The following is a 228,183-nucleotide window of genomic DNA, read 5'->3' as shown; positions in this document are numbered from 1 at the left end:
CTACGAGTTCAGCGAGCTCGAGAAACCGGCGAACGTGTTGGTCTTCCCCAACCTCGAAGCCGGCAACATCGGGTACAAGTTGTTGCAACGACTGGGTGGGGCCGACGCGATCGGTCCGATGCTGGTCGGGATGGACGAACCGGTCCACGTCCTCCAGCGCGGCGACGAGGTCAAAGATATCGTCAACCTCGCGGCCGTCGCGACGGTGGACGCTCAGGGCGACCGTTCCTGAGCAGGGGTCGGCGACCGTCGGTTCCCGTCGGACCCGCCTGCTGTTCGTCGCTACGTACTGTTCGTTCCCACCTGCGAGAGGACGGTGCCGGCTCGAGCGCTCCGATGGGTAACAGTTACTGCACCGAACACGATCAGGGGGAAGTACCGCGTGCCAGGTCGAATTCGTTCGGCGGAGACGGCGAATCCTCGGCCTGGAATTACGAACCTATGGGTGTAAACGGATGGCGCGTTCGCGGGCGGCTCTGATCGGATTCGTACAGCGTGGAAACGGGGAGTCGACCAAATATAATATGATAAATATATTCGAATGCATGTAGTGTAATCTATAATTGTGTCCACTGAGCGGGGCATCTTTCCAGTGATCGCTCGTTTGAAGCCGATACGGTCGGTATATCCACGATACTCGGACGAGAAGATAGGAGAAGATCGGGCGCGTTCCCCCGACTGGGAGTGACGACTCATTCGTCGCCCGGAACGGCCGTATTGCCCTACTTATGCCCGTTTCTGGTAGCTCAGGGGAAACGGATTCGCTGTGCTACCTCCTCGTTCGTATATAGGTCAGAACCCATATATGAAATTCAGATTAGTAGTAATGCAGAGAGGGTGCTCCCGAGAACGACTCCTGATTTGCAGAACGCAGGTCCCACACATTACCCGCGTCGTGACGGTCTTCGTCGCGTTACAGTCCAGTAAATCTCGCACTCACTCCGGCGAATACATTCCTGTCACGTTTTCACGCCTGTACAGCGAATCCCTTTGTGAGGGCTAACTAGCGGCTATCCCGCCCGGTTCGATGTTAGAAACGTGAAGGAACTAACGAAGAGTTTACCACGATCCGTGTGTGTACCGCCTACACTTTTATACTCGCTGACTCTACCGTCGAACCATGCGAGCAGCCGTACTCGAGGAACATGGAGAACCGCTCGCGGTCAAAGACGTCGACTACCCGGAGCCAACAGCGGACCAGGTCATCGTCGAGACCGAGGCCTGTGGGGTCTGTCGGAGCGACTGGCACGCCTGGCAGGGCGACTGGAGCTGGATCGGTGCTGGCGTTCCGGAGGGCCAGATCCTCGGTCACGAGCCCGCGGGTATCGTTTCGGCGGTCGGCGAGGACGTCGAGACGCTCGAGGAGGGCGACCGCGTCGCGGTCCCGTTCCACCTCGGGGACGGAACCTGCACACACTGTCGTGAAGGTCGGGCGAACAACTGCGAGACGGTCATTCCGCTGGGCCTGACGGAGTTCGCACCGGGTGCCTTCGCGGAGGCGTTCCCCGTTCGGGAAGCCGATTTCAACTGTGTCAAACTCCCCGACGAAGTCGATTTCGCCGAAATGGCCGGACTGGGCTGTCGGTTCATGACGGCCTACCACGCGCTCGCCGACCGCGCCGATCTGCGGCCCGGCGACTGGGTCGCCGTCCACGGCTGTGGCGGCGTCGGGCTCTCGGCGATCCACATCGCGCAAGCGCTGGGTGCACACCCGATCGCGATCGACGTCCTCGACAGTAAACTCGAGCGCGCCGAGGAACTCGGTGCCGTCGAGACGATCAACGGAGCCGACGTCGACAGCACGCCCCAGGAGGTCCAGGCGATCACCGACGGCGGTGCGGACGTCTCGATCGACGCGCTGGGGATCGCCGAGACTTGCCAGAACTCGGTCAACAGTCTGGGCACCCGCGGCAGCCACGTCCAGGTCGGACTCACGACCGGCGAAGAACAGGGCCAGATCGAGCTGCCCGTCGACGTCATGACGATGCAGGAGATCGACTTCCATGGCTCCTTTGGCATGCCCCTCGTCCGCTACGAGGAACTGTTCAACCTGATCGCCCAGGGGACCCTCGAGCCCGGCAAGATCATCGGCGAGACCCTGTCGCTCGAGGAAGCCCCGGAGACGTTGGCCTCGATGGACGACTACGAGACGGTCGGCATCCCCGTCATCACCGAGTTCTGAACGGCGATTCGGGGCGTCGACAACCGGCCGATCGGCCACGTGGGTTCGATGCGAGGCGCTGTCGTCCGTTATCAAGCAAGCAGTCGGCTGATACGACTCGAGTGCATAAAGACGGGCGGGCGGGAACCGCCCGTGGCGTGAGAGACATGAGCGTACTCGAAGCGGAGACAAGTCCACGTCCGAGCGATCCGGGCATGAACGCACGCAATCGGCTGGTCAACGCATCAGTTGGGCCGAACGCGTACCCGGCGGGGGTTTTCGCCCCGCAGATCGTAAACGGTGACACTCACCCATTGTTATGCGGCCGTTTGGTCGTCGGTAGCAGTTCCAAACTGGCCGCAGGCACTGTGTAATCCGTTCGTAGTCCCACGCTACGTGCCGATCCGGCGTCGATCCGTCGGAGAGACGCCCTTCCCGTCCTCGCGGGAAACGGCGGGCGGCGAAACGTCGCGTTCAGTCGTCGCTCGGCTCGGCGTGGGGTCCGGTCGTCGATGACACGTTCTGTTGGCCGACCCACGTCGATGAGACTAGCGGGGCGACAGCGAAGCCGACCAACACGAGTACGAACAACGTCAGCATGACGCTTGCGACGGCCGCGATCCCCGTCGTGACAGTGAACAGTACGATACTCGGCGCGATTCCACTGGCGACAGCGAGGCTCATTGGTGTCGTTTGCACGTTCCTCCTCCCTCTATATGAGGGTTACTTCCCCGAGTGGGGTTGTGAAATGATCGCATACCTCGACCGAATTCCCCCGCGGAACCGGCGGTCGGTCGACCCCTGGCCGGCTACAGCCGCCGGACCGCACCGATCGCACTCGAGAGCGGCGGTGCGTCGAAGAACTCGCGGCCGGTGTAGGCGTTGGCACCGGCACAGTAGAGGTCGCTGGCGGTCTCGAGGACCGACTCCTCGAGCGGTTCGGGCGCTTCCTCACAGCGGGATTTCCAGTCGGCGACGCCCTCTCGCTTCGCCTGGGCCTTGGCGGCTTCGACGGCCTGCACCCACTCGGGCTGGGTACGCTTGTGGTACTGGCGAAGCACCTCCTTCGAGAGCTGGGTGCCCTCGTAGCTGAAGCGGTTTTCGTCGAACGTCCCGACCACGTCCGCGACACGGATCTCGCCGTGGTAGTAGCAACACTCGATCTTGCCGTCCTCGTGGACCAGCCCGGCACTATCGGCCTGCTCGGTGACGATCCGGTTGACCTCGCGGGCGATCGACTCGAGGTCCTCGATGGCCGCGTTCCCGGCGATGTCGTCGGCCTCGGTGCGCTCGAGCTGGCGATCGCTCTCCTCGTACTTCGTGGTGAACTCGACGATCGGCTCCGCGAGGTCGACGGCCTCGTCTGGCCACTCGTCGAAGTCGAGCCCGTGGTCGGCGGGATCGGTCCGACTCCGCAGGCTCGAGCCGACGGGGACTCGGTTGCGGAAGACGATCTCGAGGGGGATCAGGTAGTTCTCGCCGGCCGCATCGTGGTAGTGGTCGTAATCGTACTCGCGGCCCTCGTGGGGGAGGTCGGGTACTTGCGTGAGGTCGATGGCCATCTCCCAGGGCGGGTGGGAAGCCTCTGCGAGCGGAACGACGTCGCCGTTCTCGACAACGCCGCGGTAGTGGGTCGGGACGCCCGCTCCTTCGAGCAGTTCGAAGTTGAACGCGCCCATCGTACAGAGGCTCGCCCCCTTCTGTGGGATCTGGTCGGGCATCTTCCCCCAGTCGAACACCGAGTAGTCGTCGGTGAAGACGAACGAACCGCGACCGAGCTCCTCGTCGGTCGCCGCTTCCTCGATGCGGAACTCTTTGACGCTCGTCATACGAGACACCCCAGGACGTGTCCGCCACCGCAGTTCATATCCCAGTTGCCGTGGCCGGACCCTAAGAAGGTTTCAATATCGGGTGGACGGCCCGCGATCGGTGGGATCCCCCCTCGGTTCGGATATTCCTCCATTCTCAGTCGTCGACGGTCGCGAGCAGCGCCTGGGCGTCCTGATGGAACGCCTCCTCGAGTGACCCCTCCTCGACGAGTTCGCGCAGCGTCGAATCGCACTGCCGCGTCGCTAACGCTTCGAGGGCCTGCCGGCGATACCCCTCGTCGATCCCCTCTTCGCGGACGAGCGCCGCGAGTTCGTCGCACTCGTTTGCCGTCTTCAGTTCGCGAATCGCAGCCGTGCGCTTCGATTCGTCGGCCCCTTCCTCGAGAGCGATCTCCACGCATTCCTCCGGCGTCCGTGAACTCATGGATCGCCGTTCGCGGCCCACACCGATAGTTCCGAGACCTGCGTTCGACGGACCGGGGGTCGAGACCGAACTCGCAGCGTGAACGCGACGAGACCTGACCGAGCGTTTTCATCGGACCCGCCTATCCCGGCGTCGCTTCGGATCCGCGAATCCATCATGCTTTTCTCGCTGTACTGGTATCGTTACGTCGATGGAGCGACCGGTGACCGAGGCCGACCTCACGTTCGATCACGTTCCCGAGACCGACCAGTCCTTCGAGAACGCACTGGCAAAGGCACGCGACGGCGACCGACTCACGGTCGACGACGCGATCGAGTTATTCACCACGGGAACGGACAGCGAGGGGATCGACCGCCGGCGCAAGGAACGCGTCCTCGAGGCGGCCGACCGCCGCCGGGCCGAGCAGGTCGGCGAGGAGGTCACCTTCATCGCGAACCTGAACAACAACGTTACGACGGCCTGTAACGTGGGCTGTCTCTTCTGTAACTTCAAAGACGCCGCTCACACCTTCGAAAGCGGGACCGAGATCGAGACGGTCGGCTTCACGAAGACGCCCGCGGAGTCCCGGGAAATCGTCGCCGACGCGGTCGACCGGGGCATCTACGAGGTGACCTCGGTCTCCGGGCTCCACCCCGCGTTCGCGCTCGACGAGGAACACCGTGAGATCCTCGAGGAGCACCCGAACCCGAAGGAAGTCAACTACAAGCCACCCGCGGTCTACGAGACGAGCCCTGGCACCTACACGGATCAGATCGCAGCGATGAGCGTCGACGGCGTCCACGTCCACTCGATGACGCCCGAAGAGGCCTACCACGCACGGCGCGGTACCGACTGGTCTTACGAGGAAGTTTACCGGCGGTTGAAAGACGCCGGACTCGATACCGTCCCCGGAACCGCAGCCGAGATCCTCGTTGAGGAAGTTCGCGAGGTGATCTGTCCCGGCAAGATCAGCACCGACGGCTGGCTCGAGGCGATGGAGGCCGCGGCCAACGTCGGCCTCGGGATGACGGCGACGATCATGTACGGGCACGTCGAGAACGAGGCCCACCGCGCGATGCATCTGAAACGAGTTCGGGACTTACAGGACCGGACCGGCAATATCACCGAGTTCGTTCCGCTTTCCTTTATCCACCAGAACACGCCGCTGTTCGAACACGACGTGGTATCGGGCGGGGCGAGCATCGACGAGGACGAACTGATGATCGCGGTCTCCCGGCTCTTTCTCGACAACGTCGACCACATCCAGTCCTCGTGGGTCAAGTACGGCGACCAGCAGGGGCTGAAGATGCTCTCGTGTGGGGCCGACGACTACATGGGGACGATCCTCTCGGAGGAGATCACCAAGCGCGCGGGCGGGGGCTACGGCGAGTTCCGGTCGTTCGAGGACTACGTCGAGATGGTCGCTTCGATCGGCCGCGTTCCCGTCGAGCGCTCGACCGACTACGAGAAACGCCGGGTCATCGACCCCGACGAGCCGCCCTTCGGGCCCCGGCTCGGGCCGAAAGCCGACGGCACGCCGTTGCTCACTCGAGCGGAGCGGGACGCGCGGGCCGTTCCCGCCGACGACTGAGCGGGACGAACGGACGTGCAGTTCGCCGGGGGTCGACGATCGTTCGTCGCCGTTCGAACTCGACTCGAACGGCGTCGCCGACCGTCTCCGCTCGCCGCCCTGATCGTCGTCCGCTCGCGTGACCGGACCCTTCTCGAACGGTCGACGGGCAACGTCGCATCGCGGCTGTGACGACCGACATGCTTGATATCACACCGCCCCTATCCTCTCCGATGAGTCCTGAAGCACGCAGAACGGAAATCGACGACGACCTGGCGAGCGGTATCGTCAGCGCCGCCCGCACCAGCCTCGGCGACACCCTCAGGAGCGTCGTGTATTTCACGCCGTCGACGCTCGAGATCCTGTACCTCCGCCAGGGTCTCTACGACGCGACGGCGGACGCTCGGCCGGCAAAGACGCAACTGGTCGAACTCGAGCGGGTCGGGTTCGCGGAGAGCCCGGTCCGAACGACGATCACGAACCAGGGGACTGGGTCGGAGATCGGACCCTACGAGTTCACTGTCCGATTCCACGAGGACGGGTTCGTCGTCAGAGTGCTACAGGGCGACGCCGGGGTCCTCCTGACGATCGACAGCATGGACGTCAACGCGTTCGAAGACGCGGCCACCGCCGTTCGACGGCTGCTCCACGACGCGTAGCCGCGGCTTTCGACCGGCGCTGACACACGAGCAGCGAGCGGCCGGTCCACGTCGAACCGAACGCTTCCCGGCGTCTATCGTCGACGTCGGCAGTCGATCCGTCGCCGTACCGTCGCCGCTCCGATGCCGCGAACGGCGCGATAGGGGTGGCACCACTATTCCATATACTCGACGCCGACGGCCCGCACCGGCGCGCCGTCGCTCGCGAGGGCCATCGGGTAGGCACGGAGTTCGAACCGATCCCCGACCGCCTCGAGGTTCGTCAGGTTCTCGAGGATCAGCAGGTCGTTCCCGAGCAGCGCGTGGTGGACCTGGAACCCCTCGGGTTCGTCCCCAGTGGCGTCGTCCGTCGGCGTGGGATCCGGGTTGAGCGCGTCCACGGCCACGTCGTAGCCCCGTTCGACGCACGTCTCGGCCGCGGCCGGCGAAAGATAGGGGTGATCGAGGTACCGATCGGTCCCCCAGTGGGCGTCCCAGCCCGTCCAGCAGGCCACGAGGTCGGCATCGACGCCCGGAATACGGGCCGCCGGAATCGGCTCGCGGGCCCCGAGATCGCGGCAATCGATCCGAACCGCGTCGAAAACGAAGCGCTCGATCGGGTACGACTCGAGCGTTTGGCCGTCTGCTTCGGTGTGTGCCGGCGCGTCGACGTGGGTCCCGGTGTGGCTGCCACACTCGAGGGCATCGACGCGGACGCCGTGTTCCGCGTGGCTCGCGTGTCGCCGGACGGCGACGGCGGGATCGTCGGGGTAGGTCTGCATCCCGGTCTCGACCGGCTGAGTCAGATCGACGTGCATACGGGTACCGAACGGTCGAGCGCCAAAACGGTGTGTGATACCCCTCACCACAATATTTATTAGATGTGTGTGACATGTGGCCACTAGAATGTGGCATACTGTTACCACCTCCGGGACGGGGCCGCCGGATCGGTCCGTGCTCGAGGTGAGCGGGAATGACTAGTTCGGGTATTGGCTACAGACTGCTCGGCGCGTGGGCGGTTGCCATGATCGGGTTGAGTTACCTGATCTTTCGACGGCAACACGTCGACGACACGAGGGAGTTCGTCACGGCGGGCGGTCGCGCACAGGTCGGCCTGACGACCGCATCGTTCGCGGTGACGTGGATGTGGGCGGGTGACATTCTCGGCGTCCCCGAGTACGTCGGAATTACGGGTGTCGCGGGAATCTGGATGTACGCCGCGCCGGCCGTGCTCTCCTCGCTGATCGTCGTTCCGTTTGCCCTTCGGATGCGCCGACTGTTCCCGCAAGGGCTGACCTACAGCGAGTACTTCATCGAACGGTTCGACAAGCGAGCCCACGTCGCCGTGATCTTCGTCATCCTGTATACGATGGTCCTCGGCGGCGTCATTCAGCTCTACGTCGGCGGAACCGTCATCGGTGGCCTGACCGGGATCGACCCGAACGTGGTCATGGCGATCCTGATGGGAACGATCGGGATCTACATCCTGCTCGGTGGACTCTGGGGATCGATGACGACCGACCTCGTGCAGTTCGTCAGTGCGATCGTCCTGACCGTCGTCTTCGTCCCGCTATTGTTGTTCGAGGCGGGCGGACCGTCGGGCGTGTACAACGGGATGATCGAAAACCTCGGCGAGAACGCGGAGCCGTTCCTGACGGCGTCGAATCTGGACTGGATCGAGGACCTGTTCCTCCCCTATGCGCTCGGTCTGGGCGTCTGGGGCGTCGTCTCGCTGTCGACGTGGCAGCGGATCTTCGCCGTCCGGCGCGACAAGACGTCCCGGTTTCTTACCGCCGGCGGAATCGGGGTCTTCACGACGATCGCCATGTATGGCGTCATCGGTCTCGTCGGGCTCGCGGCGTTCCCCGACGTCGCACCCGGCGACCTCTCGATCGAGGCCCTCGAGCTCTTGCCCGGCTGGGCTACCGTCCTCTTCCTGGTGATCGCACTGATGGTCCTTGGCTCGTCCGTCGACTCCTACCTGACGGCGATCGCCAGTCTCACGTCACGGGACATCTACTACCGGCACCTCGCGACCGAGGCATCAGACGACCAACAGCTTCGCGTCGCCCGGATCGCCTCGATCGGGTTCGCCATCGTGATCTTCGGCGCGACGGTGTTCGCACTCGATACGCTCGGCTTCATCCAGTTGCTGCTCATCGGCGGCATCGGTGCCACGGCACTCGTCGGCCCCTTCGCGCTGTCGCTGTTCTGGAAGGGGACCTCGAGTGCTGGCTTTATCGCGGGCGTCGTCGGGTCCCAGCTGGTGACCGGCTACCTGCTGGCGGCGAGTTACGACGTGGTCGTCACCGCGCCGACGCTGAAACTCTGGGAGATCATGGCCGTCGGCCATCTCGTCGCGACCGCCCTGGCCGTAGTCATCTCGGCGGCCGCACCCGACGAGTTCGAATTCGACTCGATCGCCCGCGAACCGGGGACGGGAGCCGCGACCGACGCGGACTCAGCAGCCAGAACCGACGGCGGCCCGCCCGTGGGGTCGAACGGAGGTGAGCGCGAATGATGGGCGAAACCGCGTTCACGGTGATGATCGCCGTCTTCTGGCTCTCGGAGTTCGCCTTCGGCTCGCTGGTCGTCTACTGGTTCCTCACGCAGGGGTTCGACGACGAGAGCGCGACCGTGTCGGGGAGCACTCCGCTCGAGGACCGGTCGGACACGATGCAATCGCTCGGGATGTGGGCCGCGTTCTTCGTGGTCCTCGTCGTGGGCATCCTGCTGGCATCGTAGGGTCGCCGGTGTTCGCCTCGGCGGCCCCGGTTCGACTCAGAACCGACGGCGCGCGGTCGGTGCCGGTTCGAACGCGCTCCGTGGCCGAATATCCGTGAGCGATTCCCATTCCGTTGCCAGCCCCTGCTCGTAGAGGAGCGAGATCGCCGTTTCGCTGGTCCCCAAGTAGGTGAGCGAGGCGAAATCCCAGCTGGGATTGCCGGCCGGAAACGGCCCCGACTCGCGCGGCCGTCGGAGGTCGACCGCACCGCCGATCGCGTCACGGGTCGCCGTCGCGAGGTCCTGTCCCTCCTCGAAGCGCGTCAGCGGAAACTCCCTGTTGTCCACGATGAAGACGCCCGTCTCCCCCTCGAGATAGCGGTCGATGTCGGTTCGTCCCGCCTCGACGAGCAGCGTAATCACGTCCATCGTCGCGTTCTCGCCGCTGATCGCGTCGATGTAGCGCCGGACCTCGTCGTCGTACTCGACTAACCCCGCCGTAATCAGTCGCGAGTCGATGCCTCGCGAGAGCAAGACGCCGTCGAGCGAGATGCTCGAGGGAAAGGCGAGTTCGATTCCCTCGCGCGTATCGTCGTCGGTCGCGGCGACGAGAATCGGGCCGAGCGTCGATTCGTGGAGCCGCTCGAGGTGATCGAACGCCGGCTCGATCGCCGCCGGCGACAGCCGTACCGTGCCGACGACCAGCTCGCCGACGTCGTCGGTCGGGTCGTAGGTCACGCGGCTCGTCAACGTCGCGATCCGTTCGCGGATGCTCTCGAGGCGGCCACTGACGTCGCCTCGCTCGAGTTCGTCTCGGCCCCGGTCGGTCAGTCGGCGTCCCTTTCCGGCGACCTTCTCGGTCAGCCCGGCTTCGTCGAGATCGGAGAGCATGAGCCGGATCGTCCGGCCCTTGATCGAGTAGCCACGTCGTTGCATCTGCTCAACGAGACGAATACTCCCGATTGGTTCGTTCTCGCCGATCAGGCGTAACAGATCGTACGTTCGCCGGTCGTCGTTCGGGACCATCCGTTCGCCCGTTTCCGTGTCCCAGTAGAAATCCCTGTCGACCGCTCGCGAGCGGACCCGCCCCGGCGATTCGGTGGAACTTAATTTCCGTATTTTGCTCGACTATCGGCCCGTCTGACTGACGCGGACTGGTCCGATACGCAGACGTAAGTGCACACTGTGTCCTCGTAAAGACCTCAAAGCTTTTAGTATCCTCCCCGAATGCCTCGATAGAGGTGGCATAGAACTGCCACACACTCCACCATGGCACGGCACACAGAGACGACCACGACGAACGACCGGATCACGGGCCAGTACGACGAGTACCTGCTGCCGATCTGGAAGGACTTACACGTCCCCCTCCAGCGGCCATCGGACTGTACGCTCGAGGACTGCGAGGGCACCGAGTACCTCGATCTCTTCTCGGGGATCGCCGTGACGAACGTGGGCCACGGCGACGACGCCGTCGTCGGGGCCGCGAAAGCACGACTCGACGAGTTCGTTCACGGCTGTCCGTCCGTCCGTCCCCACGAACCGGAGGCCGACCGATGACGGGGGACGACCCGAGTCGGGCCGCGGCGTTTCGCGACTCGACGCCCGGCAGCGAGGTCGAACTCGCCTACGCCGGTTTCGACACGTTCCTCAAGAGCGACCCCACCGACGTCGAGGACGTCGCGGGCGCGGACGCTGCGGTTCTGGGCGCGCCCTACGACGGTGCCCTGAGCAATCGACCGGGCGCGCGGTACGGCCCACGGGCCGTCCGCCGGGCGAGTGGCTGGCTCGCCTACCTCTCGGGCTACAAGGGCGGGCTGACGAACATGCGCACTGGCAAACAGGTCGACTTCGGGAGCCTCGAGGTCGTCGACTGCGGCGACGTTCCGGTCTTCCCGATGGACCTCGAGACGACCGCCGAATCGATCAGGGCCCACGTCGCAACCGTCGCCGAGCAGGGCGTCATGCCCGTCTTCATCGGCGGCGATCACTACTGTACGTTCCCCGCGTTTCGGGGGTTCGCGGAGGGCTCCGATCACGAGACGATCGGGCTGGTCCAGATCGACGCCCACACCGACACCGCCGCCGAGAGCCCGGTCTTCGGCGAACACTTCCACGGCTCGCCGACCCACCACATCTCGGAATCGCCCCACACCGACCTCGAACACGTCGCGCAGGTCGGTATCCGCGGCTACGAGTCTCCCGACTTCTTCGAGTTCGCCGACGAAACCGGGCTCGGGCTGTACACCATCCGCGATATCGAGGAGCGCGGCGTTCGGCCGGTCGTCCGCGACGCCGTCGAGCACGCCGCCGCCGAGACCGACGCCGTCTACGTCACCTTCGACATCGACTCGGTCGACCCCTCGGTCGCCCCCGGCACCGGCACGCCCGAACCCGGCGGTCTCTCGGCCTCGCAGGCGCTGGCCGTCGTCGAAACCCTCGGCGAACATCCCGCCGTCGGCGCTGCCGACCTGATGGAGGTCTCGCCGCCGTACGACCCCACGAACGACACGGCACGGCTCGCCGCCTATCTCCTGACGACGCTGCTCGAGCGCCAGTTCGCGGAGTAGATGCCGGTGCGTTCGATTCCGTTCGAAGTCTCGTTCTCAATTCCGAGCGACTCGAGGCACGCCCCGACGGCCGTGACCAGCGTTTATACACCCGCTCGATAATGTGTGGGTATGCGACTCGAAGACAAGACAGCGTTCATCACGGGAGCAGGCTCCGGCCTCGGCCGGGAAGCAGCCGAACGATTCGCCCGGGAAGGGGCGACGATCGTCGCGGCCGACGTCGATCTCGAGGGTGCCGAGGAGACGATCAATCACGTCGAGGACGCGGGCCAGGACGGAACGGCACTCGAGTTGGACGTCCGGGATTCCGATGCGGTCCACGCGGCGGTCGACGAGGCGGTCTCGGAGTTCGGCCTCGACGTCATGGTCAACAACGCGGGTGTCAGCCACAACCGGATGCGGATCGAGGAGATCGACGAGGGCGAACGCGACCGCGTCATCGACGTGAACGTCAAGGGCGTCTGGAACGGCTGCCACGCGGTGATCCCCCACTTCAAGGAACAAGGGTCGGGTGCGATCGTCAACACCGCGTCGCTGGCCGGCGTCATCGGCGCGCCGGAACTCGGTGCCTACTCGCTGTCGAAAGGCGCGGTCGTCAACTTCACGCGAACGGTCGCCGCGGAAGTCGGCCCCGCCGGCGTCCGGGCGAACGCGGTCTGTCCGGGGGTGACCGACACGCCGATGCCCCGGAAGGGACAGACCGACGAAGAGTGGGCGGCGACCAAGGAGGAAATGGCGCGCCACTACCCGCTCAAACGACTCGGAGAGCCCGAAGACATCGCCAACGCGATGCTGTTCTTAGCCAGCGACGAAGCCGACTGGATCACCGGTCAGGCACTCGTCGTCGACGGCGGGTTCTCCTGTACCTGATCGGGCCCGGTGACCGCCGTCTCCGCTCGAGGGCAGAGCAACCGTTAATTCGTCTGCACGCCGTACTACGGCTATGCTCGCGTACCACGCGCTCTTTCTCGTCTTACTCGTCGGGACGACCGCGTTCTTCACCGTCCTGTCCGCGCTCAACGTCCGCCACGGGAGACGAGCGCTCGAGCGCAAGTCCGACTGGGTCGCGGAGCGACTCGATCTCGAGGACACCGACCGAATCATCGACTATCAGCGTGCGACGACGATCCGCTCGCAGGGCCAGACCTGGGCGATTCTGGCGCTCGTGCTGGCGGTTCTTTATTCGGGCGCGCTGGCGACGGCCGTCGAGTGGCTCGAAGGGCTGGGATACGGGCCGATCGCGACGGGCACGGCCTTCTTCGTCGCTGCGGTCGTCGGACTCCGACTCGTCTCGGTCCCCTTCGACGCCTACGAGACGTTCGTGATCGAAGAGCGGTTCGACTTCAACGAGGCGTCACCAGGGCTGTTCGTCACGGACTTCCTGCTCGGGACGGTTCTCGCGGCGGTCTTCACCGCCGTCCTCGCCGCCGCCGTCCTCTGGGTCGTCGCTCGCCTGCCGACCTACTGGCCGCTGGCGGCGACCGCCCTGTTCGCGGCCGTCTCGCTCGCGATGCTCGTACTCTACCCGCGGGTGATCGCGCCGCTGTTCAACGACTTCGAACCCGTCGACGCCGGCGACTTGCGGACGGCGGTCGAGCGCGTCTTCGAGCGCGCCGGCTTTACCTGCGACGACGTCTACGTCATGGACGCAAGCAAGCGGTCTTCGCACTCCAACGCCTACTTCGTCGGCTTCGGCCGGACCAAACGCGTGGTCCTGTTCGATACCCTCCTCGACCGGATGGGGCTCGCCGAGATCGAGGCCGTCCTCGCACACGAACTCGTCCACTGGAAGAAACGCCACGTCTGGAAGGGGTTCGCCGCCGGGCTGGTGCGGATCGGAGCGATGCTCGCCGTCCTTTGGTACCTGCTCGAGGCACCGTGGCTCTCCGAGCTGTTCGCGCTGCCGGAAATCACCTACGTCGGCCTCGCGATGGGTGCGCTCTGGCTCCAGCCGCTGGCCAAATTCACCAGCCCGCTCGAGAACAGGCTCTCGTTGGCCCACGAGCGCGAGGCCGACGCCTTCGCGACGGCCGTGATGGGCGACGGCGAGCCGTTGGTCGACGCGCTCTGTCGGCTCACGAGCGAGAACCTCGCGAACCCCTTCCCGCATCCGTTGTACGCCACCTTTCACTACACGCACCCGCCGATTCCCGACCGGATTCGGTACATTCGGCAGGTCAGTGCAAGCGAGGACGCGAGCGAGACGCCACCCCCTGGCGCGAGCGGCGCGGACTGATACGGTCTCCTGTCCGTCAGTGCCGGTGGGCCCGGGACCTCCCTGCGGTCCCACCGGAAATCGGGACAGCAAACCGTCTGAGCGGGCGAGTGCAGCCCCGTCGCGGGGAGGGGAAGGGTTTCGGTGCCGGCGACGGAAGATCCCGCTATGACTACGACGGACGAATCCTACGTACGGCGTGCGATCGAACTCTCGGAGTCGGCAGTCGAGAACGGAAACACCCCCTTTGGCTCGCTGCTCGTCGTCGACGACGACGTGGTCCGGACGGACGAGAACACGACACTCACCGACGACGACATCGCCGCGCATCCGGAGTTCAAACTGGCCCGATGGGCCGCGAGCGAACTCGAGCCGGCCGAACGCGACTCGTGTACGATGTACACGAGTACCGAGCCGTGCCCGATGTGTGCGAGCGCGATCGTCTACGCGGGACTCGGCCGCGTCGTCTACAGTGTGCCCGTCGAGTCGCTCGCGGAACTGCGGGACGACGGCGTGATCGAGATCCCCTGTGAGGAAGTGGTCGATCGAGCCGGCGGGTCGACGACTGTGACGGGACCGATCCTCGAGAGCGAGGGTCTCTCTGTCCACGAGGAGCACTTCCAGTAACCGTCGGGTGCCCGATTCGGCGGTCATCAGCATGCGACTCGAGCCTACAGTACGCGACTCGAGGGAAGCGGGGAACGGTCGGCACCGGCCGACGCGCTCCCCATCTCGGTCGAACCCAACATGTTGGAGAAAATCTGAACCTGCGGACCGACGACCGATTCGTATGGATATCGAAGCTTCCCGTCCGATCGATCGACTGCTGGACGGGACGGCCCTGAAACCGGTGTTTTTCCTGTTCGTCCTGCTCCCGACGGTGCTGGGGGCGGTCCACCACGTCGACCACATCGTCCGGGGGAATCACCTCGGCTGGCCTTTCATCCAACAGGTGACTCCGTTCACGTACAGCCTCGCGATATACCCACTCGTCGCCCTCAGCCTGTCTCTGACGCTGCGCAACCGGGTCGACGCCGGATACTGGACGGGATTCTTCGCGTTCAGCGCCGCCATGATCGCGTCCGTTCACATCAGCCCGTGGGCGATCGAACCGCCACGGGATGTCATCGCGCCATACGCCAACCCAGTGGTTGGCCTCCTCGCATTCGCCGTGTTGCTCGGTCTCATCGCGTCGGTCGGTCTCGGGTGCGCGTACGCGGCCGTCCGCTGGCACCGGGTCCGATCATGACCGGGCGCGCTCGAGCGAAGAGGTTGTTCCTCGGTTCGGCCGGTCTCGGCCGGCGATCCGCCCGATGGTTTTATCGAGTCGGGACGGGAGGAATGCGACCATGTCGACGTTCCAGCGGCGACGAGCGCTTCAGGAGGGATGGCTCTGATTCGTGCGCGCTTCCGGATGACCCTTCCCGAGGACATCTGGGTCGCGACGGTCTCCTCGTCGTTTCCGGACGCGACGTTTCGACTGCTCACGGGCGTCCCGAAGGGCGATCGGTCGCTGGAACTGGGCGAGGTCCTGGCCAAGGACCCCGACGCGGTCGCCGATGCGATCCGCGACCATCCCGACATTCCCGTCTTCGACCGCCTCTATGCGGACGACCGGCGGGCAATCAGTCAGTACGAGGCGACCGAACAGCGCCTCTACGAGTTCCTCTGGGAGTCGTCGCTTCCCCGGAGTTTCCGCTCGTCATCGAGGACGGCGAGATGGAGTTCGATCTGACCGCGACCCGAGACCAGTTCGACGCGTTCGGCACGTCCCTCGAAGCCAGCGGACTCCAGTACGACCTCCTGTCGGTCGTCAGAACGGACGAGAAATCCGCCCTCCTCACAGATCGTCAGCGAGAGTGTTTGACCGTCGCGCTCCGACAGGGGTATCTGGAGGTGCCCCGGGAGTGTACCCTGGCGGAGTTGGCCGACGAACTCGGCGTCGACAAGTCGACGGCCAGCGAGACGATTCGCCGCGGCAGCGCCCGCGTGCTCGAGCAGTTCCTGCTCGGTCGAACCTGACCGGCACAGGGTGGGTCACCGCGGCCCGGTCGCCGTCTCGCCCCCAAGTACCGACCGATAGCGCTCGCCCGCCGAGTCGTCCGCCGAGAGCGCGTCCCGGATCGTCGCCGAGATCCACTCGCGATCGCCGCCGTCCGCACCGTCGGCGACCCTCCCGTCGAACCCGTCCGTTCGCAGGTCGGGCGACAGGAACCGTTCGTAAACCGGGAGCCGCTCTCCGAGCGGTAACTCCGCGGAGGCGGCGATCTCCTCGAGTTCGCGCAGCGCGGGCCACTCGTACTCGGGGTTGATGTGGTCGTCGGTGACCGGCGAGACGCCACCGAGATCGTCGACGCCACAGTCGATCAACTCCTTGGCGGGGGCGAGGTTCGGCGGGACCTGCACCGACACCTCCTCGGGCAGAGCCACCCGTGCCATCGCGGTCACCTGCCGCATCGTCGCGAGATCGGGCGAGCCCCCCGACCAGCGCTCGTTGTCGACGACCGGCTGGACGATCACCTCTTGGATGTGGTCGTAGCGCTCGTGGAGCTCGCGGATCGCCAGCAGGCTCTCCGCGCGGTCGCGCCAGTCCTCGCCGATGCCGACGAGGATTCCCGTGGTAAAGGCCACGTCGAGTTCGCCCGCGTTTTTCAGGGTCCGCAGTCGCTGTCCTGGCACCTTGCGCCGCGGACCGGCGTGGGCCCCGACTTCGGCGGTCGTCTCGAGCATCACGCCCATGCTGGCGTTGACGTCCGCGACGGTTGCCATCTGCTCGCGGGTCTGGTCGCCCGGGTTCGCGTGGGGGAGCAGTCCCTCCTCGAGCGCGACCTCGCAGGCCCCGCGCAGGTAGCTGTGAATCGAGTCGTAGCCCCACTCTGCGAGCTGGTCGTGAATTTCGGTGTAGCGGTCGTCCGGATCGTCGCCGAAGGTAAACAGTGCCTCCGTACAGCCCGCATCGGCCCCGCGCCGGCAGATCTCACGGACCTCCTCGAGCGAGAGGAGGGAGGCCCGTCCCGGCGGATCGAAGTACGTACAGTAGGTACAGGTGTACCGACAGGCGGTGGTAAGCGGAACGAAGACGTTCCGTGAGAACGTCAACGCCGACGGCGACTCGACGTCGTTCGGGCTGACCTGCAGGAGGTCGTCGACGGCTCCATCGTCGACGGCGATATCGACACCGTACTCGCTCGCCCCGGGAAACATTACCTCTGAATGCCGTCGCTCGGCACATAAGGGCTTCACTTCACGGCGGTCCGGCCGGTCGCTATCAGGTCACGCCGCTCCGTGGTCCCCGTCGCGACTGACATCGACCCGTCCATCTCGATCGGCGAGTTCGAACCCGAACTCCCGGAGACAGGTCGGAGCACGAGCACCCTCGCGACCGTGGACGAGCACTTCGACCAGATCCGCCGGTTCGTCGATGTCGGTCGCCAGTCGGAACGAGTCGACGGTCTCGAGCGTCGCACCGACCTCCAGAGCGATCTCGCGGTGGTCCAGATAGGAGGTTCCGTGGTAATCGACGACAAAATCGGGGTGGCGGACGACGAGCGCGTTCGTCCCGCCGCCCCGTCCCGGCGCGATTGCGACGTCGGCCGACGTCGCCAGCAGCGCCTCGAGCGCGTCAGGGGTTGCCAACGCGAGATCGGCCATGACGACGGCGACGGGGTCGATGCCATCGGCCGCGGTCTCCCCCTCGCCACCAGGCAGTCGCGCGTTGACCGCGTCCGTCAGCGACCGCTCGTCCAGCGTGACCGATGCCGACGTGAGGACCTCGCCCGGAAGCTCGAGGGTCTCGAGATCGAGAGGGGCAGTCGAGACGACCATCGGCTCGTGGCCCGCCCCGACGACCGCGCAGAGAACGTCCGCGAGCATGGCGCGGGCGACGGCGGAGCGCTCGGCCGACGTGAGTACCGACTCGAGACGGGTCTTCGGCGTCTCGGCAGCGAACGGGACCACGACGCGCATCTGAATCTGGTTGCGGTAGTCCGGGCGCGCTCAAAAGTACGTCGGAGTAGTATCGGTAAGTATCCGCTCGCGAACCGGCAATCAGCGACCGCGCTACTGGCAGTTCGGCTCCACCTGTTAGAACGGGGTCTCGACGGCTACGATCGCGTCGAATTCGAGCGAACGGGAGGTCAGAACAGCGGCTCGAGTTCGTCTTCGTCGTCCTCGACGAGTTCCTCGAGGTTCTCCTCGCTCTCCCGCTGGATGTCGTCGATGTTGTCCTGAGCTTCGATAGCGACCTGCTGTAGGCGTTTAATTCGTGGCACGTTCGTCACGCCCGACAGCAAGATCGCCGCAGCCACTTCGGGCTCCTGGCGCGGGAAGTCGCCACCGCGAACTTCCATGCTGCCCGTTTCCTCCTCGAGCCACTTCCGGCCGCGTTCGATCCCTTTTCGGTTGAGATACTCCGAGGGACCGGAGAGGACGAGCAAGGCGCGTTCGGTTCCTTCGATCTCGCAGGGGAGTGTGAGCCGACCGAGCGCGGCCTTGCGGACGAGGCTCGTGATGCGGTTGGTCGTGTTCGCGGCGTCGAGGTCGTCGTCGGAGCCGCCGCCTTCGCCGGTGAATCGGGAGAGTAGCCCGCCGCCGGAGTCCAACTCGACTTCCTCCGATGCGTAGCCGACAGTGGAGACACCACCGCCGGAAAGCGTGTTGATGATCTCGGAGGAGTCGACGACGCTCTCCGCGACCTCCTGGCCGTCACCGACCTCACCAGCCCCGAAGAGAATGCCAAAGCGGCGGACGATCTCCTCGTTGATCTGGTCGTAGCCGCCCTCGACGGACTCGCCGGTCTGTCGCCAGGAGTCGTTGTCGAAGACGAGCAGGTTGTCGACCTCGCGGACGAACGTCTGGAAGGATCGCGCCGCATTGAGCGTGTAGATTCCACCTTCGTCCGTCCCCGGCAGGACGCCGAGTCCGTAGACGGGGATCGTATAGATCCGTTTCAGATGTTTCGCGAGGACCGGCGAGCCACCGGACCCGGTGCCACCGCCCATGCCGGCGACGATCAGGAACGCGTCGACCTCGTGGGTCGGGATCTGGTCGATGGCGTTCTGTACCTCGTCGATGTCCTCCTCGGCGATTTCCGCCCCGAGTTCGTTGTCAGCACCGACACCATGGCCCTTGACGCGGGCCTGGCCGATGAGTACCCGATTCTCCTCTGGAATGTTGTCGAGACCGATGAGATCCGCTTTCGCGGAGTTGACAGCGATCGCTGCCCGGACGATCCCGCTGTTCGTCCGATCGTCGTAATCGAGGAACCGATCGACGATTTTGCCACCGGCCTGTCCGAATCCGATCATCGCCAGCTTCATTGTTTATCTGGGGGCTCCGTTGGCTTGGAAACAGAACAATACAGGATATAAGTCTTGTGCTAATCTGAATTTCTCGAATAATTGAATATCACGCCTGATAGCGCAACTGAGAGGGATTTTGAGTGGATATTCCCCCTTTCAAAAACACCCGGCGATATAATTTCGATACCAATATTTATTATGTTTGATTAGTGTGGGTCGGAGAGGGACTTCCGTCACCGATCTCCGGCCGTCTCTGCCGCTGTCTCGCGGGAACCACGTCCCCCACGGCCGAGATACGAGCCGAGCGTCGTCAGTTCGTCCTGATCGCGGCCAAACGCCGTCACGTCGTTGTCGGCCACGGTGTTGTCGAACTCGAGGGACCGAGCCTGGTCGGGGCCAAAGGGGACGAACGGCAGCGAGCCGACCGTCGAGAGGCCGAGTTTCGTCACTCCCATCGGAATCGAAACGATCGTGACGTCTTTCCCCTCGGCCGCATAGACCAGCTCCGTGACGTCCGCGAGCGTGGTGACCTGTGGCCCACCGAACTCGTACGTTTCGCCGACGTGCGTTTCGTCCTCGAGGGCCTCCGCGAGCATCGGGACGAGGTCGCCGACCCAGATCGGTTGAAAACGCGTCTTGCCGCCCCCGGGCAATCCAGTCAGGTACGGCGTCGTCAGCGTTTTCGTAAACTCGACGAACTCGCCGCCGTCGCCGAAGACGACCGACGGGCGGACGATCGTCCACTCCAGAGACGAGTCCTTGACGACCGCCTCCGCCTTTCCCTTGGCGCGAACGTAGGCGGTGTTCCCGTTCGGATCGGCTCCGAGCGCGCTCATTTGGAGGAACCGGGAGACGTCACCGGACTCGGCGGCGCGGACGAGGTTCTCGGTCCCGCCGAGGTGGACTTCTTCGTGACTCGTCCCGCTGGGTGGCCGATAGAGCGGCGAGAGCGAGACGAGGTTCACGACGGCGTCGTGGTCCCCGACGATCCCGGCGATCGAATCGTAGGCGCTGACGTCCCCGATGGCCGACTCGACGCCGTCGGGCAGCCCACCGTCGGCGGGAGAGCGGGACAGTGCCGTCACCTGGTGGCCGCGCTCGACCAGTTCCGCACACAGATTCGTACCGATGAAGCCGGTTCCGCCAGCGACGAGGACGTTCATATTCGGAACGTGATCCCGCAGCGATAAATAGATGGACGGCTACGTTGTAAGGCTCTCTCGACAGATTGTAGTAGCCGTCACGAGGAGGGACGACCATGCTCGTCACGCTCGAGGGACTGGACGGCAGCGGCAAGACGACGGTCTGGGAGGCCTTACGCGAGTGCTATCCCGATGCCACGTTCACGCGGGAACCGACGAATTCGTGGTACGGCGACGCCGTCTATCGCTCGATCGATGACGACGACGCGGACCCGTTGGCGGAACTCTTCCTCTACACCGCCGACCACGCCGATCACCTCTCGCGGGTGATCGAACCGGCCCTCGAGCGCGGCGACCTCGTGATCTCCGATCGCTACTCCGACTCCCGGTTTGCCTATCAGGGCGCGACGCTCGATGCGGCTGACGGGCACGACCTCGCGGACCCTCTCGAGTACGTCGTCGACGTCCACCGGCCGTTCTCGATCCAGCCGGACCTGACGATCTATCTCGACCTCGAGCCCGAGACCGCCGCTATGCGCGCTGGAACGACGAATAAGTTCGAGCGCGCGGAGTACCTCGAGTCGGTCCGCGAGAACTACGAGCGACTGATCGAGCGCGATCCCGATCGGTTCGTCCGCGTCGACGCGACCCAGTCGCCGACGGACGTACTCGAGGCCGTAACCGACATACTGGCGACAGCAGTCACGGACGGACGGTGAGAGCGTGAGTTCGACGGTTCGAATCGGCGTGCGGACTGTCGAACGACAGCAAAATCGGTCGGTGGCCATCCCCTACTGCGATGGCTCCGAGGCAGTGGGGCGACCTTTTTCCGAGGGAATCTGATTTACCCGGTATCGACGCGATCGACCCAAGTATTCGTGACAGGTCGGGCGATTTCAAGCGAGTTACTACTGACGAGGGTATCATCGAAGTCCTCTCACGGCTCTTATCACAGCCACTTCTACGACGAATTGATGCATACGTGTGCGTATTGAACGAGAGGCGTACCCACATATCCGCGAGCGAAGCGAGGGGTTCGCCGCCGGAGCAGGATGAAACCCCGCGACGGCGGTCTTTTGGCATCAACGGGTTTTGCCGGGGTTCGACCGAGTGAGCGAAGCGAACGAGGGAGGACCCGGTAAAAGATTGCTTCACTTACCGATTCGAATCGAAATCGTGTGCGACGAGTTCTATGACTCCCTGAGTGCTTACGCTCTCCATCGACAGGGGTCGACCACGACCCCGCGAGGGAGCGTAGAAAGGCTTTAGTCGTGTCAGAGTGTACCACACCGCCGATGGTCCACGCGTTCATCATGGTCAAGACGGCCGCCGGAAAGTCCGAGGGGCTGCTCGCGGAGATCGCCGCCCTCGAGTCGGTCAGCGACGCGCACATCGTCGCGGGCAACTACGACATCATCGCGGAGGTCGACGCGCCGGAGGTTTACGACGTGCTCCAGACCGTCTCCTCGAAGCTGCAGGGTCTCGGCGGCATCACCGACACGAAGACGTACATCGCGATGGGGTAGCCCGTGACGTCGAGACAGCAGGATCGCCGACGCAGTCGGCAGCGTCGGTTCCGGTGGGACCCACTCCTCGAGGGGCGGCGTCTGACTACGTACCATGGTAATCGGGGGCAACCTTATTCATCGGGGCGAGCATATGACCCACCATGCGGTTCGTGATTATCGGGGCCGGACGGGTCGGGCTGCGCACAGCACGCGTCTTGCGTGACGAGGACCACGAGGTGACGCTCGTCGAACGCGACGAGCCAACGCTCAAACGGGCTCGCGAACAGGATTTCGCTGTCGTCGAGGGCGATGGCTCCCGAGAGACCGTTCTCGAGGCGGCCGGCATCGAAGCGGCCGACGCCATCGGCGCGCTCTCGGGTAACCTCAACGTCAACTTCACCGCCTGCATGATCGGTAACCACTACGGCTGTCGGACGGTCATGCGGATCGACGAGGACTACCGCGAGGGAATCTACCGCAAGTACGCCGACCAGGTCGACGAGATCATCTACCCCGAACGTCTCGGCGCGATCGGCGCGAAAAACGCCTTGCTCGGCGGGACGATCCGTGCCATCGCCGACATCGCCCCATACCTGCAGGTCGTCGAACTCACGATCACCGCCGACGCTCCCGTCAACGGCTACACGATCAGTGAACTGCATCTGCCCGCCGACGCGACCGTCCTCGCGTTCGGTAAAGGGGAAACCCCCCTCGAGATCCCGACCGAAGACCTCTCGCTCGAGGACGGCGACCGACTCGTCGTCCTCGCCGACTTCGACGTCCTGAGCGAGGTCCGCCAGCTCCTGGTCGGCGAAACCGCGAATCGAGCGGCCGCCAACGCGGGCTCGGGCTCGAGTTCGGCGGTCGAACTGCTAGAAACCGAGACGGACCCCGACTCCGAGACGGACTCCGACACCGGAGGTGTCAACTAATGGTCACAGCATTCGTCATGATCAAGGCGAACACGGGCGAGGCGGATCGACTCAGAGACAGCATCGAGTCCATCGACGGCGTTCGATCGGCCCACATCGTCGCCGGCGACGTCGACCTCATCGCGAAAGCACAGGTCGAGACGCCGGCCGCGGTCAAGGAAATCGCGGCCACCCACATCCAGTCCATCGAAGGCATCGAGGACACGCAGACGTACATCGCGATGGACTAGAGAACCGAAATTTTACGCTGCGGTCTGGTGCGCTCGCGACAGGATTCCCGTCGCGAGCGAACTGTCCCTCGGTAAAATTTCGATCAAAAGCACTCCTCTTTCCCCTTCACTCGGCTCGCGGCTACGCCGCTCGCTTCACCGCGGCCCAAAGCGCCGCGCTCTCGTTCCGGGTCAGTCGTCGGCCCGCTCGCTCACCCTTCGGGTTCGCTCGCGGTCGGTAGTGGGTAACGGCCTGCCCTCCCCCGAGTCGCGCGGCTCTCGCGTCTGCTCGAGCCACGCTCCCGGCCACAGCAGTCGGTCGACAGGACCAATCGCGGTCGTCCGATCGAACTAATGGCAGCCGTTCGACAGGATACCGCGGGGAGTTATCACTCGAGTTCACTATCGATCTGCTATGGGACGGAGACGACACAGGGCGATCATCGGGGTCGCGATGGTCCTGCTGGGACTCGTTCAGGCAGGCTCGTCTGTCGTGGGTAGCGAGTGACAGTTTGCCGTGTTCGGTCTCCTCTATGCTCTCATCGGAATCGGGTACCTCTGAGCGGAGGTCTACACTGTCGACCGGTAGCCCGAGCCAGGCGAGGAGCCCCTGTAATCGAACTCTTACATCGGCATTCCGCCAGTGTTTGTATCACCGTCTGCGGCCTGCTGGCCACGATTCTGGGCGTTCTCGAGCAGCGTCGCCGCCTCGCCGCGATACTCGTAGCCGGGGATGATCCCCTGTGCGAAGGTCCCTTCGACGAACTCGATCAGGGCTTTGGCGTCGGCGACGCCCTCGCCGGCGTCCCAGGCGGTGTACTCGAGACTGACCCGGACGTCGTCGCCGTCGCGTTCGACGACCGGTTCGTCGTGCGTGCTCGTGTGGGCGACGGTGAAGACGTCTCGGAGGCGGCGTTCGAGGGTCTCGAACCAGCCGTCCTCGACGGGCGGTGCGACGACTTCGTCGGCCACGGCGGCGTCGAGCGTCGGGAGGACGACCGTGACGCGAAACCGGCCGTCGCGTTTCCCCTCGGCGTCGTCGGCCGTGATCGTCGTCTCGAAGACGGTCGTCGTGAGATCGTAGCCCGCGTCGCTCCGCACGAACGCGTCGTGAGGATCGTAGCCCGCGTCGCTCCGCACGAACGCGTCGTGAGACTCGAGTTCGCGCGCGACGGGAGCTGGAAGGTCGGTCATTGTAGCCCACCACGTGACTGGCGGAAAAGGATGTTACGCTGTTCCGATCGCAGGGCAATCGCGCCCTCGGTGATCCCGATAGCACAGCGATCACCGCATCCATAGCCCGGCCATCGCGTCGTAAGTACCTGTTACACGACGGAAATCCGGACGAAATCGCCCGCCTTCGCGAGGATCGTTTCGGACGGGAAGTGTCGCGTTTCGACCGAAAACGGCCCCCATTACTACAAGGGAAACAATCCTCTATCGGGGGCATGAGTCTAGATCGACACGCCGCGGAACGTCGTCGCTTCGCTCGCCTCCTCGGAACGGACGGCGACCACGGCTCCGGCCTGCCGATCGGCGAGCAGGACGCCGACACCGAGGGGGCCGACCGAGAGGGAGACGACGCTACTGACAGCGACGACCGCTCGAGCGACGACCTGGTTACGAAATCTCGCGGCTGCTGAGGAACGAATCGAGTGCCGTCGCGACTTCTTCGAAGTCCTTGACCGTCAGCCCGTCGGTCGTGACGAAGACGCCCTCGCTGTCGGTGGTGACGCGGACGAGGAAGCCGTTCTCGAAGACGCGGATCGTGTAGTCGTACTCGCCGAGTTCCGACCCCTCGTACGCCGTCTGGGTCGTTTTGAACCCGCGCCACTCGTGCCCGATGAACGTCGAGAGGTCGGCGTCGCGCTCGAGGTCGTCCCGGAGGTATACCTGTTCGAAGTCGTCGCGCGTGAAGTAGGTGATCGAACGAAGGCTGTCGCCGATGGCCGTTCGACAGGTCGCGACGATCTGCTCCGTTGCCTCTGGTGTGAGTAATCCGGTCGGCATACGGGAGCAGTCGAACCGCGCGAACTTAACGACGAGGGCTAATCACCGCGCGTTGAAACCGCTGTGACTGGGTGCGGGTGCGGTCTCTGGGTACTATACCTGCTCGATCGCCCGATCGAGGTCCGCGATCACGTCGTCGACGTCTTCGATGCCCACCGAGAGGCGCACGAGGTCGTCGGTCACGCCGCCGGCCAGTTTCTCCTCTTCGGTGAGTTGCTGGTGGGTCGTACTCGCGGGGTGGATGATCAGCGTCTTCGCGTCGCCGACGTTCGCGAGCAGGCTCGTGAGATCGACCTCGTTACAGACCGTCTCCGCGGCGTCGTAGCCGCCCTCGAGTCCGAACGTGATCATGCCGCCGTACCCCCCTTCGAGGTACTCCGCGGCGTTGTCGTGGGTCTCGTGGCTCTCGAGGCCGGGGTAGTTGACCCACGAAACCTTCGAGTGATCCTCGAGGTACTCCGCGACGGCCATGGCGTTCTCGCAGTGTTTCTCCATGCGCAGCGGCAGCGACTCGAGTTTCTGCAGCGTGACCCAGGCGTCGAAGGGCGACTGCTGGTTGCCCAGATCCCGCAGGCCGCGGGTACGGGCGACCACCGAGAAGGCGGCGTCGCCGAACGTTTCACGGAAGTTCACGCCGTGGTAGGCCGGATTCGGCTCGGTGATCTCGGGATAGTCGCCGTCTTCCCACGGGAACGAGCCGCCGTCGACGAGGATCCCGCCGATCGTCGAGCCCGCACCGTGGATCCACTTGGTCGTCGAGTTCCAGACCAGATCCGCGCCGTGCTCGAGGGGCCGGCACAGATACGGCGTCGCGAAGGTGTTGTCGACGAACAGCGGCACGTCGTGGTCGTGGGCGATATCGGCGATGCGTTCGATATCCGGCGTCACCAGCGCGGGATTGCCGATCGTCTCGAGGTGGACGAAGGCGGTGTCGTCGTCGATGGCCTCGGCGTAGGCCTCGTAATCCAGCGTATCGACGAACTTCGTCTCGATACCTCGCTTGGAGACGGTATGCGTGAGATAGGTGTAGGTCCCGCCATACAGCGCCGACGAGGAGACGATGTTGTCGCCGACGTCCGCGAGGATGAACGTCGCGAGGTCGAAGGCGGCCATCCCCGATGCGGTCGCGAGCGCGCCGACGCCGCCCTCCAGGGTCGCGATGCGTTCTTCCAGCATCGCGTTCGTCGGGTTCATGATCCGCGAGTAGATGTTGCCCGTCTCCTCGAGGCCGAACAGGGCGGCGGCGTGGTCCGTGTCGTCGAACTCGTAGGAGCTGGTCTGGTACAGCGGCGGTGCGCGGGCACCCGTCGTCGGGTCGGGTTCCTGCCCGGCGTGAATGCTGTTCGTCGCGAATCTGTGCCCATCGGAATCGGGATCGTCGCTCATACCCGCCCCGTCGCAGGCGGTCTAAGTAAAACCACTAGACGTATCGCTCGGGCTGGGAAGTTACGGGCGGTAGCGCGGGAACGATGCGGCCGCCGGCGTCAGAGAACGCTGACGACGCCGAGACTTTCGACGAGCAGCCAGCAGACGAACGCCCCATATAGCCCCAAGAGCAGCCACCCCTCGCGTCGGGTGAGGGTCATCCCGGTTCGGGAGATCGCGAAGAACGCGACGGTCGCCAGGACGAGAAACCCCATCATCGGGACGATGTTGGCGAAGTTGATCGGCAGCGACCCCGCCACGAGGACGCCGACCGGCACGGCGATCAACAGGTCGAAGGTGTTGCTTCCGAGGACGTTCGCCAGCGTGACTGTCGGCCGGTCGGCTCGCGCAGCCGTCAGACTGACGAACGTGTCCGGCAGACTCGAGCCGGCGGCGACGACGGTCATCCCCCAGAGGAACGAGGGGGTCCCGAAGGCGTCCCCGAGGCCGATCGCCGCCCGAACGAGCGCTTCGACGCCGAGAACGATGAGTACCAGCCCGACGGCGAACCAGAACCACGTGCGGGCGAGCGCGATCGACGCGTCGCCCGTCTGGTCGGACTCCGCGGCGTCTAAGTACTGCGTGAACAGGTAGAGTCCGTAGAGGGCGACCGGGAACAGGGCGAGCGGTCTCGAGACGGTCCCCCCGATTCGGCCGCCGACCACGTCGGTCGGGTTGTAGATGACCGCCAGCGAGAACGTCAACAGGAGCGACGCGACCGCGAGCATGTAAAACAGCGACTCCTTGTAAACCAGTTCGCGCGTCGTGTCGATCCCGCTGCCGACGAGCACCGCGAGGCCCGGAATCACGAGGAGGTTGAACACCGCCGAGCCGACGATCGATCCCACCCCGAGTTCGAACTCCCCGTGCAGCAGCGTCGCGAGGAGGACGCTCGCCAGTTCCGGCGTACTCGAGCCCACTGCGGCGATGACGGCTCCCTGAACGACCGCCGGCAGTCCGTACGCGATCGCGAGTTTGTTGGCCGAATCCTCGAGCCAGGAACTCCCTTTCCACACGACCGCCGTCCCGACGGCCGCCATGAGGAGTAGCGTGACGAGTTCGAGCACGAGACCTCCTTCTCAGGACCGTCGAATAAACCAATCGACAGAACCGTCCGAGTCGCGTCTCGGTCGCCGTCACGTGATCGCGACCCCTGTACCGGGACCGAATACAGCACTCACCACGGGACCGGCGAGTCGAGGAAGACGCCGAAAGAACGGGCCAAGTGGGTTACCGGGACCGCGCGAGCAGGGCTGCCGCGAGGAGGGCGATCGCGACGAGTGCGGTCCCGCCCGCGAACCCGGTGACCGAGTCCGAACCCGAACGCCGATTCGAGTCACCGGAGCCACTCCCGTCACCGGAATCGGTACCGCCGTTGGCGTCGCCGTCCCCGCTCTCTGAGGACACCGGTGTCCCGTCGTCGACGGTGAGCGTCCCGGCCTCGAGGGCGGGTTCGATGCGGGACCCCCCGTCCGCGTCGACCTGTAGCTTCGTTATCTCGAGTGTCGCCGAGCCGGTGTCGGTTCCGGTCACTGCGACCGTCGCGAGCGTGACGTCGGTCGCACCGGGAGTCACCTCGTCGGTGAGGTCGGCGGCCTCGACGGTTACCGACCGTCCGTCGTCGCTTACGATGGGATCGGTCGTCTTCCCGTACGTGTCGGGATAGCTGACGTTCGAGATCGTCGCGGCGTCGGTCGATAGCTCGAGCGTGATCTCGAAGCCCGCGAGGCCGTCCGGGGCGTCGGTGAGTGCGATGCGATGGGTCGCGGTCGCCCCGGGTTCGACGGTCGCGTTGGCGACGACGAGACTGCTTCCGGTCTCCGCGGTCGCTCCGATGCCGGGGGCCGCTCCACCGCTCGCGGCCGTGACCGCGACCGGGAGCCCGACCGCCAGTCCGACCGCGAGGGCGACGGCGAGCGCGCCGACCCGACGTCGTTGTGGTCCGTCGCTCACAGTTCGTCGTACAGTTCGTCGATGTCGTCGTAGTCGATGCGGCCGTTGTCGTTGAAGTCGTAGGCGTCGACGTTGAGCGTGACCGACTCGTCGTCGAGGTGCTCGAAGAGGAGGACGACGTCGTCGTAGTCCAGCCGGCCGTTCCCGTTGATGTCCTCGAACGTCCCGTCGCCATCGGGGTCGGACGGAGCCCGTCCGCCGACACCACCGCCGACCGGCGGCGGGCCAGTGACGACCACGCCGGGCCGAGGCTGGGCTTCGATCGCAGCCCCCTCGTCGTCGTCCAGGGACCGGACGTCGGCCGTGATATCGGTCGTCCCGCCGCCGACGCCCTCGAGTTCGACGGTCGCCAGCGTGACGTCCGTCGTGCCGGGTTCGATCTCGTCGTCGATGTCGGCGAATCGGAACTCGGCCGTCGATCCGTCGTCGCTGATCGTCGGTCCGGCGGTGAGTTCGAGCGCGTCGTGATAGCTCGCGCCCACGATTTCGGCGACGTCGGTGTGCTCGAGGGAGACGGTGACTCGGCCGCCGGCGAGCCCGTTCGGGATCGACGAGAGCGTCAGGTCCGCTTCGCCGGTCGTCTCCTGGCTGATCGCGACGGAGTCGACGTGAAGCGATGTCGGCGGCTCGTAGACCCACAACGCGTCGTTGGGATACGAGCGACCGAAGCTCCCCTTGTCCTCACAGAGGAGAACGCGGCCGTCGTCGAGGACCATCACGTTGTCGACGTTGATCGGCGCGGCGTCGACGACCGACTCGCGATCGGTCGCATCCGGGCCGACGACGACCGACTCGAGCGTCGAGACGTCGTAGCCGGACTCGAGTTCGGCCCGGTAGACGACACCGCCGTCGACGCGTTCCATCCGAACGTCGCCCGCGTCGTCGGCCATGCCGTCGTTGAGTTCCGAGATACCGACGTAGAGGAAATCGCCGGGTTCGGCGTCGTCGAGCGAGTCGATTCCCTCCGCCTTGCGGAACTCGACGCTGGCACCGATCGCTTTCGCTGCGGCCCGCGTCTCGAGGAACGGGACCCGTCGGAGATCCTCGTCGACCCCATTGGGACCCTCCTCCGCGTACTGTGTGGCCCACTCGAGGATGGCCGCATCAGCGATGTAATCCTGGTTGCCGTTGATCGCGACTTCCTCGTCGGCTTCCGCCAGTGCGGTCTCGAGATCCGCCTGCCAGTCGGTCTCGGCGTGGGTCTCGAGGTAATCGACCTGCGTGAGATCGTCGTAGTCGGCGATCCAGGACTCGACCTCGGCGTTGCTCGCGGTGCCCAGTTCCAGCCACTCGATCTCGAGGTCGACGTCGGCCGGTGGCTGATTCCTCGCGGCGTCCTCGTTAGTCACGCGGGCGGCAAACAGCGTCCCGCGGACGTCCATCCGGTCGTCGTAGCTCGGGATCGGCTCCTCGGCGACGAACTTGTAGAGACCCTTGTTCGCGCCGTCGGAAGCGAGATACACGGTCCGCTCGTCGGGCATGAACTCGGGGCACTCGAAGGCGGCCCGACCCATGGCGTGGTGTTTGACCGGGGTCGGCTCCGCGCTCGTCGGCTCGGTGACCTCGACGATGTGCCCGTATCGATACCGGTTCGGATAGCCGTCGCCGATGGGATTGGTCGTGTTCGTCTCGCCGTCCTGATCGACCGGCTCGGCCCCGAGATAGTAGGCCTGCATCTCGAGGCCCGCCAGCGCCCACGTTCCCTGTGGGTACCAGCTCTCGTCGAACAGTTCCTCGATCGAACGCGCGATCTCGGTCGGGTCTGGACGGTTCCAGAACGCCGCCGCACCACGAACGCCGACGCCGCTTTCCGCGTCGACGACGTCGCTCACCGTGGCCGGTCCCGACACGCGCGGGTGGCTGTAGTCTTCCTCGGCGGACATCGGCGTCTCCCAGGGACTCAGATCGCCATAACAGTTGATCCGGGTGCCGCCGATTTCGCGAAAGGCCGCGAGGTTCTCGAGGTTCATCGCGTTCTCGAGGTCGGCCTCCCAGCCGTCCTCGTCGCGGCTGATCGGCGTGCGCGTGATGCTTCCGGGGCTCGTCTCGTTGTTCGTAAACAGATACCCCTCGAGCCCCTCGTCGTCGGTCGGGACGAAGAAGTTCATGTCGGGGTTGTAGCCGACGTCACCGTACCGACTGCCGTCGAACGCGGCGATATCCGTGCCGTCGGGCGTCTCCGGGTGGCCCCACTTCGCGTCGCCGCCGGCGATCGGCGCTCCTTCCTGGACGAGGATGTCGTACTCACCGCCGGCGACCTGGACTCGTCCCTGCGCGTCAGCAGACCGGGGAGCCTCGAGCGCGTCGAACTCGTCGTTCTTGCCGTTGAACTCGAACTGGTGGCCGGCGAGGACCCCGACGGCCGCCGTATCGTAGGGTCCCGGGTTATCGCGGCTGGGATGTTGCAGGCTGAACAGAACTTCGCCGTTCTCGAAGACGAACGGGCCAGTCACCTCGGCACCGCGGGCCGTCGTCGCGAGCCGCTGGAGGCCCCCGCGTATCGTCGGTGCACCCGGTGTATCGGCGTCAGCCGCGGTTGCCGTCCCGATCGCTCCAACGCCGATCGCAGCCGCCGCTGACGTCGCCATCAGCGTCCGTCTGGTAAATTCGACCATGCGACCGAAACAACTCTCGAGACCGTAGTTAGATTTTATAATATTGGTACATGGAAGAAATAATTCCGTCGAACGCTACTATTGCCATACAATGTAATAGATCGCTATGAGGGGTACCGACCGCTATACGATCATATTGAGCGGGGACTATACCGACACGTCGACCGGGACCACTCCACATATCCTCGAGTGGACAGCGAGTAGATCCCTCGGATCGCTCGAGTGGCCCGGTCGTTCCTGGCAGAGCGACGGCCATCCCCAGGCAGTACCCACAGAACAGAGCGTCAACCGCGCTCGAGACGACTCGAGGGGCAGGCCTACTCGAGGTCGCGTTCCTCGACCTGCGTTCGGATCTCGTCGGCCCGGTCGCGGACCCACGAGCAGTACCGGTCGATCTCCGCAGGGGTCGTCCCGTAGAACGATGCGACCCAGTTTTCGTCCGCCCAGGGGCACGTGGTGAGGTACGCAGCGAGGGTATCCTTGCCGGCCTGGACGACTTCCGGTGGGACGCCGCGTTCGCCGGTGTTCTCCTCGACGAAGCCGTTGACGTCGAAGTAGACGTCCGCGTAGCGGCGAGCGTCCTCGAGGTCGTCGAACGTGACCTCGGTGTGGTTCGGTGCCTCGAATCGGTACCGCGAGTCGTCGCCGTCGGTCGCGTCGGTCTCGACGATTCGAACGCCGAACACGTACGCGTCGACGACTGACTCGTCCGTCTCGGGGGCGGGGGTTGACTGGGTCATATCGAAACGGGTCCGGACGAACCTACCCTCGCCGATTTATTGAACGTTCGTATGTGGTGTATATATCACTCGGGAACCAGCCGTTCCAGTACCGATACGTCCGGTGGTTCACGTCCCCGTGACGTCTATTCCGCCGCTGGCTGCGTCACCGCGCCATCCGCCTCCGCAGATTCGGACTCGAGGACGCCGGAAGACGAACGACCGCGGTCGTGCCATCCGCGTCCGTCTCGAAGGAAAGATCGCCACCGAGTGCCGTCACGGACCACCAGGCGATCCACAGCCCCAGTCCGCTGCCGTGTTCCAGGGCAGTCTCCTCGCCGCGCTCGAGGACGGCGAGTTCGTGTGCCGGAATGCCGGGACCGTTATCGCGAACGGTGAAGACGGCGGTTCGATCGGCCGCTGCGCTCTCGAGGTCGATCGTCACGTGCGGATCGTCCGCGTCGCTGTGGACGAGTCCGTTCTCGATGAGGTTCGCGAACGCGACCGCGAACAGTTCGCGGTTCGTCCGGAGGGTCAGCGCCGCCGACACTGCGACGTCGACGCGGCCCTCCTGTTCGGCCTCGAGATCGACTGCGATGGACTCGAAGACGTCACGGGGGGTCACCGTCGCTGCCGACGGGGTCGTTTCGATCGCACGCTCGAAGGTGCGGGCCTTCTCGGCCATCGCGAGTACTCCATCGACGTCGTCGTGGACCCCCTCGAGCATCCCCGTGAGTTCGTCGTCGTCGACGCGGTCGGCGGCGATCCCGACGTAGCCCCGGACGGCGGTCAGATCGTTCCGGAGGTTGTGACGCAGGACCCGGTTGAGGATCTCGAGGCGCTGTTCGCGTCGCCGCTGGTCGGTGATATCCTGCAGGACGAGCGTGTGACCGACGATCCGTCCGGACTCGTTTCTGAGCTGTGACGTCGAGACGGTGAGCTCCCGGTGGTCGCCGCCGTCAGTATCCGTGATGATCCGCGTCTCCGCGTCGTCGACGGTCAGGCCGGTCACCCGTTCGAGCGGTTCGCCCAGAACGCCCGGTTTCGCGACGTCGAACACCGTTTCGGCCGCGGGATTGCAGTCGACGATCCGCTCGTCCGTGCCGACGACGAGAAACGGGTTCTCGAGCTCTTCGATGGCGGACCGATCGGCCGTGCGCTGGACCGACGGACTGTACGTGAACATGTTTCCGCCGACGAACGCGTAGCTGTCGAGCACGACGTGGGGGAGAAACAGCACGGCCGAGAGGTTGAGCTGATCGACCGGTCCGAGTCCGAAGAGCCACACGAGCAGGCCGACCCCCGGCGGGAGCGTACTGAGTCCGACCGCGAGCGCTTCCGTTCGGTAGAGCGGGCCGTAACTGATGACCGTATCGAACAGGAGCAACGTTCCCGACGCCGCAAAGACCGTCCCGACCATGATCGCGAAGAACGCCCAGGCGTTGAGGTCGTAAGACACCGTCGCCGCGCCGTAGACCGGATCGATTCGGAACCCGCTCCAGACGATTTCGTGGAGCGGATTCGTCGCGACCAGCACCGTCGTGATCACCGGGACGAGGACCAGCGCTCCGAACCAGGGCGTTCGAACGAGCGAGCCGCGGCCGGTGTACTCGAGGCCGAAAGCCAGAAACGGCACCCCGGTCCAGACGATACCGGTCCAGGTCAGGACCTCGAGGCCCCATCGCAGCGCGGGATCGAAGACCAACAGCCCGAGACCATACGAGAAACACCACAGCGCCTGTGCGAACAGTGCCGCCAACAACCAGTCCGCGCCCGGTTTCCCCCTGTGTTGGCGGAGATACTGGAGCAAAAACAGCGTTCCGACGCCGGAGAGGATCGACCCAGCAGCCGGCCACGGAACTGCACTCATGCTACGGAGGGTACGAGCACAGCGACTTCGGTGTTGTGGCCCGCTGAGGACTCGAAGCTGCGCGTCGTCCCGTCGCCAGAGCCCGACAGGCTGACGCCGCGCTCACTCGAGCAGCGACTCGCCGGTCATCTCGGGGGGGTGCTCGAGATCGATTACCTCGAGGATCGTGGGCGCGATGTCCGCGAGCGTTCCGCCGTCACGAATCGTCCGCCCTCCCGCGGTTCCGTCGGGTGCCTGGTAGATCAGGGGGACCTCGTTGTACGTGTGCGCGGTGTGGGGGTCTTCCGCCGTTCCCATGTCGTCCGCGTTGCCGTGATCCGCAGTGATGAGGACGTGTGCGCCGGCGTCCTCGAGCGCCGCGACGAGCCGACCGAGTTGGGCGTCGACGGCTTCGACGGCCTCGATCGCGGCCTCGTAGTCACCGGTGTGGCCGACCATGTCCGGATTGGCGTAGTTGAGCACGAGCACGTCCGGGTCGTCGGCGTCGATGGTATCGATCGCGGTATCGGTCACCTCCGGCGCGCTCATCTCCGGCTGAAGATCGTATGTCGGAACGTCGGGGCTCTCGACGATCTTCCGGATCTCGCCGTCGAACTCGACCTCGCGACCGCCGTTGAGGAAGTAGGTGACGTGGGCGTACTTCTCGGATTCGGCGATCCGAAGCTGGGTTCGGCCCGCGTCGGCCAACACTTCGCCCAACACCTGTTCGGGCTGATTCGGCGGGTAGGCCACGGGGAGGTCGAACGTCTTGTCGTACTGGGTCATCATGACGACCTCGGCGTCCGGCGGGCTGGTCTCGAGGTCGTCCGCCCAGTCACCCGGCCGAATGTCGGCGAGCATCCGGGTTAGCTGGCGGGCGCGATCCGACCGGAAGTTGAACCAGACGACCGCATCGCCGTCCGCGAGTGCGGGCTGGTCCCGAACCAGCGTCGGCTCGACGAACTCGTCGGTCTCGCCGCGGTCGTAGGAGGCTTCGACGGCGTCGACGGCCGACTCGGCGGTCCACTCCGTCTCGCGGTTCACGATGGCGTCGTAGGCCCGCTTCGTCCGCTCCCAGTTCTGGTCGCGGTCCATCGCGTAGTACCGGCCTGAAACCGTCGCCACGTCGCCCGTGCCGTGCTCGGCGATGACATCCTCGAGCGTGCTGAGGTACTCCCGGCCCCCGGTCGGAGAGGTATCACGACCGTCGGTGATCGCGTGGGTGACGGCCTCGACGTCGCGGTCGGCCGCCAGTTCGATCAGCGCGTGCAGGTGTTCCTGATCCGAGTGGACCCCGCCGTCGCTGACGAGGCCGAGGAAGTGAACGCGGCCGTCGTTCGCCCGCGCTCGATCGAACGCCGTATTGATCGCGTCGTTCTCCCGGAACGAGCCGTCCGCGATCGAGTCCGAGATCCGCGTGTACTCCTGGTAGACGACCCGGCCGGCACCGATATTGAGGTGGCCGACCTCGCTGTTTCCCATCTGGCCGTCCGGGAGGCCGACGCGCCGCCCCGCGACTTCGAGGCGGCCGTACGCACCCGATTCGGCGAGCCGGTCGAACACCGGCGTATCGGCTGCCTGAACCGCATCTCTGCCGCCGTCACCGAGTCCCCAGCCGTCGAGGACGATCAGCGCTGCGTCCATACGTATGCGGTTTCCAGCGCGGCCTAACTAGCTGTCGTTGTCGTCGTGAAACGAGGTCCCAATCGCGTCCCACCCGCCCTCGTCGGGGTCCGTTCGGCTGGCGGGCACGTCGAGGGGCGTCACTCGTTCTGGATGAACTCGCCCGAACAGTCGTACTCGAGCAGTTCGTACTCGGCGATGTCGGGCTCTTCGTAGGGGGCCGCCCGATCGGTCAGGCCGTAGACGGTGACCCGTTCGACGCCGGTCTCGTGCGTGGCGTTCCAGCGCCCACAAAGGTAATTCGCGAAGTACGAGTGGTGGTTCTCGTTGCCGGCATAGCGCATGTTCGAGACGTATTTTCGCCACCGTGCAGTCTCGTAGGTTTTATCGACGGACGGTGGTCTGTCCCAATCGACCGCCGAGCCGTGGTAGACGTCGATTTTCGTCCCGTTCTCGAGTTCGCCGGGGACGACGAGCCACCGAGCGTCGGAGGTCGGGTTCGGTGCGAACATCCGCCAGCTTTGGCCGGCTTGGGCCGTATCGATGACGTCTTCGGCGGGCTCCGGAACCTCGGTGTAATCGACTGCCGCGGCGTTCGAGAGCACGACGAGCGACAGAAAGAGCCACGGAACGATCGTCGAGAACAGGACGCGACTGTGGCCCCTGATGGCTGTGAGCGAGGGGCCGGCCTCACGTGCCGACGGGAGCAGCGACACCGAGAAACGCGGCACGCCTCGTTGCAGTCGGCTCAGTTCCCGTCGAAGGACCGGCGTGGCTCCCGCTCGAGTCGCCAGCGCCGTCAGTCGATCCCAGACGACTGGGGGGTAGAACAGGATCAATCCCGCGACGGAGATGAGCGGGAACAGCCCGATCTGGAGCATGGTGAGCATGCCCAGATGCATGCCGATGAAACAGGACGCGAGTATCGCTCGTCGGTAGCCGGTCAACACGAGGAGCAACGGCGACGCCAGGATGAGCGCCATCCAGACGTAAGCACCGATGCGCAACAGGAGCAACTGGTCGGCGAGCACGTTCCCGAGCAGGATCGTCAGCTGATCGGCCTGAAAGATCTCGACGAGCGCGTCGCCCCCCATCCACACGTCGCTTCTGGACTTGTGGATCGCGTTGGTAACGTACATCAACACGACCTGCAGCAACACTGCCATCGTCCCGACGGAGGTTACCGTCGATCGGTCCCGATCGAATCGGCGTGCGTCGATCGACCACCGCTCCCCGAGCGGGAGAAAAACGCCCCAGAAGAGGAGCATTCGCAGGAGGGTGTCGCCGCTGTTGAGGACCATCGGGTTGCGAATGTGCAACGAAACCAACAGGACCCACGAGACGATCGTCGCGAGCCGGGTTCGGTAGCCGGCGACCAGGGCGAGCCCGACGACGCCGGCGACACAAAACAGGAGCGCCTGTACCCACGCCGCGCCGGAGACCGCATGGAGGGAGTAGACCGTCGAGTAGTCGGCAAACAGCGCCTCGAGCGGGAGCACGCCGGCGTCCGTGTAGAAGGCGGTGAGGCTCCGCGATCGCAGCAGTAGATCGACGATAATCAGCGTCCCGACCGCGATACGGAACGCGGCGAGCGCTCGCAGATCGATCTCGAACCGCCGGGCGACCGCTCGGGAGGTGCCGTCGACCGCGTTCGCCACTCGAGTCCGCACGGAGGTGGGGAGGTGTTGATCCATCGTCGATCCTAACTGTTCGCTTCTCGCATCTCGGATCGACCGTCATAAGCTTGTTGTATACTGAAACGACTGTCGTAGCCACCGGACGCGAGTTCGCATCGGATCGGACGGTCGCTGTGTGATCAGTCACCTAGCTGAGGCTATGGCGTGACGGTCGACCAGCGTCGACATCGAAACCCCGGTTATCGATCTCCGTCAGTGGGACGATCGTGTCGTGTCACCGTCGTGCTCGAACGTTCGGCCGCAGTCACCACAGGTGGTTCCCCGCCCCGGTTTGACGCGCTGTGGGAAGACGGCCCCACACTCGTCACAGATCATGAAAAGGCGGTGTTCCGGCGCGACGCCGGCCTCGAATTCGGCGTGGATCCAGGCGTCGGGGTTGCCGTCCTCGTAGAGGGTGACGCCGGAACTGTTCTGTCGCCAGTTGATCGCGCGGTCGTCGGGGCTGTGGGCTGCCTGTTCTCGCTCGGACATCGAGATATCACTGCTCTCCATCCGCACATACATACGCTTTCTGATAGTTATTTACACGTCATCGAGTTAACCGCGTGTCGAGTCGGACCACTGGCTTTTTGCAGGTCGGGTGGGAGCCACCTGTCATGACGCTCGATCCGGTCCACTTCGACGGCATCGCGCGACTCGCAGGGCGGATCGATCACGGGGCCGACGAGCGCGACCGTCGTGCGTTCGCCGAAACCGTCTGGGCGGAGTTTCTCGACCCACTGCGCTACGACGGGCGGACGGTCCTCGAGCCGGTCGACGAGCAGGCCCGACGGGTCGTCGACTGCGAGGGGGTTGCCCTCCGCGACCGCGAGTTCCCGACCGAACACGGTCTCGACGCGGGGACGATCAACCCGACGACGTTCAAAAACGGGCTCGTCATCGATATCGCGCAGGCGGCCATGAGCGCGACGCCGAGCGACCTCGACCTCCACCGGTCGCGAACGACCGTGATGACGGTCCACTCCAACGACGAGACGATGACCGTCGACGAGTCGTGGGGGAAGTTCGACGAGGGATACAGCCGGAGTCGAGCGGTCAAGATCCCGCCGCTCCCGCGGTTCGCCGAGGGCGTCGTCCACGCACTCGCACTCTACCTCGCGGAGAGCAAACACGCCCGCGACCACGCCGAAACAGTCTCGGATCTGCTCGTCCTCGACGGCCCGCTGTATCCCCGCGGCCTGCTGCGCTGGGCCGACCAGCACCCCGACCTCGCGGACTTCCTGCTCGAGGATCCCCGGCCGACGACGGTGCTGGAAAACTACGTCCGGTTGGTCGAAGACTTCGTCGAGCGGGACGTTCCGCTCGTCGGCTTCGTCAAAAACCCCGCGACGCGAGTGCTCACGCGGAGCCTGAAGTCCAAGCGGGACGTCGACATCAGCGTCCCCTGGAGCGACGACTCGGCGCTGTTCACCCGCCTGCTCGAACGCGGCGAGTACGTCGACGACGTCGACGGCGAGCGCTGGGAGCGGGACACCGCGGGGCTGACGTACACGAACTGGTTCCGCTCACGCGGTGGCGTCGACGGGCCGCTGTCGGCCGAGGGCGACGCACTCGGCGTCGATCGCCACCTCGAGCGCGAAGCCTACGAGGTCACCTTCTTCGTCGTCTACGATCCCCGCGACGACCTCCTCTATCGGATCGAGGCACCCTACGCGTTCACCAAGGACCCCGAAACGCGGGATCGCCTGACGATGCAATTGCTCCAGGACGTCGCCATCGCTCACGGCCCGCCGACGATCGTCGGGAAAGCCGACGAACTCGCACGGATCAGCAACGCCGAAAAGGCGTCGCTCCGGGAGACGCTCGAGGATCGATTCGACACGGCACAGGACCGGACCTACGACGACCACCGGTGGACCGAGGAGCCGTTTTGAATCGGTCCCGCCGTGTGGCGGACCGGGCCACCCCAGACCGGAAGCCGGTCGCTGGCCACCACCGTCGACTATTGAACTGTATGATATATTATAGTCGTCTGACGTACGTTTATGTGGCCGGACGGGTCCCTAGTTGATATGTCGAACAACCGTGTCGAACAACTGGAATCGACGGTTGCGGAACTCGAATCGACGGTAGAGGGACTGACGGACGAACTCATCGAAGCGAAAGAACGGATCCGCGTCCTCGAGGCCGAGCTCGATGCGGAGACGCCGACGCGTGTCCCCGAGCGACGTGGCGAGGAGACGGGGACGACCGCGGTCGAGGAGGACGAAACGCCCGAAGCCGAACCCGACGAAGTCGCCGAAGCGGCGGCCGACGCCGAGGACGTCGACGAGACTGCCGGTGACGAAGCGGAAGACTCAGGTAGCGACGACATTATCGTTGCATAACAGCGGCGGAATCGAGGGGCGAGACCGTGGACCGCGGTCGGCGCTCGCTTCGACGGCTACTGGCGGTCCGGAGGGTTCGAAAGGAGCATGTACATCAAGTCGATCGTTCTCGACGATTTCAAGAGCTTCGGTAGAAAGACGAAGATACCGTTCTACGAGGATTTTACCGTCGTCACGGGCCCGAACGGCTCCGGCAAATCGAACATTATCGACGCCGTCCTCTTCGCGCTCGGACTGGCCCGGACCCGCGGGATTCGTGCCGAGAAACTGACCGATCTCATCTACAACCCCGGTCACGAGGGCGGCGACACCTCCAGTGGCCCCCGCGAGGCGACCGTCGAGGTCATTCTCGACAACTCCGGGGGCACCCTCGAGCGATCACAGGTCGTCAACGCCGCCGGCAGCGAGGATATCGGCGACGTCGACGAAATTCGCATCCGCCGCCGGGTCAAGGAGACCGAGGACAACTACTATTCCTATTACTATCTGAACGACCGCTCGGTCAACCTCTCGGACATCCAGGACCTGCTCGCACAGGCGGGGATCACGCCGGAGGGGTATAACGTCGTCATGCAGGGCGACGTGACCGAGATCATCAACATGACGCCGGGTTCCCGCCGGGAGATCATCGACGAGATCGCGGGGGTCGCGGAGTTCGACGCCAAGAAGGAAGACGCCTTCGAGGAACTCGAGACCGTTCAAGAGCGGATCGACGAGGCCGAACTCCGCATCGAGGAGAAACGCGACCGCCTCGAGCAACTCGCCGACGAGCGCCGGGAAGCAATGCGCTACCGCCGGCTCCGCCGCGAGAAGGACGAATACGAGGGCTACAAGAAGGCCAGCGAACTCGAGGAGAAACGCGAGGAACTCGAGTCCGCCGAAGCCGAGGTCGACGACCTCGAGGACGAACTCCGGGAGCTCCAGCGGGAACTCGACGAACGCGAAGGGGCGGTCGTCCGCCTCCAGGAGGACCTGGAGGACTTGAACGCCGAGATCGAGCGCAAGGGCGAGGACGAACAGCTCCGGATCAAAAGCGAGATCGAGGGGGTCAAAGGCGACATCTCGCGGCTCGAGGACAAGATCGAGGCCAGTGAGGAGGCGATCGAGGACGCCGAGTCCGAGCGACGCGAGGCGTTCGTCGAGATCGATCGCAAGCAAGAGACGATCGACGATCTCGACGACGAGATCCGCGAACGCAAACTCGAGAAGGCACAGGTGAAAAGCGAGATCCAGGAACGCGAGGCCGACCGCGACGACCTCGAGGCCGAAATCGAGGCCGTCGACACCGAGTTCGACGAACTCAAGGCCGAACTCGCCGAGCGAAAGGACGATCTCGAGGCGGCCAAGACCGAGAAAAACGACCTCCAGCGCGAGCAGGACCGCCTGCTCGACGACGCTCGCCGACGCTCGAACGCGATCAGCGAGAAAGAGGCGACGATCGAAGAGAAGCGCGAAACGATTCCGGAGATCGAGAGCCAGCGAAGCGACCTCGAGCGGGAACTCGAGAAGGCCGAACGGAATCGGCGAAACATCGCGGAGGTCGTCGACGACCTGAAAGCCCAGAAACGAAGGCTCCAGTCGGACGTCGACGATCTCGACGACGAGATCCAGGCCAAACAACAGGAGTACGCCGAACTCGAGGCCAACGCCGGCGAGAGCGGCGATTCCTCGTTCGGTCGTGCGGTGACGACGATCCTCAACTCGGGGATCGACGGCGTTCACGGCGCGGTCGCACAGCTGGGGACCGTCGCCGGCGAGTACGCGGTCGCCTGTGAGACCGCCGCGGGGGGCCGGCTGGCGAACGTGGTCGTCGACGACGACGTCATCGGCCAGCAGTGTATCGAGCACCTCAAGTCCCGAAACGCGGGTCGGGCGACCTTCCTGCCGCTGACGGACATGAGCCAGCGCCGGCTGCCATCGGCCCCCAGCGATCCGGGGATCGTCGACTTCGCGTACAACCTCGTCGACTTCGATCAGGAGTACGCCGGCGTTTTCTCCTACGTCCTCGGGGACACGCTGGTCGTCGAGGACATCGAGACCGCCCGCTCGTACATGGGCGACTATCGAATGGTCACCCTCGATGGCGACTTGGTCGAAAAAAGCGGCGCGATGACCGGCGGCTCCGGCGGCGGTTCGCGCTACTCCTTTACCGGCGGCGGCGAGGGACAACTCGAGCGCGTCGCCAAACGGATCACGGAGCTCCAGGAGGAACGCGAGTCGCTGCGGGAGGAGGTCCGTAGCGTCGAGGAGCGACTCGACGACGCCCGCGACCGCAAGAGCGACGCGGCCGACGAAGTCCGCTCGATCGAGTCCGAACTCGAGGGGTTAGCCGAGAAACGCGAGGCCCTCGAGGCGGCGATCGAGGACCTCGAGACCGATCTCGAGGAGCTCCGCGAGGAACGAGACGCCGTCGACGAGCGGATGAACGAGATCGCCGCGGAGATCGACGCCAAGACCGCAACGGTCGAGGAACTCGAGGCCGAGATCGACGACCTCGAGACCGAACTCGCCGACTCGAAGATCCCCGAATTGACCGATCGGATCGAGACGCTCGAGGCCGAGATCGACGACCGCGAAGAGCGGATTCAGGAGCTCGACAACGACCTCAACGAGCTGAACCTCGAGAAGGAGTACGCCGAGGACGCCATCGAGGACCTCCACGACGACATCGAGGCGGCCCAGAACCGCACGGCAGAACACGAGGATCGGATCGAGGAGTACGAGGCGGAGATCGAGGCGAAACGCGAGGAACTGGCGGCAAAGCGCGAGGCCGTCGAGGAACTGGAAGCGGAGTTGACGGAGCTGAAAGACGAACGGAGCGACCTCAAAGAGGAGCTCTCCGAAGCCAGGACGGCGCGCGATCAGCAGCAAGACCGGGTCAATACCGTCGAGAGCAAACTCGAGGACGCGAGCGAGCGCGCCAACAGCCTCGAGTGGGAGATCGAATCGCTGGAGTCGGAAGTCGGGGACTACGACCCCGAAGACGTGCCCGATCACGAGACCGTCCGCGAGATGATCGACCTTCTGGGGGCCGACATGGAGGCCATGGAGCCGGTGAACATGCTCGCGATCGACGAGTATGACGAGGTCCGAAGTGACCTCGAGGAACTCGAGGAGGGACGGGAGACGTTAGTCGAGGAGGCCGACGGCATCCGCGACCGGATCGAGCAATACGAGACCCAGAAGAAGCGGACGTTCATGGACGCCTACGATGCGATCGCGTCCCACTTCACGGAAATTTTCGAGAAGCTCTCCGAAGGAACGGGGACGCTCCACCTCGAGAACGAGGCCGATCCGTTCGACGGCGGACTGACGATGAAGGCCCAGCCGGGCGACAAGCCGATCCAGCGGCTGGACGCGATGTCCGGCGGCGAGAAGTCGCTGACCGCGCTGGCCTTCATCTTCGCCATCCAGCGGCACAACCCGGCTCCCTTCTACGCACTCGACGAGATCGACGCCTTCCTCGACGCCGTCAACGCCGAGCGGGTCGGCGAGATGGTCGAGGAACTCGCCGGCGACGCCCAGTTCGTCGTCGTCTCCCACCGCTCGGCCATGCTCGATCGCTCGGAACGCGCGATCGGGGTGACGATGCAACAGGACAACGTGAGTGCGGTGACCGGCATCGATCTGAGTAGTGGGGAGGTTCCTGCTGATGACTAGGGAGCCGCGTAGCGGCTCCGAAACGTCGAGTAGCGCGGAACGGAGTTCCGCGAACAGTCGAGCGGCAGAGCCGCGAGACGACGGGGAGCAAAGCGACCCGCGAGACGGCGATGAGCCCGAGGAGCCAACGGCGACGCAGGGCTCCTCGAGAACGCAAGCGGGAAGCGAAGCGACCCGTGAGCGAAACGAGTCACGAAGCGCTGAATCACACGCCCCCGGTCGAACCCTCCGAACCGACGGCGGCGACGAGATTCCGCTGAACATCGCCGGACACGAGGACCGCGAGCGGCCGGGCGACTCGAGCCCGGATACCGACCCGAACGAGGGCGGTGCTGACGGCCGTGACCCCGAGGCGGGGGAATCGGTCCTCGAGTTCACGGGCGTCGAGACGGGCGATGCTGCGGACGACGACGGGGAGGCGGAAGTCGAACCGGTCGAACTGCTCGTCCAACTCGCCAAGGACGGCGAGATCGACCCGTGGGACATCGACATCGTCGACGTGACGGACACGTTCCTCGAGGCGATCGACGAGGTCGACCTGCGGACCTCCGGCCGGGCGCTGTTCTACGCGAGCGTCCTCCTGCGGATGAAAAGCGACGAGCTGTTCGCGGTCGAGGAACCCGACGAGGAGGAACTCCCACCGTGGGAAGCGCCCTTCGCCGACGACGGACCGACGGCTCCTGACGGCGACGACGGGAGGGAGTACCCGCCTGGGTTCGACCCCGTCGAGAACCTCGAGGAAGAGATGGAGCGCCGCCTCGAGCGCAAACACGCCCGCGGGAAGCCCGAGACCCTGGACGAACTCGTTCGCGAGCTCCGGACCGCCGAACGCGATAGCTGGTGGAAGGAGTCCCGGAGTTACGACACGAGCGGCTCGCCGACGGGGTACGATCGCGGCGTCCAGGAACTGAACTACCACTCCGGCGACGATCTGCGGGTCGACGACGAACCGACCAGCGACGACGTCACTCATACGACCCACGAAGAAGACATCGAGGCGGTCATCGACGACGTCGAAGCCGAACTCGAGACCCACTACGAACAGGGACGCGACGAGGTGTTGTACGCCGAGATCGACGAGGTCGGTGGCTCGCGCGTGATGACGTATCTCGCCTTGCTCTTCTTGGCCCATCGGGGCCGTGTCACGCTCGAGCAGGACGAACTGTTCGGCGATCTCTGGGTCCAGCAGGTCGCGGTGGAGGCGGAACCGGACGAAGCGATCGCCGACTGACTGCGACTCGGCGGACCGTCGCCGAAAGTATTATTCTCCCGTCACTCCTGGGTTGAAACCGATGCCACGACCAGGTCGCCATCCGAGCCTTGCCCGCCGGCTTCGACGCGTGGCGGATCATCTCGGCTTCACGCTGCTGTGGGGGTGGATCCTCGTCTCGGTGCTTTTCGTTCCGACGTGGCTGGGACACTGGTGGATCGGGGTGGTCCTGTTCGTGCTCGGATTCGTCGTCTGCTGGCAAGCGGCGGACGCGTCGAGCGATCCCGTGTACACCATCGGGACCAAACGCGAGGTTCGAACCGATCGCGTCGAATCCGACCACGTCGACTGCGATGCGTGTGGCCGATCGGCTGCAGGCGGCGAGTACCGGCGCTACGAACGTCGCCGCGTCCTGTTCGGGACGACGATAGCGGTTCCGGAGTCGGGCGAGAACGTCTACTGCAGTCGGTGTGTGGACGGTCCACGCGATTCGAGTCCGAACGCGGACGCGGCGTCAGAGTGGGACGCGTCGGGGAGCAAAGCGACCGATTCTGCCGCCGACGATCGGACCGCACTCGAGTCCGAGCGGTCCTGACGCCGGATCGATGCGCCCGTCGAACTCGGACGCTCGCCGGATCGATTCGATCCCAGTCTCCGACGATCGAACTCGCCGCGTGGCGTCCGGCCAGACGCCGGGAGCGGTCAGTCGAGGTAATCGCCCGCGAGCAGGTCGACGCGCTCGAGGGTCTCTTCGGGGATCGCTTCCTGTGGCGTGTTGATCGTCCCTTCGAGGGCGCTCCAGGCCTCGCTCTCGAAGCCGTCGGGCATCGTTCTGATGGCGTGCTCGACGACCGCGTTGATCGCGTCCTCGTTGGCCGCGGCGTTCTCGAGGACCTCCTCGAGGGAGACTTCGCTGTCGTCTTTCCAGACGTCGTAGTCGGTGACGCCGGCCACCGTGGCGTAGCTCAACTCGGCCTCGCGGGCGAGTTTGGCCTCGGGAATGGCGGTCATCCCGACGATGTCCCAGCCCTGGTCGCGATAGAACTCGCTTTCGGCCTTCGTGGAGAACTGCGGGCCTTCGATGCAGACGTAGGTGCCGCCCTTCTGGACTTTCGTTTCGTCGGCCGTCGCAGCGTGGCTCTCGGGGTGGTCGCTCGTGTTGGTCCCCGAGCGGAGCACGCTGCGGGCCGATTCGGCGAGGTGATCGACCATCGCCGGACAGTATGGCTCGGCAAAGCCCATGTGGACGACCATGCCGTCGCCGAAGAAGGTCGGCGAGCGGTGTTTGGTCCGATCGAAGATCTGGTCGGGAACGACCAGCGTCCGGGGTGGCAACTCCTCTCGCAGGCTTCCGACCGCGTTCGTGGCGATGACCCGGTCGACCCCGACCGACTTGAGCGCGTAGATGTTCGCGCGATAGGACGCGTCGGTCGGCGGATGCTGGTGATCCCCGCCGTGACGCGGGAGGAACGCGACGTCTCGTCCGGCCAGTTCGCCGAGGGTAACCACGTCGCTTGGCTCGCCGTACGGCGTCGAAATCGCTTCCGTCCGCGTGTTCTCGAGTGGCAGTGCGTCGTAGATGCCGCTGCCGCCGATAACGCCGATCGTCATGCGTGGTCGTGGGTCGACCAGTCACCTAAACGGTCCGGTCGCCGGCCTCAAGGGCGTCCGTCCCGTCGTGGCAGTCGGTATCACCGTTCACGAGCGCACAAGTAGGGTCGGCAACATTGGTCGGTTATGGCTGTCGACGAGGAGCCACCCGGCGGACTCACCGAGGGCCCGCTCGTCCGCCCGATGGTCCGATTGGCGTGGCCGCTGGTGGTCATCCAGTTGTTGCAGGTGGCGTACAACGTCGGTGACACCTTCTGGCTGGGTGCGCTCTCCCCCGACGCAGTGGGGGCGGTGAGCCTCGCCTTTCCGCTCCTCTTCTTGCTGATCGCGATCGGCGGTGGCTTCACCGCGGCCGGCGCGATCCTGATCGCCCAACACACCGGCGCGAAGAGCGGGGATGCGGGCCTGATCGCCGGGCAGACGCTATCGTTCGTCTCGCTGGTCGCCGTCGGACTGAGCGCGCTCGGCTTTTTCGCGACCGAGCCGATGCTCGCGGCGTTGCCCGCCGACGCCGAGACTCAGGCCGCGATCATCCCGCTCGCCGCCGAGTACCTGCGAGTGTTCTTCCTGGGACTCCCCTTCCTGTTTGGCTTCTTCGTCTTCGTCGCGCTCATGCGGGGCTACGGCAGCACGCGTGCGCCGATGAGCGTTATGCTCGTCAGCGTCGTTATCAACCTCGCGCTCGACCCGTTGTTGATCTTCGGCGTCGGTCCCCTTCCCCGCCTCGAGGTCCAGGGAGCCGCCGTCGCGACCCTCATCTCGCGGGGCATCGCGACGGTGATCGCGTTCTACCTGCTGTACTACACCGACGTGGGTCCGGACATCCGGGCGGCCCACCTCCGGCCGCGACGCGAGTACGTCGCGAAGATCACCCGGCTGGGCGTCCCGACGGCCCTCGAGCAGTCGATGACGGCGCTGGCGCTGGTCGCGATGACGGCGATGGTCGTAACCTTCCCGCCGGCGGTCGTCGCGGCCTACGGGCTGGGGAACCGGCTCATTTCGCTGGCCTTCCTGCCGGCGATGGGCCTGGGACAGGCGACGGACACGATCGTCGGCCAGAACCTGGGTGCGGGCAAGCCCGACCGGGCGGCGAGGGCCGTCCGGATCGCCGCAGGGGCGATTGCCGGCGTCATGGTCGTCGCCGGGTTCCTCGCCGCACTCTTCCCGGAGCCGTTCGTCTCGGTGTTCGTCACGGCCGACGCGGCGGGGAAAGCGGCGACGATCGACTACGGGGTGAGCTACCTCCGATACGCCGCGGTCGGCTTCGCGTTCATGGGCGTGTTACAGGTCATTCAGGGGGCGTTCCGCGGGGCCGGAAACACGAAGACGGCACTCGTGTTCGCGGTGTTTGGCCTCTGGATGGTGCGCGTTCCCGTCACCTACTACCTGCTCTTCGTCGCCGAGTGGGGCCCGACAGGCATCTGGACCGGCGTCGTGGTCGGCGACGTCGTCGGCGCGCTCGCGGCCGTCGCGTGGTTCACGCGGGGCACGTGGAAGGGGTCGATCGTCGAGGGTGGCGACGACGAGACGACGGACGGACCGACGGGCACGACCGATGTCGAACCAACCGCCGAGTAACCACCTGGTCGGGCGCTGACTCGAGCAGTCGACCAGCGCTTCTCTTCCCGAAAACAGCTGCAGAAACGAGTTATTCCTCGACGAGCGTCCACTCCTCGGCCCCGACCGACTCGAGGACCTCGCGTCGGTCCATCTCGCGTAGAACCTCCGACAGCCGGTCGGGCTGGGCGATCTCCATCTCGATGCGTTCGATGCCGTGGTGTTCGGTGAGGAAGTGGCGGATCTCCTCGTTCGTGAACGTCTCCTGGTCGGCTTTGGCCATCGCACTCGAGATGAGATCGATCAGATCTTCGATGAAGTTCCACGGGTAGACGATCCAGGTCCACTCCTCGAGGCGTTCGCCGACGTAGTCGGGTTGGAACTCGCTGGTGCCAAGCAGTTGCAGGGTCGCAGTGCGGACCTCGCCGGCGTCGCGGTCGTCGACGTACTCGTAGGCGCGTTCGATCGAGCCGCCGGTGTCGGCGATGTCGTCGATGATGAGTACGTCCTTGTCTTCGACGCTGCCCTCGGGCATCGGGTAGCGGACGGTCGGCTCGCCGGATTTCTCGGCGGTGCCGACGTAGTGTTCCATCTTCAGGCTCGTCAGGTCGTTCAGCCCGAGGAAGTCACAGAGACACCGGCCGGCGAACCAGCCGCCCCGTGCCAGTGCGACGACGACGTCCGGCTCGAACTCGTCGTCGCGGACGTCGTCGGCCACGTCCCGACACAGGCCGTAAATGTACTCCCAGTTGGTTATCGTACAGTCGAAATCGTCCGGTAGGTCGGACATCTGATGGCCACCTACCCGGTGACTCGAGCGCGGCCCCCTTAAGTTGGCTGAAATCACCGTCCGCTTCACGTCGACAGACCTCAAATAATAGTGAACAGTAATAACTTCGGGACGGTCGTCTCCATTAACTGAAGATGCCCTCTACGCAAGACTACGAGTACCTCCTCGAATGCGAGAACGTGATCGGCGTGGACTACGATTCGGCTGAAGACCGGGTGACAGTTTTCGTCTCGCAAAAACGGCCGCGAGACTGCCTCGCCGACGAGGACGACGTCGAAACACGCGTGGCTGCGGCCGGCGACGACGTCGACGTCAGCGTCGTCGACTCGGGCTACGACGAGACGCGCGAGGGATTCGACGCGCTGTCGACCCTCGAGCCGATGCCCGAGGCCGCAGAGGACCGACAGGGCCGCCATCGGCCCGTCCCCGCTGGCGTCAGCGAGATAAACGCGGACTCGACGGCCGGAACCGGCGGGCCGTATCCGGCCCGGATCGACGACCCCATCGACGGAGCCGCGACCTGGGCAGAGAGCGTCGAGAGCGGCGATCTCGTCCGACTGTCGAACAATCACGTCTACGCTCGCTCGAACGCCGCCGAGTTCGGCGAATCCATTCTCCAGCCGTCGCCGGCCGACGGTGGCGACGCGGACGACACGGTCGGGGATCTCGTCGGCTACGTCCCGGTCGAGAACGGGGGCCTCGTCGACGTCGCCGCCCGCTCGGTCGAGCCGGATCGGGAGTCGGTGACGTACGCCGGGCTGGACGAGGCCTGGCCGACGGGTATTCGACGCGAGGGGTACGATGACCTCCGGGGCGAAACGGTGACGAAGACGGGTCGAACGACCGGCGTCACGAGCGCCGCGATCGAAGCGACGAGCGCGAGCGTCCGCGTCGAGTTCGGCGAGCAGGGGCCGATCCTGTTCCGCGACCAGCTCGTCGCCGGCCCGCTCTCCGAACCCGGCGACAGTGGCTCCGCGGTCTTCCTCGAGGACGGCGGTCTCGTCGGGCTCCTCTTTGCCGGCTCCTCCCGACAGACGATCTGTAACCGGATCGCGAACGTCGAACGCGAACTGGGCGTGGAGATACTCACCGCCGAGCCGGGCGACGAGGAAGCGGTGCCAGTCTACAGGACGACGCTGGACCGCACGCTCGAGGTCGACTTCCACGAGCCGTCGCTGACCCTCGAATCGCTCACCGTCGAGGGGGAACTGCGGCCGGGTGAGACCGTCGGCGTCTCGGCGACGATTGCCGCCGATTCCGGGAAGTACTGGCTGGGTATCGACGACGAGCGGCGGACGACTTCGATCGCGACCCGTGACGGTTCGCAGGGACGAGCGACGGTGTCGGTTCCGGTGTCGATTCCCGACGACGCGACGGAGTCGGTAACGCTTCGAATTCGTGGCGGCCCGGTTGCAACCCTGCAGTGATTGCACGTCGCGCCGAATTCGTCCCTCGTCGGACGCTGGCTCGTCTGGCATACTACATTCGGTCACTCCTGCACTCTCTCGAGCGGTCGTTCAGCGACGCCGTGTGCGGCCGTAGGTAGTTATTTATAACTCGATCATACAACCTAGTTATCGATGGCGCGTACACAGATTCAGGCCGCCCGCGAGGGAACGGTGACAGCCGAAATGGAGCGAGTCGCCGAACGAGAGAACCGCGATCCGGAGTTCGTCCGCGAGCAAGTCGCCGAGGGGCAGGCCGTCATTCCGGCTAACGTCAATCACGACGCCCTCGACGCGATGGTCATCGGCCGCGAGTTCGCGACGAAGGTCAACGCCAACATCGGTAACAGCGAGACGACCAGCGACCTCGAGACGGAACTCGAGAAGCTCCACACCGCCGTCCACTACGGCGCGGACACGGTGATGGATCTCGGCACCGGAAGCGACCTCGACGAGATCCGGGAAGCCCACATCGATCACTCGCCGGTGCCGCTCGGGACGGTGCCCCTGTACGAGGCGGTCAAGCAGGCGGGTAGTCCCGAGGATATCACGAAAGAATTGCTGCTCGAGATCGTCGAGAAACAGGCGAAACAGGGCGTCGACTACATGACGATCCACGCGGGGATCCTCGCCGAGCACCTGCCGCTGACCGACGGGCGAAAGACCGGCATCGTCTCGCGGGGCGGGTCGATCATGGCCAAGTGGATGGAGGAAAACGGCGACCAGAACCCGTTCTATCAGGTCTTCCACGAAATCTGTGAGATCTTCGCCGAGCACGATGTCACCTTCAGTCTCGGTGACAGTCTGCGACCGGGCTGTCTGGCCGACGCCTGCGACGAGGCCCAGTACGCCGAACTCGACACCCTGGGGGAACTCACGCGGGTGGGCTGGGATCACGGCGTTCAGGTGATGGTCGAAGGGCCGGGCCACGTACCGATGCACAAGGTTGCCGAGAACGTCGAGCGCCAGCAGGAGGTCTGCGACGGTGCTCCCTTCTACGTGCTCGGTCCACTGGTGACCGACATCGCGCCGGGTTACGACCACATCACGAGCGCCATCGGTGCGGCGATGGCGGCCCAGGCCGGCGCGGCGATGCTGTGTTACGTCACGCCGAAGGAACACCTCGGCCTTCCCGAGGAGGAGGACGTTCGCGACGGCCTCGCAGCGTACCGGATCGCCGCCCACGCCGGCGACGTGGGCAACGAACGCCCCGGCGCGCGCGACTGGGACGACGCGCTCTCGGAAGCCCGCTACGAGTTCGACTGGCGCGAGCAGTTCGATCTCGCGCTCGACCCCGACCGCGCCCGGTCGTTCCACGACCAGACCCTGCCCGGTGACAACTACAAAGAGGCCCGCTTTTGCTCGATGTGCGGGGCCGACTTCTGCTCGATGCGGATCGATCAGGATGCGCGTGAGGACGGCGAGATGGAGGCGATCGAGGGTGAGGCACGGACCGACCTCGAGTCGTCGCCCGCCGCGGAAGTCAACCGCCCCCCAGTCGGAACGCACGAGTCGGGTGACCTCCCACCGATGGCGGATCACGATCACACGGATCCGCTCGAGGAACCGGGAGACGACTGAGCCCCGGAGAACGTATCGGGATCGAATACAGTCACAGAGAAACGACCTCGTCTTTATCCGACGGACCGTGGACGGTTCGGTATCGATGGCACCCCGACGACGAACCGTACTCGCGGCGGTATCGACGGCGACAGCGTCGGCAGTGGCCGGCTGTGCCGATCTACTCTCCGACACGACGGACGAGGACGCCGGGACGGAGACTGCCGACGAGACGGCGGTGGCGTTCGTCGAGGAACTCGCGAACGATCGATTCGAGCAAGCAAGCGAGCGTTTCGTCTCGGGTAACCGAGAGCGCTACGGCGATCCCGGCCGCCTCGAGCGACTCTGGATGGCCTATACTGCGATCGGGGGCGCGTTCGAGGACATCGTCGGCACGGACGTGACGGCGGGTGACGAGGCCAACGCGGTCGATCTGCGGCTGGCGTTTGCCCGGAGTGAACACGACTGCCGCGTCATCGTCGACAGCGAGTCGCGACTCCTCGACTGCGGGATCACCGACGAGTACGAACGACCGTCCTACGTCGACTCGAGTGCGGTCTCCGACGAGGACGTGACGCTCGCGGCCGACGACTGTTCCCTGCCGGGGACCGTTACCACCTCTGCGACCGCCGACGAGGCTCCCGGCGTCGTCCTGATCCACGACTCCGGACCAGTGACCGGCGACACCGCTCGCGGCGGAACGCAGCTGTTTACGGATCTCGCCGAGGGGCTCGCGACCCAGGGAATCGCGTCCCTTCGGTACGACAAGCGCGTGCCCGCATGCGAGGTCCAACCCGGTGCGTACACCCTCGATCACGTCACCGTCGACGACGCGCTGGTCGCGGTCGATCGCCTTCGGTCGACCGAGGGAGTCGATTCGGATCGGATCGTCGTCGTCGGCCACGGCCTCGGCGGCCGGGCAGCCCCCAGAATCGCCGCTCGAGACGGCGAGCTCGCCGGCGTCGTCGGACTCGCCGCACCCGCACGACCCTACCACGACCTCACCCTCGAGCAACTCGAATACAAGGTGTCGGTCGGCGACCACGAGTGGGCCGACCTCGAGCAGGTCTTCGAAACCTGGTCGGCGGAGATCGAACGCGTTCGATCGGGCGAGTACGAGGCCGACGAGATGCTCCTGGGCAAACCGGGCGCGTTCTGGGACAGCCTCGGGTCGTACGACCACCTGGGAACCACGGCGGACGTCGACGTTCCCCTATACTTGCTCCAGGGCGAGCGCGACTTCCAGGTTACCGTGGCCGACGACCTCGAGCTGTGGCGATCCGAACTCGATGGCAGGTCGGCGACGACGTTCGAGAGCTACGACGGCCTCAATCACCTCTTTATGCCGGGCGACGGCGAGTCGGTGGAGTTCGAGTACGCCGTCCGGAACAACGTCGCAGAGCGGGTCGTCGACGATCTCGTGGACTGGATCGACGACCTGTAGCCCGACCGGGGAGCCACGACTCGAGCAGGGGCACTCCGTCGACCGCCCGGGTCTGGTTCGCGTGCGGCTCGCGGATGGCGTGCGGGTCGGCGGCTCACGTACCAACCCGTTTTGTCACTTTGCGGGTAGCGACATCCACGCCAGTAGTAACTGAAATGATGAGGACGGCGGCCGGAAACATAGCGTAGGGATACCCAACTAAGATGTCCGACTCGCCACCTGTTCCCAGTAGTCCCCAAAACGTGAGGGTAGTCGCAGCGAACAACCCGACTAACGCGCCCACGTTTCCACGGGTTGCAAAAATGTACACTGGGACTCCGGCCTGAAGCGCCACTAGCGGAACGACGATCGTGAAGACCCAGAGGAGATACTGGAACCTGAAGACACCGGATGCAAACGTATCATGTACATATCGCGGGCTAAGATAGACCACAGAACAGATTATGACGTACCAGACGCTGCTGGCTGCAGCGCCACCTTCCGGTGTGTCGGCTCGCTTCTGAAGGACATACAGTCCTAGAAGGGCAACCGATGCGAGCACGATCGAGACGGCTGCATTAACCGGCCTGCTCCCAAAGGCCGGGTCAATACTTCCCTGCATAATATTTCAGTACTGCTGGCGTGCAAATAGTTGCTACGTTATACCGGACAGAAGGGAGGACATCCGATACTGTCACCATCGTCTTTGATATCTCCCTCGATATAATCGTAATTGCCGGAGGCAGAGTCCATATTTGCGTTTCCTGCGTATTTTGTTTTCACGTCTGTCCACTCGTCCGATACTTCCCCGCGTGTCTCTGATACTCTCCAGTTGACACCACAGCCGATACCGACCCATTCGCAGCCCTGGTTGTGATCCGGCGGGTCTCTGTGACCTGCACCGACAATCTCTAGATTGTCAACGCCGGAGAGATCATAGGCTCGGACGTGATACTGGGTCGGTACCGAACTAGGGGGAATATTCCTTTTTATATGTTCATCCTGTGCCTTGACCGTGTCTTCATCCTCGAAGATGTATTTATCACTGGATGGCCACGGCGATCCCCAGCCTTCATCCTGCATCTCATCCTGTATGTCCGACGCATCTTTTCCATTATCCCATGCGAGATTAATCGGTGCTGTCCGCTCGGCAAGGTCGTCCCGATCAGACGGGTTGTCCCCATTGTACGTATACTTCGAACAATCTGCAGCAAGTAGCGGATTCGATTCTGCCTGCGAGGAGATAGAGTCGGCGGCTAAAAGTGCGTCCCGCATCCGCATCTCCTGGGCATAGTGTTGCTCGACAGTCCCCAGGATTGCTGTATCTTTATATTCAATCACGTCCGGTTCATCCTTTCCCGAACGCTGAGATTTGACTGCTTGTTCAGTATCTTTGAACATCTCTTTATCAATCTTCAGTTCGTCCTTCCCGAAGTCAACTGTATTGCCTGGCCTGACTTCAGGATTATAATTGCCGGATTCGGTACTCATTATAATTGATTCATCTTTCGAATTAACCGATATTGGATTTGTTTCTTCAATCTTAAATTCGACTTCTCGAATATATCCATTCTCTTGGGGGATCCGACGAATGGTACGCATCCCTCTGGCCCGAACAGGGCGACTCACAGCCTTCGTTCCCTGGACTGGGATTGCTCCGAGAGACAGGATACCTCCCATCGCAACAGTTCCGAACATTTTCAGTGCTTTACGGCGGCTTCTATTTCCTATCGGCATAGCCAGTAGTCATCCACCCTGATGATTAAATTTTTATATTATTGCTAAATATATCTTATAGCTAGGGTCGATATTTGGTCAATTTATTGTTTTAAATTTTGGTTTGAATCAAATATAGTTGTCTAATAAGAGTGTTACGAGGTATTTTGTCAATCGATAACTGTATTGAGTATAGACAGCCCTGAGAGAAACCAGTGCGTCAGGACGGTCACAAACCGTGTTAGACCCGCCCGTGAGCAAGCCATATTCAGCAAGCGCAACCGCGTACCGCAAGGTCGACGTCGATTGTGAGCACATCGCCGACGCTCTGGGCGACAGCTAGGTCGCCATCAAGGGAGTGAACGACGACTATAGGAGTCACTGAACGTCATTGCATATCCGATCGCAAGGACGATTCGCGTAGGCCGGCGATCGATTCGTCAACGGCGAACGGAAGAGGAGCGGCGATCCGGGCCGACTCGAGCGGATTCGGAACGGGGACACGATCCATCGGATACCATTCTCGGCTCCCCCCGGCGCGTTCTAGGACAGTCTCGACGACTACGAACAGGTCGCGACCGCCCAGTCGATCGATATCCCTTGTTGTTCCAGCAGGGCGACCGCGATTTCAGGGTCACCGTCGGGGACGACTTCGAACAGTGGCAGGCGGCGCTCGAGGGGTGCGACACCACCGACTTCGAGCAGTACGAGGGGACTCAATCATCAGTTTATGCCCGGCGAGGGACCGTCCGGTTCGAATATCGACTGCGGAACGACCTGACCAACCCGTTCTCGACGATCTCGTCGCTTGGATCGACGGCCTGCAGGGGAGTAGGTAGCGGCGACCGGCGTGGTCGAGCGCCGGTATCGTGGCGACGACCGAGGTTTCATACGCCGGTCGCACGACCCACGTTGTATGGAGACGATTCGGGTCTTGCAGGTCGATGCCTTCACCGACGAACCGCTGACCGGGAACCCGGCCGGCGTCGTTCCGGACGCGGACGGACTCTCGAGCGAGCAGATGCAGACGATCGCCGCCGAGATGGCCGTCAGCGAGACCGCCTTCCTTCGCTCGAGCGAGACCGCCGACCGCCGAATCAGATACTTCACGCCCACGCAGGAGGTCGATCTCTGTGGTCACGCGACGATCGGGACGTTCGCACACCTCCACGACGAGGGTCTCGAGCCCGGGACGACGACCCTCGAGACGAACGTCGGCACGCTCGAGATCGAACTCGAGGGCGACGGCACGGTCTGGATGACACAGGACGAGCCGACGATCCGCGAGGTCGACGTCGGCTACGACCGCGTCGCCGACGCGCTGGGCGTCGATCGGGCCGCCCTCGAAGGAGCCAGCGCCGACCTGCCCCTCGCGGTGGCGTCGACCGGGCTCCCGTTTCTGATCGTCCCGATCACGTACCTCTCGGACGTCGGCGCGGCCGAACCCGACCTGACCGCGATCGAGGCGCTCACCGACGACCTCGATGCGACCGGGATCTATCTGTTCACCTTCGACGCACTCGAGGCCGAATCGACGGTCCACGGACGCATGTTTGCGCCGGGAGCGGGGGTTCCGGAGGACCCCGTCACCGGCACCGCGAGCGGAGCCGCCGCCGCGTACCTCGACCGCTTCGACGCCTTCGACGGCGATCTCCCCGCGGAGCTCCGACTCGAGCAGGGCCACTACGTCGACCGGCCGGGCCAGGTTCGGGTTCGCCTCGACGGAGCCGTACAGGTCGGCGGCCGCGGCGTGACCGTCCTCGACGGGTCGCTCGTCGTCCCCGATAGCGACGACGACGAGATACTGGAGGCCTGAGTTCGGGCGGCCGCATGGGTCCGTCGCAGATCCCGACTAAACGCAATGCTGACAGGTTCGAACGCAGTCTTAACAGAAACTCATTCGGTTATGAGTTGCGATCGGTGGCGGTTGTTCGCAACCTTCTTTATTCGTACCAGCGATCACGCAGATAGAGATGGCTGTACTCTGGCTGGACGAGATCAGTGCCGGCGACCTCGAGCAGGTCGGCGGCAAAGGTGCTTCCCTGGGCGAGCTTACGGGTGCGGGGTTACCGGTGCCACCGGGATTCGTCGTAACGGCCGGCACGTATCGGCGGTTCATCGAGGACGCCGAAATCGACGAGGAACTGTTCGCCGCCGTCGACGTCGACGTCGACGACTCGGCCGCGTTGGCCGACGCGGCCGACCGCGCACAGGAACTCATCGTCGAGACGCCGTTCCCCGACGAACTGCGCGAGGAGATCCTCGAGAGCTACCGTGAGGTCGGCGACGGCGAGGCGTTCGTCGCCGTCCGATCGTCGGCGACCGCCGAGGACCTGCCCGACGCCTCGTTTGCGGGCCAACAGGAGACGTTCCTCAACGTCACCGAGGAAGACCTGCTGAATCGTGTTCGGGAGTGTTGGGCCTCGCTATTCACCCAGCGGGCGATCTACTACCGCCAGGAACAGGGATTCGACCACTCGGCAGTGAACATCGCGGTCGTCGTCCAGCAGATGGTCGACGCCGAGAAATCCGGCGTGATGTTCACGAGCCACCCCTCGACGGGCGATCCGACGATGATCATCGAGGCGGCGTGGGGCCTGGGCGAGGCCGTCGTCTCCGGTGCCGTCTCGCCGGACAACTACGTCATCGACCGGGAAGACAGGTCGATGGACCTCACCATCGCCGAGAAGAAGGTGATGCACGAGAAAGACGAGGAAACGGGGCAGACCGTCGAGCGCGACGTGCCCGAGGAGAAGCGAACGCAGCGGGTCATCTCCGACGACGAGATCGACGCGCTGATGGACCTCGGCGAGCGCGTCGAGGACCACTACGGCGAACCACAGGACGTCGAGTGGGCGATCGTCGATGGCGACGTCTACATGCTCCAGTCCCGGCCGATCACCACCATCGACGAGGACGAAACCGCCGCCGACGCGACCGGCAGCGTCGACCCGACGAAGGGGCTGACCGACGGCAGCGGCAGCGCCCAGACCGCCGATGGAAGCAGTGCCGCCGGTGCCACCGCCGACTCGAGTGTTGGTTCGGGCGAGGTCATCGTCGACGGACTGGGCTCGAGCCCCGGCACCGTAAGCGGGCCGGCGAAGATCGTCACCAAGCTCGACGACCTGGCGAAGGTCAGCGAGGGCGACATCATCGTCACCGAGATGACGATGCCCGACATGGTCCCCGCGATGAAACGAGCCTCGGGAATCATCACCGACGAGGGCGGCATGACCAGCCACGCCGCCATCGTCTCGCGGGAACTGGGGGTCCCAGCCATCGTCGGGACGACCAACGCCACGACCGTCCTGCAGGACGGCCAGGTCGTCACGCTCGACGGCGACAAGGGCGCGGTCCTCGAGGGAGCGACGGTCGAGCCCGACGAGGAGACCGAGCCCGTCGAGGAAGTCCGCCCGCAGTCGCCGGTCAAACCGATGACCGCGACCGAGGTCAAGGTCAACGTCTCCATTCCCGAAGCCGCCGAACGCGCGGCCGCGACGGGTGCCGACGGCGTCGGCCTGCTCCGCACGGAGCACATGATCCTCTCGCTGAACCAGACGCCAGAGAAGTTCATCGCCGAAAACGGCACGGATGCCTACATCACGGAACTGGTCGAAGGTATCCGCGGCGTCGCCGACGAGTTCTACCCCCGCCCCGTCCGCGTGCGCACCCTGGACGCCCCCACCGACGAGTTCCGCCAGCTCGAGGGTGGCGAAGACGAGCCCAACGAACACAACCCGATGCTCGGCTACCGGGGCATCCGCCGCTCGCTCGACCGCACCGACGTCTTCGCCCACGAACTCGAGGCGTTCCGCCGCCTCTACGAGCTGGGGTACGACAACGTCGAGATCATGCTCCCACTGGTCAACGACGCCGAAGACATCTATCGGGCCAAAGAGTGCATGAAGGATGCGGGAATCGACCCTGAGAAGCGCAAGTGGGGTGCCATGATCGAGACCCCCGCTGCGGCGCTCTCCGTCGAGGAGATGGCCGACGCCGGCATCGACTTCGCCTCCTTCGGAACCAACGATCTGACCCAGTACACGCTCGCGGTCGATCGCAACAACGAGCACGTCGCCGACCGCTTCGACGAACTCCACCCGGCCGTGTTGCGACTCCTCGGCGATGTCATCGAAACCTGCCGCGAACGCGGCGTCGATACGAGTATCTGTGGCCAGGCCGGCTCCAAACCGGAAATGGTCCAGTTCCTCGTCAACGAGGGTATCAGCTCCATCTCCGCGAACATCGACGCGGTTCGCGACGTCCAACACGAAGTCAAACGCGTCGAGCAGAAACTCCTGCTCGACTCGGTCCGGTAAGGAAACGGCGCTTCCGGAACCGCGTTTTTGGCCGACGAACGACGGACACAGTTGCGACCTCGAGAGAGGGTCGACCACGATGGTCTGGCCCGGTATCCCGTCACCGCAGCACGGAACCCGTCGGATATCCGATCGCTGTCGTGGGGAAAGGCCCATGGTGCAGCCCCGCTTCAGTTGACATATGAGCGACCGCTCGGACGAGGTAACCCGGAGTCAGGACGCTCCTGGCACCGACGATCTCCTCGAGGAGACGGACCGCCTGCTCTCGGAGTCGAGCGCCGACGTCAGCGATGCATCCCACGAGTCCGCGGAAACGTCCCCCGGCGCAGCCGGCGGTGATGGACGTCGGGAGTCTGCCGGCGGGTTCGATCGTGGACGGGACATCGAGCGCGAACTGCAGCCCGAATCCGACCGCGAAGCCGACACCGGCTCGTCGCGCTCGTGGCTCTCCCCGCTTACGTCGCGGCTCTCGCTCGGGGGCTATTTTTCGCCGAAGGGGTACCTCGGGCTCGTGCTCGTACTCAGTGCCAGCTTGCTGGCCGGGGCGACCGCGCTGCCGTTCGCCGGCCGTCTGATCGGCATGTTCGCCGCCGCCTTCGCTATCGGACTCCTCGCGTCGAAACGCCGCTACCTCGAGATGGGCGCGGCTGGCGCTTCCGTCGGCGGCGTTGGGGCAGTGCTCAATCACGTCTTCATCGCTGCCATGGGCACCGGACAAACGCTCGTGGCCGTCGGCGCGACCGTCGGACTCCTCGCGTCGGTCGTGGGTTACTACTTCGGCCGCGACCTTCGGGCCGGGCTCTCGAGGGACATCGACTGAGACGGGCTGTTGTCACTGCGTCCCGGCGCACTCACAGCGGGTCGTGGCTGGGCTGGCACCGACTAAGAGGAGTCGTATGAGCCGTGTCCGAGGACCGTGTTATCCGTTTGTGGTTAACTCCCAGCCGTCCTCGGTCCGGCGAACGATCCCGTTGTCGGCCATCACCTCGAGTAATTCAGCGACGACCTCGCGGGGAGCGTCGATGTCCTCGCTGAGGTCGCCGACTGATTTCGGTTCCGAGCGCACGCTCGCGAGCAGGTCGGCGTAAATCCGACTCTCCGGGCCAGCGCCAACGGTCTCCGAGATACTATCGAGGACGTCGTACAGCCGCCCCTGTACCCACCGCTGTGCCAACGAAAGTTCGTTTTCGAGCTGTTCGAGGTCTTCCAACGCGGCGAGCAATTCGTCGAGATCGTCGGTGTCGTCCAGGGTGGCATCGAACGTGAGGTGGCGACAGGTCGTGATATCGAAGCTGTTGTTCGAGGGATACGCGCTCTTGCTCGCGAAGCCGTAGGGAGAGACGTTCACCTCGAGTCGAACGTTGCGTGCGATATGAAAGTACTTCCGCCGCTGGTCGTCGACGCGGCTCTCGATCAGTCCTGCCTCCTCGAGTTTTCGCAAGTGTTCGATAACCGCCTTGGGACTCACACCGAGATATTCAGAAATTTCAGTAACATAACAGGGTTTGCGGGCGAGCAACCGAAGGATCCGCCTTCGGTTTTCGTTCCCGAGTAAATCCAACAACGCGGCGGAGTCCATCGAGTGGGGGTAAGTGACCGTCGCTGAAAAGCGTGTCTGCTTCCCGTACGCGAGACGGCGGCCGACGCCCCGCTCCGTCGGGACGGACCCCATCGCCGACCCGACAGCCGAACCGGAACGATAACAATTATCATACTTCCAGTGGGTCTTCCTCTCATGACAGACGAGCGTCGCACGACGAGTCTTTCCGCGACCGCACTCGCGTCTCGAATCCGAACGGGAGCGATCACGGCGACCGAGGCCGTCGAGGCCCACCTGGAGCGAATCGAGGACCGGGACGACGTGATCAACGCCTTCGTCACGGTCTGTGCGGACGACGCGCGCGAGGCCGCCGCCGAAGCCGACCGAGCGCTCGCGGACGGTGAGGAGGTGGGACCGCTTCACGGCGTGCCCCTGGCACTGAAGGACCTCGGCGCGCTGAAAGCGGGCGTCCGTCATACGTACGGTTCGGCGCTGTTCGCGGACCACGTCGCCGAGCGAACGTCGGCGATCGTCGAGCGACTCGAGGACGCCGGCGCGATCGTGATCGGGAAGACGAACACGCCGGAGTTCGGTCACAAGGGAACGACCGACAACGAGTTGATCGGGCCGACGGCGTCGCCGATCGACACCGACCTGAACGCGGGGGGCTCCTCGGGTGGTTCGGCGGCGGCGCTGGCCGCAGGGATGACGCCGATCGCGACGGGCAGCGACGCGGGCGGCTCGCTGCGCATTCCCGCCGCGGCGTGTGGCGTCTACGGATTCAAACCGACGTTCGGGCTGGTTCCGGACGACGGCCGACCGAGCGCGTTCGGCCGGGAACTCCAACACACGACGAAGGGACCGATGACTCGAACCGTCGAGGACGCCGCGCTGTTGCTCTCGTTGATGGACGGACCGCATCCGGACGACCCGAACAGCGTCCCGGTCGATATCGACTACCGTGGAGCCGTCGATCGACCGATCGACGACTATCGCATCGCATACAGCCCCGACCTCGACGTCTTTCCGGTCGTCGACGAGGTCCGTGCGGTCGCCGACGAGTCCGTCACCGCGTTTGCGGACGCGGGTGCGACGGTCGAGACCGTGACCGTCGATCACGGCTATTCGATGGCCGAGCTGACCGAGGCCGCGATGCCGGCGTATACGACCTCCGTTCTCGAGAACGCGACCCTCATCGAGGAGAACCACGGCGTCGACTTTCTGGACCAGTCCGAAGCGGTCTCCGACAGCCTGCTCGCGATGCTCCATGTCGCCGAGGAGTACGGCCCCGAGGACGTCGCCCGATCCGGCATCGTGCGGACGGGTGTATACGACGCCGTTCAGGACGTCCTCGCCGACTACGATCTGCTCGTGACGCCGACGCTCTCGCGAGCCGACCGCGGGCTCCGCGCCGACCTCGGTGCCGACGCCTGGGAGTGGCCGATGACCTGGCCGTTCAACTGGACCGGCCACCCCGTCGCGTCCGCACCCGCCGGGGTGACCGACCGTGGCCACCCCGTCGGCCTCCAACTCGTCGGGCGACGGTTCGCGGACGACGACGTCATCGCGGCGAGCGCGGCACTCGAGCGCGAGCGCCCCTGGAACCACCTGTACGAGTAGCAGCCGAGCGGGCCACGACTATCAGTCATACTCCCGTTCGGTCTCCGTCACGGGGTTTGGCTGTCGCAAGGCGAACCGCTGACCGGTACCAAAACCCCTTTTCGCACTTTGACCGTTCGATCGTACATGGCAACTCACGACGCCGATACCATTGGACCGGAGACGTGTCCGACTACCAGCGGGATACCGATGCTTGGCCTCGGCACCTGGCAAAACGAAGACCCCGAGCAGTGTACCGAGAGCGTCCGAACGGCCCTCGAGATGGGCTACCGTCACATCGATACGGCCCAGATCTACGACAACGAGGAAGCGGTCGGCGAGGGGGTCGCCGCCGCCGACGTCGACCGCGAGGATATCTTCCTCGCGACCAAGATCTGGATCTCGAACCTGTCACACGAGGACGTCCTCGAGACGGCTCGGAACAGTCTCGACCGGCTCGGCGTCGAGTACGTCGACCTACTGTACGTTCACTGGCCAATCGGGGAGTACGATCCTGAGGGGACCCTCTCGGCCCTTTCCGAACTCTACAACGAGGGACTGATCGAGAACGTCGGCGTCAGCAACTTCCAGCCCGAGCACCTCGAGGAGGCAGTCGATGTCTGTGACGCACCGATCGTCGCGAATCAGGTCGAGCTTCATCCGCTGCTTCCCCAGGCGGAGATCCGGGAAACCTGTGCAGACTACGATATCGAGGTCGTGGGCTACTCGCCGCTGGCGCGTGGGCGGGTCTTCGACCAGCCCGCGATCCAGGAGGTCGCCGCGAAACACGACGCCAGCGAGGCGCAGGTCAGCCTCGCCTGGGCGCGCGAGAAGGGCGTCATCGCGATTCCGAAGGCGACGGGCGAGGATCACATCAGCGACAACTGGGAGTCGCTGACGGTCGACCTCGACCCGGAGGATATCGATGCCATTGACGCCATCGACGAGACGAACCGTGCGGTCGATCCCGACTTCGCGCCCTGGAACTGATCGGCGACCGTCTCGTCTCGAGACGTCGCTTCGTGTCCCGGCCGTCCGGAACTCGCGTTCGCGACGTTGCCGAGCGCCCCGACGGGTGACGTGTCGTTGGTGAAGAAAAAGCAGGAAAGTTTACGGTACATCGGCTTTTTGGCTCGCGTATGTCTACCCGCTCACGAAGCGGTGGCGGTGGTGGGTTCGTCGGCGCGGTAAAAGCCGACGTCCGCCGGTTACACGGTGCCTGGATGGAACTCGTCTTCCGCCGGCAGCGTGGCCGCGGCCACTCCGTCATGGGCAAATGGAAACCCGAGACCCTCCCACAGAAGGTCGCTTACCACGCCTGGAGCGCGCTCGGAGTCCTCGGCTTGCTCGTCCTCTATCCGCTCACCGTTCTCGGCCTCGCGACCCGCTTCTACGCGGCGAAACTCGACTCGACGCAGACCCGTCTGGGTATCATCGGTGTCACGGCCATCGCGCTGCTGGGCTGGGGGCTGTTGACCCTCGCCTGGGGTGCGATGTCGTACATGGAACAGGTCGATATCCCCCTCGATGCGGTCCTCGCGGTCGCAGCGGCGAGTGGCGTCGCGACGGTTTCGACCGCACTCGCCGCGACGTGCTCGAAGCTCGGCGGTCGCGGGACGACGGTCGGCCTCGCGTACCCGTTCGCGATGACGGCGCTGTTTCTGCCACCCGTCGTCGCCGCGCTCGTGACGCCGTCGCTGCATCCCTACGTTCTCGATCCCAGCTACGGTTTCGCCGTCTGGGCGCTCGATAACGTGTTGTTCGTCGGCGGCCTGAGCGAGTACCTTCGCGAGAACTTCACCCTCGAAGGCGCTGCCTACGCCGGGATGTGGGTCGGAATCTCCTTCCCGCTGGGCTGGTTCCTCGGCGGCGTCGTCACGCTGGCGAACCTGGTTCGCCCATCGGAGTAGCCGTCGCTCCGCACCAACCGTCGTGAACGGAGTTCCGATTCCCGATAGCATTAGGTGTCCGCTTCCTAAGGATCGCACATGGAGTTCGATCTTCCAAAGACGGCAGTCGCGTTTATCGTCGTGATCGGGATCGGAATCGGGGGCATGATCGCCACCCCCATGGGAACAGACACCATACTGATGATGGTCGCGCCGTCGATGATCGTCTTCGGGCTGCTCATGCTCGTCCTGGGCGTCAAACACGGCGAGTACCGCGCCACGGGCCGATAGCAGCGGACTGGAATTTCGTTTTCGCCGATCGACCGATTTCTACCCAGCGGAACTGTGACGATCGCGATTCCGCGGGCGACGATCGCGCCCGCACTGCCGCCTCTTCGAGCGAGCGAACCGAAAAATCGCTACTTAGCGTCTCGAGCGGTCCTCGACCGCGGTCGGCCTACATGTAGCCCAGATCGCGCAGGCGCTCCATCAGGTCTTCCTTGTCCTGGGCGCGGCCGGCGCGTTCGGTGGTCCCCTCGAGGTCCTGCAGCCAGGCGGGGTCCTCGTCGCTCTTTTCGGTGCTGACTTCGCTGCCCAGCGAGCGGAAGCCGGCGAAGTACTTCGGTGAGATCGGGATGTCGTCCTGTTCGACGCCCTCGGGGAGGTCGTCGTCGGCTTCGGGAACGTAGCCCTCCTCGGGGAAGTTCTCGACCGTATCCGGCACCACGAAGTTCCAGAAGGCCTCCCACACTGCGGCCTCGTCGAACTGCAGGATGGGCTGGATGCGGTCGTGAGGCGGGTAGATGTCGGGGTCGTGACGGGGCGAGAAGAACGTCTCGTCGGCGCGGGCCTCCTGTTCGTCCCAGCGGACGCCGGAGATGACGCCGTCGATGTCGTGCGTCTCGAGCGCGTCGTTGAGCGCGACCGTCTTCAGCAGGTGGTTGCCGACGTAGGTGTCCAGCAGGAACGGGAAGGTGTCCTCCTCGTACTCGAGGATCTCGCGGACGTGGTGCTGGTTGTGCTCGGAGAGCTCCGAAATGTCGATGTCGTCGCCGGGCTCTAAGCCGTGTTCGTCGACGTACTCGCCGACGTCCTCGTTGCGCGCGTAGATGACCTCGAGGTCCCACTCGTCGGCCCAGTGGTCGACGAAGTCGTGGATCTCGTCGAAGTGCTGGTAGTGGTCGATGAAGACCGCGGGTGGTACCTCGAGGTCGAAGCGGTCGGCGACCTCCTTGATGAAGTACAGGGTGAGCGTCGAGTCCTTGCCGCCGGTCCACATGACCGCCGGGTTCTCGTACTCCTCGAGCCCCTCGCGGGTGACCTCGATCGCCTTCTCGATCTTGTCCTGAATGTGCTGGTAGTCGACGGGGTCTTCGCCGTTGCCGTCGTCGTAATCGACGTCGACGTAGTCGGGGAAGTTCTCGCTCATCTCGTAATTATATCTAATTAGGAGATGTAAATCCTTTGGGTCGGCGGAAAGGCCTGTCGGCATCCCGGATGCGACGCCCGATCCGCATACGGACCCGTGCCCGTCTCCCACCACTGGATCGCTTCGAACTCGCGGTGTCGACGGCACCCAATTCCGCCGTCCCGGGCAGGAACCGGGAATACGCCTCGGCTCGAGTGGGAACAAACGAACGTATTACTTCCTGGGTCACGACTGTCATCACATGACGAACGTAGATGGCGAGACGATCATCGTGACCGGTGCGAGTAAGGGATTGGGTCGGTCGATGGCACTGCACCTCTCGGGGCTCGGTGCGAACGTCGTCCTCGTGGCCCGAAGCGAAGACGAACTCGAGACCGTCGCGGACGAGGCGGACGGCGAGACGCTGGTCGCGCCGGCGGACGTTCGCGACTCCGACGCCGTCGACGAGGTCGTCCGATCGACGGTCGACCGGTTCGGCGGTATCGACACGCTGATCAACAACGCCGGAGTCCCGGGGCAACACTTCGGCGACGAACGCGGCTCGCTTCTCAACGTCGACGAAGACGAGTGGACTCGCATCATGGATATCAACGTCAACGGCGTCTACCGGTTCACGAAGCGCGTCCTCGAGGCGATGCTCGAGGCCGATCAGCCCTCGGGGAACGTCCTGAACGTCTCCTCGGGACTCGGCAGATACGCGGTCCCCAACGCCGCACCCTATATCACGTCGAAGTGGGGACTCGAGGGGTTCACCCGGGCGATCGCGCTCGAGGTCGAAGACGACGGGATCAACGTCAATGCGATAGATCCCGGCGGCCGGGTCAACACGCAGATCTGGGAGCACCTGCCCGAGGACGAGCGTACGGAGATCCTCCAACCCGACGTGATGGACGACGCCGCCGCGTTGCTCGCGGCGCAGGGACCCGACGGCGTGACCGGCGAATCGAAGACTACCGAGGAGTGGGAAGCATACTTCGAGTGACGGCGTCGCGCTCGACCTCGAGCGGCCTGCGGGAGTCTATCGCGTCGGGTGGACGGGACCGCTGAACGCGCGAGGCGTCAGGACGAGCCGAGTCGCCCCTGACAGGCGTGGCAAAACGTAACGCCCGCTCGATTGCGCGTTCCACACGCCGGACACCGGACGGTCGAGGAGTCGTCAGCCTCGATGCCGACGCCGCGTGCCAGCACGGCGAGCACGTCGTCTTGGTCCGTGATGTCGTGGTTGCTCCCGTGAGCCCGCGCCCACTCGTTGATCACATCGTCGTCGCGTAACCGCTCGAGCCCCCTGACCAGCCCCAGAAAGCAAAGCGTCGGGGCGATCATCACGAACCCTGCGACGGCGAGGCGGCCGAGGAGTTCGTACGATCCCGGATCGTCCATAGGCATCGTTGGCTGTGAGGAGTACAAACGTCTACCGCTGACCGATCGTCGGCGTGCTCGAGTGGCGGATCGATCTGCCGCGAGGAGCGGCACGCCAGTCACGTGGTGGGGATCACCCGATAGAGGCCACCGTCGTCGACCCCTGTTCCGAGCACGTACAGCTCCCCCGCTTCGTCACGGCCAAACGAGAGGAGTCGCTCGAGGCGGTCCCCGTCGGTGACCTCGACGACGGTAGTCGGCCACAGGTCGGTCCCGTCTTCGGGACGGGTGGCGGCGAACAACCGCCCCGCCGCCAGGAAATCACCGAAGACGTAGGCGTCCTCCAGTGCCGGCAGTTCACTGCCTCGGTATACGTAGCCGCCGATGACTGAGATGCCGGCCACGCCCGACTCCGTAGCCTCGCGTGGATACTCGATGATGGGATCGCGGAGCGACTCGCCACCTCGGACGTCGGCGGGCGTCTCGTCCGGGCAGTCCTCGTCACGGTAACAGTGAGTCCCCTCTTTGATGTTCCAGCCGTAGTTCCCGCCCTTCTCCACGAGGTTTACTTCCTCGTAGTCGTTCTCGCCGACGTCCGCGACGAAGAGGTCGCCGTCGTCGAACGACAGTCGCCACGGGTTCCGAAATCCCCAGGCGTAGTACTCGTCGAGCCCCGCGCGACCGACTAACGGATTGTCGTCCGGGACGGCGTACGCCCGGTCGCCGCTCCGCTCGTCGACGTCGAGCCGCAAGACGCTGCCGAGGAAATCCGTGGTCACGTCCTGTCCGCCGCCACCACCCCCGCCGCCGGCGCCGATCCCGACGTAGAGGAAGCCGTCCGGTCCGAACGCGATATCGCCGCCGTTGTGGTAGTCCTGTGGCTGTGGAATCTCGAGAATCACGCGTTCGGACTCCGGTTTCGCTCGGCTGCCGTCGTCGGTGACCTCGACCGCCGCGAGCACGCCTGTGTGGTCGAACGCCGCCGGCGTCCCCGATCGACGCGGGGAACTGTAGTGAACGAATAGCCGTCGGTTCTCCGCGAAGTCGGGGTGGAGCGTCAATCCCAGCAGGCCTCGTTCGCCACCGGTCGCGACCGTCTCGCGCAAGTCGAGTAACGGGTCATCGAGGAGGCCGTCCTGCTCGTGGACGACGACGCGGCCATCACGCTCCGCGACGTATCGCCGGTCGTCCTCGGGCGGGAATCCGACGGCCAGTGGTGACTCCAGGCCGTCGACTATCGGCTCGAGGTCCACCGTCTCCGGCAGCCGGTCGATAGCCGCGGGCGAATCGTGGTCACCGGTGGCCGACCCGATCGCGGATCCGATGACCCCCGCCGTCGCACCGACGATCGTCGCCGACAGGACCTGCCGTCGGCTCGGTGATGGTGCCATACCGATCGTGGTACGACCTCGAGGCGCAAATAGCCACAGGAGAGCGCGTCACTCGAGGCAGTCGCTGGTCGAATTCGAATCGCTCCGGTTGAACGTCGCCGCGAGAGCGCTCAGTCCGTGATGAACTTGTTATCTCGCCAGTTGACGCCGCCCTGCCCCGAGCCGTGGTCGCGTGGTCCTTCGACGACTTCGATGTCGGCTGGTCGCGGTTCGCCGTCGACGATCCGGGTCGCCTCGAGATCCCCGTCGTGTTCCGAAATCGCCGTCAGCGTGCCTTTCTCGGCGGCTTCGGCGATCCCACAGAGAACGAGGAACATCTGGTACTGGAGCAGCGAGTTCTGGAGGACGGTCTCGCGGTCGCCCTTGAACGCGGCGAACTCGACGAGTTCGGACTCGATCTCCTCTTCCTCCTCTTCGTCCCAACTGAACGACTTCTGTCTGCGCTCGTCCGGATCTTCCTCGTAGACCCGGTTTTCCGTGACGCTGGCCTTGAGCTGGGCCGTCGGGGTGTACTTGCTAACGGACTGATCCTCGGCGACCGCTTTCAGAATCAGCGTGTTGTTACGCCGCGTGATCTCGACGTCGGTGACTCCCTCGGGGAACGTCGCGTCGTCGATATGATCGCGGAGATCTTCGAGGGGCAATTCGAGCGTCGAGTGGAGCCGATAAACGTGTCTGGATTCCTCTGTTGACATAGTGGGAAGGTGTGTACGGCGATAGTCGTGATCTGTTAGTACGAGGGCGTGACTTATATGACCTGCTATTAGATTCGTGAGATGTCAAAATATATTAGTTTTCTTACGTATCAGTCTACACGTCGGTGAGCGTCGCCTCGAGTTCGCCACGCTCGTCGAGTTCCTCGAGGATGTCGGAGCCGCCGACGAATTCGCCGTCGACGAAGGTCTGTGGGATCGTCTCCCAGCCGCTCTCCTCGTTGAGTGCCACGCGGTACTCGTCGAGGGACTCGAGGACGTCGACGGTTTCGAACTCGTCGCGGTACTGGTCGATCAGGCCGAGCGCTTTCCGAGAGTACCCACACTGGGGCATCAGCTCGGTGCCTTTCATGAAGAGGACGACGTCGTTTTCCTCGATGGCATCGGTGACCTGCTGGGTGACTTCTTCCTGATCCTGACCCTGGTTCGGTGGGAACTCCATGCTCGCCTCTAGGGCGGTGATCGGGATATGCCTTGCGTCATCGACACTCTCCGGGCCCGTTCGCCCCCCGGCCGAAGACGAACCCGCAGGGACAAAGAGATCGATGTCACAGCGGACGGCAGGTCACCCCGCCCTCCCGGCCACGGCTTCAGCCGTGGGCGTTCGCGCTCGATATATCAGTCCGCCGCAGTCGGCGTCTCGAGAACCTCGAGTTTCTCCGCAGCGTAGCCGAACACGTCTCGGTAGCCGTTGGGAGACATGAGAACCGGGTAGAACGATTCGTCGGCGATCTGTTCGTCGCCGTCGGCCGCGGCGAAGGGGGCCCCCGCATCGACCTCCGTGAAGTTCTCCACGAAGACCTCGTAGGTGTCGGCCTGGCCCTTTCGGATGACGTCGACGAGTCGGTACACTGGGAGTTCGCGGCGGATGGTGTCGCCGGGCAACGCGTCGACTGCGGTGAGAAAGGCACGCGTCAGTCGGTCGGCGTTCTCGGCGGCCGTCTCCGAGCCCTGCAGTCCACACTCCACTTCGACCGTATCGATGGCCGAGAAGAGCCGTCCCTCCGCGAAGTTGCTCGTCTCGACCATGGCGGTCACGGGGAGTTGCGGGACGATGTCTTTGGCCGTCTCGCTGACGCCGTTGACGATCGCGAAGGGGTCGGCGTGGCTCTGCGTCGAATGCATCGAGAACGTGAGACACCCCTCGAGTTCGGCGACGAGTTCGTTCGCGAGCTGGCCTTCGTGTGTCTTCGCGCCCGGAGTCCCGGGAAACGCGCGATTGAGATCTTCGTCGATAAAACGCACCTGTCGCTCGAGGGCCGCCTCGTTGGCGACGACGAGCTTGACGGGCCGTTTGACGGTCGGGCGGTCGTCGAGCAGTCGTTCGACGGCGCGGACGCCACAGGGTTCGTCCCCGTGGATACCCGCGACGACTGCGATCTCCGGCGTTCCCGACCCAAGCTGTGCGACTCTCATTGTGAGATAGTTGGGCCGAGTCCTCAAAGGCGATTCGGTCTCTCACAACGCGAACCTGTCAGTGACCGCGACAGACCGACCACTGCCATGCTAACGCCTCCCGATGAGCAGTCACTCGGTCCCCCGGCGGGAGCCGACCTATCACGCACACCGAACGACGAGCTGGTTCGGTCAGTCCTCGAGCGAGTCGGCGTACTCGTAGTCGACGGCGCGAGCGACCGGGCGCTCGCCGTCGAGCGGAATCGCCCAGCCGTCGATCCGCGTCGGATCCTCGAGGGCCTCGGTAAGCGCCGTTCGGACCGCGAGGACGTCGACCCCGTAGTAATCGGTCGGGACGTCCTGCAGGTACTGGCGTGCGGTCTCGAAGAGGCTCCGCATCCCGTCGTCGTTGTCGAAGTCGACGCGTTTGTAGGCTCCCGCGGCGACCTGGACCATCCCGTGACAGAACCTGCTCTCGAGCGAGCCGGTGCCGTAGTTGTACCACTCGTCCTCGAAGCAATCGTGGGACTCGTGGAACGCGCCGTCGTTGAACAGCCTGACGCCGTGGCCGGTCGCCCGGCGCAGCGTCGCGTGCTCCCAGCGACCCGCGGCGGGGTCCCAGCCCGTCGGATTCCCGTCGGGCGGCTCGACCGTGGGGTCGCGGGTGTGGTCGTCCATGGACGTACGAAAGATCGCAGTGCGGGTAATTTCGTCGGTTTGGGACATCCTATTCGCGTGTAAGCACGGAATTTATGTCGTTACGGGCCGCCATATACATTCGATGAGCCAGCCCTACGGCCGGTGTCAGCACTGCGGCGAACGCCTCTACGCACACATCGAGGGGGGCTACCAGTGTCTGAACTGCGATCGGCGGTACGCGGAGGCGGCGCTCGAGGACCAACCGACGTAAGCCGGTCGTTCCGACTCGACCGGTTCGACGGACTCGAGTACCCCCGGCCTACCGCTCGGGGACAGCGGACGGAATCGCTTCGCTGCGAGCGCGCTAGGACGGGGATATGATACCTGATTTCGTCTGGGACCGTCATTCGAACCCGAGTCGCCGTCGGACGACTGGATGGCCACCGTCGTCCGCGCCGAACGACAGTGGATCGATCGCGGACGGTCGTTTATCGGCGTGGGCTTTCCGCAGGTGTTGAACTTCGCTCAGTTCCCGGTGTTCGCGTACAACGTCTACGCCGTGTACGAGCGACGCCCCCTCGAGACGGTCGTCGCGACTGCGGCGACGATGGGGCTGAAACTGTGGTTCGTCGCCGAACTGGTCCGGCGCTACGACGGGGCGGACACCGCCTCGGCCAGCCGCTCCGGCGGGCGTCGCTGACCCGACCGACCGGGACGGCACCGACCGACTGGCAACAGGAATCGGACGATTTAACCGCGACGGGCGTCTCAGATGCAACTGCGTGCGAGGGTAGCCAAGCGGTCAACGGCGGCGGACTCAAGATCCGCTCTCGTAGGAGTTCGTGGGTTCGATCCCCTCCCCTCGCACTCACCATAGTGCGCGGCAAGACGGAGCGTCTTGCCCTCGCAAACTTCTGACGCAAATCGTCATTGTCTGGGAGACGGAGCCATAATGACAGTACCGTCCGCCTCGATTCAGTGTAAAACGAACAGGTCGTTGAGTGAATTGGTTAGGATGCTCGCAGACCTGCTCAGCGGGAGCTACGAGGCGGATGTAGAAGAATCGTGGGAGAACGAGCGGACGGCGACGCCCGTCAGGGCGTTCGTCGTCCGCCTCCATCAGACCGGTTGTTCGCTTCGGGAGACAACAACGATCCTCGCTGACTGAGGCGTTGAACGCTCTCACGGAGCAGTCTGCGAACTGTGCACGAGGTGAGAATTCAGTTCTTCCTCATTTAGCGTTTCGTACGTAATGTTCCACTTTTTCCAAACGGTTTCTGAGATTGTATACAACCACACATAAGCTAATAATCAAACCGAACATCACTCCAATTACTGAGCCGATAAACCCATCAACAACCATACCAAAGAACCCACAGACCAAAACTGGTAGTGTAATCAACATTGGTTCTACTATTCTAATTCCCATCGCGAATATGTTGTTTGGATACAGTTATAATATCTCTGTTGTCGACTATATTTTTCTCTTACTTGTCACGGGTTTCGCAAGCCGTTCAGAATGAAGAAACAGGGCAACGGTCTACCGATACCCTCGCGACTGTGATGTCGTGTTTGTCCTCCCGAGAAGGGTGTGGGGCGGTCGAGCTGTCCCGAGATGGCGTATGACTTCTGAGCGACAGCACCCACGAGACTGTGGTATTGATCGAACACCAACTCACCGGCACTCCTCCAAGCCACCCTGGTCCACCCTCGAGTTGCGCGTTCCGACCGATCGGAGTCGAGAACCACTCATTTCGTTCGTCGAGTGTGTTCTCGTCGAACTCACACATGCAGATGTCGGTGCCGAGTATCGATCGTCGAACGGTTGGGGAGTCGAACGAACCCAGTACATCGCCACCGAGACGCCTGGTCAACTCTTCAGGAAGCGCCATTATGATGAACGGCTTGGCTGGCACGAACAGACGATGTCTCGGCAGGATGTGCGTGATGAACTGATCAACCGTCTTGCACGGCCCGCGTCACTGGCGACGAACCGGAGTCATCCCTATCCTGCTGAGGAATCAGAGACGTTCCAGGTGAAGCTAACGTGGAAACTACGAACTGGCCCACAGACTGGTGAGAGGGAGCCATCAGCTATCAATGTGCCAGTCCGTTGTCCGTTCTTCATCGAAGTACGATCTTTGCCAGAATGAGTCGTGAAATCATCGAGAGTAGAGAAGAAATGATACGGACACCCGGCCTCACCCACTCGGGAAACTATTCCTCGAAGTAAGAATTATGTCGGCAGCCACGCAAGAACGAGTATGTCCAATATCGAGTCTCCAGATGATCCCCCATCCTTTGAGGATGCGTTTCGTGACGATGACGTTGAACAGCGCATCTACGGGACAATCCTTCAGACTCGCGAGCCTGCAACGGCGAGCGCTATCGCAGAACAGGCCGAATGCGACCCAAAGACAGCCCGAAAATATCTGGGCTGGTTCAGCGACCTCGGAATCGTCACGCACCACGATGGGCATCCGACGACCTACGAGCGCAATGATGCATACTTCCAGTGGCGGCGCATCAACCAACTCGCTGCCGAGCACACCGTCGACGAACTTCAAGAGCACGTCCGCACGCTCACGACACGGATTACCGAGTACGAAGACACGTACGATGCCACAACGCCGGCAGCCGTCGACGCTGTCGATGCTGCAGAGACGAGCGACGAACGGACAATCGACGATGTGTATAGCGACCTTGCCGACTGGGCGACCGCTCGAGATGAGCGCAAGCGCTACGAACGCGCCCGTCAGCAACGCGCTGGCGCTGAGACCGACCACGCATCCGGGTAATCCCATCGATGACGCCGCCTGCAGGAGATGGACGTAGCCCTGCGCCTATCGACCGCCCAGTTCTCGAGTTTCTCCAGACACGTCTCCAAGCCACAGCACAGGCCGCTCGAGCGACGATCACGGATGCGAGTGGACACCTCGAACTCCATGTGACACTCGCACCCTCGTACTATCCTGAAACCGTAGCGGAGGCGAGTCTCACTGTTCGCTGGTACACGAACGACGACTTCAAAATCCATTACCGAGAGGTGCATCCTGATCACGCCTGGGAGTGCCGGTGGGACCGGCATCCGAACCCTCACAATACGCGAGACCACTTTCATCCTCCGCCCACTGCCCCGACACCCGGCGAGGACAGTTCGTGGCCAAGCGATCATCGGGATGTACTGCGGCTCGTCCTCGATACCATCGAAGAACGAATTACCGGGTTGTGAGAGGAGTGAGCTATCAGTGATTGCAGTTTTTCTGCGCCAAAGTGGATTCACCCGCTTCCAACGGTGACATCTTGTACGTGATCGCCGGCCAAGACGAGCCCGGTGGTCTCTCTATCAAAGGCGAACTCGAGGGGTACTACGAGAGAGCGAGATCCACCATGGGCGGCTGTATCCGAATCTCGATACGGTCGTCGACAAGGGGCTCGTCGAGAAAGGCGAGGCCAAGGGCGTCTGTCAGTATCGGGCTCCTGCAGAGCGACCACTAATCGAGATTCGCGATCATGAGAACAGTGCTGATCTCGCTGTGACGCTCGTCCATGAATACGCTCATACACTCTTACACAATGACACCGACGACAAGACCGAGCGCTCGAAACGCGAACTCGAGGCAGAGGCAGTCGGCTACATCGTCGGACGCGACTGCTGCTTGGATACGAGCGGGTCGGCGTTCTATCCGACTGCATAGGAGGGTGACGAACCGGTGGTGAGCTTCGACCGACTCGCGCGGATCAGTTCGACCGCCCAGGAGATCATCGATGTCGAAGCCCTCGAGCGACTTGTAGACTCAACGGGCCCACACACTGCTCTCGAGATTTGGTTCTCGATTGGTGAGTTCCGTGTGATAGTGACACCAGCCGATGTTGCCGTGGTCAAGGTGTCGTAGCGGGATGTTCACCGAGTCAGACTAACAGCCAGTCCAATTTCCTATAGTAGCAACTGAAACGATTTACACACTGATCGCACCGCTGTCGTGCGATTAGGTGTGCAATGACTTTCAGTTGCTACTATAGTAGCCGCTCGGTGCATTTATCTGGTGCCAAATCGATTCACACCGTGACAGAACATGCTACGCTCTCGGGGTTTGCCACGAATCAGGCGACTGATTCGATGCCAACCAGTCACCTATCGAACGCCGAGATTACCTCTCCTCCTGAGCGAACCGTACTGTCGCTGACGGCGTCACCGACGCCTCACGAACGCGTTGTTTCGCGTCTCCTTGCAATCAGTGCGGCGGCATTCGGAAAACCGCGACGATGGGCAGCGGAGATTGCAGCCACAGTGGCACGACGCTATCGAACGGTCGATTCCTGACCGCTCATTCCGGACGGACGGACGCTCCTCGTACCACCTGCTGGGATGCCTACGACGGCGAAACCGGGCAGATAGAGAGTACTGTTATGCCGCCGACCTGCGCTATTTGTCGCCCAGATACCAAGACTGATATTACCGACCTCACAACGGTGAACAAATGTCCTCCATGACACGCCGTGCGGCCCTCGGCACAGTCACCGGTTTCGTCGGCGGCGTCGCAGGTTGCGCTGGTCTCCTCGATGGGGAATCGTTCCCCATCCAACGGTCGTGGCAGACGGGGTTCCGTGATCCGTCGTCCGTCGCCATGACCGCAGCCGGGCAGCTCTTGGCTGGCTCGCACAGCCCATTCCGCGATCGACCGATCGTCGCCGGTCTGGACGCCCAGAGCGGTGAGACGACCTGGACCGTGACGGTCGCGAAGGGTGAGAAGTCGCCGCTGGGCGTCGGTGATGGCCGAGCCTACGCGATCTCGAAGGCCGAGACGATGGTTTCCATCGACGCAGCCACGGGTGAGTCCGTCTGGCAGCGTCGACTCGCACCGATCGACGCGGCCGACCCCGAGGTCGTCGAGTTCGCCCCTATCCCGCTCGGTGATCGCATCGTGGTCCCGATCTCAGGCACCGAAGATGACGTGCCCGACCGACTGGTCGGTGTCGCTCGGGCGGACGGTGAGACGCTGTTTACCCATTCTCTGTCCGCATCGCTGTCAGGCGCGCCTGGCGCGACGTCCGGTGGTGTAGTTGCGCCTCTGATCGACGGTCGCGTGCTGTTCCTCGACCGGACTGGCGAAGTCGGCTGGACGCGGGACCTTGGCGCTCCGCTGTCGGCCGTTGGGGCTACTGACGGGACCGCATACCTCGGTGCCGCCACCGAGGAACTGCTGGCGCTGGAGACCGCGACCGGCGCAGTCGCCTGGCGAGGCTCGTTGGCCAACACCGTGTTCGCGCGGCCGTTGGTGGCCGACGATCGGGTGTACGTCGGCGGCGCGGACTACACTCTTCGAGCGTTCGACCCGGCCTCGAGCCAGCAGTTGTGGCGCGACGACCTCGGAAATGCCGTGACCCATGGGCCGATGCAGGTCGGCGACCGCTTGGTGACGCTGGTCGGTGGGACACACGACATCCGTGGCTCGAGCGGCACCATCCCGTTCAGCCCAACTGTCCTCTATGTCCACGAGCAGGACGGTACACGTATCCGCGAAATCAGATTCGATGATAAGTCGTTCGATAGCGGCAGCATCGAGTGGGCACAGGCGGCCGGTGAGACGGTCTATCTGGGACACACGGACGATCTGACACGGGTCGCTCCGGAGGCGATCACCGATGCGTGACGCCGACACCGCTGCCGACAAGCACGGTCCGTCGCGGCACGCGGCCGAGCGACGGGACGGCCGGAACTGGTCGCGCCGCCAGGCGCTCGCCTCGCTCGCGTCGGTGGGCACGCTCGCGCTGGCAGGGTGCAGCCTGTCGTCGGTGCTGCCTGGCGTCCAACCCCTCTGGGAGCGTGACTTCTCGACCGCAACGGCGGCAGGCCCACCGTCCGCGACCGACGAACACGTCGTCGTCGGTGGACAGGACAAACGCCTTCACGGGTTCACGGCCGACGGGGAACGGATCCTCTCCGTCGAAACCGGTGGTCCCATCGAGGCGCAACCGGCTGTCCCGTCATCGGGCGGCCCGGTCCACGTCTACAGCACCGACGGTGACCTCTACACGGTCGGGCTGTCGGGGGAGCGACTGTGGCACGTGGAGGGACAAGCCCGGAGCGGGTGGCTCGGTCGACGCGGCTCGCTGCTGGTCGGCACCGATCCGTTCGGCGATGTAGTCACCGGCTACGATGCGAACGACGGCACACGTCGTTTCCAGCGATCCGGCCGAGCGTATCCGCTCCCCACACTCAGTGATTCGGCCTGTCTCTTCCCCGTCACGAACTCGAATGACGACACGAAGTTGGTTACGCTCGCTCCGGCGACCGGCGAAGTGCTGTGGAAGTCGCCACCGCGTACCGGCTCCCCCTACGTCGTGGCTGCCGGCGACCGGATCGTGACGGTCCACAATTCTACCGTGCGGATGCGCCGGGCCCGCGACGGGCACGTCCTGTGGCGGACCGTGGTAGACGGCGACGTGACTCGCCACTTCGGTCCGGCGGTCTGGCTCGGTGATCACGTCTACGTGTGTGTCCGTCGTGATGACCGCTCGGACGAGTTGGTTGCCATCGATCGCGATGGGGGACCCATCCGGTGGCGTCAGGCCGTCGGGTACGAACTCGAGGCGGTGACGGCGACCTCACACGGTGTGTTCGTTGCGAGTTCGGTCGACGATCCCGACGGTGGGATTCTAATCCGGCTGGATGCCTTCGCCCTCGATGGGACCCGGCGGTGGCAGACGACAACTGACATCGCGATCGGCGGGAGAGTCGAGGCACTCGGCCGTGCCGGTGAGATCCTCTTTGCGGCCAGCGACAACGAGCTTGCCGCCTACGACCCTGCGACCGGGAAACGCCGGTGGCGGTACGATGTGGAGTCCTCCCGAATCGGTGTGACGACGGCTGCTGGCGCGCTGTACGTGTCTTACCGCGACCGCGGTGGCGTGGCGCGGCTTCCGACGAGCTGACCTGCGAGTGATTTCAACGGATTCGCCACCTCGATAAGAGGGTGCTAACTGTCTCGAGGCCCGATTCCGAGCCGACCGGCCGCCGATCGTGTCGACGGAGTGGTGTCAATCGAGTGGTGGTGTCGACGGCAGGGTGGTGTGTCGTCCGTTCGACGCGCACCGCCGACCGGTCGGCTACCCGGCGGGGCTCGAGCGCCGAGCCCCGCGTTACTCGTCGGTCCCGTCGTCGTGCTCGCGATGGACGCTGCTGTCGCGCTCGCGGTGGATGCTGCTGTCGCGCTCGCGGTGGATGCTGCTGTCGCGCTCGCGGTGGATGCCGCTGTCGCGCTCGCGGTGGAGCAGCCCAGGGGCGACCGAACAGCCACACGGCCTGACGACGCCGGTGTGAGGCCCGGTCGAGGTCAGCCCGGTAATCGGCTGGCCACAGCTGGGACACGAGAGCAGCGCCGAGTCGTCCACTCGGCCGTCGTCGTTTCGCGTCTCCTCGCTACACATCGCGATCGTACCTCTCGATCGAGAGCGGCGTCGACACTAGTCGCGTCGGGCGATTCTGCTGTCGTGCGGGACGTTTATATCCCGGTAGAATCAACGTAATCATGGCAACCGAATCCCTCAGCGGGTTTGGAAGCCACGTCTCGGGTGCTCCTACCACCCGGGGCATTTCGATACAGCCCCCTTGTCGCTGGAGACCGGCTTCCGGTTTTCGGTTTGACGTGTTGTAACTTATATCTACTGCTAATTGTCCGTAATGAGGTGGGTCGACCACCCCTCGAGACGCCGGCGCGCCGTGGCTCCCGAACCGGACCAGCGATTGATCCCACTCGAGGACAGGGAGCGACTCGCGAACGGAGAGGACGACCACTTTTGACCCCGGCGCACCGAGAGAGGGCAATGAGCGAAGCCGAACCGGATTCCAGCCGCGCGGCCGTCGCGGTTCGTGCGGCCAGCGACGGCGCTGCCGTCGCGGCAGACTCCTTTCGAACCGAACTCGCGGTCGAACGAAAAGCGAACAAGACGGATGTCGTCACGCAGGTCGATCGCGACGCACAGGAGACGGTCATCGAGACCATCCGCGACGCGTTCCCGGACGATCCGATCGTGGGCGAAGAGGAGGACGCGCTGAAGCAGGTCCCGGAGACGGGACCGGCGTGGATCGTCGACCCCATCGACGGGACGAACAACTACGTCAACGGCTCCCGTGCGTTCGGCACCGCGGTCGCGGCCGTCGTCGACGGCGAGCCCGTCGGTGCGGCGATGGACTGCCCCGCGCTCTCGGATGCCTACCGCGTCGGCCCGGACGGCGCGTATCGCAACGACGACCCGCTCTCGGTCAGCGACTGTACCGACCCCGAGGGAGCGACCGTCTGTCCGACGTTCTGGTGGGACTTCGACCAGCGCGACCAGTACGCCGCGGCAACCCGCGCGGTCGTCGAGCAGTTCGGCGACATGCGCCGCTATGGCTGTGCCCAACTCGAGCTCGCGATGGTCGCCTCGGGCGCACTCGAGGGGACGCTGACCAACCTGCGGGCGAACCCGTGGGATACCGTCGCCGGCGTCCAGCTGGTCCGGGAGGCCGGCGGCGTCGTGACCGATCTCGAGGGCGACCGCTGGCGACACGACAGCGCCGGGCTAGTGGCCTCGAACGGCGCGGTTCACGACGAGGTGCTCGCGGCCGCCCGCGCGATCGAGGCCTGATCCGGTCGTCTCGCGTCGCGGTATCGGACACTCTCGTGTGCTGAAACCGGAAACGGTAAGCGGCCCCCAATACCGGATTCGGGTATGGACGATTTCATCGATCGGGTCGGACCCGAGCGGGTCTGGGCCCTGACCGTCGCGAGTCTCGCGGCCATCGTGGCCCTTGGTGCCGTCCTGTTTCCCCAGCGGGTGTACGTCGAGTTCATCTGGCAGTACTTCTGGGGACCAGTCGTCGCCGACGCCCACAGCTGGAACTGCGTCGCTTGGGCCAACGGCCAGGAGATCGCCTGCAGCGAGGCGGGCCCCAACGCTGGCCCGACCGCCGAACCCGGCTACACGTTCGTCTCCTACTCGGGGTACATTCCGACTCTGGTCCTGTTACTGATCGGAATCATCTTCCTCATCCGTCGCCTCGAGATCGAACGCTACCGCGCGGGCTTTTTCGCCCTGTTCCCGTTCATGCTCTTCGGCGGTGCCCTGCGAGTCGTCGAAGACGTCAACGCGACGGCGTTCGCGGCGACCGGCGAGATGTCGATCCCGCTCCCGTGGTCGGGATTCATCATCAGCCCGCTGATCTACTTTACCGTCTTCTTCATCGCCCTCTTTGCGGTCGTCTTCTCGGTCTGGCTCGATCGCAACGACTACGTCTCGGGCTACGAGTACCCGCTGGCCGGCATCGGGACGCTCGCGGTGACGATCACGATCGCGTATCTGGCCGCCACCGCGGCGACGGAGCCGTACTCGGAGTTCCATCCGCTCATCCCGCTCGTGATCCTCGTCGGGGCGACGCTGACGACGGCGATCACGTGGGTCGCACTCGAGCGCTTCGCTCCCGAACTGAACCGCGGTACCGAGTCGATGGGCATCGTCGTCATCTGGGCCCACGCGGTCGACGGCGTCGCGAACGTCGTCGGCCTCGACTGGGCGACGTCGCTTGGACTGTCCGCGAACCTCGTTCCGAAACACCCGATCAACCGGGCGATCGCCAACACGACGGCCAACGTGCTTCCCGCCGACGTCGTCGCCGTCACCGGCTCGGCCTGGCCGTTCCTGCTGGTGAAAATCGCCGCCGCGGTCTTCGTCATCTGGATCTTCGACGAGACGGTCTTCGAGGATAGCCCGCGCTACGCGATCATGCTCATGATCACCGTCGTCGCCGTCGGGCTCGGTCCCGGGACTCGAGACATGCTGCGCGCAACGTTCGGCGTCTGATCGGCTCGATTCGGTTTTCCGACGGCTCGAGTGTGTCGTCACACGCCGGTTTCGATCGGTTCGTTCCGTTCCGAACCGCCCATTCTGCCGATGGACGAACCGACCGCTATCGACTCCGGCGGACCCTGCATCCGTCTGTTGGGTCGTCCCGGAACACAGCGACACTGCTCGACGACCGTCTCAAGCGCTGGCTGCGCCGGGGTCGGTCGTTTCGAGGCTCACGAGCGTCGGGAAGAAAGACGCGTTTGGAAAGAGGGCAACGTCGGAGGTCTCTCAACGACAGCCGACCGTTACAGCTCGTCAGTCTCCGCGCGGTCGTCGTCTTCCCCGCGGAGCACCTCGAGTGCCGCATCGAAGTGCACCTGGGTGAGGACGATGTCCTCGACGGCCGTCGGCGTCTCCTCGGACTGGGACTGGACGTGCTCGCGAACGGCCGTCGTCGCCGCCTCCCGGCACAGCGACGCCAGATCGGCACCCACGAAGCCGTCCGTCTCGGCTGCGAGGTGTTCGATGTCGACGTCGTCGGCCAGCGGCCGGTTCCGGGTGTGGATCTTCAGGATCTCGAGTCTGGTCTCCTCGTCCGGCTCGCCGACCTCGATCTTGCGCTCGATCCGACCCGCACGCGTCAGGGCGTCGTCGATGAGGTCGGGTCGGTTCGTGGCCGCGATCACGATCACGTCCTCGAGTTCCTCGAGCCCGTCGAGTTCGGTCAGCAGCTGCGAGACGACGCGTTCGCCGACGTTCGAATCGCTGCCGCCGCTCCCGCGCTTCGTCGCGATGGAGTCGATCTCGTCGAAGAAGATCACGGTCGGTGCGTTCGACCGGGCCTTCTCGAAGATCTCTCGGACGCCCTTCTCGGACTCGCCGACGTACTTGTCGAACAGCTCGGGGCCTTTGATCGAGATGAAGTTCGAATTGGCTTCGTTCGCGACGGCCTTCGCGAGCAGCGTCTTCCCGGTGCCCGGCGGCCCGTGGAGCATGATGCCCTTCGGCGACTGGAGGTCGACCTGTTTGTAGGCGTCAGGGTACTCCATCGGCCACTGGATGGCCTCCTGCAGTCGAGCTTTGGTCTCCGCGAGCCCGCCGACGTCGTCCCAGGTGACGTCGGGCGTCTCGATGAAGACCTCTCGGAGCGCGCTGGGCGAGATCTCACGGAGCGCCGTTCGCATGTCTTGCTCGGTTACCTCGAGCGTTTCGAGCGTCTCGGCGTCGATCTCGTCGCCGTCGAGGTCGAGATCCGGCCGAACGCGTCGGAGCGCGTTCATTGCCGCTTCGCGGACGAGGCTCTCGAGGTCCGCGCCGACGAAGCCGTGCGTGTTCTCGGCGTACTGCTCGAGATCGACCGACTCGGCGATCGGCATCTCGCGGGTGTGGATCTGGAGGATCTCTGTCCGACCCTGCGTGTCCGGCGCGCCGATCTCGATCTCGCGGTCGAAGCGACCGCCGCGGCGGAGCGCGTTGTCGATCGAGTCGACCCGGTTCGTCGTCCCGATGACGGTCACCTGACCGCGGTCCTCGAGGCCGTCCATCAGGGAGAGCAGCTGTGCGACGACGCGGCGCTCGACGTCGCCTTGCGTGTCGTCTCGCTTCGGGGCGATGGAGTCGATCTCGTCGATGAAGATGATCGCCGGCTCGTTCTCGCCGGCCTCCTCGAAGACCTCGCGCAGGCGCTCCTCGCTCTCGCCGTGGTACTTCGACATGATCTCCGGTCCGGAAATCGTCGAGAAGTCCGCGTCGATCTCGTTGGCGACTGCTTTCGCGATCAGGGTCTTGCCGGTCCCCGGCGGGCCGTGGAGCAAGACGCCCTGGGGCGGCTCGATGCCGAGCGCCTGGAACAGCTCGGGGTGGGTCATCGGCAGCTCGATCATCTCCCGAACCTGGTCGAGTTCGTCGTCGAGTCCGCCGACGTCCTCGTAGGCGACTCCCGGCGGCTCGGGACTGTCAGCCGGTTCGGCACCGCGTTCGACGTCGACGTCCTCGACGGACTGGTCGGCCACGGTGATGTCCGTCGACTGCGTGACGACGACGGTCCCGTCCGGGTCGGTGTCGACGATTCGGATCGGGATCCGGCGACTGGATCGGCCCATCATGGAGCCGAATCCGAGCGCTAGCGGGACGGTCTGCCCGGCCTGTACCGCGCGGTTGGCGAGCTTCTCGCGAAGATACGAGGCGAGATCGCCGCGGATCTGCAGCCCGCCGGGGAGTGCGACGGACAGTTCGTCCGCCGGTGCGACGTCGGCCTGCTCGACCCGTACGAACTGGTCGATTCTCGAGCCGGTGGTTTTCCGCGTCTGGCTGTCGACGCCGACGACACCGCGCTGTTGTTCGCCGGGTCGGCCCGGTCGGACGCGGGCGACTGCGGTCCCCGCATCGCCCTGGATGGTGACGAAGTCGCCGCTGGACACGCCGAGTTCCTCCATCGCCTGGCGATCGATCGCTGCAATACCCTTCCCTGCACTCTGTCGGTCGAGCGGTTTGACAAGTAGTTTCATAAGATTCTGTTTCGGTGCCCAAGCTATCCCCGTACGGGAACTGCTGACGTCTCGGACTATCGAGAGAAGTACAGCGCTGGACTTGGTACATATACCCGGCCAGGACTGAAATAGGTGTTGTCCACACAGTTACGTTCGCGAACAATTCCCGAATGCGAACGGGAACGCGACCGCGTCGAGCGGTCGATCACTCGCCGAGGCGTTCTCGGCCAGAATGAGACGGCACCGATCGACCCGCGGAAACGCCCGCTCGTCGTTTCGGGAACGCCTTTACAACCGCGGGGTCTACCCTGCCGTAATGACCGACGAGACCGATACCGCGACCGCGGGCTGGTTTTCGGATCTGCATCCGGGGGATCTCGAGGCCGCCGGCGACGCGATCACCGAGGGCGAAGCCGAAGCGCCGCGGGAGTGGCCCGCCGTCGCCGTCGAGTCCGGCTACGCCGACTCGAGGGAGGAGTACTACGACCGGCTGCACGAGGCGACGATGGCAGCGACTCGAGCGGAGGTCCGCGAGCGCGAGCGGGCCGACGATCAGCAGTTGGTTCACGCGATCAGGGCGATGGACGACTGCAGTCGGACGGCGAACGAACTCGCGGAACGGCTGGCGGAGTGGGCCGGTACCGTCGATCCCGACGCCGGGACCGGCGTCGAGTACGCGCGCAAGCTGGCTCGCGGCGAGAGCGAGGACGGACTCGAGGAGCCCGCGATCCGCTCGCTTGCCGAACGGGTGGCCGGCCTCGCGGACGAGGCCGACGAGCTCCGGGCGTTCGTCGAGCGCCAGACGCCGGCCGTCGCGCCGAACCTCTCGGCGCTGGCGGATCCGGTGCTGGCGGCGCGGCTGATCTCCCTCGCCGGGGGACTCGAGGCGCTCGCGAAGAAGCCCAGCGGGACGGTGCAGGTGTTCGGCGCGGAGGACGCGCTGTTCGCGCACCTGCGGGGGCACGCGCCGTCGCCCAAGCACGGGATCATCTACACGCACGACGCGGTGCGGGGGACCCACCCCGAGAATCGGGGCTCGGCGGCGCGTGCGGTCGCCGGGAAACTTTCGATCGCGGCCCGCGTCGATCACTACTCGGGCGAGTTGAAGCCCGAACTCGAGGCCGAACTCGCCGAACGAATCGAGACGATTCAGGCCAGAACGACCGACGAGGACGCCGGCAGCGACGGAGGTGCGGACGATGAGTGAGGCGCTTCCCGAGGGAGTCCAGCGCCGCGAATTCGACGGGACCGAGCGGCTCGCGACGCGAGGGGAGCCGGTCTACGGCGAGCCGACCGACGGCGAGTGGCGCGCGTGGAACCCCCACCGGTCGAAGCTGGGTGCCATGCTCGAGCTGGGGATGGACACCGCCCTCTCGGGGGGCGAAACGGTGCTCTATCTGGGTGCGGCGAGCGGGACGACCGTGAGCCACGTCGCGGATTTCGCCGGGCCGACCTACGCGGTGGAGTTCGCCCCGCGGCCGGTCCGGGACCTGCTCGAGGCCGCGGACTCGCGCGAGCGGCTGTTTCCGCTCCTGAAGGACGCCCGGAAGCCCGCGACCTACGCCCACGTCGTCGAGTCGGACGTGGACGTGCTCGTGCAGGACGTGGCGACGCGAGGGCAGGCGCGGGTGGCACTCGAGAACCGGCAGTTCCTGGCCGACGACGGGCGGCTGTTGTTGGCCGTGAAGGCTCGAAGTGAGGACGTGACGCGAGCGCCGAGTGCCGTGTTCGAGGACGTTCAGGCGGCGCTGTCGGAGGGCTACGAGATTCTGGAGACCCGGACGCTCGAGGAATATCACGCGGATCACCTCGGGGTCGTCGCGCGGCCACGATAACCGATCGGATCGGTCTCCGCTGTTCGCCGGCGAACGGCGAGTCGCTGCAAGTCCGTTCGCTGCCGACTGACTGGTGGACCGACCGTACCAGTTACCGGCGGTACGACCGACCCCGCGTCCACGGCTCGAGCTTCCATCGGTTCGGCGGCGATACCCCGTCGCCTCCGGATCGGCCAGGCCGCTCGATGACGGCGGTCTCGGCTGGCACGCAGCAGTTTCCAAGTCCCTAAGTAGCCCGGCGCAAACCGGCCAGTATCGACGGATGGGAGGGAAATGACGCTCACCGATAACGACAGGGCCATCGCGGCGTTTACGATGCTTTCACACGCGATCGTTCACTGGTTCGAGTTGGCGATCCCGATCTTTCTCGTCGTCTGGCTCGACGCGTTCGAGGTGAACGTCGCTCTCCTCGGTAGCATCGTCGCACTCGGCTACGCCCCCTTCGGGCTCGGCGCGTTACCAGCCGGACTACTCGCCGACCGGTACGGCCCGAAGCGACTCGTCCTGATCTGTCTCGCCGGCATGAGTCTCTCGTTCGTCACGCTCGCGTTCGCGACCTCGATCTACGCCCTCGCTGCGGGGCTGTTGTGTTGGGGCGTGATCGCGAGCATCTATCATCCCGCCGGGCTCGCTCTCATCAGCACGGGGGTCGAAGACCGCGGCACGGTCTTCGCCTGGCACGGTATCGCCGGCAACCTCGGTATCGCGCTGGGTCCGTTCGCCACCGCGACGTTACTGCTCGTCTTCGAGTGGCGACTCGTCGCCATCGCGCTCGCCGTTCCCGGCGTTCTCGCGACCGGCTACGGATTCACGGCCCGGTTCGACCCGACTGCCGCACTCGAGGAAGGAACGATATCGCGGGACGACGCAACGGAATCGGGCTCCGGCTCGTCGTTCGTCGCGAACTCGCGGACGTTGTTTGCGGGGTCGTTCCTCCTCGTGTTCGCGATCGTTACCGTCGTCGGGCTCTACTACCGAGGGGTCCTCACCTACCTGCCGGAACTCCTCGGCGGGCTTCCGGCGATGGACGGCATCGAACCACCGGGCGGACTCGAGGAGTTCTCCCTGGGCGACTACTTCTACGTCGGATTGCTCGTCGTCGGGATGGCGGGGCAGTACACCGCTGGTAAGCTGACCAGTCGGGTGCCCGTCGCTCGCGGACTGGTCGTCGTCTTCCTCGGCCTCGCGCTCCTGGCGGTCGCGTTCGTTCCGGTGTCCACGATGGGGCTCGGTGTGATCGCCCTATACTGTGGGTGCATCGGCTTTTCGCTGTTCGCGATCGAGCCGTTCTATCAGGAGGCCGTCGCCGTCTACACGCCCGCTGACGCTCGCGGGCTCTCGTACGGCTACACCTATCTGGGAATGTTCGGGCTGGGTGCGGTGAGCATCTCTCTGGGCGGCGTTCTACTGGATCAGGCCACGATGAGCGTGTTCTTCGTGGTGCTCTCGGCGATCGCGCTACTCGGTGCCGGCATCTCGGTCCGGCTCTTGACCGGCTCGGCGGTCCCGCCGCGAGTGGAGAGCCCCCAAAACAGCGCCGAGGACTGAGTACAAAGGAGGGAGTGCTATGCCGTCGACTCGTCCCCTTCGCGGTTCGTCATCTCGGTATCGGCCGTCTCGTTCGTCCCGTCCGCCGTCTCCTCCAGCGTGATCAGTGCGTCGTCGATCACCGGCTCGCCGTCGGTGACGTAGGGGTCGTCGGCCTCCGGGAACTCGTACGTCTGATTGTCGTTCGTGTCCTGGTGGGCCATCGCGATCAACACCTGACTCTCCTCGAGGGACTCGTTGAGTTCGACGGTCACGTTCTCGTGGTCGCCGGGTTCCAGGAAGGTGGAGTTACCCAACACCTCTCCGGGATCGTACTCTTCGGACACGTTCGTCACGACCTCGTCCTCGGTCGCATTGTCCCCGTCGGCGGGCGCAGCCGCGTGGATGACGGCGAAGCCACCCTCGGGCAGCGACGTGTCGTTGACCACGACTGCGGTCCCGTTCGACGTCTGGTTCTCGAATGTCACCGTGGCCGTTTCGTTCTCGGTCCGGTTCTCCTGGGTCGCGACTCCGGCATCGGTTGCGGCGAACGCGATGCTCGCCCCCGAGAGGAGGACGAGCGTCACGACGACTGCGACGCCGATAGGTCTTGGACGTGGCATCGTAACCGTCGTTGGTACCGCCGTCGGTCGGCAAAAATCGGACCCTTCGTTAGAGCGTTCCAGGCGTGGAAACGTCCACATTCGGGAGAAGGGGCGAGCGCAGTAATCGAGTTGTTCCGATCGTTAGTCCCGTAGTCACGTTCGTAATATCAGTTTCTGTCGAGACGCGTTCGTCACAGACACACCGAACACACGGTAGCGTTCGGGGAACTCGAACGGGGTAGTGAACTGCCGAGTGTGCTTCCGGTCACGCTCGGCTGACCGCCGATCGGTCCAGCGATAGTCGATCCGGAGTGTCGTCAGGATGCCTCGAGATCATCAACGGTCGACGCGGACCGACGCGTCCACTCCAACTCGTTCCTATCGGTTCCCGACACGGAATTGGGATCCGATAGCTCGCAACTCCGCCTCCGGATTCGACACCGACGAGCCGTGCGAGCGGGTCTCGAACGCGCTCCGGTTCCGACTGGACGGTTTTCCCGACATAATGTCGGATCGTATATTATATATAAATACTCACAGGTCGTCAGATATACTGGTGAAACCATGACTACAGCTACAATGGATGCGGAACAGTACACGCCACAGACGGCATGGCGGCCGCTCGCGTTCGCGGGAGGTATCATCGCGGTAATCGGGCTACTCGCGATCCTCGTGCCGTTTGCGACCGGAATCGCGCTGACGTACATCCTCGGTGGGTTACTGCTATTCGGCGGCGTCGTCCACGCCGGTCACGTCCGCTCCGCACGGGGCTGGCGGGATTCGTTCTGGCAGGGGACGCTTGCGATCGTCTCGGTCGTCGCTGCTATCGTCCTCCTGACCAATCCGGTCGTCGGTCTGCTGAGCCTGACGCTCGGGGCCATCGCATACCTGGTCCTCGATGGAATCGCGGAACTGGTATCGAGCGTGCGGATGGGATCGCAGTCGGGTCGAAGCTGGATTGCGGCCAGCGGCGTCCTCTCGCTCGTGCTCGCTGCCTTCCTCTGGGCCGGGTTCCCGGTCAGCGCGGCGTGGTTCGTCGGGTTCATCGTCGGAGTAAGCCTGCTCACGACGGGCGGTTCGATGATCGCCGTCGCCAACAGTACTCGTCGAACCAGCGGGGACGTATCGCCAGCCACGACCGAACCCCGTGGTGCCTGATCCACTCTTTTTATTGCACATCCGAGCCGTACCGACGGTCCCGTTCCGACCCGCTGTCGTCGCCTGACGGCGACCCTCGAGCGAGGCCCTGTTCAATAAAGAATATAAGGTATTTCGTGGTAGCGTGTCGTGGTATGTCAGAACATCCCACAATAGGGGGCACCCTCGAGGGGACGGTCGACCGTCACCCCGACCGGGACGCGATCGTCTATCCGCGGAAGGACCAGCGCTGGACCTACGCCGAGTTCGACGAGCGGGTCGATCGGCTGGCGAACGCCTTGCTCGAGGCGGGGATCGAGAAGGGCGACAGGGTCGCGACGGTGCTGTACAACGGGTCGGAGATGGCGCTCACCGTCTACGCGTGCGCCAAAATCGGGGCCGTCTTCACCCCGTTGAACTTCCGGCTGCCGGCGGGCGAGATCGAGTACATCGTCACCGATGCGGAGGCCGAGATGGTACTCTTCGAGTCCGCTACACGCGAGGCGGTCGAGGGCGCTCGGCCGAGCCTCGAGACCGTCGACGAGTACGTCTTCATCGACGACGACCGCGAGGGCATACCCGCATACGCGAGCGGGTTCTACGACCTGCTCGAATCGGGGTCCACCGCCCGACCCGATGTCCGCGTCGCGGAAGACGACGTCTACGCCTTCATCTACACGTCCGGGACGACGGGCCGTCCCAAGGGGGTCGTCCACGAGCACCGGGACATGGTCGAGCACAACCTCCTGTGTATCGCGGAGGGGCGGATCACCCGCGACGACGTCGGGCTGTCGATGATGCCGTTGTATCACTGCGCGGAGCTCCACTGTAACCTCTTCCCGCGAGTCCACCGCGGCGCGACCAACATCATTCACCACGAGTTCGACCCGCAGGCGGTTCTCCAAGCGATCGAGGAGCACGGCGTCACGCTCGTCTTCGCGGCCCCGACCGCGTGGAACGCGCTCTCGATGACCGCGGCCGAGATGGATGTCGACACTTCCTCGCTCCGGCTGGGGCTATACGGCGCGGCCCCGATGCCCGAACAGGTCCTCGAGAACTGCATGGAACAGCTCTGCGAGGACTACTTGCAGGCCTACGGGATGACCGAGATCGGTCCCGCCGGCGTCTTCCAGCCCCCGGAAGATCAGCTTTCGAAACAGGGGACGGCCGGGTTGCCCGCGCTCAATCACAAACTGCGAATCGTCGAACCCGACGCGGAGCCGGATCGGGAGGTCGAGCGGGGTGAGATCGGCGAGATCCTGATCGCCAGTCCGTGTACGATGCGGGAGTACTGGAACCGGCCCGAGGCGACCGAGCGGTCGCTTCGGGAGGCCGACGGCACGACGTGGTACTACACCGGCGACCTGGGCTACCGCGACGAGGACGGCTACCTCACCGTCGTCGACCGCAAAGACGACATGATCGTCTCCGGCGGCGAGAACATCTATCCCGCCGAGGTCGAGGACGTGCTGTTCGCCCACGACGCCGTCGACGAGGCGGCCGTCGTCGGCGAGCCCGACGACGAGTGGGGCGAACTCGTCACCGCTTACGTCGTCGCCGACGGCGTCGACGCGGCCGACCTCGATTCGTTCCTCCTCGCGAGCGAGCACCTCGCCGACTTCAAGCGCCCGCGGCGGTACTACTTCGTCGACGAGCTTCCGAAGAACCCCAGCGGCAAGATCCAGAAGTTCAAGCTCCGAGAGGACGAAGCGGGGCTCGAGCCCGAGGTGGAGTCCGTCGCGTCCTGATCGGCGGATCGGCGGCCGTCGGGTCGGTTCCGGCCGAACGCTCCGACTCCAAACCGTATTTACTATCGGCGACGAAAGCTGGGCACGATGGAACGCGGGTCCCGAGAATCGTTTACGCGCATGGGTACGTTGGGGATCGAAGAGGAGTGTTTCGTCGTCGACGAGGACGGCCGCCCCACCAGCGGGACCGACGAACTCGTCTACGAACACGAGCCGCCCGAAATCCTCGAGGGGCGGCTGGATCACGAGCTGTTCAAGTTCGTCATCGAAACCCAGACGCCGCTGATCGAGGAGCCCGGCGACGCCCGCGAGTCGCTGCTCGCGATTCGTGAGGCGCTGATCGAGCACGCCCAGGCCCACGGCTATCGTATCGCAGCCGCCGGCCTCCACCCGCTCGCGAAGTGGCGGGAACTCGAGCACGCGGAGAAACCGCGCTACCGATCACAGCTCGATCGGATCCAGTATCCACAACACCGGAACACGACCGCAGGGGTCCACGTCCACGTCGGCGTCGACGACGCCGACAAGGCGGTCTGGATCGCCAACGAACTGCGCTGGTACGTCCCGATCATGCTCGCGCTGTCGGCGAACTCGCCGTACTGGAACGGGTTCGACACCGGACTCCAGTCCGCTCGCGCGAAGATCTTCGAGGCGCTGCCCAACACCGGTATGCCCACCTACTTCGAGGACTTCGAGGCGTTCGACCGGTTCGAACGCCGGATGCTCGAGACCGACTCGATCAACGACCGGGGCGAACTCTGGTACGACGTCCGTCCACACACGGCTCACGGGACCGTCGAGCTCCGTACCCCCGACGGGCAGGCCGATCCCGAAATCGTCCTCGCGTTCGTCGAGTACGCGCATGCACTCGTCGAGGCCCTGGCCGAGGCCTACGAGGACGGTACGAGCGGCCACCGCCATCGACGGGAACTGCTCGACGAGAACAAGTGGCGGGCCATCCGCTACGGCCAGGATGCCTCCTTCATCGACCGCGAACTCGAGGGGACCGTCGGACTGGGCGAACTCGTCGACCGCGAGTGCGAGCGGCTCGGAATCGACGGGATCAAACGCGTCTACGAGCGCGAAAGCGGCGCGGACCGACAGCGCAGGCTGCTCGAGGACGAGGGGCCCGACGCGCTGTGTGAGTCGCTGTTCTTGCAGGACGAGAGCTGACGGTTCCCACGACTGAAGTCGTGGACGGGGTCCTCGAACTCGTCTGCTTTTTTGTCGCATCCCAGTCGGTAGAATCCCGTTTCGTGTCTCCGCCGAAGCGACGGCGGTCGGGCAGCGTCGACGACCGCGTCCGGAGGGCCGGGACCACAACGGACCGTTTGATCCGTCGGCGTGGTTTCTCGACGTGACCAGTCCCCGAACCTTCATTGCGCTGTCGGCAAATATTACGACCATGTACGACGACGAGGATCTCGAGGAGATCCGCGACGCAGGGCAGCAGTGGGACGCGGAGACGCTCGAGCCGACCCTCGAGCGTCGCGGCGAGCGCCAGGATCGGTTCGCGACCGTTTCGAACCACGAGGTCGACCGGCTCTACACCCCCGACGACGTCGGCGATCTCGACTACCTCGAGGACCTCGGCTTTCCCGGTGAGGAACCGTACACCCGCGGTCCGTATCCGACGATGTACCGCGGTCGGACGTGGACGATGCGCCAGTTCGCCGGCTTCGGCACCGCAGAGGAAACCAACGAGCGCTTTCACTACCTGATCGACGAGGGCCAGACCGGGCTCTCGGTGGCCTTCGACATGCCCTCGTTGATGGGACTCGACTCGGACGATCCGATGAGCGAGGGCGAGATCGGGAAGGAAGGCGTCGCGGTGGACACGCTCCGGGACATGGAGATCCTCTTCGACGGGATCGACCTCGCGGAGATCTCGACGTCGTTTACGATCAACCCCTCCGCGCCGGTGATCTACGCGATGTACGTGGCGCTGGCCGACCAGCGGGGCGTTTCGCGCGAGCAACTCCGGGGAACCCTTCAGAACGACATGTTCAAGGAGTTCATCGCCCAGAAGGAGTGGGTGATCCCGCCGGAGCCGTCGCTCGACCTCGTGACGGACGTCCTCGAGTTCAGCACGGCGGAAACCCCGAAATTCCACCCGATCTCGGTGTCGGGCTACCACATCCGCGAGGCGGGCTCGACGGCGGTTCAGGAACTCGCCTTCACCCTCGCGGACGGCTTCGGCTACGTCGAGGACGCGGTGGACCGGGGGCTGGACGTCGACGAGTTCGCGCCCCGGCTCTCCTTTTTCTTCAACTGCCACAACTCCTTCTTCGAAGAGATCGCGAAGTTCCGGGCGGCACGGCGGATCTACGCCCGGGTGATGGACGACTGGTACGACGCCGAGGCCGACGAGTCGAAACGGCTCAAGTTCCACACGCAGACGGCGGGGCAGTCGCTGACGGCGCAGCAACCGCTGAACAACGTCGCCCGGGTGACGATCCAGGCGCTGGCCGGCGTCCTCGGGGGCACCCAGTCGCTCCACACGAACAGCTTCGACGAGGCGCTGGCGCTGCCCAGCGAGAAGGCGGTTCGGGTCGCGTTGCGGACCCAGCAGATCATCGCCGAGGAGTCCGGCGCGGCCGACATCGTCGACCCCATGGGCGGCTCCTTCGCCGTCGAGACGCTCACGAACGAGATCGAGGAGCGAACGATGCGCTACATCGAGGAGATCCGGGAGATGGGCGACGGCTCGGTTCGCGACGGCATCCTCAACGGGATCGGTGACGGCTATTTCCACCGGGAGATCCAGGACGCCTCCTACGAGTACCAGGAGCGCGTCGAGCGCGGCGAGGAGGTCGTCGTCGGCGTCAACAAATACACCCTCGAGGAAGACACCAGCCCCGACACCCTCAAGATCGACGAGACCACGGCCGAACGCCAGCTCGGCCGGCTCGCGAACGTGAAAGCCGAACGGGACGACGCGGCGGTCGCGGAAGCGCTCGACGCCGTCCGCGAGGCCAGCGAACGCGGCGAGAACACGATCCCGTCCCTCGTCGATGCGGTGAAAGCCTACGCGACGATGGGCGAGATCATGAGCGTCTTCGAGGAGCGGTACGGCGCGTACAGCGAGAGCCTCGGGCTCGCCTGAGCCGCCAGTCACGGCGTCGCCGCCCCGGCACCGCGTCCCGACGGTGTCGTGGCGGTTCGTCCGTGCTCGTCGCGGGACTCACCACGCAGCCGGGACGGAGGTTTTTCCATCGTGACGACGACGGAGGCAGTATGAGCGAGAAGGAACTGTTCGGGCTCTTGCTGGTCGCGATCGCGATCCTGATGGCGGTGACCGGGTTCGTCCTCGTCCTCAACTGAGACGGTCTACTGTCCCGATGTACCGGTGCAACCACGAGACAGGTCGCGGTTGCACCGTCGCTGACATCCAGCAGCCCCGATGACGTCGGCTCTCGTTCGAGGCGGGCACCGGCCGACTCAGGTCCCGTTTCGCGTCCGCTCGTCGGTTTCGATCACTCGAGCCGCGAGCAACGTTACGACCGCGAGCGTGCCCATCGTCGCCACCAGAATGGCGAACTGGATCGTCGACTGGAGCGGATCGAACCCCCACGGGTTGAAGACCGCAAAGACCACGACGAAGAACGCGATGATCGCGAACGGGAGCACGTTGACCGCCAGATCCAGCGCGATTTCCGCGTCGAACGCGCGTCTACTCATCGGGAGAGTCCCTCTCTCGGAGCCCCCGTGCGGGGTTGCATCCGGTAGCGGTCCGTTCGTTCGGGTTCCGTGTCAGCGATGGTGACATCGAGCATGCTATTTCCGTTGGGTGCCGACGATCCCGGCCCCGGCGATTGTCACGAGGCCGGCGAGAACGAGTGCACCCCCGCGACTCGCCAGTCCCGAGAGCGACTCGAGGGGGCGGATCGAGAGCGTTCCGCTCCCGTGAGCGACCAGTATCGCCCCGACGACGACGAACACGGCACCGAATTCGGCAGCGAGCACCAGGGGCCGGTCGACGTAGTCGGCGTCCGCCAGGATGCCGGCGACGCTCGCCGCGAACACGACGAGACCCCCGACGGCGACGGGGACGAGGCCGACGACGATGCCGACCTCCGAACCGGCGAGCCCGACGGCCACGAGAACGGGCCACGGCCTCGCGGGATCGGCCGGTTCAGTCTCCCCACGCCTCGAGTGATCGGTCATACTCGGCGTTCCACATCCAGTCAGTAGTATTTAGTGCCGTCCCAAGCCTGCCACTCCAGTATCGAACCGACACCCGTCCCCGGCCAGGCTCGTCTCGACGGACGACGCGTGGGAGAGGACTGGCCCCGCCGATCGAACGGACTGCTCGGCGTCCGCGGACTTCGGCTGACTCCCGGTCGCTCGAGTCGGTCGCTCGAGCAGTCGACCCGCCACCGGCAGTGGGACCATGCAGTCGGGCTGACGGCCGCCCCTCACGCTCGTATCGAACCCAAACCAGAGATCTAAGGCCGTTGACCGCTTACGGCCCCCGTATGAAAGCACGATCCGTCCTCGGTGGCGCTCTCGGCGCAGTCGGTGGCGCTGTCGTCGGTAACTACCTCCTGAAACGCCGTGCGAGCGACCTCGAGAACCCGCTGCCCGGTATCGAACGGACGTATCGCTGGCGCGGGATCGAAACGACGTATACCGTCGCTGGCGACCCGAACGATCCGGACATGCTTCTGGTCCACGGGATCTACGCGGGTGCGAGCAGCCACGAGTTCGCGCCGATCGTCGAACAACTGGCAGCGGACTACCACGTCTACGCCGTCGACCTCCCCGGATTCGCTCGATCCGAGCGACCGCCGCTGGTCTACTCCGCCGACCTCTATGGCGAGTTCGTTCGCGATTTCGCGGCGGAGATCACCGACGAACCGATCGTGATCGCCTCGTCGTTGTCCGGCACGTTCGTCGTCGAGGCCGCCGACGAGACCGAGTTCGAACGGCTCGTCCTGATCTGTCCGACCGGCGAGACGGCCGCCGAACGACCGTGGCTCCGGACCCTCCTGCGGGCGCCGATCGTCGGCACGACGCTGTACAACCTGCTCGCGAGCAAGCCGTCGATCCGGTACTTCTACGACCGGGACGGCTACTACGACTCCGATCGGGTCGACGCGGACGAAGTCCAATACGCCTGGAACAGCGCCCACCAGCCCGGCGCACGCTACGCTCCCGCCTCCTTCGCCGCGGGCACCCTCGACCCGACGTTCGACCTCGGGACGGAACTGGCCGCCCTCGAGACGCCGACGACGTTAGTCTGGGGCCGGGACGCCGCGCTCGTCCCGCTCCGGGACGGTCGCGACCTCGCCGAGGCGGCGGACCTCGACCTGGTCGTCATCGACTACGCGACGCAGTTGCCCCACGCCGAACACCCCGACAAGTTCGTCGAGTACCTGAGTGCGGAACTGCCACGAGCCGATTTCGACACGCACGAATAGTCACGTCTCGGCCGTCGTTTCTCTACCCGGACTCGAGTTTCGGCAGCGATTCCGACTTCCCTCCCAGTCGCGACGACGAGCGGGGCAGCAGAGTCAGTCCCGCGGGGAAAACAGCGCTCCCCCGACCCTAGACCGGGCGAAGTGCGAGCACGCGCTCGCCCGTCGTCTCCGAAACGGTGATCTCGAGTTCGACGGTCAATCCGGTCTCGACGTCCTCGAGATCGATCCCGACGAGCTGTCCAGTCAGGGAAACGGGGCCGAAGTCGACGACGGCCGTCGCATACGGGGCGTCTTCCGCGAAGGCCGGCGTCGGGACGTGCGTCACGGTAAACGTCTGCACGTCGCCGGTGTCGGGGAGGTCGGCCTCCGCGAGGTCGGTCGAGCCACAGTCGGGACAGACGCGTCGCGGTGGGAGGGAGCCGTGGCCGTTGGCACACTCGAGGTAGGAGGCGTCTCCATCCGCGGCGGCTGCGAGCCACTCGTCGAAGCCGGCATCGGCGACGTCGGATTCGCCGTCGGTCATCGGTCGCTCACCTCCAGGACGTGAACGGTTGCGCTCGCGACCGTCCCACCCGCGTTGTGGGCGACGCCGGTGGTCGCACCGTCGATGTACTCGCTGTTGGGATGCTCACCCGCCAGTAGATCGGTCACTTCGGCGATCTGGGACGCACCGGTCGCGCCGACCGGATGGCCTTTGGCCTTCAACCCGCCCGAGAGGTTGATCGGCGTCTCGCCGTCGGCGGTCGTCCGCCCGTCGCGGGCCGCCGAGATCCCCTCGCCGATCGGTTCCAGATCCAGTGCCTCGAGTGCGAGCACTTCGGCGATGGTAAAGCAGTCGTGGACCTCCGCGAGGTCGACGTCGCCGGCGTCGACGCCCGCGTCGGCGTAGGCCTCCTCGCCGGCCTCGCGTGCGGCAGGCGAGCGGGCGAGGTGTTCGCGGTCGTGGAGCGCCATCCGGTCGCCGCCCTGTCCGGTGCCGGTGATCGCGACCGGCGCCTCGAGGTCGTGGTCGTCGGCGTAGGACTCGCTCGTCAACACGAGCGCGGACGCGCCGTCGGAAATCGGACAGGCGTCGTAGAGCCCGAGCGGTTCCGAGACCGGCGGTGCCTCGAGGACGTCCGAGACGTCGATCGCCTTCTGGTACTGGGCTTTGTCGTTGCTCAGTGCGTTTTCGTGGTTTTTGACGGCGATGTGCGCCAGATCCTCGCGCTCGCCGCCGAACTCCTCGAAGTACGCTCGGGCCATCAGCGCGTACGCGCCGGGGAATGTCACGCCGGCCCGCACCTCCCAGAGGTCGTCCGCGGCGATCGCGAGCGCTTCGGTCGCACCCGCGGTACCGAGGTTCGTCATTCGTTCCGCGCCGCCGACGAGCAAGACGTCGTTTTCGCCGTTCCGGATCCGTGTGACCGCCTCGCGGACCGCAGTCCCGCTCGAGGCACACGCGGACTCGTAGCGGGTCGCCGGGGCCTGGACGCCGGCCGCTTCGGCCATCAGGGGGCCCTGGTGGCCCTGATGTTCGGAAAGTTCGCCCATGAAGTTACCGTAGAGGACCGCTTCGACGTCCTCGCGGGGAACCTCGCTGTCCTCGAAAGCGGTGATGCTCGCTTCGGCAAAGAGATCTCGGCTCGTCCGTTCGGGGCTGTTCCCGAACGACGTTAGCCCTGTGCCTGCAACACGTACGTTACTCATATACACGCCAGTAGTGGACGGATCCGTTAATACTCCGCGGTTGAGAACCGGCATCACAGCTGACTCGTCGCTGCCGACAGCAACCCCCCGTCCACCGGCGCAGTTACACCTGCTGACGCACGTTTCCGCGGGCTTTTATTTCGTCACGACACATGTGACTCTATGACATCCGTTCCCTTCGATTGGGACCTCCTGAAAGCACTGACGGAGACAAGCGGCGTCCCTGGCTACGAGGACCGCGTTCGCGATCTCGTCGTTCGGGAACTCGAGGAATCGGTCGACCGCGTGCGAACCGACGCGATGGGGAACGTCGTCGGGACCCTCGAGGGTGACAGCGAGTATTCGGTGGCCGTCGCCGCACACATGGACGAGATCGGCTTTATGGTCCGTCACGTTCGCGGGGACGAAGACGGCTACGGCTTCGTCGAACTCGATGCGCTCGGGGGCTGGGACGCACGCGTCCTCAAGGCTCAACGCGTGACCATCCACGCCGCAGACGGGGACGTTCCGGCCGTCATCGGCTCGCCGCCGCCACATACGTTAGACGAGAGCGAACGGGAGAAAACGCCCGAGGTCGAGGACGTCGTGGTCGATCCCGGCCTCCCCTACGAGGAACTCGACGACCGCGTTACCCGTGGCGACCTCGTCACGATGGCCCAGACCACCGAACGCGTCGGCGAGACGATCACTGGCAAGGCGCTGGACGATCGAGTCTGCCTGTTCGCCATGCTCGAGGCTGCCCGCGAACTGACGACGCCCGCGGTAACGATCCACTTCTGTGCGACCGTCCAGGAGGAGGTCGGACTCCGGGGTGCGCGCGCCCTCGGCGTCGATATCGACCCCGACCTCGCGCTCGCGATGGACGTCACCGTCGCCAACGACATCCCCGGCTTCGACGACGGCGAACACGTGACGGAACTCGGCGCGGGCACCGCGATCAAGCTCAAAGACTCGAGCGTCATCACGAACCCGAAACTCCACGGCCGCCTCCAGTCGCTCGCCGAGGAGGAGGAAATCGAGTACCAACTCGAGATCCTGCCGTCGGGTGGTACCGACACCGCCGGCTTCCAGCAGGCGGCCGGCGCGAAACCGGTCGGCGCGATTTCGGTCCCGACGCGGTACCTCCACACCGTGACCGAAACCGCCCACGTCGACGACGTCGCGGCGACGATCGACCTGCTCGAGGCCTTCCTCGAGACCGAAGACGGGGAGTACGACTACACGCTGTGAACGGCCGGACGGCGGATCCGGCATGCACGCCCGTCTCGACGGCCCGCGACCGTCGCGGGCCGCTCGAAGGGCCAAACAGACCGGTTCCACTGCTGCCTGACGGAACACATTTCTGGCCCCCTCGGTATTTCTCTCGTAGCTGACGCTCATGGATGCTTCCGACCTCCCCGATCCCGAGGGCATTTCCCCGCTGGCATGGCGACTCCTCCGCGTCGCCGCCGGATACGAACAGCGGGCGGTCGAGCGGGAGATAGACGACCTCATGCAGGCACACCTCTCGATGCTCGAGAGCGGGAACCGATCCCTTTCTCGACCGCGCCGGGAAACGCTGCTGGAACTCTACGCCGTGGAACTCACCGCCGAACAGATGCGGGCGATCGTCGACCACTTCTAGAGACGGTCTCGAATGGAAGGGCTTAACATCCGTAATGATGATGGTGCCTCCTGTATCAATGATACACAGACTCTTGGGTGATTCAAACCGCCGAATACCACTATTCGCCCTCGCAACGATCGGGACGGTAGCTATCGCGGCCGCACCGTCTCCGTCGGGACTGTCGATGGCGGGCCAGTACGCGATCGCGACGATGTTCTTCGCCGGGCTCCTCTGGGTCACCGGTGCACTACCACTCGCGGTCACCGCGCTGACGATCCCCGTCTTGCTCACGGGGACCGGCGTCTACGACTCGATGGACGCGGCGCTCGTCGGGTTCGCCGATCACATCATCTTCCTGTTCCTGGCCGGTTTCATGCTCGCCAACGGGATCCAGAAGTACAACATCGATCGGCGGATCGCGCTGTATTCCATCGCCAAGATGGGGAGTTCGCCACGGCGGCTGATCTTCGCGATCATGGGCGTGACCGCCGTGTTGTCGATGTGGGTTTCCAACACCGCGACGGCCGCGATGATGATGCCGATCGCGGTCGGCGTCCTCACCCAGGTCCTCGATCGAGACGATCTCGCGTCCTCGAACGAACAGGACCGGGGGAGCGACGCCACCGAAACGGTCGCCGACGGCGGTGACGTCGGGTCGTCGGCCGCGTTCACGAACCTTCAGATCTCGATGCTGCTCGGGACCGCCTACGCCGCGAGCGTCGGCGGTGTCGGAACGATCATCGGCACGCCACCGAACGCGATCCTCGTCAGCCAGCTCAACGCCATTCTAGACTACGAAATCGGGTTCGCCGATTGGTTCATCGTCGGGTTCCCGATCGTCGTCGTGACGCTTCCCCTCGTCTGGTTCCTCCTGACGTACGTGCTGTACCCGCCCGAGGTGCCGGACGTCGAGCGGGCGCGAGCCACCGCCCGGGAGCAACTCGAGGCCGAAGGCGACCTCGATCCCCGCGGGAAACGGGTGGCGGCGATCTTCGCCGTGACGGCGGGGCTCTGGATGCTCGGCGGGCTCGGCGACCTCTTCGAGCCGCATCTCCCGGACGTCTGGATGACGACCGTGTTCGGCGGTGAGGGCATGACGGTCTTCGGCGTCGAGGGCCATCAGGGGCTGCTCTACTACGTCATGGTCGGCGTCGCGGCGGTCCCCGCGCTCGTCCTGGCCGACACGATGGAGTGGGAGGAACTGGTCGACATCGATTGGGGGACGCTGTTGTTGTTCGGCGGCGGGATCTCCCTCGCGAACGCACTGGCGGACACGGGCGCGACGGAGTGGATCGCCGACACCGTGTTCGGCGGGTTCGTCGGCGCGCCCATTCTCCTCGTCATCGGCGCAGTCGTCCTGGTGGTCATCTTCCTCACCGAGATGACGTCGAACTCCGCGACGACCAGCATCATCGTCCCCATTCTGATCAGCCTCGGGAGCGTCTTCTCGGCGACGCTCGGGCTGACCGACTTCTCGACCGCGCTCTTTCTCTCGGTCGCCGGCGCGATCGCCGCGAGCTTCGCCTTCGCGTTGCCGGTCGCGACGCCGCCCAACGCCATCGTCTTCGGCAGTGGGTACGTCAAACAGCGCCACATGCTCCGGGCGGGACTGGTCCTGAACGCGGTTATGACGGTCGTTCTGACGGCCATCATCTGGTTCCTGTTTACGTTCGTCTGGCCGCGCCTGCTCTGGTGAACCGCTCGTTTTCGTCATCTCCGTTCCGTCGAACCGATCGCGGATCCGTCTCGAGCGTCGATTGCGAACTCGACGAGGAGAGCCGACACTCGTGATTCGCTCCTCGTCTCTGTCCGATCGGTTTCAACGGGAGCCCGGGGCCGATCGTCACGGACGCGGGGCCACAACCCTGCGTCTCGTCCCGTCCCTTGAGACGAAGCCGACGCGGCCGCGATCCGAAACCGGGGACGGAAACGGTCGTCGTCAGTTCGAGCCGAGACCGCGATGACTGCGTCCGCGAGAGAGTCTCAGAAGGATCGAGTTCCAACGGCCGTCGGTGAGAAGGACCTTCCACGAGCCGTTCCGCGATCGGTCAGAACGCGAGCGCGTCGACGAGGATCGCGACCAGCACGGCCCCGAGGAAGGCGTTGGAGGCGTGGAACGATCGGAACGCCGCGACCTCCGTCTGTTCGAAGTGGAGGCGAACGGCGGCCCAGAGGAAGATTCCCCCGAAGAGAACGACCGTCGCCGCGTACAGCGCACCGAGTTCGGTGATCGTGGCCAGCGCGATCGTGCCGACGAGCGTCGCGGCGATGTAGTAGAGGATGTGTTTTCTGGTGACGGTCCTGCCGCGGACGACCGGCATCATGGGGAAGCCGCCGCGGGCGTAATCCTCGCCGTAGGCCAACGCGAGGTTGTAGAAGTGGGCCGGCGTCCACAGGAAGATGACGACCGAAAGGGCGAGTGCCGGCCAGCCGATCTCGTTCGTGACGGCGGCCCAGCCGATGAGTGCGGGTAGCGCGCCCGCGACACCGCCGATGACCGTGTTCTGGACCGTGTTCGGCTTGAGGAGGAGCGTGTAGACGACGCTGTAAAACAGGATCGCGGCCAGTCCGAGCGCCGCGGCGAGGCGGTTGATCGTCAGGAACGCAGCCAGCGACGCCGCGGTCAGCGTGAGGCCGAAAGCGAGCGCGTTCCGAACCGGGATCAGATCGACCGCGAGCGGCCGATCGGCCGTCCGGGACATCTTCTGATCGACGTCGCGCTCGAGGAGGTGGTTGAACGTCCCGGAGGCACCGATCGCGAGGACGCCCCCGCCGAGCGTCGCGACGATGGTGTACGTGTCGAGGACCGGGTCGGCGGCCAGGGCCATCCCGGCGGCGGCGACGAGACAGAGCAGCCACATCAACCGCGGTTTCATCATCTTGAAGTACGCGAACGCGGTCAGGCGGGCGCGAGCCAGGCGACTCGAGGGGAGGGATCGCGCGGCCCCAGCGGGGACGTCCTCCTCGATCGGGTCCGGCGAGTCGATAGCGTCGTCCTCGCTGCCGGTCGCGAGCTCGAGGTCCCAGGCCAGCGCGAGGACGATCCCCGAGAAGATCACGAGCCCGAGCACGAGGTGGAGTCCGGGGACGATCGCGGCAGGGCCGATCGTCGCGGTGACGGCGCCGACGCCGATCTGGACGACGTAGAGCACGGCGGCGACGACGAGGGTCGCTCGGACGCGACGCGAGACATCACCGAACGTCGCGGCGACGGCGGTCGTGGCGACGAGCAGGCCGACGACGACCGCAGTGAGTCGGTGGGCCCACGCGATCGCGAGTTCGGTTTGGTTCAGCGGATCGACCGGCGCGTGACAGCCCGGCCACGTCGAACACGACGCGGCCGCGTTCGTCAGCGATGTCGTCGCGCCGACGATCAACAGCAAATAGACGCCCAGCGCGGTCGCTGTAAGCAGTGCGGAGAAGCGGCGTCGTGTACCGATCGGGCGTGGAAACGACTCTGTTGACACGGCTATTCTCGTCTACACCGTTCGACTCCCCGTATTTAGGGCTCCCGCTTTTTCCCACCGCTGGGGATCGACCGCGGGGTGTGGCGGTCGCCGGGACCGCTCTCGAGCGCAGCCCAAAGAACGATCCAGCCGGTCGTCGTAGCTCCCACCGTGCCCGGCGACCCGCGCGGCCACGCACCTGCGGTCGATAGCGCCCCCGGAGAGCGATTCGAGAGCGATGCTCGCGGCGGTCAGCCCACCGTTCGGTGTCCGTACTGCGATCGTCCGTTTCGCCGGACGCGATACGAGTCGCTTCACCGCGGCCTCGAGCATTCCGGGCGACTCTCGGACCGTGAACGTGCGGCTGCCGAGCGGGCCGCCCGGACGGAGCAGGCGGCGTATCGCCGCGTTCGACTGTATGCCCTCGCTACCCTCGTGTCGCTGTACTTCGGCCTGTTGATCGTCGCCGCGTTCGTCGTCTGATCGCCCCCGAGTGCGACAGCGACTCACATCCCCATATCCGCGGCCGCATCCGGAATCGGCAGCTCGTGGGGCGAAACGCCGAGTAGCTCCCCGGCGTGATCGAGCGCCATGTCGAACCCGTAGTAGCGCTCGAGTTCGTCCCCGTCCGCCGTTGGCCGCACTTTCAACATCGCGTACCCCTCGCGATTCTGTGCGATCGCGGCTGTCCTCCCTCCGTCGCCGTTGAACGCGAGGACCCGTTCCGTCTCCGTTTCGTCGTAGGTGGCCGTGATGCCGTTGGCGTCGGCCGTCCGGTCGTCGGTCATGGCCGGTACTCGGGACGCAACTACCGGGAACCTGTCGGTTCCGGTCGCGCTCTCCGGTGGCGGCCGACATCGACACCGATTTTTCGATCCCCTTCGACGACCGTCCCGTGAGCCGTTCGGAACCCGCCACGGTCCGTCGACCACTCGCCGCGTTTCGACTCACTCGAGCAGTCGCGCTCCAGTGGCTGGTCGTCTCCGGCGTGGGATTCTTCGGCTTTGCGTACGCCTTCGGGCACCTCCTCGCCTGGATTCGTGGCACCTCGCTCGAGCCGATCGTGATCGCGCCGTCGTCGCCGCCGACGATAGCGGGTTGGTTGGCCGTCTCGCTTGGCCTGCTCGTTTGCGTGGTCGTCCCCCACGAACTGCTCCACGGCGTATTCATGCGCAGGTACGGCGACAGTCCACGGTACGGCATCGGCGTCTCCTACTTCGTGTTGCCCTACGCCTACGCCGAAACCAGCGGGGCGAGCTACACCCGCAATCAGCTGCTCGTTGCTCTACTTGCCCCGTTCGTGGGGATCACTGCTGTCGGACTCGCCGCGATGACCGTCGTCCCCTCTCCCCTGTTGATCGTGCCGCTGGCGGCGAACGCGGCCGGCTCGATCGGCGATCTCTGGATGGCCGCCATCCTCTGTCAGTATCCCGCCGACGTTCGCGTGGGCGACCCGCCCGGCGACGGTCGCGGATTCGGGATCTACGGTCCGGACGAGCGGTCCGTGAGCCGCCTGCCGGGAACGACGCTCCTGTCGCAGTTCCTGACCGGCGCCGTCGGAACCCTCGTCACAGTCGCAGCCTACGCCCTCCTGGTCGTGTTCCTCTCGCTTGCCTTCGGCTCCGGCGACGTCGTTCTCGGCGATCCGGATCGAGGCTGGCTGCTCTTCCGGCACGACCGCCAGCCCGGCGGCACCGCCGTCCTCGAGATCGGTGACCGCACCCTGATCGGCACGGCCGTCCTCGGTGGACTCGCGTGGACAGTCATCGGGGCCGTCCGGCGACGACTCATCGGCGAGTAGGACGGAAACCGTAACGCTCGAGCGCCGCCGCGTCGACGATCGTGCTATGACCAAGTGGCTCCGGAGCGGCCGCCGCCGAGACATCTGTCTGCTGCTCGCGGCGGCGGACGACGAACTGCGCGGCCAACAGCTCAAATCCCGCCTCGAATCACACTACGACGACCGACTCGAGCCGAAGTCGTTCTACGGCTCGCTGTCGGCGCTCGTCGATGCCGGCTTCGTCACGAAACGAACCGAGGGACTACACGACGTTTACGCACTGACCGACGGCGGGGAACAGCGAGTTCGAGAGCACTACGAGTGGGTTCGGGAGTGTCTGGAGGGCGACTGACGACACCGTGGTGGCGGAGCGGTCAGTCGAGAGACGGGTTCCTGAACAGGTGCACGACGACGTAGATCGGGAGCGCGAACAGCGTATATGCGATGATCGCGAGGAACAGTTCCGTTCGATCCATACGTCAACTGTACTCCGACTTGCTGTAAGTGTTCTGGAACGATGCTGGCGAAAGATGCAACCAGCGAAGTGCTTGGGCAGCCAGTCCTCGAGTGGCTCCTGCTCAAGCGCCGGGTCGAGCGGCTACTCCTCGAGGAGTTGGTCGCCGATCGTGTTCCGCAGGACTTCGCTGGTGCCCTCGTAGATCTCGTTGAGCTTGGCGTCGCGGTAGAACCGCTGGGCGGCGAAGTCCTTGGTGTAGCCGTAGCCGCCGTGGATCTGGATGCCCTCGTTCGCGACTTCGCGGCTCACTTCCGAGGCGTAGAGCTTGGCCTGGGAGGCGTCCTTGATGTAGTCCTCGCCGCGGATCTTCTTGTCGGCAGCCTTGTGCATGAGCATCTTCGCGGCCTGGATCTTGGTGTCCATGTCCGCGAGTTTGTGTTTGATCGACTGGAACTCGCCGATGGGCTGGCCGAACTGCTCGCGCTCGTTGGCGTAGTCGCGGGCTTCCTCGAAGGCCGCGCGGGCGATACCGACGCCGCGGGCGGCGATCGTGATGCGGCCGCCGTTCAGGGTCTTCAGCGCGTGGACGAAGCCGTCGCCCTCCTCGCCAAGCAGCCGTGATTCCGGAATCCGGAGGTCGTCGAACCGGAGTTCGGCAGTGGGACAGCCCTTATCGCCGAGTTTGTCCTCCGTGCCCTCGACGATGAACCCGTCGTCCTCCTCGGGCCGGACGATAAACGAGGAGATGCCCTTGTTGCCGGCGTCGGGGTCCGTCTTCGCGAAGAGCGTGACCGTATCCGCCACGGAGCCGTTCGAGATCCAGAGCTTCCCGCCGTTGATGACGTACTCGTCTCCCTCCTTCTGGGCGGTGGTCTCCATCGCCGGCACGTCGCTGCCCGCGCCGGCCTCCGAGAGCGCGAACGCACCGATGTCCTCCCCCGCGGCGACGGGCGTCAGGAACTCCTCTTTCTGGGACTCGTCGCCGAACTCGTAGAGCATGTTGCCCGCCAGCGAGGTGTGAGCGGCGACGATCGTTCCGAGACCGCCCGAGCCCCGGGCGATCTCCTCGAGGCCGATCGCATACGAGTGATAGTCCAGCCCGGCACCGCCGTACTCCTCCGGGAAGGGCATCCCCATCAGCCCCAGTTCGGCCATCTCGCTCACGAGGTCGGCGGGGAACTCGTCGTCGTGGTCGATCTCCTCGGCAACGGGGACGACCTCCTCGTCGACGAATTCCGACACCATGTCTCGAATCTGTTGCTGCTCGGCCGAGAGTGCAAAGTCCATAAACGATAATTCGGTTCCGTTCCCTTTATTGTTCTCTCTTTCGCCTCGTATGCGATTTAGTGACACCCGCGCGCGCTCGTCCGAAACGGGTCCGTGCGGTCCGTCGACTGGTCCGAACGGTCTGCGTGGTTCGTCGACTGTGCGTCTTCGCGTCTCGACGAAAAAACGTAGCTAGAGTAGCGACTGAAACGATTTACACACTGATCGCAACGCTGTCGTGCGATCAGGTGCGCAATGACTTTCAGTTGCTACTAGAGGGTCGTTTCAGTTGCTGTCCGGCGCGGCGTCTTCCGGAACCTGCCCCTCGACGAGGGACTGGTCGGCGTACTCCTCGCGGATGTCCTTCTTCGAGAACTTGCCCGTCGCCGTCTTGGGCACTTCCTTGATGAACTCAATCTCGTCCGGGAGCCACCACTTGGGGTACTCGTCGGCGAGCATCTCGTTGACCTCGGAGACGAGCGCGTCGCGGTCGGCACCCTCTGCGGGAACGACGAACGCGACCGGTCGCTCCTGCCAGCGCTCGTGGGGGACGCCGACGACGGCCGCCTCGGCGACGCCGTCGTGGGCCATGATCGCGTTCTCGAGTTCGACCGACGAGATCCACTCGCCGCCGGACTTGATCACGTCCTTCTCGCGGTCGACGATCTTGATGTAGCCGTCCTCGTCGACGGTGACGACGTCACCGGTCTTGAGCCAGCCGTCCTCGAAGTCCGCCTCGTTGGCCTCGGGGCGCTTGAAGTACTCCTTCGTCACCCACGGGCCTCGGACCCACATCTCACCGAAGTCCTGACCGTTCCACTCGATCTCCTCGCCGTCGTCGTCGATGACCTGGAACTCGAGGCCGGGAACGACCAGCCCTTGCTTGCCCCGCTTTTCGACCTGGGTGTCGTAGTCCGCGTTCTGCAGGTCGGATTTGAGGTGGGAGACCGAACCGATCGGAGCCATCTCGGTCATTCCCCAGGCGTGGAGCACCTCGACGCCTTGGGTGTCGAACCATTCGATCATCGATTTCGGTGCCGCCGAGCCGCCGACGATCACGGTATCGAGCGTCGAAAGATCGACGTCGTTCTCCGAGCAGTACTCCATCAGTCCCAGCCAGACGGTCGGAACGCCCGCGCTGATCGTCACGCCCTCGTTTTCGATGAGGTTCGCGAGGTCCTCGGGCTCGGGGGAGGGGCCGGGGAAGACCTGTTTGGCCCCGCCGGCAGTCGCCGTAAACGGCATTCCCCAGGCGTTGACGTGGAACATCGGCACCACGGGCATGACGACGTCGTCGTCGGCCATCGGGATCCCCTGTGGCGTCTGGGAGGCCATCGTGTGGCTCCAGAGCATCTGCTGGGTGTATTCGACGCCTTTCGGGTTGCCGGTCGTCCCCGAGGTGTAACACATCCCCGCGGGCTGTTCCTCGTCGACGTCGGGCCAGTCGTAGTCGGTCTCGTGCCCGTCGATGAACGACTCGTAGGCCGTCGACTCGAGGTCGTCGGCCGGCTGGCTGCCCATGACGACGAAGTCGACGTCGTCGAACTCGTCGTCCGCGTCGGCGACGGCACCCGCGAGTTTCGGTGCGAGCGACTGGTCGACGAAGATCAGTTCGTCGTCGGCGTTGTCGACGATGAACTGAATGTGTGCGTCGGGGAGCAACGGGTTGATCGTGTGGAGCTGTGCCCCGATCGATGGCACGGCGAAGTACGTCTCGAAGTGACGGGAGTGGTTCCAACAGAAGGTCCCGACCCGGTCACCCTCCTCGATACCGTACTCGTCGAGCGCGTTCGCGAGTTGGCTCGTTCGATCCTCGTACTCACCGTACGTGTATCGCTGCATCCCGTCGTGATTCCGGGAGACGATTTCCGTATCGGAATACAGCTTGCTTGCCCGCCACAAGAACGGCCGAAGCGTTTGGTCTGTACCTGCTGGCATTTCGTCTTACATAAAGGGACAAATACTGTATTATTCTTTCCATACATACGCTGGCATCCGCGTGTCTCTTACAGATGATAATTCATAATATGAAAAACATAATGGAAATATATACAATATCTCTCTGATCAACTGATAGCCGCCTCCGTCGCGTCCGGGATTCCAGCAGAGCAAGCCGACGTCGGCCGAGGCCCGATAGTGAACAATGACCGCCCATGCCAGCCAGAACAGGCTGCTGTCGTCTATGCAGTCCGGGCCACGACAGGGTCACCTCGAGCCGACGGTTTGGAGTGCGTCCTCGATCGGGTCGTCGCCCGACAGGATCTCGAACGTCTCGCCGAAGACGGGTTCGAAGTCGATCGCGGCCACGAGCGTCCGCGCGACGTCTTCGCGGGGAATGTCTCCTGATCCCAGTTCGAGCCCCGTGCCGGCCCGAATCTCACCGGTGCCGGGCTCGGTGGTCAACTCGCCCGGACGGACGATCGTGGCGACCAGATCGCTGTGTCGAAGGTACTCGTCGGCTTCGGCTTTGGCAATCAGGTAGTCCCGAAGCGGCTCGGGGCCCGCTGCCGGGTCGTCGGCACCCATCGAACTAAGCATGACGAACCGGTCGACATCCGCCGCGATCGCGGCGTCGATCAGGTTGATCGCACCGTCCCGATCGATGCCGTAGACGTCCTCGCCGCCCGAGCCGGCCGCGAAGACGACCGCGTCACAGCCGTCGACCGCGTGATCGACCGCTTCGGTCAGGTCCGCGACGACCGGCTCCCCGCCCAGCTCCCGCATCTCTTCGGCCTGGGATTCCTCTCGGATCATCGCTCGAGCGGTGCCGTCACGCTCGGCGAGTCGTTTCGTCACGTGCTGTCCGACCTGTCCGTGAGCGCCGGCGACGAGTACGGTTCGGGTCACGGTGTCGCTTCGCCGGCCTCTCTCATACGACTTGTGCCAGCTACACTGGCCCACCGCGACTCCGTTCGACCCGCTCCCATCGACGCCGACGTCTCAGGTTCTACGTCGCGTCGGCCACCGGTCGGAAGATCACGCCGCGACCGGGGTGTTTTTCCCGGATGGTCACCAAACTAACTCGAGTAGATGACCACGGGCCAGCCCGAACCCCCCACTGACGCCGATCTCGAGTGGTGTTACGACGCGGTTCACGGCGTTTCGCGGACTTTTTCGATCACGATCGATCGGCTCGAGGAGCCGATGGCCAGACACATCTGTGTCGGCTACCTCCTCTGTCGGATTGCTGATACGATCGAGGATGCGGGGCATATTCCCCCGGAGAGACAGACCGAACTGCTCGCGGCGTACGACCGGTTGCTCGATCCCGACGCGTCGGGGTCGGTCGCGGCGTTTATGAACGACGTCGAGCCGTGGATCCCTGACGAGCGAACGGAAGACTGGAAGGTCGTTGCCGAAACCCCGCGGGTCCTGCGAACGTTCGAATCGTTCGACGAGGAGCCCCGCGAGATCATGCGTGGACCGGTCCGCGAACTCGTCGACGGAATGGCGATGTTTACCGATCGGTACGCCACCGAAGGCGGGCTCCGGCTCCAGACGATCGAAGAACTCGAGGAGTACTGCTGGTACGCCGCCGGCACCGTCGGGACGCTGATCACCGGACTGGTCGCCCGTGGCACCTCCCAGGAGCGAGCCGACGAGATGCGGGAAAACGCCCGCTCGTTTGCCCTGCTCTTGCAGTTGGTCAACATCGCGAAAGACGTCGAAGACGATTATCACGAGGAGAACAACGTCTACCTCCCCGCAGAGTGGCTCGCTGCGGAAGACGTCGACGCCGAGTCGGTCACCGACGACGCCCATCACGGTGGCGTCACGAACGTCATCAAGCGAGTGACGGGCCGCGCCGAGCGATACCTCGACGATGCCCAGCGCTACCTCGAGGTCGTGCCCGAACGCCACGGCAACCGGCTCTCGGCGTGGGCGATTCCCTACCTGCTGGCGGTCGGGACGCTCCGGGAACTACGCGAGCACCCCGAGGACGTCGTCCGCGAGGGCGACGTCAAGGTCTCCCGCGCCGAGGTGTACGCTCTCCTCCAGCAGTTCGAGGACGGCGTTTCGCGGTCGAGACTCGACGAACTTCGCTCCACGATGTCGGAACAGCCCCTTCACCAGTAGCGGGCGGTCCGACGGCGTGCTCGTGGCTCTCTCGAACGGTCTCGGATCGACCGCGGCTACGGCGAAACCGCGGTCGGTCGTCGAACCCGTGTCATCGCGGGACCCAGCCGAACGGATTCCCGATCGAGCCGGTGCCCGTCGAACCGGATGCCGGTTCCGACGAAACGGCCCGTGTTACCGGCCGCTACTGCCCGTATTCTCGATGTTGATTTCTAGCGGTGAGAGTCGTCGTGTACGTTTATCCCCGAGGTCCGAATAGGGGGCGATACAGCTGTCGGACGGACAGGGAGCAGCCCGACTCCGTTGACGAGCACCGCTTTCGACGAACCCGATACTTGCCGACATGAACGCCCAACACCCCTCTCAGTCCGATACCGAACCGACGGTCGATCGAACGCCGCCGACCCCCTCGAGCGCCCGCACGGATCCCCGACGGGCGATCGATCGCGCCCCGCGAACCTTCTCCCATCGGCGGACGGGGCGACTCGAGAACCTGATCGACGAGTGGAACGCCGCGTTTGCAAGCGGGACTCCACAGGGCTCCTGACGACTTCGTCTGCGAGCACGAAGGTATTCTTGGAACGCCGGGTGAGAGCCACGTTCGGGAGGACGGTTTTTCGACCGGCGACGGGGACGACGAGGCACTCGAACGGGATCGAGACGGCGACCAACTGGGCAGTGTCGGTTCCCCGACCACCATAATTTATCAAATAAACGCAAATTCAATAGGAAAGTATTTATCAACTTCTCGCCCACCTGCAGCAGGTAGTACTCGGTTGTTGTCGAGACGGCGACAACAGACCGAAGTCGCAGAGAGCAACCAATGATATCCAGACACGCTGGGCAGCGACGGCACCGTGCGAACCCCTCCCGACAGGGACGGGGTGACGACACCGTTTCGAACTCACGATCGCAACGAGGCGGCGACTCGAGGTTCCGATGACCGACGAAGGGTCGATCTCTCGAAGGCGCATCCTTCGGGCGATGAGCGTTGGTAGTGGCGTGGCAGTGGCCGGCTGTCTCGGCGGTGGTGGAGGCGGATCCTGTACCGATCTCAGTCTCGATCTCCGGACCGGGACGACGAACGGCACGCCCGATACGTTCGGGACGACCGACTCCGAGTGGCGCGTCGTCAGTTCACCCGACGGGACGACGGGACAGGCAGTGAGCGTCGAGCCGGTTGGTCCGTGGGTCACGCTACCGACCGCAAACTGGATCGATCCGTACGGCACCGGTGGGTGGCCGACCACCACGGATCCCCTCGGGGACTACGTCTACGAGATCGATTTCGAAGTTCCGGACAGTTGGAGCGACGATCAGTGTGAACTCCGTATCCACCAGTGGTCAGTCGACGACGACGCGACGATCGAACTCGAGGGACCGTCCGGAACGGTGACCCTCGCCCAGGACTCGGGTCACGCGACGCTGAAAGGGCCAGTGACCCAGCCGGTTAGCCCTGGTCAGTACACGCTGAGAGCCGTGGTGGCCAACACCATGACGGTCACTGGGCTGTTGATCGACGCGGAGTTGATCTGTACCTGTGACGACGAGCCGAGCGACGAGGCGTGTGATCTCTCGATAGCGAAAGAACACGTCGGAGACGGGAACCCGGTCGCCGTCGGCGAGACGACCGAATTCGAGATCACGGTCTGTAACGACGGCGACGGCACGTGCCGGCCGGGCCCCGTCACAGTCGTCGACGACCTGCCCAACGGACTGTCGTCCGTCACCCATACCGGCAGCGGCTGGAACTGTACCGAAAGCGGCGGGGTCGTCACCTGCGAACACCCCAACACGAACGGCCTGAGTCCCGGCGACTGTCTGCCGACGCTCACGCTCGCCGTCGACGTCGTCGGCAGCGACGATATTGACGACCGGATCGTCAACTGTGCCACCGTCGAGCAGGGAGACGCGAGCGCGAGCAACAAGAGCGACTGTGCGACGGTCCCGGTCGCGAGCGACGGAACTGGGGACGGTGCGTGCGATCTGGCGATCACCAAGACCCACGACGGAACGCACGTCACGCCGGGAGACACGACGACGTTCGAGATTAGCGTTTGCAACGACAGCGAGCACCGCTGTCGCGGACCGGTCTCGGTCGTCGATCCGCTCCCGAACGGTGTGAGCTTCGTCTCCGGCAGCGGGAGCGGCTGGACGACCGCGGACAACAACGGGGTCGTTACCGCGACCCACCAGAACAGCGGCAGTCTGGCACCCGGAGACTGCCTGCCGCCGCTCTCCCTCGAGGTCGAAATCGGCTCGATGGACGAAACGGGCGACGCGATCGTGAACTGTGCGAGCATCGACGGCGACGATGCCGACCTCGACAACAACCGTAGTTGTACCACTGTCCCAGTTCGTCCCCCCAGCGATGGCTGTGACGGCCTCGAGATCGAAAAGCGGACAGGCGGCCAATTCAGGTACGGACAGCAGGCGACCTACGAGATCGACGTCTGTAATACCAGTAAGCAACACTGCGATGGCCGTATTACCGCGATCGACGATCTGCCGGGCGGCATTTCGTTCGTCTCCGCGTCCGGGAGCGGCTGGAGCGCCTCGGTGGCCGGCGGAACCGTCACTGCGGTCCACTCGAACGCCACCGGACTCGGACCGGGAGACTGTCTCCCGACGCTCACGCTGACTGTCGACGTCGCACCGGCAGCCCAGTTCCCCGGCGGCTCCGACGGTATCCGCAACTGTGCCCGGCTCTTCGCCGACGGAACCGTCGTCGACGAGGGGTGTGTCTCTCACGTGATCACGAACGAGTAGGCACGGGTTGTACTTCGTACAACGCTGGGGTCTCCGACCCCCGTCGCGAACGCGCTTCGCTCGATAGCTTCCCCACTGTCCGTTTTGCAGTGGACGAGCAAGGTCGTCCCTTCACATAAACCGGGACCAGACCGATTCCCGCTCGACATCGCGCAGGATCGAACGCATCTCCTCGAGATCGACCTCGTCGGAACGCGGTGACTCGGTATTCGATTCGTGTCCGGCCTCTCGTCCGTGAGCTGTCCCGAGGAACGGCTCCAGTTCGAGGTCGTCGATCATCTCCGGGGACGCGATCGACGCGATAAGGCGCAGGATCGACCGGTTCACCCCTTTCATCGCTCGCCGCATCTCACGGAGATCCGATAGCCGTCGTCGAGTCTCCGCCGAGAGGTCGTCCTCGGAGACGGACGCGTCCGGTTCGACATCCAGTTCGGACGGGTCGATAACGACGTGTACGTTCCCGATATCGTCGAAGTGGATTCGTTCCCTGTGCTGTCGCAATCGATTGATCCGATCGATCGTATCGTACAATTCGAACAACGAGCGGCGCGTTTCGGGCGAGAGCCGGAGGAACATCCCGGAGTGTTTCAGCTGGTCGAACGCGGTGGTCGAGAGGGAACTGGGGAACGAGACGACGTACCGAATCTCCAGTTTGGTTCCCGGTGGCACCTCGATCGGCAGATCGATCTGTTGGCGCTGCAAGTCGCCCGTCAGTAGCTGGGCGAGCTCCCGTACTCGTTCGTTGTTCTGTTCCAGTTCCGTCTGTATCGCTCTGAGCGATTGGATCTCCTGCCATTGGTTCCGCAGATAAAACGTGAGAAAGACGGCGAACAGCGCGGTGACTCCACCGGCAAGAATCGAGATACTGGGTCCCGGTTCCACCATATGGCATGCAATCGGGACCGGAATACAAATGCTTCGAGACCGGCGGTCGGGGAGCGGCTCCCACGTGAGCAGCAGGTACATGCCACTTGCGGTGCTCTATGACATATGGTCATGGAACGCTATCGCTTCGAATGCCATGATGTCGCGGATTGTGACGTGGTCGTCTACAGCGAGTTCGAGGAGTCCATCTACGAGGCTGCACGGTCCCACCTGAAGGACGTCCACGGGCGAGACGTCTCCGATGAAGACATCGCGCCGTATATCGAATCACTCTGAACCAAGTATCCGACAGCGGAGCTACTCATCGGTCCACGATTTCGGCGTCCCCGGTGGTTCGGACGGAAATCTCGACCCCGAGAGGTGATCGTTCCAGCATCCGGCGGCTATCGAACCGACTGTTCGTCCCGCCAGAACGATCACAGCGCTCAGCGGCCAGTCGCTCTACTGTTGGGAGGACGAAACGCTCGGACGGTATCCCGCTTGTCGGACCTGGCGGCGACCTCGACGAACCCCAGATCGGTGAACACGCGGTTCCAGTTGCGGTGATACAGGGGAAAATCGTCGTCAACGTATTTCACGTCGGGCTCGATCGACTCTGGGTCGTCACCCTCGTTCTCGATCGTGATGAGGAGTTCGCCGGTGATTCGCGCCAGATCCTCGAGTACCCCCTCGGCCTCCGGGGGGAGGTGCTGGAGCGTCTCCACCGAATAGACGACGTCGAAGCGACCGTCCGCGAACGTTTCGACGGCGGCTTCGATCGTGTCGTGATAGAACGTGCCGGTCGCGGCGAGGTCGGGATAGGTCTCCGCCATCACGTCGAACGCGTCGTCGTTGACGTCGATACCGGCCAGGTTCTCGAACCCGTGTTCGAACAGGTACGCGAGGTGGCGGCCCGAACTACAGCCGACCTCGAGAATAGCGGCCTCTCGATCGACGAACCGCTCGAGGATACTGCGGACGGACTCGCTGCGATGGTCCGCCCCGTAGTCGGCGTAATACTCCGGCGAGTACACTCCGGACCGTTCTGCCCACTGTCGGTGGACCTCCTTAGAATTCACGTGTACTATCCCCGGTGCGCACCTAAAGTCTAGTCGACTCGTCCCGGTCGTCGCCGACTGTTGTCGTGTGGTTGCCAGCCGACAGCGAATCGAATTGCTCGCCGAACCGCCAGGCGAGCGCTATCGACGGCAGTCGGGATCGGCTGTGAGCGATGACGGACTACCGAGAACGGTTGTGAATGGAGCAACGGAGGTATCCTGCATCCGGACGCACACCGATCGTGGCCCCGCCACGAGAGGGCAGTCCGAGTCCGTCTCGCCGCTCGTCCAGTAGATACATTTCGCCTCTCCGAGAGGGACGACTATGCGGATCGATACCGCAGAGCTACGAGAGGGGCTGGCCGAAACGCGACGATTCGCGCTCGCACACCATCTCCCGTCCGAACGCTATCGGTGTTATTCGCCCGTCCTGTTCGGCCGTCGCGTCCATCTCTGTGCGAGATGTCTGGGAATCTATCCCGGACTCCTCGCGGGCTTCCTTTCGCAGTTCCTCGTGCTTCGGGAAGCGAATGCCCTTCTCGTCGTCGCGTTATTTCCACTCCCCGCTCTCATCGATTGGGCAGTCACGACGTTTCGTGACCGTCGGGGCTACAACGGCGTTCGGACCGCAACCGGCGCGTTACTCGGCTACGGCTACGGCTGTGGCCTCTCGCTGGTACTGTTCGAATCGAACCTGACCGTTCTCGGAATCGGTGGCTGCTATGGAATTATAGCCGTCGTGTCGATATATTACGCGTGGTGACTGAATTGCAAACGATCAGTTACTTATGTCGAGTATGCGAAGAGATCACGGTATCAAAATATGAAGCACTGCATCAATTGCGGCGAGCAGATCGACGACGAAGCCGAGGTGTGCACCGACTGCGGGGTCAATCAGCAAACGTCCCTCGAGAGCGGGCACGAAGACCGAGGCGAAAACGAAAAATATTGTGTTAATTGCGGTGAGTTGATAAATAAACAAGCGGAAATGTGTCCGGACTGTGGCGTTCAACAGCCCTCTCTCGGCGGTGCCGACTCGGAGAAGATCGCGGCCGGCGTTTTGGCGCTGTTGCTCGGCGGATTGGGTGCACACAAGTTCTATCAGGGCAACGTGAAACTCGGCGTCGTATACTTGTGCTTCTTCTGGACCGGTATCCCCGCACTGCTCGGTCTGATCGAAGGGATTCTAATACTGGTCGCCGACGACGCCGAATACGAGGAGAAGTACGCCGACGGAAGCCTCCTCGGACGATAAGGCCGTCGACCGACGACGCCATCCGTAGTATCTTTCTCTCGACGACCCCGAACGATACCGGATCCGCCACGCTCGGTTCGTCGGTTCCGGAGCGGTAACCAGAGAACCTACTTGCCCCCCTCGAGGAATGATCCTATCGAATGACCACCGATCCGTCGCCACCGGGCCGCGACCGGCGCGACCTCGTTCGTTTTTATCTGTTGGATCACCGGACCCCGCTCGGGAAAACGATCGACATCACCCTGTTGGCGTTGAACCTCGTGTTCGTCGCCGTCTTCGTCGCGGAGACGTATCCGCTTCCCGCCGGTCTACAGGGCGTCCTCTGGCGGCTCGAAGTCGGTATCGCCGCCGTGTTTCTGGTGGAGTACGTGCTCCGACTGTACGGCGCCAGGGATCGCCTCGAGGAGGTTTACAACCCCTACGCCGTGGTCGACCTGCTTGCGATCCTCCCGACGCTCCTCGTGGTGGTCCTGCCGGGAGTCGCGGTGGTCGCTAACATCGGTTTTCTCCGTTCGGTCCGGGTCGTTCGCGTGCTTCGCTTCTACCGGTTTACGCAGGACGCGGAGTTTTTCTTCGGGACGATCTCGGACGACGCGTTGCGGGCGCTGAAGTTACTGTTGACGGTGCTGGTACTGCTGTTCGTCTCTGCAGGCCTGTTCTACAGCGTGGAACACGTTGTCAATCCCGACGTCGGGACGTTCGGCGACGCCTTCTACTACGTCGTCGTGGCGCTGTCCACGGTCGGGTTCGGCGATATCGTGCCGGTGACGACTGCGGGACGGTGGGTCACGGTGGCGTCGATCCTGGCCGGGATCATCGTCATCCCCTGGCAGGCCAGCAAGATCGTCCGCGAGTGGACCTACAGGGAGAAAGTCGACGTCACGTGCCCGAACTGCGGCCTGTCACACCACGACCCGGACGCCTCACACTGCAAGGCGTGTGGCCACGTCATCTATCAGGAACACGATTCGCGCAGCTAGATCGACCGTCGAATCGCCTTCGCGAGACGGTTCTCGATCGACGACAGTGGACTGACTGCCTCGAGACGCGACAGAGTACCGTTCCACCCGTCGACTGCAGGATCGAATCCGGCGGACTGCTCCCCGCCGACCCTGCAGTGAAGGCGTCGCCACTAGCGGTTCACGAGCGGGCCAGTATCGGTCTCGAGTACCCCCGTCATCGGGGCGGCCCCGATAGTACGTCGACTGTCGATACTACTGCGGGTGAACGACACCGACCGGGCCCGATCAGGCGAGGAAAGCGGTACTCAGTGGCCGAAAATCCGGCTCACGAACGCTCCCCGAACCACTCCATATAGCCGTTAAAATGCCTGAAACACGATTTTTCTGCCACTCTCGCATCACCGAACCTACAGTCGTCGATGGGACAATCGACAATCAACGAAAGTCCGATCGAAAAAATATGAGTTATCAGTGTGGAGTCGAGCGTATGCAATACAGAGTCACACGATCCAACAATGTCTGGTAAATACGACTTGGTAATCGTCGGCGGCGGTATCAGTGGTGCGTCCCTCCTGTACACGACCGCGAAGTTCACCGATATCGACTCGATCGCGCTGATCGAGAAGGAATCCGAGATCGCAGCGATCAACTCCCACCACACGAACAACTCCCAGACCCTCCACTTCGGGGACATCGAGACCAACTACACGCTCGAGAAAGCCGAAGAAGTCAAAGAGGGCGCGGAACTCCTCGCGGGATACCTGGAGAACTACGATCCCGACCGGGAGATGCACGCCAAGCGCAGCAAGATGGTGCTGGGCGTCGGCGAGGAAGAGGTCGACAAACTCGAGCAGCGCTACGAGGACGAGGGCTTTGGCGACCTCTACCCGAAACTCCGTCCGATCGACCGCGAGGAGATCGGCGAGATCGAACCCAAGGTCGTCGAGGGGCGCGCCCCCTCCAAGGACATGCTCGCGTTGCAGACGCCCGACGGCTACGTCGTCGACTACGGCGAGACGACGAAGTCGTTCGTCGAGGAGGCGGAAGAAGAGGCGGCCGTCGACGTCTTCACCGGGACGGAAGTCACGGACATCACGCCGACGCTCGATGGCTACACGATCGAAACGGACGCTGGACGCTTCGACTGCGACGCCACCGTCGTCGCCGCCGGCTCCCACAGCCTCCAGATAGCCAAGGACCTCGGTTACGGTCAGGACAAGGTCCTGCTCCCCATCGCGGGGAGTTTCTTCCTCGCGGACGATTTCCTGAACGGCAAGGTCTACACGCTCCAGATGAAGAAACTGCCCTTCGCCGCAGTCCACGGCGACGCGGACGTCCACGACGGCAGTATTACGCGATTCGGACCGACCGCGAAACTCGTTCCGACGCTCGAGCGGGGTCGCATCTCCACTGTCGAGGACTTCCTCGACGTGTTCGGACTGAACGCGGCGGCGTTTTTGAGCTACGCCAACATCCTCTCGGACCGGATCCTCCTGCCGTACGTGCTCCGCAACCTCGTCTACGACCTCCCCGAGATCGGCCGGAAACAGTTCCTGCCCCACGTCCAGAAGGTCGTCCCGAGCGCCGAACTCGAGGACATCGAGCGTGCGAAAGGCTACGGCGGCGTCCGGCCACAGATCGTCGACACCAAGAACAAGTCCCTGGACATGGGCGAGGCGAAAATCGTCGGCGACGACGTTATCTTCAACATCACGCCGTCGCCGGGTGCCTCGACGTGTCTCAAGAACGCGATGCGGGATACGCACACGCTGCTCGAGTTCCTCGACGGCGAGTACGAGTTCGACGAGGAGGCGTTCAGGTCGGAGACGATCGACAACTTCCCGCGTGCCGACGAGTCCGACGATCCGAAAGTGGTCACTCCCAGCGCTGACGACTGAGACGGTCCCCTCTCCCGAGTGGCCGGGATCGTCGCCAGAACTGCTTGCGGAGCGGAGACTGCGATTTCACCCGTTAGGTCGCCTCGTCGTTCGAGTCCTCACGCATTCGATCGGCGTAGTCCCAGCTGTAGATCTCTCGAGGCTCGATTCGAATCCCCACCTCCTCGCGATCGTCGGCGAGCAACCACTGTGCGAGCGACGAGTCCGCCCCGCCGAGGTAGCGTTCGACGAGATCCCGCAGGACCGGCTTGCCGTCGGGAGCGATGTCGACGGTTCCGTTCCCTCTGATTCCCCGATAGGGAATACGGTTCGTCGAGATGTCGAAGGCGATCTCCGGATCGTGACGAAGGAACCGGACGATGTCCGCGTTCGCTCCCGTCGCACACTCGAGCGACCCGTTTCGGTAGCGATACCACAGCGTGACGACCCACAGCGATCCGTCGGGCCGGTGCGTGGCGATCCGGATCGGGATCGTCGCCTCCTGCAGGAAGGCCTCGGCCTCGTCTTCGGTCCAGGCTCCGCGGAAGTCGGTCATACTCGAGCCGTTCGCGTCGGAGTTTGAAAAAGCTCGACCCCAACGATGGGGTTCGTCGGTTGGTCGGTGGCCCCGTCCCGAACGTGAGCGAGCTATCGTCGGGACGCTATCGACTGGACCCTCGGGACGCCGTTCCTCGCGGCCCGATAAGGGCGACCCCATCAACGAGGGGGTTCCCCCTCGGCTGCGGAACGCGAGTGGGTCGACCGCGTCCTCGAGGCGAAACCGGTGCTGCGGGACGGGGCGTCGTCGCGGTCGACGGGGAGACGATCGACGCACGCTGATCGCGCGCAGAGCGGATCCGGGAGCGGGCCGAGGCTGCCGACGATATTTGACTGATTGTTCAGAATATAAGGTAGTTATTACAATCAATGTGATTGTATCCCCCGTCCTATGATAGACATTCGCTACGTTTATCCATCGGTCGGGGAAACTAGCCGCGTATGAGCGAGGATACCAACCCATTCGAGAGCCTGCAATCGCAGATCGACGACGCTGCAGCGTACCTCGATGTCGGCGACGACATCATCGAGCGACTCAAACACCCCGAGCGAGTTCTCGAGACCAACCTCACGATCGAACGCGACGACGGCGACCTCGAGCGATTCAAAGCGTTTCGGTCGCAGTTCAACGGCGACCGCGGGCCGTACAAGGGCGGCATTCGCTACCACCCGCAAGTCTCCCGCGACGAAGTCAAGGCGCTGTCGGGCTGGATGACCTACAAGACCGCGATCGTCGACATCCCACTCGGCGGCGGCAAGGGCGGCATCGTCATCGATCCCGACGACTACTCCGAGAGCGAACTCGAGCGGCTTACCCGGTCGTTCGCGAGAGAGCTCCGGCCCATGATCGGCGAGGACCGCGACGTGCCCGCACCCGACGTGAACACCGGCCAGCGGGAGATGAACTGGATCAAGGACACCTACGAAACCCTCGAGAACACCACCGAGCCGGGCGTCATCACGGGCAAGGCCCTCGACTCGGGCGGGAGCGAGGGGCGCGTCGAAGCGACCGGCCGTTCGACGGTCCTCGCGGCACGCGAGGCCTTCGACTACCTCGACAAGGACCTCGAGGGCGCGACCGTCGCCGTGCAGGGCTACGGGAACGCCGGCTGGATCGCCGCCAAACTGATCGACGAGATGGGTGCGACCGTCGTCGCCGCCAGCGACTCGAGTGGCGGCATCTACAACCCCGACGGCTTCGACCCGGTTGCGGCGAAAGACCACAAAAACGAGACCGGTAGCGTCGTCGGTTTCGAGGGAAGCGAGGAAACGGTCACGAACGCGGACGTGCTCACCCTCGACGTCGACCTGCTGATTCCCGCCGCCCTCGAGAACGCGATCGACGCCGACCTCGCGGAGGAAGTCAAAGCGGACGTCATTTCGGAGGCCGCGAACGGACCGCTAACTCCGAACGCCGACGCCGTGCTCGAGGAGAAGGACGTCTTCGTCGTTCCGGACATCCTCGCGAACGCCGGCGGCGTCACCGTCTCCTACTTCGAGTGGGTGCAAAACCGCCAGCGATTCTCCTGGTCGGAAGAACGCGTCAACGAAGAACTCGAGGGAGTCATCGTCGACGCCTTCGACGCGCTGGTCGACACCTACGAGGAACACGACCTCGAGAACCCCCGAACCGCGGCCTACGTCGTCGCGATTCAGCGGGTCGCCGACGCCTTCGAGGAAGCCGGAAGCTGGCCCTGACGGATCGTCGCCCCGAATCGTCGCTCTCACGTCAACCGACCTATTTTTCGGATCGACAGACGTTCGGCGTTCCAACAAGCACTTACCATCCGGACCGTCATCTGCAGGGAAATGAAACGACGAAGCGTTCTCGCGGGAGTCGGCGCCGGTGCGATCGCGGGCCTCTCGGGGTGTCTGGGCCTGCTCGGGATGGACGAACACGAGTCCTCGCCGGCGGGCGTCGAGGAGGGTACTCGCGAGGAGACCGGGTACGAACAGGTCGCGATCGAGGACCTCCCCGTCGACCGGGACGTCGGCGTCGGTCCCGTAAGCGAGACCGTCTCCGTCGTGAACCACATGACGACCCACGAGAAGGCAGTGGAGATCGCTCCCCTGGAGCAACGCCAACGCGCGGCCGTCTTCAACGTCGTGACGTCGCCACAGGTCTCCGTTCTCGGGCAGGAACTCAATCCCCTAGAGGAGATGTCGACCGGCGAACTCGTCGAGCTCGTCAGGAACAACTACGACGGCATCGAGAACATTTCCCGCGACGAGGACGCCGAGATCACGGTCCTCGAGCAGTCGACGACCCGGACACGGTTTACGGCCGACGCCGAGTTCGATGGACACAGCATGGACGTCGACGTTCACGTGACCGAAGCGGTCGACGCCGACGACGATCTGCTCGTGACCATCGGTGTCTACCCCCAGCAGCTACGGCCTCAGGAGGAAGCCGACATCCTCTCGCTGATCGAAGCCGCGACCACCGATGTCGACGAGGCGGCCTCGACCGGCGGTTCCGACTCCGACGGGAGCGAGACGGGGGGCGGCGACGACGAAAGCGACGACGGAATCCTCGGCTGAGTCCGTCCGCCGGTTCGGGATGGTTCGCGTCGGGAGCCTCGGCGAGCGACCGCCTTCAGAGACCGAGTTCCCGGCCGATGACGAGGTGCTGGATTTCGCTCGTCCCTTCGCCGATCTCCATGAGTTTCGCGTCGCGGTAGAACCGCTGGGGGGCGAAATCGGTCGTGTAGCCGTAGCCACCCAGGACCTGGACGGCGTCCTCGGCGACCTCGCGGGCGGCCTCGCTGGCGTCCAGTTTCGCGAGGGCGGATTCCCTGGTGACCGGCTCGCCCTGGTCGTACGTTCGGGCGGCCTTGTGGGTGAGGAGGCGCGCCCGCTCGGTCTTGCGATGCATGTCGACGATCGTGTCCCGGATCGCGTCGAATTCACAGATCGGCTGGCCGAACTGCTCGCGTTCTTTGCTGTAGTCTTTCGCGTGTTCGTAGGCGCCCTGTGCGAGTCCGGTCGAGAGCGCGGCGATCGAGATCCGGCCGCCGTCGAGGGTCTTTTTCGTCTGCTCCCAGCCCTCGCCTACCCCACCCAGCAGGCGATCCTCGGGGAGGCGCACGTTCTCGAGCGTGATTTCGCAGGTCGGCGAGGCGTTGAGTCCCATCTTGTCCCAAACGGTGGTCACCTCGAAGCCGTCGTCCTCGCGTGGATCCACGATGAACGTCGAGATGCCGTCGTAGCCCGCGTCGGGGTCCGTAACCGCCTTCACGAGGATCGATCCCGCCTCGGAGGCGTTCGTGATGAACTGCTTGGTGCCGTTTACCACCCACTCGTCGCCCTCCTTTCGAGCGCGGGTGTCCATGTCCGAGGCGTCCGAGCCGCTGTCAGGTTCGGTCAGCGCCCACCCGCCGACGTACTCGCCGTCGGCGAGGGGTCGGAGCCAGCGGCGCTTCTGGGCGTCCGTGCCGAACAGTTCGATCGGTTTCGACGCGAGCGACGTGTGTGCGACGTATGAGAGGCCGATCGCGCCGGAGACGCGGCCGAGTTCCTCGGCGACCAGCGCGTACATGAGCGTATCGCCGCCGAGGCCGCCGTACTCCTCGTCGATCGGGACCCCCATCATGTCGAGCGCGGCGAGTTGCTCGAATATCTCTGCGGGGAACCGGTGGTCGTCCTCGATTTCTTGGGCGATCGGCTCGATCTCCCGCTCGCAGAAGTCCCTGACGGTCTCCCGGATCATCCGGTGTTCGTCGGGCAGGTCGAACTCCATACGTGGTCCTTGTTAGCGCTCGAAATAAGCGCACCGGCGGCCCGCTCTCGAGGCCCTATCGCCAGCCGTACTCGTCGTCCTCGTCGCTGTCGCCCCCGTGATTTCGATCCCCTGGCTCGTCGTCCCATCGATCATCGTCTCGGTCGTCCCACCCGTTCGATCGATCCGAGTCGGGACCGTCGTCGGGGTCGAATCCTCCGGAGCCGTTTTCGTCCCCGCGGCCAGTTCGGCCGGTGGGTCCACTGCCGCCATCACGGACCGCCTCGCGTCGGTCGGGAATGAGATCGAAGTCGCCCTCCGTATCGCCGAGGACCAACAGCGCGTAATAGCGGAAGTACGTCGTGATCGGAACGGCGAGTAGCAACACCAGAACCGTAAACAAGAGCAGTCCGACGATGGCGACGAGGATCGCCAAAATCGCGCCCACGGTATCGAGCGTGACGACCAACAGGAAAACGACGATCCCGAACGGAATCGCCAGTATCAGCCCGCCGAACGCGATGACGAACGACGCCGCGATTCCGACGACGAGCTGGAGGATCCAGACTAGCAAGAGATACACGACGTACTCGGCCCAGTTCGCTTTTATCGTCGCCCAGAATCGGCTCCAGGAGTCGAGGACGCCACGATCCTCGAGCAGCATGACCGGCGTGACGAAGTCGGTGGTAAATCGCATGACGATGGCATAGACCAGCCCCAACGCGAGCGCGTACAACAGATAGGGGACCAAGAGCACGATCGTCGCCCCACCGAGTCCCGCGTCCATCGACAGGAACAGCAACGCGGCCGGAGCGATAACGAAGAGGCCGACCACCAGTCGCAGCCCCAACCGGAACGCGAACAACCACAGCCCCTTCCCCAGGTTCGCCGAAAAGTACCGTCGCACGTGGACCTCGGACGATCGAAGCGACTCGAGGAAGACGAACTCCATGACCGCAGCGATGGCCTCGTAGACGAGCCAGAGCACCAGCACGATCGCGAGAATCACCAGGACCCAGAACAGCACCTCTTCGGTGAGAACCTCCTCGGTCGGTTGCTCACCGTCGACCGTCGGACCGTCGGGTCCCGTGTCGGTGTTTCCACCGGGAAACCCCGGCGCACCGAATCCCAGCGAACTGACGAAAAAGACGACGAGCGCGAGCCTGAGCCAGGTTCCCCGCCGAACCGGCGTCAGTCGATTTCGAGTGACGTCTATCGCATCGCTGATGTCGTCGATGGCGTCCATACTGCTCAACGGTTCTCTCGCATCGGTGAAAATGATGCTGATTTGACGGACTGTATACAGTATCTCGCAGTATGGCGAACTGAAACCGATTGCCATCGCAGGTCTCGCCTGACCTGAGTGCTGGGCGGACACCTTCTCCCAGCAACACTTCGTGGAACATTTAACGCCGACCCGCGACAGGTTCGGTATGGACATCCGCCGGCTCGCACGAGGAACCGTCGAGTGGAGCCGTATCGAGCGTGTGGTCCGCACGCTGGCGGATCGCTACGACCGCGAGTGCGTCCGCGTCGAGTTCCTCGAGGCCGATAACTGGCTCTCGACGCCGTGTGTGATCGACGACGAGTGGTTCGTCAAGATCGTCTCCCGGCAGAACGCCCTGGTCCACGCGGTGTTGACGACCGGCCGGAACGTCGGCGCGTTCTCCTCCGGGACGGAGGGCTTTTTCGATCGGTTCGACACGCCCCGCGAGATGGTCGAACACGAGTACGAGGCGACCGAGCGCATGCAGGAGATCGGCCTCAACGCACCACGGCCGATCGACGCCTTCGAGGTCAACGGGCTCGGCGTGCTCGTCCTCGAGTACCTCCCGGAGTTTCGATCGCTCGACGACGTGCCCGACGACCTCGTCGTCCAGCGCGCCCCGGAGTTGTTCGCCATGCTCGCGACCCTCCACGAACACGGGCTGGCCCACGGCGACCTGCGGGCGGAGAACATCCTGCTCTGTAACGACGAGTTCTACTTCATCGACGCGACCAGCGTCCACGACGACCGGGTCGACGAGACGACCGCGTACGACCTGGCCTGTGCCCTCGCCGTTCTCGAGCCCCGGATCGGACCACGGGAGGCCGTCGACGCGGCCGCGACGGCCTACGATCCCTCACACTTGCTCTCGGCACGGGAGTTCCTCGATTTCGTCCGGCTCCGCCCCGATCACGAGTTCGACTCGACGACGCTTCGCAGCGAACTCGAGAAGGCGGCCGACCTGAGCGGGGAGTAAGTGAGCCGATCGCGACGGACGGGCGGACCGGTGAGGGGACCGAACCGACGACGGAGGAGATGACGGAAGCGGGCGCAGAGCGCCACGAGGACCTGTCCGACCCGCTGCCGGAGGGAGAGCGGACGGTTACCGAGGAGCGCGGGGAGAACGAGGACCGCTGATACGGTTTGCTGTCCCGACGTCCCGGTGGGACCGCAGGGCGGTCGCGGTCCCACCGGCACTGACGGACAGGAGACCGTCTGACACACCCCGCTCTGCAGGCCGAGGACGACAACCGTTCGGCTCGTGGGCGGCCAGGGTTCGCCACCCCTCCTGCCGATTGGAACGGCGGTCGCGACGCGTCGGCTGCGAGACTGGGACCCTTGCAGTCGTCGATCGGGGGTCCGTAACGACCGGAGGAAGGGTGTGCCGTTCGCCCTCGAGTCCCGCGTTAGGCCTCGAAGAGGTCGTCGACCGCGCGTCGCGCCGCGAGTGCGGCGTCGTCGGCGACCCGTTCGGGGTCGGCGTCGTCCTCCTCGGGCGCATTGAGGTAGACGTCGACCTCGAGGACGCCGTCCTCGAAGACGACGGTGACGTCGTAATCGCGGACGTCGGACTGCTTGTACTGTGAAAAAATAACGCCCTCAGCAGCGTCGGCGGCCGTCCGAACGACGGTCTCGTCCGACGGCTCGTCGGTCGACATTTATGCGCCGCCAGCGCCCGGGCCGCCGGGGCCGGCCGGGCCGCCGCCCATGCCGCCGCCGAGGAGGTCCTCGAGCTCGTCCTGCAGGCTCTCGAACTGGTCCTGAACGCGGTCTTCCTGTTTCTCGAGGGTCTCGAGGCGGATCTCGAGGGAGTCGACCTTGTCCTCGAGGTCTTCCTCGGCCTGGTCGTAGTCGGTCTCGACGAGGAGTTCGCCGACGTTTCGGTACATGGTCGTTCCCTCGTCGATGTTCTCGAGTTCGTCGAGGGCGTTCTGGGCCTCGGTGAGACTCGATTCGGCTTCCTGTTTCTGGACGGCGACTTCCTGTGCCGTCTCCTGAAGGTCCTGTAGCTGCTCGATTTTCTCCTGTGCTTCCGGTGGCAGGTTTCCTTGCATATCTCGACCGTCGCCCTCCGGACTGATAAAGCCAAGCTTTGTCTTCCGTCCCGGCGGTTCGGACTCCTATCCGCGTCCGTCCGTCGTGACCGCCTCGTCGCCGGCCGTCGGCGTCACCGCGCTGTCGGTTCGGATCACGAGATACCCGCCACCGAGGAAGAGCACTCCCCAGAGCAAGAAGAGCACGTCCCAGAGGACGATCGGTCCCGGTCCGGCGGGCCAGACGTGGTGAATCCCGAGCAGCTGATGGTTCACCAGTCCTTCGACGAGGTTGAAGACGCCCCACCCCATGATCACTGCTCCCAGCAACGTCCGACCGGAGTTCGGAACCGGGTGGAACCGCCACGCTCGAGAGAGCAACACGACACCGATGATCGTGAACAGGTACGTCGCGAGGTGAAAGAGCCCGTCGGCCACCACGTTGAGCTCGAGGTCGGTCGCGACGCTTGCCGCCGGATAGGACGAGAGCATGTGATGGAGCTGCAGGATCTGGTGAAAGACGATTCCGTCGAAGAAGCCGCCGAGACCGACGCCGAGTGCGAGGCCGGCGATCACCAGCGGCTTCGCGTCCCGTTGCAGTCCGAGCCACGGCCCGTCCCGTTCGGCCATACGGCGGATTCGGCGACGACGATGAAGACCGCGTTGCCTGCCGGTACAGGGCTGCTCGAGCCACTCGCTACTGGGAATCGAGAATACCGACACCCACGTCGGCGGTCCGCTCCGCGACGTCGACCAGCGAAAACCAGGTGTTCAGCGCCGCTCGCAGCGCGATCACGTCGTCGGCGTCGATGTCGACGACCACACGTGTGCCCTCCCGCTCGATGGTCGTTCGCGAGCGCTCGTCGTCGATTTCGCCGATTTCGCGGGCGACGCTCGCGGCGACGAGTCGGGCACGTGACGCGGTCTCGTAGTCGAACTCGAGGGTCGCGTCGTGAGAAGCCACGCTGGTTACTGGACGTCGACTTCCTTCACGTCGCGGCTGCGTTCTTTCAGGAGTACGCGGTGACCACAGTAGGGACAGCGGACGCCGCCGTACTCGTCGAGCTGGACGTCGCGTTTACAGCGAGAACATTTATAACTCATACTGGGTATCGGAACGCGTTATTCGTCGTCCTCTGAGAGGGCAGCGCGGATCGAGCGCTGGACGGTGCGGCCCGCGGGGGTTTCCGGACGGTACGCGCCGCCGGTAAAGACTTCGCCGGTCTCCTCGTTCTTCCAGATGCCGGTCCCGACGCGTGTCACGTCGTCGCCGTCGACCTCGGCGTTTTCCATGTCGTCTTCGATCTCGCTGACGCGACGTCGTGCGACGCGGCCGTAGCGAGCACCGAAACGGCCTGCGCTACCGACCTGTCCTTTCTTGGCCATAGTACTCCCCTCTATCGGCAGCGGATTCTTAAACCTGTTGAGTCACGGCAGTCTCCACAGCCGATCGTCCATCGTCACGACCCGCCGATCCGTGCGGCGACCGGCCACGCGAGCAGTTCCATGAAAACGAGGGCGAGCGCGGCGAGGTATCCAGCGATCGCAAGCGGTGCGGCGAGCAGTCCCGTCCCGAAGCCCGTCATCGCGATCAGCGTCCGGGCGAGGAGACCGCTGACCGCCAACAGCGGGATCAGCGTCAGGACGGCGTCCGGTCGCTCGAGCATGGCTAATTATATCTAATTACAGCCGGCCCGTTAAGCTTGGGACAACCAGCAGGAACTGACACTTCCATCGGGCCGACACAATATTTGCCTCGAGAATCCCCCGACCGCGAAACCGTCACGGATAGCCGGACCTTACTGAAATTCCGCGTCCGCGAGCACGTCGTTGAGATCCTCGCGGATCCGTTCGCCCATCTCCCGATCGCGGGCGGTCGTCACGACGCGGTTTTCCTGGACGCTCGAGCCGTTCCGGAGGAGCATGCGCACGTTGCCGCCGTCGTCAGCGCGGGTCACCTTCGCTCGCATGCCCGATTGGGATCCCTTCCCGCCGGCGTCGATGGGGCCGGGAATCACCTTCTTGACGTGGGGGTGGTCCGCGACGGCGTGGATGGCCCGCATTCCCGTCCGGCCGCCGATGAGCGTCGAGTGACTGCCGCTGATCTTCTCGGCCGGCGGCGTCTCGACGACGTCGAGCGCCCGATTCCCGCGGCGCTCGAGGACCGCCGTCACGGGATCGTCGTCGTCGACGCGATAGAAGGGGTAATGAACGTCTTTCCGAACCGCTCGAATCACGTCCCGCGTCCCGCCGGCGTAGACCTCTTCGGGCCGCTTGCGCCGGATCTCGTCGCCGATCAGGCCCGCGAAGTTCCGGAGTTCGATCGGCTCGTTCTCGCCGTCCTCCGGGGTCGTCGTGATCGTCGTCCGACCGAGAACCTGCTCGTCGGCATCCCCCGCTCCGGGGTCGTCGGACTCGCCGGCGAGCATCGTGATGGTCGCCCTGTCGCGTGCCGCCTCGAGGACGATCGCCTCGGTGTTTTCCTCCCGGCAGACCAGACAGAAGTCGCCGGGTTTCTCGAGGGGCGATGCGCAGTGACGACACTCCATAGCGGAGGTTGGGGAGAGGGATGTAAAACAGGCCTGTTTCCGACCGGGTCCGAGATTCGACGCGCGTTCGGTGGTCGAACCGACGCGGACCCGTTTCAGGAGCCGTTCCCACCCACGGTCGTCTCGTCGGTCCACGTGTTTCCGTCGGCGTCAGTCGCAGTGGCGACGATCCGATAGGCCGAGAGCCGACTGTTTCCTTGGGTACTCACGGTCACGGTCCCGCCACCGGGCGGAACCGAAGCCGAATCGAGGCTCCGCCCAGTGGTTGGATTTCGGAGTTGGAGGTCGACGGAATCGACTGTTCCGTCGGGAGCGACCGTCTCGAGGGTAACGTCGTACCTGTCCTGGCCGCTGTTGCCGGTGGCGACGACGTCGGTGATCGTCACGCTTGGCTCGGAGCCAGGTCCAGAGCTCCCACCGTCCCCGGACCCACCGCCGGTATTTGGCCCGCCGTCGCGATCCATCACACGGATCTCGAACGAGGTTTCCCGAGACGGGCCGTCGCCGATGCGCAGCGTCGGCTCGACGTCTCGAGTCCCGTCGACATCGTCGGGGGCGTCGTAGACGAACGTCGCCCGCCCCTCCGCGTCGGTGACGGAATCGACGGCTCGGACGGTGCCGTCGCCGCTGACGCTTCCGGTCACGTGAACGCCGCTGACTGGGTTATCGAATCGGTCGCGGGCTTCGACGACGAGTCGCTGGCGACCGCTCTCCGGGATGGCCGTCGCGTTTCCCTCGATGTCCGTGAGGTACGCCGCGTCCACGTCGCCGACCCCGCTACCGAGCGCGACGGCCCCGAGCCGAAGTTCGTAGGTCGCCCCCTGCTCGAGCGTCAGGGTCAACTGTCCGCAAGGGTCGGGCGGCGCTTGCTGACAGTCGATCGCCGTCACGTACCGGTCGTCGTCGGGATCGCCCGCCGGATCGAGTTCGTCCGCGAGCAGGGTCTTCCATTCGTCGGCCGGAAGACGGGTCGGGATCGTCAGCGTGATCGGCTCGTTCCCGTCGTCGACCGTGACCGTCCGCGTCGGGGCACTGGTCGGTTCGATATCGATCGAGACGTCGTCCGGCCGTGAGACGGAGCGTTCGCCCGCGAGCGCGACGAACTCGATCCGCCGACCGTCGACGAGATCCTGCTCGGCCCGTGTCGCTGCCGTCTCGTCGAAGCGATCGTAGACGACCCACGGTTCGGCTACCGTCACCGGTGCGTTCCCGTACTCGTTGTAGTCGGGGACGTACTCGAGCGATCGCGTTTCGAAGGTTCGTGGCGTCCCGTTCCAGTAATCGCCGGTCTCGCCGGCTGCAGTTGCGTTGGCGATCTCGATCATCCGGGGGTCGGTCGTCCGAACCGTTCCGGCGGCCGGTGGTGGGTTGACGAAGAACAGTCGGGGCGGGTAGCGCAGCCCACTCTCGATCGAAACCGTTTCGCTCGTTCCGGTCGCGGCCACTCGATCGCTCCGCCGGTCGACGGCCCCGACGTCCGTCTGGACGCGCTCGTTGTGCTGGAACTCGAGGCCCTCGTTGAGAGCGGGGATCGCAGTCGTCTGGAGGAGCGCGAGCAGCGCAAGCAGGAGTGCGAACATGAGAATCGCGCCGATGACCGGCGAGACGGCGCGGTCCGTCTCGTGGTACTCCCCGTTTCGTCCGGAACGGAACCGCTCGGTCAGTGACGGGTTTCCATCGGCACGCGCCGCCGACGGGGTGTCGTTCGCCGGTCGATCGGTGGCGTTGGATCCGAACATGGTTACACCAACAGGAAGAACGCGACGACCGTGAGAACGACCAGTCCCAGCCCGTATTTGAGGCCGCTGAGGACATCGTTCTCGGCCAGTTTGCCGGCGATCAACCCGCTCCCGAACCCCTGAACGAGCGCCGAGTGCAAGAAGAGGAGTTCGTAGGTTTCGACCGGGATCGAACCCAGCGAAACGGGGCTTTCGGCGGCCGTCGTCTCGGAGTCGGCGGCCAGTTCAGCGATCGGGGTGAGATAGCTCGCACTCACCATGACGATGACCAGCAGATAGACGAGAAATCCGATGACTACGATGGCGACGTAGGAGCCGACCTCCCGCCGCCGTGCACGGGCGAGTTTCGCCTGGGCTCTGGTGTTCGCGGCCGCGATTTCGAGCAGGCCATGCAGGTCGCCACTCGAGCGGCTTCCCTCCGCGATCAGCGTCATCGTTCTGGTCAACTGCGGGACGTTCAGCCGGTCGGCGAACGCCAGCAAGGCCCCGGTCAGATCGTGGTTCCACGCCACGTCGTTGCGCACTCGCCGGAGTTCCTCCGCCAGCGTCCCGCTTGCCCACCGGGTGACCAGTTCGAAGCCGTCGACGATACCGACGCCCATCTGGTTCGCGCTGGCGAGGATACTCAACACGTCGGGGAACCGCTCAGTGATGAGTTCGGTCCGTCGGCGTTCGCGCTCGTGGAGAATCATCAGCGGGGTGGTCGCCGTCACGAGCGGGGCGACGACGAGCCCTGTAGTCGTGGGAAGCGGGGCACCGAGAAACGCCGAGACGGTCGGCTCGACGAATCCGCCCCAGATCCCGAGGCCGGCAACGGCGATCCCTGCGGGTATCGTCACACCCAGCGATAGCACGGGACGGCGACGGATCGCACGGGACGGATCCGAGAGAAACGCCCGGAGACCGGTCTCTCGTTTCGACTGCTGGTAGGGCGGGAATCGCGGGTCGTCAGCGATCTGCTCGGTCTCGATAGTCCGCTCTCCGTCGGCCGCGAGACTGGCAGTCGGTTCCTCGTACGGACGCGAAAGTAGATCGACGACGAGCAAGAACCCGACCATCGCCAGCGGAAAGACGACGTAGACGAGACCCGCGATCAGTTCCACCGTCTCCGCCCCGAGAAAGCTCACCACCATCAGGATGACGATGAGAAAGAGCGGGGTCGCCACGAACGCGACGACGAACACCTCGCTGAGCGTGCCGAGCGTCTCGATGAACGACGCCTGCTCTTCGAGCGCGTTATCGAGGGCCCCCTCGGACTCCTCCTCGAGAAACGTCTCGAGATCGCCGCCCGATTCGAGGACGCCGAGCAGGTCGTCGAGAAATCGCCGAAACTCGTCGCTGGGCGTGAGCGTGCGGACGTTGTCCAGTGCCTGTAATACGTCGTTGCCGAACAGGTCGATCTCACGGACGACGACGTCGAATTCGTTCGCGACCTCGCCGTAGACCTCTTCGCTGTCTCCGAGGCGGCGACAGACTTCGACGACGTTCATCCCGCCACTCGAGAGCGCGTACATGAACGTGACCGCGTACGGCAGATTGAGCGCGATACTGCGTCGCCGGGCCGCGACGACGCTTCGTGGATAGTAGTAGTTCCGCCCGACCCAGACGGCACCACCAGCAACGAGCGACCAGAACAGGGGGACGAACAGCGCCCCGGCGAGCAGCGGGTTCGTCAGGAACGCATCGCGTGCCCGGCCGGAAAACGCGAACAGTGGCTCTAGCGCGTCGAGCCGCCCCGTGACTCCCAGTACGACGAGGACGATATTGGCCGCGATCCCCGCGACGACCGCGGCGATCACCGCAAATCTGGCGCTGTCGGTCAGGTACTCGTCGTAGGTGTCCCGAACGCGAGCCTGCTTGAGCCGCCGCTGGAGGCCTCGATACCGTTCGGGACGTGACTTGAAGAACGTCCGCGTCCGGCCGTACGCCTCCCGGAGTGCGAGTCGCTCTTCCCTGCCGAGTTGTCGTTCGTCGACGAGCGGCTGGCTGAGTGTCTCCTCCGGTTCCGGCTCCGTGTCGGACAGCTCGGGTCCCCGTTCCCCGCCCTCGCCATCGAACGGGCGGTGTGAATCGCTGCCGAACGGGATGGATGGGCCGTCGGCGATGGCATCCTCGAGGACGGCTTCAGCCGTCTCTTCGTCGAGGCCCCGCCCGCCGAGCGGGGAGTCCTCGGAGTCGTGGTCGGTCACGGTCAGTCATCGGCCTCCATCACTGCGATCTCGTCGGGATCGAGGTCGCCGGCGCGAACTTCTTCCAGGATGGACTCGGGATCGCGGATGAATCCCTGGATGACGCGTGCGACGCTCTCGTAGTCGGTGATGCCCGACTCGAGGAGGTACTCGAGGACGGTCCGACGGTGCTCCAGTTCCCGTTCGACTCGGCCGGACGTCCAGCCTCGTCTGTCGGCGATTTCGCCGAGGACGTTCGATTCGGCGACCCGCTCGAAGCCGTCCCTCTGGGGATCGTACTGGAACACCCTGTGTGGGTCGAGTTCGCCCGCAGCGTCTTGATCGCTGGCGAACTCGACGAGTCGTCTGTTGCGGCGAACGCGCTTGTCGTTCTGGGTCGTCTGTTGCTGGATGGAGACGATGTCGAGATTGCCGATCATCCCCGTGGGGACGTTCAGCGGTTCGTTTTGCAGGCGACTCAACAACCCGCGAACGGAGTCGGCGTGGAACGTCGTATAGGCAGTGTGGCCGGTCGCGATCGACTGGAAGAACGTGAGCGCGACGTCGCTTTCCGTTCGAATCTCGCCGATAACGAGATATTCCGGCCGCTGGCGCAACGCGGCCTGTAGTAGATCGAACATTCCGACCGAGCCCCGCCCCCCGGCGGTGACGCCCTCTCGGGTGACGCTTTGAATCCAGTTGTCGTGGGGGAGCGTGAGTTCCGGCGTATCCTCGATGGACACGACTTTGCTCTCGGGTGGGACGAACATCGAGACGGCGTTGAGGCTCGTCGTCTTCCCCGATCCGGTTCCCCCGGCGAACATGAGCGAGGCGTTGTTCTCGATGGCCAGCCAGAGGTACGCCATCTGCTCGAGGGAGAACGTGCCCCAGTTGACGAGGTCGATCGGGGTAAAGGGGACCTCGGCGAACTTTCGGACGGTGAAGTTCGCGCCGCCGGTCGTCACCTCGCCACCGAGGGTGAGCTGGACACGCGACCCGTCCGGCAACGAGGCGTCGACCAGCGGATCGGCCACCGAGAGGTGTTTGCCGGCTCGCTGGGCGAGTCGCACGACGTACGCGCTCAACCGTTCGTCGCTAAAGGAGAGGTTCGTCCGCAGGTCGCGGTAGCCGTGATGGTAGACGAAGACCGGCCTGGCCGCTCCGTCACACGAGATGTCCTCGACGGCCCGGTCGCGCATGATCGGGTCGACCTTCCCGTAGCTCACGAAGTCCCGGCGAAGGTAGTAGCGGAGTTGCTGCAACGGGCCGTCGCCGACGGTGGCGGCGTGCTCGCGCATGACTCGGGGAACCTCCTCGTCGAAGGCGACCGCCCTGTCGATCTCCCCGTCGAACTCCTTGTACATGAGATCGCTTCGAAGCGATCGAATCAGGTCCTCGCGGACGTACTCTTCGAACTCGTCGAGGGCCGGTTCGACGACGTGATACCGGTTGGTGTTGGTCGACTCGTCGTACAGTATCGTGACGTACGCGTACGGTCGGTTTACCCAGTATCGGTCGACTTCTTCGTACTCCTCGAGATAGCTGAAATCGAAGAATTGCTCCTCGATGTACGCATCGGAGGGGCGGCCGGGGAACGCGTCGTCCGGTCGGTCGTCGAAGGACGCTCGCACGTCGGCGAGGACGGCGTCTCTGATCGCTTCCATCGACTGCGAGTCGGATGGGGGGATACCCGACGTCGGCTCCGGCTCGTCATCGCGTGCCGTCGTTTCGTCGTTGGTCCGTGCGACGACGAAATCGGTGTCGTCCTCGAGGGTCGTCGCTGGCCCGACGCCGCTCGGTGGACTCGAGGGGGCCTGACCCCGATTGTCGTCATCATCGGGATGATTGCCGTCCGCCATCGATCGATTGCCTGTCCCTTGTGAGGCGATTCCCTAAACGTTGCCTGCTCCTGAACTGACAGAATCCCGTGATCGACAGGCGTTACAGAACGTCGCCGAGAATCCGCCGAACCGGCTCCGTGTCGACGACGTCGTAGGGTACCCTGAGCGGGGAAACCGACACCGCCTCCTCGAGGAGGGCGTGCCGATCGGTGTCCTCGTCGTCGGGAATGTCCCGGTTTGCCATCTGCTGCCAGAGCCGGTTGGTCAACTCGAACCCGCCGTTCTCGAACGCGGCGTCCATCTCGTAGACCTCCGTCGGGCGCGTGATCGCGACGCCGTTTGGCTCGCAGTCCGGCCGCGGGACGTTCACGTTCAGGTAGTCGACGCGGTCGAACAGACCGGTCCCGGCCGCCCCACCGACGAGCGCGGCGGCGATCTCGCCCGCTCGCTCGAAGTCCGTCGGCTCGAGGGCCACGTCGTAGCCAAGCGTATCCATCGAGACGGCGATCGACGGCGTCCCAAGGAAGGCCGCCTCCATGGCGGCGCTGACGGTCCCCGATCGGGAGAAGACGTAGGCACCGAGGTTCGCACCCGAGTTACAGCCCGAGACGACGATATCGGGTGCCGGCTCGAGGGCCTTGGCCCCGACGATGGCACAGTCACAGGGCGTGCCATCGATCGCGTAGCCGAGTTCGTGGTCGGTGTGGGGGACCGCTGCGGTGAACGAGTCCGCTGCCAGGTCCAGCGAGAGGTCGTCGTCGGTCGACGACCCAGTTCGGCCATACGAGAGCGACCGACCCACCGCACTGCGGTTTCGGTCGGGCGCGACGACCGTGACCGTCCCGACCGCCGAGAGCGCGTCGTGCAGCGCCCGGATACCGGGCGCGTCGATCCCATCGTCGTTCGTCAGGAGAATGTGGGGGTCCGAGTCCAGTTCCATTGCCTAGTCGTTCGATAGCGGGCGAGCTACGTATGGGTTCGGTTCCGTGGGGTCCGCTACGAGGGAGTGTCGGCTGCGTCGGCGAGTTTCGTCCCACAGGCCGAACAGCACCGCGCCCCCTCGGAGACCACCGCATCACGGTCGGGACAGACGACGCCCTCGGTTCGGTCGGGACCGGTCTCGAGGTCGTCGCCACAGGCCGGACAGTACGCGGCCGACGACGGAACGGCCGCGCCACACGACGGACAGCCGTCGGCGTCGTCCCAGAGAACGCGACGCTCGGATTTCGAGACGCATAGTAGCCACTGAAACGATTTCCACACTGACCGCAACGCCATCATGCGGTCAGTGTGCCTTGACTTTCAGTGGCTACTATAGTTGTACGCACCCCAGGCGACGTTGCCTAGCCCCATCGAGAACCAGACGGTGAGGACGGCGACCAGGACGTGTGAGAGTACCGACCCGAACTCGCGGTCGACCAGTACGACCCGATCCGGCGTCTCCTCTTCGATCGTCCACCCCTGGGCGACGAGGTCGTCGATCTCCCGCTGCAGGCGTTTGCTGTGCATACGTGTGAGAGGACTCGAGGGAGCAAAAGGCTGTCAGCGAACTCGGGTGACCGCCATCGCACCCATTTATACGCTCGACAACCATTCAGGGACTATGATCGGATTCGGAGAGGCGGGCCTCGCAGTTGGGGTGATCGCACAGGCTGCTCCTGGCGTGGACATCGATATCGGTACGACCGGCGGACTCCTCGGGGGCGCGATCGGGGCCTTTCTGACCACGCTGGTCGTCGGCGCGATCCTGGTCGCCGTCGGTCCCGAGTATACCGAGCGAATGATGGGCGACGTTCTCGAGGAGCCGATCGGCTCGTTCCTCTACGGGCTCGCGTCGCTGCTCGGGATCGGCCTGCTGATACTGCTCCTTCTCGTCACGATCGTCGGGATCGTCGTGGCGATTCCGCTATTCCTGCTGGCGTATCTGGTGTGGGCGATCGGCGGCGCGATCGCGTATCTCGCCATCGCCGATCGGCTCGTCGGGCGCAACGACGAGTGGCTCACGCAACTGCTGGTCGCCGCGGCGATAAGCGGCGCGCTCGCAGTCACGGGCGTCGGCGGCGTTCTCGCGATCTGTATCGGTGCCGCGGGCTTCGGTGCGGTGCTTCGAGACGTGCTCGAGTGAGCGTGTGGGATCAATGCAGGCGCGCCGATACCCGGTCGATTACTGGGCTGTGCGAGACGCCCATCGCGCGGTACATCCGCCCTTGCACGAGAATCGAGACGAGCATCCCGCAGGCGAGGATCGTCGGATACCAGGTCGTCGGGAGGCCGTTCCAGTGGAGCCACGACGCGCTGGCGATACCGCCGACGGTGAACGCGATCGAACTGACGAGGTGGAGCCTCGAGACCAGCGGTTCGCGCGCTCGTCGTTCGGTGGGATAGATGCGCTGTTCGGCCAGCCCCAGCAACCCCTGAACGACGTACAGAGCGGACAGAACCAACGAGAACTGTTCGAACATACGGGTTGGCTATTCGTGACAGTCGTATAACTATTTCGCCGCTTGCTTCCCAGCAGTTCCGCCGAGGGGCGAGCGGGTCGTCGGCGTCACCACGGCAGATACCGCCGAACCCGAGCCACCAGCGACGGCTCGTGACGGACGCGGAGCGTGGTTCCCTCGGCGTCGAACACCGCCTCGGTCGCGGGAATCCGTTCGCCGTCCGGGAGGAGAACGGACTGCTCGCCGGCCGGAACCGTTCCGCCGCTGCTCGCACGGAACAGCGACCGCGAGCGTCCCGTCGGCTCCGGGACGGGCTCGCTGTACTCGATTTCGTACACCGTCGCTCCATCGACGGTCGTCTTCTGCCAGTCGACGATCTCGCGGGTCTCGTCCGTCCCGATCATACTCGAGGATTCGGTCGCTGCCGCGGATATGCAGTACTCATCTCGTTCAGCCAGTGGTTGTGACGACACTCGACGTATTAGTTCTCCGGTGAATCGATCTGGCGGTGTTCAGATAAGGATGAAGGATGAGGCGGTTCGTTTTCTGAGTGATCTATGCCCGAAAACGACCGCCTCAACGGTTGTTTAGACGAGATCAACTTAGAGTTTGTTGAACGAGAAGCGACACCGCGATTGCTGATGAAGCTCAGTATTCAACTGCACCTCGCTGGACTTTCGCTTTCGAATACTGTCTCTGTTCTTGAGGTATTCGGTGTCAAACGCGCTCGGTCTACTGTTCACAATTGGGTACACAAGGCCGATCTACAGCCCGAATCTGGCCGGTGTCCGGATCACGTTGCGGTTGACGAGACCGTGATCCGACTGAACGATGAGCAGTATTGGCTGTACGCCGCAATCGATCCAGAGACAAACGAATTGCTCCATACAAAGCTTGAACCGACAACAACGAAGGTTCTCGCTCATTCGTTTCTTACGGAACTATCCGAGAAACACAACGTCTCTGACGCCGTGTTTCTCGTTGATGGGTCGCACTCGTTACAAGATGCATGTCAGCGCCACGGCTTCGATTTCAGATACGAAAAGCATGGAAATCGAAATGCTGTTGAACGTGTCTTTAGAGAGATAAAACGACGAACACTCTGCTTCTCAAACTGCTTCAGCAACGCCGAAGCAGAAACTGCCGACGACTGGCTCAGATCGTTCAGCTTCGCATGGAATCAGCTTATCTGAACACTACCCATTTCATTTTGCCATCGTTAATCACCGTCAACAACACTATCACGTCGAATTCACCGTTTGGGATAATAGTGGGGAAATTCTCATCGACGGAGACGTAGATATTGCCTCTCGACCACCCGGTGATGGAGAGTATACTGCCTTGGACTTCCCTGATTTCACGCGAGTCACGAATGGTGACACTCCGAATAATCTATTCTTCCACATTCGTCATCCAGACGCTCCGTCCTCAAGCGACTCAGCAATGGAGTTCCGTGGCAGTAAATGCTAACTCTAATTTTCCCATAGTAAATTAAAGAGTTATTTTGATATTTCTCACACCTACTTTCAGCATAAGTTTACAGACTTGTCCAAAATACGTTCGTGCCCGAAGTGTATCACCATATCACTGTTTGAGAGTGCAGAATACGGCCTCAGCGATTGAGCGAGTGTTTTCCGTTGAGGCTAATACAATAGTTAGCGATCCGCTGTCACCGAAGGTAATCCCAGTAGCACTTACTGGTCTATCTTTGGCGTTACCGAAGTTCGGAGCCGAAGGCGAGACCGCATATTATAGGGAAAGGTAAAAATCAATGTACCACATCGTTTTACTTTCACTTCGGTCACGGAACCCCTTTAGGGTCGGCTCGCCAACGACTGGCCAATGACGCGGGTTATCCATACGGGCGATACCCACATCGGGTACCAGCAGTACAATTCGCCCGACAGACGACAGGACTTCCTCGAGGCCTTCCGCTCGGTCGTCGAGGACGCGGTCGCCGACGACGTCGACGCGGTGATCCACGCCGGCGACCTCTTTCACGACCGGCGGCCGGGACTCGTCGACCTCCAAGGGACCGTCGACATCCTCCGGACGCTCGCGGACGCCGACATCCCCTTCCTCGCCGTCGTGGGCAACCACGAGTCGAAACGCGACGCCCAGTGGCTCGACCTCTTCGCGGACCTCGGACTGGCGACGCGTCTCGGTGCCGAGCCGATCCTCGTGGACGACACCGCCTTCTACGGCCTCGACTTCGTCCCCCGCTCGCGCCGGGACGACCTCACCTACGACTTCGACGCGCTGCCGGAGACGGCTGCCCACGCGAGTCTGGTGAGCCACGGCCTCTTCGAGCCCTTCGCACACGCCGACTGGGACACCGAAACCGTCCTCGCGGAGTCGACGGTCGATTTCGACGCCGTCCTGCTGGGGGACAACCACAAGCCGGATACCGCGGAGGTGCGTGACACGTGGGTCACCTACTGCGGGTCGACCGAGCGCGCCAGCGCCAGCGAGCGCGAGGACCGGGGCTACAATCTCGTGGACTTCGAGGACGACGAGGTCACGATCAGTCGCCGGGGCCTCTCCTCGACCCGCGAGTTCGTCTTCGTCGACGTCGAACTCGCGGACGGCGAGGGCATCGATCGCGTGCAGGAACGCGTCCGCCAGCACGACCTCGCGGACGCGGTCGTCATCGTCACCGTCGAGGACGAGGGCCGACCGATCGCCCCGGCGGCCATCGAGGAACTCGCGATCGACCGCGGAGCCCTCGTCGCCCGCGTCAACGACCGCCGGGACCTCCCCGACGAGGACGAGGACGTATCGGTGAGCTTCGCCAACCCGGACGACGCCGTCCGCGAACGGATACGCGAGATGGGGCTGAGCAACGCCGCCCTCGAGATCGACGAGACCGTCCGGAGCGACGACCTCGCCGATTCGAACGTCCGCGACGCCGTCGAACGGCGAGTCCGGGAGCTACTCGAGGACGACGAGTCGGCGTTCGAGCCCGCACCGGAGCGCGAACCCGGCGACGAGGACGTGACGACGGTTGCCGACCAGCTCGCCGAGGAGACCGCAGCCAACGGTGGCACGGATCCGGTCGACGCAGCCGACGCCGACCGATCGGCGGACACTGCTGGCAGCGAAGAACCGAACGCCGACGGCCCCGTGGAACCGACCGAGGACGACGCGGCCACCGGGTCGGCCGACGACGCCGACGACGCGGACGCCGACACCGCCTCGCTGGGTGATTTCGCGTGAGGGTCGACCGCGTCCGCCTGCTGAACTTCAAGTGCTACGGCGACGCCGACCTCACGCTCGAGCGCGGCGTCACCGTCGTCCACGGCGTCAACGGCAGCGGGAAGTCGACGCTGCTCGAGGCGGTCTTCTTCGCGCTCTACGGCTCGAAAGCGCTCGACGACCGAACGCTCGACGACGTGATCACGACCGGCGAGGAGGAGGCGGCGGTCGAACTCTGGTTCACCCACGACGGCCGCGAGTACCACGTCGAGCGACGGCTCAAACTGCGCGGCGACCGCGCGACGACGACGAAGTGCGTCCTCGAGACGCCGACGGAGACGATCGAAGGTGCCCGCGACGTTCGTCGGGAGGTGACCCAGCTCCTGCGGATGGACGCCGAGGCGTTCGTCAACTGCGCGTACGTCCGCCAGGGCGAGGTCAACAAGCTCATCCACGCCTCGCCGAGCGACCGCCAGGACATGATCGACGACCTCCTCCAACTGGGCGCACTCGAGGACTACCGGGAACGAGCCAGCGAGGCGCGCCTCGGCGTCAAGAACGTCCTCGACGGTCAGCGGGAGGTCCTCGAAAACGTCCGACAAAAGGTTCAGGAGAAAGAAGAGAAGGACCTCCACGAGCGGCTGAACGGCCTGGAGTCTCGGCGCACCGACGTCGTGGCGGAGATCGACCATTACGAGACACAGCGCGAGCAGGCCCAGGAAACCCTGGAGACTGCCGTGGACGTCCTCGAGCGCCACGAGGAGACCCGCGAGGAGATCGCGGCGCTCGAGACCGAGATCGAGGATCTGCGCTCGAAGATCAGCGAGACCGAGCGCAAGCGCGACGAGGCCGGCGACGAGATCAGCGAGATTCGAAACCGGCGCGAGGAACTCGCAGACGAGCGTGCCGATCTTCTCGAGGCCGTCGACCTCGAGAGCGACGACCCCGACGAAGCGGTGACTCAGGACCGCATCGACGAACTCGAGGACCGCGACGAAGCGCTCCGGGACGAACTCGAGGACGTCCGCGTGACGATCACCGAAGGGAACAACGAGGTCGAGCGACTCCGCGAGGAGGCCGACGACCTCGAGAGGGACGCCGAGGAGACCCGGGAGGAAGCCGATGCGCTCGAAGAGCAGATCGAGGCCGACGAGGAAGCGATCGCGGATCGCGAGGCGAAACTCGACGACCTCGCGGACGACATCGACGCCGCGCGGGCGACGTTCGACGATGCGCCGGTCGAGTTCGGCGCGGCCGAATCGCACCTCGAGGACCTCGAGACCGAGCGCGACGAACTGGTGTCGGAGATCAACGACGTCACCGCCGATATCCGGACCGCCGAGAACGCGATCGAGGAGGGCGAACGACTGCTCGAGGAGGGGAAGTGTCCGGAGTGTGGCCAGCCGGTCGAGGACTCACCGCACGTGGACGTCCTGACCGATCGCCGGGAGGAACTCGCCGACCTCGAGGCCGAGGCCGAAGCGCTCGAGGACCAGCGCGACGAGATAGACGAGCGGATCGAACGCGCCGAGGGCCTGCGGGAGGCCGAGCGGCGGGTCGACCGCCTCGAGGAGAACCGCGACAACATCGAACAGCTACTCGCGGAGAAGCGCGAGAGCCTCGCGGACCGCCGCGACCAGCGCGATCAGCTCCGCGAAGACGCCGAGGAGTACGAGGCCGAGGCCGAAGAGAAACGGGCTGCAGCCGCGGAACGCGAAGACGAGGTCGCCGGCGCGCGGGCGGACCTCGGGGAGATCAACACCGAGCGAGGGACGATCAAAGAGACGCTCGAGACGCTCGAGCGCATTTCGGAGATCACCGACGAGCAGACCGCTCTCGAGACCGAGATCGGGAACCTCCGCGAGCGGCGAGCGGACTGGGAGACGATGAACGACGAGCGCCGCGAGACGCTGTCCGATAAGCGCGACCGCAAGCGCGACCTCGAATCGGAGTTCGACGAGGACCGCGTCGAAACCGCTCGGGAGGACAAGGACAACGCCGAGCAGTACATCGAGAAGGTCGACGGGAAACTCGAGGAGCTCGAGGACCAGCGCGGCGAGATCCAGAACGCGATCGGTGCCGCCGAGAACGAACTCGAGGAACTCGAGGACCGACGCGAGGAACTCGAGTCCGTCGAGGATCGCTGTGACCTGCTCGAATCCCTCTACGAGGAAGCCGAGAGCCTCCAGACCACGTACGGCGACCTGCGGGCGGAGCTGCGCCAGCACAACGTCGAGACCCTAGAGCGACTGCTCAACGAAACGTTCGAGCTGGTCTATCAGAACGACTCCTATGCGGCGATCGATCTCGACGGCGACTACCGGCTGACCGTGTATCAGAAAGACGGCGAGGCGCTCGAGCCCGAACAGCTCTCCGGCGGCGAACGAGCGCTGTTCAACCTCAGCCTGCGGTGTGCGATCTACCGACTGCTCGCCGAGGGGGTCGACGGATCGGCGCCCATGCCGCCGCTGATTCTCGACGAGCCGACGGTGTTTCTCGATTCGGGTCACGTGACCCAACTCGTCTCGCTAATCGAGTCGATGCGCGATCTCGGCGTCGAACAGATCGTCGTCGTCAGCCACGACGAGGAACTCGTCGGCGCGGCCGACTCGCTCGTCCGCGTCGAGAAAGACGCCACGTCGAACCGGTCGCGACTCGAGCGCGGCGAGCCGCCGGAAGCGGAGCTGCTGGCGTCGGACTGACGGGGAGAGCGTCGGCGTCGCTGCCGAACTGCGGGTCGGAACTCAGTCGGTGTCCGCCGGCCCGTCGTTCGACGGTTCGATTTCCGGTCGAATCGTCTCGAGTGCGCGTTCGCAGTCCTCGGTGACCCCGTACCCGCGTTCGCCGGCGATGTCGGCTTCTTCGAGCAGTCCGGCCGCGGAGAGAACCGTCAGTCGGCCGTGGAGGTCGCTCTCGCAGAACTGATAGGCGTCGAGCAGGGTACGGACGCCGAGCGGCCCCCGTTCGGAGAGTTCGATCAACAGGCCAAGCGTCTCCTCGTCGTGGACGTTGGTCAGCAACGTCAGGACCGGGTCGGACACGGTTCCAGCGGCCGTCTCGAGCGCCGACTCGCCGTCGACGGCCTCGAGGCGGTCGTTCTGAACGTAACACTCGTTGCCGGTTTCGGGATCACGGACGAGACTCGCGTTGTCCGATCGTCTGAGAAGCAGGTATCGTCTGCCGGTGTCGTCCTCGACTGTTTTCATAGGCGATGGGTCGGTCGGGTAGCTACTCTTGTGTACCGTCCCGTGAAGGTGTTTCGGCCGATCCCTCCGGAGCCGACTCGGTCGGTTCCGTGTTCTCGGAACCGTCGTCAGCGGCGGTATCGGTTCCGGAACCGTCAGTACCGGCAGTGGTGCCGTGGTCGCCCGCCTGAAACCGCCTGTATCGTCGACCGGCGAGACCGAGCAAAACGAGTCCACCACCGACGAGGGGTCCCCCACGGGTCAGGTTCCCCTCGAAGGCCAGGATCAACAGACCGAGCGAGACGAGCAACACGGCGGCGTTGAGCACCACCACCAGCACCCAGAAGGTCTGGAGGATCTCGTCGGGAACGTCCATTTCGCCGGTCGAAACGGTTGGCGCCTCGACCGGGTTCGTGAGTTCGCCCAGGTCGTCGTCCGGATCGTCGTCCTCCATCGAGACCTGTGGAATCGTCAACGAGTCGCTCTCGGGATCGTAGAACTCCTCCTCTGGGTCCCACTCCTCGGGCTCGTTCTCGGTCCGGTCGAATACCACGTTCGAGACGATGCCCAGCGGAAGGAAAAACGTTCGCTTCGCGAGTGCCGTTTCGTCCGGACTCCTGTCAGTCAGTGTCGTCCCAGCCCCACAGCGGTCGCGGGTGCGACGAAAAAACAGCGACAGCAGCCCGTCTCAGGCCAGTTCCTCGAGAGTAAGCGTCCGGGAGGTCTCTACCCACGCCAGCGGATTCTCGGCGTCATAGAAGACGACGCCGTCTTCGGTCTCGTAGGACTCGATCGTTGCGGTCCCCGCGGGTTCACTACTCGGTTCGCGCTGATCCGTCACGTCGTCGTTCATATGGGTGGACACATCGGTCACCTGAATCTATGCTATGTGTTACCAATTTATATGTCTTGCTGCTTCCGCAAACGTGGGCGCTGCACTCCCGACGTCGGGCAGTCGTCCGACGAGTCGAGCGTCGTCACTGGGGACCACTCCAGACGGAGGGGTTTTTATCCGGCGACTGCAAAACCCGGTATCATGACTGAGGCGGGCCAGACCGGACTCGCGGAGTTCGGCGGCGACTCCGACGGGACCGACGACCGGCCGACGGAAGAGGCGGTAGCCGTCGCCGGCAACGGCGGCTCGAACGCTGCGGAGGTGATCGATGTCGTCGAGGAGACGCTCCCCGAATCGACGGGCCAACTCGAGCTTGCCGTGATGCAGGTCGATTACACGATCGCCGGCTACGGCGACGAGGAGCGACCGATCATGCACGTCTTCGGACGAACACCCGAGGGCGAGTTAGAGCACGTACAGATCGTCGGCTTCAAACCCTACTTCTACGCGCCGACGGAGAGCCTCGAGCGACCGCCCGAGGAGCAGTACGAGCGACTCACGGGCAGCGCGGAGTACGACGAGGACGGCGAACCCTACGAGAGCATCCGGGGCGAGAGCCTCACCAAGATCTTCGGCCAGACGCCCCGAGATGTCGGGAAAGTGCGCGACGAGTTCGAGCACTACGAGGCCGACATCCTGTTCCCGAACCGGTTCCTGATCGACAAGGACGTCCGCAGCGGGATCAGGGTCCCCGAACGCCGCGCCGACGACGACTCGCTGGTCGTCCCCCACGACGAGGTCGAGGCGGCCGACGTGCAGGCCGACCCGCGCGTCAACACCTTCGACATCGAGGTCGACGATCGCTCGGGATTCCCCGAGGACGGCGAGGAGCCGATCGTCTGTCTCACCAGCCACGACTCCTATCGCGACGAGTACGTCATGTGGCTCTACGAGGCCCCGATCGGCGACGGCGAGATTCCAACCGAGATCACGGCGTACGAACCCATCGAGGGCGAAATCGACCACGAAGTGCGGTGTTTCGCGGAGGAAGAAGCGATGCTCGAGGCCTTCATCGAGTACGTCGAGGAAACCGACCCCGACGTCCTCACGGGCTGGAACTTCGAGGACTTCGACGCGCCGTACTTCCTCGACCGCCTCGAGGAGCTCGCGGGTCCCCACCACGAGTACGACCTCTCGATCGACCGGCTCTCGCGGGTCGACGAGGTCTGGCGCAGCAACTGGGGCGGCCCCGACATCAAGGGCCGGATCGTCTTCGACCTGCTCTATGGCTACCAGCGGATGGTCTTCTCCGAACTGGACTCCTACCGGCTCGACGCCGTCGGCGAGGAGGAGTTGGGCGTGGGCAAGGAACGCTACGCCGGCGACATCGGCGACCTCTGGGAAGACGACCCCACGCAGCTACTCGAGTACAACCTGCGGGACGTCGAACTCTGCGTCGAACTCGACCGCCAGCAGGAGATCATCACGTTCTGGGACGAGGTGCGCTCGTTCGTCGGCTGCAAACTCGAAGACGCGCCGACGCCGGGCGACGCGGTCGACATGTACGTCCTCCACGAGGCCTACGGGCGGTTCGCGCTGCCATCGAAGGGCCAGCAGGAGGCCGGCGAGGAGTACGAGGGCGGGGCGGTGTTCGAGCCGATCACGGGCGTCAAGGAGAACGTGACCGTGCTCGACCTGAAGTCGCTGTACCCGATGTGTATGACGACGATCAACGCCTCGCCGGAGACGCGGGTCGATCCCGACGAATATGACGGTGAGACCTACGTCGCACCGGTCGGAGACGATGGGATCCACTTCCGCAAGGAGCCCGACGGCGTCATGCGCGAGATGATCACCGAACTGCTCGCCGAGCGCGAGGAGAAGAAGGAACTGCGAAACGAGCACGAACCCGGGAGCCTCGAGTACGAGCAGTACGACCGCCAACAGGGCGCGGTGAAGGTCATCATGAACTGCTTTACGCCGGATACGGAGGTTTTGACCCCTAGTGGCGTGCGCGAGATCACCGATCTCGAGATCGGCGACGAAGTGTATTCGCTCGATCCGGAGACGGAAGAACTGGAAATCAAGTCGATCGTCGAAACCCACGACTATCCCGACTACGACGGCGGTCTGATCGATATCGAGACGAGCAAGATAGACTTCCGCGTCACGCCGAATCACCGCATGCTCGTCCGAAAGAACGAGACAAACGGGATCACGGAAGACGAGTACAGCTTTGTCGAGGCCGGAAACCTCGACCGAGCGACGAACTATGAGCTCCCTCACGGGTGGGCGGGCCCCGACGGAGACAAGCTCGAGGAGGTCGATCTCACGGAACTGATCGACGGCGAATACGAAGTGTGGGTCAGGCCGTCCGTTCACGGCCGTACGTTCACGGCGGAATTGGGCTGGACGCCGCGTCGCGTACCGAAAGCTGATGTCGGCAAAACGGGGTACGTCTTCACGGACGAGGAGTTCGAGGACCACCGTGAGTACATCGAAGCGGTCTGTGAGATGAGTTTCATTCACCGGGAATCCGGCCGGAAATGGATTCCCCGGACCTACGATGGAGACGATTTCCTCGACCTGCTTGCATGGTTCGTAACGGAAGGAAATATCTATACGTCCGAAGACAAGCAGTTCGGCGAGAATTTCCGCGGTTCGGCAACGACGGTAAACCTGGCACAGGACAAACTGCCGGTTGCCGACGGCGGCGTCGACCACCACGCGACGATCGGCGAATTGCTCGATGACATGGATTTCGACTACTACGTCGATGATCGATGTTACACGGTCACATCGAAACTCCTCGGTGATCTATTGACGTCGCACTGTGGCGACGGCAGTTTCGAGAAGCGAATCCCCGAGTTTGTCTTCGAGTGCAGCAGCCAACAGAAACGACGGTTCCTCGAGGTACTCATCGACGGCGATGGCGATCGGCAGGTCAACTCCTGGCGGTATACTACCTCGAGCGACCGGCTTCGGGACGACATCCTCCGTCTCTGTGCACATCTCGGCGTAACAGCAAACTACAATCGTGATAGCGGCTCGTGGCGAATCTACGTCACTGAGGGCTCGAAAAACACGCTTCGAATGCACCGAAGTGCGTCTCGAAGTACTGCTGACGACGGTGTTTGCTGCGTTACCGTCGAGGACAACCATACGCTACTCGCCGGCCGAAACGGGAAGTTCCAGTTCGTCGGTCAATCGCTGTACGGCGTCTCGGGTTGGGAGCGGTTCCGCCTGTACGACAAGGAAGCAGCATCTGCCATCACTGCCACTGGTCGCGAAGTCATCGAGTTTACCGAGACCGCTGCTAACGAGGAAGGCTACGAGGTTACCTACGGTGACACCGACAGCGTCATGCTCGAACTCGGTACCGACGTATCGAAAGCGGAAGCTATCGAAACGTCGTTCGACCTCGAAGACCACATCAACGGTCGGTACGACGATTTTGCGCGCGAAGAACTAGGTGCCGAGTTCCACCGCTTCCAGATCGAGTTCGAGAAGCTCTACCGGCGGTTCTTCCAAGCGGGCAAGAAGAAACGCTACGCGGGCCACATCACCTGGAAGGAGGGCAAGGACGTCAACGACGTCGACATCGTCGGCTTCGAGTACCAGCGTTCGGACATCGCGCCGATCACCAAGGAGGTCCAGCATCGGGTCATCGAGATGATCGTCCGCGAGGGCGACATCGAAGGCGCGAAGGAGTACGTCAACGGCGTCATCGAGGACGTACTGGCCGGCGAGATCTCCCTCGAGGAGATCGCGATTCCGGGCGGGATCGGCAAACGGCTGGACAACTACGACACCGACACGGCACAGGTCAGGGGTGCGAAGTACGCCAACCTCCTGCTCGGAACCAACTTCCAGCGCGGGAGCAAGCCAAAACGGCTCTACCTCGACCGCGTCGATCCGTCCTTCTTCGAACGGCTCGAGGCCGAGGAAGGGTTCGACGCCCGCACTGATCCCCGCTACGGCGCGTTCAAACGCGACCCTGACGTCATCTGTTTCGAGTACGAGGACCAGATCCCCGAGGCGTTCGAGGTCGACTACGAGAAGATGCTCGAGAAGACGCTGCAGGGACCGATCGAACGGATCCTCGAGGCGTTGGATATCTCCTGGGAGGAGGTCAAGAGCGGGCAGGAACAGACCGGGCTCGATCAATACTGGTAACGCGACTCGGCGCGCTTTGCGTTGCTTTCGGACCGTAGCCGCGACGACGGCGAAAAAACGAGCGGCCTCAGCGTGGCGTCAGTCGTCGCCCGGTTCGGCTGCGGGCCGGTCGGGGCTGCGACGGACGGTCTGAATGTTGTTGTACCCCAATCTGACGAGTGCGAGCGCCAGGCCGACGAGAACCAGTCCGAGCACCATCTGTACGCCCGACGAGATCATCGCCTCGAGGGACCCCGCTTCGCCCTGGAGCAGGTTCAGATAGAGGTTCTCGTAGAACACCAGGATCAGTAGCCCGAGGACGGTGATCGTGACCATGATCGCCATCGGAACCCCGGTGGAGACGAGCTGTTTGTTGTCGTCCCAGTTTGCCAGCCAGACGGTCGCGGTAAGCAGCGCCAGCGCCGCGAGCAGCTGGTTCGCGCCGCCGAAGAGCTGCCAGAGGACGACCCACTGACCGGAGACGACGAGCAGGTACGCGGGGACGATCTGTACGATCGGGTTCGTGTATCGACCGCGTGCGATCGAGCGCGGATCGAGGTTCAGCCCCGTATCGGTCCGGCCCGCGGGCGTGCCGACGATCTCTTCCATCATGTAGCGGCCGAGCCGAACGGCCGTGTCCGTCGACGTGAGCAGGAAGCTACACAGAACCAGCGCCATGAACACGGCACCGACGGTCTGGGGAATCCCGAAGCTCGTGAGGATGATACCGCCGCCCGAAGCGAAATTCGGGAGGGCAGCGCCGATACCGCCCGCGACATCGGGGGCACCCCACACCGCGAGCGTCGAGAGAGCGACCGCGGCGAGCAGACCCTCCCCGAGCATCCCGCCGTAGCCGATCAAGCGGGCGTCGGTCTCGTTGTCGAGTTGCTTGGCGGTCGTCCCCGACGACACCAGCGAGTGGAACCCGCTAATCGTCCCGCAGGCGATCGTGATGAACAGCAGCGGGAACAACGGTGCGTAGCCGGCCGCTTCGACGCCCCAGAACCCTTCGAACGCACCGATCGTGCTGTCGATGACGAGTGGTTCCGACGAGGTGCCGAGGAACGTCCCGACGACGATGGCGACGGTCGCGCCACCGACACCGGTGTACAGCAGGAACGACGAGAGGTAGTCTCGAGGTTGAAGCAACACCCAGACCGGGAGTGCGCTTGCGATCGCAGCGTAGACCAGCACGAACGGGATCCAGCCTGCGGTGTTACCGCCTCCCACCGCCTCGAGTGCGGCTGCACCCGGCATCACACTCCCGTCACCGCTGAGCAACACGATCGTCCCGGCGGGGTAGTCGCCGGCGAACAGCGCCAGCGGATACTGGAGTCCCACCCAGACAGCAGCGAAGACCCCCACCACGAAGACGATCGTTCCTGGGATGAACGGGCCGTTGAACTGGTAGAGGTAGACGCCGAAGACCAACGCCAGGAGGATGTAGATGGTCGACGCCGTTACCACCTGTGGATACGCGTGGAAAACGATCGCGACCACCAACGCGAACACGGCCACGACGAGCATGATCGTCAGGAACGCGAACCACAACAGCATGTTTTTGCCGCTCTCTCCGACGTATTCGCCGATCATGTAGCCGATCGACTTCCCCTCGTGACGGAGGCTGCCCGAGAGCGACACGAAGTCGTGAACCGCCCCCATCAACGGATTTCCCAGTGCGATCCACAGCAACGCCGGCACCCATCCCCAGATGGCACCGGCCGTGATCGGTCCGACGATCGGGGCTCCACCCGCGATACTCGAGTAGTGGTGGCCCAGCAACACCGGTTTCTTCGATGGGACGTACTCCTGTCCGTCCTCGTATTTGTGTGCCGGCGTCTCCGCCTCCTCATCGAGTTCGACGAATCGCGTGAGATATCGCGAGTACCCCACGTAGCCGGCTGTGAACGTCACCAGTACCGCCGCGATGATCCAGATTACCTGTGTCATGGTGCGTCTACACAAACAGACGGACGGCGATGACCTTAATCTTTATTTATCACTATCGAATCCTTTCAGTCAGGTTCTTTATAGCAAACAGCATAATTACACCGCTTCACTGGTGTGATACGATTGTTTGAAAATCGACAATAATTTCTTCGGCGTTGGTATTATGGTCTAAAGTATGGTTTCCCTGCCAAGGTTCGACCGACACGCAGGGACACCACGGGAGCAGCCGAATTCGTCCGACCGACCACACCACGGCTGTGCGATCGGCTGGCATTCGTCGTTCTCGCTGGATCGCACGGCGGTGCTGAGTACTACTCGAGGGCGACTTCGAGCGCGTCCATCGTCCGTTCGACGCGGTCGACGCGTGCGTTGTGTCCCATGTGACCGATCCGGAGTACGTCCTCGGCGAGATCGTCGAGGCCCGTCGCGAGGACGATCTCGTGCTCGTCGACCAGCGTTTCCTGGAGGTGTTCCGCTCGACCGGGGACCTCGAGAGCGGTCACGGTCGGAGACGCCACCGACTCGTCGGGATAGAGCGCCAGCCCCAACTCGGCGGCGCGGGCCCGACAGCGCGTTGCGGCCTCCTCGTGGCGTGCGTAGACGGATTCGAGGCCCTCATCGAGTAGCAGGTCGACCGCCGTCTCGAGGCCGTAGAGGTTCGCAGACAGGTGCGTGTAGGGGAACCACTCCTCGTCGGCAGCGTCGCGCCAGGGCTCGAGATCGGTGTACAGGCTCTCCGTTTCGACGGACTCGATTCGTTCCCAGGCGCGGTCGCTGACCGAGCAGACTGTCAGTCCCGGCGGCGCACTGAAACACTTCTGTGAGGCCCCCAAGCAGACGTCGATCCGGTCGGTCGGCACTGGAACGCCGCCGAGCGAGGAGACTGCGTCCACGACGGTGACGACGTCGTGGGCCTCGAGTCGCTCGAGGACCGGTTCGATATCGTTCAGCACGCCCGTCGGCGTCTCGCAGTGAACCATCGTTGCGACGTCGAACGAGTTCGTCTCGAGTTCGGATTCGATCGCCTCGAGATCGAGCGGTTCCCGCCACGAGGAGGCACAGACGACCGCTTCTCCGCCGTACATTTCGACGAAGTCGGCGAACCCCTCGCCGTAGAGCCCGTTCGCGATACACAGCACCCGATCGCCCGGTTCGACCAGCGACGCGATGGCCGCTTCGAGCCCGAGGATCCCCTCGCCGCCGAGGACGACGACGTCGTCGTCGCCGTAGATCGCCCCGAGTTCGTCGGTCAGATCGCGGTAGAACGCGAAGAACTCGGACTCGACGTCCGGATTCGGCGTCGGTTCGCTCATCCGCTCGCGGACGGCTGTGGGGACCTCCGTCGGGCCGGGAGTCATCCGCAGTCGGTCGTCTGTCATACGGGGAATACCGGCACGTTCGGCCATAAAACGCTCGAGACGATTGCCGGAATCGGACATCCAGCACTCGATCGCGGTCCAGCCGAGGAACGGGTACGATGTAGCGTCTCAGTTCGGCGGTGCCGGCAGCGTAAACGAGACCGTCGTTCCCTCTCCCGGCGTGGATTCGACCCAGATGTCCCCGCCGTGTCGTTCGACGATCCGTTCGCAGAGCGCGAGGCCGATGCCGGTTCCGGCGTGGTCCTCGTACCCGTGGAGCCGGTGGAACACCTCGAAGATGCGCTCCTGTGCGCCCGGCTCGATACCGATCCCGTTGTCGTCGACCGAGACGGTCCAGTCCGTTCCGTTCCGTTCGGCGGAGACGTGGATTCGCGGGGGCTCCTCGCCGCTGTACTCGACCGCGTTCGACAGCAAGTTCTGGAACACCTGACGCAACTGTCCCTCGTCACCCTCGACTCGAGGAAGCGGCTCCGCCGTGATCTCCGCGTCGCAGCCCTCGATCTTCATCTGGAGGTTCTTGCGAGCGTCCTCGAGAACTGCCTCGAGGTCGACCGGTTCGAGGTCGTCACCGCGCGTCTCGACGCGTGAGTACTCGAGCAGCCCGTTGATCATCTCGCGCATGCGATCGGCCCCGTCGACGGCAAACGCCAGGAACTCCTCGCCGTCCGCATCGAGGTCGTCGCCGTACCGGCGCTCGATCAGTTGCAGGTAACTCGAGACCATCCGCAGGGGCTCCTGGAGGTCGTGGGAGGCCGCGTAGGCGAACTGCTCCAGGCGCTCGTTCGATTCCTCGAGGTCCCCGACCAGGTCCTCGAGTTCCGCCTGGTACTGTCCGCGCTCGATCGCTTCGGCGAGGACGTTCGCGACGCTCTGGACGAAGGTGACGTCCTCCTCGGTGAACGACCTGTTGTCGGTGTCGTGTGTCCCCAGAATCCCCCACGGCTCGTCGACGGGGCCGATGATAGTACTGATGCCGCTGTGGACGTCGTGGCTCGTCAGCAACGCCGGGCCACTGAACCGGTCGTCCGTCCCGAGGTCGTCGACGACGACCGGCTGATCGGTCTCGAGGGTGTACGCGGCCTGGGACGCCGATTCGACGGCCGATACCGTCTCCGTCCCGACGAGCCCGTCCCGCCAGCCGACCCCCTGACGGAGGACGAGCCGCTCGCCGGCGTCGTCGAGATCGAGGACCTTGCAGTAGTCGGTATCCAGAACGCCCGCCACCTGCCGCGTCGCTTCTGCCATGAGCTCGTCGAGGTCGTTCGTCTCGAGAGCGAGTTGCCCGAGTTCGGCGACGACGCATTGTTGCTGGGCGCGTTGCTGGAGTTCGTGCTCGCGGGCCACGCGCTCGGAGATATCCCGACCGACCCCTGCTAACACCGATTCGCCGTCGGGCGTCTCGAGGCTCGAAGCCACGAACTCGTACGGAATCGCCTCGCCGTCGCTGGTTCGAAGTGCCGTTTCGAGCTGGAGGCTTCCGGTCTCGAACCCCTCCCGTATCGCGTCCTCGATCACCGCGTGATTGTGCTCCTCGACGAACTCCACGGCAGTCATCGAGGCGATCTCGTCGTCCGAGTAGCCGGTCACCTCACAGGCGGTTTCGTTCCACCGCTGAAACGTCCCGTCGGGCTCGAGCACGTAAAACACGTCGCGAACGGCGTTCAAGACGTCGTCAGTGTACTCCCGATAGTGCTCGAGGCGTTCGTTCGACTTCGCGAGTTGAGTGTTCGTGTCTTCGAGTCGGGCGATCGTTTCCTCGAGTTCGGATCGCGCGGCCTCGAGTTCGCGGTTGCGCTGCTCGAGTTCCCGGGTTCGCGTTTTGGCCTCCGCGTCGTAGATCCCGGCTCCGAGGCCGGCGACGCTCCCGAGGGCCGTCAGGATGAGGATCGTCGACGGACTGTCGACGATCTCCCCGGGCTGGAGACTGTAGAGGACGAGAACGCCGAGAATGACGCCGAGGCCACCGAGACACCAGCCCGCGATGGCTGCGTAGAATTCCGTTCGGATATCGAAGGAGAGCAATCGATAGCCGACGACGAGGAGGACGACTCCAGGGCCAGCGATGAGCACTGACGTGATGAAGACGTTTCCGAACGGTATCCCCGACGTGATTCGCACGACGGCCCGTGCTGTGGCGACTGCGACATACATCGCGCCGAGTGCGACAATGATGTGGCGCCCTCCCAGCACAGAGAGCGCACGATTCCAGGGACCCACTAGTCGTAGTCAGGGGACCGTCAGCATGAGGGTTGTGCCGTCGTGTCGACCAGGATCGCACACCGGCGGCTGTGAGTGTTGTGACGCTCTCGTCGAACGTCGGTTCCCGGATTTCGCGACGGACATCTCGAGCAGCGTGGGAAACCGGTATCAGTCGGGTCGTCGTTGGTCCCATCGAGTCGCGCTATGACGGACCGCACGCCACGACACGCCACGGGTGAGGGGCGGCTTTCACATCCCCTCTTCACCGTGCTGTACGATCGATTCATGCCGGATCGGTTTCTGATCGGTCCCCATCGCGAGTATCTCGCGGCCGACCTCTCCGGGCGCGTCCTCGACCTCGGTGCGGGAAACGGCGCGATGTTTCCGTACGCGGCCGACGCCGGCGACGACCTCGAGTACCACGCGGTCGAACCGGATCCGAATAGGCGACAGCGCGCCGTCCGGAAAGCGTCGCAGACTGGCCTGCGCGTTCACCTGCGCGACGCCCGCGGCGAATCGCTCCCCTACGCGGCCGACAGCTTCGATGTCGTCCTCTCGGGAGCGGCCTTCTGTACCATCGACGACCCCGACGCCGCCCTGGACGAGGTGGCTCGCGTCCTGCGGTCCGGGGGCGAACTGCGCTTCCTCGAGCACGTCCGCAACGACGGCTGGCGCGCCCGAGCGCAGGATCGACTCACGCCGCTGTGGGAACGCGCCGCCGGCGGCTGTCAGTTGAACCGCGAGACGATCGAGCGGTTCGTCGGGCACGACGCCCTGGACGTCCTCGAGATCGAACGGACCGGAATCGGGCTGTTTCCGGCGACCCCGGTCCTCCGCGGGCGACTCCGGCGGCGGACCGAGTGAGCCGCGAGGGGCTGGTGTGTCTCGGGGATTCGCGTTCCTCGTGCGTGGCTCGAGGAGGTTCTCACGGACCGACCGTCACCGAATCGTCCGCGGAATCCGCTCGATGACGTCGGTCGCGACGACGCCAGGTCCGTACTCCGCCGTCGCGAGTTCGCCGGTCTTGCCGAGGAGCCACGCACCGAGTTCGGCGGCCTCGCGGCGCTCCATCCCCTGCCCGAGCAGCGACGCCACGATGCCGGCCATCGTATCCCCGGTCCCCGCGACGCTCCCGCCGACGATCCCGACGCGGCCGTTGTCGTGTCCGCTCTCCTCGGTAACGTTCAAGAGCGTTTGCTGGAGCCGTGCCATACGTTCCGTCCCGAGCGACGCCGTGTAGACGTTTGGCAGGCGAGTTCCGATCCCAGACGACGCCCGTTCCCGGCGTGTGCGACGAAAACACATAGTACGACGCCGTCGTAGTCCCGGTCGACCATGTTCGAGGACAGAACCGACGCCGGCGAACGCCTCGCAGCGGCCCTCGAGGACCGCGACCTCGAGGCCGACATCGTCTTCGGGATTCCCCGCGGCGCGTTACCGGTCGCCCGGCCGGTCGCCGACGTGCTCGACGCGACGCTCGACGTCGTCGTCGCACGGAAGATGGGTGCGCCGAAGAATCCGGAGGTCGCCCTCGGTGCGGTCGCCAGCGACGGCAGCGTCTGGTACAACGACGAGTTGATCGACCGACTGAACGTCTCCGAGTCCGTCCTCGAGGAGATCCGAACCGAGGAAGCGGAAAACGCGCGTCGAAAGGCGGATCGCTATCGCGACGGGACCGGCATGCCTGATCTCCGTGGACGACGAGTCGTGGTGGTCGACGACGGGGTCGCGACCGGCGCGACGGCGACGGCCTGCCTCCGACAGGTTCGGGAGGCCGGGGCGGAACGAGTCGTGCTGGCCGTCCCCGTCGGCTCTCCGCGGTCGACCGAGGCCCTCGAGGAGGAGGCCGACGCGGTGATCGCACTCGAGACGCCCGCCGACTTCCGAGCCGTCGGCCAGTACTACCGGGATTTCGGCCAGGTGAGCGACGAAGCCGCCCTCGAGTACCTCACCCAGTAGCTGTCGCTCGAGCGGTCGGGGCCCAGACCACGCCGTCCAGTACTGTACCGCACCGGCCCCCGGCGTCGATCAGGGATCGATCGACGCCGAGGGTCGGTTTCCTGAAAGCAGTTACCGCCACTCCTCGAGCGAGACGGCATCTCCCTCGGTCATGGCGATCCACCCGTCGTCCCGTGCGATATCCGCGATGACGAGGTGTGGGGAACCGTCGATCTCGTCGACCGCTGTGACGACATCAGCTGTATCGTCCGATCGGCTTCCGATCGACTCTGCTTCAGGCACCATGAGCGGGGATAGTACGATTATAACTATGAATGTGTCGATATAGTACGAATCGGTGTTTGAACATCCGGCATAATGCGCCGAGATTTTGCATTACTGGAATTAAAATGCGCTAAAGTTAGACGCGCCTGCAGAGTCTCGGCGGCAGACCCTCGATCCCGTTGGATGCGACCCACCGAATCGCACAGGACAGCGAACTTTTTACTAGACCGTCCCTCGATGGCTTCGCTCACCCGGTCGACCTCGGTAACACGTCGCCCCCTCGAGGGGCGGCCCTAGAACGGACTTTCGGGGCCGTCGGTCGTCGCCTCGCCCCGGTCGCCGTTCTCACCGAGCCACTCGAGGGCCGTCTCGACGTCGTGCGTGGGCGGCGAACACGTCCGGTCACGGCAGACGTACAGCGTCGGCTCGCCGTCCCGCGCTTCTCGACCCGCCCAGATCGCGGGTGCGTCTTCGAGCGCCAGTCGATCGAGCCACCCCTCGAGCGCGCCCTCGGTCGGCGGTCGCAGCGCGAAGAGCCGATCGGGAAGATACCGCGACGCGAACCGGTCGCGCCACTCCTCGGGGAACTCGTCGGCGGCCACGGTCACTTCGAGCGCGCCCGACGCGAGCCGGTCGGCCCCGAGACAGAGCGTCGCGTGTTCCAGTGGGCTCGCCTCGATCTCGTTTGCGTGCGTCTCGAGGACGGTCGCGGCGATCCCCTCGAACGCCTCGTCGGCGAATGCCTCGAGTGCGAGCAGCGTTTCGACCGCCACGCCGGTCGCCGACGGCGTCGACTGATCGCCCAGTTCCTGTGGCCGGGTCACGAGCGATTCGCCGCTCTCGGGCGTGAAGTAGAGCGTTCCCCGGTCCGCGTCCCAGAACTCGGTCTCGATGACGCGCGCCAGCTCGAGCGCGACGGCGAGGTGGTCGACCTCGCCGGTCGCCTGGTAGCAATCCAGTGCGCCCCGCGCGAGGAAGGCGTAGTCCTCGAGGTAGCCGTCGATCTTGACGTCCCCGTCTTTGTATCGCCGCGAGAGCCGCTTTTCCTCGTCGTCCCAGAGTTTCTCGCGGACGAACTCGAGGGCGTCGACGGCGGTCTCGGCGTACGCGTCCTCGCCGAGGACCAGCGCCGCTTGGGCGTACGTCGAGATCATGAGCCCGTTCCAGCCCGCGAGCACCTTCTCGTCGCGGGCGGGCCGGGGCCGCTGCTGGCGAGCCTCGAACAGCTGCTGGCGGGCCGACTCGAGTCGTTTCAGGATCTCGCTCTCCTCGAGATCGAACTGGCTGGCGAGTTCCGATACCCTCGCCACCCGGTTGGGCTGATTTCGACCCTCGAAGTTCCCCGATTCCGTAACGTCGTAGCGTTCACAGAAGAGCTCGGCGTCGGTTTCGTTCTCGAGGACAGCACGGACCTCCGCGGGGGTCCAGACGTAGAACGCACCCTCCTCGCGCTCGCCGGTCTCGGGCGATTCGCTCTGCGCGTCGAGCGTACTGAAGAAGCCGCCTTCCTCGTGGGTCAGTTCCCGGTCGACGAACTCGAGGGTCTCCGCGACGACCGTCGCGTAGCGGTCCTCGCCGGTCAGCTGGTAGCCGGCGAGGAACGCGCGGGGGATCTCGGCGTTGTCGTAGAGCATCTTCTCGAAGTGTGGGACCGTCCAGTCCCGATCGACGCAGTAGCGGTGGAAGCCGCCGCCGACGTGGTCGTAGAGCCCGCCCGCTGCCATCGCGTCGAGGGTTTCCTCGAGCACCTCGAGATACTCTTCCCGTCCGGTTCGATCGGACGCTCTGGCGAGAACGCGCAACCGCGAGGGCTGTGGGAACTTCGGTCCCCCCGAGCCGAAGCCACCGTACTGGCGGTCGGCGCTTCGCAGGATCGCGTCCGCGGCCGTCTCGAGGACGTCGCTCGAGGGCGGTGCTGGAGACCCGCCGGCTTCTGCCCCGGCGGCCGCTGGAGTCTCCTCGAGTTGATCCCTCGCCGCGTCGGTCCACTGCTGGGCGCGGTTCTCCATCTCGGCGCGGTCGTCCTCGCTCTCCCAGGAGTCGCTGATGCGCTCACAGAGCTCGAGGAAGCCGGGCTGGCCGCGCTGGCCCTCTTTCGGGAAGTAGGTCCCGACGAAGAAGGGCTTGCCCTCGGGGGTGAGCCACGCCGACAGCGGCCAGCCGCCCCGGCCGGAGACGAGTTGACAGACGGTCATGTAGATGCTGTCGATGTCCGGGCGTTCCTCGCGGTCGACCTTGATCGGGACGAAGTTCTCGTTGAGCACGTCGGCGACCGCTTCGTCTTCGAAGCTTTCCTCTTCCATCACGTGACACCAGTGACACGCCGAGTAGCCGATCGAGAGGAAGATCGGCACGTCGCGTTCCGTGGCGGCCTCGAGTGCCTTCTCGTCCCAGGGCTGCCAGTTGACGGGGTTGTCCGCGTGCTGGCGCAGGTAGGGACTCTCCTCGTCCTCGAGCCGGTTCCGTGACGTCGGGGTTGTCATGAACGCATCTACGGGCGGCGGTTGTAAAAGACCGCTGTCCGTGCCCGTTCCGACCGCAGCGGCGGTCGATCGAAGGGAGTTATCTACCATTCGTTGACGTGCAACGCACGTCTCCGTTCGCGCACGAGGCGTAACGGGTTCTTCTGTAGCTGGATTCCGTATCTTCCCCCACCACACGTATCTCTCAACGACCAATTTGAGGCGTTCGTTGTGGTGTCTCAACGATTACCATGACTAAGGCGACGAATCGCAGTCGACGGATACCAGCGATCGGATGTGTCGGTTACCTGTTTTTACGAATACGAAACGATCGTGCCACTATAAGCATATCAATATTGACATCCCTGATGCAGTGCAGCATGGACACAGAGGGGGATAATGATGGCACCCGACGAAGAGAGAACCGAAGAATCGTTCGATAACCCACTGAACAAGCGGTTCGATTTCGAGCGGCGACCGCTCTTGAAAGTGTTGAGCGCAGGGACCATGCTTTCGCTTGGCAGCAACACGGCGATTGCCTCCGGTGACGAATCCAATGGCCCGGACGACGAAGCGACGAGTTCTCGACGGATCGATCCCCAGTACGGCTTCGCGACACCGGATGCCACGGCGGTCCCCGAGAACCTAGAGCCCGATCACGTAGTCGAACTCCACACGGACGAACCGGACGACCCGAACGATCCGGACCGAACGCCCTTCTTCCACTTCGATCCAAGCGGCATCCACGTGAACGCTGGCGACGTCGTGCAGTTCACTCCCGAAAGTCCCGATCACACGATTACGGCGTATCATCCCGGAATGGGCTTCCAACAGCGAGTGCCTGACGGGGTGCCGCCGTTCTCGTCACCCGTTCTCAGCATCGATAGCGCATGGCTCTACGAGTTCACCGAAGCGGGTGTGTACGACTTGTACTGTGGTCCACACCACGTTCTCGGAATGAGCATGCGGATTATCGTCGGTGACCTCACGGAGGAGGACATCCCCGACTACGAGGACACCTTCGAAGGGAGTCAGGATCCGCCGCTCCTCGCCCCGTTTAGCAGAGGGTTCCTCGAGCACGAACTCAACGAGACGAACGACGCGAACGAGGGCTGTGAGTGGTCGTGGCTCACACCACAAGAGATTCTCGACGCAGACGTGCTCGACCCGGAAACGATTCAAGACCGGGGGACAGTGCCGTTTAGGGACGTGCTCGCCGATATCGATCGCTTTGCTGATGAAACCGCGTAGCATGACGACGCCGATGAAGCGGCGGCGACTCTCCATTTCTGTTAGGACTCACCTGCCGAACGATCGTCTCGACTCCGCGGACGACGGCATGCCGGCGAGTGGCCGATACTGACCCCTCACGTCCGGTTATCGGTGGAAGATTCGCGAGAGCCGTACCGAAGAACGAAAAATCGATTCCGTCACTCGAGTCCTACTGCAGTTCCTCGGTGAGCAGCCGCCGGAGCACGAGGTGGAGGACGCCCCCGTTCTCGACGTACTCGACCGCGGCGGGCGTGGCGACCTGTGCGGTCACGTCGAACTCGGTGGTCGAGCCGTCGTCGGCCTCCGCGGTCACGGTCAGTTCGGCGTTGGGTTCGAGCCCGTCCGCGAGCCCCTCGATGGTGAAGTGCTCGGAGCCGTCGAGCCCGAGTTCCTCCCAGCCGTCGCCATCCTGGAACTGCAGGGGCAGGACACCCATGCCGATCAGGTTGTCGCGGTAGATGCGCTCGTAGCTCTGGCCGATCGTCGCGCGGATGCCGAGCAGATCGGTCCCCTTGGCCGCCCAGTCGCGACTCGAGCCGGTTCCCAGTTCCTCGCCGGCCATGACGATCAGCGGCGTGTCCTCCTCGCGGTAGCGCTCGCTGGCCTCGAAGACGGTGGTCTCTTCGCCCGTCGGGTGGTGAATCGTGTACCCGCCCTCGACACCGTCGAGCATCTCGTTTTCGATGCGGACGTTCGCGAACGTCCCGCGCATCATGACCTCGTGATTCCCTCGGCGGGAGCCGTAGGTGTTGAACTCGTGGGGCTCGACGCCGCGTTCTTTCAGCCACTGGCCGGCAGGCAGGTCCTCGCTGAACTGGCCGGCCGGACTGATGTGGTCGGTCGTCACCGTATCGCCCAGCGTCAGCAGACAGCGTGCGTCGTCGACGTTCTCGACGCCGGGCTTCTCGAGCGGGAAGTCCTGGAAGAACGGCGGCTCGCGGATGTAGGTCGACTCGGAGTCCCAGTCGTAGACCTCGCCGGTCGGGGCCTCGAGCGCGTCCCACCGGTCGTCGCCGTCGTAGACCTGCGAGTATTTTTCCTCGAAGAGTTCGGGCGAGACGCTGCCGTGGATCGCCTCGTGGATCTCGTCGCTGTCGGGCCAGATGTCCTCGAGGAAGACCGGCTCGCCATCGTCGTCGGTACCGATGGGCTCCTCCTCGAGGTCGATGTCGATGTGTCCGGCGAGGCCGTAGGCGACGACCAGCGGCGGACTCGCGAGATAGTTCGCCTGGATCTTCGGGTGAATGCGGGCCTCGAAGTTACGGTTGCCCGAGAGGACGCTCGTCGTCCAGAGATCGTGTTCGTCGATCGCGGCCTCGATCGCGTCCGGCAGCGGCCCGGAGTTGCCGATACAGGTCGTACAGCCGTAGCCGACGACGTGGTAGCCAAGCTCCTCGAGGGGCTCGAGGAGGTCGGCCTGTTTCAGATACTCGGTGACGACGCGGCTGCCCGGCGCGAGCGAAGTCTTGACGTACTCGGGGACGTCGAGTCCGGCCTCGACGGCGTTTTGGGCGAGCAAGCCGGCCGCCATCATCACCGACGGGTTCGAAGTGTTCGTACAAGAGGTGATCGCGCTGACGACGATGCTGCCGTGCCCGATCTCGACCTCCGAGCCGTCCTCGAGTTCGATGGGGACGCGTTCCTCGAGTCCGAGCCCGGGTTCGACGGCCGCGGAGCCCTCCGCGCCGGCGTCCGCTTCGACGCCGCCACCGTCACCGATAGCGGGTTCGCCGCCCTGACCGAGAACGCCTTCGTCTTGCAACAGCGTCGCGAAGTGCTCGTCCAGATCTCCCATCGGGATCCGGGAGTGGGGCTTCTTGTGACCCGCGAGGCTGGGTTCGACGTCGCCGAGGTCGAACTCGACGGTCTCGGTGTACTCCGGTTCCTGCTCGCCGAACAGGCCCTGGGCCTCGAGGTACTCGTGAACGAGGTCGATGTGGTCCTCGTCGCGACCCGTCAGTTCGAGGTAGTCGAGGGTCTTCTCGTCGACGGGGAACATGCTGATCGTCGATCCCTGTTCGGGAGCCATGTTCGAGATGGTCGCGCGGTCGGCGACGGAGAGCTCCGCGACGCCGGGGCCGAAGAACTCGACGAACTTGTCGACGACGCCCACCTGTCGGAGCTGCTCGGTGATGTGGAGGACGAGGTCGGTCGCGGTCGCGCCCTCGGGGAGTTCCCCGGAGAGGCGCACGCCGACGACCTCGGGGAGGCTCATCGTGATCGGCTGGCCGAGCAACGCGGCCTCGGCCTCGATCCCGCCGACGCCCCAGCCGACGACGCCGATGCCGCCGATCATCGGCGTGTGGCTGTCCGTCCCGACGAGCGTATCGGGCAGGAGCCACTGGTCGCCGTCGTCGTCCGCACGTGCGTGGACGACCCGTCCCAGGTGCTCCAAGTTGACCTGATGGACGATCCCCGTCCCCGGCGGGACGACGTTGAACTCGTCGAAGGCCTGCTGGGCCCACTTGATCGACCGATAGCGCTCCTCGTTGCGCTCGTACTCGAGTTCGACGTTCCGTTCGTAGGCCTCGTCGTTGCCGAAGTAATCGACCTGTACGCTGTGGTCGATCACGAGGTCACAGGGGACCTCGGGTTCGACGACGGTGGGATCGACGCCTTTGCGGTCGGCTGCCGACCGCAGCGCCGCGAGGTCCACGACCGCGGGGACGCCGGTCAGGTCCTGCAAAACGACGCGCGAGGGCTGGAACGGGACCTCCACGTCGGGGACCTCGGGCTGCCACGACGCCGCGTTACGGATGTCCTCGGCGTCGATGTGCTCGCCGTCCGCGTTCCGGACGACCGACTCGAGGAGCACTCGGATACTCACGGGAAGTTTCTCGAGATCGCAGAGTCCTCGATCCTCGAGGACCGTGAGATCGGCCATCTTGTACGTCTCGTTGCCGTGTTCGAACTCCCGGATCGCATCCGAGAAGTCGTCGGGTGCCATGCCTCGAGTTAGAGGCCCGTGAATTTGAATCCGTCGAGAATTGCAAGTATTCCCCACTGAACCCAACATTTGTCGGTGTGTGCTGTGGTGTCAACGCTGTCACCGTGGAAAAAACGCGACTGAACGACGACTGGGGAGCCGGACTGACCGTCACCGCACCGTCGTCACGTCGGTTGGATGCTCGGTGCGTCAGTTGCCGCCGTCGGTGGTGTTGCCGCCACCACCGCCGCCGCCGTTCGCACCGGCACCGTTGCCGCCGTTTTCTTCTTCGGTATCTTCTTCCTCTCCGTTGCCGTTGCCGTTAGCGGTCGCACCGGGAGTAACCTCGACCAGGCCAATCGGAGATTCGCGGAACTCTCCGTCTTCGCCCATCGTTCCGCTGTCACCGGAACTGAGGCTGAGGTCCTCCGTGAACAGGAAGCCCCACGTCGGGGCGTCCACGCCGAGGTCGTAGCTAATGACGTACGCCTCCCAGTCGTCCGGATCGTCGAACACGTCGTCCGCCGACCCGGAAGCCTCGAGCAGATCCTCTTTCGTCGAGGTGTTCAGCGCCGAGACGACCTCGAAGTCGACGCCGGGCATGTAGTCGTCGCTGTACACGAGCACCGTGCCGTCTTCCTGGGCGGCAGCAGTTCCTGTCGCGCCTGCGCCGAGGGCGAGTCCCGCCGTCGCGAGCGCTCCTTTCTTCATGAACGAGCGTCTCGAGTCGTCGAATAGTCCAGTATTGTCTTCTGTCATGTCTCTCACTTGAGTCCCCTCCTTCGGGGGCAGACGACCCTTGACCCAATTTTCGCATAAGTCAACGCCATTGTTTCACCGTCTAAGACGAACTAATATCTCGAGATCTGACTCCTCCGTGCCTATACTCCCGTATCTCGCTGTTTCAGAGAGCAACGGGAACTAGCTATCAGCAATAGTTGTTTATCGAGCGAAACGGATCTCATCGGAGACGCTGCTGTCTGTTACCGTTACTAACCGGCCGAAGTCGAGAGTGATCCATTTCGACTGCGGCGGGTCGCATACGTCGATATACGATTCCACCGTCGTAACCGTTCTACAAGGCGCTCTTGCGGTCGTAGCGGTGGTGCTTGGAACTGTTCATACACCAAAACAAACGATTTCCTCGGACTGTCCCCGCAAAATCCATCACGGGGGACCGGTCACGTTCAGTGATTCTCCTCGCCTCGAACAGCTCTGGGACTGGAGTTCTCGAGCACGGACAGCCGGCAACGCGTGGGGGGTCGGCGTGCTGTGTGGGGAGAGTCGATCGCGAAACAGGTGGGGGGGCAGCACCTAGAAAAACCCTCGATCCGAATCAGTGTGGAATCACAGTCCGACTTCGACGAGGTTCAGTCGGGAGTTCCGGAAGACACCGTCCTCGCCCATCGACTCGCTGTCGCCGACGTCGAGGTCGACTTCCTCGGTGAACAGGAGCCCCCACGTCGGGGCATCCGTGTCCATGTCGTAGTTGATGACGAACACGTCCCAGTCATCCGGATCGTCGAATACGTCATCGGCCGACCCGGAAGCCTCGATCAGATTTACTTTCATTTCGCCCTCTATCTCCGAGACGACATCGAAATCGACATTCGGCCGGTAGTCGTCTTCGTACACGACGACCTGCTCGTCGTCCTGTGCGACAGCGGTCCCCGCCGTCGCGCTCGCGCCGAGGGCGAGTCCCGCCGTGGCGAGAGCCTCTGTTTTTGTGAACGAGTGTCTCGAGTCATCGAACCGCTCGTCGGTATCTCCAGTCATGTATCTCACCTGCATCCCTGGCTGTGGGACAGATGGTTCTCGAGCTAACTTTCTATAAGTGAGTCCGATCGTTTCATCGTCAAAGAAGAGCCATATTCGGAGAACGGGGAGTCGGAGGCGTGCTGTGTCGGCGTTTCGAGCTCTCACTCCCTGGTGAGCGATAGCCACCGACGGCCGGATATGACCGTCGGGATGCTCCACCGTCGTATTGCGCTATCAGTTCGAATATCGGGAGCTTCACCCGTCAAACGGCGTATTGTGTGGAGACAAGTAGAACATAACTCCGAGGATGATCCTGTGAGAGGCAGATGGGATACTCTTGTGCCGACCTGTGACCGGCTGCTGTCACTGTGTCCCGGCCTCCCCCGACGGGTCGCGGCTGGGCCGGCACCGACCGACAGGGGTCCGTCTGAGACCCATATCCGCAGTTCCACGGCGAATCGATCGACCGCGTCGCCTGGCGGAGACGACGAGCGAAACCGTCGACGGGCAGCCCCCACGCCCGTTCAGTTTCGCCGAACGAACTCCACGAACGCGAACCCGTCGCGCTCGTCCCGAGTCGTCTCACGAAACGATTCCCGGTTCCAATCCGGGAAGTACGTATCGCCCTCGAGGTCGTCGTGGACCTCCGTCACGATCACCCGATCGAGCGCGGGCAGGAACTGGTCGTAGACGGTCGCTCCGCCCGCGACGAAGATCCGATCCGCATCGTCGTGGCGCTCCCGCGCTGCCCGGTCGGCTCGGTCGACGGCCTCCTCGAGCCCGTGGGCGACCACAGCACCCTCGGCCGTCTCGAGGTCCCGACTCGTCAGCACGACCGTCGTCCGGCCGGGGAGCGGTTCGCCCAGCGTCTCGAGGATCCCCTCGTAGGTCACTCGTCCCATGATGACGGGGTGGTCCATCGTCGTCTCCTTGAAGTGCTGAAGGTCGGCGGGGATGTGCCAGGGCATGTCGCCGTCGCGTCCGATGACGCCGTTGTCCGCGACGGCCACGATACCGACGAGTTCGCGCTCGGTCTCGAACGCGGGCGTCGCGTCCCCCGGTACGGTCCGATCCTCGCTCATTCGGCCACCGAGAACTCGATGCCGTCGTGGGACTCGTAGCCCCGAAGCTCGACGTCCTCGTAGGCCAACTCGTCGATCGAGACGTCCGCGACCTCGAGGGTCGGTCGCTCGAGGGGCGCTCGCGACAGTTGCTCGAGCAGGCCGGGGACGTGATCGAGCCGGTCGTCACCTGCGGCCTCGGCCGGGGCTTCGGACTCGAGCCACGCTTTGATATCCAGATAGTCCTCCCGCTCGTCGGCGTCGGCCAGCCTCGACTGGAGCGCCTCGAGGTTGTCGGCGTACCACTCGCCGCGCTCGCCGCGGCCACAGTAGACGTGCGTGTCGACGACGGTGTGAGCGAAGGTGCCGGGCTCGAAGCCGGTCTGCTGGGCGATCACTTTCGTCAGAAGCGCGTAGGCCGCGATGTTGAACGGGATGCCGAGCGCGGTGTCGCCCGAGCGCTGCGTGAGATGGCAGTTCAGCCGATCGCCCTGGACGTTGAAGACAAAAGAGTAGTGACAGGGTGGGAGCGTCGAGACGGCCGCGTTGGCGGGATGCCAGGCGTTGACGACGAGCCGCCGCGAGTTGGGCGAGTCGGAGAGCGTGTCGATGACGTACCGCAGTTGATCGAACGTCTTCCGACCGTCGGCTTCCTCGGTGACCCACTGCTGGCTCTCGTCGGGCCAGGATTCGCCCTCGAGTTGCGCGTCCTCGTCCGGAACCGGGAACCGTCGCCAGAAGCGGCCGTAGGCGGTGTCGAGCCGCCCCTCCTCGTCGGCCCAGGCGTCCCAGATTTTGGTCTCCTCCCGGAGGTCACGGATGTGTTCCTCGCCGGAGAGATACCAGCAGACTTCATGCAGCATCGAGTTCCAGCGGTAGCCGTCCATCTCCTTGGTCGTGAGGAGCGGATACCCCTCCTGGAGGTCGACCTCGTAGTGCTCGCTGAACGACGAAATCGTGTCGACGCCGGTCCGGTTGGGCTTGTACGTGCCCTCGCGGAGCACTGCGTCGACGAGATCGAGATACTGTCGCATTGCCCGTACTGTAGCGACCGAACAACCATAATAACGCACGATCCGGAAGCCATCAGGCCGGGAACAGGATCGACGACTGTCTCGTCGTTCTCGAACGTTTCGACCCCCTCGAGGGGAGCGAAAGCAGCCAGTCGCGGAGTTCCAGACACGATCCAGGCTCGTTCCGAGGAGAGACACTCACCGTTCCGAGACGGAGAGGCGGAGATCGTGACGCTCGACGTCGATCCAGAGACTGTTCGTGTCTGAATTCAGGAGTGTCGTCGATTTCGTCATCCCGTTGGCCCGGACGGTGGCGTCGTACTCGTTCCCGGCCGCGAAGACATCTCGGAAGGCCACGAGGTCGTCCGGCGGGAGAGTGATGATATCGTAGACAGTAGCGCTGTCCGCAGAATCGCTGATAGTTACTCGGACGTCGACGCGCTCGTCACTATCGTTCGAGATCACGATATCGGATGTCGGTCTGTATCCCTTCTGGAAGCTGATCCCGTCCGACGAAATCGTGTACGCAAACTCGTCGTACGGTGACTCGGTCGGCCGCAGCGTCCGTTCCGTCGCCGTTTCGTCGGTCGACACCGACACGGTGTACGGTTCCGGCCCCGTCGTGAACAAGCCCCTGACCGGCGTCTCGCCTCCTGGTTCGACCGAGACGGTTTCTTCCTCCGTCGCCCCGTTGGCAGCAGTCACTGCGACCGACGCATCCACTGATTCGGTCAGTTCGTTTTGGATCGAAACGACGTAGTCGCCCGCTATTTCCGTGAAGTGTACGCGATCTGCCTCACGCCGCGTGTTGGCGGGCTGGAACCTGCCGACACAGCCGGACACTGTACCGAGTACGAACGGGCCGCCGCCAGCGAGGAGTTGACGTCGTCTCACAGGGAACGATAGCAGACGCCTGTACTTACATCGTGGTCAAAGAAAAACATCTACTGTACCGACTCGGTATGATACCCGGATAGGCTAGATCGATAGTATCGAATCTCGATTAATAGTAGCGAAACGCGATCGATACTGGCCGTGCTGACACACGCTATCTAGCGGTCGCTGTCACCCCCGTTGATCGGGAACGGCGGATGCCGCTCCTGCAAGTCGACCTCGTAGCGCTCGCTGAACGACGAAATCGTATCGACGCCGGTCCAGTTGAGGTCGTGCGTTCCCTCGCGGAGCACCGCGTCGACGAGTTCGCGGTCCCGTTGCAGTAGCGTCCCGCTCGAGTCGATCCGGGCGATCCGGTTTCCGTTCCGGTCGGTTCGGGTCGTTTCACTTTCACTTCGGTATCCAAACCGTCTTTATCGGTGCGGCCGTTCCGACGAGCGATGACTGCCCGAGACGGCGTCTGCCTGCTCGCCCTCCCGCCGTCCGCGATCACCGACCGCCCCGCCGCGACGCTCGCGGATCTCGAGGCGACCCTCGAACCGGACGCCGTCTGGGTGCTCGGTCCGGAGCGCGAGCCACAGGCCTTCGCCAGGGCTCGACGGTCGTTCGACGCGCCGGCGTTTCACCCGCCCCTCGAGACCGGCAGCGGGCCGGCCCCGCATCGAGAACGAATCCGTGCCGACGGCGGTTCCGACGCCATCGAGATCGCCGTCGCACAGGGGCTCGAATCGCTTCGGGCATCGTCGGAGGCGCGCTCGAGCGACCGGCCGATCGCCGACTCGCGCGTCGCCGCGATCGTCTGTGACGACGTCGCGACGGCCGTTCGACCGACGGCGCTCGAAACGACCCTCGAGGGGGCAGCGACGCTCGCGACGGCGCTGCCGACCGGCCAGGTGACGACCGTTCTGACGGGGAGCGAACCGGCCGGCTACGACGAACTGTGGCTCCTCGAATCACCGAGCGGCGAGGTCCGCGCGGTCGACCACGACGTCATCGGCCACAGCGACCTCGACGATACCGATCCCGTCGAGGGAGACTGCGTCGCCGTTCGCCTCCGGGGTGTCGGCCCCGTCGAGGGCTACGGGAACCGCCAGTCGATCGCGACGGTGACCGTCACCGCCGACGGGATCGACGGGGTCGACACCCACGCGGTGACCGACTTCGGCCTCGAGGCCGTCGCCGGAATCGGCCCGAAGACGGCCGGACGGCTCGCCGATCGCGGCGTGACGACGCGGGCCGACCTCCTCGAGACCCCCCTCGAAACGCTGGCCGATCTCCCCGGCATCGGTCGCGACCGCGCGCGGCGGATCCACCGGCACGCGACGGTCCTCGAGACCGGCGAGCCGAGACGAGTGACCGACGAGTCGCTCCCGGGTGAGAACTGGTCGCAGCCGCCGCTGTGTCTCGATATCGAAACCGACGGCCTCTCGCCGACGATCATCTGGCAGGTCGGGGTCTACGACCCCGCCACGGACACCTATCGCGCGTTCGTCGAGACGGACGATCCGACGGACCCGGCGTCGGTGCTCGAGGCGTTCTGCGACTGGCTGCTGGGCATGCACCCGAATCGGGCCCTGCTCACGTGGAACGGCTGGCGGTTCGACTATCGCCATCTCGGGGCCTTCATCGCCAAACACCTCCCCTACTACACCGACGAGTGGGAATCGATCCCGAAACTCGACCTCTACCTCTGGGCCGTGGGGAACGAAAACGCCCTGCTGCCCGGCCGGACGAACCAACTCGAGGCCGTCGCGGCTGCGCTGGGCTACGAGGACGCGGCCACGGGACTCGACGGCGCGGCGACAGCGGCGGCCTACCAGCGGTTCATGCGGACGGGAACCGAACTCGAGTGGGACCGCCACGAGGCCTACTGCGAGGACGACTGCCGGGCGCTCTGGCACGTCTACGAGCGACTGCTGGCGGAACCGACGGCGTCGGCGTCGTCGCCCGAGCGCGGCTCGGCCTCGCGTCGGCCCGATTCGAGCGGCTCGTCGTCGGTCGCTCCCTCGAGCACGAGCGGGTTGGGCTCCGAGCGGGCTGGACCCGAGGCGACGAGACGAACGGCGACCCGACGGGACGCGGGCGACGGCACCGACAGCGAGCAGACCGGACTGAGCGATTTCTAACACATGAGTAGCGAACACGCGGCCGTGCCGGTCACCGGCGACGAACTGGTCGACACCTTCCCCGGCTACCGAGCCGACGACGACATCACCGTCCTCGAGCGGCCCGGCCGCGAGGCGTCGACGGTACCCAACGAGCGCGTTCTCCGTCCCGAACTGGCCGCGTCGCTCGAGAACGCCCTCTACTCGCATCAGGCCGCGGCCCTCGAGGCGCTGGCCCGCGAGGAGAACGTCTGCGTCGCGACGAGCACGTCGTCGGGGAAGACCCGGATCTACGCCCTTCAGATCGCCAGAAACTATCTCGCGGCCCGCGCTCGAAACGAGGACGCTACGGCGTACGTTCTCTACCCGACGAAGGCCCTCTCACGGGATCAGGAGCGGGAGCTGAACGACCTCTTCGACGAGTTGGGACTCGAGATCACGGTCCGGGTCTACGACGGCGACACCGAGCGCGGGCGCAATCGCAAGCGGATCCGCGAGGAGGCCGACGTCATCATCTCGAACTTCGCGGGCGTGAACACGTACCTCCACGATCACGACCGCTGGGCGCGGTTCCTCTCGGCCTGCGACCTCGTCGTGATCGACGAGTCCCACACCTACACGGGCGTCCACGGAATGCACGTCGCGTGGATCGTTCGCCGGCTGAAGCGGGTCCTCAGCTACTACGACGCCGACCCGCAGTTCGTTCTCACGAGCGCGACGATCGGCAACCCCGCAGCGCACTCAGCGGCGCTGATCGACGAATCCGTGACGGTCGTCGACGAGGACGGCTCTCCCACGGGGCCGCGGGATCTGGTGCTCTGGAACCCGCCGCCACGGGCTCGCGAGGACGACGGCGAGCCGGCACAGGAGGGGACGGCCGACGCGGCCGAAGATGCCATCGTCGAGCGCGTCCCCGCCACCGTCGAGGCCCCGCGGATGCTCTCGCATCTCACCTACCACGACGCCCAGACGCTGCTCTTTACTCCCTCGAGGAAACTCGCCGAACTCTCGGTCAAGCGGGCGTCGAAACACCGCCACGACAACCGCCGCTACTACACGACCCCCGACCGAGGGAGCGCCATCGAACCCTACCACGCGGGTCACTCGCGGAAGAAACGCCACGGGACCGAACACCAGCTCAAGACCGGCGTGCTCGACGGCGTCGCCTCGACCAACGCCCTCGAGTTGGGGATCAACGTCGGCGAGATGGACGCGACAGTGCAACTGGGCTACCCGGGGCAGCGCCAGTCGTTCTGGCAGCAGATCGGCCGCGCGGGTCGCGGGACGAAGCGGGCCCTGTCGGTGCTGGTCGCCGAACACCGAACGCTCGACCAGTACGTCGTCTCGAATCCCGACTACCTGCTCGAGGCCGACGTCGAGGACGCCGTCGTCGACGTGAACAACGACGCGGTGTTCGCCCAGCACCTGCGCTGTGCGGCCGACGAACTCGCGATCGACGACGCCGACGGAGGGACCTTCGCCGACCGCGAGCGTCTCGAGCGGGCCGTCGAAATGTGGCGGCGCGCGGGCCAGTTACGGGGGTCCCTCGAGACCGGCGTCTCCTACGTGGGGCCGCCGCGACCCCAACGGACGATTTCGCTGTACGCGACGACGGGCCAGGAGTACGAGGTCGAACTCGCCGACGGCGTCGACGAGCGCCACGACCCGGGCATGGAGCCGCTCGCGAAAGAACGAGTGCTGCGGGACTTCCACGAGGGCGCGGTCCGGCTGCATCAGGGCCAGCAATACGAGGTGACGGGCGTCGACCACGACGCGCCCCGGCCCTCCGTGACCGTCCGGCCGACGGACGTCGACTACTACACGCGAACGCGCACCGACGTGACGGTGCTGGACGCCGTCTCGGAGGAGTCCCGCGACATCGGCGAGTTCACGCTGCGCTTCGGCCGCGGTCGAGTACTCGTGTATCACGGCAGCTACGACAAGGTCGCGGTTCACGGCGGCAAGCGCACGGAGCAGGGGATCCCAACCGAGAACCCGCCACTCGAGATGGAAACGCAACTGTGCTGGCTCGAGGTGCCCCAGCGCGTCGAGGCTGCGCTGATAGAGAAATACCGGAGCTTCGAGGTGCCCGAACTCGAGGACGGGCTGGCGGGGACGGCCCATCTGGGCTACGCGGGCGGGCTCCACGCCGCCGAGCACGCGACGATCGGCGTCGCGCCCCTCGAGTTGATGGTCGACAAGCGCGACCTCGGCGGCCTCGCGACCCTGACGATCGACTCGCATCTCGATCGGGAGGCAGACACGGATGCGGACGCGAGCTCCCAGTTCGGAACCGCGGGCAGTGGGGGCGACGGCGCGCCGCGAAACATCGCCGCCGCCGAGGCCACGGTACGGGAGATCGCGAACGGTCTCGATCGCACCCCCGCCAGCGGCTGGTTCATCTACGACGGCATCGAGGGCGGACTGGGCTTCGCGCGGGCGATCTACGAGAACTACGAGGCCGTCGCCGAGCGCGCTCGAGAACTGATCGCGGACTGCGACTGCGGGAACGTCGACGGCTGTCCGGCCTGCGTGATGGACGACCAGTGTGGGAACGACAACCAGCCGCTGCACCGCGACGCGGCCGTGGACGTGCTGGATCAGTTGCTGGGCGACGCGGACGAGGGGGCGCTCGAGCCCCACCTCCCCGACGAGGAGTACGGGGGCGATCGGCGACCGCCGCTGTTTTACGCCTGACGAATCCGTTCGACCGCGTTACGGCGAGGATGCGCCCCGCAGTTCCCATCCCCCGAACAGTCCCCGAACGAACGGATGACCCCGATCGGCAGCGACGCCGCGATACTCGCCCCGACGCCGTACCGCCAGCTACGATTCGTCTCGGCGGTCTCCGGGAGGGGTACGCGTACGGCCAGCCCAAATAGCGGGACAGCTGTGCTAATTCTTCTGACGGCTCGAGCGTCACCGCTCCGAGTCAGCAGTGGCGGAACGCACTCGCTGGGCGATCGAAATCTCGCCGTCCGTCGCGTACACCCAGAGGGAGATCAGCGCGACGCCGAGGAGTAATCTGACGATCCAGAACTCGACACCCGCGAGGAGCGACGGGTCGCCGGTCGGTTCGGCGACGACGAGCGATGGCAGCGTCAGTTCCGGATCGGCGGAAACGGGTTGCTGGTGAACGCTGAGGACGGCGACGCCGCCGAAGTGGACGCCGATCGGCAACGCCAGCTGGCCCGTGAGGACGTAGGCCGCCGCGAACAGGATGCCGCCGATGGCGCTCGTGACGACGGCCGCGAAACCGCCGCCGAGCAGGTGGAGTGCACCGAATACGGGGAGGCTGACGGCGACCGCACCGAGGACGGCCGTCGGCTCGGCCATCGATCTGGAACGGAGCCCGTCGGCCGCGTTCTCGATGAGGATGGCCCGGAAGACGATCTCCTCGAACGCGTTGTTAGCGAGGAAGAACACGAGTATCACCAACAGGACGATCCCGCCCACGAACGCGGAGTCGGTGCCGACGCCCGTCACCGCCGTAGTAAGGGTGGCGTCTCCTCGAGCGACCTGGTAGCCGACCGCCCCCACGCTGGCAGCGACGCCGATGAGGATACCCGCAGCGAAGTCCCCGAGCCACCGTCGGGAACCGTCGAAGCCGTACCTCGAGAGGGGACGCCGATCGAGCCGTGACGCGACGAGCAGCGCCGCTGCTCCCGAGAGGGTGATCACCACCGACAGCGCGACGAGTAGCACTGCGGTGCTGGCCACCGCCGACATCCCGTCTGCGATCGGCTCGAACACGCCGGTACCGACGCGTCTGAGCAGCAACTGACCGACGACGTAGAGCGTGACGGCGACGACGACCGGGACGAGTACCCGCCACGTCGCACGCAGTCGGCTTCCGCTCGAGTCGTACAGGAGTCTGTCGCCGACGGATCGGTCGGGGTTGCCGTCGACTGTTGATTCGGCCATGGATCCGACTACCGGGTCGGGTTCCAAATACCGTCCACCGCGGCTTCAGAAGTAGAGTCCGTGCCCACCGATCGAGTGCGTCGCTGTGTGCGTTCGTCAGTAGTCGTGACGACCGTCACCGGCTCGTGAGCGATCGGGTTCCATCGTGATCGCGCGGAGGATACAGAGGAACGCGAAGACGTTCGTCACCTGATACACGGTTATCGCCCTGAACTGGGAGACCTCGATGAACCTCGTGATGACCGTCATCGCGAGTTCGGGGACGATTATTGCGGCGAATCCGACCGCGAGAAACAGCATGGGACGGCTCTGGTTCCGTCGATAGCCCTGAAACGCGACGACGACGATGGCGAGGCCGAGGATGGTCAAGACGAGCATTAGGCTCCCCTGTACGATCGCTTCGAACGACGGGTCGGTGGTCGGAATCATAGTTACATCTCCTCTATGAGGCTGGTGAGCCGGTCGGCAGGCGTGTCCTTGCGTTCGATCTCCAGTCCGAACCCCTCCTCGGTGAGAGAGACCGTCAGGCGACGGACGTTCGTCCGGTACGCCTTGTAGTGGTTGCCGTCACGCTCGGGAACCGTCGATTCCACGACGAGGTCGTGTTCGCGAAGCGTCTCGAGTCGTCGGTAGATCGTCACCGTCGAGACGTCGCACCGTTCGGCGAGCGCGCTCGCCGACAGCGATTCCGTGCGGGCGTGAACGAGGATCGACCGGGCGACGGCGTCTTCCAGAACGCTCCCGATAGTTTCGACGTCGCAGTCCTCGCCCATACGTGGCACTCCGTTTCGGATGCCGTAAGGTAAAACCCGCAGCTTCAGGATCTGAAGCCGCGTGTGCGTCAGTTCGAGTCGACGACCGGATCGGGACAGGCCGCCGCTCGTCCCTCGACGTTGGCCGGCTCGCCTTCGAGGCGATACGTGAAGTCGTAGGCCATGCTGCCGCCGGAACCGGGAACGACGGCGATTCTGCCGGTTCGCTCGTCCCCGGCACAGTCGGCCGCGTCGACACCGTCGGGGAACGCGAACGGTGCGTAGGTCGTTTCGAACGGTTTCGTCTCGCCCGGCGGGACGACGAGATCGGTTCTCGAGGGTGAGAGCGGACGATTCTCCTCGATACCGATGATGCCCGGCCCCGGATCGAACGTCGACGGGTCGAACGAGTCGGCCTGCGGATCGACCGTCGGGTTCGGAACGTCGCCGTAGATCGCGACGAAGCGCGCGAGAAGCGGCGCATCACCCTGATTCTCGAGCGTGAACCTGGCGCGACCGTCCGGGAGCGGTTCGACGGCACTCGTCACGCCGTGGATCACCTCCCAGACGGAGAGGTGTGCCGTCCCGTCGGGCGTCTCGGCTCGGACGCGAAGCCCCGGATAACTGGAGAGGGCCGTCTCGAGGCGATTCGGGAAGAGCACGGGGAAGCGAACGGTTCCGACCGGTCCCTCGACGCGATCGAATTCCTCGTCGGTCGAGGAATCGACGAGGATCGCCTGCTCTACGTCGACATCGTCGCGGAACTGGACGAGGAGATCCGTCTCTTCGTACCAGTACTCCCCGAACACGTCGTCGGTCTCCAACCGCGTCCCGGTGAGCGGAAGCGACTCGGTACAGCCGGCCGAGAGGAGGGCACCACCGGTGGCGAGGGCCTGAAGCAACGGGCGGCGGTTCATGAACGGAATGTTACAACCAGGCGGTATATATTTTCTCTCGATTCGAGCGGGATGCGCTCGGTCGTATCGCCATGATCGTGCATACTTTCGGCTCGAGGAAAGAGCAACGCTTACAGGTTCGTGCGTTCCGCTATCGACCATGCGAGAGACCGTGCTCCTGATCGGCGGCGGTGGCCGCGAACACGCCATCGCCCGTGCGCTCGAGGACAGCGAAGCCGACCTGTACGCCTGTGCCGGCAACAAGAATCCCGGTATCGCCCGTCTCGCCGCCGGATTCGAGTCGCTCGAGACGACCGACCCCGAGGCAGTCGTCGACTACGCCGAGGACGTCGACGCGACGATCGCCGTCATCGGCCCCGAAGCCCCGCTCGAAGCCGGCGTCGCGGACGCACTCGAGGCCGCTGGCGTCTACGCGTTCGGCCCCAAAGCGGCAGACGCCCGCATCGAGACGGACAAGGCGTTCCAGCGCCGCTTCATGCGGGAAAACGACGTTCCTGGCTGTCCGGACTTCGAGACCTTCGATGACATGGCGGCGGCCTGTGACTTCATCGACGACTACGACGGCGACCTCGCGATCAAGCCCGCCGGGCTGACCGGCGGCAAGGGCGTCAAGGTCATCGGCGATCAAGTCACCGCCGAGGAGGGCAAGGCGTACATCCGCGAGTCCGACTACGACCGGATCGTCTTAGAGGAGCGACTGATCGGCGAGGAGTTCACGATTCAGGCGTTCGTCGCGAACGGCGAGTTCCGGACCGCGCCGGCAGTGCAGGACCACAAGCGCGCCTACGAGGGCGACGAGGGCCCGAACACGGGCGGCATGGGCAGCTACTCCGACGCGACCGACGAGTTGCCGTTCATGACCGAGGGCGATTACGACGAGGCCGTTTCGATCATCGAGGCGACCGTCGACGCCCTCGAAGACTACCGCGGCATCCTCTACGGCCAGTTCATGCTGACCGAGACCGGCCCGCGCGTCGTCGAATTCAACGCCCGCTTCGGTGATCCCGAGGCGATGAATACGCTGCCCGTCCTCGAGACCGACTTCCTCGACGTGCTCACCGCCGCCCGCGACGGCGAGGCGCTGCCGGAACTCGCGTTCGCCGAGCAGGCGACGGTCTGTAAGTACGCCGTTCCGGAGGGGTACCCGACCGATCCCGAGGCGGGTGCGAAGGTGCAGGTCGACGAGGACAGTGCGGGTGACGCCTTGCTGTACTACGCCAGCGTCGAAGAGCGGGACGACGGCATCTACACGACCACCTCGCGGTCGTTCGCGCTGGTCGGCGTCGCCGACTCGATCGCCGAGGCCGAGGAGATCGCGGAAGACGCGCTCGCAGTTGCCGGCGAGGAGGGACTTCGGATCCGTCACGACATCGGCAAGGCCGACCTCGTCCAGAAGCGAATCGATCACATGACCGAGATTCGCGGTGAGTAACGCCGAATAGACTGCAACCGCTCGGCGGAGATCGGCGTTCACGGAGGCGACTGCTGGTCGCGAGGCGTGCTGACTCGGGGTACGATTCCCGCGTCACCCGTCTGAAACAATTTTAGTAGTGGGCGAAGACGTCTCCATCGATGACCGACGGCACTGACGATCCGGTCTATTACGTGATCAGTGACCTCCATATCGGCGGCGACGAACAACTCGGACATATCGATTTCCTGTCGGAGTTGCTCGCCTTCCTCGAGCGGTTGGAAACGACCGACGAGGATGCGGAGTTGATCATTAACGGCGATGCGTTCGGTCTCTGGGAGTTCACCGAACTCGAGGGGTTAGAGAAGTTCGACGTTCTCGTCGAGAAGTATTCGGAACTGTTCGAGCAGTTCCGTGCGACTGGCGAGTCCGTCCCGATCACGCTGCTTCCGGGTAATCACGACCACGAACTCGCTGCGTACGACGAGTACGTCGACCGGCTCGCCGAGTACAACGTCGAGCTCGTTCAGGCCGAGTCAGTTACCCGCCGGGTCGGCGATCGAACGATTTGGTTCGAGCACGGTCACCAGCAGGATCCCAACAACCGAATCGAGGACTTCGGAAATCCCCACGCGACACCGTTGGGGTACTTTTACAACACCCACGTGACGAGTCGGGCCGGACAGCTGTCCGAACGGGGACGGTACAACTGGTTGAAAGACGTTCAGGCAGTAACGCCCACCGAGCGAATGCCGACGTGGCTCGTCTCGAAGTACTTCTACCGTGAAATGAATCCGCTCCTGCGATACGCCACGGTCCCCTTCCTGTTTCTGTTCAACCTCAGTGTCATCCTCGCGGTTCTCGCGGGGCTCGATCTGGCCGGCGTCTGGACGCTGCCCGTCGAGACGGCGGATGCGTTCCTCGCTCAGTTCGGCCTGGCAGGGGCGGCTGTTCACTTACTCCTCGTAATCAATGTGGCGATCGCCGGACTGTTGTTGCTCGTGGGAATACCCCTGTTTTTCTTCCTCCGCGATCTCAGGGAGACGATCGATCGCTTCGGTGTCGTCGAAACGGACCTCACGGTCGATCCCGAGGAGCCGTACAAGAACGCTGCCCGCCAAGTATTCGATGACCGGCCGGAGACGGCGGTTTTTTGCTACGGACACACCCATCGCCCGACGGAGATAGAACTCGACGGCAGGCTGCTCGTCAACACTGGGACGTGGCTGAAGCGGCTCCACCGGCGAGATGTCATCGCCGGTCGACTGCCGCCAGTCTTCTACCCGTCGTACCAGCTGTGTGTCGTCACAATCACAGCTGATGACGGGGGCGTAGCGGTCGAATACGAGGAAATTGCGAAACCGAGTCCGGTCGCGGAAGAACTCACACTCACCGAGCGACTGCTCACCCTGGGTCGGGAACCGAATCCCGAGCTGCCTGACCGAGTGGTCGTCACGGACGAGGTGGAAGAACCCGCTCCCAGAAGGGTCGAGTGAACGATCGCTCCTGGCCGTGAATTGTCAGCAGTGCCGATGGAGTTCCCATGGCGACCCGATGTCCGATACTGTCGTGAGCGCTCGAGTCACTGTCCACGTTCGTTCGAGTCGGTCCGACTCCTGTCCGCGGCCTCCCCGATCGACTCGAGCAACAGCCTCGTCCCCAGCTCGATCTCTCGTTTAGTTACGTCGAGGGGTGGTAGCAATCGAAGCGTCTTGTAGCCACAGCCCAGCGTCAACAGGCCACGGCGGAACGCGCTCTCGAGGACTGCGTCGCGACGCTCTTTCGTATCGAATTCGACAGCGAGCATCAGTCCGCGGCCGCGGGTGTCGACCATGCCGGGTGCCTCACCGTCTTCGACGGCGTCCTCGAGTATCGTTCGCAACTGCTCCCCCCGCTCGCGGACGTTCGCGAGCAGATTCTCCTCGTGGATCGTATCGATCGTGAGCACGCCTTGCATGGCGGCGACGAGATCGCCCGCGCCCCACGTCGAGGAGAGGCGACCCTTTTCTTCGGGAAACACGTCCGACCGCGAGATCGTCGCGCCGACGCGGAGCCCTTTCGCACTCGTGATGACGTCGGGCGTGAGATCGAGGTGGTCGACGGCCCACGGCTTGCCCGTACGACCCAGCCCGGACTGGATCTCGTCCGCGATGATTCGGAGATCGTACCGTTCGCGGAGCGCCTCGAGATCGCGGGCGAACTCGGGATGGGCGACCCGGTAGCCGCCTTCGCCCTGGATCGGCTCGAGGATCAGAAAGGCGACCTCGTCGGGGTCGACGACGCCGCGCTCGGGGTGGAGCGCGTCGGCGACGACGTTCCCGCCGGGGCCGTCCGTTCGCCAGCGGGTATCGTATTCCTCGTCGGTGGCGGGATAGGGGACGCTGACGACGCCCGGAATCTCCGGGAACCCGCGTCGGTGGACGGTCTTCGACCGGTTGAGCGAGAGCGCGCCGAGCGTGCGGCCGTGGAAGCCCCCCTCGAAGGTGACCGCGCGGTGACCGCCCGCGGCGTAGCAGATCTTGATGGCGTTTTCGACGGCCTCCGCACCGGAGTTCGAGAGGAAGACTCGGTCCATGTCGTAGTCCTCGGTCATCGCGACCAGTCGGTCCATCAGCTGCGTCGGGCCGGGGAAGTCGGGGTCGTCCGGTGACCCGCCGCCGCTGACGTAGAAGTCCTGGCCCGCGATCTTTAGCGGATCGACGAGGTCGAACTCACGGAGCTTCTCACGGATCGTCGGATTGTTGTAGCCAAGCGGTGCGGCCGCGACGTGACTCGTGAAATCCAACAGGACGTTGCCGTCGACGTCGGTACAGAACGGGCCGATCGCCTCGCCGCCGGCGTCCCAGACGAACTCGTAGACGTACGTGCTGGGGGCGGCGAATCGCTGGTGATAGTCGACCCACTCGCTGGCCCGTTCACCGGGGATCGTCGCTACCTCCGGTCGTGCGGTTGCTCGGTCCATATCGTCACATAGAACGGGATGAGTAAAGGTAGTCAGGCCGAAACGACGGCGATCGCCGCTGCGGCCAGCCCACCGCCCACCAGGAGGATCGTACTGTAGGCCGCGACGCGGTTCCGAAAGCCGTCGTTCGTCGACGTCGTTGCCAGCAACGCCTTGACGACGATGCTCGAGACCGTCGCGAGCAAGATCGCGATCGTCGCTTCGGCCGGACCGAGCTGCCCGCCACGATAGAGGACGACGGCGGAGGTCGTCGCGCCGGCACTCGAGACGAAGCCGCTGGCGACGGCGGTCGCGTAGAAGCCCAGCGTTCCGAACCACGTCTCGGCCAGCGATCCGAACACGAGGACGACCAGGAAGACGGCCCCGAACGCGAGGGCGTTTTTCAGCGAGAACGGGCTCTCGAGTTCCATGGGGCCGGACTCGCTCCAATCAGCCGTGAGGGCGGCGACGGCGAAGGCGAGCAGGATGACGGCACCCAGGGGAACGACCGCCTCGACGAGAATGCCGGTCTCGCCGCCGGCGGTGAAGCCGACCGCGATCGCGAGGTTGCGGGTGGCCATGGCGGCGTTCGCCAGCAGGATCGCGGCGACGGCGTAGGAGGCTGCCTCGGGGCGCTGGTTGACGTGATCGAGCATCGTTCCGACGACGGCCGTCGAGGAGGCCAGGCCGCCGAAGAAGCCGGTGACCGCGATGCCGCGCCCGCCGTATGTCGAGACGATCGCGTAGTTGACGATGCCGATCCCCGCGACGGCGACGACCATCAGCCAGATGACCTGGGGCTCGAGCGGGATCGTGACCCCTGCGACCTCGGGCTCGTACGTGGCCGGAAGGAGCGGATAGATGACGAACGCGAGGATGGCGAACTCCGTCGTCGAACGCATTTCCTCGCGGGAGAGCCCCCAGGCGAATTCGTGGAGTTCCCGCTTCAACACGAGCAACAGCGACGAGAGGACGGCGACGGTAACCCCCTCGAGGATGAACCCGGCAGCGACCAGCACCCCGATGCCGTAGGTGACGAGCATCGAGACCGACGTCGTCAACGAGAGTCCCGTGTCGGCCGGGTCGTCTTCGGTAAGCCCCTGGACGGCGAGCAACACTCCCTGGACGATCACCAACAGCCCACCCAGAAAGAGGAGGCTTTCGCCGACGTCGCCCTCGCGGACGAGGACGGTAAAGACCGCGCCGAGCAGGCTGATCAGTGAAAACGTTCGGATGCCGGCGGACTTCTGGGACCACTCGCGCTCGAGGCCGAGGAACATCCCCAGTGCGCCGGCCAGCGCGAGCCGGACGACCGGTTCCTCGAGAGGCGCGTTGGCGACCTGCAGCGCAGCCTCGTTCACTATTGCTCGTTTGCTATGGCCGCATATAAACGACGCGCCGGTGACGAGCGGGACCACACGAACCGCAGTAGTGACTGGGGTCGGTCTCCGACGGCGGTGGCGAAATCGGACTGCGTCGACGGACGCGTTTTATAACTCGACGTACTGGGATTCCCACTCGCGTCGCGCCTCGAGTTCGCGGCGACCGCGACGGGTGAGCGTATAGAAGTTCGTTCGCCGATCGCGGCGGCCCTTTTCGACGAGTCCCTTGTCGACGAGGGTGTCGAGGTTGGGATAGAGCCGGCCGTGATGGATCTCTTTCTCGTAGTACTGCTCGAGTTCCTCTTTGATCGCCAGTCCGTGGGGCTCGTCCTCGCCAGCGATGACGTAGAGCAAGTCACGCTGAAATCCTGTCAGGTCGTACATTGGGAAAGTACCAATCACACTTACTGTCGAATTTTAATAAGGCTATCGGGTTGTTCCGATCGAAAGAGGGCTATTACCAGTGAGGCGCCACGTTTTCGGGACAGACAACCCATAACACCCGTGACGAATCGCTCGCTCGATCACACATAATGAGCGGTTCATGTTTACAGTTCAGTGATTACGTTTCGGTACAATTATATTGAATAACGCTGTCGGCTATCGGCTTCGAACGAAGTCGTGACTACCACACTCGCGTCGCTCCAGCGTGTAGTACATCGAAACAGGAAAGCAGATCGCGTGACGGAAAAATGTCACGCGATCGCTTGCCGCCCTGAATTGGTCCCCGCTGACGCTTCGGCCCTCCAAGCGAAGCGTCACGTGAAAGATTCCGTTGGAGGGACTTAAATGTAACGACACGGTGTACGGTCGGTCGCCGGGTCGACCGCTCCCGACACACCCTCGATCAGATGTGTTCTTCCTCGAGCACCCAGCCGATCGCGCGCTTGTAGTAGGTAAACATCTCTTCGACACCGTCGTGTCGCATGTCGTCGCTCTCGAGGTGTTCTTTGAGGAACTCGTACTGCTCGCGGATCTCGTCTTCGTCACGCATACGGAGTAGTATCGACCGAGGGGGCAAAAAAGCCGCCACGCCGAGTCCCGGGCCGTCGGTCGAGAGTCGCGAGTCGGCGGCGACGTCGATCCTCCGTTTCGATCCGGAAAGAGCGGTTTCCGTCCTGAAACGATCGTCAGAATCGTTCGACAGCTCCACCGAAACACCACTGAGTAGACAGGTCGTTCCCGAGACGGGCCAGGTTCGATGGGAGCGTCTCGATTGCGACGATCGGAGATCGGTTACACGTCTTCGGTCTCGTTGTCACCCGTCGTCTCGTTGCCGTCTTCGGTTTCGTTTGCGGCCCCACCGTCTTCGCCGAGCATCAGGGTGACCTCTCCGTCAGCCCCCTCGATTTCGACGTCGTCCTCGGCTGTCTGCCCACCGTCTTCGGCGCTTACAGTGTACTCTCCGTCCTCGAGTTCCTCGAACTCGACTTCGCCGTTCTCATCGGTTTCGTCTTCCATCGGGAAACTCTGGGTGGCGGCACCGTCTTCGGTCTCGTTGGCCGATTCGTTCTCGGACTCGTTGGCTGACTCGTTCTCGGACTCGTTGGCAGATTCGGTGGGTGACTCGTTGGCCGACTCGTTCTCCGATTCGTTCCCCATCCCTTCGTCGCCCATGCCGCCGACGCCCGCCTCCTCGAGAGTGACGGTCGCGCCTTCGACCGGCTCTTCCTGGTCGTCCTGAACCGTCGCTGTCAGCGTATACGTTCCGCCGCCGCTCTCCTCGTCGGTCTCGTTGTCACCAGCAGGTTCTCCGTTGCCGTCTTCCGTTTCGTTGTCTTCGCCGCCCGGGCCGCCGTCAGCACATCCGGCTAACGCGAGTGCGCTTGCTGTTCCTGCCGCGGCCACGAACGTCCGTCGGTTCAGTTGGGTACCGGACATATATTCGGGTAGGACGTTCCGGTTGGTTTCGATGTGGCCTGCACCTGCCGCCCGTTAATCACCTGTTGAACGCCGCGACGCCGATGACCATCATCGTCGATCGAACGACGTTCCGACGCAAACGACGCTCAGGCGCGGACGACTGTCGTCGTCCCACACCGCTCGGTCAGCCGTTCCGTCACGATCGAGGGTCGTCGGTGCCGGCTCCCCTCCACGGTCGGTCCTCGCCGGCCGCCGATCGCATCGCTCGAGCACTCGTCGCCGGTCCGGTGGGCCTTTTGGTATCCCGACCGTAGCCGCTCGCATGAAAATCCGGGGTGAGCGCGAGTGCACGGAGTGTGGGACCCGCTGGTCGTACTACGAGACCGGGAGCGTCGGCTGTCCGGGCTGTGGAAGCCTGCAAAGCGTCGGCGTCGACGAACGCACCGAACACACCGATCTCCAGGTGGCGTTCGATCTCACCCCCGTTCGGAACGCGATCGACGACGTCGCGACCGACGACCTCGCCGAACGCGCTCGGGACCGCTGTCGCGAGTACGTTCGCCGACGCGGATTCGTCAACGCCGGGACGCTCCGCGAACTCGACGATACCTACCTCGCCGCGACCGAACTGCTCCACGTCGCCGACATCGTCGCCCGCGAAATCCACCTCGAGGAGCGCGAAGAGCTGTACTTCCTCGCGTTACTCCGGGATGCCGATCAGGGCGAGCGTCCGCCCGTCGACGACGTCCCTCGCTCGCTCCGGGCGGCCCGCGGCCTCGCGTACGCGAACGCGGTCCGCGAGTACCGACGCGACGTTCGGACCTGGACGGACGAGCGCGACCTGACCGCGAGCGAACGAAGCGCACTCGAGACGCTGGGCGAACACGTCACGCGGCTCCGGATGCTCGACGGCGACGTCGAGCCACGGACCGCCGAACGGCTCGTCGAGGCGACCCGCGACCTGACAAACGGCCTGCGCGGCGACGAGGTCGCGTTCACACAGGCACAGGGACGGTTAGAGAGCCTCGAGTTCGGTTCGATCGACTGACTCGACGGAGAACGAGCGACCGACGCGGAAAACGGAGCCGGCGGGGCCGCCATCGACGCGGCCGTGTCACCGTTCGTGGCGATCGATTCCGTTCGCCGAGATCGAAACCGGAGCCGGCGAACGCGACGAAAAGCGGGAGACGCGAAATCGAACCCCGGACCGGCGACTCAGGGGAGGTCGACGGCGACGTCTTCCTGCAGGCTCGCGGCTTTGACCGTGTTGTAGAGCAACATCGCACGGGTCATCGGGCCGACGCCGCCGGGGACGGGCGTGATCGCGCTCGCTTTCTCTTTCGCGCTCTCGAACTCGACGTCGCCGACGAGTTCGTACCCCTTGTCGGTGTCGGCGTCGACGCGGTTGACACCCACGTCGATGACGACCGTACCGTCCTCGAGCATCGAGCCGTCGACGAGTTCCGGGACGCCGGCGGCGGCGACGACGATGTCCGCGTTCCGGGTTTTTGCGGCGAGATCGTCGGTTCGGGAGTGACAGACCGTCACGGTCGCGTTGCCGTCGTCGGACTTCTGGATCAGCAGATTGGCGAGTGGCTTGCCGACGATGTCCGAGCGGCCGACGATGGTCACGTCTTTTCCTTCGGTATCGATATTCGCGGACTCGAGCAACTTCTGGACGCCGTGTGGCGTACACGGGCGGAATCGGGCATCGCCGGCGACGAGCCGACCGACGTTCTCGGGGTGGAAGCCGTCGACGTCCTTGATCGGATCGACCCGGCGGATCACGTCCCGGTAGTCGACGTGGTCCGGAACCGGGGCCTGAACGATGTAGCCGTGGACCTCGGAGTCGTCGTTGAGGTCCGCGATGGCATCGTAGAGTTCCTCGGGCGGGGCATCGCCGTCGACATCGACGTGGTGGCTCTCGATGCCGACCTCCTCACAATCGCGTTGTTTCATATTTACGTAGGTCTGGCTCGCGGGATCGTCGCCCATGAGCACGGTTGCCAGTCCCGGCCGTGAACCTGCGTCGGCGAGTGTCTCGATCGCGTCGGTCAGATCGTCCCGAATCTCGCTCGCGACGGCGTTGCCGTCGATGATCTCGGTCATTACTCGAGTGGGCGACCGCGAGGCTCATTAATCCCCGGATTCGTGCTTAGAACTGGGCCAGTATCGGCCCGAATATACACGTACGTGGATACATCTTCTCAGAACCGCTCGTCGAGGAACGTCCGGATCGCGTCGTTTGCCGCCTCCGGCCCCTCGAGGTTCGAGGTGTGTCCCGCCTCCGGGATCAGTGCCATCTCGGCGTCGGGCAGCTCCTCGACCATCGGCTCGGCCTGTTCGGGCGCGATCGAGGGGTCCTCCTCGCCGTGGACGATCAGGACCGGCACGTCGATCTCCGAGAGCCGGTCGGTCACGTCCTCGCGACCGAGCCACGAGTTGAGTTCGTGGTGGACCGCCCGGCCGGGATAGGTGGCCCAGCGATCCACCCACGCCTCGACGAGTTCCGGGTTCTCCTCGTGGGTCGTCTGGCCGAACAGTTCGCCAGTCGAGCCCGCCGCGATCTCGCGGGGCAGCGGATCGAGCACGTCCTCGTAGGGCTCGACGAGTGCCTCGTACTCCGCCCGTTCCTCCTCGGGATGGGGCGTCGCCATCGAGTCGATCAAGACCAGCCCGTCGACCCGCTCGGGGTACTCGAGGGCAAAGCGCAGCCCCATGAACCCGCCCATCGACATGCCGGCGATGACCGCGTTGTCCTCCCCGATCCCGTCGAGCAGCGCCGCACAGTCGTCGGCCAGATCCCACAGATCGTACTCCGGTGCATACCGGTCCGTCCGCGCCCGCAGGTCGTAGGCGACGGCCCGGTACTCGTCTTTGAGGGCCTCGAGTTGGGGCTCGAACATCGTCCGATCCATCAACGTCCCGTGGGCGAAGACGACCGGCCGTCCCTCGCCGACGTCGGTGGTCAACGCGTCGGTTCTGGTTCGGTACATCGCCGTCGCCGTTTCGTCACTCATGCTAACTAGACTCATTGGTAAGTTACAAAAGATATTCGGTCCGAAGCGATCTCGCTCGACACGGGCGACGATCGGCGACGTGGTTCCCAGCACCAACGCGGTCGTGGATCTCGACGGTCTCGGGCCCGCTGAAAGAAGGCACCGAAAAACGGATAGCGTACGGTTCGCAGCCGGGCCGGCCGAGGCGACGCGGCCGTCGACTACTCGTAGAGCGGGTTGGCGTCGCAGAGGTCGTCGACCTCGGCGCGGACCTCCTCGATGACGGCCTCGTCTTCGGGGGCGTCGACGACGCGGGCGATCAGGTCACCGACCGTCCGGCAGTCGTTCTCGTCGAACCCGCGGGTCGTCAGTGCCGGCGTGCCGGCACGGATTCCGCTCGGGTTGAACGGCGAACGCGTCTCGCCGGGCACCGTGTTGCCGTTGAGGACGATACCGGCCTCCTCGAGGGCATCCTCGGCGTCGCCGCCGGACGTATCCGGGTGGCTCTCGCGCAGATCGACGAGCACGAGGTGGTTGTCGGTCCCCTCCGAGACCAGCGAGAGGCCGTTCTCGGCGAGGGAGTCACCCAGCGCCTGGGCGTTCGCGACCGTCTGTTCGGCGTAGTCCTCGAACGCGGGCTCGAGGGCTTCCTTGAAGCCGACGGCCTTGCCGGCGATGTTGTGCATGAGCGGGCCGCCCTGGCCGCCGGGGAAGACGGCGGCGTCGATGTCGTCGGCGTACTCCTCGTCGCACATGACGATCCCGCCGCGGCCGGCGCGGATGGTCTTGTGAGTCGAGCCGGTGACGAAGTCGGCGACGCCGACCGGCGAGGGGTGGACGCCGGCGGCGACGAGCCCGGTGATGTGGGCGATGTCCGCGAGGTGGAGCGCGTCGACGTCGTCGGCGGCCGCCTGAACCCGCTCCCACTCGATCTCGCGCGGGTATGCGGAGTACCCCGACACGATGATGTCGGGATCGAACTCGGCGGCGTGGTCCGCGAGGTCGTCGTAATCGATGTAGCCCGTTTCGGGGTCGACCTCGTACTGTTCGACCTCGTAGAGCTGCCCCGTGAAGTTCGCCGGGTGACCGTGACTGAGGTGGCCGCCGTGGTTGAGATCCAACGAGAGGATCTTGTCGCCGGGCTCGAGCATCGCGAAGTAGACCGACTGGTTGGCCTGCGTGCCCGAGTGGGGCTGGACGTTGACGTGGTCGGCACCGAACAGTTCCGTGGCGCGGTCGATCGCGAGTTGCTCGACCTCGTCGGCGTACTCACAACCGCCGTAGTAGCGCTCGCCGGGGTAGCCCTCGGCGTACTTGTTGGTCAGGGCGCTGCCCTGCGCGTCCATGACCGCCTCGCTTGCGTGGTTCTCGCTGGCGATCATCTGTAACGTCTCTCGCTGGCGGTCTACCTCGGCCTCGAGGGCGTCGGCGACGGCGGGATCGACGTCCCGAACCTTGTCGTGGTTCATATCCGAACTGCAGTCTGGCGGCTGTATAAGTGTACCCTTCCCCGGCAAGTCGAGCCACTATCGAGTACTCCCTAACAGTAATTGCCGTTTGGAACAGGTACCCCCGATACAACTAACTTCTCCCAGTGACATTCAGCCAACCGAATGATAGAGTGGGCGGTAGACGGCGACACTCTCCACGTCACTGATGCGGACAACGCCGAGCTAACGGTCTCCGGTGACGAACTCGTCGTCGACGGCTCCGGCGTCGACATCTCGCGGCCGGTCGACGACACGATCGTTCTGACGACTGACGAACTCCGGTTCCCGCACGCGGTCGTCTACGCGTTCTCCCTCGGCCTCGAGGATCAGTACGAACTCGACCCCACTGGGGAACCGCTCTCGTTGTCCCCCGACGAGTACGTCATCGACATCGACACGGAGATCAAGTCCTACCTTCGATTCTCCGGCTCCGCAACGATCCGAAAGACCGACGATTACGAGGAGATCGTCGTCTCCTTTCCGGACCGAACGCGCGTCATCCTCGGCGTCCGCTGTCGTCACGAGTTCCCCGCCGGGACGATCACCGTCCCCGACTCCCCCTCGGCCATCGCCGAGGCCATTACGCGGATGGCTGCCTCACACAAAACGGAGCGACCGGACCGATCGTACCCCACGCTTCGGGGCCACCCGTCACTGATCGAGCACGGCGATACCCTCGAGATCCCGGATTGTATTCGGTCCGATACCCCCGATCACGGGATCGAACTGGTCGTCCCGCCGGACTACGAGTCGCTGTTCGTGACTGCGCCGCTGGCGTACTATCTGCAGGCAACCGTGCGGACGACGGCGACGGGAGCCGGGACGGATCACGCCCGGCCCCGACTCCGACTCGCCGATCACGCGATCGAGGAGCGACTCGCGCCGATGCCCGAACTCGAGCGCGACGTCGAACGGTTGCTCCGGAAGACCTTCTTCCTCGACTGTCTCGTCCGTAACGTCGGCCCGTACGGAACGACCCTCTCGGAGTACAGCCTGCTCGACGCACTCGAGCTCGATGCCAACGCGCTGTACGACGCCACCCCCCAGGATCGGCTCGCGACCTACCTCGACGTCCCCTACGCGGCGATCAAACACCGGCTTCCGGAGTGGCATCTCTCGACGTACGTCACTCCTGCCTACGACAGCGTCGAGACGCTCCCGTTCCTGCTCGATCGGCTGAGCATGATCTACACGCCCCAGACCTCGGAACTCGAGGGCCAGGAACTGGTCGAACGTTCGCTCGCGGACTTCTATCGGGGTGGTGATCCCGGACTCAAGACCGCAAGCGGACGGCCGTCTGACCCGAACAGAGCGAGCACCGGACAGGTCGCCTCGGTCGACATCGTCAAACCAGGACTCCGGAACGGCCGAACCCACGGCTGGCTCGCCGATGGCGTCCCGATCGATGTCTTCAAGTCCACCCCCGAGGCCTATCACAACCGTCTGAACTTCCTCGAACGGACGAGCGATTCGACCTCGATCTGTGTCGTCCTGAACGATCCGGAGATGGCCGGCGAACACGACGACGTCGCCGAAATCTATCACCAACGCTCCGACGAACTGTCGATGGACGTCACCGTGGCGGAATCGCTCGACACGGCCGCACTCGCCCGCGTTTTCGAGGACGACCACGACTTCGTCCACTACATCGGTCACTGCGAGACCGACGGGCTGTGTTGTCCCGACGGCACGCTTTCGACCTCGAGCCTCGAACGCTGTAACGCCCAGACGTTCTTCCTGAACGCCTGTGGCTCGTTCTACGAAGGGATGGGACTGATCCAAAAAGGTAGCGTCGCCGGTGCCGTCACGTTCACGAAAGTCCTGAACGACCACGCCGTCAAGGTCGGCTCGACGTTCGCCAAACTGCTCGTTCACGGCTTCAGTATCGAACGAGCCATGGGACTTGCCCGCAGACGGATCATGATGGGCAAAGACTACGCCGTCGTCGGCGACGGCACCCACTCGCTCACACAGGGCGAGACCCCCTTTCCGACGACCGCCACACTCGAGGAACTCGATGACGTCGGGAGCGAACCGCAGTATCTACTGACACTCGATTGCTACTCGACGCGAGTCACCGGCTCGTACTACTTTCCCCACACCGAAACCAACGAGTATGCCTTCCTCTGTGGCAACGAATCGAGCTTTACGCTTACCGAGCCGGAACTCGCGACGATGCTCGAAGAAACGGAGGCCTCAGTTATCTACGATGGCGACATCTACTGGTCGAAAGAATTGAGTCGCCGGTTCGATCGATAACTCGGTTACGGCCCGCCGTACGTACTGACCCGCTTTGCTCGCGCCGTCAATCGCAGCGATGACCGATCCGCGTTCTGCCCGGTTCTCGTCCGCTCTGCTAACTCCTGTACGACCCACCACAGTCGATTGTGTCGAACACCCATACGATACGGTAATAACACGGTTCCTGTATATAGTTATTGTTGGCAGATTGACAATTCGAATCACCCCATCCAGTCCCCGAGATGTCCGCACTGCTGGAGGGCCGATACTGATACCGGCACTCGAGACAGTGGCCGACCCGCCGATGGTATCTCTCGATTCACATGTCCGTCTGAGATAGGATCGTTTCGTTGGCGAACTAACGAATGTAGGGACAAAAATCACCGGTTCAGGCGCTAAACGAGAAGTTCTGGTGTGCAAACGGCCACCAAAATTAAGTAGGCCGATCCCGATTACTTCTGTATAGACATGACCTCGAATTTACTAAACCATCAGATTGACGATATCCTCGACTCCATGCTCGAGGACGCGACCGGTGACGTATATATGGTCAACCCGTCTGCGGACGCCATCGAAGAGTTCGTCGCCGTCGCGACGGCGTTCGACGGGGAACTGCCGTCGGTCCACATGCTCGCCGACGAACGAACCCTGAAAGACGTCATGGACGACTTCATCGTCGCCTCGAACGCGGCCGATCTCATCAGCGAGGGCGCACTCGCGATGCGAACGCTCGAGGAAGCACCCGAAAACTCGCTGCTGGTCAGCGACGATCGCGTGATCGCCATCGTCCACGCCGGCGACCGCGTTGGCGGGTTGATCACCGACGACGAGAGCTTCGTCGCGGACACCTTCGACACCTACGCCGGTCGCTGGGACGGTGCCACCGAATTCAACCTTCGGACACCCCCGATTACGGACGTCCGCGAAACCCTCGCCGACGAGATCAGTCCCGAAGCCGAGGCGGATTTCACCGCGATCCTCAACTCCCTCGAAACCGCTCGCGGGGACGGCAACGGGCTCGACGAGGTCACCATCTCGCTGCTCGTCGCAGCCAAAAACGAGGCGCTGCTCTACGACATCAGCAAGTGGGGCGAAGACGTCGGCATCGCCTCGAAGGCCACGTTCTCCCGGACGAAGACCAAACTCGAGGACATGGGCCTGATCGACACCGAAAAGGTCCCGATCGACGTCGGCCGCCCGCGCCTGCGTCTCAAGATCGGCGACGACCGACTCAGCGAGGCCGACAACGGCCAGCTCGCGACGGTCGCCCAGAGCATTCTCAACTAGAACCGAAATTTTACGCTGCGTTCTGGCGGACTGACGACAGCGTAGCTGTCGCACAGTCCGCCGTCACTCGGTAACATTTCGATCAAAAGCACTCGCACCGACCTTTTTTCCGCTCGGGTTCACTTCGTTCACCACTCGCGCAAAAAATCTCGACCAAAAAGGCCGCTCGCTCACTTCGTTCGCTCGCGGTAGATTACGGGTAAGCGCCTGCCCTCCCCCGAGTCCCGCGCCCTCACGATTCGTTCGGGCGCGCTCCCGGCCATGTAATTCTGTACGCCCCTCAGTAGTGGATTGGAAGTCGGTTCCGGCGGAGCGCACGGTCGGCAGATACATATCCGCCGCGATTGTAGTGTCGGCTCAGTGTGACGATGGTCACCCAGCAGCTATATGTCGTCGGTCTCGGACTGGGACTGATCGGAAGTCTCGTGACTGTCGTCAGCCTTGTACTCGCTGGGTTCGTGACCACCGCGGTTATCGGGCTCGGAACGACGTTTACCTTCGCGGTCGGTCTCGACAACGTCTTCACGAGGAAGGATTTCGATCGGGAGCATTCGTTGATTTACCGCGTCGTCAACTGTGGCGGTGCCGTCATCGTGGTCGCTCTCGGTCTCCTGATGCTCACAGTGGGGATCGTCTCTTTCAGGACGTTCGTGTGACGGATCTCCCGTCATCGGCTGATTGCGTCACTCTCGTCTGCTGGGACTTTCAGCTACGGTTTGGGACTAACGAACGCTCTCTACGATCGAATTCCGTATTCGATCAGTCGGTCGCCACATGGCGCAAACCCCAAGTCGACGCCGTGAGACGGGTCACATATGTACGAGGCCGTCCACGCCCATCCCGACGGACAGAGCACGGTCGCCAGGCTCGCACGAACGGCGGCCGACTACGGCTACGAGGGCGTGGTCGTGCGCAATCACGACGACGCTCGAGCGGACTACGATCCCGAGCGGATTCGCGACGAGTACGGGATCGACGTCGTCGAGGGGGTCGAGATTCGGGCCGACGACCCCCAGCAAGCGAGCGGGTCGGTGGGGAACTATCGAACGTCGGAAACGATCGTCGGGATCCACGGCGGGACGACGGCGTTGAATCGCTTCGCCGTCGAACAGCCGAAAGTCGACGTGCTCGCACATCCGATGACCGAGAGCGGCGACATCAACCACGTGTTAGTGAAAGCCGCCGTCGAAAACGGCGTCCGCCTCGAGTTCAACCTCTCGGGGGTGCTGCGAGAGAGCGGCGGTCGTCGTGTCCGGATCCTGCAATCGCTACGAAAGCTCCGGGAAATCGTCGCCCACTACGACGCCCCCTACGTCGTGAGTGGGGATCCGACCTCGCACCTCGAGTTGCGGGCCCCCCGGGAACTCGTGGCGCTCGGGGAGGAGATCGGCTTTTCCGGCGAGTTCGTCGAGGACGGCCTCGCGGCGTGGGGCCGCCTGGCCGATCGCAATCGCCGCGTCGACTCCGAGTCGTTCATTGAGCCGGGGGTCCAACGAGGCAGGTATGAAGAGGACGCTTGAGGAACACGCCGCCCGGTTCGACGAGAAGGCCGGCGAGTACGACGACTCGAAATCCGAGGAGTACCACGCCTGTGCGAACCTCGTTGTCGAACACGCCGCCCCCGGCGAGGACGACGTCGTCCTCGACCTCGCGACCGGAACGGGTGCGATCGCGCTCGCGCTCGCCCCCGACGCGAAGCGGGTGGTCGGCCGCGACATCAGCGAGGAGATGATGGCCGAAGCGACGCGGAAAGCCGACGAGGCGGGCCTCGAGAACCTCGCGTTCGATCACGGCACCTTCCGAGACCCGGCGTACGACGGTCCGGTCGACGTGGTCACCTCGAACTTCGCCTTACATCACCTCTCGGACGAGGAAAAGCGCGAGGCGATCGCGGTCATCGCCGACCTCGAGCCCCGCCGGTTCGTCCTCGGAGACGTGATGTTCTTTGGGGAGCCCGACCCCGACGAGCCGTTCTACTCGCCCGAGGTCGACGATCCGGCGACCGTCGGCGTGCTCGCGGATGCCTTTACCGACGCCGGCTTCTCGCTGACGGCCGTCGAACGGGTCCACGACCAGGTGGGCGTGCTGGTCGCAGAACGGGGCCCGACCGACGTCGACGCGGCGGCCGAATAGGATGAAACATCTCCCGAAACACCTCCGGCCGCGCTGGCGATATCTCGCCGTCGAACTCGAGAGTTGGCCCGACGAGCGGATCGACGGCCGTTCGTTCCAGCGGGAGCTGTGGTACGCGGGCCAGAACCTCCTGGGCGATCCGGGCAGCGCCGGCGCCGATCTGACGGTCGTTCGGTTCGAGTTCGCCGAAGGACGGGGGGAAGCGATCGTCAAGGTCCGACGTGGCGAGACCGAACCCGCTCGCGCGGCACTGGCCTGTATCGACGAGATCGACGGCGCTCCCGTCGGGATTCGGGTCCGCGGTATCAGTGGCACGATCCGGGCGGCTGAAGAAAACTATTTAGGACGCGGCGGGCAAGATTCCGACGAGAGAAACGTCGTGTTCGGGAACGAAGAGCGAGTCGCCGTCCTGCGGGACGGCGTTGGGGACGTCCGGCTCGATGAGGCGTTCGTGGGCGCGACAGACCTCGATTACGATCTCGTGTGATACTATGCAGGGACAACAACAACAACAGGCGTACGACCGCGGCATCACGATCTTCTCGCCCGATGGCCGACTCTACCAGGTCGAGTACGCTCGTGAGGCGGTCAAACGAGGCACGGCGAGTATCGGAGTCCGAACGAACGGCGGCGTCGTCCTCGCGGTCGACAAACGAGTCCCCTCCCCGCTGCTCGAGGACTCGAGCGTCGAAAAGATTCACAAGGCCGACGACCACATCGGTATCGCCAGCGCGGGCCACGTCGCCGACGCCCGCCAGCTGATCGACTTCGCACGCCGCCAGACGCAGGTCAACCAGCTCCGATACGGCGAGCCGATCGGCGTCGAGACGCTGACCAAGGAAGTCACCGACCACATCCAGCAGTACACCCAGGTCGGCGGCGCCCGGCCCTTCGGCGTCGCGCTGATCGTCGGCGGCATCCAGAACGGCGAACCGCGCCTGTTCGAGACCGACCCCTCGGGGACCCCCTACGAGTGGAAGGCGCTGGCCGTCGGTTCCGACCGCGGCGAACTCCAGAACTACCTCGAGGAGCACTACGACGACGAGGCCGACCTGGATGGCGGCATTCAACTCGCCCTCGACGCCCTCGCGTCGGTCAACGACGGCTCCCTGCTCCCCAACGAAGTGGGACTGGCGACCGTCGACGCCGAAACCGAGTCCTTCGAACAGTTCGACCAGGACCGCATCGCCGACTACCTCGAGGAGAACGACCTCCTCGATACCGGTGAGGACGACGAAAAGTCCGCCGAGTAATCGAGTCGACGACGTCCGTTCCGTTTTCGGCTGCCGGTGTGTGGACAGTCGATCACCGACGACCAGCGGCGTGGCCGTCCGGGCGGGTCTCGAGACGGCCCGACGGAGTCGGCCGTGACTGCCGCCTCCGTCGGGAAACACTCTTTTCATTGGCGAGGGAAGAGTCCGGTATGATTTCGCTTGACGAGGCGGTGACAGCGCGACTCGAATCACACGGGGCGCGTTTCGAAGTGCTCGTAGACCCGGACGCGGCGCTGGAAATCAAACGCGACGAGTTCGAGGGGGACCTCGAAGACGTGATCGCCGCCGAAGACGTCTTCGAAGACGCCTCTCGCGGGGATCGACCTGCGGAGGCCGACCTCGAGACGGTCTTCGATACCACGGAGCCACTCGAGATCATTCCCGACGTGATCAAACAAGGGGAGATTCAGATCACGGCCGATCAGCGCCGCGAGATGCAAGAACAGAAACGCAAGCAGTTGATCGATACCATCACGCGCAACGCGGTCAACCCACAGATGGACAACGCACCGCATCCGCCCGAACGGATCCAGAACGCCCTGGAGGAGGCCGGCTTTACCGTCGATCCGATGGAGCCGGTCCAGGAACAGGTCGACGACGCGCTGGACGCCCTGCGGCCGGTGATCCCGATCCGATTCGAGGAAGTCACCGTCGCCGTGCAGGTGCCGGCCGATTACGCCGGCAGCGCACAGGCGAAGATCCGTCAGTTCGGCGACCTCGAGCGCGAGGAGTGGCAAAACGACGGCTCCTGGATCGGCGTGCTCACCTTCCCGGCGGGGCTCCAAAACGAGTTTTACGACACCGTCAACGAACACACCAGCGGCAACGCGGAGACGGAAATCGTCAAGGACAAAGACGATCTGAAGACGCGATAGCGGGGTCGCTCGCAGCCGCCGAACGCCGGCGTTATCCGCGTTTGAAACCGACCAGGAAGCCGCCGGTAAAGCCCGCACCGATCGACAGCGTCGACACGATCGACTGGATCCAGTGGACGTCCGCCGCACCCTGTGCGCGTTGTTGGGTTTTCAGCAGTCCGGCCGAGAGTCGATTCCAGTCGACGAAGAGGATGCCCTGGGACTCGAGGTAGCGAAAGAGCATCAACTGAACGCCGACGATGATCGCGAGGAGTTTCGCGATCTTCTTGGCGGCGAACCCGATGATGCCGCCGATAGCTGCGCCGCCCCCGAACTCCAGCCCGAGGGTCGTCGGATCGAGATCGATCATCGTTCGCTCCCATTCGAGTCAGTTCCTATGATTGTTGTGGTCGGCGACCTCCGACGAGAGCACAGTGGACACGGGCCGCTGTCGCGGGGTTCGGCGGCTCGACGGCGTGAACCCACGAGCCAGGTGACGTATCGGGCGCGGGATTCAAGGCGGTTCGTCGCGTACGACCGGCTATGAACGACGTGCGTCCAACCGAGGTGTTCGGTCGGCATCGTTAACGTATCCGGGTCCACGCGGCGGTGCCCGCCACGTCGGTGCAGCCGGCACCCGAGAACCACGGGTCACGGGACCGACGAGCGGCAGCGCTCGAGCGAGCACGTCCGATCACGCCCGGCATACACACAGCCACCCGCATGAACACGATTATCGCCAAACGCGTCGATTCCGGCACGGCCGATACGAGCGAGATCCGCGACCTGGCCCGCGCGGCGGGCTATACCGTCGTCGGCGAAGTCACCCAGTCCAGACGGGCCGACCCGGCCCTCCAGATCGGCGAAGGAAAGGCCCAGGAGTTAGCCGAGTTGGTCGCGGAAACCGACGCCACGACCGTCGTCTTCGACAACCGGCTCGGTCCCTACCAGATGTACAACCTCGGGCAGCTCCTGCCCGAGGGCGTCGAAGTCGTCGACCGCTTTACCCTGATCCTCGAGATCTTCGGCCAGCGCGCCCAGACGCGGAAGGCCCAGCTTCAGGTCGAGCTGGCCGAACTCCGGTACGAACTCCCGCGCGCGGAGGCCAAGACCAGCCTCGCCAAGCGCGAGGAACACCCCGGCTTCATGGGGCTTGGCGAGTACGACGAGAGCCGCGAGCGAGACATCAAGGCCCAGATCAGCCGGATCAACGACGAACTCGAGCGAATCGAGCAGACCGAACAGCACCGCCGGGAGCGCCGGCGCGATTCGGGATTCGATCTGGTCGCACTGGCCGGCTACACCAACGCGGGCAAGTCGACCCTGTTGCGCCAGCTCGCGACCGACCTCGAGGTCGAGGAAAACGAGGAGCTCCACCCCGATCTGGATCCGACGGCCGAGTCCCAGGACAAGCTGTTCACGACGCTCGGGACGACGACCCGGCGGGCGGACATCGATCGGCGAGACGTGCTGGTGACCGACACCGTCGGATTCATCAGCGACCTCCCCCACTGGCTGGTCGAGTCGTTCAAGTCGACGCTGGATTCGGTCTACCGGGCGGATCTAGTGTTGCTCGTCGTCGACGTCAGCGAACCGATCGACGAGATCCACGAGAAGCTGGTCACCTCCCACGACACCCTCTACGAGCGCAACGAGGCCCCGATCGTGACCGTCCTGAACAAGATCGATCAGGTCAGCGACGAGGACCTCGCCGAAAAGCGCGAGGCGCTCTCGTCGCTCGCACCGAACCCGGTCGCGGTCAGCGCCAAGGACGGGCGCAACGTCGACCGCCTCCTCGAGCGGATCGACGACGAACTGCCCGACTGGGAAGAAGAGCGGCTCATGTTGCCGATGACGGACGACACGATGAGCGTCGTCTCGTGGATTCACGACAACGCGACCGTCGACGACGTCACCTACGGCGACGAGGACGTCGTCGTCTCCTTCGAGGCGCGACCCGCGGTCATCTCCCAGGCCCGCTCGCGTGCAAGCGAGTTGCGGACGGCGGCGGCCGAGTCGGCGTAATCGATCTGTCCCGTGGCGAACTCGGTAGCCGTTAGCGCTTGCCGGCGAGTCGCGCTATCGTGGCCACTGACAGTCACTCCACACCGACTCGCACGACAGCGATGTGAGTAGTGCGTCGGTTGTTTCAGTGGCTACGATAGACGAACTACGAGGGCTGTAACGACCGTGGCCGGATTCGATCGTCCCGAGTCGGGACGAATCCGGTTCGAGAACTGGTTACTAACCACATCATATAAATCGCTGACCTGAGTGCCTTGGGATATGGAACGTGTTGCAATCATCGGCGCTTCAATGACCCAGTTCGGGCAGCGGGAAGGGGAGTGGATCCAGGACCTCCTCGCCGAGGCTGGCGTCGAGTGTCTCGAGGATGCGGGTGTCGAGGCCGACGCGGTCGAGCATCTGTACGTCTCGAACATGGCGAGCGGCGAGTTCGAGGGCCAGACCGGCGTGCCCAACGCCTTGGCTCACGACCTCGACGCGATGCCGGCGTACACGCAGCGAGTCGACCAGACGAGTTCGAGCGGCGGGGCGGGGATCTTCGCCGCTTGGCAGTCGGTCGCAAGCGGGGCCAGCGACATGACCCTGCTCGTCGGCGGCGAGAAGATGACCCACAAGACGACCGGGGAAGCCACCGACGTCATCGCGTCGCTGACCCACCCCGTCGAGTACAAGACGGGCGTCACGCTGCCGTCCTTCGCCGGGCTGACGGCGCGTCACTACCTCGAGCGGTTCGACGCGCCCCGGGAGAGCCTCGGGAAGGTGGCAGTCAAGAACCACAGGAACGGCGTCGACAACCCTCACGCCCAGTTCCAGAAGGAAGTCGACCTCGAGACGGTCCTGGAGTCGCCGATCGTCGCCGACCCGTTGCGGCTGTACGACTTCTGTCCGATCACGGACGGCTCGGCGGCACTCATGCTCTGTCCGGAATCCGTCGCTGCGGAGTATACGGACGACTACGTCGTTATTTCGGGGATCGACGGCGCGACGGACACCCACGTCGTCCACGAGCGCGAGGATCCGACCGTGATGGGGGGCGTCGTCGAGAGCGGCAAGGGAGCCTACGAGATGAGCGGTTACGGCCCGGAGGACATCGACGTGGCCGAACTCCACGACATGTTCACCATCCTCGAGTTCCTCCAGATGGAGGGACTGGGCTTTGCCGAGCAGGGCGAGGCCTGGACGCTCGTCGAGGACGGCTACACGGAACGCGACGGCGAGTTGCCGATCAACACCTCGGGCGGTCTCAAGTCCAAAGGGCATCCGCTGGGTGCGAGTGGTGTCGCCCAGGGTGTCGAGATCTACGAACAGCTGATGGGTGAGGCCGGCCCGCGACAGGTCGAGGCGGACGTGGGGCTGTGCTGTAACGTCGGTGGCTTCGGAAACTGCGTGATTACGACCATCATGGAGGCTGCACAATGACCATGGAAGCGACGCGCTACGACGACGGATCGATTACCTACCCCGGCCACCCGCGCGGCCCTGGCGGCACGGAGCCGGTCGAAACGGTCGATCTCAGCGAGTACACCGCCGAGGTCGTCACGTGGACGACCAGCACCGCGACGCCGCCGGGCGTCCGCGAACCGAACCACCTCGCGATCGTCGAGTTCGACGTCGAGGGTGAGTCGGTCCGCGCGATCGGTCAACTGACCACCGGCGATGTCGAAACCGGCGACGAGGTCCGGCCCGTCCACGTCGACGAACTCCGTGAACCCGGTGCGGGCATCAGAGAGCCCGAGAGCCAGGAGTGGGACGGGTCCCGGTTCGAGCCGGTGTAAGCCGTCGCCGACTGCCGGATCGCTCCTGATCACCCCTGACAGCCGTCTGCGCCGATCGCTGAACCCCACCTCGAGAAGAGCGTCGGTCGGTGTGTCGGATTCGTTGAGTGGGTTTCCCCCGTAGTTTTAAATCGGCGTTCGTGGTCAGCCATCGGCAGAGGGTTCAGCATATATGGAACGTGTTGCGATCATCGACGCTTCGATGACCCAGTTCGGACGACGCGAGGGCGCGTGGATCGTGGATCTCCTCGCGGAAGCGGGGATCGAGTGTCTCGAGGATGCAGGTGTCGCCGCGGACGACCTCGACCACCTGTACGTCTCGAACATGACGAGCGGCGAGTTCGAGGGACAGACGGGCGTGATGAACGCGCTGGTCCACGACCTCGGTGGCATGCCGGCGTACACGCAGCGCGTCGACCAGACGAGCGCGAGCGGCGGGGCGGGGATCTACGCCGCCTGGCAGTCGATCGCAAGCGGGGCCAGCGACATGACCCTGCTCGTCGGCGGCGAGAAGATGACGCATCGGTCGACCGCCGAGACGACGGATATCATCGCCTCGGTGACGCACCCGGTCGAATACAAACACGGTGTGACGTTGCCGTCCTTCGCCGGGCTGACGGCGCGTCACTACCTCGAGCGATTCGACGCCTCTCGCGAGAGCCTCGGGAAGGTTGCGGTCAAGAATCACAGGAACGGCGTGGACAATCCCCACGCGCAGTTCCAGAAGGAAGTCGACCTCGAGACGATCCTGGAGTCGCCGATCGTCGCCGACCCGCTACGGCTGTACGATTTCTGTCCGATCACGGACGGCTCGGCGGCGTTGCTGTTCTGTCCCGAGTCAGTCGCACGGGAGTATACCGACACCTACGCGGTCGTTTCGGGCGTCGACGGCGCGACCGACACGCAGGTGGTCCACGAACGCGAGGATCCGACCGTGATGGGGGGCGTCGTCGAAAGCGGCAAAGGTGCCTACGAGATGAGCGGCTACGGTCCAGACGACATCGACGTGGCCGAACTCCACGACATGTTCACCATCCTCGAGTTCCTCCAGATGGAGGGACTGGGCTTCGCCGGGCAGGGCGAGGCCTGGACGCTCGTCGAGGAGGGATACACGGAACGCGACGGCGAGTTGCCGACCAACACCTCAGGTGGCCTCAAGTCGAAGGGGCACCCGCTGGGTGCCAGCGGCGTCGCCCAGGGCGTCGAGATTTACGAACAACTCGTCGGCGAGGCCGGCCCGCGACAGGTCGAGGCGGACGTGGGGCTGTGCTGTAACGTCGGCGGCTTTGGCAACTGCGTGATCACGACAATCATGGAGGCTGCACAATGACACTGGAGGCGACACGCTACGAGGACGGAACGATCAGCTACCCCGGTCATCCGTGTGGACCCGGCGGCGCGGAGCCGGTCGAAACGATCGATCTCAGCGAGTATACCGGGAAGATCGTCACCTGGACGACCAGCACCGCGACGCCGCCGGGCGTCCGCGAACCGAACCACCTCGCGATCGTCGAGTTCGACATCGGCGAAGCGTCGGACGACGCCTCGAGCAGCCGGACCGGGTCCGACGGTGAGGGACAGTCGGTCCGGGCGATCGGCCAGCTGACGACCGGCGACGTCGAAACGGGCGATACGATCCGACCCGTCCACGTCGACGAACTCCGCGAACCCGGCGCGGGCATCAGAGAGCCCGAGAGCCAGGAGTGGGACGGGTACCGGTTCGAGCCGGTATAAAATCGGTTGATCGCCTGTCGCCGCGCAGTCAGCGCCGGCCGTCGCTGGCTGCCGGTTCGCGGGCGGGTGCCACTACCGTTCGACAACTTCGATAGTCGTTACCGTCGTGGCTTCAACTCTCGTCAGGATCGCTTCCGCCGTCATCCGCTCCGCCATCGTCCGTCACTGATTCGTCGCCCTCGTCCTCGTGCGGGCCGTCGTCGTCCGCGTCGGCGTACCGATCCCGAAGCGTCTCGAGTTCGGCGTCGACGTCGACGGCCGGATCGGCGTCGTCATCGTCCGTCCCCGAGTCCATCGGCAGCCCCTCTTCGATATCGATCGTGACGCTCCTCTCGGATGTCGTTCGGTCTTGATCCGTCGCCTCCCGTTCGCGGTCAGCGGCGTTCCGAAGGCGGGTGTCCACGTCGTCGCGGAGTTCACGCGCCTCCTCGAGGAGGTCACGCGCCTGTTCGTTGGCCGGCAGTCCGTCCCCCGACGCGGCCCGCTGGAGCTCTGCGAGGACGGTGTCGAGCTGGGAGAGCGTCGTTCGGCGGAGTTCGGTCGCGCGCTCGCTGGTCGTCTCGGCGGCTGCCGTCGTTCGGTCACGGGCCTCTCGCTCGGTTCGGAGGAGTTTCAGGCTCCGCTGGAACGCCTCGAGCGCGCGGACGCTCGTCTCGAGGACGGCCAGTGTGGCCGGCAGCGCGACGTCGTCGGTAAATCGAAGCAGTTCACGGGGAGTTGGCGGTCGGAGCGGCGGCCTGCGGCGCGGGCGCGATCCCTCGAGTTCCGTCCGGAGGGCGTCGATCGTCCGTGCCAGCTCGCGAACGGCGTCGACGAGTTCGTCGTCCTGATCGGCCATATCCACCCTACGATCGCTGGTGTGAAAAACCGGACGATCGGGTGGACGACGCGAGGGAACCGTCCCGATCGGAGACATCTTTTCGGATCTGATTGTAGCCACAATTTTTATACTGATTCCGGCTGACCGATGACACGAATGGAAGACGAGCAAGGGGGAGTCGTGTCCGATCGCGCGACGTTCGCGCGAACGCTGGACGCACTCAAGCGGGAGGGGAGCAACGTTTTGCTCGTTGGCGCGGCGGCGGGTACACACGAGACGGCCTGTCAACAACTGCTCGGGGCAGCGAAACGCGATTCTCGGTACCGCCTGTTCGTCACGAGCGCGGACGACCACGTCGCCTGCGAACGGACCGAAACTGCCGCGGGCGAGCGGACACACACGATCGATTCGAGCGCAGTACTCGAGGCGGGAGCGAACACCCGAACGGAGAGCGGGCAGCCACCGCTGGGAACGCTCGGAATCGAAATCATCGAGACGATCGACGAGTTCGCCGATGCCGCCGACGGCCTCGAGCCGTCGGAGCTTCGCGTCTGTGTCGACTCGATGGTTCCCCTGCTCCGAGCGTACGATGCCGAGACGGTGTTTCGTCTGCTCCACGTGATGACGGCCCGCGTCACACGGGCGTGTGGAATGGGCCACTATCACCTGCCGCTCGCGGCCGATCACGACGCCGTCAATCTCCTCGAGCCGATGTTCGATGCCGTCGTCACGGTTCGGTCCCGGAACGGGACCGACGAACAGCGGTGGCACCTCCGGGACGCGGATACGACCACCGACTGGATCGAACTCTAACACGTTCAGGGCCGATCGGATCGCGGAAACCGAGTCGATGACGGCCGATCCAAGCGTTTTTACTCACCCCGTTCCCCTGCACTGGTGTGCGAATCGAGAACAGTTTCATTCCCGTCCGCGGCGTTGGGGAAACCACCGAACGACGCCTGTGGGAGAACGGCATTACGCACTGGGACGAGTTCGACGGCAGCGTCGTCGGGTCGACGCTGGCCGACCGTATCGAGGACTTCATCGACGAGGGCTGGACCCATCTCGAGCGCGGCGACGTCTCCGTTTTCGCGGACGCGTTACCCGCCTCGAGCCGCTGGCGGTGTTACGAGAACGTCAGCGACGAAACGTGCTTTCTGGACATCGAGACGACCGGACTCGACGCCGCGTCGAACGACGTGACGACCGTAAGCCTGCATCGTACCGGCGAAACGAAGACCTTCGTCAAGGGGCGCGATCTCACGGCGGCGCGCCTCGAGCGCGAACTCGCCGAGTCGGCGCTGCTCGTCACGTTCAACGGCCAGCGCTTCGACGTCCCCTTCCTGGAGACGTGTTTCGACGTCGACGTCGATCTCCCACACGTCGACCTCATGTACCCCTGCAAGAAACTGGGGCTCGACGGGGGCCTAAAAGCGATCGAGAAAGACCTCGGTATCGACCGCGACATGCCAGACATCAGCGGGCGGGACGCGGTACGTCTCTGGCACGAGTACGAACGCGGGGACGAGCGCTCCCTCGAGACGCTCGTCGAGTACAATCGGGCGGACACGCGCAACATGGAACCGTTGATGGAGATCGTCGCGGACCGACTCCACGAGAACGTGTTCGAAGCGGCCACGAGGGGCGACTGAGCGGCCCGGGACCGGTCGTTCAGAGCGCCCCGACCGGCCCGAGAGTTCGCTGCGTCTCGGTCATCGACCGAGACTGCTGTCCGCACCCGTCCGCGGACGACGACGGCCGCGAGATCGTCGACGGTCGGCTTCGCGACAGCGAGCTGCGGGACGTCGACGACGCAATCGACGCGACCGCCCTCAAGCAGGTGCTGGAGGCCGCTGGTGGTCGTTGAAACGATGGCCGCACTGTCGCTGCTGGCCGGCCTCGGTGTTGCCGCCGGTCCGCGAGCGGGCGTTCACTGCCGTTCAACGACACTGATGCGCCGAGGATGGCCGCGATATTTCGTCGATCGAGACCGAGTACGAGAGCCGCGCCGACGGGGAACGCGGCGACGGTACGGGCCGCCCCGTTGCTCGCCGGTCCGGAAACGGACGGGGTTCGATCGGCTCCCGCGGCGTGGCGAACGCGAATCGACCGACGGCAGGCGTCTTACTCGGGACCGGAGACATCGACCTCCCCGTCGCTCGTGACGACGACATCGTAGCCACAGAACGGGAACTCGACGCGACCAGTCGGTCGCTGGTGACCGTTCGCTCGAGTCTCGAAGAGCGAGTCGAGTGCTTCGGGGTTGATGCTCTCGTAGAGGGCATCGTATTCCGGCGGCTCGAGATCGACGGGATCGACGCCTTCCTGTTCGGCGATCGCAGCGATTACGTTGAAGCTGATAGACTGCCCATCTGCTGATTCCGACCGATCGGCTGAGAGTAGCATTGGCCGGACTCTTTCTTTGATCCAGTATAAATCCTCTGGCCCCAATCCGAGCTTGGACGCCACTTATGAGCATTGGACACCAAATATATACATCAGAGTATTTATTTTACATAGATTTTTCTATGATCTTATTTCATTCACGAAATCAAAAACTGTTCAAGGATAGACAGTCGAGGCGAAACGAGCGGTTGTGTCCGAAGCGAACGGGAATTCGCGGTAATCGGGGGCCGATTGACGAATGGGGGCACATGTTCGGGACGAGCTACTGGGGAATCCGGGCCGTTGCTCGACGTACAATGAATCCGTTTTCGGGCGGACGTTCGACGGCGGCGGGCGACGGCGAGGGTGGCTTCGACCAGTTGACGGCGTTCGAACCCGCACACATCCCGGAGCCAGGGTCGTTCCTCGAGGGGCACGACGTCCTCGAGGGTGACGATCACGTCGCCTTCCACGAGGTTACCCAGGAGCTGTTCGAGGAACGGGGCGTCTACGACGCGACGTTCGGCTACAACCTGGCGCGGCTCAATCTCGATCGTCGCCATCCCGACGCGGGATACCGGTATGCGGTCGACGCCGACGATCCGACCGTGCTCCGGGCGGAGTTCAGTCCGACGACGGAGTTCTGTCCGCAGGCCGACGCGCTCGTCAAGGGATCGTTTCGGGCGTGGAACGGCCTGAGCGATCGCCACGAGTACGAACTCGTCCGCGTCCGCGTTCGGTCGACCCACCACCAGTCCGAGCACCTCAACGAGACGCTCGAGCGACTCGAGAGCCAGTACCGCGAGTCCGGCGAGGTACCGAGCGAGCCGGCCGGCAGCGGGCCGGGGGCTGCCGGGCAGGAGGGCGACGAAACGACCGTGCACTCCCCGTTCTGATCGATGGCGACTGGGCCCGGAAACGCGACCGCAACCGTCACGCGCTGGTCGCGCGCGTTCGTCGCGGTCGGCGTCGGCTTCTTCCTCGCGTGGCAGGTCGCCGTCGCGACGGGCCTGTCGCGAGCGGCGACCGTTCCCCTCGGCGTGTTCGGGTTCGTCCTCCACGTCGTCTTCGGGAAGGCGTACACGCTCGTCCCGTCGTACTTCGCGCGTGAACTGGCCGTTCCGCGCGCACCGGCGGTCCACCTTCCGTTTGCACTGGTCGGAACGATCGGTGCGTTCGCGGCCGGTGTGGGACTCGGACCGCCGATACTCGGGGCCGCGAGTGCGACGAGTTGGCTCGTCGGCTGCCTCGTCTTCGTCGCCGTCCTCGGTTGGACCGTCCGGGATAATCCGGCGGGGCGAGAAACCGGCACGGGCGCGACCGAGACCCACCGCAAACGAGTCGATCGAATCGCGAACGCCGCCCTTCCCGTCGTGTTCGCGTACCTGCTCGTCGGCGCGTCGCTGTCGATTGCGGGCGAACTCGGCCTCGAGCCGCCGGGACTTCCGACGACCGGGCCGGCGGTGACCCACGTGTTCGCGGCCGGAACGGCCGCACTGCTCGTGTTCGCGATCGGGTTTCGGCTGTTACCGCGGCTGTTGGTCGCCTCGGTGAACCCCCTGCTGGTTTCCCTCGTCGTCGGTGCCGGAATCGTCGGTCCCGCACTGCTCGCGGTCGACTTCCGTAGCGGATCGCTGTTTCGCGTCGGTGCCGGGCTCCAGGCGACCGCGCTCGTCGGCTTCGGGGTCGCCGTCGTCGGATTCCATCGGCAAACCGATCGCCGACGCGTCGGCGGCTGGGCGATACTCGCCGGGGCGGCCTCCGGGCTCCTGGTCGCGGCGCTCGGCCTGACGTTCGCGTTCCTGCCCGCCTCGAGCGTTCCCGCGACTGCGTTCGACGCCCACTACCGGCTGGCCGTCGGTGGCTTCCTCGCGCTGACGATCGTCGGCGTCACCTACCACTTCTATCCACCTGCCGTCGCCTCCGTCCCCGGTATCGGAGACCGAACTGCGAGGGCGTCGGTCGTCGCGCTCGTCGCCGGCCTGGGATCCGCCGTCGTCGGATCGCTCAGTGCAGTTCCACCCCTCGTCGGGACGGGACGGTGGCTCTCGGTGCTCGGTGCGACCCTCTATGCCGGCGTCCTCTGGACGATCTTTCTCGAGCGTGCGAGATGACGACGCGGGCTATGACTCCGCCCGTGTCGAGCCAGCGGACGGCCGGCGTCGCGGTGATCCCGTGGACGACGAGGGAGACGAGGACGACCGCTCCGACGATGGCCCAGAGCACGTCCGCGTCGGGGAACGCGGCCTCGTTGCGTCCGTGTGCGAGGTAGCAGAACGAGCCGATCGACTCCCAGCGCTACGACCAGCGGTGACGCCTCCCCCGATAAGCAGGTGAGAGACAGGCTCGAGCCCGCGGTTACTGCTCGGGCGAGACGTCGACGTCTGGCTCTCCACTACCCGCAGGGGGCGTCTCCTCGCTCGACTCGAGTGCGCTCACGAGTACGCCGCCGATCCCGTCGGGCCCGTGGCGGTGGATCGTCAGCAGGGTGTTCGCGATGAACAGCGCGATCCCGACCGTCGCGAGGACGTGACTCGCGGTGACCACGGCGGCGGGAGCCCCGATCAGCGGTGCCACCGAGAGGCCGGCGAACCCGGCGAGCGTCGCCCAGAAATCCGCCCGCTCGAGCCGGTCGTCGTAGAGGTCGTCGATCATCGGGACCTGTTCGAACCCGAGCCGATCGCTGTAGCGCTCGATCCAGATGATAAAGGGGACGATGTGGTAGAGCGAGCCGATGACGACGAAGCCGAACACGCCGAGCAACAACAGCGCCTGTGCGTCGGGATGGCCGAACAGCGATTCGTACGTGAGCGGGTCGGCCCACCACGTCGGTGCGGCGAGGACGACCCACGTGACCAGCGCCGCGACGACGACCCAGTAGCGAACGAGCATGGGGGACCGTTCGACGGTCGCCCCGGCCAGTAGCCGCCCGATCACGACCGCGAACGCCGCGAGTCCGAGGAGGAAGGCGATCCCGCCGGCCCGCGCCAGCGGCTCGACGGTCAGGCCTCGGCCGAGTGCGAGCGCGACGAGCCCGGCGGGGAAACAGAGTTGCTCGAGGGCGAGCAACCGGTCGCTGTGCCGGTCGGGCTCCGCCTGGGTGAACATCTTCCCGAGCTGGAAGAGCGCCCCGACGACCGTCGCGAACACGGCACCGAACAGCGCGAGCGTCGCGTGAGCGAGGTGGAGGTCGAACCGGGACACCGGCAGCGACTCGAACACCGGCGTCGTGAAGTCGATCGCCAGCAGGAGCCCGAACGGTGCGACGAGGGCGAAACACGCGAGCGCGAGCGCGAAGTGTCGCTCCGTGAAGCCGAACGGGCGTGCGCGTGCGAGGGTTCGTCCGACGTTGTAGACGAAGAGCCAGATCCCGGTGAGCATGAGCGTAGCGCCGACCGGGAGCCACTCGAGCGCGCCGGCGAGTAACGCTGCCCCGAAGCCGGCCAGTCCGACGGTGACGAGCCACAGTTGTGCGACTGCCACCCGTCGCGAGTATATCGTCACGCCCGACCAGACGGGGACGAACTGGGTCATCGCACCCATGATCGTCACCGCAATCCAGCCCACGAGCAACACGTGGAGGTGTGCCAGCCCCGGGCGTCCGGGGAGCGTCGTTACGGCCATCACGGTCCCGCCACCGATTCCGACGGCGAGAAATCCCAGCGCGAGGAGGAAGTGCCGCAACGGGATCACCATCGGCGGCTGCTGGTCGGTCCGTAACCCGCCAGGTATTCCGTTCATGGTTCGAGGTTTGGCCCGGACGGCCCTCCCGTTCTTCCCGAACACGTTCGGAACGGAGTGTTTGCACGCTCGTCCCGTACCACCGATCGACCCATGGGAACCGATCAAGCCGCGACCGCCGACCGACGAGCAGCCACAACGGGCGAGCGAGGACTCGACGCGACGACCGTTACCGTCCGGTGTACCGGCCACGTCCGCACCGCCGTCGGCAGTCACGAACTCGAGTTCACCTTCGAGGGCACCCGCCTCCGGGACTTCCTCGAGGCCTTCTTCGAGGAGTACGACCTTGAGGACATGCTCATCGCCGAAACCGAAGCCGACGCGACCCACAGCGGCTGGGCACCGGTGCCCGACGACCTGCCCGGCACCTGGCGCAAGAATCCGGAAGGCGACCAGACCCGACCCTACGCTCGAGTCTGTGTCAACGGCCGCTTCAACGAACACCTCGGCGGATTCGAGACGGAGCTCACGGACGACGACCGTGTCGCGCTGATCTACCCGTTCATGTTCTGTTGTTGAGGCTGCCTCGGCCATCGGCGGCGACTGGCGGGAGCGGCGACGGCCAGTAGAGCGAACATATTCGTATCAGGCCTTAGGCCCGTCCGAGGCCGAGGACCGAGTATGAGTCACGACGCCGCCAGCGGCGAACCCGCCACGCGCAGCGAGCACGACGCATCGTGGTCGGCGAACCTCGAGGGGCCCGAACACGCGATGGATCGGGACCTGATCGTCGAGCAGTCGAAAGACGCGGTCGCGGAGACGGTCGCCGGCTACCACGTCAACCTCGTCACCCACGGCGAGCACGGCCATCCCGAGACGTATCTCTGGGACGAACTCGAGGCCGCCTTCGACGGGATTCGCCTCGAGTACGTCGATCGATGTGGCTGTGGCGGGCACGTGACTCGCGTCCACGTCGGCGAGGAGTGAGCGCGGCGACCGCGCCCCGAGCGAATCGACCGGCAGCACCCGCTTCCTTGCGATCGTCAGGCTGAGGGCTATGTGACCCGGGTCGTTAGCACCGACGATGACCGCTCGAACGCAGCCGTTCGACGATCCAGTCACCTGCCGCGTGTGTGGCACGGAGAACGAGCACAGCTACACCTACTGCCGCCACTGTCTCGGCCAACTTCCCGCGAGACCCGATTCCCGCCGCTGAGGGGTCGACGAGTCGAGACCCGACGCCCCGGAGTCGTCCGCTCGAGAGTCGCCAGCGGCTCCGAGTCAGTCCGCGGCACCGCCGACGACCGACCCGCCTCCCTCGCCGTACACCTCGGCCTCGTCGAGGTAACACTGCGGATCGGGCTCGAAGAGGTCGCCCGTCGACGCCAGCGCACGCAGCCGCGAGGCACCGCGACAGATCGACTGGTACTGACACTCCCCGCACTTCCCTTTCAGGTGCTCCTCGCGGTTTCGCAACGCCTCGAGCAACGGGTTCGACTCGTCCTCCCAGATCTCGCCGAAGGGCCGGTCGCGGACGTTGCCGAGGCTGTATCCCTGCCAGAACTGCGTGAGGTGGACGTTCCCCTGGTAGTCGACGTCGGCGACCCGCTCGCCCGTCGGGTCGCCACCGTTTCGCTCGAGATGGGTATAGACCGCTTGCGCCTTCTCCTCGCCGAAGTTCTCCCGGGCGTACTCGACGAGGAACGCGGCGTCGGCGTAATTGCCCACGAGCAGGGTCTCGATCTCCTCTCCCTGCGAGTGGTACTCGAGCGTGAGATCGGCGACCTGCTCGATCGCCTCGCGTTTTGCGTGGGGCGAGAGGTCGGCGTCGACGATCTCGGCTCCCCGACCGCCGTAATCGAGGTGGTAGAAACAGAACCGATCGAGCCCCTTGTCGACGAGCAGGTCGACGACCCCCTCGAGGTCGGGCGCGTTGGCCTCGGTGATCGTGTAGCGCAGGCCGGTTTTGAGCCCGGCCTCGAGGCAGTTCTCGATGCCGCGGACGGCGGCGTCGAACGCGCCGTCTTCGCCCCGAAAACGGTCGTTCCGCTCGGGGAGGCCGTCGACGGAGATGCCGGCGTACTGGAGTCCGGCGTCCCGCAACGCCGCGGCCTTCTCGGGAGTGAGCAGGGTGCCGTTCGAGGACAGCACCGGGCGGAGTCCACGGTCGGCCGCGTAGGAGACGAGTTCGACCAGATCGTCGCGGACGAGCGGTTCGCCCCCCGAAAAGAGGACGACGGGCGCGCCGTAGTCGGCGAGTTGATCGAGAAACGACTTGGCTTCGGCGGTCGTGAACTCGCCGGTCGCGGGTTCGGTCTCGGCGCCGGCATAGCAGTGCGAACAGTAGAGGTTACACCGGCGGGTCGTGTTCCAGACGACGACCGGCCGCTGCTGTTTCTCCTCGGTAATCTGTGGTTTTTCGGACCCCTCGGCCGCGTCGTAGCGCAGGCCATCGCCCTCGGCGTCGAGGTCACAGAGGAGTTTGCTGATCGAGATCACAGACTGTTCACCTCCGAGGCACCGGCGGTCTCCTTGTAGACGCGGGGTTCCTCGTCCTCTCCGTCGCTATCGTCGTCGCCAGCACGTTCGTCCGGCCGCTCTTCGGCCGTCTCCGCGAGACCGCGCGTCGAGTACCGCTCGACTGCGTCGGCCGGGCAGAGCCAGACGTCGGCGGCGTACCAGCCAAACAGCCGCGACGCGTGTTCGTGTGCCGCCGTTGCGCTCGCGGCGGCGACGCTTCCGACGTGGCGCATCGGGTCACCCTCCTCGTTGCGGATGAAGACTTCCCACTGCCGGGTCGGGTTCCCTCGCTCGTCGCTCTCGACTGCTGACCGACGTGCTTTCTCGACCATACCGACACCTACGAGACGATACCGAAGGTAGTTGTGCGATCTCCCAGCGAGCGGGAATACCCCGCCCGGCGGTCGAACATCTTCCCGTCTTCCCGTCCGGCGGGAACAGTGAGGGCGTTTTCGGCCCTCCGAACCCCAGCCTCCCCTATGCCCCCCGGAACTCTCGACACGTCCAAGCGACCGTTCGTCCTCATCTGGGAACTCACCCAGGCTTGCGGACTCGCCTGCGATCACTGTCGGGCCGACGCCAAGCCCCAGCGCCACCCCGACGAACTCTCGACGGCGGAGGGGAAAGCCCTGCTCGAGGGAGCCGCCGAGTTCGGCGACGGCCAACTGGTCGTCCTCTCGGGTGGCGACCCGCTCGTCCGGGACGACGTCGAGGAACTGATCACCTACGGCGACGACCTCGGCCTGCGGATGACGATCACGCCCAGCGGAACGGGGTCGCTGACCGCCGACCGCATCGAGTCGATGGCCGACGCGGGGCTCAAACGGATGGCCGTCAGTCTCGACGGCGCCTCGCCGGCGTCTCACGACGCGTTCCGCGGCGAGGACGGGAGTTTCGAGGAGACGATCCGCGCCGTCGAGGACGCTCGAGCGGCCGGTCTCCCGGTCCAGGTCAACACGACGGTCTGTCGGCAAACGGTCGAGGAACTCCCCGCGATCCGCGACCTGCTGACCGAGATCGGGGCCGTGATGTGGAGCGTCTTCTTCCTCGTCCCCGTCGGTCGGGGTCGGGTTCTCGAGCCGGTCGATCCCGAGCGGGCCGACGCGGTGATGGAGTGGTTGGCCGAGGTCAGCGAGACGGAGCCCTTCGGCGTCAAGACGACCGAGGCCCCGCAGTATCGGCGCGTATCAATGCAACGACGGGCCGAGCGGGCCGAGCGGGCCGGGGACGAACCGGATCCCGGCGTCAAACGCCGGACCGGAATCGTCGCGGGCGACGGCTTCGCGTTCGTCAGTCACACGGGAGAGGTGTTCCCGTCGGGGTTCCTCCCGGAGTCGGCCGGTAACGTCCGCGATCGGCCCGTCACGGATCTCTACCGCGACTCGTCGCTGTTCCAGTCGCTACGCGACCGCGATCGGCTTTCGGGCAAGTGTGGCGCCTGTCCCTACCGCAACGTCTGTGGCGGCAGTCGCTCGCGCGCGTTCGCCCACACCGGCGACCCGCTGGCGAGCGACCCGCTCTGTCCGTTCGTTCCCGAGGGCTACGACGGACCGCTGCCCTGGGACGACGCCGACGGCGAGACGCGTGGCGTCTCGAGCGGTGACTGACTGCCGACTGTGACTCCATCCGGGACCGACTCGAGTCCGGACGAGCGGATCGCTCGCGGGTTCATGCGGAGAGAAACGGGGTGACGGCGTCCGAACCTGGCTGGCAGATCCACGACTATCACTGGGGACGACCCCGTCGATCGCACAGGCTCGACGCCGTCGACGATAGCTCGGCGGAACCGGTACATCGGAATCGTTCGCGGTCGAGTGCACGCACCACCGGAGCAGGTATGGGTGGATGGTCGACGCATACCATGCCGGGGAGCAGCCGTCGTGTCCTGACGATCGGTCACAGGGTCTCGGATCGGCGGCGCGTGCGATCGATCGATGGGAGACGATCGACTTCGGGATTCCCCCGAATCCGTTCGCAACGAAGCCGAGCCGTACGCTCGCGTTACTCGAGGACGACCAGCACGTCGCCCATGTCGACGCTGTCGCCTTCCTCGATGGCAATCTGCGTGACGGTGCCGCCCCGGGAGGCGACGATGTCGTTTTCCATCTTCATCGCCTCGAGGACGACCAGCACGTCGCCGGCGGCGACCTCGTCTCCTTCCTCGACTTCGATGTCGAGGATCGTCCCCTGCATTTCGGCGTCGACGGTCTCGCCGTCACCCTCGAGTTCCGCGCCCCCGCCGTCCTCGTTCGAACCGCCTGCCGGCTCCGGACGGCTGGCCGTCGCGCCCCCGGCGTCGACGTCGCCGGCCGGAATCGCGGGCGCGCCGTGTTCCTCGAGTTCGACCTCGAAGCGCTTGCCGTTGACCTCGACGGTGAACTCGCGTTCGACGGCCTCGTCGTCGTCGCCCGCACCGCCGTCACCGGTGTCGCCGCCCCACTGCTCTTGGGCTTCCTCGATTCGACTCTCGTCTAACTCCTCGTCCAAGTACTTCGTCGTATGCGTGCTCTGGACGAACTCCTCGTCGGTCAGCATCAGCCGGTGGAACGGGATGATCGTCGGGATGCCCGCGATGTCGTACTCGCGGAGCGCGCGCAGCGAGCGCTCGATACACTCGTCGCGGTCCTCGCCCCAGACGACGAGCTTTGCGATCATCGAGTCGTAGTCCGTGACGAGTTCGTCGCCCTGCCGGAGCGCGTCGTCCATGCGGACCCCGACCCCGCCCGGCGGGTCGTAGGTCTCGAGGGTACCGCCGGTTGCGGGCGCGAAGTCGTTGGCCGCGTTCTCGGCGTTGATCCGGAACTCCATCGCGTGGCCGTCGATGTCGACGTCGTCTTGCTCGAAGTCGATCTCCTCGCCGGCAGCGACCTTGATCTGGCGTTTGACGATATCGATACCGGTAATCTCCTCGGTGACCGTGTGCTCGACCTGAATCCGCGTGTTGACCTCGAGGAAGAAGAAGTTCGTGTCGGGGCCCAGCGGGCCCTCGCGGCCGGGGTCTTCCTCGACGAGGAACTCGACGGTGCCGGCGTTGGTGTAGTCGGCGGCGGCGACCCCGCGGCGGGCGGCCTCGCCGATCTTCTCGCGGAGTTCGTCGGTCAGGGCTGCGGAGGGCCCTTCCTCGATGACCTTCTGGTGGCGCCGTTGGAGCGAACAGTCACGCTCACCGAGGTGGCGGACGTTACCGTGTTCGTCGGCGACGATCTGGACCTCGATGTGACGCGGTTGCTCGAGGTAGCGCTCGAGGTAGACCGAATCGTTGTCGAAGTAGGCCTCTCCCTCGCGTTTGGCGCTCTCGAGTTGGTCTTCGACCTCGCTTTCGTCCCAGACGACCTTCATGCCCCGGCCGCCACCGCCACCTTCGGCCTTGATGGCGATCGGGTAGCCGTGTTCCTCACCGAACGTTTTGACCGCTTCGGGGTCGGTAACGGGGTCCGTCGTCCCGGGAACGATCGGGACATCCGCCTCGCTCATGATCGTCCGGGCTTTGGTCTTCTCGCCGAGCGATTCCATCGCCGAACTGGACGGACCGATCCAGGTAATTCCCTCGGCCGCCTCGACTTTACCCGCGAACTCGGCGTTCTCGGCGAGGAAACCGTAGCCGGGGTGGATGGCGTCGGCATCGGCCTTGCGGGCAGCCTCGATGACCGCTTCGTGATCGAGGTAGGAGTCGGCCGCACGAGCGGGCCCCACGTTGTACGCCTCGTCGGCGTAGCGGACGTGGCCCGAGTCCTTGTCGGCCTCGGAGTAGACGGCGACGGTCCCGATATTCAACTCTTCACACGCCCGCATGACGCGGACGGCGATCTCCCCGCGGTTTGCCACAAGAACCTTCCTGAACATTCCTGTGGAAAACGTCGGTAGGCCCCCACCTTACTTTTTCGCAACGGGTTCGACAACGCGACAGCTCTCGACCGTTGACGAACATCCTCCCACGAACCGAACGGAACGCCCTCCATGGTAGTTATGGGCAAGCGTTATCCGATCTGAGAACCTCATACACACGATGTACGAGTTCATACGCAGCCCGCTGCAGGCCCAATCCGTGCTCGAGGATCCCCTCTTGATCGTCGGGCTCGTCGGACTCCTGCTCGTCGTGATCACGGTCTGGCAGATGGTCGAGATCGTCGACGCCTACGACAGAGCGGCGCTGACGGTCTTCGGGGAGTACCGCAAACTGCTCGAGCCGGGGTTGAACATCGTCCCGCCGTTCGTCTCACGGATATACACGTTCGACATGCGAACGCAGACGCTGGACGTCCCCCGGCAGGAAGCGATCACGCGCGACAACTCGCCGGTGACGGCCGACGCCGTCGTTTACATTCGCGTGATGAACGCCAAGCGCGCGTTCCTCGAGGTCGACGACTACCAGCGCGCCGTCTCGAATCTGGCACAGACGACCCTGCGTGCCGTGATCGGCGACATGGAACTCGACGATACGCTGAGCCGACGTGAGATGATCAACGAACGAATCCGCACCGAACTCGACGAACCCACCGACGAGTGGGGGATTCGCGTCGAATCGGTCGAGGTCCGCGAGGTCACGCCCTCCCAGGGCGTCAAGGGTGCGATGGAGGAACAGACCTCCGCCGAGCGCCGCCGCCGCGCGATGATCCTCGAGGCACAGGGTGAACGCCGCAGCGCCGTCGAGAAGGCCGAGGGTGACAAGCAGTCGAACATCATCCGCGCCCAGGGTGAAAAGCAAAGCCAGATCCTCGAGTCCCAGGGTGACGCGATTTCGACCGTCCTGCGTGCCCGTTCGGCCGAATCGATGGGCGAACGCGCCGTCATCGACAAGGGGATGGAGACGCTCGCCGAGATCGGCCAGGGCGAATCGACGACGTTCGTCATGCCCCAGGAACTCACCTCGCTGGTCGGTCGCTACGGCAAGCACCTCTCGGGCAGCGACGTGAAAGGCAACGGGGCGGAGCTCGACAGCCTCGAGTTCGACGACGAGACCCGCGAACTGATCGGATTAGACGACATCGCCGACATCATCGGCGAAATCGACGAGCAGGCCGAGATGGACGTCGAAGCGATGGAAGAGCAGGCTCGCGCGATCAAGGAAGGGCAGGACGTGGGAATGGAAGCGGAGAACCCGATCACGATGTCGGAGACCGACGACGAACCCGACGCAGAGTAGCGAGCCCCGAACCGACGGTCAGTCTACCGTGCTCGCAGGTACCCGGTTTTCGACCGTCTCGCGGCCCTCCTCGAGCGATATCCGTTCGGTCGATCGGACGGCCGCGAACTCCTGTGTGGACTGGGCGCTCTCGCTCGAGTCGCCTGCCGTGGACTGCGAGCCGTCGTCTGTAAAATTCTCGACGGAGCGAACACGTCGTCCGCGCCCGTCGTCAGAACTGTTTCGTCCGTCCTGCGGCCGACCACGGGTCGGTCGGGGCACCACGCGGAACCCGGACGGTCCGGTGTTGCTGTGCGCGAACCCGACCGGCGAACGACCAGCGCTCGTCGTCCCACGTCACCTCACCCTCGGCCGCCGCTGCGGCGGCCGCGAGCGCGTGATCGTGGAGGTGAGCGCCGATAGCGGCAACGATCGCTGCGGCCTCCTCGTCGTCCGCGTCGTCCGGCATATCGAGGTCGACGTCCCCGGGCAGCGCCGCCTCGAGTCCGGGCGACGCGGTCTCGGCCTCGTCCGTCGACGCCGTCGTACCGTCCGCGGAGGTCTGTTGTGATGGCATCTGACTACAGCGGGATGTTGCCGTGTTTCTTGTCCGGGTTCTGTTCGCGCTTGGTTTCGAGCATCTCGAGGTCGGCGATCAGCCGTGGCCGGGTTTCGGTGGGGACGATGACGTCGTCGAGGAAGCCCTTGTCCGTCGCGGTGTAGGGATTGGCGAACTCCTCGCGGTACTCGTCGATGAGTTCGTCGCGGAGTTCGTCGGGGTTGTCGGCCTCCTGAAGTTCCTCGCGGTAGAGGATGTTGACCGCGCCCTGTGGGCCCATGACGGCGATTTCGGCGGTCGGCCAGGCGTAGTTGACGTCCGCGCCGAGGTTCTTCGACGCCATGACGCAGTAGGCGCCGCCGTAGGCCTTCCGCGTGATGACCGTCAGCAGGGGAACGGTCGCCTCGGCGTAGGCGTAGAGCAGTTTCGCGCCGTGACGGATGATCCCGCGGTGTTCCTGGTCGGTACCGGGCATGTAGCCGGGGACGTCGACGAAGGTGACGATCGGGATGTTAAAGGAATCACAGAAGCGGACGAACCGCGAGGCCTTCATGGAGGCGTCGACGGTCAGCGTGCCGGCGTTGACGCGGGGCTGGTTGGCGACGAGCCCGACCGAGCGGCCGTCGAGGCGGCCGAAGCCGACGACGATGTTCTGGGCGAAGTTGTCCGCGACCTCGAAGAAGGATCCCTCGTCGACGACGCTATCGATGACGTCGGTCATGTCGTAGGGCTTCTGCGGGCTCGGCGGGACGATGTCCGTGAGCGCGTCGTCGCGCCGGTCGGGGTCGTCCCAGGGCTCGACGCGCGGTGGATCCTCGACGTTGTTCTGGGGGAGATAGGAGAGGAGCCGTTTGATGTCGTCGAGTGCCTGCTCCTCGCTCTCGCAAGCGAACTGAGCGACGCCGGTCTTGTTGGCGTGGGTCATCGCGCCGCCGAGTTCCTCGTGGGTGACCTCCTCACCGGTGACGGTCTTGGTGACGCCGGGGCCGGTGATGTACATGTGGCTGGTGTCTTTGACCATGAAGATGAAGTCGGTGATCGCCGGGGAGTAGACGGCACCGCCGGCACACGGCCCCATCGTCGCCGAAATCTGGGGGACGACGCCGCTGGCTTCCTGATTCCGGCGGAAGATTTCGGTGTAGCCCGCGAGGCTCTTGACGCCCTCCTGAATCCGGGCTCCAGCGGAGTCGTTGAGCCCGATGACGGGCGCGCCCACCTCCATCGCCATGTCCATGACCTTGCAGACCTTCTCGGCGAAGACCTCGCCGAGCGACCCCCCAAAGACCGTGAAGTCGTGGGCGAAGACGAAGGTGGTCCGCCCGTTGACCTCGCCGTAGCCGGTGACGACGCCGTCGCCGGGGACCTTCTTCTCCTCCATCCCGAACTGGCTCGTCTGGTGGGTCCGGAGCTGGTCGAACTCCGTGAAGGTGCCGTCGTCGAGGAAGTAGTCGATCCGCTCGCGGGCGGTCATCTTCCCCTTGTCGTGTTGCTTCTCGATTCGCGCCTCGCCGCCGCCTTTCCGTGCCTCTTCGCGGAGTTCCTCGAGTTCGTCGATGCGGTCCTCCATCGTCATAGGGAAACCCTCCCGTGGCGACTCATTGGCCGTGGAAACGGCCACCGGAATAAAAAACGTTCTGTAACTCGTATTATTTCCCATGAGGGTTCGGGTGTTGTCGTATCACATGGGGAAGCGGCCGAACGGCGGCAGTTCTGTTCGGGTGGGCTCGAGAGCGCAGTTCGAACGAATCGGTATCACCGACGTGTGGAACGCGACCGTTGTAGACGGGTAGTCCGCGATCTACCTTTCGATTCGTGAACAAATACGGCGCGAATACTGACAAATGACACTGAAAGAGAAGCATACCGTGTATAGTCGTCGAATGTAAGGTTTTAAGGCATGCTGAGAATGGGTTAAACTATGGCACAACGCGAATCATGGGCGACACGAACAGGCTTTATCCTGGCTGCAGTTGGGAGTGCAGTTGGATTAGGAAACATCTGGCGGTTCCCGTATCAGGTGGGTGAACAGGGTGGCGCGGCGTTTCTATTTATATACCTCGCGCTAATCGTCATGGTCGGCTTCCCGGTCATCCTCGTCGAATTCGTCGTCGGCCGGAACACGGAGCGAAATCCCGTCGGTGCGCTCAAACGGCTCGGTACCGGCGCGTGGACGAAAATCGGCTGGGTTTTCGTCACGGCCGGCTTCGTTATCCTCTCGTACTACAGCGTCGTCGCCGGCTGGACGCTTCGATACGTCCTCATCGGCTTACAGGGCAACTACACCGCCGACAGTGCGCCCGACCAGTTCGGCGCGGTCGCATCCGGACTCGACGCCGTCGTTCTGCACGCCGTCTTCATGGCTGCAGTCATCGCGATCGTCGCACTCGGCATCGAGCGCGGGATCGAACTCTCGGTCAAACTAATGGTGCCAGCGATCATCGTCATCTCCCTCGGACTCGCCGCATACGTGTTCACGCTCGATGGAGCCGCTGACGCGTACGCCTACTACCTCTCACCGGAACTCAGCACGATTACCGCCGAATGGACGACCATCCTCCCGGCGGCCGCCGCACAGGCGTTCTTTACCCTGTCGCTCGGGATGGGCGTGATGATCACGTACGCGTCGTATCTCGGCGAAGACCGAAATCTCGCATCGGACGCCGGCATCATCGCCGGCTTGGACACGTTCATTGCCTTCACTGCCGGTCTCATCGCGTTCCCGATCCTGTTTGCGGCGGGGATCGAACCCGGTGCGTCCGGCCCGGCGCTGATCTTCGTCAGTCTCGCCGCCGCATTCGCTGAACTACCCTTCGGCGGACTTCTCGGGGCGATCTTCTTCGGAACCGTCGCCATCGCCGCGCTTTCGAGCGCGATCAGTATCATGGAGGTCGTCGTCTCCTATCTGATCGACGAGCAGGGTATCGACCGCCTCCCCGCGACGGTCGCGCTGGGCGTCGCCATCTTCCTCGTCGGCGTGCCGGCCGCCCTCGACCTCATTTTCATCGATCTCTACGACGGCTTCGCGAACAGTATCCTGCTCATGCTCGGTGGCCTCTTGCTGTCGATCTTCGTCGGCTGGGTCATTCCGGACCTCGCGCTCGAGGAGATCAGCAAAGGCATCAAAAACGTCGGCTCCCTCGGGTCGGCATGGGTCTGGTTCGTCCGGGTTCCCGTCGTCATCGCGCTGATCGCTCTGGTCGCGCTGAACGCGTGGGACTACTACGGGTTCCTGACCGGTGGCTTCGCCGAGTGGTTGAGTACGAACTTCTAGCGGGCACGACCGGTCGATATTTTCCGGGCAGCCCCGGTCCGATCAGGCCTCACCGTACACCGGTACCGCAGCACCGCTCGTCACCGCGGCCCCATCGCTACAGAGGAACGCGATCACGTCCGCGATCTCGAGGGGGTCGACCCACGAGTCGTGATCGGCGTCGGGCATCATTTCGCGGTTCATCGGCGTATCGATCACGCTCGGCATGACGCAGTTCGCGCGGACGGTCCCGCGGTTCTCCTCGGCTACCGTCTCCGTCAGCAGCCGGATGCCGGCCTTCGTGATCCGGTAGGGGCCGTCGCCGGCGCCGCCCTCGAGCGAGGACCGGGCACTGATGCTGACGATCGACCCCTCCGTCTCCTGGAGGTGTGGCAAGGCGTGTTTGGACGCCAGAAAGGCCGTTTTCAAGTTGACGTCCACGAGCAACTCGAACTCCTCGAGATCGGTGTCCTCGACGTGATCGCCGCCCCGCCACGTCCCGGCGACGTTCAGCAGGTGGTCGATCCGGCCGTGGTCGTCGACGACGGTCGTCATCAGGTCGGCCACGTCGTCCTCGTCGGTCAGGTCCGCCTCGTAGAACGCGAGATCGGATTCGGCGGCGGGATCGGGCTCGAGCAGGCTGTCTTCCTCGTCGGGCGCGATCACGTCGACGGCACAGACCGTCGCACCCGCCTCGAGAAATCGTTCGACGGCGCCGCTGCCGAGTGCGCCACTCGCGCCGGTGATCACTGCGACGGTTCCGTCGAAGTCGACATCGAACGCAGTCGGAACTGCCATGCCCTAGGGTGTGCGCTCCGATCGCATCAAAGACGGGGGCTGTCGAGGTCGGGCACACGACGGAGAGCGAACCGAACCGACGGAGCCGGTCCTACGAATCGGTCGGCAACTCGGCTCGTTCGAACCAGAAGTCCGCGATCGCGTCGACCAGTTCGGTATACCCCGCCGGATCGGAGGGTTTTCTGAGGGAAGCGTTCGCCGCGAGTTCGTAACTCTCGTCGACGTTCTCGCGGGTCGGCGACCGCGTCAAGACGAGCACGGGAAGCCGTTCGAGTTCCGGCTCGTCGGTCAACGCTTTGAGAACCTCGAGGCCGGACATCTCCGGCAGATCCATGTCTAATAGGACGAGGTCCGGGACCGACGGTGGCTCGCCGTCGTGGTCAGTGAACTGTGCCAGCGCTTCGTTCCCGTCAGTCACGACGTGGAGTGACGTTTCGATGGCTAGCTCGTCGAACGCCTCCCGGATCAACCGGACGTCCGCGTCGTCGTTCTCGATGAGCAGCACATCGACCGAATCGGTCCCTCGACCGCTCATGGGGGGCTCACGACTGACAAGCGTGTGGTGGGGTCATCCAATGCGACACTCGCCTTCACCTAGTCAGGAGACCCGGTTAAGCCTACTTACTAAGTGGTTTGGAACCTGCGGACAGAACCCCGTCTCGAGGCCCCAACGTGGTCGCGTCTCGGGGTATTGCGGTATCCGAACCGAACGGACGACTCGCTGACGTTCAACCGACTCCTCCCCCGCGGGGTAGAAGACCGATTTCCCTCGGTTCGCGAGCGCGTGTTCACCCACCGTTACGGACGATTTTCGCCGACGGTCGTCACGGACACCGTCCGCGTTCGCGGGCCGTCACACTCGACGAGCAGCACCGACTGCCACGTTCCCAGCGCCAGCTCGCCGTCCGCGACCGGAACCGTCACGTCCGGGCCGACCAGCGACGCGCGGAGATGCGAGTCCGCGTTGCCGTCCAGTTCGTCGTGGGCGTGGCCCTCGTCGGGAACCACATCCCGCAGGAACGACTCGAAGTCGCCACGGAGCCGCGGTTCGGCTTCCTGAACGACGAGTCCGGCCGTCGTATGCTGGACGAACGCGGTACAGATCCCCGCCTCGAGGCCGTCGGGGACGGCCGCGGCGATGCGATCGGTTACGTCGACGGTCGTCAGCCGTGACTCGGTCGTGACTGCAAACGACATGCTCGAGGGGACGACCGCACGGATAGAGTCGGTTCCGGTTTTCCTCGGATATCGGCGCGGTTAGGAAAGACGGCTCATACGGTCTGCTGTAACGATGTACCCGCGCAACCGCGAACCGCCGTGTGGGTGCGCCGTTACTGACTGACAGTCGTCCGTGTCAGTGCCCATTCGGCGCGGTCGCGGACGTTCGGGGCCGGATCGTCGCTCGCGAGCGCCCGCAGTCGTGGCGCGGCCGCGTCGACGCGCCCGTTCCCGAGCGCGATGCAGGCGTTTACCCGGACGTGAGGATAGTCGTCCGCGAGCAACTCACAGAGCTGGTCGCGAACCGGCTCGAGTGCGGATTCGATCCCGTCGGCGACCCGTGCGAGGGTCATCGCGGCCATGGCCCGCGTATCCGGGTCCGAACAGGACAGCGAAGCCCCGAGGGACCCACAGACCGGCTCGACCGCGGCTGGATCGTGGTCGGCCACGTCGCCGAGGCAGCCGATCGCGTCGTGTCTGAGCGCCGTTTCGTCGTGATCGACGAGCGTGGCAGCGTGCGTGACGAACTCCCGGGACGGTAACTCTCCCTCGGATCGCACGAACCGACCGAGCGCTCGGAGCGCCGGCGTCCCGTTCTCGACCGGGTTCACCGCCAGCGCATCGGTGAGAACCGGGACCGCCGGCCGGATCGCCGCCGGGTCAGCCGTCGAGACGTGTGCCAGCACTTCCAGTCCGCCGTGATCGAAGCCGCGTCGTTGCTCCAGTATGTCGACGATCGCCGTCGTATGGTCGGCCACGACATCCGGTCGCTCGGCGGCGACGGCGGCGAGACACCGAAGGAGTTGCCGCGTCTCCGGGCGATCGGTTCGGTCGGCGGCAACGGCAACGATCGCCGCGGTCGATGGTGCGACATCGGTCGGCGCTTCGGCCGCCAGATCGGCGAGACAGGCCGCGATCTCCTCGTGAAAGTCGAGCCCCGGGCGCTCGAGGAGCGCGCGGAGTTTCGGAACCGTCGGAACGCACGCCCCGGCCAGTCCTCGTTCGTCGATCGCTGTTCGGATCCGACGGACCGCGGCTCGCTGCTCCGTCGGAGCGGGATCGTCGAGTTGTGCGAGGACTGCCGGCAGGTCGAATCCCGCTACTCCCCCGCCCTGCTGCTCGAGGCCCCCGCCCCCATCCACATCCATCGTGTCCCGTGCATGGGTGATAGCCATCAAAAGGGTTCCGGCCAACGGCGGTGGGAAAGGAGTGCTTGAAACGCGATCAGGCGAGCCACTCTTCGGGTTTCGTGTCGTAATCGATGTCGTCGGCCGAGAGGTGTTCGACCTCCTCCCAGGGCACGTCTTCGGTCGTGACCGTCTGACCGTCGTATCGGATCAGTTTGCCTTGCTCTTCCGGTTCGGGCTCGCGATTGCGGCGCTTGGCGACTTCGATGTCGTGTTCGTCGACCTCCTTGACGATGGTCAGCAGGTTCACCGGGCGGCCCCACAGTTCGAAGATCCGCTTGAGCGTCTCCGTGGCCTGCCCCAGATCGAGCATGACGCCGTTGTACTGGTGGCCCAACAGGAGTTCGTTCGCGTTGTTGTAGTTGCCGTCGTAGACCGCGATCGTCGGCTTCCCGAAGTTGGTAAACTGCAACAGCAGCTTCTTTTTGACGTCTTCGGCCGCGTCGCTGGCGACGTGGAACTGCCCGGTCGCCTGCGAGTGTTCGTAGGTGAAGTAGTTGTTCTCCGTAATGAACTCCTTGGTGAGGAACTCGTCGAGGAAGGTCACGTCGTTGTGGCTCTCCCGGACGTCGAACATCCGATCCCAGCCGGCGGTGAATTCGATGTCCTCGAGTGCCTCCTCGACCGACGAGTACCGCGCGTCGTCGAAGAGGTAGCGGCCGATCCGCTCGAGTTCGTTCTGATTGACGCGTCCGAGGAAGCCGCGGTGTTGGCGCTTGACCAGCGAGTAGTGTCGCCGGGCCAACCCCTCGTAGGTCAGGACTTTCCAGGGATACGTTTCGACGTCTATCTCGCCCTCGAGAGCCCGCTCGAGTGCCTCGTGGTCGACCCACTTCTCGGGCATCTCCTCGAGTCGCCCGAGCGTCTCGGGCGTAATCGTCTCGATCGCCGCCGGCGGCTCGAGGATCTCGAGGACCGCATCGAAGTCGACGACATCGATGAGATTGCGCCAGGAGATGCCCTCGACGCGCAACAGCGCCTCGAGGACGGCCCGACGGTTCGTCGTGTTCTCGACGTACTCCCACAGCTCCATCCCGAGGCTGTAGGGGTTGAGGCCGCCCGACGCCAACACCTTCGCCATGTGGTCGGCGTAGTTGAGGAACTCGTCGTCGCCGGCGAAGACCTCGTCGGTCATCATCGTCGACTCCCAATAGGCGGCCCAGCCCTCGTTCATCACCTTCGTCATCTTCTGGGCGGCGAAGTAGTAGGCCTCCGCCCGCATCATGTCGAGGATGTCGCGTTGCCACTCCGTCATCTCGACCGCTCGTCCGGCCTCCTCGTCGTACTGCTTGCCGTGCTCGCGGACGAACGCCAGCACGTCCTTCTGGGGCTCTTCGGGAAAGCTCGGGGCGATGTCTTCTTCCTCGAGTTTGTCGAGCCACTCCTCGGTGAACACCTCGCCTTTGATCTCATCGGAGAGCTCGAGTTCGTCGAGTTGCTCGGCGAGGTCGCCGTCGATCTCCGTGCCCGCGGGCCCGTCGACGTCGAGTCGCCGGCTGAACACCTGATGCTGGTCGATGTTATCCTCGAGGGTCAGGCAGTGGTCGATCCACTTCTCGACCTCGGCGCGGTCGATGTCGGGATCGGACATGTACTCGTCGATCGCCCGTGCGTGACGCTCGAGCATGGCGGCGGCGTTGACCTGCTCTTCGTCGGCGCGCCCGCTGGTGAACATGCCGAACCAGTCGTTGTTCGCGAAGAAGTCCGAGTGGGCTTCGACGTGGGTGATGACTGCCTTCTGGTCGGCGATCGTATTCGACTCCTGGAGGAACGCATGGGCGGGGTTGTCGTTGTTGACGATCTCGAAGGCCTTCCCGCCCGCGTACTGGCCCTGCTTTTGTTGCTTGTCGTACTGCATTCCCCACCGCCAGTGGGGGTAGCGGCTCTGGAACCCGCCGTAGGCGATGAGTTCGTTCATCTCGTCGTAGTCGATGATCCAGTACTTCACCGGATAGGGCTCGAGGCCGAGCTTCACCGCGAGGTTCCGTGCCTCGTCGACCGGCTCCTCGAGATCGCTGGCAATCGCCTGTTTGCGGAATCGGTCCGCGTTCGAATTTGAGTTACTCATCGGTCTCACTCTCCGTCGAGAGGATGTCGTAGATCGCGTCGGTCACGTCCGCCTCGCCGTTGACGTAGGCCACCGCGACGTCCTCCGCGTCGGTCCCGAAGTGGCGCTCGAGTTCCTCGGCGTGGGTGGCGTTGATCGCGTTCCCGCTGGGTTGTGTCTCTACGTAGGCGTGGAGGTTCGCCGGAATCTGCTCCATCATCGGGATCACGCGCTCCTCGGTGTCGTTCGAGGAGTTCTCCGAGTCGCCCGCGGCGAAGACGTATCGGTTCCAGTCGGTCCAGGGGTACTCCTCCAACAGTTCGGCGGCGAGTTCGTACGCACTCGAGATCTTGGTGCCGCCGCCGCTGCGGATGCCGAAGAACTCGTCGCGCTCGACCTCCCAGGCGTCGGCGTCGTGGGCGATGTAGACGAACTCGGCGTTGTCGTACTTGCCCTGCAGGTACCAGTCCAGCGGGGTGAAGGTCCGTTCGACGAGTTCGCGTTTCTTCTCGCGCATCGAACCGGAGACGTCGCGGATGTTGACGACGACGACGTTCTTCTCTTTCTCCTCGATGATCTCGGGGTGACGGTAGCGCTCGTCCTCGCGGCGGAAGGGGACGTGGTCGATCCCCTCGCGGCGGATTTTCTGCTGGACGTCCTCGCGCTCGACGTTCGCTTCGACCGCCTCGATCGACGCCCACGTCCCGCGTTCTTCGGCCGGAATATCGTCGTAGGCCTCCTGGATCCAGGCCATCGAGACGGGGAGGTTCTCGCCGCGGGCCCACTCGAAGACCTCGCGGGGCTCGATCCCCTCGACCTTGCAGAGTTCCCGCAGGAACTCCTCGTCGAAGTCCATCGCGAGCTTGCGCTTGAGCCCCTCTTTGAACATCCGCTCGAAGTCGAGGGTGCTGTTGGGGCCGGTTCGGGTGAGGTCGGTAAACGGCCCTTCCTTCTCCTCGACGACTTTCTTACCCTTCGGGTCGAGGTCGAGCCCGAGTTCCTCGTCGAGTTCCTCGGCGAACTCCTCGGGATCCATCTCGTAGTACTCGTGGTCGCCCCCCTCCTCGCCGGGCTCGCCGTCCTCGCCGTCGTCGTCGCCCGGCTGGGGTTGGGGCTGGCCGACCGGCTGGCCGGCATCGGGCGTGCCGTCCTCGCCCTGGCCGACGCCGCCCTTGTCCCGCTGGTCGTACTCGAACTCCGGCAGCGAGACGATCTTCACCGGGATCTTGATCTCGCCCGGCCGGCTCTGGCCGAGGTCCCCGTACTGGATGAAATCGGCCAGATCCTCGCGGCGCTGTTCGCCCACCTCGCGGAATCGCTCGAGGTCGTCTCTCAGTCCCATCGGTAGCTCACCTGTCCCATGACGTGTCTGCTGGTTAGTTCGGCGGACGCTTCGGAGTAGCCAAAGAGGTTCACCATCGTCTCGATGGTGTTTTCCTTGACCGCCGCCGTTTCGGTCCCGCTCGGCGGGTCGCTCCACTGTCGCGGATCGAAGTCCTCGAAGGTCCGCTCGATGTCGTCCCAATCGTGGCTCTCGAGGACCGTCTTGATAACCGGGATCGCCGTGAGGTCGACGTCTTCGACGGCGAAGTCCTCGTCCCGGTGCTCCCAGGCGTGGCGGTTCAGCGAGGTGATGACCTTCTCGCGTCTGAAGTTCCGGACGCTCTCGCGGGGGTGATTCCCTTCGTACTCAGCTTCGGAGAACCGGCCCAGATGCTCGATCTCGAACAGCTTCATCGTCAGCGGATCGGGTTCGACGCGCTCGCCGCGGTCGTTGTACAGCGGTTCGTCGGTCTCCCAGGCGTAGACGTGTTCGACGTACTCGGCGACGGTCTCCTCGTCGACGCGTTTGTCGTGCATGATGGCCTCGATGACGTCGCTCTCCTGTTGGTCGTAGATGTAGTTTTTCACGGGGACGACTCGGTTCTCGAACTCCGAGCGCTCGCCCGTCGAGAAGACCGGCGCGTCGATCAGTCCCTCGACCATGGCGTTCAACACGTCGCGGGGCATAACGACGTCCTCGACCGAGAGCTCGGCGTGGTGGCGATCCCGATCGGCCTGCAGGAGTTCAGCGAGCGTATCCCGCGTATACGTGACCGGAATCCCGTGATCGCCGTCGTCGCCGTCGTCGTCGAAGTCGAACTCGTCCTTTTCGCGGCGAGTATCACCCTCCTGGAGGTAGCCCTGATCGTAGATCAGTGCCTTGTCGACGAGATCCAATCCGTTCGGGAGATCCTCCTCGTCGAGTCGCGTCACGACCGCGTACAGCGCAGCCGCCTCGATGGCGTGGGGCGCGAACTCCTGGACGCGCGCCTCGCCCTCGCGACCCTTGACCGTCACCGTCACCGGTGCACGGATCCGATCGGCCAGTTCGTCGTAGGTGTCGGCCTCCCAGACCGCCATCTCGTTGGTGAGCTCACGCCGGATGAGCTCCGTCTCGAGGCTCAGCGTCGTCAGGTAGCCAAAGCGGTGTTTGTCCAGCCGGCGCTTGAGCGCCTTCAGCGGGTCCATCCCGTTGCGGTCGGCGTGTTGGTTGAGCTGGGCCTCCAGATCGGGGTTCGAGATGATCAGCATCTGGGTGTCGACGTCCATCCCGATCCCCTTGTCGAGTTTCACCGATTGCTCGTCGGGGACGTTCAGCAGCTTCTGGAGCAGGTCGGCGTGCTGGGCCGCGTCCTCGACGATCGTGAGGACGCCGTTCCCCTGCGAGAGGACGCCGTCGTAGCTAAACGCCTGCGGGTTCTTCCGGCCCCGCGAGTCCAGTTCCTGGAGCATCCCGTGCATCCACGAGCCGACGAGCCGTTCCTTCGGCGGGCCGTCGTCTTCGGAATGCAAGACGCCGACGCCCTGGCCCGTGTCGACGACGTAGTTTTTCACCCGGAGGTGGCTCTCGTCGGTGATCGCCGAGAACAGTTCCTCCTCGCCGTCCCGGCGATAGCGCTCCTCGAGGAAGTCGTAGGCCTCCCGGGAGAACGGGTCGAGCTCCGCATCGACCTGGACCGGAACGTGGTCGTCGAGGTCGGCGTTGAGTCGCTCGAGCAGGTCCTTGCGGACGCTCTCGGGGAACACCGACAGGGGGTGGGCCTGGACGGGGCTTTCGTACCAGTGCTGGTCGTCGCTCGCGGTGGCGTCGCCGCCGTAGCTCAGCCCGCGCTCGCCGGCCTCGGCGGTCGTGACGTTCCACTCGACCGTGTATCGACGCCCCTCGGGGGTCTTCGAGTACTCGCGCAGTCCGTTGACCAGACAGCGCTTGAGTTCCGATTTGCCCGTCGCCGTCGGTCCCTCGAACCAGATGATCTTCTCGTCTTTCGCCCGCCCTGCGGCGATCGAGCGCAGGTCGTCGACGAATCCGTTGAGCACCTCGGTGTTGCCGAGGATCGCGTGTTCGCCGTCGTTGTGCGGATCGTCGAAGAAGCGATAGCGCTCTTTCTCCTCGCCTTCCTCGACGACGGTGCGCGTTCCGGCGGCCTCGATCGCCTCGAGCAGGTACTTCGAGGCGTGGGAGCCGATCGTCGGCTGCTCGAAGAGCCGATCGACGTACGCCGCGAGGCTCATCGGTTCCTCGTAGGTCTCCTCGAGTGTGCGATCCGCCTCGGAGACGTAGTCGTGTCCGGTCATGTTAGTCTTCCATCTCGGCTTTGGCGACCTCCGCGCCGGCGAACTCGAGCACCTCCTTGGCTCCACCTTCGGAGTACCCCTGTTCGATCAGTGCGTCGATCCACGCGGAGCGTTCGTCGTCGTCGAACTCGTTGGCGCTGACCAGCGCGGAGAAGTTGATGTTGTGCTTCTTGTCCTCCCAGAGCTTGCGCTCGAGAGCACGGCGCAGGCGCTCGTTGTCCTGGGGATTGAACGCCTCGCCCTCGCGGGCGCGTCGGGAAACCCAGTTGCTCACTTCCTGTCGGAAGTCCTCCTTGCGGTCCTCGGGGATGTCGAGTTTCTCCTCGACCGACCGGAGGAAGGTCTCGTCGGGTTCCTGCTCGCGGCCCGTGAGTTCGTCCTCGATCGTGTCGTCGTCGATGTAGGCCATCACGTGGTCCATGTACTTCTCGCCCTGCCGTTGGATCTCGTCGATGTCGTAGGCCAAGGCGTGGCGGACGTCCTCGATGGCGCGTTCCTTGTACTCCTCGCGGACCGTCTCGAGGTAGCGGTAGTACTTCTCGAAGTTGTCTTCGGGAATCGAGCCGTGGTGCTCGAGGTTCTCCTCGAAGAAGTTGAACACCGTCAGCGGCGAGAGGAACCCGCGCTGGCGGTGTTTCGAGTCCATGATCGCCTCGGCGATCTCGTCGCCGATGAAGCGAGGCGAGATCCC

Annotated in this window: 215 protein-coding genes, 1 tRNA gene and 6 pseudogenes (2 of these 222 cut by a window edge); 110 read left to right on the top strand and 112 right to left on the bottom strand. The window is 64.6% G+C overall.

Annotated elements, in window-relative coordinates; all coding sequences use genetic code 11:
* Positions 1–232: the final stretch of an NADP-dependent malic enzyme gene (locus CP557_RS05110; RefSeq protein ID WP_097378914.1), read on the top strand. 2,024 nt of this gene lie to the left of the window's left edge; the window shows 232 of its 2,256 coding nt (coding positions 2,025–2,256); the start codon falls outside the window, past its left edge; it ends in the stop codon at positions 230–232.
* Positions 233–1,120: 888 nt separating this feature from the next.
* Positions 1,121–2,182, top strand: coding sequence for a zinc-dependent alcohol dehydrogenase family protein (locus CP557_RS05105; protein ID WP_097378913.1), 1,062 nt, complete (start codon positions 1,121–1,123; stop codon positions 2,180–2,182).
* Positions 2,183–2,635: 453 nt separating this feature from the next.
* Here CP557_RS05105 and CP557_RS05100 read toward each other — a convergent pair whose 3' ends face one another.
* From CP557_RS05100 to CP557_RS05090, 3 genes are all read right to left on the bottom strand, one after another.
* Positions 2,636–2,860: a hypothetical protein gene (locus CP557_RS05100; RefSeq protein WP_394340598.1), complete on the bottom strand. Its 225-nt coding sequence runs from the start codon at positions 2,858–2,860 to the stop codon at positions 2,636–2,638.
* Positions 2,861–2,970: 110 nt separating this feature from the next.
* Entirely contained in the window at positions 2,971–3,990 is a 1,020-nt protein-coding gene (locus CP557_RS05095) for a phosphoribosylaminoimidazolesuccinocarboxamide synthase (protein ID WP_097378911.1), read from the bottom strand.
* Between the two features lie 136 nt (positions 3,991–4,126).
* Complete coding sequence (locus CP557_RS05090; protein WP_097381535.1) at positions 4,127–4,414, bottom strand: hypothetical protein; 288 nt, start codon at positions 4,412–4,414, stop codon at positions 4,127–4,129.
* A 190-nt stretch (positions 4,415–4,604) separates the two neighbouring features.
* On the opposite strand from CP557_RS05090, the gene cofH reads away from it, so the two are divergent.
* Positions 4,605–5,984 carry a 7,8-didemethyl-8-hydroxy-5-deazariboflavin synthase subunit CofH gene (gene cofH / locus CP557_RS05085; RefSeq protein WP_097378910.1) on the top strand — a complete coding sequence of 460 codons (1,380 nt, stop codon included), beginning with the start codon at positions 4,605–4,607 and terminating at the stop codon, positions 5,982–5,984.
* A gap of 212 nt (positions 5,985–6,196) precedes the next feature.
* Entirely contained in the window at positions 6,197–6,622 is a 426-nt protein-coding gene (locus CP557_RS05080; RefSeq protein ID WP_097378909.1) for a DUF7522 family protein, read from the top strand.
* A gap of 155 nt (positions 6,623–6,777) precedes the next feature.
* Here CP557_RS05080 and CP557_RS05075 read toward each other — a convergent pair whose 3' ends face one another.
* Positions 6,778–7,419, bottom strand: a complete 642-nt coding sequence (locus tag CP557_RS05075) for a cyclase family protein (RefSeq protein WP_097378908.1) — start codon at positions 7,417–7,419, stop codon at positions 6,778–6,780.
* Positions 7,420–7,574: 155 nt separating this feature from the next.
* Between CP557_RS05075 and CP557_RS05070 the strand changes: the two genes are divergently transcribed.
* On the top strand, positions 7,575–9,122 hold the full coding sequence (locus CP557_RS05070) for a sodium:solute symporter family protein (protein WP_097378907.1): 1,548 nt from the start codon (positions 7,575–7,577) through the stop codon (positions 9,120–9,122).
* Positions 9,119–9,346, top strand: coding sequence for a hypothetical protein (locus CP557_RS05065; protein WP_143825031.1), 228 nt, complete (start codon positions 9,119–9,121; stop codon positions 9,344–9,346). Before CP557_RS05070 ends, CP557_RS05065 begins: the two co-directional genes overlap by 4 nt.
* A 36-nt stretch (positions 9,347–9,382) precedes the next feature.
* Here the strand turns inward: CP557_RS05065 and CP557_RS05060 are convergent, their stop codons facing one another.
* The gene (locus CP557_RS05060) at positions 9,383–10,351 is read right to left on the bottom strand and encodes an NrpR regulatory domain-containing protein (protein ID WP_097378905.1); all 969 of its coding nucleotides are present in this window, start codon (positions 10,349–10,351) and stop codon (positions 9,383–9,385) included.
* 243 nt (positions 10,352–10,594) lie between these two features.
* Here CP557_RS05060 and CP557_RS05055 point away from each other — a divergent pair, with 243 nt between their 5' ends.
* From CP557_RS05055 to CP557_RS22940, 8 genes are all read left to right on the top strand, one after another.
* On the top strand, positions 10,595–10,882 hold the full coding sequence (locus tag CP557_RS05055; RefSeq protein WP_097378904.1) for an aminotransferase class III-fold pyridoxal phosphate-dependent enzyme: 288 nt from the start codon (positions 10,595–10,597) through the stop codon (positions 10,880–10,882).
* Positions 10,879–11,892, top strand: a complete 1,014-nt coding sequence (gene speB / locus CP557_RS05050; RefSeq protein ID WP_097378903.1) for an agmatinase — start codon at positions 10,879–10,881, stop codon at positions 11,890–11,892. The genes CP557_RS05055 and speB overlap by 4 nt, the downstream gene beginning before the upstream one ends.
* A gap of 111 nt (positions 11,893–12,003) precedes the next feature.
* Positions 12,004–12,762 (top strand): SDR family NAD(P)-dependent oxidoreductase, encoded by a 759-nt coding sequence (locus CP557_RS05045; RefSeq protein WP_097378902.1) that lies wholly within the window; start codon positions 12,004–12,006, stop codon positions 12,760–12,762.
* A gap of 73 nt (positions 12,763–12,835) precedes the next feature.
* Entirely contained in the window at positions 12,836–14,128 is a 1,293-nt protein-coding gene (locus tag CP557_RS05040) for a M48 family metallopeptidase (protein WP_097378901.1), read from the top strand.
* Between the two features lie 147 nt (positions 14,129–14,275).
* Positions 14,276–14,734 (top strand): nucleoside deaminase, encoded by a 459-nt coding sequence (locus CP557_RS05035; protein WP_097378900.1) that lies wholly within the window; start codon positions 14,276–14,278, stop codon positions 14,732–14,734.
* Positions 14,735–14,897: 163 nt separating this feature from the next.
* Positions 14,898–15,356: a hypothetical protein gene (locus CP557_RS05030; RefSeq protein ID WP_097378899.1), complete on the top strand. Its 459-nt coding sequence runs from the start codon at positions 14,898–14,900 to the stop codon at positions 15,354–15,356.
* A 138-nt stretch (positions 15,357–15,494) separates the two neighbouring features.
* Positions 15,495–15,842: a hypothetical protein gene (locus CP557_RS22945; RefSeq protein ID WP_245852910.1), complete on the top strand. Its 348-nt coding sequence runs from the start codon at positions 15,495–15,497 to the stop codon at positions 15,840–15,842.
* On the top strand, positions 15,827–16,129 hold the full coding sequence (locus tag CP557_RS22940; RefSeq protein ID WP_245852909.1) for a helix-turn-helix domain-containing protein: 303 nt from the start codon (positions 15,827–15,829) through the stop codon (positions 16,127–16,129). The genes CP557_RS22945 and CP557_RS22940 overlap by 16 nt, the downstream gene beginning before the upstream one ends.
* 15 nt (positions 16,130–16,144) lie before the next feature.
* Here the strand turns inward: CP557_RS22940 and cofG are convergent, their stop codons facing one another.
* The 4 genes from cofG to CP557_RS05005 all read right to left on the bottom strand — a co-directional run bounded on the left by cofG (position 16,145) and on the right by CP557_RS05005 (position 20,570).
* Entirely contained in the window at positions 16,145–17,311 is a 1,167-nt protein-coding gene (gene cofG / locus CP557_RS05020) for a 7,8-didemethyl-8-hydroxy-5-deazariboflavin synthase subunit CofG (protein WP_097378898.1), read from the bottom strand.
* Between the two features lie 69 nt (positions 17,312–17,380).
* Positions 17,381–18,073 (bottom strand): 2-phospho-L-lactate guanylyltransferase, encoded by a 693-nt coding sequence (cofC, locus tag CP557_RS05015; RefSeq protein ID WP_097378897.1) that lies wholly within the window; start codon positions 18,071–18,073, stop codon positions 17,381–17,383.
* A gap of 170 nt (positions 18,074–18,243) precedes the next feature.
* Positions 18,244–19,425: a tubulin/FtsZ family protein gene (locus tag CP557_RS05010; RefSeq protein WP_097378896.1), complete on the bottom strand. Its 1,182-nt coding sequence runs from the start codon at positions 19,423–19,425 to the stop codon at positions 18,244–18,246.
* A gap of 215 nt (positions 19,426–19,640) precedes the next feature.
* The gene (locus tag CP557_RS05005; RefSeq protein WP_097378895.1) at positions 19,641–20,570 is read right to left on the bottom strand and encodes a complex I NDUFA9 subunit family protein; all 930 of its coding nucleotides are present in this window, start codon (positions 20,568–20,570) and stop codon (positions 19,641–19,643) included.
* A gap of 95 nt (positions 20,571–20,665) precedes the next feature.
* Here CP557_RS05005 and tmk point away from each other — a divergent pair, with 95 nt between their 5' ends.
* From tmk to CP557_RS04985, 4 genes are all read left to right on the top strand, one after another.
* Positions 20,666–21,268 (top strand): dTMP kinase, encoded by a 603-nt coding sequence (gene tmk / locus CP557_RS05000; RefSeq protein WP_097378894.1) that lies wholly within the window; start codon positions 20,666–20,668, stop codon positions 21,266–21,268.
* Positions 21,269–21,844: 576 nt separating this feature from the next.
* Complete coding sequence (locus CP557_RS04995; protein ID WP_097378893.1) at positions 21,845–22,075, top strand: Lrp/AsnC family transcriptional regulator; 231 nt, start codon at positions 21,845–21,847, stop codon at positions 22,073–22,075.
* Positions 22,076–22,218: 143 nt separating this feature from the next.
* Positions 22,219–22,989: a potassium channel family protein gene (locus CP557_RS04990; RefSeq protein ID WP_097378892.1), complete on the top strand. Its 771-nt coding sequence runs from the start codon at positions 22,219–22,221 to the stop codon at positions 22,987–22,989.
* Positions 22,989–23,219, top strand: a complete 231-nt coding sequence (locus tag CP557_RS04985) for an Lrp/AsnC family transcriptional regulator (protein ID WP_097378891.1) — start codon at positions 22,989–22,991, stop codon at positions 23,217–23,219. Before CP557_RS04990 ends, CP557_RS04985 begins: the two co-directional genes overlap by 1 nt.
* 603 nt (positions 23,220–23,822) lie before the next feature.
* On the opposite strand, the gene CP557_RS04980 is transcribed toward CP557_RS04985, so the two are convergent.
* On the bottom strand, positions 23,823–24,392 hold the full coding sequence (locus CP557_RS04980; protein WP_097378890.1) for a DUF5813 family protein: 570 nt from the start codon (positions 24,390–24,392) through the stop codon (positions 23,823–23,825).
* A gap of 254 nt (positions 24,393–24,646) precedes the next feature.
* Between CP557_RS04980 and CP557_RS04975 the strand changes: the two genes are divergently transcribed.
* A complete protein-coding gene (locus CP557_RS04975; RefSeq protein WP_097378889.1) occupies positions 24,647–24,841 on the top strand; it encodes a hypothetical protein in 195 nt (64 codons plus the stop codon).
* Here CP557_RS04975 and CP557_RS04970 read toward each other — a convergent pair.
* From CP557_RS04970 to CP557_RS04925, 10 genes are all read right to left on the bottom strand, one after another.
* Positions 24,819–25,208 (bottom strand): DUF7522 family protein, encoded by a 390-nt coding sequence (locus CP557_RS04970; protein WP_097378888.1) that lies wholly within the window; start codon positions 25,206–25,208, stop codon positions 24,819–24,821. The two genes, CP557_RS04975 and CP557_RS04970, sit on opposite strands and share 23 nt — an antisense overlap.
* Before the next feature lie 93 nt (positions 25,209–25,301).
* On the bottom strand, positions 25,302–26,594 hold the full coding sequence (locus CP557_RS04965; protein WP_097378887.1) for an O-acetylhomoserine aminocarboxypropyltransferase/cysteine synthase family protein: 1,293 nt from the start codon (positions 26,592–26,594) through the stop codon (positions 25,302–25,304).
* 98 nt (positions 26,595–26,692) lie between these two features.
* Positions 26,693–27,700, bottom strand: coding sequence for a sodium:calcium antiporter (locus tag CP557_RS04960; protein ID WP_097378886.1), 1,008 nt, complete (start codon positions 27,698–27,700; stop codon positions 26,693–26,695).
* Positions 27,701–27,863: 163 nt separating this feature from the next.
* A complete protein-coding gene (locus tag CP557_RS04955) occupies positions 27,864–28,586 on the bottom strand; it encodes a hypothetical protein (RefSeq protein ID WP_097378885.1) in 723 nt (240 codons plus the stop codon).
* Positions 28,583–31,201 carry an alkaline phosphatase PhoX gene (locus CP557_RS04950; RefSeq protein ID WP_097378884.1) on the bottom strand — a complete coding sequence of 873 codons (2,619 nt, stop codon included), beginning with the start codon at positions 31,199–31,201 and terminating at the stop codon, positions 28,583–28,585. The genes CP557_RS04955 and CP557_RS04950 overlap by 4 nt, the downstream gene beginning before the upstream one ends.
* Positions 31,202–31,518: 317 nt before the next feature.
* Positions 31,519–31,941, bottom strand: coding sequence for a hypothetical protein (locus CP557_RS04945; protein WP_097378883.1), 423 nt, complete (start codon positions 31,939–31,941; stop codon positions 31,519–31,521).
* Positions 31,942–32,086: 145 nt separating this feature from the next.
* Entirely contained in the window at positions 32,087–33,790 is a 1,704-nt protein-coding gene (locus CP557_RS04940; RefSeq protein WP_097378882.1) for a histidine kinase N-terminal 7TM domain-containing protein, read from the bottom strand.
* 102 nt (positions 33,791–33,892) lie between these two features.
* Positions 33,893–35,413, bottom strand: a complete 1,521-nt coding sequence (gene gpmI, locus CP557_RS04935; RefSeq protein WP_097378881.1) for a 2,3-bisphosphoglycerate-independent phosphoglycerate mutase — start codon at positions 35,411–35,413, stop codon at positions 33,893–33,895.
* Between the two features lie 119 nt (positions 35,414–35,532).
* Entirely contained in the window at positions 35,533–37,086 is a 1,554-nt protein-coding gene (locus tag CP557_RS04930; RefSeq protein WP_097378880.1) for an HTTM domain-containing protein, read from the bottom strand.
* A 195-nt stretch (positions 37,087–37,281) separates the two neighbouring features.
* Positions 37,282–37,560 carry a hypothetical protein gene (locus CP557_RS04925; RefSeq protein ID WP_097381534.1) on the bottom strand — a complete coding sequence of 93 codons (279 nt, stop codon included), beginning with the start codon at positions 37,558–37,560 and terminating at the stop codon, positions 37,282–37,284.
* A 125-nt stretch (positions 37,561–37,685) separates the two neighbouring features.
* Between CP557_RS04925 and CP557_RS04920 the strand changes: the two genes are divergently transcribed.
* The 5 genes from CP557_RS04920 (at position 37,686) to CP557_RS04900 (ending at position 44,881) form a co-directional block, all read left to right on the top strand.
* The gene (locus CP557_RS04920) at positions 37,686–38,963 is read left to right on the top strand and encodes a DNA double-strand break repair nuclease NurA (RefSeq protein WP_097378879.1); all 1,278 of its coding nucleotides are present in this window, start codon (positions 37,686–37,688) and stop codon (positions 38,961–38,963) included.
* Positions 38,964–39,101: 138 nt separating this feature from the next.
* Positions 39,102–39,416: a DUF7518 family protein gene (locus CP557_RS04915; RefSeq protein WP_097378878.1), complete on the top strand. Its 315-nt coding sequence runs from the start codon at positions 39,102–39,104 to the stop codon at positions 39,414–39,416.
* A gap of 87 nt (positions 39,417–39,503) precedes the next feature.
* A complete protein-coding gene (gene smc / locus CP557_RS04910) occupies positions 39,504–43,076 on the top strand; it encodes a chromosome segregation protein SMC (RefSeq protein WP_097378877.1) in 3,573 nt (1,190 codons plus the stop codon).
* Positions 43,069–44,307, top strand: a complete 1,239-nt coding sequence (locus CP557_RS04905; RefSeq protein WP_097378876.1) for a segregation and condensation protein A — start codon at positions 43,069–43,071, stop codon at positions 44,305–44,307. The genes smc and CP557_RS04905 overlap by 8 nt, the downstream gene beginning before the upstream one ends.
* Positions 44,308–44,368: 61 nt before the next feature.
* On the top strand, positions 44,369–44,881 hold the full coding sequence (locus tag CP557_RS04900) for a hypothetical protein (RefSeq protein ID WP_143825030.1): 513 nt from the start codon (positions 44,369–44,371) through the stop codon (positions 44,879–44,881).
* Positions 44,882–44,988: 107 nt separating this feature from the next.
* Here CP557_RS04900 and mtnP read toward each other — a convergent pair whose 3' ends face one another.
* Complete coding sequence (mtnP, locus tag CP557_RS04895; RefSeq protein ID WP_097378874.1) at positions 44,989–45,897, bottom strand: S-methyl-5'-thioadenosine phosphorylase; 909 nt, start codon at positions 45,895–45,897, stop codon at positions 44,989–44,991.
* A 126-nt stretch (positions 45,898–46,023) separates the two neighbouring features.
* Between mtnP and CP557_RS04890 the strand changes: the two genes are divergently transcribed.
* Positions 46,024–47,475, top strand: coding sequence for an MATE family efflux transporter (locus CP557_RS04890; RefSeq protein WP_097378873.1), 1,452 nt, complete (start codon positions 46,024–46,026; stop codon positions 47,473–47,475).
* A 70-nt stretch (positions 47,476–47,545) separates the two neighbouring features.
* Here CP557_RS04890 and CP557_RS04885 read toward each other — a convergent pair whose 3' ends face one another.
* Complete coding sequence (locus CP557_RS04885) at positions 47,546–48,244, bottom strand: phosphoribosyltransferase (RefSeq protein WP_097378872.1); 699 nt, start codon at positions 48,242–48,244, stop codon at positions 47,546–47,548.
* Positions 48,245–48,378: 134 nt separating this feature from the next.
* On the opposite strand from CP557_RS04885, the gene CP557_RS04880 reads away from it, so the two are divergent.
* The 3 genes from CP557_RS04880 (at position 48,379) to CP557_RS04870 (ending at position 52,693) form a co-directional block, all read left to right on the top strand.
* The gene (locus CP557_RS04880) at positions 48,379–49,671 is read left to right on the top strand and encodes a chymotrypsin family serine protease (RefSeq protein ID WP_097378871.1); all 1,293 of its coding nucleotides are present in this window, start codon (positions 48,379–48,381) and stop codon (positions 49,669–49,671) included.
* A gap of 153 nt (positions 49,672–49,824) precedes the next feature.
* On the top strand, positions 49,825–51,270 hold the full coding sequence (thiC, locus tag CP557_RS04875) for a phosphomethylpyrimidine synthase ThiC (RefSeq protein WP_097378870.1): 1,446 nt from the start codon (positions 49,825–49,827) through the stop codon (positions 51,268–51,270).
* A gap of 85 nt (positions 51,271–51,355) precedes the next feature.
* Positions 51,356–52,693, top strand: a complete 1,338-nt coding sequence (locus tag CP557_RS04870) for an alpha/beta hydrolase family protein (protein ID WP_097378869.1) — start codon at positions 51,356–51,358, stop codon at positions 52,691–52,693.
* Between the two features lie 94 nt (positions 52,694–52,787).
* Here CP557_RS04870 and CP557_RS04865 read toward each other — a convergent pair whose 3' ends face one another.
* The 3 genes from CP557_RS04865 to CP557_RS22430 form a co-directional block, all read right to left on the bottom strand.
* The gene (locus CP557_RS04865) at positions 52,788–53,294 is read right to left on the bottom strand and encodes a hypothetical protein (RefSeq protein ID WP_097378868.1); all 507 of its coding nucleotides are present in this window, start codon (positions 53,292–53,294) and stop codon (positions 52,788–52,790) included.
* A 38-nt stretch (positions 53,295–53,332) separates the two neighbouring features.
* The gene (locus CP557_RS04860) at positions 53,333–54,409 is read right to left on the bottom strand and encodes a hypothetical protein (RefSeq protein WP_245852907.1); all 1,077 of its coding nucleotides are present in this window, start codon (positions 54,407–54,409) and stop codon (positions 53,333–53,335) included.
* Between the two features lie 540 nt (positions 54,410–54,949).
* Positions 54,950–55,108 (bottom strand): hypothetical protein, encoded by a 159-nt coding sequence (locus CP557_RS22430; RefSeq protein ID WP_169924338.1) that lies wholly within the window; start codon positions 55,106–55,108, stop codon positions 54,950–54,952.
* A 196-nt stretch (positions 55,109–55,304) separates the two neighbouring features.
* Here CP557_RS22430 and CP557_RS04855 point away from each other — a divergent pair, with 196 nt between their 5' ends.
* The 3 genes from CP557_RS04855 (at position 55,305) to CP557_RS04845 (ending at position 59,527) form a co-directional block, all read left to right on the top strand.
* Positions 55,305–56,204 (top strand): PhzF family phenazine biosynthesis protein, encoded by a 900-nt coding sequence (locus CP557_RS04855; protein WP_097378866.1) that lies wholly within the window; start codon positions 55,305–55,307, stop codon positions 56,202–56,204.
* Between the two features lie 157 nt (positions 56,205–56,361).
* Positions 56,362–58,707 (top strand): phosphoenolpyruvate synthase, encoded by a 2,346-nt coding sequence (ppsA, locus tag CP557_RS04850; RefSeq protein ID WP_097378865.1) that lies wholly within the window; start codon positions 56,362–56,364, stop codon positions 58,705–58,707.
* A 181-nt stretch (positions 58,708–58,888) separates the two neighbouring features.
* Positions 58,889–59,527 carry a hypothetical protein gene (locus CP557_RS04845; protein WP_097378864.1) on the top strand — a complete coding sequence of 213 codons (639 nt, stop codon included), beginning with the start codon at positions 58,889–58,891 and terminating at the stop codon, positions 59,525–59,527.
* 99 nt (positions 59,528–59,626) lie between these two features.
* Here the strand turns inward: CP557_RS04845 and CP557_RS04840 are convergent, their stop codons facing one another.
* Positions 59,627–60,286: an ArsR/SmtB family transcription factor gene (locus CP557_RS04840; protein ID WP_097381533.1), complete on the bottom strand. Its 660-nt coding sequence runs from the start codon at positions 60,284–60,286 to the stop codon at positions 59,627–59,629.
* A 156-nt stretch (positions 60,287–60,442) separates the two neighbouring features.
* Between CP557_RS04840 and CP557_RS04835 the strand changes: the two genes are divergently transcribed.
* From CP557_RS04835 to CP557_RS04820, 4 genes are all read left to right on the top strand, one after another.
* Entirely contained in the window at positions 60,443–61,867 is a 1,425-nt protein-coding gene (locus CP557_RS04835) for an amidase (protein WP_097378863.1), read from the top strand.
* Between the two features lie 126 nt (positions 61,868–61,993).
* Positions 61,994–62,836 carry an aldo/keto reductase gene (locus CP557_RS04830; protein ID WP_097378862.1) on the top strand — a complete coding sequence of 281 codons (843 nt, stop codon included), beginning with the start codon at positions 61,994–61,996 and terminating at the stop codon, positions 62,834–62,836.
* 149 nt (positions 62,837–62,985) lie between these two features.
* On the top strand, positions 62,986–63,756 hold the full coding sequence (locus CP557_RS04825) for a hypothetical protein (RefSeq protein WP_097378861.1): 771 nt from the start codon (positions 62,986–62,988) through the stop codon (positions 63,754–63,756).
* 78 nt (positions 63,757–63,834) lie between these two features.
* A complete protein-coding gene (locus CP557_RS04820; protein ID WP_097378860.1) occupies positions 63,835–64,026 on the top strand; it encodes a DUF7333 family protein in 192 nt (63 codons plus the stop codon).
* A gap of 166 nt (positions 64,027–64,192) precedes the next feature.
* On the opposite strand, the gene CP557_RS04815 is transcribed toward CP557_RS04820, so the two are convergent.
* Complete coding sequence (locus CP557_RS04815; protein ID WP_097378859.1) at positions 64,193–65,164, bottom strand: phosphoadenosine phosphosulfate reductase family protein; 972 nt, start codon at positions 65,162–65,164, stop codon at positions 64,193–64,195.
* Positions 65,165–65,405: 241 nt separating this feature from the next.
* Between CP557_RS04815 and CP557_RS04810 the strand changes: the two genes are divergently transcribed.
* A complete protein-coding gene (locus CP557_RS04810) occupies positions 65,406–66,146 on the top strand; it encodes an SDR family NAD(P)-dependent oxidoreductase (RefSeq protein WP_097378858.1) in 741 nt (246 codons plus the stop codon).
* A gap of 77 nt (positions 66,147–66,223) precedes the next feature.
* On the opposite strand, the gene CP557_RS04805 is transcribed toward CP557_RS04810, so the two are convergent.
* From CP557_RS04805 to CP557_RS04780, 6 genes are all read right to left on the bottom strand, one after another.
* Complete coding sequence (locus tag CP557_RS04805) at positions 66,224–66,544, bottom strand: DUF7577 domain-containing protein (protein ID WP_097378857.1); 321 nt, start codon at positions 66,542–66,544, stop codon at positions 66,224–66,226.
* Between the two features lie 98 nt (positions 66,545–66,642).
* Complete coding sequence (locus CP557_RS04800) at positions 66,643–67,914, bottom strand: PQQ-dependent sugar dehydrogenase (protein ID WP_097378856.1); 1,272 nt, start codon at positions 67,912–67,914, stop codon at positions 66,643–66,645.
* Between the two features lie 110 nt (positions 67,915–68,024).
* Positions 68,025–68,609, bottom strand: coding sequence for a DUF7110 family protein (locus CP557_RS04795; RefSeq protein WP_097378855.1), 585 nt, complete (start codon positions 68,607–68,609; stop codon positions 68,025–68,027).
* Positions 68,610–68,724: 115 nt separating this feature from the next.
* The gene (locus tag CP557_RS04790; RefSeq protein ID WP_097378854.1) at positions 68,725–69,069 is read right to left on the bottom strand and encodes a glutaredoxin family protein; all 345 of its coding nucleotides are present in this window, start codon (positions 69,067–69,069) and stop codon (positions 68,725–68,727) included.
* Positions 69,070–69,245: 176 nt separating this feature from the next.
* A complete protein-coding gene (locus CP557_RS04785) occupies positions 69,246–70,043 on the bottom strand; it encodes a M14 family metallopeptidase (protein ID WP_097378853.1) in 798 nt (265 codons plus the stop codon).
* A gap of 171 nt (positions 70,044–70,214) precedes the next feature.
* Positions 70,215–70,700, bottom strand: coding sequence for a DUF309 domain-containing protein (locus CP557_RS04780; protein ID WP_097378852.1), 486 nt, complete (start codon positions 70,698–70,700; stop codon positions 70,215–70,217).
* Between the two features lie 103 nt (positions 70,701–70,803).
* Between CP557_RS04780 and CP557_RS23250 the strand changes: the two genes are divergently transcribed.
* From CP557_RS23250 to CP557_RS04735, 10 genes and pseudogenes are all read left to right on the top strand, one after another.
* Positions 70,804–70,932, top strand: coding sequence for a hypothetical protein (locus CP557_RS23250; RefSeq protein ID WP_281255550.1), 129 nt, complete (start codon positions 70,804–70,806; stop codon positions 70,930–70,932).
* Positions 70,933–71,097: 165 nt separating this feature from the next.
* Positions 71,098–71,361, top strand: coding sequence for a hypothetical protein (locus CP557_RS04775; protein ID WP_097378851.1), 264 nt, complete (start codon positions 71,098–71,100; stop codon positions 71,359–71,361).
* A gap of 84 nt (positions 71,362–71,445) precedes the next feature.
* Positions 71,446–71,528 (top strand) — tRNA-Leu (locus tag CP557_RS04770).
* 148 nt (positions 71,529–71,676) lie between these two features.
* Positions 71,677–71,826, top strand: a pseudogene (locus CP557_RS04765) (IS6 family transposase); the annotation flags it as partial.
* A 1,099-nt stretch (positions 71,827–72,925) separates the two neighbouring features.
* Positions 72,926–73,459, top strand: a complete 534-nt coding sequence (locus CP557_RS04755) for a DUF7342 family protein (RefSeq protein ID WP_097378850.1) — start codon at positions 72,926–72,928, stop codon at positions 73,457–73,459.
* Between the two features lie 8 nt (positions 73,460–73,467).
* A complete protein-coding gene (locus CP557_RS22935; RefSeq protein ID WP_097378849.1) occupies positions 73,468–73,893 on the top strand; it encodes a hypothetical protein in 426 nt (141 codons plus the stop codon).
* Positions 73,894–73,934: 41 nt separating this feature from the next.
* A pseudogene (locus CP557_RS22930) lies at positions 73,935–74,113 on the top strand (helix-turn-helix transcriptional regulator); the annotation flags it as partial.
* Positions 74,108–74,557, top strand: a pseudogene (locus tag CP557_RS22925) (ImmA/IrrE family metallo-endopeptidase); the annotation flags it as partial. The pseudogenes CP557_RS22930 and CP557_RS22925, both read left to right, overlap by 6 nt.
* A 585-nt stretch (positions 74,558–75,142) precedes the next feature.
* Positions 75,143–76,315, top strand: a complete 1,173-nt coding sequence (locus CP557_RS04740) for an outer membrane protein assembly factor BamB family protein (protein ID WP_245852906.1) — start codon at positions 75,143–75,145, stop codon at positions 76,313–76,315.
* The gene (locus tag CP557_RS04735; RefSeq protein WP_097378847.1) at positions 76,308–77,597 is read left to right on the top strand and encodes an outer membrane protein assembly factor BamB family protein; all 1,290 of its coding nucleotides are present in this window, start codon (positions 76,308–76,310) and stop codon (positions 77,595–77,597) included. Before CP557_RS04740 ends, CP557_RS04735 begins: the two co-directional genes overlap by 8 nt.
* A gap of 207 nt (positions 77,598–77,804) precedes the next feature.
* Here CP557_RS04735 and CP557_RS04730 read toward each other — a convergent pair whose 3' ends face one another.
* Entirely contained in the window at positions 77,805–78,092 is a 288-nt protein-coding gene (locus CP557_RS04730; RefSeq protein ID WP_342746481.1) for a hypothetical protein, read from the bottom strand.
* Between the two features lie 396 nt (positions 78,093–78,488).
* Here CP557_RS04730 and CP557_RS04725 point away from each other — a divergent pair, with 396 nt between their 5' ends.
* Together CP557_RS04725 and CP557_RS04720 are read left to right on the top strand one after the other, a co-directional pair.
* A complete protein-coding gene (locus CP557_RS04725) occupies positions 78,489–79,292 on the top strand; it encodes an inositol monophosphatase family protein (protein ID WP_097378846.1) in 804 nt (267 codons plus the stop codon).
* 84 nt (positions 79,293–79,376) lie between these two features.
* Positions 79,377–80,504 carry a DUF63 family protein gene (locus CP557_RS04720; protein ID WP_097378845.1) on the top strand — a complete coding sequence of 376 codons (1,128 nt, stop codon included), beginning with the start codon at positions 79,377–79,379 and terminating at the stop codon, positions 80,502–80,504.
* A gap of 290 nt (positions 80,505–80,794) precedes the next feature.
* Here CP557_RS04720 and CP557_RS04715 read toward each other — a convergent pair whose 3' ends face one another.
* Positions 80,795–82,996: a CDC48 family AAA ATPase gene (locus tag CP557_RS04715; RefSeq protein ID WP_097378844.1), complete on the bottom strand. Its 2,202-nt coding sequence runs from the start codon at positions 82,994–82,996 to the stop codon at positions 80,795–80,797.
* 298 nt (positions 82,997–83,294) lie between these two features.
* Between CP557_RS04715 and CP557_RS04710 the strand changes: the two genes are divergently transcribed.
* The 3 genes from CP557_RS04710 (at position 83,295) to CP557_RS04700 (ending at position 86,361) form a co-directional block, all read left to right on the top strand.
* On the top strand, positions 83,295–84,185 hold the full coding sequence (locus CP557_RS04710) for an NOP5/NOP56 family protein (protein ID WP_097381532.1): 891 nt from the start codon (positions 83,295–83,297) through the stop codon (positions 84,183–84,185).
* Positions 84,178–84,813, top strand: a complete 636-nt coding sequence (locus tag CP557_RS04705; protein ID WP_097378843.1) for a fibrillarin-like rRNA/tRNA 2'-O-methyltransferase — start codon at positions 84,178–84,180, stop codon at positions 84,811–84,813. Before CP557_RS04710 ends, CP557_RS04705 begins: the two co-directional genes overlap by 8 nt.
* Positions 84,814–85,086: 273 nt before the next feature.
* Entirely contained in the window at positions 85,087–86,361 is a 1,275-nt protein-coding gene (locus tag CP557_RS04700; RefSeq protein WP_097378842.1) for an MFS transporter, read from the top strand.
* 17 nt (positions 86,362–86,378) lie between these two features.
* Here CP557_RS04700 and CP557_RS04695 read toward each other — a convergent pair whose 3' ends face one another.
* Positions 86,379–86,963 (bottom strand): DUF7282 domain-containing protein, encoded by a 585-nt coding sequence (locus CP557_RS04695; protein WP_097378841.1) that lies wholly within the window; start codon positions 86,961–86,963, stop codon positions 86,379–86,381.
* Between the two features lie 546 nt (positions 86,964–87,509).
* On the opposite strand from CP557_RS04695, the gene CP557_RS04690 reads away from it, so the two are divergent.
* From CP557_RS04690 to CP557_RS22425, 5 genes are all read left to right on the top strand, one after another.
* Positions 87,510–88,103 (top strand): HdeD family acid-resistance protein, encoded by a 594-nt coding sequence (locus CP557_RS04690; protein WP_097378840.1) that lies wholly within the window; start codon positions 87,510–87,512, stop codon positions 88,101–88,103.
* A 134-nt stretch (positions 88,104–88,237) separates the two neighbouring features.
* On the top strand, positions 88,238–89,830 hold the full coding sequence (locus CP557_RS04685) for a fatty acid--CoA ligase (RefSeq protein ID WP_097378839.1): 1,593 nt from the start codon (positions 88,238–88,240) through the stop codon (positions 89,828–89,830).
* Positions 89,831–89,917: 87 nt separating this feature from the next.
* On the top strand, positions 89,918–91,003 hold the full coding sequence (locus CP557_RS04680; RefSeq protein ID WP_097378838.1) for a glutamate--cysteine ligase: 1,086 nt from the start codon (positions 89,918–89,920) through the stop codon (positions 91,001–91,003).
* Between the two features lie 232 nt (positions 91,004–91,235).
* The gene (locus CP557_RS04675) at positions 91,236–92,936 is read left to right on the top strand and encodes an acyl-CoA mutase large subunit family protein (protein WP_097378837.1); all 1,701 of its coding nucleotides are present in this window, start codon (positions 91,236–91,238) and stop codon (positions 92,934–92,936) included.
* Between the two features lie 62 nt (positions 92,937–92,998).
* Positions 92,999–93,154: a hypothetical protein gene (locus CP557_RS22425; RefSeq protein ID WP_169924304.1), complete on the top strand. Its 156-nt coding sequence runs from the start codon at positions 92,999–93,001 to the stop codon at positions 93,152–93,154.
* A 117-nt stretch (positions 93,155–93,271) separates the two neighbouring features.
* Here CP557_RS22425 and CP557_RS04670 read toward each other — a convergent pair whose 3' ends face one another.
* Both CP557_RS04670 and CP557_RS04665 read right to left on the bottom strand, forming a co-directional pair.
* Positions 93,272–93,511 (bottom strand): DUF6684 family protein, encoded by a 240-nt coding sequence (locus CP557_RS04670; protein WP_097378836.1) that lies wholly within the window; start codon positions 93,509–93,511, stop codon positions 93,272–93,274.
* A 96-nt stretch (positions 93,512–93,607) separates the two neighbouring features.
* On the bottom strand, positions 93,608–93,997 hold the full coding sequence (locus tag CP557_RS04665) for a DUF7541 family protein (protein ID WP_097378835.1): 390 nt from the start codon (positions 93,995–93,997) through the stop codon (positions 93,608–93,610).
* 311 nt (positions 93,998–94,308) lie between these two features.
* Here CP557_RS04665 and CP557_RS04655 point away from each other — a divergent pair, with 311 nt between their 5' ends.
* Entirely contained in the window at positions 94,309–95,253 is a 945-nt protein-coding gene (locus CP557_RS04655; protein ID WP_097378833.1) for an alpha/beta fold hydrolase, read from the top strand.
* A 127-nt stretch (positions 95,254–95,380) separates the two neighbouring features.
* On the opposite strand, the gene CP557_RS04650 is transcribed toward CP557_RS04655, so the two are convergent.
* Together CP557_RS04650 and CP557_RS04645 are read right to left on the bottom strand one after the other, a co-directional pair.
* A complete protein-coding gene (locus CP557_RS04650) occupies positions 95,381–95,776 on the bottom strand; it encodes a Zn-ribbon domain-containing OB-fold protein (protein WP_097378832.1) in 396 nt (131 codons plus the stop codon).
* Positions 95,773–96,942, bottom strand: a complete 1,170-nt coding sequence (locus tag CP557_RS04645; RefSeq protein WP_097378831.1) for a thiolase C-terminal domain-containing protein — start codon at positions 96,940–96,942, stop codon at positions 95,773–95,775. Before CP557_RS04645 ends, CP557_RS04650 begins: the two co-directional genes overlap by 4 nt.
* 162 nt (positions 96,943–97,104) lie before the next feature.
* Here CP557_RS04645 and CP557_RS04640 point away from each other — a divergent pair, with 162 nt between their 5' ends.
* The 3 genes from CP557_RS04640 (at position 97,105) to CP557_RS04630 (ending at position 100,244) form a co-directional block, all read left to right on the top strand.
* Positions 97,105–98,172, top strand: coding sequence for a M42 family metallopeptidase (locus CP557_RS04640; RefSeq protein WP_097378830.1), 1,068 nt, complete (start codon positions 97,105–97,107; stop codon positions 98,170–98,172).
* A gap of 148 nt (positions 98,173–98,320) precedes the next feature.
* Positions 98,321–98,566, top strand: a complete 246-nt coding sequence (locus CP557_RS04635; protein WP_097378829.1) for a hypothetical protein — start codon at positions 98,321–98,323, stop codon at positions 98,564–98,566.
* 166 nt (positions 98,567–98,732) lie between these two features.
* On the top strand, positions 98,733–100,244 hold the full coding sequence (locus CP557_RS04630; protein ID WP_245853068.1) for an SLC13 family permease: 1,512 nt from the start codon (positions 98,733–98,735) through the stop codon (positions 100,242–100,244).
* 352 nt (positions 100,245–100,596) lie between these two features.
* On the opposite strand, the gene CP557_RS04620 is transcribed toward CP557_RS04630, so the two are convergent.
* Positions 100,597–102,015: a heme o synthase gene (locus CP557_RS04620; RefSeq protein WP_097378826.1), complete on the bottom strand. Its 1,419-nt coding sequence runs from the start codon at positions 102,013–102,015 to the stop codon at positions 100,597–100,599.
* Between the two features lie 150 nt (positions 102,016–102,165).
* On the opposite strand from CP557_RS04620, the gene CP557_RS04615 reads away from it, so the two are divergent.
* Positions 102,166–102,477, top strand: a complete 312-nt coding sequence (locus CP557_RS04615) for a DUF7410 domain-containing protein (RefSeq protein WP_245852904.1) — start codon at positions 102,166–102,168, stop codon at positions 102,475–102,477.
* Positions 102,478–102,500: 23 nt separating this feature from the next.
* On the opposite strand, the gene CP557_RS04610 is transcribed toward CP557_RS04615, so the two are convergent.
* Positions 102,501–102,782, bottom strand: coding sequence for a DUF7111 family protein (locus CP557_RS04610; protein ID WP_097378825.1), 282 nt, complete (start codon positions 102,780–102,782; stop codon positions 102,501–102,503).
* Positions 102,783–102,889: 107 nt separating this feature from the next.
* Here CP557_RS04610 and CP557_RS04605 point away from each other — a divergent pair, with 107 nt between their 5' ends.
* Together CP557_RS04605 and CP557_RS04600 are read left to right on the top strand one after the other, a co-directional pair.
* Entirely contained in the window at positions 102,890–103,795 is a 906-nt protein-coding gene (locus CP557_RS04605; RefSeq protein ID WP_097381530.1) for a DUF3267 domain-containing protein, read from the top strand.
* A 46-nt stretch (positions 103,796–103,841) separates the two neighbouring features.
* Entirely contained in the window at positions 103,842–104,126 is a 285-nt protein-coding gene (locus tag CP557_RS04600; protein ID WP_097378824.1) for a PadR family transcriptional regulator, read from the top strand.
* Between the two features lie 246 nt (positions 104,127–104,372).
* Here the strand turns inward: CP557_RS04600 and CP557_RS04595 are convergent, their stop codons facing one another.
* From CP557_RS04595 to CP557_RS04585, 3 genes are all read right to left on the bottom strand, one after another.
* Positions 104,373–105,518, bottom strand: a complete 1,146-nt coding sequence (locus tag CP557_RS04595) for an acyl-CoA dehydrogenase (protein ID WP_097378823.1) — start codon at positions 105,516–105,518, stop codon at positions 104,373–104,375.
* A gap of 264 nt (positions 105,519–105,782) precedes the next feature.
* The gene (locus CP557_RS04590) at positions 105,783–107,435 is read right to left on the bottom strand and encodes a long-chain fatty acid--CoA ligase (RefSeq protein ID WP_097378822.1); all 1,653 of its coding nucleotides are present in this window, start codon (positions 107,433–107,435) and stop codon (positions 105,783–105,785) included.
* 267 nt (positions 107,436–107,702) lie between these two features.
* Positions 107,703–108,344 carry an SDR family oxidoreductase gene (locus tag CP557_RS04585; RefSeq protein WP_097378821.1) on the bottom strand — a complete coding sequence of 214 codons (642 nt, stop codon included), beginning with the start codon at positions 108,342–108,344 and terminating at the stop codon, positions 107,703–107,705.
* Positions 108,345–108,527: 183 nt separating this feature from the next.
* On the opposite strand from CP557_RS04585, the gene CP557_RS04580 reads away from it, so the two are divergent.
* The 3 genes from CP557_RS04580 (at position 108,528) to CP557_RS04570 (ending at position 112,343) form a co-directional block, all read left to right on the top strand.
* On the top strand, positions 108,528–109,574 hold the full coding sequence (locus tag CP557_RS04580) for a phytoene/squalene synthase family protein (RefSeq protein ID WP_097378820.1): 1,047 nt from the start codon (positions 108,528–108,530) through the stop codon (positions 109,572–109,574).
* A gap of 343 nt (positions 109,575–109,917) precedes the next feature.
* Positions 109,918–110,121: a hypothetical protein gene (locus CP557_RS04575; protein ID WP_097378819.1), complete on the top strand. Its 204-nt coding sequence runs from the start codon at positions 109,918–109,920 to the stop codon at positions 110,119–110,121.
* Positions 110,122–110,558: 437 nt separating this feature from the next.
* A complete protein-coding gene (locus CP557_RS04570) occupies positions 110,559–112,343 on the top strand; it encodes a DUF11 domain-containing protein (protein WP_211290175.1) in 1,785 nt (594 codons plus the stop codon).
* A gap of 111 nt (positions 112,344–112,454) precedes the next feature.
* Here CP557_RS04570 and CP557_RS04565 read toward each other — a convergent pair whose 3' ends face one another.
* The gene (locus CP557_RS04565) at positions 112,455–113,228 is read right to left on the bottom strand and encodes a hypothetical protein (protein ID WP_097378817.1); all 774 of its coding nucleotides are present in this window, start codon (positions 113,226–113,228) and stop codon (positions 112,455–112,457) included.
* 105 nt (positions 113,229–113,333) lie between these two features.
* Here CP557_RS04565 and CP557_RS04560 point away from each other — a divergent pair, with 105 nt between their 5' ends.
* Entirely contained in the window at positions 113,334–113,504 is a 171-nt protein-coding gene (locus CP557_RS04560; protein ID WP_097378816.1) for a DUF1059 domain-containing protein, read from the top strand.
* A 149-nt stretch (positions 113,505–113,653) separates the two neighbouring features.
* Here the strand turns inward: CP557_RS04560 and CP557_RS04555 are convergent, their stop codons facing one another.
* Positions 113,654–114,286 carry a class I SAM-dependent methyltransferase gene (locus CP557_RS04555; RefSeq protein ID WP_097378815.1) on the bottom strand — a complete coding sequence of 211 codons (633 nt, stop codon included), beginning with the start codon at positions 114,284–114,286 and terminating at the stop codon, positions 113,654–113,656.
* A 304-nt stretch (positions 114,287–114,590) separates the two neighbouring features.
* Here CP557_RS04555 and CP557_RS04550 point away from each other — a divergent pair, with 304 nt between their 5' ends.
* The 4 genes from CP557_RS04550 to CP557_RS04535 all read left to right on the top strand — a co-directional run bounded on the left by CP557_RS04550 (position 114,591) and on the right by CP557_RS04535 (position 118,380).
* Complete coding sequence (locus CP557_RS04550; protein WP_097378814.1) at positions 114,591–115,028, top strand: DUF2085 domain-containing protein; 438 nt, start codon at positions 114,591–114,593, stop codon at positions 115,026–115,028.
* 60 nt (positions 115,029–115,088) lie between these two features.
* On the top strand, positions 115,089–115,520 hold the full coding sequence (locus CP557_RS23245) for a TM2 domain-containing protein (protein ID WP_097378813.1): 432 nt from the start codon (positions 115,089–115,091) through the stop codon (positions 115,518–115,520).
* A gap of 140 nt (positions 115,521–115,660) precedes the next feature.
* The gene (locus tag CP557_RS04540) at positions 115,661–116,500 is read left to right on the top strand and encodes an ion transporter (RefSeq protein WP_097378812.1); all 840 of its coding nucleotides are present in this window, start codon (positions 115,661–115,663) and stop codon (positions 116,498–116,500) included.
* Between the two features lie 497 nt (positions 116,501–116,997).
* A complete protein-coding gene (locus CP557_RS04535; protein ID WP_097378811.1) occupies positions 116,998–118,380 on the top strand; it encodes an FAD-dependent oxidoreductase in 1,383 nt (460 codons plus the stop codon).
* A 73-nt stretch (positions 118,381–118,453) separates the two neighbouring features.
* On the opposite strand, the gene CP557_RS04530 is transcribed toward CP557_RS04535, so the two are convergent.
* Positions 118,454–118,915 (bottom strand): pyridoxamine 5'-phosphate oxidase family protein, encoded by a 462-nt coding sequence (locus CP557_RS04530; protein ID WP_097378810.1) that lies wholly within the window; start codon positions 118,913–118,915, stop codon positions 118,454–118,456.
* A gap of 443 nt (positions 118,916–119,358) precedes the next feature.
* On the opposite strand from CP557_RS04530, the gene CP557_RS04525 reads away from it, so the two are divergent.
* Both CP557_RS04525 and CP557_RS04520 read left to right on the top strand, forming a co-directional pair.
* Positions 119,359–120,615 (top strand): Glu/Leu/Phe/Val family dehydrogenase, encoded by a 1,257-nt coding sequence (locus tag CP557_RS04525; protein WP_097378809.1) that lies wholly within the window; start codon positions 119,359–119,361, stop codon positions 120,613–120,615.
* Positions 120,616–120,726: 111 nt separating this feature from the next.
* Entirely contained in the window at positions 120,727–121,458 is a 732-nt protein-coding gene (locus CP557_RS04520) for a DUF6517 family protein (protein ID WP_097378808.1), read from the top strand.
* 55 nt (positions 121,459–121,513) lie between these two features.
* Here CP557_RS04520 and CP557_RS04515 read toward each other — a convergent pair whose 3' ends face one another.
* Positions 121,514–122,656, bottom strand: coding sequence for an acyl-CoA dehydrogenase family protein (locus CP557_RS04515; RefSeq protein ID WP_097378807.1), 1,143 nt, complete (start codon positions 122,654–122,656; stop codon positions 121,514–121,516).
* Positions 122,657–122,711: 55 nt separating this feature from the next.
* A complete protein-coding gene (locus tag CP557_RS04510) occupies positions 122,712–123,881 on the bottom strand; it encodes a DUF7544 domain-containing protein (protein ID WP_097378806.1) in 1,170 nt (389 codons plus the stop codon).
* A gap of 187 nt (positions 123,882–124,068) precedes the next feature.
* Between CP557_RS04510 and CP557_RS04505 the strand changes: the two genes are divergently transcribed.
* On the top strand, positions 124,069–124,878 hold the full coding sequence (locus CP557_RS04505; RefSeq protein ID WP_097378805.1) for an RIO1 family regulatory kinase/ATPase domain-containing protein: 810 nt from the start codon (positions 124,069–124,071) through the stop codon (positions 124,876–124,878).
* Positions 124,879–125,308: 430 nt separating this feature from the next.
* Here CP557_RS04505 and CP557_RS04500 read toward each other — a convergent pair whose 3' ends face one another.
* The 14 genes from CP557_RS04500 to CP557_RS23380 all read right to left on the bottom strand — a co-directional run bounded on the left by CP557_RS04500 (position 125,309) and on the right by CP557_RS23380 (position 135,741).
* Complete coding sequence (locus CP557_RS04500; RefSeq protein ID WP_097378804.1) at positions 125,309–125,560, bottom strand: DUF3194 domain-containing protein; 252 nt, start codon at positions 125,558–125,560, stop codon at positions 125,309–125,311.
* Positions 125,561–125,956 (bottom strand): prefoldin subunit beta, encoded by a 396-nt coding sequence (locus CP557_RS04495; protein WP_097378803.1) that lies wholly within the window; start codon positions 125,954–125,956, stop codon positions 125,561–125,563.
* A 66-nt stretch (positions 125,957–126,022) separates the two neighbouring features.
* Positions 126,023–126,565: a DUF2243 domain-containing protein gene (locus tag CP557_RS04490; RefSeq protein ID WP_097378802.1), complete on the bottom strand. Its 543-nt coding sequence runs from the start codon at positions 126,563–126,565 to the stop codon at positions 126,023–126,025.
* 67 nt (positions 126,566–126,632) lie between these two features.
* Positions 126,633–126,899: a KEOPS complex subunit Pcc1 gene (locus CP557_RS04485; protein ID WP_097378801.1), complete on the bottom strand. Its 267-nt coding sequence runs from the start codon at positions 126,897–126,899 to the stop codon at positions 126,633–126,635.
* A 5-nt stretch (positions 126,900–126,904) separates the two neighbouring features.
* The gene (locus CP557_RS04480) at positions 126,905–127,039 is read right to left on the bottom strand and encodes a DNA-directed RNA polymerase subunit P (RefSeq protein ID WP_006181151.1); all 135 of its coding nucleotides are present in this window, start codon (positions 127,037–127,039) and stop codon (positions 126,905–126,907) included.
* 18 nt (positions 127,040–127,057) lie between these two features.
* On the bottom strand, positions 127,058–127,321 hold the full coding sequence (locus tag CP557_RS04475; protein ID WP_097378800.1) for an eL43 family ribosomal protein: 264 nt from the start codon (positions 127,319–127,321) through the stop codon (positions 127,058–127,060).
* 74 nt (positions 127,322–127,395) lie between these two features.
* A complete protein-coding gene (locus CP557_RS04470) occupies positions 127,396–127,602 on the bottom strand; it encodes a hypothetical protein (RefSeq protein ID WP_097378799.1) in 207 nt (68 codons plus the stop codon).
* Between the two features lie 132 nt (positions 127,603–127,734).
* The gene (locus tag CP557_RS04465) at positions 127,735–128,484 is read right to left on the bottom strand and encodes a DUF2103 domain-containing protein (protein WP_097381529.1); all 750 of its coding nucleotides are present in this window, start codon (positions 128,482–128,484) and stop codon (positions 127,735–127,737) included.
* A 95-nt stretch (positions 128,485–128,579) separates the two neighbouring features.
* Complete coding sequence (locus tag CP557_RS04460; RefSeq protein ID WP_097378798.1) at positions 128,580–130,223, bottom strand: Ig-like domain-containing protein; 1,644 nt, start codon at positions 130,221–130,223, stop codon at positions 128,580–128,582.
* Positions 130,224–130,225: 2 nt separating this feature from the next.
* Positions 130,226–132,412, bottom strand: coding sequence for a type II secretion system F family protein (locus tag CP557_RS04455; RefSeq protein ID WP_245852903.1), 2,187 nt, complete (start codon positions 132,410–132,412; stop codon positions 130,226–130,228).
* A gap of 2 nt (positions 132,413–132,414) precedes the next feature.
* Positions 132,415–134,250, bottom strand: coding sequence for a type II/IV secretion system ATPase subunit (locus CP557_RS04450; protein ID WP_097378796.1), 1,836 nt, complete (start codon positions 134,248–134,250; stop codon positions 132,415–132,417).
* A gap of 82 nt (positions 134,251–134,332) precedes the next feature.
* A complete protein-coding gene (gene surE / locus CP557_RS04445) occupies positions 134,333–135,172 on the bottom strand; it encodes a 5'/3'-nucleotidase SurE (protein ID WP_097378795.1) in 840 nt (279 codons plus the stop codon).
* A gap of 56 nt (positions 135,173–135,228) precedes the next feature.
* Positions 135,229–135,495, bottom strand: a complete 267-nt coding sequence (locus tag CP557_RS23385; protein WP_342746468.1) for a zinc ribbon domain-containing protein — start codon at positions 135,493–135,495, stop codon at positions 135,229–135,231.
* 39 nt (positions 135,496–135,534) lie between these two features.
* Positions 135,535–135,741, bottom strand: a complete 207-nt coding sequence (locus tag CP557_RS23380; protein WP_342746467.1) for a hypothetical protein — start codon at positions 135,739–135,741, stop codon at positions 135,535–135,537.
* 94 nt (positions 135,742–135,835) lie between these two features.
* On the opposite strand from CP557_RS23380, the gene CP557_RS04435 reads away from it, so the two are divergent.
* Complete coding sequence (locus CP557_RS04435) at positions 135,836–136,357, top strand: hypothetical protein (protein WP_097378794.1); 522 nt, start codon at positions 135,836–135,838, stop codon at positions 136,355–136,357.
* Positions 136,358–136,367: 10 nt separating this feature from the next.
* On the opposite strand, the gene CP557_RS04430 is transcribed toward CP557_RS04435, so the two are convergent.
* Complete coding sequence (locus CP557_RS04430) at positions 136,368–136,694, bottom strand: hypothetical protein (RefSeq protein ID WP_097378793.1); 327 nt, start codon at positions 136,692–136,694, stop codon at positions 136,368–136,370.
* An 86-nt stretch (positions 136,695–136,780) separates the two neighbouring features.
* On the bottom strand, positions 136,781–137,077 hold the full coding sequence (locus CP557_RS04425) for a hypothetical protein (RefSeq protein WP_097378792.1): 297 nt from the start codon (positions 137,075–137,077) through the stop codon (positions 136,781–136,783).
* A 153-nt stretch (positions 137,078–137,230) separates the two neighbouring features.
* On the opposite strand from CP557_RS04425, the gene CP557_RS04420 reads away from it, so the two are divergent.
* The 3 genes from CP557_RS04420 (at position 137,231) to rad50 (ending at position 142,570) form a co-directional block, all read left to right on the top strand.
* The gene (locus tag CP557_RS04420; RefSeq protein WP_097378791.1) at positions 137,231–137,866 is read left to right on the top strand and encodes an IS6 family transposase; all 636 of its coding nucleotides are present in this window, start codon (positions 137,231–137,233) and stop codon (positions 137,864–137,866) included.
* A gap of 649 nt (positions 137,867–138,515) precedes the next feature.
* Positions 138,516–139,889 (top strand): DNA double-strand break repair protein Mre11, encoded by a 1,374-nt coding sequence (gene mre11, locus CP557_RS04415; protein ID WP_097378790.1) that lies wholly within the window; start codon positions 138,516–138,518, stop codon positions 139,887–139,889.
* Positions 139,886–142,570: a DNA double-strand break repair ATPase Rad50 gene (rad50, locus tag CP557_RS04410; RefSeq protein WP_097378789.1), complete on the top strand. Its 2,685-nt coding sequence runs from the start codon at positions 139,886–139,888 to the stop codon at positions 142,568–142,570. Before mre11 ends, rad50 begins: the two co-directional genes overlap by 4 nt.
* A 42-nt stretch (positions 142,571–142,612) precedes the next feature.
* Here the strand turns inward: rad50 and CP557_RS04405 are convergent, their stop codons facing one another.
* From CP557_RS04405 to CP557_RS22420, 3 genes are all read right to left on the bottom strand, one after another.
* Positions 142,613–143,074: a DUF7346 family protein gene (locus tag CP557_RS04405; RefSeq protein ID WP_097378788.1), complete on the bottom strand. Its 462-nt coding sequence runs from the start codon at positions 143,072–143,074 to the stop codon at positions 142,613–142,615.
* 22 nt (positions 143,075–143,096) lie between these two features.
* Positions 143,097–143,606 (bottom strand): DUF7322 domain-containing protein, encoded by a 510-nt coding sequence (locus CP557_RS04400; RefSeq protein WP_211290174.1) that lies wholly within the window; start codon positions 143,604–143,606, stop codon positions 143,097–143,099.
* A 135-nt stretch (positions 143,607–143,741) separates the two neighbouring features.
* Positions 143,742–143,906 carry a DUF7331 family protein gene (locus CP557_RS22420; RefSeq protein ID WP_169924337.1) on the bottom strand — a complete coding sequence of 55 codons (165 nt, stop codon included), beginning with the start codon at positions 143,904–143,906 and terminating at the stop codon, positions 143,742–143,744.
* A 183-nt stretch (positions 143,907–144,089) separates the two neighbouring features.
* Between CP557_RS22420 and CP557_RS04395 the strand changes: the two genes are divergently transcribed.
* Entirely contained in the window at positions 144,090–148,064 is a 3,975-nt protein-coding gene (locus tag CP557_RS04395; protein WP_097378786.1) for a DNA polymerase domain-containing protein, read from the top strand.
* Between the two features lie 78 nt (positions 148,065–148,142).
* Here CP557_RS04395 and CP557_RS04390 read toward each other — a convergent pair whose 3' ends face one another.
* The 3 genes from CP557_RS04390 to CP557_RS04380 all read right to left on the bottom strand — a co-directional run bounded on the left by CP557_RS04390 (position 148,143) and on the right by CP557_RS04380 (position 153,589).
* Positions 148,143–149,993: a carbon starvation CstA family protein gene (locus CP557_RS04390; RefSeq protein WP_097378785.1), complete on the bottom strand. Its 1,851-nt coding sequence runs from the start codon at positions 149,991–149,993 to the stop codon at positions 148,143–148,145.
* Between the two features lie 311 nt (positions 149,994–150,304).
* Complete coding sequence (locus CP557_RS04385) at positions 150,305–151,372, bottom strand: pyridoxal-phosphate-dependent aminotransferase family protein (protein WP_211290173.1); 1,068 nt, start codon at positions 151,370–151,372, stop codon at positions 150,305–150,307.
* A gap of 108 nt (positions 151,373–151,480) precedes the next feature.
* Positions 151,481–153,589 carry an ATP-binding protein gene (locus tag CP557_RS04380; RefSeq protein WP_342746466.1) on the bottom strand — a complete coding sequence of 703 codons (2,109 nt, stop codon included), beginning with the start codon at positions 153,587–153,589 and terminating at the stop codon, positions 151,481–151,483.
* Between the two features lie 186 nt (positions 153,590–153,775).
* Here CP557_RS04380 and CP557_RS04375 point away from each other — a divergent pair, with 186 nt between their 5' ends.
* Entirely contained in the window at positions 153,776–154,435 is a 660-nt protein-coding gene (locus CP557_RS04375) for a class I SAM-dependent methyltransferase (protein WP_097378783.1), read from the top strand.
* A gap of 75 nt (positions 154,436–154,510) precedes the next feature.
* On the opposite strand, the pseudogene CP557_RS04370 reads toward CP557_RS04375, so the two are convergent.
* Positions 154,511–154,702, bottom strand: a pseudogene (locus tag CP557_RS04370) (NAD(P)H-hydrate dehydratase); the annotation flags it as partial.
* 204 nt (positions 154,703–154,906) lie between these two features.
* On the opposite strand from CP557_RS04370, the gene CP557_RS04365 reads away from it, so the two are divergent.
* Entirely contained in the window at positions 154,907–155,530 is a 624-nt protein-coding gene (locus tag CP557_RS04365; RefSeq protein WP_097378782.1) for a phosphoribosyltransferase, read from the top strand.
* Between the two features lie 111 nt (positions 155,531–155,641).
* Here CP557_RS04365 and CP557_RS22415 read toward each other — a convergent pair whose 3' ends face one another.
* Complete coding sequence (locus tag CP557_RS22415; protein ID WP_169924336.1) at positions 155,642–155,815, bottom strand: DUF7556 family protein; 174 nt, start codon at positions 155,813–155,815, stop codon at positions 155,642–155,644.
* Between the two features lie 272 nt (positions 155,816–156,087).
* Positions 156,088–158,277, bottom strand: a complete 2,190-nt coding sequence (locus tag CP557_RS04360; protein WP_097378781.1) for a thioredoxin domain-containing protein — start codon at positions 158,275–158,277, stop codon at positions 156,088–156,090.
* Between the two features lie 381 nt (positions 158,278–158,658).
* Here CP557_RS04360 and CP557_RS04355 point away from each other — a divergent pair, with 381 nt between their 5' ends.
* Positions 158,659–159,507, top strand: coding sequence for a cupredoxin domain-containing protein (locus tag CP557_RS04355; RefSeq protein WP_245852901.1), 849 nt, complete (start codon positions 158,659–158,661; stop codon positions 159,505–159,507).
* A gap of 190 nt (positions 159,508–159,697) precedes the next feature.
* Here CP557_RS04355 and acnA read toward each other — a convergent pair whose 3' ends face one another.
* The 7 genes and pseudogenes from acnA to CP557_RS22080 form a co-directional block, all read right to left on the bottom strand.
* Positions 159,698–162,475 carry an aconitate hydratase AcnA gene (gene acnA / locus CP557_RS04350; protein WP_097378779.1) on the bottom strand — a complete coding sequence of 926 codons (2,778 nt, stop codon included), beginning with the start codon at positions 162,473–162,475 and terminating at the stop codon, positions 159,698–159,700.
* 189 nt (positions 162,476–162,664) lie between these two features.
* Positions 162,665–163,165: a calcium-binding protein gene (locus CP557_RS04345; RefSeq protein WP_245852899.1), complete on the bottom strand. Its 501-nt coding sequence runs from the start codon at positions 163,163–163,165 to the stop codon at positions 162,665–162,667.
* A gap of 636 nt (positions 163,166–163,801) precedes the next feature.
* The gene (locus tag CP557_RS04340; protein WP_097381526.1) at positions 163,802–164,230 is read right to left on the bottom strand and encodes a calcium-binding protein; all 429 of its coding nucleotides are present in this window, start codon (positions 164,228–164,230) and stop codon (positions 163,802–163,804) included.
* A 506-nt stretch (positions 164,231–164,736) separates the two neighbouring features.
* A complete protein-coding gene (locus CP557_RS04335) occupies positions 164,737–165,294 on the bottom strand; it encodes a dihydrofolate reductase (protein ID WP_097378777.1) in 558 nt (185 codons plus the stop codon).
* Positions 165,291–166,307: a thymidylate synthase gene (thyA, locus tag CP557_RS04330; RefSeq protein ID WP_097378776.1), complete on the bottom strand. Its 1,017-nt coding sequence runs from the start codon at positions 166,305–166,307 to the stop codon at positions 165,291–165,293. The genes CP557_RS04335 and thyA overlap by 4 nt, the downstream gene beginning before the upstream one ends.
* 177 nt (positions 166,308–166,484) lie before the next feature.
* A complete protein-coding gene (locus tag CP557_RS04325; RefSeq protein ID WP_143825028.1) occupies positions 166,485–167,180 on the bottom strand; it encodes a hypothetical protein in 696 nt (231 codons plus the stop codon).
* A 194-nt stretch (positions 167,181–167,374) separates the two neighbouring features.
* A pseudogene (locus tag CP557_RS22080) lies at positions 167,375–167,503 on the bottom strand (thymidylate synthase); the annotation flags it as partial.
* A gap of 117 nt (positions 167,504–167,620) precedes the next feature.
* On the opposite strand from CP557_RS22080, the gene CP557_RS04320 reads away from it, so the two are divergent.
* Positions 167,621–169,306 carry a ribonuclease H-like domain-containing protein gene (locus CP557_RS04320; protein ID WP_097378774.1) on the top strand — a complete coding sequence of 562 codons (1,686 nt, stop codon included), beginning with the start codon at positions 167,621–167,623 and terminating at the stop codon, positions 169,304–169,306.
* Between the two features lie 3 nt (positions 169,307–169,309).
* On the top strand, positions 169,310–171,982 hold the full coding sequence (locus CP557_RS04315) for a DEAD/DEAH box helicase (RefSeq protein WP_097378773.1): 2,673 nt from the start codon (positions 169,310–169,312) through the stop codon (positions 171,980–171,982).
* A gap of 222 nt (positions 171,983–172,204) precedes the next feature.
* Here CP557_RS04315 and CP557_RS04310 read toward each other — a convergent pair whose 3' ends face one another.
* From CP557_RS04310 to CP557_RS04295, 4 genes are all read right to left on the bottom strand, one after another.
* A complete protein-coding gene (locus CP557_RS04310; RefSeq protein WP_097378772.1) occupies positions 172,205–173,209 on the bottom strand; it encodes a CPBP family intramembrane glutamic endopeptidase in 1,005 nt (334 codons plus the stop codon).
* Positions 173,210–173,305: 96 nt separating this feature from the next.
* Positions 173,306–173,638: a DUF7521 family protein gene (locus tag CP557_RS04305; protein WP_097378771.1), complete on the bottom strand. Its 333-nt coding sequence runs from the start codon at positions 173,636–173,638 to the stop codon at positions 173,306–173,308.
* Between the two features lie 2 nt (positions 173,639–173,640).
* Positions 173,641–173,982 carry a winged helix-turn-helix domain-containing protein gene (locus CP557_RS04300; protein WP_097378770.1) on the bottom strand — a complete coding sequence of 114 codons (342 nt, stop codon included), beginning with the start codon at positions 173,980–173,982 and terminating at the stop codon, positions 173,641–173,643.
* Between the two features lie 68 nt (positions 173,983–174,050).
* Positions 174,051–174,878, bottom strand: a complete 828-nt coding sequence (locus CP557_RS04295) for a hypothetical protein (RefSeq protein ID WP_169924335.1) — start codon at positions 174,876–174,878, stop codon at positions 174,051–174,053.
* Between the two features lie 139 nt (positions 174,879–175,017).
* Here CP557_RS04295 and purD point away from each other — a divergent pair, with 139 nt between their 5' ends.
* Both purD and CP557_RS04285 read left to right on the top strand, forming a co-directional pair.
* Complete coding sequence (purD, locus tag CP557_RS04290; protein ID WP_097378769.1) at positions 175,018–176,310, top strand: phosphoribosylamine--glycine ligase; 1,293 nt, start codon at positions 175,018–175,020, stop codon at positions 176,308–176,310.
* A gap of 140 nt (positions 176,311–176,450) precedes the next feature.
* On the top strand, positions 176,451–177,785 hold the full coding sequence (locus CP557_RS04285) for a metallophosphoesterase (protein WP_097378768.1): 1,335 nt from the start codon (positions 176,451–176,453) through the stop codon (positions 177,783–177,785).
* An 86-nt stretch (positions 177,786–177,871) separates the two neighbouring features.
* On the opposite strand, the gene CP557_RS04280 is transcribed toward CP557_RS04285, so the two are convergent.
* The 5 genes from CP557_RS04280 to CP557_RS04260 all read right to left on the bottom strand — a co-directional run bounded on the left by CP557_RS04280 (position 177,872) and on the right by CP557_RS04260 (position 182,493).
* Positions 177,872–179,251, bottom strand: coding sequence for an aminotransferase class III-fold pyridoxal phosphate-dependent enzyme (locus CP557_RS04280; RefSeq protein ID WP_097378767.1), 1,380 nt, complete (start codon positions 179,249–179,251; stop codon positions 177,872–177,874).
* Positions 179,252–179,283: 32 nt separating this feature from the next.
* Positions 179,284–180,591, bottom strand: a complete 1,308-nt coding sequence (locus CP557_RS04275; RefSeq protein ID WP_097378766.1) for an MgtC/SapB family protein — start codon at positions 180,589–180,591, stop codon at positions 179,284–179,286.
* 129 nt (positions 180,592–180,720) lie between these two features.
* The gene (locus CP557_RS04270; RefSeq protein ID WP_097378765.1) at positions 180,721–180,996 is read right to left on the bottom strand and encodes a PadR family transcriptional regulator; all 276 of its coding nucleotides are present in this window, start codon (positions 180,994–180,996) and stop codon (positions 180,721–180,723) included.
* Positions 180,997–181,459: 463 nt separating this feature from the next.
* Complete coding sequence (locus tag CP557_RS22410; protein ID WP_169924334.1) at positions 181,460–181,606, bottom strand: hypothetical protein; 147 nt, start codon at positions 181,604–181,606, stop codon at positions 181,460–181,462.
* A gap of 242 nt (positions 181,607–181,848) precedes the next feature.
* Positions 181,849–182,493, bottom strand: a complete 645-nt coding sequence (locus CP557_RS04260) for a hypothetical protein (protein ID WP_097378763.1) — start codon at positions 182,491–182,493, stop codon at positions 181,849–181,851.
* A gap of 304 nt (positions 182,494–182,797) precedes the next feature.
* On the opposite strand from CP557_RS04260, the gene CP557_RS04250 reads away from it, so the two are divergent.
* Positions 182,798–183,523, top strand: coding sequence for a DUF7117 family protein (locus CP557_RS04250; RefSeq protein WP_097378761.1), 726 nt, complete (start codon positions 182,798–182,800; stop codon positions 183,521–183,523).
* A 167-nt stretch (positions 183,524–183,690) separates the two neighbouring features.
* On the opposite strand, the gene CP557_RS04245 is transcribed toward CP557_RS04250, so the two are convergent.
* From CP557_RS04245 to glyA, 3 genes are all read right to left on the bottom strand, one after another.
* Positions 183,691–184,584: a bifunctional methylenetetrahydrofolate dehydrogenase/methenyltetrahydrofolate cyclohydrolase gene (locus CP557_RS04245; protein ID WP_097378760.1), complete on the bottom strand. Its 894-nt coding sequence runs from the start codon at positions 184,582–184,584 to the stop codon at positions 183,691–183,693.
* Between the two features lie 98 nt (positions 184,585–184,682).
* Complete coding sequence (locus CP557_RS04240) at positions 184,683–185,495, bottom strand: alpha/beta fold hydrolase (RefSeq protein WP_097378759.1); 813 nt, start codon at positions 185,493–185,495, stop codon at positions 184,683–184,685.
* Positions 185,496–185,695: 200 nt separating this feature from the next.
* Positions 185,696–186,943, bottom strand: a complete 1,248-nt coding sequence (gene glyA, locus CP557_RS04235; protein ID WP_097378758.1) for a serine hydroxymethyltransferase — start codon at positions 186,941–186,943, stop codon at positions 185,696–185,698.
* A gap of 144 nt (positions 186,944–187,087) precedes the next feature.
* On the opposite strand from glyA, the gene CP557_RS04230 reads away from it, so the two are divergent.
* The 8 genes from CP557_RS04230 (at position 187,088) to CP557_RS04195 (ending at position 194,774) form a co-directional block, all read left to right on the top strand.
* Positions 187,088–189,223: a hypothetical protein gene (locus CP557_RS04230; protein WP_097378757.1), complete on the top strand. Its 2,136-nt coding sequence runs from the start codon at positions 187,088–187,090 to the stop codon at positions 189,221–189,223.
* 450 nt (positions 189,224–189,673) lie between these two features.
* The gene (gene tbsP, locus CP557_RS04225; protein WP_097378756.1) at positions 189,674–190,492 is read left to right on the top strand and encodes a transcriptional regulator TbsP; all 819 of its coding nucleotides are present in this window, start codon (positions 189,674–189,676) and stop codon (positions 190,490–190,492) included.
* 368 nt (positions 190,493–190,860) lie between these two features.
* Positions 190,861–191,148, top strand: a complete 288-nt coding sequence (locus tag CP557_RS04220) for a hypothetical protein (protein ID WP_097378755.1) — start codon at positions 190,861–190,863, stop codon at positions 191,146–191,148.
* A gap of 159 nt (positions 191,149–191,307) precedes the next feature.
* On the top strand, positions 191,308–192,012 hold the full coding sequence (locus CP557_RS04215) for an RNase P subunit p30 family protein (protein WP_097378754.1): 705 nt from the start codon (positions 191,308–191,310) through the stop codon (positions 192,010–192,012).
* Positions 191,996–192,625: a class I SAM-dependent methyltransferase gene (locus CP557_RS04210; RefSeq protein WP_097378753.1), complete on the top strand. Its 630-nt coding sequence runs from the start codon at positions 191,996–191,998 to the stop codon at positions 192,623–192,625. Before CP557_RS04215 ends, CP557_RS04210 begins: the two co-directional genes overlap by 17 nt.
* A 1-nt stretch (position 192,626) precedes the next feature.
* Entirely contained in the window at positions 192,627–193,112 is a 486-nt protein-coding gene (locus tag CP557_RS04205) for an Rpp14/Pop5 family protein (RefSeq protein WP_097378752.1), read from the top strand.
* Positions 193,113–193,116: 4 nt separating this feature from the next.
* Positions 193,117–193,878, top strand: a complete 762-nt coding sequence (gene psmA / locus CP557_RS04200) for an archaeal proteasome endopeptidase complex subunit alpha (protein WP_097378751.1) — start codon at positions 193,117–193,119, stop codon at positions 193,876–193,878.
* Between the two features lie 170 nt (positions 193,879–194,048).
* Positions 194,049–194,774, top strand: coding sequence for a ribosome assembly factor SBDS (locus CP557_RS04195; protein WP_097378750.1), 726 nt, complete (start codon positions 194,049–194,051; stop codon positions 194,772–194,774).
* Between the two features lie 31 nt (positions 194,775–194,805).
* Here the strand turns inward: CP557_RS04195 and CP557_RS04190 are convergent, their stop codons facing one another.
* A complete protein-coding gene (locus tag CP557_RS04190; protein ID WP_097378749.1) occupies positions 194,806–195,123 on the bottom strand; it encodes an FUN14 domain-containing protein in 318 nt (105 codons plus the stop codon).
* 353 nt (positions 195,124–195,476) lie between these two features.
* Between CP557_RS04190 and hflX the strand changes: the two genes are divergently transcribed.
* The 5 genes from hflX to CP557_RS04165 all read left to right on the top strand — a co-directional run bounded on the left by hflX (position 195,477) and on the right by CP557_RS04165 (position 200,287).
* Entirely contained in the window at positions 195,477–196,778 is a 1,302-nt protein-coding gene (hflX, locus tag CP557_RS04185) for a GTPase HflX (protein WP_097378748.1), read from the top strand.
* Between the two features lie 261 nt (positions 196,779–197,039).
* Positions 197,040–198,197: a thiolase family protein gene (locus CP557_RS04180; protein ID WP_097378747.1), complete on the top strand. Its 1,158-nt coding sequence runs from the start codon at positions 197,040–197,042 to the stop codon at positions 198,195–198,197.
* Positions 198,194–198,553, top strand: coding sequence for an OB-fold domain-containing protein (locus tag CP557_RS04175; RefSeq protein ID WP_097378746.1), 360 nt, complete (start codon positions 198,194–198,196; stop codon positions 198,551–198,553). Before CP557_RS04180 ends, CP557_RS04175 begins: the two co-directional genes overlap by 4 nt.
* Before the next feature lie 172 nt (positions 198,554–198,725).
* The gene (locus tag CP557_RS04170) at positions 198,726–199,883 is read left to right on the top strand and encodes a thiolase family protein (protein WP_097378745.1); all 1,158 of its coding nucleotides are present in this window, start codon (positions 198,726–198,728) and stop codon (positions 199,881–199,883) included.
* Positions 199,880–200,287, top strand: a complete 408-nt coding sequence (locus tag CP557_RS04165) for a PhlB family protein (RefSeq protein ID WP_097378744.1) — start codon at positions 199,880–199,882, stop codon at positions 200,285–200,287. Before CP557_RS04170 ends, CP557_RS04165 begins: the two co-directional genes overlap by 4 nt.
* A gap of 112 nt (positions 200,288–200,399) precedes the next feature.
* Here CP557_RS04165 and CP557_RS04160 read toward each other — a convergent pair whose 3' ends face one another.
* On the bottom strand, positions 200,400–201,125 hold the full coding sequence (locus CP557_RS04160) for a DUF7547 family protein (RefSeq protein ID WP_097378743.1): 726 nt from the start codon (positions 201,123–201,125) through the stop codon (positions 200,400–200,402).
* Positions 201,126–201,263: 138 nt separating this feature from the next.
* On the opposite strand from CP557_RS04160, the gene CP557_RS04155 reads away from it, so the two are divergent.
* The gene (locus CP557_RS04155; protein WP_097378742.1) at positions 201,264–201,920 is read left to right on the top strand and encodes a DUF7504 family protein; all 657 of its coding nucleotides are present in this window, start codon (positions 201,264–201,266) and stop codon (positions 201,918–201,920) included.
* 86 nt (positions 201,921–202,006) lie between these two features.
* Positions 202,007–202,759 (top strand): ribonuclease H-like domain-containing protein, encoded by a 753-nt coding sequence (locus tag CP557_RS04150; protein ID WP_097378741.1) that lies wholly within the window; start codon positions 202,007–202,009, stop codon positions 202,757–202,759.
* A gap of 472 nt (positions 202,760–203,231) precedes the next feature.
* Here CP557_RS04150 and CP557_RS04145 read toward each other — a convergent pair whose 3' ends face one another.
* Positions 203,232–203,513: a HalOD1 output domain-containing protein gene (locus tag CP557_RS04145; RefSeq protein ID WP_097378740.1), complete on the bottom strand. Its 282-nt coding sequence runs from the start codon at positions 203,511–203,513 to the stop codon at positions 203,232–203,234.
* A gap of 248 nt (positions 203,514–203,761) precedes the next feature.
* Between CP557_RS04145 and CP557_RS04140 the strand changes: the two genes are divergently transcribed.
* The gene (locus CP557_RS04140; protein WP_097378739.1) at positions 203,762–204,388 is read left to right on the top strand and encodes a hypothetical protein; all 627 of its coding nucleotides are present in this window, start codon (positions 203,762–203,764) and stop codon (positions 204,386–204,388) included.
* Positions 204,389–204,391: 3 nt separating this feature from the next.
* Positions 204,392–205,606, top strand: coding sequence for a hypothetical protein (locus tag CP557_RS04135; RefSeq protein ID WP_097378738.1), 1,215 nt, complete (start codon positions 204,392–204,394; stop codon positions 205,604–205,606).
* Positions 205,607–205,631: 25 nt separating this feature from the next.
* On the opposite strand, the pseudogene CP557_RS22905 reads toward CP557_RS04135, so the two are convergent.
* Together CP557_RS22905 and CP557_RS04125 are read right to left on the bottom strand one after the other, a co-directional pair.
* Positions 205,632–205,778 (bottom strand): annotated as a pseudogene (locus CP557_RS22905) (cation:proton antiporter); the annotation flags it as partial.
* A gap of 72 nt (positions 205,779–205,850) precedes the next feature.
* The gene (locus CP557_RS04125) at positions 205,851–207,233 is read right to left on the bottom strand and encodes a heme-copper oxidase family protein (RefSeq protein WP_245852898.1); all 1,383 of its coding nucleotides are present in this window, start codon (positions 207,231–207,233) and stop codon (positions 205,851–205,853) included.
* A gap of 93 nt (positions 207,234–207,326) precedes the next feature.
* Here CP557_RS04125 and CP557_RS04120 point away from each other — a divergent pair, with 93 nt between their 5' ends.
* The 3 genes from CP557_RS04120 (at position 207,327) to CP557_RS23240 (ending at position 208,389) form a co-directional block, all read left to right on the top strand.
* Positions 207,327–207,752 carry a MoaD/ThiS family protein gene (locus CP557_RS04120; protein ID WP_097378736.1) on the top strand — a complete coding sequence of 142 codons (426 nt, stop codon included), beginning with the start codon at positions 207,327–207,329 and terminating at the stop codon, positions 207,750–207,752.
* Between the two features lie 102 nt (positions 207,753–207,854).
* Complete coding sequence (locus tag CP557_RS04115; RefSeq protein WP_097378735.1) at positions 207,855–208,160, top strand: CGCGG family putative rSAM-modified RiPP protein; 306 nt, start codon at positions 207,855–207,857, stop codon at positions 208,158–208,160.
* 97 nt (positions 208,161–208,257) lie between these two features.
* Entirely contained in the window at positions 208,258–208,389 is a 132-nt protein-coding gene (locus CP557_RS23240) for a DUF7577 domain-containing protein (RefSeq protein WP_281255548.1), read from the top strand.
* Between the two features lie 65 nt (positions 208,390–208,454).
* On the opposite strand, the gene CP557_RS04110 is transcribed toward CP557_RS23240, so the two are convergent.
* Together CP557_RS04110 and CP557_RS04105 are read right to left on the bottom strand one after the other, a co-directional pair.
* Positions 208,455–209,672, bottom strand: coding sequence for a TIGR04347 family pseudo-SAM/SPASM protein (locus CP557_RS04110; RefSeq protein WP_097378734.1), 1,218 nt, complete (start codon positions 209,670–209,672; stop codon positions 208,455–208,457).
* A complete protein-coding gene (locus CP557_RS04105; protein ID WP_097378733.1) occupies positions 209,669–210,025 on the bottom strand; it encodes an Htur_1727 family rSAM-partnered candidate RiPP in 357 nt (118 codons plus the stop codon). The genes CP557_RS04110 and CP557_RS04105 overlap by 4 nt, the downstream gene beginning before the upstream one ends.
* A gap of 147 nt (positions 210,026–210,172) precedes the next feature.
* On the opposite strand from CP557_RS04105, the gene CP557_RS04100 reads away from it, so the two are divergent.
* Positions 210,173–211,300, top strand: a complete 1,128-nt coding sequence (locus CP557_RS04100) for a TIGR04053 family radical SAM/SPASM domain-containing protein (RefSeq protein ID WP_097378732.1) — start codon at positions 210,173–210,175, stop codon at positions 211,298–211,300.
* 394 nt (positions 211,301–211,694) lie between these two features.
* Here CP557_RS04100 and CP557_RS04095 read toward each other — a convergent pair whose 3' ends face one another.
* Positions 211,695–213,536, bottom strand: a complete 1,842-nt coding sequence (locus CP557_RS04095) for an acetyl-CoA carboxylase biotin carboxylase subunit (RefSeq protein WP_097378731.1) — start codon at positions 213,534–213,536, stop codon at positions 211,695–211,697.
* 163 nt (positions 213,537–213,699) lie between these two features.
* On the opposite strand from CP557_RS04095, the gene CP557_RS04090 reads away from it, so the two are divergent.
* Positions 213,700–214,836 (top strand): SPFH domain-containing protein, encoded by a 1,137-nt coding sequence (locus tag CP557_RS04090; RefSeq protein WP_097378730.1) that lies wholly within the window; start codon positions 213,700–213,702, stop codon positions 214,834–214,836.
* Between the two features lie 211 nt (positions 214,837–215,047).
* On the opposite strand, the gene CP557_RS04085 is transcribed toward CP557_RS04090, so the two are convergent.
* Both CP557_RS04085 and CP557_RS04080 read right to left on the bottom strand, forming a co-directional pair.
* Entirely contained in the window at positions 215,048–215,392 is a 345-nt protein-coding gene (locus tag CP557_RS04085; RefSeq protein ID WP_097378729.1) for a hypothetical protein, read from the bottom strand.
* 4 nt (positions 215,393–215,396) lie between these two features.
* Complete coding sequence (locus CP557_RS04080; RefSeq protein ID WP_097381524.1) at positions 215,397–216,941, bottom strand: acyl-CoA carboxylase subunit beta; 1,545 nt, start codon at positions 216,939–216,941, stop codon at positions 215,397–215,399.
* Positions 216,942–217,292: 351 nt separating this feature from the next.
* Here CP557_RS04080 and CP557_RS04075 point away from each other — a divergent pair, with 351 nt between their 5' ends.
* Positions 217,293–218,645, top strand: coding sequence for a sodium-dependent transporter (locus CP557_RS04075; RefSeq protein WP_097378728.1), 1,353 nt, complete (start codon positions 217,293–217,295; stop codon positions 218,643–218,645).
* A gap of 42 nt (positions 218,646–218,687) precedes the next feature.
* On the opposite strand, the gene CP557_RS04070 is transcribed toward CP557_RS04075, so the two are convergent.
* The 8 genes from CP557_RS04070 to CP557_RS04035 all read right to left on the bottom strand — a co-directional run.
* Positions 218,688–219,422, bottom strand: coding sequence for an SDR family oxidoreductase (locus CP557_RS04070; RefSeq protein WP_097378727.1), 735 nt, complete (start codon positions 219,420–219,422; stop codon positions 218,688–218,690).
* Between the two features lie 91 nt (positions 219,423–219,513).
* Positions 219,514–219,957, bottom strand: a complete 444-nt coding sequence (locus CP557_RS04065; RefSeq protein WP_097378726.1) for a response regulator — start codon at positions 219,955–219,957, stop codon at positions 219,514–219,516.
* Positions 219,958–220,220: 263 nt separating this feature from the next.
* Complete coding sequence (locus CP557_RS04060) at positions 220,221–220,619, bottom strand: secondary thiamine-phosphate synthase enzyme YjbQ (protein WP_097378725.1); 399 nt, start codon at positions 220,617–220,619, stop codon at positions 220,221–220,223.
* Between the two features lie 134 nt (positions 220,620–220,753).
* Complete coding sequence (locus CP557_RS04055; protein WP_097378724.1) at positions 220,754–221,788, bottom strand: HEAT repeat domain-containing protein; 1,035 nt, start codon at positions 221,786–221,788, stop codon at positions 220,754–220,756.
* Positions 221,789–221,864: 76 nt separating this feature from the next.
* Positions 221,865–223,895 carry a SpoVR family protein gene (locus CP557_RS04050; protein ID WP_097378723.1) on the bottom strand — a complete coding sequence of 677 codons (2,031 nt, stop codon included), beginning with the start codon at positions 223,893–223,895 and terminating at the stop codon, positions 221,865–221,867.
* Entirely contained in the window at positions 223,888–225,216 is a 1,329-nt protein-coding gene (locus CP557_RS04045; protein ID WP_097378722.1) for a YeaH/YhbH family protein, read from the bottom strand. The genes CP557_RS04050 and CP557_RS04045 overlap by 8 nt, the downstream gene beginning before the upstream one ends.
* Positions 225,207–227,492, bottom strand: a complete 2,286-nt coding sequence (locus CP557_RS04040) for a PrkA family serine protein kinase (RefSeq protein WP_097378721.1) — start codon at positions 227,490–227,492, stop codon at positions 225,207–225,209. Before CP557_RS04040 ends, CP557_RS04045 begins: the two co-directional genes overlap by 10 nt.
* A gap of 1 nt (position 227,493) precedes the next feature.
* Positions 227,494–228,183 carry the end of a PrkA family serine protein kinase gene (locus CP557_RS04035; RefSeq protein WP_097378720.1) on the bottom strand. It continues 1,383 nt past the right edge of the window, so only the last 690 of its 2,073 coding nucleotides appear in the window; its start codon lies off the right edge, out of view; it ends in the stop codon at positions 227,494–227,496.

Source organism: Natrinema ejinorense (assembly GCF_002494345.1).
Taxonomy (GTDB): domain Archaea; phylum Halobacteriota; class Halobacteria; order Halobacteriales; family Natrialbaceae; genus Natrinema; species Natrinema longum.
This window is presented reverse-complemented; position numbering and strand designations above follow the sequence as displayed.

Excerpts from the sequence above, each read along its gene's own strand:
- CP557_RS04570 (WP_211290175.1), top strand. The coding sequence starts at position 110,559 with ATGAGCGTTGGTAGTGGCGTGGCAGTGGCCGGCTGTCTCGGCGGTGGT.
- CP557_RS04240 (WP_097378759.1), bottom strand. The coding sequence starts at position 185,495 with ATGAGTGACGAAACGGCGACGGCGATGTACCGAACCAGAACCGACGCG.
- CP557_RS04430 (WP_097378793.1), bottom strand. The coding sequence starts at position 136,694 with ATGTTCGAACAGTTCTCGTTGGTTCTGTCCGCTCTGTACGTCGTTCAG.
- CP557_RS04640 (WP_097378830.1), top strand. The coding sequence starts at position 97,105 with ATGACATCCGTTCCCTTCGATTGGGACCTCCTGAAAGCACTGACGGAG.
- mtnP (WP_097378874.1), bottom strand. The coding sequence starts at position 45,897 with ATGACGATCGGCGTTATCGGCGGCAGCGGCATCTACGACGCACTGCCA.
- CP557_RS05045 (WP_097378902.1), top strand. The coding sequence starts at position 12,004 with ATGCGACTCGAAGACAAGACAGCGTTCATCACGGGAGCAGGCTCCGGC.
- CP557_RS05090 (WP_097381535.1), bottom strand. The coding sequence starts at position 4,414 with ATGAGTTCACGGACGCCGGAGGAATGCGTGGAGATCGCTCTCGAGGAA.
- CP557_RS04590 (WP_097378822.1), bottom strand. The coding sequence starts at position 107,435 with ATGCCAGCAGGTACAGACCAAACGCTTCGGCCGTTCTTGTGGCGGGCA.
- CP557_RS04450 (WP_097378796.1), bottom strand. The coding sequence starts at position 134,250 with ATGGCGGACGGCAATCATCCCGATGATGACGACAATCGGGGTCAGGCC.
- tbsP (WP_097378756.1), top strand. The coding sequence starts at position 189,674 with ATGACCTCGAATTTACTAAACCATCAGATTGACGATATCCTCGACTCC.
- CP557_RS04115 (WP_097378735.1), top strand. The coding sequence starts at position 207,855 with ATGAGTCACGACGCCGCCAGCGGCGAACCCGCCACGCGCAGCGAGCAC.
- CP557_RS05030 (WP_097378899.1), top strand. The coding sequence starts at position 14,898 with ATGGATATCGAAGCTTCCCGTCCGATCGATCGACTGCTGGACGGGACG.
- CP557_RS04215 (WP_097378754.1), top strand. The coding sequence starts at position 191,308 with ATGTACGAGGCCGTCCACGCCCATCCCGACGGACAGAGCACGGTCGCC.
- CP557_RS04205 (WP_097378752.1), top strand. The coding sequence starts at position 192,627 with ATGAAACATCTCCCGAAACACCTCCGGCCGCGCTGGCGATATCTCGCC.
- CP557_RS04780 (WP_097378852.1), bottom strand. The coding sequence starts at position 70,700 with ATGGACGACCACACCCGCGACCCCACGGTCGAGCCGCCCGACGGGAAT.
- CP557_RS04170 (WP_097378745.1), top strand. The coding sequence starts at position 198,726 with ATGGAACGTGTTGCGATCATCGACGCTTCGATGACCCAGTTCGGACGA.
- CP557_RS04530 (WP_097378810.1), bottom strand. The coding sequence starts at position 118,915 with ATGACCGACTTCCGCGGAGCCTGGACCGAAGACGAGGCCGAGGCCTTC.
- gpmI (WP_097378881.1), bottom strand. The coding sequence starts at position 35,413 with ATGGACGCAGCGCTGATCGTCCTCGACGGCTGGGGACTCGGTGACGGC.
- CP557_RS04825 (WP_097378861.1), top strand. The coding sequence starts at position 62,986 with ATGTCTACCCGCTCACGAAGCGGTGGCGGTGGTGGGTTCGTCGGCGCG.
- surE (WP_097378795.1), bottom strand. The coding sequence starts at position 135,172 with ATGGAACTGGACTCGGACCCCCACATTCTCCTGACGAACGACGATGGG.
- CP557_RS04335 (WP_097378777.1), bottom strand. The coding sequence starts at position 165,294 with ATGAGCGAGGATCGGACCGTACCGGGGGACGCGACGCCCGCGTTCGAG.
- CP557_RS04140 (WP_097378739.1), top strand. The coding sequence starts at position 203,762 with ATGTTCGGGACGAGCTACTGGGGAATCCGGGCCGTTGCTCGACGTACA.
- CP557_RS04715 (WP_097378844.1), bottom strand. The coding sequence starts at position 82,996 with ATGAAACTACTTGTCAAACCGCTCGACCGACAGAGTGCAGGGAAGGGT.
- CP557_RS04105 (WP_097378733.1), bottom strand. The coding sequence starts at position 210,025 with ATGGTCGAGAAAGCACGTCGGTCAGCAGTCGAGAGCGACGAGCGAGGG.
- CP557_RS04300 (WP_097378770.1), bottom strand. The coding sequence starts at position 173,982 with ATGGGCGAGGACTGCGACGTCGAAACTATCGGGAGCGTTCTGGAAGAC.
- CP557_RS04645 (WP_097378831.1), bottom strand. The coding sequence starts at position 96,942 with ATGAGTAACGTACGTGTTGCAGGCACAGGGCTAACGTCGTTCGGGAAC.
- cofC (WP_097378897.1), bottom strand. The coding sequence starts at position 18,073 with ATGCGCGTCGTGGTCCCGTTCGCTGCCGAGACGCCGAAGACCCGTCTC.
- CP557_RS04080 (WP_097381524.1), bottom strand. The coding sequence starts at position 216,941 with ATGGAGGACCGCATCGACGAACTCGAGGAACTCCGCGAAGAGGCACGG.
- CP557_RS04160 (WP_097378743.1), bottom strand. The coding sequence starts at position 201,125 with ATGGCCGATCAGGACGACGAACTCGTCGACGCCGTTCGCGAGCTGGCA.
- CP557_RS04685 (WP_097378839.1), top strand. The coding sequence starts at position 88,238 with ATGTCAGAACATCCCACAATAGGGGGCACCCTCGAGGGGACGGTCGAC.
- CP557_RS04595 (WP_097378823.1), bottom strand. The coding sequence starts at position 105,518 with ATGGACTTTGCACTCTCGGCCGAGCAGCAACAGATTCGAGACATGGTG.
- CP557_RS04395 (WP_097378786.1), top strand. The coding sequence starts at position 144,090 with ATGACTGAGGCGGGCCAGACCGGACTCGCGGAGTTCGGCGGCGACTCC.
- CP557_RS04785 (WP_097378853.1), bottom strand. The coding sequence starts at position 70,043 with ATGAGAGTCGCACAGCTTGGGTCGGGAACGCCGGAGATCGCAGTCGTC.
- CP557_RS04460 (WP_097378798.1), bottom strand. The coding sequence starts at position 130,223 with ATGTTCGGATCCAACGCCACCGATCGACCGGCGAACGACACCCCGTCG.
- CP557_RS04965 (WP_097378887.1), bottom strand. The coding sequence starts at position 26,594 with ATGAGCGACGATCCCGATTCCGATGGGCACAGATTCGCGACGAACAGC.
- CP557_RS04405 (WP_097378788.1), bottom strand. The coding sequence starts at position 143,074 with ATGAAAACAGTCGAGGACGACACCGGCAGACGATACCTGCTTCTCAGA.
- CP557_RS04810 (WP_097378858.1), top strand. The coding sequence starts at position 65,406 with ATGACGAACGTAGATGGCGAGACGATCATCGTGACCGGTGCGAGTAAG.
- CP557_RS04365 (WP_097378782.1), top strand. The coding sequence starts at position 154,907 with ATGTTCGAGGACAGAACCGACGCCGGCGAACGCCTCGCAGCGGCCCTC.
- CP557_RS04180 (WP_097378747.1), top strand. The coding sequence starts at position 197,040 with ATGGAACGTGTTGCAATCATCGGCGCTTCAATGACCCAGTTCGGGCAG.
- CP557_RS22410 (WP_169924334.1), bottom strand. The coding sequence starts at position 181,606 with ATGCGTGACGAAGACGAGATCCGCGAGCAGTACGAGTTCCTCAAAGAA.
- CP557_RS04345 (WP_245852899.1), bottom strand. The coding sequence starts at position 163,165 with ATGAAGAAAGGAGCGCTCGCGACGGCGGGACTCGCCCTCGGCGCAGGC.
- smc (WP_097378877.1), top strand. The coding sequence starts at position 39,504 with ATGTACATCAAGTCGATCGTTCTCGACGATTTCAAGAGCTTCGGTAGA.
- CP557_RS04990 (WP_097378892.1), top strand. The coding sequence starts at position 22,219 with ATGCGGTTCGTGATTATCGGGGCCGGACGGGTCGGGCTGCGCACAGCA.
- CP557_RS04420 (WP_097378791.1), top strand. The coding sequence starts at position 137,231 with ATGCCCGAAAACGACCGCCTCAACGGTTGTTTAGACGAGATCAACTTA.
- CP557_RS04940 (WP_097378882.1), bottom strand. The coding sequence starts at position 33,790 with ATGAGTGCAGTTCCGTGGCCGGCTGCTGGGTCGATCCTCTCCGGCGTC.
- CP557_RS04050 (WP_097378723.1), bottom strand. The coding sequence starts at position 223,895 with ATGAGTAACTCAAATTCGAACGCGGACCGATTCCGCAAACAGGCGATT.
- CP557_RS04135 (WP_097378738.1), top strand. The coding sequence starts at position 204,392 with ATGGCGACTGGGCCCGGAAACGCGACCGCAACCGTCACGCGCTGGTCG.
- CP557_RS04915 (WP_097378878.1), top strand. The coding sequence starts at position 39,102 with ATGTCGAACAACCGTGTCGAACAACTGGAATCGACGGTTGCGGAACTC.
- CP557_RS04705 (WP_097378843.1), top strand. The coding sequence starts at position 84,178 with ATGAGTGAGGCGCTTCCCGAGGGAGTCCAGCGCCGCGAATTCGACGGG.
- CP557_RS04650 (WP_097378832.1), bottom strand. The coding sequence starts at position 95,776 with ATGACCGACGGCGAATCCGACGTCGCCGATGCCGGCTTCGACGAGTGG.
- CP557_RS04490 (WP_097378802.1), bottom strand. The coding sequence starts at position 126,565 with ATGGCCGAACGGGACGGGCCGTGGCTCGGACTGCAACGGGACGCGAAG.
- CP557_RS04470 (WP_097378799.1), bottom strand. The coding sequence starts at position 127,602 with ATGCTCGAGCGACCGGACGCCGTCCTGACGCTGATCCCGCTGTTGGCG.
- CP557_RS23245 (WP_097378813.1), top strand. The coding sequence starts at position 115,089 with ATGAAGCACTGCATCAATTGCGGCGAGCAGATCGACGACGAAGCCGAG.
- CP557_RS04540 (WP_097378812.1), top strand. The coding sequence starts at position 115,661 with ATGACCACCGATCCGTCGCCACCGGGCCGCGACCGGCGCGACCTCGTT.
- CP557_RS04880 (WP_097378871.1), top strand. The coding sequence starts at position 48,379 with ATGCCCTCTACGCAAGACTACGAGTACCTCCTCGAATGCGAGAACGTG.
- CP557_RS04855 (WP_097378866.1), top strand. The coding sequence starts at position 55,305 with ATGGAGACGATTCGGGTCTTGCAGGTCGATGCCTTCACCGACGAACCG.
- CP557_RS05105 (WP_097378913.1), top strand. The coding sequence starts at position 1,121 with ATGCGAGCAGCCGTACTCGAGGAACATGGAGAACCGCTCGCGGTCAAA.
- CP557_RS04305 (WP_097378771.1), bottom strand. The coding sequence starts at position 173,638 with ATGATTCCGACCACCGACCCGTCGTTCGAAGCGATCGTACAGGGGAGC.
- CP557_RS04165 (WP_097378744.1), top strand. The coding sequence starts at position 199,880 with ATGACACTGGAGGCGACACGCTACGAGGACGGAACGATCAGCTACCCC.
- CP557_RS04390 (WP_097378785.1), bottom strand. The coding sequence starts at position 149,993 with ATGACACAGGTAATCTGGATCATCGCGGCGGTACTGGTGACGTTCACA.
- CP557_RS04090 (WP_097378730.1), top strand. The coding sequence starts at position 213,700 with ATGTACGAGTTCATACGCAGCCCGCTGCAGGCCCAATCCGTGCTCGAG.
- CP557_RS04040 (WP_097378721.1), bottom strand. The coding sequence starts at position 227,492 with ATGACCGGACACGACTACGTCTCCGAGGCGGATCGCACACTCGAGGAG.
- CP557_RS04125 (WP_245852898.1), bottom strand. The coding sequence starts at position 207,233 with ATGAACGGAATACCTGGCGGGTTACGGACCGACCAGCAGCCGCCGATG.
- CP557_RS04475 (WP_097378800.1), bottom strand. The coding sequence starts at position 127,321 with ATGGCCAAGAAAGGACAGGTCGGTAGCGCAGGCCGTTTCGGTGCTCGC.
- CP557_RS22415 (WP_169924336.1), bottom strand. The coding sequence starts at position 155,815 with ATGGTGCCTGAAGCAGAGTCGATCGGAAGCCGATCGGACGATACAGCT.
- cofH (WP_097378910.1), top strand. The coding sequence starts at position 4,605 with ATGGAGCGACCGGTGACCGAGGCCGACCTCACGTTCGATCACGTTCCC.
- CP557_RS04885 (WP_097378872.1), bottom strand. The coding sequence starts at position 48,244 with ATGTCCGACCTACCGGACGATTTCGACTGTACGATAACCAACTGGGAG.
- CP557_RS05095 (WP_097378911.1), bottom strand. The coding sequence starts at position 3,990 with ATGACGAGCGTCAAAGAGTTCCGCATCGAGGAAGCGGCGACCGACGAG.
- CP557_RS04435 (WP_097378794.1), top strand. The coding sequence starts at position 135,836 with ATGATCGGATTCGGAGAGGCGGGCCTCGCAGTTGGGGTGATCGCACAG.
- CP557_RS04835 (WP_097378863.1), top strand. The coding sequence starts at position 60,443 with ATGACAGACGAGCGTCGCACGACGAGTCTTTCCGCGACCGCACTCGCG.
- speB (WP_097378903.1), top strand. The coding sequence starts at position 10,879 with ATGACGGGGGACGACCCGAGTCGGGCCGCGGCGTTTCGCGACTCGACG.
- CP557_RS04385 (WP_211290173.1), bottom strand. The coding sequence starts at position 151,372 with ATGACAGACGACCGACTGCGGATGACTCCCGGCCCGACGGAGGTCCCC.
- CP557_RS04175 (WP_097378746.1), top strand. The coding sequence starts at position 198,194 with ATGACCATGGAAGCGACGCGCTACGACGACGGATCGATTACCTACCCC.
- glyA (WP_097378758.1), bottom strand. The coding sequence starts at position 186,943 with ATGAACCACGACAAGGTTCGGGACGTCGATCCCGCCGTCGCCGACGCC.
- CP557_RS04735 (WP_097378847.1), top strand. The coding sequence starts at position 76,308 with ATGCGTGACGCCGACACCGCTGCCGACAAGCACGGTCCGTCGCGGCAC.
- CP557_RS22945 (WP_245852910.1), top strand. The coding sequence starts at position 15,495 with ATGGCTCTGATTCGTGCGCGCTTCCGGATGACCCTTCCCGAGGACATC.
- CP557_RS22940 (WP_245852909.1), top strand. The coding sequence starts at position 15,827 with ATGGAGTTCGATCTGACCGCGACCCGAGACCAGTTCGACGCGTTCGGC.
- CP557_RS04195 (WP_097378750.1), top strand. The coding sequence starts at position 194,049 with ATGATTTCGCTTGACGAGGCGGTGACAGCGCGACTCGAATCACACGGG.
- CP557_RS04065 (WP_097378726.1), bottom strand. The coding sequence starts at position 219,957 with ATGAGCGGTCGAGGGACCGATTCGGTCGATGTGCTGCTCATCGAGAAC.
- CP557_RS04790 (WP_097378854.1), bottom strand. The coding sequence starts at position 69,069 with ATGGAGTTCCCACCGAACCAGGGTCAGGATCAGGAAGAAGTCACCCAG.
- CP557_RS04565 (WP_097378817.1), bottom strand. The coding sequence starts at position 113,228 with ATGGTGGAACCGGGACCCAGTATCTCGATTCTTGCCGGTGGAGTCACC.
- CP557_RS04560 (WP_097378816.1), top strand. The coding sequence starts at position 113,334 with ATGGTCATGGAACGCTATCGCTTCGAATGCCATGATGTCGCGGATTGT.
- CP557_RS04070 (WP_097378727.1), bottom strand. The coding sequence starts at position 219,422 with ATGGCAGTTCCGACTGCGTTCGATGTCGACTTCGACGGAACCGTCGCA.
- CP557_RS04690 (WP_097378840.1), top strand. The coding sequence starts at position 87,510 with ATGACTACAGCTACAATGGATGCGGAACAGTACACGCCACAGACGGCA.
- CP557_RS04340 (WP_097381526.1), bottom strand. The coding sequence starts at position 164,230 with ATGACTGGAGATACCGACGAGCGGTTCGATGACTCGAGACACTCGTTC.
- CP557_RS04870 (WP_097378869.1), top strand. The coding sequence starts at position 51,356 with ATGGCACCCCGACGACGAACCGTACTCGCGGCGGTATCGACGGCGACA.
- CP557_RS05065 (WP_143825031.1), top strand. The coding sequence starts at position 9,119 with ATGATGGGCGAAACCGCGTTCACGGTGATGATCGCCGTCTTCTGGCTC.
- CP557_RS05005 (WP_097378895.1), bottom strand. The coding sequence starts at position 20,570 with ATGAACGTCCTCGTCGCTGGCGGAACCGGCTTCATCGGTACGAATCTG.
- CP557_RS04315 (WP_097378773.1), top strand. The coding sequence starts at position 169,310 with ATGAGTAGCGAACACGCGGCCGTGCCGGTCACCGGCGACGAACTGGTC.
- tmk (WP_097378894.1), top strand. The coding sequence starts at position 20,666 with ATGCTCGTCACGCTCGAGGGACTGGACGGCAGCGGCAAGACGACGGTC.
- CP557_RS04295 (WP_169924335.1), bottom strand. The coding sequence starts at position 174,878 with ATGAACCGCCGCCCGTTGCTTCAGGCCCTCGCCACCGGTGGTGCCCTC.
- CP557_RS04355 (WP_245852901.1), top strand. The coding sequence starts at position 158,659 with ATGGCACCCGACGAAGAGAGAACCGAAGAATCGTTCGATAACCCACTG.
- thyA (WP_097378776.1), bottom strand. The coding sequence starts at position 166,307 with ATGCGACAGTATCTCGATCTCGTCGACGCAGTGCTCCGCGAGGGCACG.
- CP557_RS05055 (WP_097378904.1), top strand. The coding sequence starts at position 10,595 with ATGGCACGGCACACAGAGACGACCACGACGAACGACCGGATCACGGGC.
- CP557_RS04220 (WP_097378755.1), top strand. The coding sequence starts at position 190,861 with ATGGTCACCCAGCAGCTATATGTCGTCGGTCTCGGACTGGGACTGATC.
- CP557_RS04860 (WP_245852907.1), bottom strand. The coding sequence starts at position 54,409 with ATGCCGATAGGAAATAGAAGCCGCCGTAAAGCACTGAAAATGTTCGGA.
- CP557_RS04635 (WP_097378829.1), top strand. The coding sequence starts at position 98,321 with ATGGATGCTTCCGACCTCCCCGATCCCGAGGGCATTTCCCCGCTGGCA.
- CP557_RS05070 (WP_097378907.1), top strand. The coding sequence starts at position 7,575 with ATGACTAGTTCGGGTATTGGCTACAGACTGCTCGGCGCGTGGGCGGTT.
- CP557_RS04575 (WP_097378819.1), top strand. The coding sequence starts at position 109,918 with ATGAACGCCCAACACCCCTCTCAGTCCGATACCGAACCGACGGTCGAT.
- CP557_RS04920 (WP_097378879.1), top strand. The coding sequence starts at position 37,686 with ATGACGCTCGATCCGGTCCACTTCGACGGCATCGCGCGACTCGCAGGG.
- CP557_RS04270 (WP_097378765.1), bottom strand. The coding sequence starts at position 180,996 with ATGTACGACCTGACAGGATTTCAGCGTGACTTGCTCTACGTCATCGCT.
- CP557_RS04190 (WP_097378749.1), bottom strand. The coding sequence starts at position 195,123 with ATGATCGATCTCGATCCGACGACCCTCGGGCTGGAGTTCGGGGGCGGC.
- CP557_RS04795 (WP_097378855.1), bottom strand. The coding sequence starts at position 68,609 with ATGTCAACAGAGGAATCCAGACACGTTTATCGGCTCCACTCGACGCTC.
- CP557_RS04725 (WP_097378846.1), top strand. The coding sequence starts at position 78,489 with ATGAGCGAAGCCGAACCGGATTCCAGCCGCGCGGCCGTCGCGGTTCGT.
- CP557_RS04425 (WP_097378792.1), bottom strand. The coding sequence starts at position 137,077 with ATGATCGGGACGGACGAGACCCGCGAGATCGTCGACTGGCAGAAGACG.
- CP557_RS22420 (WP_169924337.1), bottom strand. The coding sequence starts at position 143,906 with ATGAACGACGACGTGACGGATCAGCGCGAACCGAGTAGTGAACCCGCG.
- CP557_RS05080 (WP_097378909.1), top strand. The coding sequence starts at position 6,197 with ATGAGTCCTGAAGCACGCAGAACGGAAATCGACGACGACCTGGCGAGC.
- CP557_RS04980 (WP_097378890.1), bottom strand. The coding sequence starts at position 24,392 with ATGACCGACCTTCCAGCTCCCGTCGCGCGCGAACTCGAGTCTCACGAC.
- CP557_RS04095 (WP_097378731.1), bottom strand. The coding sequence starts at position 213,536 with ATGTTCAGGAAGGTTCTTGTGGCAAACCGCGGGGAGATCGCCGTCCGC.
- CP557_RS04695 (WP_097378841.1), bottom strand. The coding sequence starts at position 86,963 with ATGCCACGTCCAAGACCTATCGGCGTCGCAGTCGTCGTGACGCTCGTC.
- CP557_RS04775 (WP_097378851.1), top strand. The coding sequence starts at position 71,098 with ATGGCCACCGTCGTCCGCGCCGAACGACAGTGGATCGATCGCGGACGG.
- CP557_RS04845 (WP_097378864.1), top strand. The coding sequence starts at position 58,889 with ATGAGCGACCGCTCGGACGAGGTAACCCGGAGTCAGGACGCTCCTGGC.
- CP557_RS04120 (WP_097378736.1), top strand. The coding sequence starts at position 207,327 with ATGGGAACCGATCAAGCCGCGACCGCCGACCGACGAGCAGCCACAACG.
- CP557_RS04465 (WP_097381529.1), bottom strand. The coding sequence starts at position 128,484 with ATGGAGTGTCGTCACTGCGCATCGCCCCTCGAGAAACCCGGCGACTTC.
- CP557_RS04805 (WP_097378857.1), bottom strand. The coding sequence starts at position 66,544 with ATGGACGATCCGGGATCGTACGAACTCCTCGGCCGCCTCGCCGTCGCA.
- CP557_RS04815 (WP_097378859.1), bottom strand. The coding sequence starts at position 65,164 with ATGAGCGAGAACTTCCCCGACTACGTCGACGTCGATTACGACGACGGC.
- CP557_RS04285 (WP_097378768.1), top strand. The coding sequence starts at position 176,451 with ATGACCGACGGCACTGACGATCCGGTCTATTACGTGATCAGTGACCTC.
- CP557_RS04155 (WP_097378742.1), top strand. The coding sequence starts at position 201,264 with ATGGAAGACGAGCAAGGGGGAGTCGTGTCCGATCGCGCGACGTTCGCG.
- CP557_RS05075 (WP_097378908.1), bottom strand. The coding sequence starts at position 7,419 with ATGCACGTCGATCTGACTCAGCCGGTCGAGACCGGGATGCAGACCTAC.
- CP557_RS04060 (WP_097378725.1), bottom strand. The coding sequence starts at position 220,619 with ATGTCGTTTGCAGTCACGACCGAGTCACGGCTGACGACCGTCGACGTA.
- CP557_RS23240 (WP_281255548.1), top strand. The coding sequence starts at position 208,258 with ATGACCGCTCGAACGCAGCCGTTCGACGATCCAGTCACCTGCCGCGTG.
- CP557_RS05035 (WP_097378900.1), top strand. The coding sequence starts at position 14,276 with ATGACTACGACGGACGAATCCTACGTACGGCGTGCGATCGAACTCTCG.
- CP557_RS05060 (WP_097378905.1), bottom strand. The coding sequence starts at position 10,351 with ATGGTCCCGAACGACGACCGGCGAACGTACGATCTGTTACGCCTGATC.
- CP557_RS04995 (WP_097378893.1), top strand. The coding sequence starts at position 21,845 with ATGGTCCACGCGTTCATCATGGTCAAGACGGCCGCCGGAAAGTCCGAG.
- CP557_RS04535 (WP_097378811.1), top strand. The coding sequence starts at position 116,998 with ATGTCTGGTAAATACGACTTGGTAATCGTCGGCGGCGGTATCAGTGGT.
- purD (WP_097378769.1), top strand. The coding sequence starts at position 175,018 with ATGCGAGAGACCGTGCTCCTGATCGGCGGCGGTGGCCGCGAACACGCC.
- cofG (WP_097378898.1), bottom strand. The coding sequence starts at position 17,311 with ATGTTTCCCGGGGCGAGCGAGTACGGTGTCGATATCGCCGTCGACGAT.
- CP557_RS04710 (WP_097381532.1), top strand. The coding sequence starts at position 83,295 with ATGACCGACGAGACCGATACCGCGACCGCGGGCTGGTTTTCGGATCTG.
- CP557_RS04550 (WP_097378814.1), top strand. The coding sequence starts at position 114,591 with ATGCGGATCGATACCGCAGAGCTACGAGAGGGGCTGGCCGAAACGCGA.
- CP557_RS04945 (WP_097378883.1), bottom strand. The coding sequence starts at position 31,941 with ATGACCCAGTCAACCCCCGCCCCCGAGACGGACGAGTCAGTCGTCGAC.
- CP557_RS04510 (WP_097378806.1), bottom strand. The coding sequence starts at position 123,881 with ATGGACGCCATCGACGACATCAGCGATGCGATAGACGTCACTCGAAAT.
- CP557_RS04525 (WP_097378809.1), top strand. The coding sequence starts at position 119,359 with ATGAGCGAGGATACCAACCCATTCGAGAGCCTGCAATCGCAGATCGAC.
- CP557_RS04515 (WP_097378807.1), bottom strand. The coding sequence starts at position 122,656 with ATGGAGTTCGACCTGCCCGACGAACACCGGATGATCCGGGAGACCGTC.
- acnA (WP_097378779.1), bottom strand. The coding sequence starts at position 162,475 with ATGGCACCCGACGACTTCTCGGATGCGATCCGGGAGTTCGAACACGGC.
- CP557_RS04890 (WP_097378873.1), top strand. The coding sequence starts at position 46,024 with ATGGCTGTCGACGAGGAGCCACCCGGCGGACTCACCGAGGGCCCGCTC.
- CP557_RS04975 (WP_097378889.1), top strand. The coding sequence starts at position 24,647 with ATGAGTCTAGATCGACACGCCGCGGAACGTCGTCGCTTCGCTCGCCTC.
- CP557_RS05040 (WP_097378901.1), top strand. The coding sequence starts at position 12,836 with ATGCTCGCGTACCACGCGCTCTTTCTCGTCTTACTCGTCGGGACGACC.
- CP557_RS04680 (WP_097378838.1), top strand. The coding sequence starts at position 89,918 with ATGGAACGCGGGTCCCGAGAATCGTTTACGCGCATGGGTACGTTGGGG.
- CP557_RS04100 (WP_097378732.1), top strand. The coding sequence starts at position 210,173 with ATGCCCCCCGGAACTCTCGACACGTCCAAGCGACCGTTCGTCCTCATC.
- CP557_RS04865 (WP_097378868.1), bottom strand. The coding sequence starts at position 53,294 with ATGCAGGGAAGTATTGACCCGGCCTTTGGGAGCAGGCCGGTTAATGCA.
- CP557_RS04740 (WP_245852906.1), top strand. The coding sequence starts at position 75,143 with ATGTCCTCCATGACACGCCGTGCGGCCCTCGGCACAGTCACCGGTTTC.
- CP557_RS04320 (WP_097378774.1), top strand. The coding sequence starts at position 167,621 with ATGACTGCCCGAGACGGCGTCTGCCTGCTCGCCCTCCCGCCGTCCGCG.
- CP557_RS04145 (WP_097378740.1), bottom strand. The coding sequence starts at position 203,513 with ATGCTACTCTCAGCCGATCGGTCGGAATCAGCAGATGGGCAGTCTATC.
- CP557_RS04505 (WP_097378805.1), top strand. The coding sequence starts at position 124,069 with ATGGACATCCGCCGGCTCGCACGAGGAACCGTCGAGTGGAGCCGTATC.
- CP557_RS04495 (WP_097378803.1), bottom strand. The coding sequence starts at position 125,956 with ATGCAAGGAAACCTGCCACCGGAAGCACAGGAGAAAATCGAGCAGCTA.
- CP557_RS04820 (WP_097378860.1), top strand. The coding sequence starts at position 63,835 with ATGGAGTTCGATCTTCCAAAGACGGCAGTCGCGTTTATCGTCGTGATC.
- CP557_RS04720 (WP_097378845.1), top strand. The coding sequence starts at position 79,377 with ATGGACGATTTCATCGATCGGGTCGGACCCGAGCGGGTCTGGGCCCTG.
- CP557_RS04075 (WP_097378728.1), top strand. The coding sequence starts at position 217,293 with ATGGCACAACGCGAATCATGGGCGACACGAACAGGCTTTATCCTGGCT.
- CP557_RS04360 (WP_097378781.1), bottom strand. The coding sequence starts at position 158,277 with ATGACAACCCCGACGTCACGGAACCGGCTCGAGGACGAGGAGAGTCCC.
- CP557_RS04755 (WP_097378850.1), top strand. The coding sequence starts at position 72,926 with ATGTCCAATATCGAGTCTCCAGATGATCCCCCATCCTTTGAGGATGCG.
- CP557_RS04970 (WP_097378888.1), bottom strand. The coding sequence starts at position 25,208 with ATGCCGACCGGATTACTCACACCAGAGGCAACGGAGCAGATCGTCGCG.
- CP557_RS04905 (WP_097378876.1), top strand. The coding sequence starts at position 43,069 with ATGACTAGGGAGCCGCGTAGCGGCTCCGAAACGTCGAGTAGCGCGGAA.
- CP557_RS04700 (WP_097378842.1), top strand. The coding sequence starts at position 85,087 with ATGACGCTCACCGATAACGACAGGGCCATCGCGGCGTTTACGATGCTT.
- CP557_RS04610 (WP_097378825.1), bottom strand. The coding sequence starts at position 102,782 with ATGACCGACGACCGGACGGCCGACGCCAACGGCATCACGGCCACCTAC.
- CP557_RS04600 (WP_097378824.1), top strand. The coding sequence starts at position 103,842 with ATGACCAAGTGGCTCCGGAGCGGCCGCCGCCGAGACATCTGTCTGCTG.
- CP557_RS04950 (WP_097378884.1), bottom strand. The coding sequence starts at position 31,201 with ATGGTCGAATTTACCAGACGGACGCTGATGGCGACGTCAGCGGCGGCT.
- CP557_RS04250 (WP_097378761.1), top strand. The coding sequence starts at position 182,798 with ATGAAAATCCGGGGTGAGCGCGAGTGCACGGAGTGTGGGACCCGCTGG.
- CP557_RS04375 (WP_097378783.1), top strand. The coding sequence starts at position 153,776 with ATGACGGACCGCACGCCACGACACGCCACGGGTGAGGGGCGGCTTTCA.
- CP557_RS04675 (WP_097378837.1), top strand. The coding sequence starts at position 91,236 with ATGTACGACGACGAGGATCTCGAGGAGATCCGCGACGCAGGGCAGCAG.
- CP557_RS22935 (WP_097378849.1), top strand. The coding sequence starts at position 73,468 with ATGACGCCGCCTGCAGGAGATGGACGTAGCCCTGCGCCTATCGACCGC.
- CP557_RS04985 (WP_097378891.1), top strand. The coding sequence starts at position 22,989 with ATGGTCACAGCATTCGTCATGATCAAGGCGAACACGGGCGAGGCGGAT.
- CP557_RS04055 (WP_097378724.1), bottom strand. The coding sequence starts at position 221,788 with ATGGATGTGGATGGGGGCGGGGGCCTCGAGCAGCAGGGCGGGGGAGTA.
- CP557_RS04665 (WP_097378835.1), bottom strand. The coding sequence starts at position 93,997 with ATGACCGATCACTCGAGGCGTGGGGAGACTGAACCGGCCGATCCCGCG.
- CP557_RS04830 (WP_097378862.1), top strand. The coding sequence starts at position 61,994 with ATGGCAACTCACGACGCCGATACCATTGGACCGGAGACGTGTCCGACT.
- CP557_RS04580 (WP_097378820.1), top strand. The coding sequence starts at position 108,528 with ATGACCACGGGCCAGCCCGAACCCCCCACTGACGCCGATCTCGAGTGG.
- CP557_RS04210 (WP_097378753.1), top strand. The coding sequence starts at position 191,996 with ATGAAGAGGACGCTTGAGGAACACGCCGCCCGGTTCGACGAGAAGGCC.
- CP557_RS04655 (WP_097378833.1), top strand. The coding sequence starts at position 94,309 with ATGAAAGCACGATCCGTCCTCGGTGGCGCTCTCGGCGCAGTCGGTGGC.
- CP557_RS23250 (WP_281255550.1), top strand. The coding sequence starts at position 70,804 with ATGAGCCAGCCCTACGGCCGGTGTCAGCACTGCGGCGAACGCCTCTAC.
- CP557_RS04670 (WP_097378836.1), bottom strand. The coding sequence starts at position 93,511 with ATGAGTAGACGCGCGTTCGACGCGGAAATCGCGCTGGATCTGGCGGTC.
- CP557_RS04930 (WP_097378880.1), bottom strand. The coding sequence starts at position 37,086 with ATGGATCAACACCTCCCCACCTCCGTGCGGACTCGAGTGGCGAACGCG.
- CP557_RS04730 (WP_342746481.1), bottom strand. The coding sequence starts at position 78,092 with ATGTGTAGCGAGGAGACGCGAAACGACGACGGCCGAGTGGACGACTCG.
- CP557_RS04800 (WP_097378856.1), bottom strand. The coding sequence starts at position 67,914 with ATGGCACCATCACCGAGCCGACGGCAGGTCCTGTCGGCGACGATCGTC.
- CP557_RS05010 (WP_097378896.1), bottom strand. The coding sequence starts at position 19,425 with ATGAAGCTGGCGATGATCGGATTCGGACAGGCCGGTGGCAAAATCGTC.
- CP557_RS23380 (WP_342746467.1), bottom strand. The coding sequence starts at position 135,741 with ATGCACAGCAAACGCCTGCAGCGGGAGATCGACGACCTCGTCGCCCAG.
- CP557_RS04245 (WP_097378760.1), bottom strand. The coding sequence starts at position 184,584 with ATGACCGAGATCATCGACGGCAACGCCGTCGCGAGCGAGATTCGGGAC.
- CP557_RS04480 (WP_006181151.1), bottom strand. The coding sequence starts at position 127,039 with ATGAGTTATAAATGTTCTCGCTGTAAACGCGACGTCCAGCTCGACGAG.
- CP557_RS04900 (WP_143825030.1), top strand. The coding sequence starts at position 44,369 with ATGCCACGACCAGGTCGCCATCCGAGCCTTGCCCGCCGGCTTCGACGC.
- mre11 (WP_097378790.1), top strand. The coding sequence starts at position 138,516 with ATGACGCGGGTTATCCATACGGGCGATACCCACATCGGGTACCAGCAG.
- CP557_RS04500 (WP_097378804.1), bottom strand. The coding sequence starts at position 125,560 with ATGTCGACCGACGAGCCGTCGGACGAGACCGTCGTTCGGACGGCCGCC.
- CP557_RS04840 (WP_097381533.1), bottom strand. The coding sequence starts at position 60,286 with ATGGACTCCGCCGCGTTGTTGGATTTACTCGGGAACGAAAACCGAAGG.
- CP557_RS04085 (WP_097378729.1), bottom strand. The coding sequence starts at position 215,392 with ATGCCATCACAACAGACCTCCGCGGACGGTACGACGGCGTCGACGGAC.
- CP557_RS04630 (WP_245853068.1), top strand. The coding sequence starts at position 98,733 with ATGGCGGGCCAGTACGCGATCGCGACGATGTTCTTCGCCGGGCTCCTC.
- CP557_RS04925 (WP_097381534.1), bottom strand. The coding sequence starts at position 37,560 with ATGTCCGAGCGAGAACAGGCAGCCCACAGCCCCGACGACCGCGCGATC.
- psmA (WP_097378751.1), top strand. The coding sequence starts at position 193,117 with ATGCAGGGACAACAACAACAACAGGCGTACGACCGCGGCATCACGATC.
- ppsA (WP_097378865.1), top strand. The coding sequence starts at position 56,362 with ATGGCTGTACTCTGGCTGGACGAGATCAGTGCCGGCGACCTCGAGCAG.
- thiC (WP_097378870.1), top strand. The coding sequence starts at position 49,825 with ATGGCGCGTACACAGATTCAGGCCGCCCGCGAGGGAACGGTGACAGCC.
- CP557_RS04520 (WP_097378808.1), top strand. The coding sequence starts at position 120,727 with ATGAAACGACGAAGCGTTCTCGCGGGAGTCGGCGCCGGTGCGATCGCG.
- CP557_RS04310 (WP_097378772.1), bottom strand. The coding sequence starts at position 173,209 with ATGGCCGAATCAACAGTCGACGGCAACCCCGACCGATCCGTCGGCGAC.
- CP557_RS04280 (WP_097378767.1), bottom strand. The coding sequence starts at position 179,251 with ATGGACCGAGCAACCGCACGACCGGAGGTAGCGACGATCCCCGGTGAA.
- CP557_RS04230 (WP_097378757.1), top strand. The coding sequence starts at position 187,088 with ATGATAGAGTGGGCGGTAGACGGCGACACTCTCCACGTCACTGATGCG.
- CP557_RS04045 (WP_097378722.1), bottom strand. The coding sequence starts at position 225,216 with ATGGGACTGAGAGACGACCTCGAGCGATTCCGCGAGGTGGGCGAACAG.
- CP557_RS04260 (WP_097378763.1), bottom strand. The coding sequence starts at position 182,493 with ATGTCCGGTACCCAACTGAACCGACGGACGTTCGTGGCCGCGGCAGGA.
- hflX (WP_097378748.1), top strand. The coding sequence starts at position 195,477 with ATGAACACGATTATCGCCAAACGCGTCGATTCCGGCACGGCCGATACG.